Annotated in this window: 208 protein-coding genes and 4 tRNA genes (1 of these 212 running past the window's edge); 160 read left to right on the plus strand and 52 right to left on the minus strand. The window is 33.4% G+C overall.

Annotated features, from left to right (window positions below):
* The 7 genes from ABRY23_00320 to ABRY23_00350 form a co-directional block, all read right to left on the minus strand.
* Nucleotides 1–1,173 carry the 5' portion of an NAD(P)/FAD-dependent oxidoreductase gene (locus ABRY23_00320; GenBank protein MFA3781489.1) on the minus strand. The gene continues 207 nt to the left of window position 1, outside the view, so the window shows 1,173 of its 1,380 coding nt (coding positions 1–1,173); it begins with the start codon at nucleotides 1,171–1,173; its stop codon lies beyond the left edge, outside the window.
* 147 nt (nucleotides 1,174–1,320) lie between these two features.
* Complete coding sequence (locus ABRY23_00325) at nucleotides 1,321–1,551, minus strand: 4Fe-4S binding protein (GenBank protein MFA3781490.1); 231 nt, start codon at nucleotides 1,549–1,551, stop codon at nucleotides 1,321–1,323.
* Nucleotides 1,552–1,565: 14 nt separating this feature from the next.
* Complete coding sequence (locus ABRY23_00330) at nucleotides 1,566–1,862, minus strand: metal-sulfur cluster assembly factor (GenBank protein MFA3781491.1); 297 nt, start codon at nucleotides 1,860–1,862, stop codon at nucleotides 1,566–1,568.
* Between the two features lie 3 nt (nucleotides 1,863–1,865).
* Nucleotides 1,866–3,131 (minus strand): cbb3-type cytochrome c oxidase subunit I, encoded by a 1,266-nt coding sequence (locus ABRY23_00335; protein MFA3781492.1) that lies wholly within the window; start codon nucleotides 3,129–3,131, stop codon nucleotides 1,866–1,868.
* 1 nt (nucleotide 3,132) lies between these two features.
* Nucleotides 3,133–3,942: a DUF2249 domain-containing protein gene (locus ABRY23_00340; protein MFA3781493.1), complete on the minus strand. Its 810-nt coding sequence runs from the start codon at nucleotides 3,940–3,942 to the stop codon at nucleotides 3,133–3,135.
* Nucleotides 3,943–3,980: 38 nt separating this feature from the next.
* Entirely contained in the window at nucleotides 3,981–4,208 is a 228-nt protein-coding gene (locus tag ABRY23_00345) for a DUF2249 domain-containing protein (GenBank protein MFA3781494.1), read from the minus strand.
* A gap of 479 nt (nucleotides 4,209–4,687) precedes the next feature.
* Nucleotides 4,688–5,383, minus strand: coding sequence for a Crp/Fnr family transcriptional regulator (locus ABRY23_00350; GenBank protein MFA3781495.1), 696 nt, complete (start codon nucleotides 5,381–5,383; stop codon nucleotides 4,688–4,690).
* A 326-nt stretch (nucleotides 5,384–5,709) separates the two neighbouring features.
* Between ABRY23_00350 and ABRY23_00355 the strand changes: the two genes are divergently transcribed.
* The 4 genes from ABRY23_00355 (at nucleotide 5,710) to ABRY23_00370 (ending at nucleotide 8,777) form a co-directional block, all read left to right on the plus strand.
* The gene (locus ABRY23_00355; GenBank protein MFA3781496.1) at nucleotides 5,710–6,186 is read left to right on the plus strand and encodes a DUF6789 family protein; all 477 of its coding nucleotides are present in this window, start codon (nucleotides 5,710–5,712) and stop codon (nucleotides 6,184–6,186) included.
* 29 nt (nucleotides 6,187–6,215) lie between these two features.
* Nucleotides 6,216–6,572 carry a DsrE family protein gene (locus ABRY23_00360; GenBank protein ID MFA3781497.1) on the plus strand — a complete coding sequence of 119 codons (357 nt, stop codon included), beginning with the start codon at nucleotides 6,216–6,218 and terminating at the stop codon, nucleotides 6,570–6,572.
* A gap of 13 nt (nucleotides 6,573–6,585) precedes the next feature.
* Nucleotides 6,586–7,860: a cytochrome c biogenesis protein CcdA gene (locus ABRY23_00365; GenBank protein ID MFA3781498.1), complete on the plus strand. Its 1,275-nt coding sequence runs from the start codon at nucleotides 6,586–6,588 to the stop codon at nucleotides 7,858–7,860.
* A 455-nt stretch (nucleotides 7,861–8,315) separates the two neighbouring features.
* Nucleotides 8,316–8,777 (plus strand): hypothetical protein, encoded by a 462-nt coding sequence (locus tag ABRY23_00370; GenBank protein MFA3781499.1) that lies wholly within the window; start codon nucleotides 8,316–8,318, stop codon nucleotides 8,775–8,777.
* Between the two features lie 190 nt (nucleotides 8,778–8,967).
* Here the strand turns inward: ABRY23_00370 and ABRY23_00375 are convergent, their stop codons facing one another.
* From ABRY23_00375 to ABRY23_00395, 5 genes are all read right to left on the minus strand, one after another.
* Complete coding sequence (locus ABRY23_00375; protein MFA3781500.1) at nucleotides 8,968–10,737, minus strand: FAD-dependent oxidoreductase; 1,770 nt, start codon at nucleotides 10,735–10,737, stop codon at nucleotides 8,968–8,970.
* A gap of 110 nt (nucleotides 10,738–10,847) precedes the next feature.
* Nucleotides 10,848–11,468, minus strand: coding sequence for a mercuric transport protein MerTP (gene merTP / locus ABRY23_00380; protein ID MFA3781501.1), 621 nt, complete (start codon nucleotides 11,466–11,468; stop codon nucleotides 10,848–10,850).
* Nucleotides 11,469–11,533: 65 nt separating this feature from the next.
* Nucleotides 11,534–11,935 carry a heavy metal-responsive transcriptional regulator gene (locus tag ABRY23_00385; GenBank protein MFA3781502.1) on the minus strand — a complete coding sequence of 134 codons (402 nt, stop codon included), beginning with the start codon at nucleotides 11,933–11,935 and terminating at the stop codon, nucleotides 11,534–11,536.
* 284 nt (nucleotides 11,936–12,219) lie between these two features.
* The gene (locus ABRY23_00390) at nucleotides 12,220–12,471 is read right to left on the minus strand and encodes a thioredoxin family protein (GenBank protein ID MFA3781503.1); all 252 of its coding nucleotides are present in this window, start codon (nucleotides 12,469–12,471) and stop codon (nucleotides 12,220–12,222) included.
* Between the two features lie 26 nt (nucleotides 12,472–12,497).
* Nucleotides 12,498–12,851: a metal-sensing transcriptional repressor gene (locus ABRY23_00395; GenBank protein MFA3781504.1), complete on the minus strand. Its 354-nt coding sequence runs from the start codon at nucleotides 12,849–12,851 to the stop codon at nucleotides 12,498–12,500.
* Nucleotides 12,852–13,287: 436 nt separating this feature from the next.
* Between ABRY23_00395 and gnd the strand changes: the two genes are divergently transcribed.
* From gnd to ABRY23_00480, 17 genes are all read left to right on the plus strand, one after another.
* On the plus strand, nucleotides 13,288–14,184 hold the full coding sequence (gene gnd / locus ABRY23_00400; GenBank protein MFA3781505.1) for a phosphogluconate dehydrogenase (NAD(+)-dependent, decarboxylating): 897 nt from the start codon (nucleotides 13,288–13,290) through the stop codon (nucleotides 14,182–14,184).
* 8 nt (nucleotides 14,185–14,192) lie between these two features.
* Nucleotides 14,193–14,348, plus strand: coding sequence for a hypothetical protein (locus ABRY23_00405; protein ID MFA3781506.1), 156 nt, complete (start codon nucleotides 14,193–14,195; stop codon nucleotides 14,346–14,348).
* Nucleotides 14,318–14,698 (plus strand): four helix bundle protein, encoded by a 381-nt coding sequence (locus ABRY23_00410; protein MFA3781507.1) that lies wholly within the window; start codon nucleotides 14,318–14,320, stop codon nucleotides 14,696–14,698. The genes ABRY23_00405 and ABRY23_00410 overlap by 31 nt, the downstream gene beginning before the upstream one ends.
* A 154-nt stretch (nucleotides 14,699–14,852) precedes the next feature.
* Nucleotides 14,853–16,370 (plus strand): glucose-6-phosphate dehydrogenase, encoded by a 1,518-nt coding sequence (zwf, locus tag ABRY23_00415; protein ID MFA3781508.1) that lies wholly within the window; start codon nucleotides 14,853–14,855, stop codon nucleotides 16,368–16,370.
* On the plus strand, nucleotides 16,367–17,128 hold the full coding sequence (gene pgl / locus ABRY23_00420; GenBank protein ID MFA3781509.1) for a 6-phosphogluconolactonase: 762 nt from the start codon (nucleotides 16,367–16,369) through the stop codon (nucleotides 17,126–17,128). The genes zwf and pgl overlap by 4 nt, the downstream gene beginning before the upstream one ends.
* A 289-nt stretch (nucleotides 17,129–17,417) precedes the next feature.
* Nucleotides 17,418–18,359 (plus strand): LD-carboxypeptidase, encoded by a 942-nt coding sequence (locus ABRY23_00425; GenBank protein MFA3781510.1) that lies wholly within the window; start codon nucleotides 17,418–17,420, stop codon nucleotides 18,357–18,359.
* Nucleotides 18,360–18,716: 357 nt separating this feature from the next.
* Nucleotides 18,717–20,108, plus strand: a complete 1,392-nt coding sequence (gene hydG / locus ABRY23_00430) for a [FeFe] hydrogenase H-cluster radical SAM maturase HydG (GenBank protein ID MFA3781511.1) — start codon at nucleotides 18,717–18,719, stop codon at nucleotides 20,106–20,108.
* 5 nt (nucleotides 20,109–20,113) lie between these two features.
* Nucleotides 20,114–21,178 carry a [FeFe] hydrogenase H-cluster radical SAM maturase HydE gene (gene hydE, locus ABRY23_00435; protein MFA3781512.1) on the plus strand — a complete coding sequence of 355 codons (1,065 nt, stop codon included), beginning with the start codon at nucleotides 20,114–20,116 and terminating at the stop codon, nucleotides 21,176–21,178.
* A gap of 67 nt (nucleotides 21,179–21,245) precedes the next feature.
* Nucleotides 21,246–21,767 (plus strand): tol-pal system YbgF family protein, encoded by a 522-nt coding sequence (locus ABRY23_00440; GenBank protein ID MFA3781513.1) that lies wholly within the window; start codon nucleotides 21,246–21,248, stop codon nucleotides 21,765–21,767.
* The gene (locus ABRY23_00445) at nucleotides 21,748–22,656 is read left to right on the plus strand and encodes a DUF58 domain-containing protein (GenBank protein ID MFA3781514.1); all 909 of its coding nucleotides are present in this window, start codon (nucleotides 21,748–21,750) and stop codon (nucleotides 22,654–22,656) included. The genes ABRY23_00440 and ABRY23_00445 overlap by 20 nt, the downstream gene beginning before the upstream one ends.
* Nucleotides 22,657–22,761: 105 nt before the next feature.
* Nucleotides 22,762–24,585, plus strand: coding sequence for a long-chain fatty acid--CoA ligase (locus ABRY23_00450; protein MFA3781515.1), 1,824 nt, complete (start codon nucleotides 22,762–22,764; stop codon nucleotides 24,583–24,585).
* A 331-nt stretch (nucleotides 24,586–24,916) separates the two neighbouring features.
* On the plus strand, nucleotides 24,917–26,953 hold the full coding sequence (gene metG, locus ABRY23_00455; GenBank protein MFA3781516.1) for a methionine--tRNA ligase: 2,037 nt from the start codon (nucleotides 24,917–24,919) through the stop codon (nucleotides 26,951–26,953).
* Nucleotides 26,954–27,066: 113 nt separating this feature from the next.
* Complete coding sequence (locus tag ABRY23_00460; GenBank protein ID MFA3781517.1) at nucleotides 27,067–29,049, plus strand: peptidylprolyl isomerase; 1,983 nt, start codon at nucleotides 27,067–27,069, stop codon at nucleotides 29,047–29,049.
* Nucleotides 29,012–29,854: a peptidyl-prolyl cis-trans isomerase gene (locus ABRY23_00465; protein ID MFA3781518.1), complete on the plus strand. Its 843-nt coding sequence runs from the start codon at nucleotides 29,012–29,014 to the stop codon at nucleotides 29,852–29,854. Before ABRY23_00460 ends, ABRY23_00465 begins: the two co-directional genes overlap by 38 nt.
* Complete coding sequence (locus ABRY23_00470; GenBank protein ID MFA3781519.1) at nucleotides 29,839–31,122, plus strand: peptidylprolyl isomerase; 1,284 nt, start codon at nucleotides 29,839–29,841, stop codon at nucleotides 31,120–31,122. The genes ABRY23_00465 and ABRY23_00470 overlap by 16 nt, the downstream gene beginning before the upstream one ends.
* Nucleotides 31,123–31,140: 18 nt before the next feature.
* The gene (locus ABRY23_00475) at nucleotides 31,141–32,127 is read left to right on the plus strand and encodes an AAA family ATPase (protein MFA3781520.1); all 987 of its coding nucleotides are present in this window, start codon (nucleotides 31,141–31,143) and stop codon (nucleotides 32,125–32,127) included.
* A gap of 70 nt (nucleotides 32,128–32,197) precedes the next feature.
* Nucleotides 32,198–33,430 (plus strand): peptidoglycan DD-metalloendopeptidase family protein, encoded by a 1,233-nt coding sequence (locus tag ABRY23_00480; GenBank protein ID MFA3781521.1) that lies wholly within the window; start codon nucleotides 32,198–32,200, stop codon nucleotides 33,428–33,430.
* A gap of 407 nt (nucleotides 33,431–33,837) precedes the next feature.
* On the opposite strand, the gene ABRY23_00485 is transcribed toward ABRY23_00480, so the two are convergent.
* Nucleotides 33,838–37,470: a multifunctional oxoglutarate decarboxylase/oxoglutarate dehydrogenase thiamine pyrophosphate-binding subunit/dihydrolipoyllysine-residue succinyltransferase subunit gene (locus ABRY23_00485; protein MFA3781522.1), complete on the minus strand. Its 3,633-nt coding sequence runs from the start codon at nucleotides 37,468–37,470 to the stop codon at nucleotides 33,838–33,840.
* Between the two features lie 539 nt (nucleotides 37,471–38,009).
* Here ABRY23_00485 and lysW point away from each other — a divergent pair.
* The 14 genes from lysW to ABRY23_00555 all read left to right on the plus strand — a co-directional run bounded on the left by lysW (nucleotide 38,010) and on the right by ABRY23_00555 (nucleotide 51,718).
* Nucleotides 38,010–38,177, plus strand: a complete 168-nt coding sequence (lysW, locus tag ABRY23_00490; GenBank protein ID MFA3781523.1) for a lysine biosynthesis protein LysW — start codon at nucleotides 38,010–38,012, stop codon at nucleotides 38,175–38,177.
* A gap of 3 nt (nucleotides 38,178–38,180) precedes the next feature.
* Nucleotides 38,181–39,347, plus strand: a complete 1,167-nt coding sequence (locus tag ABRY23_00495; protein MFA3781524.1) for a 2-isopropylmalate synthase — start codon at nucleotides 38,181–38,183, stop codon at nucleotides 39,345–39,347.
* Between the two features lie 56 nt (nucleotides 39,348–39,403).
* Nucleotides 39,404–40,249, plus strand: a complete 846-nt coding sequence (gene lysX / locus ABRY23_00500) for a lysine biosynthesis protein LysX (GenBank protein ID MFA3781525.1) — start codon at nucleotides 39,404–39,406, stop codon at nucleotides 40,247–40,249.
* The gene (gene argC, locus ABRY23_00505) at nucleotides 40,249–41,295 is read left to right on the plus strand and encodes an N-acetyl-gamma-glutamyl-phosphate reductase (GenBank protein ID MFA3781526.1); all 1,047 of its coding nucleotides are present in this window, start codon (nucleotides 40,249–40,251) and stop codon (nucleotides 41,293–41,295) included. The genes lysX and argC overlap by 1 nt, the downstream gene beginning before the upstream one ends.
* Nucleotides 41,296–41,340: 45 nt before the next feature.
* Nucleotides 41,341–41,976 carry a class II glutamine amidotransferase gene (locus ABRY23_00510; GenBank protein MFA3781527.1) on the plus strand — a complete coding sequence of 212 codons (636 nt, stop codon included), beginning with the start codon at nucleotides 41,341–41,343 and terminating at the stop codon, nucleotides 41,974–41,976.
* A gap of 18 nt (nucleotides 41,977–41,994) precedes the next feature.
* On the plus strand, nucleotides 41,995–42,786 hold the full coding sequence (locus ABRY23_00515) for a [LysW]-aminoadipate kinase (protein MFA3781528.1): 792 nt from the start codon (nucleotides 41,995–41,997) through the stop codon (nucleotides 42,784–42,786).
* On the plus strand, nucleotides 42,783–43,937 hold the full coding sequence (locus ABRY23_00520) for an aspartate aminotransferase family protein (protein ID MFA3781529.1): 1,155 nt from the start codon (nucleotides 42,783–42,785) through the stop codon (nucleotides 43,935–43,937). Before ABRY23_00515 ends, ABRY23_00520 begins: the two co-directional genes overlap by 4 nt.
* Before the next feature lie 176 nt (nucleotides 43,938–44,113).
* Complete coding sequence (locus ABRY23_00525) at nucleotides 44,114–44,482, plus strand: NADH-quinone oxidoreductase subunit A (protein ID MFA3781530.1); 369 nt, start codon at nucleotides 44,114–44,116, stop codon at nucleotides 44,480–44,482.
* A complete protein-coding gene (locus ABRY23_00530) occupies nucleotides 44,473–44,991 on the plus strand; it encodes an NADH-quinone oxidoreductase subunit B (protein MFA3781531.1) in 519 nt (172 codons plus the stop codon). Before ABRY23_00525 ends, ABRY23_00530 begins: the two co-directional genes overlap by 10 nt.
* Before the next feature lies 1 nt (nucleotide 44,992).
* Nucleotides 44,993–45,487 carry an NADH-quinone oxidoreductase subunit C gene (locus ABRY23_00535; GenBank protein MFA3781532.1) on the plus strand — a complete coding sequence of 165 codons (495 nt, stop codon included), beginning with the start codon at nucleotides 44,993–44,995 and terminating at the stop codon, nucleotides 45,485–45,487.
* A 1-nt stretch (nucleotide 45,488) separates the two neighbouring features.
* Complete coding sequence (gene nuoD / locus ABRY23_00540; protein MFA3781533.1) at nucleotides 45,489–46,742, plus strand: NADH dehydrogenase (quinone) subunit D; 1,254 nt, start codon at nucleotides 45,489–45,491, stop codon at nucleotides 46,740–46,742.
* Nucleotides 46,743–46,835: 93 nt separating this feature from the next.
* Complete coding sequence (locus ABRY23_00545) at nucleotides 46,836–47,309, plus strand: NADH-quinone oxidoreductase subunit NuoE (GenBank protein ID MFA3781534.1); 474 nt, start codon at nucleotides 46,836–46,838, stop codon at nucleotides 47,307–47,309.
* Nucleotides 47,309–48,637, plus strand: a complete 1,329-nt coding sequence (gene nuoF / locus ABRY23_00550; protein ID MFA3781535.1) for an NADH-quinone oxidoreductase subunit NuoF — start codon at nucleotides 47,309–47,311, stop codon at nucleotides 48,635–48,637. Before ABRY23_00545 ends, nuoF begins: the two co-directional genes overlap by 1 nt.
* Nucleotides 48,638–48,775: 138 nt before the next feature.
* Nucleotides 48,776–51,718, plus strand: coding sequence for a protein O-mannosyl-transferase family (locus ABRY23_00555; protein ID MFA3781536.1), 2,943 nt, complete (start codon nucleotides 48,776–48,778; stop codon nucleotides 51,716–51,718).
* Between the two features lie 91 nt (nucleotides 51,719–51,809).
* Here ABRY23_00555 and ABRY23_00560 read toward each other — a convergent pair whose 3' ends face one another.
* From ABRY23_00560 to ABRY23_00580, 5 genes are read right to left on the minus strand one after another with little or no spacing between them, the layout of a single operon-like run.
* Nucleotides 51,810–53,606, minus strand: coding sequence for a M28 family peptidase (locus ABRY23_00560; protein MFA3781537.1), 1,797 nt, complete (start codon nucleotides 53,604–53,606; stop codon nucleotides 51,810–51,812).
* A 41-nt stretch (nucleotides 53,607–53,647) separates the two neighbouring features.
* Nucleotides 53,648–54,379, minus strand: coding sequence for an MBL fold metallo-hydrolase (locus tag ABRY23_00565; protein MFA3781538.1), 732 nt, complete (start codon nucleotides 54,377–54,379; stop codon nucleotides 53,648–53,650).
* A 4-nt stretch (nucleotides 54,380–54,383) separates the two neighbouring features.
* A complete protein-coding gene (locus ABRY23_00570) occupies nucleotides 54,384–56,423 on the minus strand; it encodes a FeoB small GTPase domain-containing protein (GenBank protein ID MFA3781539.1) in 2,040 nt (679 codons plus the stop codon).
* A 3-nt stretch (nucleotides 56,424–56,426) separates the two neighbouring features.
* On the minus strand, nucleotides 56,427–56,582 hold the full coding sequence (locus ABRY23_00575; protein MFA3781540.1) for a ferrous iron transport protein A: 156 nt from the start codon (nucleotides 56,580–56,582) through the stop codon (nucleotides 56,427–56,429).
* A 49-nt stretch (nucleotides 56,583–56,631) separates the two neighbouring features.
* Nucleotides 56,632–57,102: a Fur family transcriptional regulator gene (locus tag ABRY23_00580; protein MFA3781541.1), complete on the minus strand. Its 471-nt coding sequence runs from the start codon at nucleotides 57,100–57,102 to the stop codon at nucleotides 56,632–56,634.
* Between the two features lie 270 nt (nucleotides 57,103–57,372).
* Between ABRY23_00580 and ABRY23_00585 the strand changes: the two genes are divergently transcribed.
* From ABRY23_00585 to ABRY23_00610, 6 genes are all read left to right on the plus strand, one after another.
* On the plus strand, nucleotides 57,373–57,855 hold the full coding sequence (locus ABRY23_00585; protein MFA3781542.1) for a redoxin domain-containing protein: 483 nt from the start codon (nucleotides 57,373–57,375) through the stop codon (nucleotides 57,853–57,855).
* Between the two features lie 101 nt (nucleotides 57,856–57,956).
* Nucleotides 57,957–58,418, plus strand: coding sequence for a thioredoxin-dependent thiol peroxidase (bcp, locus tag ABRY23_00590; GenBank protein MFA3781543.1), 462 nt, complete (start codon nucleotides 57,957–57,959; stop codon nucleotides 58,416–58,418).
* Between the two features lie 4 nt (nucleotides 58,419–58,422).
* On the plus strand, nucleotides 58,423–58,833 hold the full coding sequence (locus ABRY23_00595; protein ID MFA3781544.1) for a 6-pyruvoyl tetrahydropterin synthase family protein: 411 nt from the start codon (nucleotides 58,423–58,425) through the stop codon (nucleotides 58,831–58,833).
* A 2-nt stretch (nucleotides 58,834–58,835) separates the two neighbouring features.
* Nucleotides 58,836–59,402: a GTP cyclohydrolase I FolE gene (gene folE, locus ABRY23_00600; protein ID MFA3781545.1), complete on the plus strand. Its 567-nt coding sequence runs from the start codon at nucleotides 58,836–58,838 to the stop codon at nucleotides 59,400–59,402.
* Nucleotides 59,399–60,112: an SDR family oxidoreductase gene (locus ABRY23_00605; protein MFA3781546.1), complete on the plus strand. Its 714-nt coding sequence runs from the start codon at nucleotides 59,399–59,401 to the stop codon at nucleotides 60,110–60,112. The genes folE and ABRY23_00605 overlap by 4 nt, the downstream gene beginning before the upstream one ends.
* A 1-nt stretch (nucleotide 60,113) precedes the next feature.
* On the plus strand, nucleotides 60,114–60,827 hold the full coding sequence (locus tag ABRY23_00610) for an SDR family oxidoreductase (GenBank protein MFA3781547.1): 714 nt from the start codon (nucleotides 60,114–60,116) through the stop codon (nucleotides 60,825–60,827).
* 58 nt (nucleotides 60,828–60,885) lie between these two features.
* Here ABRY23_00610 and ABRY23_00615 read toward each other — a convergent pair whose 3' ends face one another.
* Nucleotides 60,886–61,362, minus strand: a complete 477-nt coding sequence (locus ABRY23_00615) for a Spy/CpxP family protein refolding chaperone (GenBank protein MFA3781548.1) — start codon at nucleotides 61,360–61,362, stop codon at nucleotides 60,886–60,888.
* Between the two features lie 128 nt (nucleotides 61,363–61,490).
* On the opposite strand from ABRY23_00615, the gene ABRY23_00620 reads away from it, so the two are divergent.
* From ABRY23_00620 to ABRY23_00675, 12 genes are all read left to right on the plus strand, one after another.
* Nucleotides 61,491–62,045, plus strand: coding sequence for an RNA polymerase sigma factor (locus ABRY23_00620; GenBank protein ID MFA3781549.1), 555 nt, complete (start codon nucleotides 61,491–61,493; stop codon nucleotides 62,043–62,045).
* Complete coding sequence (locus ABRY23_00625) at nucleotides 62,032–62,634, plus strand: hypothetical protein (protein ID MFA3781550.1); 603 nt, start codon at nucleotides 62,032–62,034, stop codon at nucleotides 62,632–62,634. Before ABRY23_00620 ends, ABRY23_00625 begins: the two co-directional genes overlap by 14 nt.
* Nucleotides 62,635–62,645: 11 nt before the next feature.
* On the plus strand, nucleotides 62,646–63,116 hold the full coding sequence (locus ABRY23_00630; GenBank protein MFA3781551.1) for a hypothetical protein: 471 nt from the start codon (nucleotides 62,646–62,648) through the stop codon (nucleotides 63,114–63,116).
* Between the two features lie 111 nt (nucleotides 63,117–63,227).
* A tRNA-Leu gene (locus ABRY23_00635) sits at nucleotides 63,228–63,314 on the plus strand.
* A 30-nt stretch (nucleotides 63,315–63,344) separates the two neighbouring features.
* Nucleotides 63,345–64,109 carry a tetratricopeptide repeat protein gene (locus tag ABRY23_00640; protein MFA3781552.1) on the plus strand — a complete coding sequence of 255 codons (765 nt, stop codon included), beginning with the start codon at nucleotides 63,345–63,347 and terminating at the stop codon, nucleotides 64,107–64,109.
* A gap of 169 nt (nucleotides 64,110–64,278) precedes the next feature.
* Nucleotides 64,279–65,097 carry a DUF92 domain-containing protein gene (locus tag ABRY23_00645; GenBank protein ID MFA3781553.1) on the plus strand — a complete coding sequence of 273 codons (819 nt, stop codon included), beginning with the start codon at nucleotides 64,279–64,281 and terminating at the stop codon, nucleotides 65,095–65,097.
* Between the two features lie 13 nt (nucleotides 65,098–65,110).
* Entirely contained in the window at nucleotides 65,111–68,110 is a 3,000-nt protein-coding gene (locus tag ABRY23_00650; protein ID MFA3781554.1) for a tetratricopeptide repeat protein, read from the plus strand.
* Entirely contained in the window at nucleotides 68,107–69,699 is a 1,593-nt protein-coding gene (locus ABRY23_00655; GenBank protein ID MFA3781555.1) for a hypothetical protein, read from the plus strand. The genes ABRY23_00650 and ABRY23_00655 overlap by 4 nt, the downstream gene beginning before the upstream one ends.
* A gap of 10 nt (nucleotides 69,700–69,709) precedes the next feature.
* Nucleotides 69,710–71,566, plus strand: coding sequence for an SPOR domain-containing protein (locus ABRY23_00660; GenBank protein MFA3781556.1), 1,857 nt, complete (start codon nucleotides 69,710–69,712; stop codon nucleotides 71,564–71,566).
* Between the two features lie 11 nt (nucleotides 71,567–71,577).
* The gene (locus ABRY23_00665; GenBank protein MFA3781557.1) at nucleotides 71,578–72,231 is read left to right on the plus strand and encodes a MotA/TolQ/ExbB proton channel family protein; all 654 of its coding nucleotides are present in this window, start codon (nucleotides 71,578–71,580) and stop codon (nucleotides 72,229–72,231) included.
* 7 nt (nucleotides 72,232–72,238) lie between these two features.
* Nucleotides 72,239–72,643 carry an ExbD/TolR family protein gene (locus tag ABRY23_00670; GenBank protein ID MFA3781558.1) on the plus strand — a complete coding sequence of 135 codons (405 nt, stop codon included), beginning with the start codon at nucleotides 72,239–72,241 and terminating at the stop codon, nucleotides 72,641–72,643.
* Nucleotides 72,644–72,657: 14 nt separating this feature from the next.
* Complete coding sequence (locus tag ABRY23_00675; GenBank protein ID MFA3781559.1) at nucleotides 72,658–73,353, plus strand: TonB family protein; 696 nt, start codon at nucleotides 72,658–72,660, stop codon at nucleotides 73,351–73,353.
* On the opposite strand, the gene ABRY23_00680 is transcribed toward ABRY23_00675, so the two are convergent.
* From ABRY23_00680 to ABRY23_00695, 4 genes are read right to left on the minus strand one after another with little or no spacing between them, the layout of a single operon-like run.
* Nucleotides 73,328–73,627 carry a hypothetical protein gene (locus ABRY23_00680; GenBank protein MFA3781560.1) on the minus strand — a complete coding sequence of 100 codons (300 nt, stop codon included), beginning with the start codon at nucleotides 73,625–73,627 and terminating at the stop codon, nucleotides 73,328–73,330. The genes ABRY23_00675 and ABRY23_00680 overlap by 26 nt on opposite strands.
* 10 nt (nucleotides 73,628–73,637) lie before the next feature.
* Nucleotides 73,638–74,141 (minus strand): hypothetical protein, encoded by a 504-nt coding sequence (locus ABRY23_00685; GenBank protein ID MFA3781561.1) that lies wholly within the window; start codon nucleotides 74,139–74,141, stop codon nucleotides 73,638–73,640.
* Nucleotides 74,125–74,598, minus strand: a complete 474-nt coding sequence (locus ABRY23_00690; protein ID MFA3781562.1) for a DUF2085 domain-containing protein — start codon at nucleotides 74,596–74,598, stop codon at nucleotides 74,125–74,127. The genes ABRY23_00685 and ABRY23_00690 overlap by 17 nt, the downstream gene beginning before the upstream one ends.
* A 5-nt stretch (nucleotides 74,599–74,603) precedes the next feature.
* On the minus strand, nucleotides 74,604–75,455 hold the full coding sequence (locus tag ABRY23_00695; protein MFA3781563.1) for an NHL repeat-containing protein: 852 nt from the start codon (nucleotides 75,453–75,455) through the stop codon (nucleotides 74,604–74,606).
* 152 nt (nucleotides 75,456–75,607) lie between these two features.
* Between ABRY23_00695 and ABRY23_00700 the strand changes: the two genes are divergently transcribed.
* The 89 genes from ABRY23_00700 to cydC all read left to right on the plus strand — a co-directional run bounded on the left by ABRY23_00700 (nucleotide 75,608) and on the right by cydC (nucleotide 167,216).
* The gene (locus ABRY23_00700) at nucleotides 75,608–78,439 is read left to right on the plus strand and encodes a hypothetical protein (GenBank protein MFA3781564.1); all 2,832 of its coding nucleotides are present in this window, start codon (nucleotides 75,608–75,610) and stop codon (nucleotides 78,437–78,439) included.
* A 458-nt stretch (nucleotides 78,440–78,897) separates the two neighbouring features.
* Nucleotides 78,898–78,970 (plus strand) — tRNA-Gln (locus ABRY23_00705).
* A 343-nt stretch (nucleotides 78,971–79,313) separates the two neighbouring features.
* Entirely contained in the window at nucleotides 79,314–79,718 is a 405-nt protein-coding gene (locus ABRY23_00710; protein MFA3781565.1) for an ArsR/SmtB family transcription factor, read from the plus strand.
* 5 nt (nucleotides 79,719–79,723) lie between these two features.
* On the plus strand, nucleotides 79,724–79,966 hold the full coding sequence (locus ABRY23_00715; GenBank protein ID MFA3781566.1) for a carboxymuconolactone decarboxylase family protein: 243 nt from the start codon (nucleotides 79,724–79,726) through the stop codon (nucleotides 79,964–79,966).
* 3 nt (nucleotides 79,967–79,969) lie between these two features.
* Nucleotides 79,970–80,809, plus strand: coding sequence for an arsenite methyltransferase (gene arsM / locus ABRY23_00720; GenBank protein ID MFA3781567.1), 840 nt, complete (start codon nucleotides 79,970–79,972; stop codon nucleotides 80,807–80,809).
* A gap of 15 nt (nucleotides 80,810–80,824) precedes the next feature.
* Nucleotides 80,825–81,058, plus strand: coding sequence for an FmdB family zinc ribbon protein (locus ABRY23_00725; protein ID MFA3781568.1), 234 nt, complete (start codon nucleotides 80,825–80,827; stop codon nucleotides 81,056–81,058).
* Between the two features lie 21 nt (nucleotides 81,059–81,079).
* A complete protein-coding gene (gene arsD, locus ABRY23_00730; protein ID MFA3781569.1) occupies nucleotides 81,080–81,427 on the plus strand; it encodes an arsenite efflux transporter metallochaperone ArsD in 348 nt (115 codons plus the stop codon).
* Nucleotides 81,428–81,517: 90 nt separating this feature from the next.
* Nucleotides 81,518–83,371, plus strand: coding sequence for a TRC40/GET3/ArsA family transport-energizing ATPase (locus ABRY23_00735; GenBank protein ID MFA3781570.1), 1,854 nt, complete (start codon nucleotides 81,518–81,520; stop codon nucleotides 83,369–83,371).
* 21 nt (nucleotides 83,372–83,392) lie between these two features.
* Nucleotides 83,393–83,797, plus strand: coding sequence for a YlbF family regulator (locus tag ABRY23_00740; protein MFA3781571.1), 405 nt, complete (start codon nucleotides 83,393–83,395; stop codon nucleotides 83,795–83,797).
* Nucleotides 83,798–83,830: 33 nt separating this feature from the next.
* The gene (locus ABRY23_00745) at nucleotides 83,831–84,202 is read left to right on the plus strand and encodes a YlbF family regulator (protein ID MFA3781572.1); all 372 of its coding nucleotides are present in this window, start codon (nucleotides 83,831–83,833) and stop codon (nucleotides 84,200–84,202) included.
* A gap of 33 nt (nucleotides 84,203–84,235) precedes the next feature.
* Entirely contained in the window at nucleotides 84,236–85,540 is a 1,305-nt protein-coding gene (locus tag ABRY23_00750) for a permease (GenBank protein MFA3781573.1), read from the plus strand.
* A gap of 53 nt (nucleotides 85,541–85,593) precedes the next feature.
* Nucleotides 85,594–85,965: a GxxExxY protein gene (locus tag ABRY23_00755; protein ID MFA3781574.1), complete on the plus strand. Its 372-nt coding sequence runs from the start codon at nucleotides 85,594–85,596 to the stop codon at nucleotides 85,963–85,965.
* Nucleotides 85,966–86,027: 62 nt separating this feature from the next.
* A complete protein-coding gene (locus tag ABRY23_00760; protein MFA3781575.1) occupies nucleotides 86,028–86,450 on the plus strand; it encodes an arsenate reductase ArsC in 423 nt (140 codons plus the stop codon).
* Between the two features lie 104 nt (nucleotides 86,451–86,554).
* Entirely contained in the window at nucleotides 86,555–87,631 is a 1,077-nt protein-coding gene (arsB, locus tag ABRY23_00765) for an ACR3 family arsenite efflux transporter (GenBank protein MFA3781576.1), read from the plus strand.
* A 13-nt stretch (nucleotides 87,632–87,644) separates the two neighbouring features.
* Entirely contained in the window at nucleotides 87,645–88,652 is a 1,008-nt protein-coding gene (locus ABRY23_00770; protein ID MFA3781577.1) for an arsenic resistance protein, read from the plus strand.
* Nucleotides 88,653–88,676: 24 nt separating this feature from the next.
* The gene (locus ABRY23_00775; GenBank protein ID MFA3781578.1) at nucleotides 88,677–89,555 is read left to right on the plus strand and encodes a universal stress protein; all 879 of its coding nucleotides are present in this window, start codon (nucleotides 88,677–88,679) and stop codon (nucleotides 89,553–89,555) included.
* Between the two features lie 50 nt (nucleotides 89,556–89,605).
* Nucleotides 89,606–89,914 (plus strand): hypothetical protein, encoded by a 309-nt coding sequence (locus ABRY23_00780; protein MFA3781579.1) that lies wholly within the window; start codon nucleotides 89,606–89,608, stop codon nucleotides 89,912–89,914.
* A gap of 2 nt (nucleotides 89,915–89,916) precedes the next feature.
* On the plus strand, nucleotides 89,917–90,315 hold the full coding sequence (locus ABRY23_00785) for a CoA-binding protein (protein ID MFA3781580.1): 399 nt from the start codon (nucleotides 89,917–89,919) through the stop codon (nucleotides 90,313–90,315).
* 88 nt (nucleotides 90,316–90,403) lie between these two features.
* Nucleotides 90,404–90,706 carry an ArsR/SmtB family transcription factor gene (locus ABRY23_00790; GenBank protein MFA3781581.1) on the plus strand — a complete coding sequence of 101 codons (303 nt, stop codon included), beginning with the start codon at nucleotides 90,404–90,406 and terminating at the stop codon, nucleotides 90,704–90,706.
* Nucleotides 90,707–90,796: 90 nt separating this feature from the next.
* Nucleotides 90,797–91,177 carry a hypothetical protein gene (locus tag ABRY23_00795; protein ID MFA3781582.1) on the plus strand — a complete coding sequence of 127 codons (381 nt, stop codon included), beginning with the start codon at nucleotides 90,797–90,799 and terminating at the stop codon, nucleotides 91,175–91,177.
* Between the two features lies 1 nt (nucleotide 91,178).
* A complete protein-coding gene (locus ABRY23_00800) occupies nucleotides 91,179–91,463 on the plus strand; it encodes an ATP-binding protein (GenBank protein ID MFA3781583.1) in 285 nt (94 codons plus the stop codon).
* A 35-nt stretch (nucleotides 91,464–91,498) separates the two neighbouring features.
* Entirely contained in the window at nucleotides 91,499–92,302 is an 804-nt protein-coding gene (locus ABRY23_00805) for a pyrroline-5-carboxylate reductase family protein (protein MFA3781584.1), read from the plus strand.
* Between the two features lie 44 nt (nucleotides 92,303–92,346).
* The gene (locus ABRY23_00810) at nucleotides 92,347–93,102 is read left to right on the plus strand and encodes a DUF169 domain-containing protein (protein MFA3781585.1); all 756 of its coding nucleotides are present in this window, start codon (nucleotides 92,347–92,349) and stop codon (nucleotides 93,100–93,102) included.
* 8 nt (nucleotides 93,103–93,110) lie between these two features.
* Entirely contained in the window at nucleotides 93,111–94,337 is a 1,227-nt protein-coding gene (chrA, locus tag ABRY23_00815; protein MFA3781586.1) for a chromate efflux transporter, read from the plus strand.
* Nucleotides 94,338–94,357: 20 nt separating this feature from the next.
* Nucleotides 94,358–95,662 (plus strand): TolC family protein, encoded by a 1,305-nt coding sequence (locus ABRY23_00820; GenBank protein ID MFA3781587.1) that lies wholly within the window; start codon nucleotides 94,358–94,360, stop codon nucleotides 95,660–95,662.
* A gap of 182 nt (nucleotides 95,663–95,844) precedes the next feature.
* On the plus strand, nucleotides 95,845–96,882 hold the full coding sequence (locus tag ABRY23_00825) for an efflux RND transporter periplasmic adaptor subunit (GenBank protein MFA3781588.1): 1,038 nt from the start codon (nucleotides 95,845–95,847) through the stop codon (nucleotides 96,880–96,882).
* Nucleotides 96,883–97,267: 385 nt separating this feature from the next.
* Nucleotides 97,268–97,741 (plus strand): IS200/IS605 family transposase, encoded by a 474-nt coding sequence (gene tnpA / locus ABRY23_00830; protein MFA3781589.1) that lies wholly within the window; start codon nucleotides 97,268–97,270, stop codon nucleotides 97,739–97,741.
* A gap of 42 nt (nucleotides 97,742–97,783) precedes the next feature.
* Complete coding sequence (locus ABRY23_00835; GenBank protein MFA3781590.1) at nucleotides 97,784–100,945, plus strand: efflux RND transporter permease subunit; 3,162 nt, start codon at nucleotides 97,784–97,786, stop codon at nucleotides 100,943–100,945.
* Between the two features lie 218 nt (nucleotides 100,946–101,163).
* Nucleotides 101,164–101,865, plus strand: coding sequence for a hypothetical protein (locus ABRY23_00840; GenBank protein ID MFA3781591.1), 702 nt, complete (start codon nucleotides 101,164–101,166; stop codon nucleotides 101,863–101,865).
* A 119-nt stretch (nucleotides 101,866–101,984) separates the two neighbouring features.
* A complete protein-coding gene (locus ABRY23_00845; protein ID MFA3781592.1) occupies nucleotides 101,985–102,629 on the plus strand; it encodes a ferredoxin family protein in 645 nt (214 codons plus the stop codon).
* 254 nt (nucleotides 102,630–102,883) lie between these two features.
* Nucleotides 102,884–103,438: a thioredoxin family protein gene (locus tag ABRY23_00850; GenBank protein ID MFA3781593.1), complete on the plus strand. Its 555-nt coding sequence runs from the start codon at nucleotides 102,884–102,886 to the stop codon at nucleotides 103,436–103,438.
* Nucleotides 103,439–103,877: 439 nt separating this feature from the next.
* A complete protein-coding gene (locus tag ABRY23_00855) occupies nucleotides 103,878–104,120 on the plus strand; it encodes a thioredoxin family protein (protein ID MFA3781594.1) in 243 nt (80 codons plus the stop codon).
* Between the two features lies 1 nt (nucleotide 104,121).
* A complete protein-coding gene (locus ABRY23_00860; GenBank protein ID MFA3781595.1) occupies nucleotides 104,122–104,505 on the plus strand; it encodes a thioredoxin family protein in 384 nt (127 codons plus the stop codon).
* Between the two features lie 227 nt (nucleotides 104,506–104,732).
* The gene (locus tag ABRY23_00865; GenBank protein ID MFA3781596.1) at nucleotides 104,733–105,425 is read left to right on the plus strand and encodes a cytochrome c biogenesis CcdA family protein; all 693 of its coding nucleotides are present in this window, start codon (nucleotides 104,733–104,735) and stop codon (nucleotides 105,423–105,425) included.
* A 112-nt stretch (nucleotides 105,426–105,537) separates the two neighbouring features.
* Nucleotides 105,538–106,140 (plus strand): TetR/AcrR family transcriptional regulator, encoded by a 603-nt coding sequence (locus tag ABRY23_00870; protein MFA3781597.1) that lies wholly within the window; start codon nucleotides 105,538–105,540, stop codon nucleotides 106,138–106,140.
* Between the two features lie 56 nt (nucleotides 106,141–106,196).
* On the plus strand, nucleotides 106,197–106,838 hold the full coding sequence (locus ABRY23_00875) for an FmdE family protein (protein ID MFA3781598.1): 642 nt from the start codon (nucleotides 106,197–106,199) through the stop codon (nucleotides 106,836–106,838).
* An 81-nt stretch (nucleotides 106,839–106,919) separates the two neighbouring features.
* Nucleotides 106,920–107,669, plus strand: a complete 750-nt coding sequence (locus ABRY23_00880; protein MFA3781599.1) for a sulfite exporter TauE/SafE family protein — start codon at nucleotides 106,920–106,922, stop codon at nucleotides 107,667–107,669.
* Between the two features lie 2 nt (nucleotides 107,670–107,671).
* Nucleotides 107,672–108,664, plus strand: coding sequence for a porin (locus ABRY23_00885; protein MFA3781600.1), 993 nt, complete (start codon nucleotides 107,672–107,674; stop codon nucleotides 108,662–108,664).
* A 15-nt stretch (nucleotides 108,665–108,679) separates the two neighbouring features.
* Nucleotides 108,680–109,288, plus strand: coding sequence for an FmdE family protein (locus ABRY23_00890; GenBank protein MFA3781601.1), 609 nt, complete (start codon nucleotides 108,680–108,682; stop codon nucleotides 109,286–109,288).
* 151 nt (nucleotides 109,289–109,439) lie between these two features.
* Nucleotides 109,440–109,952, plus strand: a complete 513-nt coding sequence (locus tag ABRY23_00895) for an outer membrane beta-barrel protein (protein MFA3781602.1) — start codon at nucleotides 109,440–109,442, stop codon at nucleotides 109,950–109,952.
* Nucleotides 109,953–110,265: 313 nt separating this feature from the next.
* Nucleotides 110,266–112,446 (plus strand): ATP-binding protein, encoded by a 2,181-nt coding sequence (locus ABRY23_00900; protein MFA3781603.1) that lies wholly within the window; start codon nucleotides 110,266–110,268, stop codon nucleotides 112,444–112,446.
* A gap of 9 nt (nucleotides 112,447–112,455) precedes the next feature.
* Complete coding sequence (locus tag ABRY23_00905) at nucleotides 112,456–113,877, plus strand: sigma-54-dependent transcriptional regulator (GenBank protein ID MFA3781604.1); 1,422 nt, start codon at nucleotides 112,456–112,458, stop codon at nucleotides 113,875–113,877.
* Between the two features lie 308 nt (nucleotides 113,878–114,185).
* The gene (locus ABRY23_00910; protein ID MFA3781605.1) at nucleotides 114,186–114,539 is read left to right on the plus strand and encodes a hypothetical protein; all 354 of its coding nucleotides are present in this window, start codon (nucleotides 114,186–114,188) and stop codon (nucleotides 114,537–114,539) included.
* A 58-nt stretch (nucleotides 114,540–114,597) separates the two neighbouring features.
* Nucleotides 114,598–115,284, plus strand: a complete 687-nt coding sequence (locus tag ABRY23_00915; GenBank protein MFA3781606.1) for a hypothetical protein — start codon at nucleotides 114,598–114,600, stop codon at nucleotides 115,282–115,284.
* 32 nt (nucleotides 115,285–115,316) lie between these two features.
* A complete protein-coding gene (locus ABRY23_00920) occupies nucleotides 115,317–116,600 on the plus strand; it encodes a TolC family protein (GenBank protein ID MFA3781607.1) in 1,284 nt (427 codons plus the stop codon).
* Nucleotides 116,597–117,676: an efflux RND transporter periplasmic adaptor subunit gene (locus tag ABRY23_00925; GenBank protein MFA3781608.1), complete on the plus strand. Its 1,080-nt coding sequence runs from the start codon at nucleotides 116,597–116,599 to the stop codon at nucleotides 117,674–117,676. Before ABRY23_00920 ends, ABRY23_00925 begins: the two co-directional genes overlap by 4 nt.
* Nucleotides 117,677–117,678: 2 nt before the next feature.
* Nucleotides 117,679–120,762, plus strand: coding sequence for an efflux RND transporter permease subunit (locus ABRY23_00930; GenBank protein ID MFA3781609.1), 3,084 nt, complete (start codon nucleotides 117,679–117,681; stop codon nucleotides 120,760–120,762).
* A 937-nt stretch (nucleotides 120,763–121,699) separates the two neighbouring features.
* Nucleotides 121,700–123,025: a radical SAM/SPASM domain-containing protein gene (locus ABRY23_00935; GenBank protein ID MFA3781610.1), complete on the plus strand. Its 1,326-nt coding sequence runs from the start codon at nucleotides 121,700–121,702 to the stop codon at nucleotides 123,023–123,025.
* A 248-nt stretch (nucleotides 123,026–123,273) separates the two neighbouring features.
* Nucleotides 123,274–124,644, plus strand: coding sequence for an MATE family efflux transporter (locus ABRY23_00940; protein MFA3781611.1), 1,371 nt, complete (start codon nucleotides 123,274–123,276; stop codon nucleotides 124,642–124,644).
* Between the two features lie 8 nt (nucleotides 124,645–124,652).
* Nucleotides 124,653–125,423, plus strand: coding sequence for a porin family protein (locus ABRY23_00945; protein ID MFA3781612.1), 771 nt, complete (start codon nucleotides 124,653–124,655; stop codon nucleotides 125,421–125,423).
* Between the two features lie 48 nt (nucleotides 125,424–125,471).
* Nucleotides 125,472–126,860, plus strand: a complete 1,389-nt coding sequence (locus ABRY23_00950) for a radical SAM protein (GenBank protein ID MFA3781613.1) — start codon at nucleotides 125,472–125,474, stop codon at nucleotides 126,858–126,860.
* Nucleotides 126,861–127,637, plus strand: coding sequence for an MlaE family ABC transporter permease (locus ABRY23_00955; protein ID MFA3781614.1), 777 nt, complete (start codon nucleotides 126,861–126,863; stop codon nucleotides 127,635–127,637).
* The gene (locus ABRY23_00960; GenBank protein ID MFA3781615.1) at nucleotides 127,634–128,377 is read left to right on the plus strand and encodes an ABC transporter ATP-binding protein; all 744 of its coding nucleotides are present in this window, start codon (nucleotides 127,634–127,636) and stop codon (nucleotides 128,375–128,377) included. The genes ABRY23_00955 and ABRY23_00960 overlap by 4 nt, the downstream gene beginning before the upstream one ends.
* Nucleotides 128,367–129,230, plus strand: coding sequence for an MlaD family protein (locus tag ABRY23_00965; GenBank protein MFA3781616.1), 864 nt, complete (start codon nucleotides 128,367–128,369; stop codon nucleotides 129,228–129,230). The genes ABRY23_00960 and ABRY23_00965 overlap by 11 nt, the downstream gene beginning before the upstream one ends.
* A 37-nt stretch (nucleotides 129,231–129,267) precedes the next feature.
* Nucleotides 129,268–129,720 carry a cyclic nucleotide-binding/CBS domain-containing protein gene (locus ABRY23_00970; protein MFA3781617.1) on the plus strand — a complete coding sequence of 151 codons (453 nt, stop codon included), beginning with the start codon at nucleotides 129,268–129,270 and terminating at the stop codon, nucleotides 129,718–129,720.
* A gap of 24 nt (nucleotides 129,721–129,744) precedes the next feature.
* Nucleotides 129,745–130,050 (plus strand): isoamylase early set domain-containing protein, encoded by a 306-nt coding sequence (locus tag ABRY23_00975; protein ID MFA3781618.1) that lies wholly within the window; start codon nucleotides 129,745–129,747, stop codon nucleotides 130,048–130,050.
* Nucleotides 130,051–130,084: 34 nt separating this feature from the next.
* Complete coding sequence (locus ABRY23_00980; protein ID MFA3781619.1) at nucleotides 130,085–131,575, plus strand: hypothetical protein; 1,491 nt, start codon at nucleotides 130,085–130,087, stop codon at nucleotides 131,573–131,575.
* A gap of 9 nt (nucleotides 131,576–131,584) precedes the next feature.
* Nucleotides 131,585–132,418 carry a universal stress protein gene (locus tag ABRY23_00985; protein MFA3781620.1) on the plus strand — a complete coding sequence of 278 codons (834 nt, stop codon included), beginning with the start codon at nucleotides 131,585–131,587 and terminating at the stop codon, nucleotides 132,416–132,418.
* Nucleotides 132,419–132,461: 43 nt separating this feature from the next.
* Complete coding sequence (locus tag ABRY23_00990; GenBank protein MFA3781621.1) at nucleotides 132,462–133,706, plus strand: radical SAM protein; 1,245 nt, start codon at nucleotides 132,462–132,464, stop codon at nucleotides 133,704–133,706.
* A gap of 23 nt (nucleotides 133,707–133,729) precedes the next feature.
* Entirely contained in the window at nucleotides 133,730–134,173 is a 444-nt protein-coding gene (locus tag ABRY23_00995; GenBank protein MFA3781622.1) for a cyclic nucleotide-binding/CBS domain-containing protein, read from the plus strand.
* Between the two features lie 42 nt (nucleotides 134,174–134,215).
* A complete protein-coding gene (gene cfa, locus ABRY23_01000; protein ID MFA3781623.1) occupies nucleotides 134,216–135,337 on the plus strand; it encodes a cyclopropane fatty acyl phospholipid synthase in 1,122 nt (373 codons plus the stop codon).
* Between the two features lie 233 nt (nucleotides 135,338–135,570).
* Nucleotides 135,571–136,824, plus strand: coding sequence for an acyl-CoA dehydrogenase family protein (locus ABRY23_01005; GenBank protein ID MFA3781624.1), 1,254 nt, complete (start codon nucleotides 135,571–135,573; stop codon nucleotides 136,822–136,824).
* Between the two features lie 35 nt (nucleotides 136,825–136,859).
* Nucleotides 136,860–138,122 carry an MgtC/SapB family protein gene (locus ABRY23_01010; protein ID MFA3781625.1) on the plus strand — a complete coding sequence of 421 codons (1,263 nt, stop codon included), beginning with the start codon at nucleotides 136,860–136,862 and terminating at the stop codon, nucleotides 138,120–138,122.
* Nucleotides 138,123–138,369: 247 nt separating this feature from the next.
* Nucleotides 138,370–138,750 (plus strand): rhodanese-like domain-containing protein, encoded by a 381-nt coding sequence (locus tag ABRY23_01015; GenBank protein ID MFA3781626.1) that lies wholly within the window; start codon nucleotides 138,370–138,372, stop codon nucleotides 138,748–138,750.
* 9 nt (nucleotides 138,751–138,759) lie between these two features.
* Nucleotides 138,760–139,674: a patatin-like phospholipase family protein gene (locus tag ABRY23_01020; GenBank protein MFA3781627.1), complete on the plus strand. Its 915-nt coding sequence runs from the start codon at nucleotides 138,760–138,762 to the stop codon at nucleotides 139,672–139,674.
* 17 nt (nucleotides 139,675–139,691) lie between these two features.
* Complete coding sequence (locus ABRY23_01025; protein MFA3781628.1) at nucleotides 139,692–141,260, plus strand: glycerol-3-phosphate dehydrogenase/oxidase; 1,569 nt, start codon at nucleotides 139,692–139,694, stop codon at nucleotides 141,258–141,260.
* 186 nt (nucleotides 141,261–141,446) lie between these two features.
* Nucleotides 141,447–142,253, plus strand: coding sequence for a glycerophosphodiester phosphodiesterase (locus ABRY23_01030; protein MFA3781629.1), 807 nt, complete (start codon nucleotides 141,447–141,449; stop codon nucleotides 142,251–142,253).
* Nucleotides 142,254–142,504: 251 nt separating this feature from the next.
* Complete coding sequence (gene phnD, locus ABRY23_01035; protein ID MFA3781630.1) at nucleotides 142,505–143,386, plus strand: phosphate/phosphite/phosphonate ABC transporter substrate-binding protein; 882 nt, start codon at nucleotides 142,505–142,507, stop codon at nucleotides 143,384–143,386.
* Nucleotides 143,367–144,896 (plus strand): ATP-binding protein, encoded by a 1,530-nt coding sequence (locus ABRY23_01040; protein MFA3781631.1) that lies wholly within the window; start codon nucleotides 143,367–143,369, stop codon nucleotides 144,894–144,896. Before phnD ends, ABRY23_01040 begins: the two co-directional genes overlap by 20 nt.
* Nucleotides 144,897–145,146: 250 nt before the next feature.
* The gene (locus ABRY23_01045; protein ID MFA3781632.1) at nucleotides 145,147–146,502 is read left to right on the plus strand and encodes a sigma-54-dependent transcriptional regulator; all 1,356 of its coding nucleotides are present in this window, start codon (nucleotides 145,147–145,149) and stop codon (nucleotides 146,500–146,502) included.
* A 230-nt stretch (nucleotides 146,503–146,732) separates the two neighbouring features.
* Nucleotides 146,733–146,891 (plus strand): twin-arginine translocase TatA/TatE family subunit, encoded by a 159-nt coding sequence (gene tatA / locus ABRY23_01050; protein MFA3781633.1) that lies wholly within the window; start codon nucleotides 146,733–146,735, stop codon nucleotides 146,889–146,891.
* Between the two features lie 17 nt (nucleotides 146,892–146,908).
* The gene (locus tag ABRY23_01055; protein ID MFA3781634.1) at nucleotides 146,909–147,997 is read left to right on the plus strand and encodes a hypothetical protein; all 1,089 of its coding nucleotides are present in this window, start codon (nucleotides 146,909–146,911) and stop codon (nucleotides 147,995–147,997) included.
* A gap of 354 nt (nucleotides 147,998–148,351) precedes the next feature.
* Nucleotides 148,352–148,639: a GIY-YIG nuclease family protein gene (locus ABRY23_01060; GenBank protein ID MFA3781635.1), complete on the plus strand. Its 288-nt coding sequence runs from the start codon at nucleotides 148,352–148,354 to the stop codon at nucleotides 148,637–148,639.
* 465 nt (nucleotides 148,640–149,104) lie between these two features.
* The gene (locus ABRY23_01065) at nucleotides 149,105–149,947 is read left to right on the plus strand and encodes a 4Fe-4S dicluster domain-containing protein (protein ID MFA3781636.1); all 843 of its coding nucleotides are present in this window, start codon (nucleotides 149,105–149,107) and stop codon (nucleotides 149,945–149,947) included.
* A gap of 11 nt (nucleotides 149,948–149,958) precedes the next feature.
* A complete protein-coding gene (gene nrfD, locus ABRY23_01070) occupies nucleotides 149,959–151,248 on the plus strand; it encodes an NrfD/PsrC family molybdoenzyme membrane anchor subunit (protein MFA3781637.1) in 1,290 nt (429 codons plus the stop codon).
* A gap of 11 nt (nucleotides 151,249–151,259) precedes the next feature.
* Nucleotides 151,260–153,761, plus strand: coding sequence for a molybdopterin-dependent oxidoreductase (locus ABRY23_01075; protein MFA3781638.1), 2,502 nt, complete (start codon nucleotides 151,260–151,262; stop codon nucleotides 153,759–153,761).
* Between the two features lie 1,041 nt (nucleotides 153,762–154,802).
* The gene (locus tag ABRY23_01080) at nucleotides 154,803–155,090 is read left to right on the plus strand and encodes a GIY-YIG nuclease family protein (GenBank protein ID MFA3781639.1); all 288 of its coding nucleotides are present in this window, start codon (nucleotides 154,803–154,805) and stop codon (nucleotides 155,088–155,090) included.
* Between the two features lie 92 nt (nucleotides 155,091–155,182).
* Entirely contained in the window at nucleotides 155,183–155,500 is a 318-nt protein-coding gene (locus ABRY23_01085) for a carboxymuconolactone decarboxylase family protein (protein ID MFA3781640.1), read from the plus strand.
* Complete coding sequence (locus ABRY23_01090) at nucleotides 155,497–156,021, plus strand: chromate transporter (GenBank protein ID MFA3781641.1); 525 nt, start codon at nucleotides 155,497–155,499, stop codon at nucleotides 156,019–156,021. The genes ABRY23_01085 and ABRY23_01090 overlap by 4 nt, the downstream gene beginning before the upstream one ends.
* A 110-nt stretch (nucleotides 156,022–156,131) precedes the next feature.
* The gene (gene moaA / locus ABRY23_01095) at nucleotides 156,132–157,127 is read left to right on the plus strand and encodes a GTP 3',8-cyclase MoaA (GenBank protein MFA3781642.1); all 996 of its coding nucleotides are present in this window, start codon (nucleotides 156,132–156,134) and stop codon (nucleotides 157,125–157,127) included.
* Nucleotides 157,124–157,600 carry a cyclic pyranopterin monophosphate synthase MoaC gene (gene moaC, locus ABRY23_01100; protein ID MFA3781643.1) on the plus strand — a complete coding sequence of 159 codons (477 nt, stop codon included), beginning with the start codon at nucleotides 157,124–157,126 and terminating at the stop codon, nucleotides 157,598–157,600. Before moaA ends, moaC begins: the two co-directional genes overlap by 4 nt.
* Before the next feature lie 110 nt (nucleotides 157,601–157,710).
* Nucleotides 157,711–158,244, plus strand: coding sequence for an MOSC domain-containing protein (locus tag ABRY23_01105; protein MFA3781644.1), 534 nt, complete (start codon nucleotides 157,711–157,713; stop codon nucleotides 158,242–158,244).
* A 61-nt stretch (nucleotides 158,245–158,305) separates the two neighbouring features.
* Nucleotides 158,306–159,508 carry a gephyrin-like molybdotransferase Glp gene (glp, locus tag ABRY23_01110; GenBank protein ID MFA3781645.1) on the plus strand — a complete coding sequence of 401 codons (1,203 nt, stop codon included), beginning with the start codon at nucleotides 158,306–158,308 and terminating at the stop codon, nucleotides 159,506–159,508.
* Nucleotides 159,493–160,095, plus strand: a complete 603-nt coding sequence (locus ABRY23_01115) for a molybdenum cofactor guanylyltransferase (protein MFA3781646.1) — start codon at nucleotides 159,493–159,495, stop codon at nucleotides 160,093–160,095. Before glp ends, ABRY23_01115 begins: the two co-directional genes overlap by 16 nt.
* Nucleotides 160,096–160,674: 579 nt before the next feature.
* Entirely contained in the window at nucleotides 160,675–161,100 is a 426-nt protein-coding gene (locus tag ABRY23_01120; GenBank protein MFA3781647.1) for an Rrf2 family transcriptional regulator, read from the plus strand.
* Nucleotides 161,101–161,133: 33 nt separating this feature from the next.
* Nucleotides 161,134–162,516 (plus strand): cytochrome ubiquinol oxidase subunit I, encoded by a 1,383-nt coding sequence (locus tag ABRY23_01125; GenBank protein MFA3781648.1) that lies wholly within the window; start codon nucleotides 161,134–161,136, stop codon nucleotides 162,514–162,516.
* Between the two features lie 9 nt (nucleotides 162,517–162,525).
* On the plus strand, nucleotides 162,526–163,539 hold the full coding sequence (gene cydB, locus ABRY23_01130) for a cytochrome d ubiquinol oxidase subunit II (protein MFA3781649.1): 1,014 nt from the start codon (nucleotides 162,526–162,528) through the stop codon (nucleotides 163,537–163,539).
* Nucleotides 163,540–163,754: 215 nt separating this feature from the next.
* Nucleotides 163,755–165,473, plus strand: coding sequence for a thiol reductant ABC exporter subunit CydD (gene cydD, locus ABRY23_01135; protein ID MFA3781650.1), 1,719 nt, complete (start codon nucleotides 163,755–163,757; stop codon nucleotides 165,471–165,473).
* A 9-nt stretch (nucleotides 165,474–165,482) separates the two neighbouring features.
* Nucleotides 165,483–167,216 (plus strand): thiol reductant ABC exporter subunit CydC, encoded by a 1,734-nt coding sequence (cydC, locus tag ABRY23_01140; GenBank protein MFA3781651.1) that lies wholly within the window; start codon nucleotides 165,483–165,485, stop codon nucleotides 167,214–167,216.
* Nucleotides 167,217–167,370: 154 nt separating this feature from the next.
* Here cydC and ABRY23_01145 read toward each other — a convergent pair whose 3' ends face one another.
* The 6 genes from ABRY23_01145 to ABRY23_01170 all read right to left on the minus strand — a co-directional run bounded on the left by ABRY23_01145 (nucleotide 167,371) and on the right by ABRY23_01170 (nucleotide 174,901).
* The gene (locus ABRY23_01145; GenBank protein ID MFA3781652.1) at nucleotides 167,371–169,332 is read right to left on the minus strand and encodes an FTR1 family protein; all 1,962 of its coding nucleotides are present in this window, start codon (nucleotides 169,330–169,332) and stop codon (nucleotides 167,371–167,373) included.
* Between the two features lie 11 nt (nucleotides 169,333–169,343).
* Nucleotides 169,344–170,324, minus strand: a complete 981-nt coding sequence (locus ABRY23_01150; GenBank protein MFA3781653.1) for a sirohydrochlorin chelatase — start codon at nucleotides 170,322–170,324, stop codon at nucleotides 169,344–169,346.
* A gap of 175 nt (nucleotides 170,325–170,499) precedes the next feature.
* Complete coding sequence (locus tag ABRY23_01155; protein ID MFA3781654.1) at nucleotides 170,500–171,111, minus strand: sirohydrochlorin chelatase; 612 nt, start codon at nucleotides 171,109–171,111, stop codon at nucleotides 170,500–170,502.
* Nucleotides 171,112–171,127: 16 nt separating this feature from the next.
* Nucleotides 171,128–171,760: an HmuY family protein gene (locus ABRY23_01160; protein ID MFA3781655.1), complete on the minus strand. Its 633-nt coding sequence runs from the start codon at nucleotides 171,758–171,760 to the stop codon at nucleotides 171,128–171,130.
* Between the two features lie 36 nt (nucleotides 171,761–171,796).
* Nucleotides 171,797–174,154 carry a TonB-dependent receptor domain-containing protein gene (locus ABRY23_01165; GenBank protein ID MFA3781656.1) on the minus strand — a complete coding sequence of 786 codons (2,358 nt, stop codon included), beginning with the start codon at nucleotides 174,152–174,154 and terminating at the stop codon, nucleotides 171,797–171,799.
* Nucleotides 174,155–174,277: 123 nt separating this feature from the next.
* Nucleotides 174,278–174,901, minus strand: coding sequence for a LuxR C-terminal-related transcriptional regulator (locus ABRY23_01170; GenBank protein MFA3781657.1), 624 nt, complete (start codon nucleotides 174,899–174,901; stop codon nucleotides 174,278–174,280).
* A 243-nt stretch (nucleotides 174,902–175,144) separates the two neighbouring features.
* Between ABRY23_01170 and ABRY23_01175 the strand changes: the two genes are divergently transcribed.
* The gene (locus ABRY23_01175; protein MFA3781658.1) at nucleotides 175,145–175,783 is read left to right on the plus strand and encodes a class I SAM-dependent methyltransferase; all 639 of its coding nucleotides are present in this window, start codon (nucleotides 175,145–175,147) and stop codon (nucleotides 175,781–175,783) included.
* A gap of 283 nt (nucleotides 175,784–176,066) precedes the next feature.
* On the opposite strand, the gene ABRY23_01180 is transcribed toward ABRY23_01175, so the two are convergent.
* From ABRY23_01180 to ABRY23_01195, 4 genes are all read right to left on the minus strand, one after another.
* Nucleotides 176,067–176,321, minus strand: a complete 255-nt coding sequence (locus tag ABRY23_01180; protein ID MFA3781659.1) for a GIY-YIG nuclease family protein — start codon at nucleotides 176,319–176,321, stop codon at nucleotides 176,067–176,069.
* Nucleotides 176,322–176,488: 167 nt separating this feature from the next.
* A tRNA-Ser gene (locus ABRY23_01185) sits at nucleotides 176,489–176,582 on the minus strand.
* A 49-nt stretch (nucleotides 176,583–176,631) separates the two neighbouring features.
* A complete protein-coding gene (locus ABRY23_01190) occupies nucleotides 176,632–178,872 on the minus strand; it encodes a TonB-dependent receptor (protein MFA3781660.1) in 2,241 nt (746 codons plus the stop codon).
* A gap of 72 nt (nucleotides 178,873–178,944) precedes the next feature.
* Nucleotides 178,945–179,298, minus strand: coding sequence for a hypothetical protein (locus tag ABRY23_01195; protein ID MFA3781661.1), 354 nt, complete (start codon nucleotides 179,296–179,298; stop codon nucleotides 178,945–178,947).
* A 118-nt stretch (nucleotides 179,299–179,416) separates the two neighbouring features.
* Here ABRY23_01195 and acs point away from each other — a divergent pair, with 118 nt between their 5' ends.
* Nucleotides 179,417–181,306, plus strand: a complete 1,890-nt coding sequence (acs, locus tag ABRY23_01200) for an acetate--CoA ligase (GenBank protein MFA3781662.1) — start codon at nucleotides 179,417–179,419, stop codon at nucleotides 181,304–181,306.
* Nucleotides 181,307–181,400: 94 nt separating this feature from the next.
* Here acs and ABRY23_01205 read toward each other — a convergent pair whose 3' ends face one another.
* From ABRY23_01205 to lysF, 6 genes are all read right to left on the minus strand, one after another.
* Nucleotides 181,401–182,849 (minus strand): MmgE/PrpD family protein, encoded by a 1,449-nt coding sequence (locus ABRY23_01205; protein MFA3781663.1) that lies wholly within the window; start codon nucleotides 182,847–182,849, stop codon nucleotides 181,401–181,403.
* Nucleotides 182,850–183,522: 673 nt separating this feature from the next.
* Complete coding sequence (locus tag ABRY23_01210) at nucleotides 183,523–183,933, minus strand: hypothetical protein (protein ID MFA3781664.1); 411 nt, start codon at nucleotides 183,931–183,933, stop codon at nucleotides 183,523–183,525.
* The gene (locus tag ABRY23_01215) at nucleotides 183,926–184,543 is read right to left on the minus strand and encodes a nucleotidyltransferase domain-containing protein (protein ID MFA3781665.1); all 618 of its coding nucleotides are present in this window, start codon (nucleotides 184,541–184,543) and stop codon (nucleotides 183,926–183,928) included. Before ABRY23_01215 ends, ABRY23_01210 begins: the two co-directional genes overlap by 8 nt.
* 140 nt (nucleotides 184,544–184,683) lie before the next feature.
* Nucleotides 184,684–184,986, minus strand: coding sequence for a nucleotidyltransferase family protein (locus ABRY23_01220; GenBank protein ID MFA3781666.1), 303 nt, complete (start codon nucleotides 184,984–184,986; stop codon nucleotides 184,684–184,686).
* A 214-nt stretch (nucleotides 184,987–185,200) separates the two neighbouring features.
* Nucleotides 185,201–185,335 (minus strand): DUF86 domain-containing protein, encoded by a 135-nt coding sequence (locus tag ABRY23_01225; protein MFA3781667.1) that lies wholly within the window; start codon nucleotides 185,333–185,335, stop codon nucleotides 185,201–185,203.
* 164 nt (nucleotides 185,336–185,499) lie between these two features.
* Nucleotides 185,500–187,494, minus strand: a complete 1,995-nt coding sequence (lysF, locus tag ABRY23_01230) for a homoaconitase (protein MFA3781668.1) — start codon at nucleotides 187,492–187,494, stop codon at nucleotides 185,500–185,502.
* Between the two features lie 286 nt (nucleotides 187,495–187,780).
* Here lysF and ABRY23_01235 point away from each other — a divergent pair, with 286 nt between their 5' ends.
* Complete coding sequence (locus ABRY23_01235; protein ID MFA3781669.1) at nucleotides 187,781–188,179, plus strand: transposase; 399 nt, start codon at nucleotides 187,781–187,783, stop codon at nucleotides 188,177–188,179.
* Between the two features lie 492 nt (nucleotides 188,180–188,671).
* Here ABRY23_01235 and ABRY23_01240 read toward each other — a convergent pair whose 3' ends face one another.
* From ABRY23_01240 to ABRY23_01260, 5 genes are all read right to left on the minus strand, one after another.
* Nucleotides 188,672–189,205, minus strand: coding sequence for an HDIG domain-containing metalloprotein (locus tag ABRY23_01240; protein ID MFA3781670.1), 534 nt, complete (start codon nucleotides 189,203–189,205; stop codon nucleotides 188,672–188,674).
* 35 nt (nucleotides 189,206–189,240) lie between these two features.
* Nucleotides 189,241–190,875, minus strand: a complete 1,635-nt coding sequence (locus ABRY23_01245; GenBank protein MFA3781671.1) for a carbon starvation protein A — start codon at nucleotides 190,873–190,875, stop codon at nucleotides 189,241–189,243.
* 251 nt (nucleotides 190,876–191,126) lie between these two features.
* Nucleotides 191,127–192,308, minus strand: a complete 1,182-nt coding sequence (locus ABRY23_01250; protein MFA3781672.1) for an isocitrate/isopropylmalate dehydrogenase family protein — start codon at nucleotides 192,306–192,308, stop codon at nucleotides 191,127–191,129.
* Nucleotides 192,309–192,507: 199 nt separating this feature from the next.
* Entirely contained in the window at nucleotides 192,508–194,484 is a 1,977-nt protein-coding gene (locus ABRY23_01255) for a ComEA family DNA-binding protein (GenBank protein MFA3781673.1), read from the minus strand.
* Nucleotides 194,485–194,495: 11 nt separating this feature from the next.
* Complete coding sequence (locus tag ABRY23_01260; GenBank protein ID MFA3781674.1) at nucleotides 194,496–195,308, minus strand: hypothetical protein; 813 nt, start codon at nucleotides 195,306–195,308, stop codon at nucleotides 194,496–194,498.
* Nucleotides 195,309–195,381: 73 nt separating this feature from the next.
* Between ABRY23_01260 and ABRY23_01265 the strand changes: the two genes are divergently transcribed.
* Nucleotides 195,382–196,272, plus strand: coding sequence for a DUF4835 family protein (locus ABRY23_01265; GenBank protein ID MFA3781675.1), 891 nt, complete (start codon nucleotides 195,382–195,384; stop codon nucleotides 196,270–196,272).
* An 84-nt stretch (nucleotides 196,273–196,356) separates the two neighbouring features.
* On the opposite strand, the gene ABRY23_01270 is transcribed toward ABRY23_01265, so the two are convergent.
* Both ABRY23_01270 and ABRY23_01275 read right to left on the minus strand, forming a co-directional pair.
* Nucleotides 196,357–197,481, minus strand: coding sequence for a hypothetical protein (locus ABRY23_01270; GenBank protein MFA3781676.1), 1,125 nt, complete (start codon nucleotides 197,479–197,481; stop codon nucleotides 196,357–196,359).
* 80 nt (nucleotides 197,482–197,561) lie between these two features.
* Entirely contained in the window at nucleotides 197,562–198,755 is a 1,194-nt protein-coding gene (locus ABRY23_01275; GenBank protein ID MFA3781677.1) for an aminotransferase class I/II-fold pyridoxal phosphate-dependent enzyme, read from the minus strand.
* 114 nt (nucleotides 198,756–198,869) lie between these two features.
* On the opposite strand from ABRY23_01275, the gene ABRY23_01280 reads away from it, so the two are divergent.
* On the plus strand, nucleotides 198,870–199,862 hold the full coding sequence (locus ABRY23_01280) for an NAD-dependent epimerase/dehydratase family protein (GenBank protein MFA3781678.1): 993 nt from the start codon (nucleotides 198,870–198,872) through the stop codon (nucleotides 199,860–199,862).
* Here ABRY23_01280 and ABRY23_01285 read toward each other — a convergent pair.
* Entirely contained in the window at nucleotides 199,793–200,284 is a 492-nt protein-coding gene (locus tag ABRY23_01285; protein ID MFA3781679.1) for a DUF123 domain-containing protein, read from the minus strand. The genes ABRY23_01280 and ABRY23_01285 overlap by 70 nt on opposite strands.
* Nucleotides 200,241–200,639, minus strand: coding sequence for a c-type cytochrome domain-containing protein (locus ABRY23_01290; GenBank protein MFA3781680.1), 399 nt, complete (start codon nucleotides 200,637–200,639; stop codon nucleotides 200,241–200,243). Before ABRY23_01290 ends, ABRY23_01285 begins: the two co-directional genes overlap by 44 nt.
* A gap of 475 nt (nucleotides 200,640–201,114) precedes the next feature.
* Here ABRY23_01290 and ABRY23_01295 point away from each other — a divergent pair, with 475 nt between their 5' ends.
* On the plus strand, nucleotides 201,115–202,458 hold the full coding sequence (locus tag ABRY23_01295; GenBank protein MFA3781681.1) for an alkaline phosphatase: 1,344 nt from the start codon (nucleotides 201,115–201,117) through the stop codon (nucleotides 202,456–202,458).
* 145 nt (nucleotides 202,459–202,603) lie between these two features.
* Nucleotides 202,604–202,676: transfer RNA gene (locus ABRY23_01300), tRNA-Ala, on the plus strand.
* A gap of 494 nt (nucleotides 202,677–203,170) precedes the next feature.
* Here the strand turns inward: ABRY23_01300 and ABRY23_01305 are convergent.
* Complete coding sequence (locus ABRY23_01305) at nucleotides 203,171–204,721, minus strand: sodium-dependent transporter (GenBank protein ID MFA3781682.1); 1,551 nt, start codon at nucleotides 204,719–204,721, stop codon at nucleotides 203,171–203,173.
* A gap of 428 nt (nucleotides 204,722–205,149) precedes the next feature.
* Between ABRY23_01305 and ABRY23_01310 the strand changes: the two genes are divergently transcribed.
* Nucleotides 205,150–208,899 carry a FlgD immunoglobulin-like domain containing protein gene (locus ABRY23_01310; protein MFA3781683.1) on the plus strand — a complete coding sequence of 1,250 codons (3,750 nt, stop codon included), beginning with the start codon at nucleotides 205,150–205,152 and terminating at the stop codon, nucleotides 208,897–208,899.
* 189 nt (nucleotides 208,900–209,088) lie between these two features.
* On the opposite strand, the gene groES is transcribed toward ABRY23_01310, so the two are convergent.
* Nucleotides 209,089–209,361 (minus strand): co-chaperone GroES, encoded by a 273-nt coding sequence (gene groES, locus ABRY23_01315; protein ID MFA3781684.1) that lies wholly within the window; start codon nucleotides 209,359–209,361, stop codon nucleotides 209,089–209,091.
* 12 nt (nucleotides 209,362–209,373) lie between these two features.
* Nucleotides 209,374–209,625, minus strand: coding sequence for a glutaredoxin family protein (locus ABRY23_01320; protein ID MFA3781685.1), 252 nt, complete (start codon nucleotides 209,623–209,625; stop codon nucleotides 209,374–209,376).
* A gap of 169 nt (nucleotides 209,626–209,794) precedes the next feature.
* On the opposite strand from ABRY23_01320, the gene ABRY23_01325 reads away from it, so the two are divergent.
* The 10 genes from ABRY23_01325 (at nucleotide 209,795) to ABRY23_01370 (ending at nucleotide 226,709) form a co-directional block, all read left to right on the plus strand.
* The gene (locus ABRY23_01325) at nucleotides 209,795–210,442 is read left to right on the plus strand and encodes a sterol desaturase family protein (protein ID MFA3781686.1); all 648 of its coding nucleotides are present in this window, start codon (nucleotides 209,795–209,797) and stop codon (nucleotides 210,440–210,442) included.
* 40 nt (nucleotides 210,443–210,482) lie between these two features.
* Entirely contained in the window at nucleotides 210,483–212,141 is a 1,659-nt protein-coding gene (locus ABRY23_01330) for a glycoside hydrolase family 9 protein (protein ID MFA3781687.1), read from the plus strand.
* A gap of 97 nt (nucleotides 212,142–212,238) precedes the next feature.
* Nucleotides 212,239–213,534, plus strand: a complete 1,296-nt coding sequence (locus ABRY23_01335; GenBank protein MFA3781688.1) for an RAD55 family ATPase — start codon at nucleotides 212,239–212,241, stop codon at nucleotides 213,532–213,534.
* Nucleotides 213,535–213,602: 68 nt separating this feature from the next.
* Entirely contained in the window at nucleotides 213,603–216,629 is a 3,027-nt protein-coding gene (locus ABRY23_01340; protein MFA3781689.1) for a tetratricopeptide repeat protein, read from the plus strand.
* Nucleotides 216,630–216,708: 79 nt separating this feature from the next.
* The gene (locus tag ABRY23_01345; GenBank protein MFA3781690.1) at nucleotides 216,709–218,031 is read left to right on the plus strand and encodes a hypothetical protein; all 1,323 of its coding nucleotides are present in this window, start codon (nucleotides 216,709–216,711) and stop codon (nucleotides 218,029–218,031) included.
* A gap of 340 nt (nucleotides 218,032–218,371) precedes the next feature.
* Complete coding sequence (locus ABRY23_01350) at nucleotides 218,372–219,784, plus strand: glycosyltransferase family 2 protein (GenBank protein ID MFA3781691.1); 1,413 nt, start codon at nucleotides 218,372–218,374, stop codon at nucleotides 219,782–219,784.
* A gap of 28 nt (nucleotides 219,785–219,812) precedes the next feature.
* A complete protein-coding gene (locus ABRY23_01355) occupies nucleotides 219,813–220,274 on the plus strand; it encodes a hypothetical protein (GenBank protein MFA3781692.1) in 462 nt (153 codons plus the stop codon).
* Complete coding sequence (locus ABRY23_01360; GenBank protein MFA3781693.1) at nucleotides 220,265–222,163, plus strand: hypothetical protein; 1,899 nt, start codon at nucleotides 220,265–220,267, stop codon at nucleotides 222,161–222,163. Before ABRY23_01355 ends, ABRY23_01360 begins: the two co-directional genes overlap by 10 nt.
* A gap of 136 nt (nucleotides 222,164–222,299) precedes the next feature.
* A complete protein-coding gene (locus tag ABRY23_01365; protein ID MFA3781694.1) occupies nucleotides 222,300–223,544 on the plus strand; it encodes a fibronectin type III domain-containing protein in 1,245 nt (414 codons plus the stop codon).
* Nucleotides 223,545–223,550: 6 nt separating this feature from the next.
* Nucleotides 223,551–226,709, plus strand: coding sequence for a PAS domain-containing protein (locus ABRY23_01370; GenBank protein MFA3781695.1), 3,159 nt, complete (start codon nucleotides 223,551–223,553; stop codon nucleotides 226,707–226,709).
* A gap of 626 nt (nucleotides 226,710–227,335) precedes the next feature.
* Here the strand turns inward: ABRY23_01370 and ABRY23_01375 are convergent.
* The gene (locus ABRY23_01375; protein ID MFA3781696.1) at nucleotides 227,336–230,470 is read right to left on the minus strand and encodes a CARDB domain-containing protein; all 3,135 of its coding nucleotides are present in this window, start codon (nucleotides 230,468–230,470) and stop codon (nucleotides 227,336–227,338) included.
* Nucleotides 230,471–230,686 lie beyond the last annotated feature (216 nt).

A 230,686-nucleotide genomic window follows, 5' to 3' on the forward strand; every position in this document is an offset into this window, starting at 1 on the left:
AATTTCAGCATAAATATTTTCTGCAACTAACCTTCCTTGCTGCAAGGCAAATTGAGCAGCAGCAGGAACCGGTTTGCCTGTAACAGGATTAATTGCATTAGCGCTGTCACCAATAGCATAGACATATTTATTATCTTCTGCTTGTAAGTATTGGTTAACAATTAGTCTGCCAGCAGGGCCGGTTTTTAATCCTTCTCGCTTTAATAAATCTGATACTCTAATTCCGCCGGTCCAAATAAAATTTCTTGTTTTAATTGCTGTACCATTTTCTAAAAAGATTTCATCTTCAGTTCGTTTAATAATTTTTGAATTCAACAGAATTTTTACGCCTTTATCAGTCAAGCGTTGTTTTATTTTTTCAGAAAATTCCTCGTTCATAAATGGGACTAATCTATTAGCGGCTTCGATTAAAATAATTTCAACATTGCTTTTATTAACATTATAGTCAGTTATACATTTTAAAACATGGTCTGCAAGTTCACCAGCAAACTCAACTCCTGAAAGACCACCTCCGCCAATAACAAATCGAAGATTTTCTTTTATCTTATTTTCATCTTTTTCTGATGCCGATAGTGCACATACAGAAGATATATGCTCGTAAATTTTTTCTGCATCGTATAAAGTTTGCAATGCAAATGAATGCTCTGCCATACCGGGAATATTGTAGTAATTTACTTTGCTTCCGATTGCAATTACTAAAAATTGGTAGTTCAGCAACCTCTCGTCAATCTGAACTGTCCTATTTTCGGTATCAATATCATTTACCTCTCCCAAATGAAATTGAATATTTCTATTCTTTAAAATTTTGTAGAGTGGAATTGAAACTTCGGTTTTACGTACCGCCGCCTCGTGGAGTTGAGTCTTAATAGTATGAAATGGATGTTTATCTATTAAATGAACTTGAAAGAATGGATGTTTTTTAAATAATCTTTCGAGTCGAAGTGCGGCTGTAAGTCCGCCGTAACCAGCACCGATAACAACAATGTTTTTCAGTATGGGGTCGTTAATTAAGTTGGGTGCTTTTATTTGCGGATATGATTTTTTTGGTTCAAAATATTTTGGGATAAGCTCGTTAAATGTTTCTCGGAAGAATTGTCTTGCGATAATATGTTCATTTCCCTTGTATTGGATAAACATAAAATCATTTGTAAAATCTTCAATATATTTTTTCATTTGGTCATTCATAACTGCTCAAAATACTTTTGCCAAAAAAATGAGTAACAATACGTTGAAATACGAGCTGCTGAATATTGATATCTGTTAAAAGTGAAATTAAAATTTTGTAAACAAGACCATCTCGAAAGTGAAAACCGAAATAAACTACACTATTTTTATAGCATCCATTGGGCAAATAGCAATACATTTTATATTGTCAAGTCCAACGCAGCTGTTGCATATTTCTAGGACGATAAAAAAGTGGTCATTAGAAATTGGTTCAAAAGATTTTTTCCCCAACTGCCATTTTTTACCTGGTTGATAAATAGCTTCTGTTGGGCATTCAACAGCACAGGCACTGCAATTTATACACTCATCAGTTATTATAGCTTTCATGGAAGTTTTCCCCTTTACATTCCTAATTGCTCTTTAGCTGCATCAGACATTTTTTCTGGTGACCATTTTGGTTCCCAAACTAAATTAACATTTACCTTCTTGTCCGGTGCATAAAGTGAAATCATATTATGAACCCATTCTGGCATGCTTCCATGCATAGGGCAGCCTGGAGTTGTAAGAGTCATTGTCACAGTAATTTCCTTTTCGGAAATATCAATATCGTAAACTAGACCCAAATCAACAATGTTAATACCAATCTCTGGATCTATAACATGTCTTAGTATGTTAAGTATTTTTTCTTTCTCATCCATTGTTTAACTCCAGAATATCTTAATCATGTTTGTTGCAAAAATTACAGAACTAATTAGCATCAAAAAAAATGAGACTAATAATAACTGATTAATTTGGAATGAAAATGAAATAGTAGCTAATATTAAGCCGGTCATCATAAAATAAAATTCAATTAATGCAATTTTCTCATTGAACATATCTTTTAACATTGGGACATTTTCAAAACCTACTTTGCTGCTGTATTTATGATACCAGACAAGAAAGGGAACTATCTTGTACATTTGTCCAACTATCAGCATTGAAAGGTAGCCAAAAATTATAATATAACCATAGATTAATGTAAGATTGATAATACTTTGATAGTCTATAAAAGCAATTACAGTGCCTAATAAAGTAGTAATACCTAAGATAATATAAGCGAAAGAAGAAAATTTAATACCCACATCAAATTTCTTTCTAATTCTTTTTTTGAAAATCTCTAAAACTTGGAATAGAAATAAAATAATACCAACAGCAATTAGTGGTACAAAGATATAATAAAATATTGTTGTTTCACTGTAATGCATTATAGTTGAAATACCAAGTAAGCCAATATTAATAAGTACAAAAGCAATTTTTGCCAGTGTCAATTTGAAATTGTGAGAAAGGGTGAACATCGGGATTAATTTATATGTTACTCCCATTACCACCATAGAAACCCAGCCTATAAATGCAACGTGGGCATGAAGATTTAAATACTGAAGATGATTTATTCTAATATAAGGATGGTCAAGATTTGCAGCTAATAATAAGCCAGCTACTGCTGTCACAAAAAGGTAAAATAATGCAGCCGCTAAATACGTCCCAGTTAAATTCCATGTCCTAACACTTTTCATTGTGGCAATGATATTAAATATAAAAATGTACATTGCAAGATTAATAAGAATTGCTGGAGCGGTAAAACTTAAAGCAGAATTAAAATGCCAGAACTTGTAAACCAAACCGATTATACCCGCAGCGAAAATCCAGAATTGGATTTCAGCTAATTTGGAACTGAACAATTTTACTTCCAGTATTACCGGAACAAGCTGAAACATAGCGCCGAAGATAATCATTGTAATCCAACCCAAAGTTGCAATGTGTGTAATTGAAAGAATTTTGGGTTGAAAATGATGTCCGCCGATATCTTCATAGTTAAATAAAAGAAGTAAATTAAGTAGTATAAAAGCAATTATGCCGGCAATAAAATATTTTGCAACAATCTTAAAAGGTGGTGAGTATGCAGACGCAATGTTACCGGTTTGATTCATATTAATTTCTTTTTTTAGTAATAATTACTTTATAATAGTTTTCTTCTATTTTATTGGAAATTGCTTCGTAACCTCTTTCTTCTAATTTTGGATAAAGCATCATAGGTTCACGATGATGATGCACAAGAAGTACAGTATTTTCATCTATTTTTGATAGAGTTTCAAGTATTTTCATCATTGGTTCAGGCGGAACAAGATCTCTTACATCTAACTCAATCATTTTTTTAAAATCAGTTTCTTGTAATGATGGCCTCTGTTCTTTAGGAATTTCATTTTGATTTTTTCCTTGGCCTCTGTAAAAGTATACTTTAAATAAATTTCTTTCTTTTTCGGTCCAATGCTCAAATCCTTTTTTGCCAAGGACAGAATAAAGGGGTATGGGTTCAAAAGAATTTAGGATTAAGAGTATTTCATCATCTTTCAATTCATTTATTTTTGTCATAATATCCATGAAAGGATCTTTCCCTGAGTCAATAATAGGACGAACATCAAGCTTAAGGATTTTATCAGGATTAATTTCATCAAAAAATTTTGGTTTTTGGATAATGGTAGCATTACTTTGTAAATCTTTAGCAGAACTTTTAATAGATTCGAATGAATTTTGAATTGACTTATTTAATTCAAAAAGAAGTGTGTTTAAGTCCACATTAGCAATTGATGCGGCTTGTTCAACAGTTACTCTGCTAGCTAATGCTTTTCTGAGAATTTTGTTGTTTAACTTTTTAAAATGTGGACTAACACTCACAAAAATATTTAGCGTTTGTGGGTACGCAGAAAGTACTTCCGATATTTTCATTTCTTTGGTAATCATACTGTATCCATTTACAACTCTTTCTGCATAATTTCCATTTATTTTTTAAAAATATTAATACGCCATACATTAGGACCTTTTTCAACATATTCCCATTCAAACTGATTCGGTCTTTCAGCATTAAATTGATAATACAATGGCATTGGGTCGTGATCATTTATTAATTGAAATCCCTCACCGTTTTTTAATGCATCAAAAGTTGCAAATATTGTGGGATGTTTTTCACGGGGTGGGACTGGACGAATATCTAATTCTTTTACTGCCATTTTTACTCCTTTTTTTGTTTGTAAAATTTATGTTCCAAAGCTAATCGGACTATTCCTATATTTTTTTGACTTAAGTCAGATTTGATATCTTTTATTAATTGTGTTCTTATACTGTTATCAAATTTCCTAAAAAATGAATTTGCTTTCAGGTCGATATTAAACACTGCCGTCAAATCGATTTACCACACTTTGGGCAAGAGGCTGAAAAGTAATACCTTGTTATAGTTTTTCTACATTTAGCTTAGTGGGACATTTTTAACTACAAAGTGATAAACTTTTATTAATTTTTTGGCTTAATAGGGTAATAAGGTTGTGGATTTTTTTGAGCAGTTTTGTTACTAAGGTTTATCTTCATACTTAGACTTTTTCAACCCAGATTTTTTCGCTAGAAAAAATTGCCTTGCGAGCTGATAAATGATATAAAAAAAATAACAGATTGATAGGTTTATCTAAAAAAATAAAGATAGTAGGATGAAACTTTACTTGGCTAATTCCCTTAATTTTTTTATATCGTTCACAAAAATTTTTTTGCCATTTACTCTTATAATTTCATCATCCTGAAGTTTTTTGAAGGCTCGAGATAAAGTCTCAGTAATTGTACCGAGATATGAGGCTATTGTAGATTTTGGGACTGAAAGCTTCACAAACGGTTCGGGATAGTTTTCTGTACCTGCTACCTTAATTTCGTTAAGTAAATATTTAGCCAGTCGGTTTGGAACTTCTTTCAGCGAAATATCTTCAAGCTGGTTAACTAAAGCTTTTAATCTTTTAGCAAAACCAGCGAGCATTTTTAGTGCAATTTCTGGTTCACTTCTAATTATTTCAAGAAATTTATCTTTAGGAATAAATATAGCTATACTTTCTTCTATTGCCTCTGCATTAACTGGATAATCCCCACCTTCAAATAATGGAATATCTGCAAAAGTGTTTAGTGGTTTTACTATATGGACCACCGATTCTTTCCCATCTAAGGTGTATCTGTAAACCTTAACCATGCCCTTTAATAAAACATAAAACCCTCTGTAAAAATCACCTTCGCGAAAAATAATCTGGTGTTTAGAAAATTTAACCAAGCTGCTTATAGATGTAATGTTTCTAAGCTGTTGAATGCTTAGCTCAGCAAAAAGAGGTATACTGCGCAAGGTCTCTTTTTTGTTTATCTCTTCATTAAACATAATTTTAAATAAATTGTAGATTCAAGCTACTAAAAATATTTTATAATCCAGCTTTGTAACAAGTATAATTAATAGCATTTATTTCGCTATGGCTGCAAAAAAGTAAGTTTTAGCATTTGTGAAAATAAATAAGAGACCTAAGAAGTTAGACGAAAATAAATATTTCTGAGAAATGTTTTAAACTGGCCATTCAATGAATGTCCTTTACTATTTTAAAATAATCTCGAGTTATAAACCTTAATGTAAATTTAATAACTGTCAAATATTTGACAGTAATATCTTAACGGCTTCAGTAAGTTGGAAACACAAAAAAATGAGGAAAAATTATGGAAAAGAATATTGACTTCACTGAAGTTTCATCAATTAAATTTGGTAAGGCAGTTATTGCCGGGCTTATCGGCACATTGGCTATGACCATCGTAATGCTCATGGCTCCGTTAATGGGTATGCCGCCTATGCCTATTGGGAAAATGTTGGCTGGATTTATGGATATTCCCGAAGTACTCGGCTGGATTGCACATTTTATGATTGGCACAGTACTCGCATTAATATACGTTTATATTTTCGCATCGCTATTAAAAGGGAATGGATTTGTACGCGGGGCAGTTTATGGATTGGTTCCTTGGTTCGTTGCACAGATTATGGTAAATCCTATGATGGGAGCCGGCTTCTTTGCTGCTAATACACCATCACCCTTTTTAATGGTAATGGGAAGTTTAATTGGGCATTTAGTTTATGGCGCAGTGCTTGGCGGCGTCTATGGTAATGATAACGAATTTAAAACAGTTCAATCAAAAACTTAATTTCAATAGAAAGGAAGGAGTAAAAAAATATGTCTAAACTAGCAATTGTTGTATTAGCTGACACCGAAACTCACGGTGATCTCGGCAGAATTGCAAATGCAATTGAAGTTGCAAAAGAATTAAAGGAATCGAATGACGAAGTAAAAATAATTTTTGATGGTGCTGGCGTAAAATGGGTGCCAAAATTATCAGATAAGTCAAATAAACTTTACGAAGGATTTGAAAAGTTAAGAGATAATATTGCTGGCGTATGCAGTTTTTGCTCTAACGCCTTTGGTGTAAAAAATGCAGTTCAATCAACTGGTGTGAAACTACTTGATGAATTTGAGGGACATCCAAGCTTAAAACATTATATCGATAATGGATACCAGGTAATAACTTTTTAACTTTAGCATAAAAATGGAATCACTTGATATCGGATTAATTACCGCATTGATTGCTGGGGTTTTATCTTTTGCTTCTCCTTGTGTTTTGCCGATTGTGCCGGGCTATCTTTCATTTATAACTGGATTGAGTTTACAAGACCTAACAGAGCATGAATCAAGGAAAAGAATCCTTCATAAAGCTGCAATAAACAGCGTTGTGTTTGTACTCGGGTTTTCTTTCGTGTTCATACTGCTCGGCGCATCGGCAAATGCAATAGGAAATTTTTTAAGGGAAAATTTCAATATAATTGGGAAAATTGCTGGAGCAGTAATTGTAATTCTTGGATTACATATGGTTGGTTTAATTAAAATTCCATTCCTTATGTACGAAAAAAGAATTCATTCACAAAAAAAATCATCAAATGCTATCAGTTCTTTAATTGCTGGATTCTTTTTTGCATTTGGGTGGTCTCCTTGCATCGGTCTTATTTTAGCCGGAATACTAGCACTCGCAGCCGTTCAGCAAACAGCTTTAAAAGGAATGATCCTTTTAAGTTTTTATTCACTTGGACTTGGAATTCCGTTTGTGCTTTCTGCAATTTTTCTAAATCACTTCTTTACAACTTTTTCAAAAATAAAACACCACTTACACAAAGTTGAAACCACCGGCGGAGTAATTCTGATTGCAATCGGATTTTTGATTTTTACTGGAAATTTAGCTGTAATCTCTCAGCGCCTCGATTTTATGAATCCAGAATATCTTCTTCAAAGTGGTTCATCACCAAGCCAAAATCCTCAGATTGGCGTTAATCAGAAAAGTACTTTAATCAACTCAACAACCAATAAAATAGATAATAAAAGTTCAATAGTAAATGATTCCTTAAGCTCAAAAGCGGATTATGGTAAATATAATTTCACGTTGACAACAATAGATGGGAAAACAGTTCATTTGTCAGACTATACCGGCAAAGTTGTGCTTGTAAATATCTGGGCGCCTTGGTGTGGTCCGTGCAGATTGGAAACGCCAGGTTTTGTTTCTCTTTACGATGAATACAAAGATAAAGGTTTCGATGTTATTGGAATCGCAGTTCAAACAAAAGAAAGCGATGTAAAAGAATTCATTAAAGGATACAACATTCAGTGGCAGATTGGAATTAATGACGATATAGCTCGTGCTTATGGGACTTACGGACTGCCGGATAATTACTTATTTGCATCTGATGGGAAATTAATAAAGCATTTTGTGGGATATACCAAAGAAGAGACATTGAAATCTGTTCTTAAGGATATATTGAAGGGGCAAAAATAAAATGATTATGCCCTAATGGAATAATTGTTATATTGTTAAAAGCGTTTTTGCACAATAAAAATTGGCTTTATTGTTTTATTTAGCCAGTGCTGATATATATAAATTATTCAAGTTGACCGTTTATTATAAATTTCTTTGAAGAAAGCCGCTAATTACACGAAATATATGTAAGACATGATTACAAGATTCCAAGATTACCAAGATTAAAATTTGTGCTGTCATTCCCGCGAAAGCAGGAATCCATGTAAAATCATTCAGGATAATTAGTGAAAATTTGCGCAATTCTCGGTTAATAATTAAAGCCACTAATTACACTAATAAACGTGAATGGTTTTAATGATGAAAATATTTAATTGGCAAAAATTTGCGAAATTCGCGGCTAAATAAAGTTGTTAAAAATAGGCGGTCAACTTGAGTTTAATTTATTAATAACAAATAAACGAAAGGAGTCCAATATGTTGAATAGGATATTTTCATTGATTGCAATATTACTTCTCTTTACTATTTCCGCATACGCAAGCGGGAGTGAAGGGAAAGTTACCGGAGTAATTTCCGGTGCTCACTGTGCGCTTAATGGTATGGCTTGTCCATCAAATCACAATTTAACTCGTGAAGAACTGCCCGGCATTTTCACAAAGGATAAAAAATTCTACTTTATTACAAATGTGCCTCAAAGTTTTCTTGCGCAATGGAAAGCCGGCAGTGAAATATCTGTCGAAGGCAAAATTTATAGTGATGAATTCGGAATTGATGCGAAGAAAATATCTTTAAAGGAAAGCGGCAAATGGCACACAGTGTTTGAAGACAGTAAAATAATTGATGATATGGGACATAAAGTTTCTTTGAGTGATGCAGTTGTTGTAAAGGACAAATGGTATTGCCCAAAATGTGCAATGATGCACGAGAAAAATAAATAAGTAAAAGTTATACGGAACCAATTTTTAATAATAAAACTCGGCTGCTTAATTAAGGCAGCCGATTTATAAGTCTGTTGCAATATCAGCACCCGTAAAATTGAAAAATAATTTCAAAGTATTTATAAAAAATACCTCTGTAATTTGATAATCTTGGTAATTTGGTAATCTTGGTAATTTGGTAATTATTACTTTACACTGCACAGCAACTCAACTTATTTACATCTTTATCAAAACTAATTGCAGCTAATTTTACTCCTTCAGATAAAGTTAAATAAGGATGAAACATTTGTTTTAATTCTTTTACGGTAATTCCATATTTGATTGCAAGAGAAATTTCCATCAGCAGTTCTGAACCTTCAGAGGCCAAAATTCTTGCACCAATTAATTTATCTGTTTGTTTATTTCGAATTAGTTTTATGAAACCTTTTGTATTTCTTGCAGCAAGTGAGCGGGGGATATCAGAAAGCTGAATTGTTGATACTTCATAATCAATTTTATTTTTGTAAGCTTGGTTCTCGTCCATTCCTACTCCGGCAACCTGTGGGTCGGTGAAAATTACCCAAGGGAAAACGGAATAATCTTTTTTGACCTTGAAAGTAATATTGGTTGTGTTATTCTCGCGCAAGCCTGCTTTGTCGGCAGACAGGCGGGAATCTATCTCATCATTTATGGATTCCCACTTTCGTGGGAATGACAAATCGTTATTGATCAAATCTTCTCCAAACATATTTTGAACTGCCAAAGCTCCTTCGTAAGCTGCAGAATAAACGAATAAATATTCTCCTGTAACATCGCCCGCTGCATAAATATTTGGAATTGATGTCTGTAAAAATTCATTTGTCTTGATAAAACTATTTTTATGAAGTTCAATTCCTAATTCTTCAAGACCAAAACCTTGAGTGTTGCCTTTCCTTCCGGTTGCAACAAAAATGTGTGACCCTTCGATTACTTTATCTTCGTCTCTTACAGAAGCATTAATAACTACTTTACCGTTTATTTTGTTGACCGATTTTATTTTTGTACCTGTAATTACTTCAATACCTTCTTCCACTAAATATTCTTTCAATGATTCGGTAATGTCAGGCATTTCATCCGGAAGAATTCTAAGTGAACGTTGAAGTATTGTTACTTTAGAACCGAGTCTTGCAAACATTTGCGCATTTTCTAATGCGATATATCTTCCGCCGATTACAATTAAATGTTCTGGCAGTTCTTCTAATTCATAAAGTGTCTCGTTTGTTAAGTAGCCGGTTTCATTTAATCCAGGCAAATCTGGAATAAATGTAGAAGAACCTGTAGCAATTAAAATATTTTCGGAAGAAAACTTTTTACCATCTGCTTCAACGGTGTTTTTATCAATTAATTTTCCATAAGATTTTATAATCGTTACATTCGGGTCATCTTTTAGAACATCGACATATTTGTGTTGCCTTAATTCTTCAACTAATTCTGTCTTTTGACGGATGACTTCCTTAAAATTAATCTTGCTTTCACTTGGTTTAATTGAAGAAAAGTTCGGATGGTTTGCAATGTGAAATTGTTCTGCTGTTCTGATTAATGTTTTTGAAGGTACGCAACCAACATTTACACAAGTGCCGCCAATTGGCAGACCGTCATTTATCATCAAAACTTTCTTCCCAAGCTCGCTTGCTTTAATGGCAGCAGAAAAAGCAGCAGAACCGCCACCGATAATGATTAGGTCATATTTAGTTCCAACTTTGTCGTGATTAAAATCTCTAATCTCATCTACCACCTTGTAATTGCCGATAGAATTAATTGTTTTAATTATCTCGGCAGCCGAAGTCTTTTCAACATCAAATTGAAATAAGCCTTCCTTTTCTAAAAAGCTTACTGATTTAGAAATTAATCCTTCAACTGCTGAAACTCTTTTTTCAATTGTTTTTGCGCAATGCTCACAAGTCATTCCACTGATTTTTAATTTCAATGTTTGTATGGTCATATTTTCCTCTCATTCTTCTTTGTGGTTCTCAGTGCTTTCTCCGTGGTTCTCTGTGTAAAATGAGTTACACGGAGGAACACAGAGAGATGACACAGAGAACCACAGAGTTTTTACTGATTAATGTTTTGGATAGATTTTACTTTGTATCCAACTTTATTTTCAACTGCATTTTTAAGCTGCTCTAAATTAACTTTTGTTCTGTCATATTCAACATAAGCGATACTGGTTTTATAAGATGATGTAGCATTAATAACACCTTTTTCTGATTTGAGCGCATAATCAACAGATTCTTCACAAGAAGTGCAGCTCATTCCTTCAATAGTAAGCTTAGCTTTTACGATATTATTTGATTGTACAATTGTAACATTTCCTTTGTTGGAAGGGAACAGAGCTTTTGAGTAATATGGAAATGTTATAAGCAGTGCACTTACCACAGTAATAATCCAAAGAAACTTTTTTGAATTTATGAAGCTTATTTTTTTATCACTTGTTTTATCCTCGCACGCACAATCAATATCAGTTTCTTTTTTAGGTCTATAAGCATTATAGAAAGCATAACCTAAAACTATTACGGTTAATCCAATGAAATATGGACGTAACGGCTCAAGAAATGAAAATGTAGATGCAATGCCACTTAGTCCGCCTACAACCGCAAGAACAGGTGTAATGCAGCAAAGTGATGCCAGCAATGCTGTTATTATTCCTCCGCTGGATAATAATTTATCTTTCATTTTTATCACTCCTTTTTAATTTGTTATTGCGATTCGGACCGTACCGGTAACGCAATGATAGTTAATTATAGCTCAATTGATTCAAGTATAGGACACTCATCCGATGAAACCTCTTCATTTACACATTGATCAATAAGTTTCACAAGTACACTTCTAATTTTTTTCAAATCTTTGATTCTATTATCTATATCTTGCAGCTTATGTTCTGTCAAATGTTTTACATCTCCACATTTTGCCTCTGAATCAATTCTTAACTCAAATAATTCTTTAATTTCTCGAAGAGTAAAGCCAAGTTCTTTAGCACGTTTAATAAAAAGCAGCCGCTTTAAATCTGTTTCGTCATAAACTCTGTACTTTGATTCTGCGCGCTTTGGTTTGGGAAGCAATTTTATTTTTTCATAATAGCGGACAGTCTCGATATTAATTCCCACTTCTTTCGCTAATTGACCCACGAAATATTCAGCCATTTTAAATTCCTTTTGACTTTCTTATACAAATATAATACGCGTAGTATGGTACGGAGTCAAGGAAAAAAAATAATAGGAATGGAAAAAAGAGATATAATTTATATCACAAAATGAAAAGGGCTGTCTCAAAAGCAGTTTTTTCGTCTCTTGTGGCTTTTTTATCGAGAAGGATATTTTGAATTCAAGTCATTTACCACCAAGACTCAAAAGCATAAAGGTTCACAACTGTGTGCCGCAGCATGCATGTGTGCAGCTACAAATAACTTTTGAGATAGCCTCGCTTATTAATTACTCAATGCTTCCGATATTTCTCGGATACTAACTTTTTCATTTTTACAACAATCTAATAAATTGTCGTTTACTACTACAGCTGGGATTTTATTTATCCCATAGCTTTTTGATTTTTCCAAATTGCTTTTTTCGTTCATGTTATAAATTTTTATTTCATACTTTGAAAAATTACTTTCTACTTCTTTTACTGTTTCATTGCACAAAGGGCAACCTGCAGTGAAGATTTCTATTTTATTATTTTTCATGTCAATACCTCCTAATAATTTTAATATTATTTTTGATTTAGCTGATTTAATCTTTCTTCGATTTTATTTATTTCCGAAATAATGCTTGCTACTTTTTTAATTTCCATCTTAGGGAATTCATTTTGAACTAATTTAATTTTTTCTGCATCAGGACAGTTGCCTGGGCAAGCATTTACCATCTTAACTATTTTTAATGCCAAATTTTTTCTCAAAACATCCTCCAAAATTCCATGAAAAGTTTTCTGGAAATTAGCTTCAATTGCCTTAAACTGAACATAAATTTCTTCTGCATCACGATCATCATCAATCATTTTTTCTATGCCTTCAATCTGTCCTTTTATAATATGAAGCTGCTTTTTTAATCTTTTTGAATCTTCCATTTCTCACACCTTAAATTGTTGTGGACTAAAATTACAATTATACAGCGGGTGTTTGTCAAGAGAAAAATATTAGTCAATAAATTTTTTATTTAGCTTAGAATTGATAGTTAAATCTTAGCTGAATTATGCTGCTGCATAATATCATTAATCAAAGCCTCTTTAATGTCAAATTTCTGACAAACAACTTTTACTTTGCTGTCTAAGTTTAGTTAAACAAATTTGAAGATGTTTGCAATTGTAGAGAAATGAGAAGGGATGTAAATATAACTATCAATATTATGGTCACAACGATTTTATTTTTTGAATAGAAAATTCGTCAACTAATAATTAAAAGCAAACAAAAATTTATTAGCTTTTTGCATTAGAGTTTAATTTTTGCTTAATTATTATCAATTGATAAACAAGGTATAAATAATTACTAAAAAGAGAGGTAAGAATGAAAATTGGATTTATTGGGCTCGGTAAAATGGGCTTTAATATGGTGCAACGACTTTTACTTGATAAACACGAAGTTGTTGCGTTTAATCGCGACCAGAGTAAAATAGATGAAATTGCAAAGAAAGGTGCAATTCCTTCTTATTCCATAAAAGAGCTAATAAGCAAACTCCCAGATAGAAAGATTATTTGGTTAATGGTTCCATCAGGTAAACCAGTTGACGAAAATCTTGACGTATTATTAGATCTTCTTAATAAAAATGACATAATAATAGATGGGGGTAATTCATTTTGGAGAGATTCGCAGAGACGCGCTGAGAAGTCTGCAGTAAAAGGTATACACTTTATTGATTGTGGGACTAGTGGCGGAATTTGGGGGTTGCAAAATGGTTATTGTTTAATGTACGGTGGTAATAAAGAAGCCGTTGATTTTGTTGAACCTATATTCAAATCACTTGCACCTGAAAATGGTTATGTCTACTGCGGACAGTCAGGCACAGGCCATCTAGTTAAAATGGTCCATAATGGAATCGAATACGGAATGATGCAAGCTTATGCTGAAGGATTTGAGATACTTCAAAAGTCACCCTATAATATTAATTTAACTAAAGTTGCTGATGCCTGGCAATATGGAAGTGTTATTAGAAGCTGGCTGCTTGAATTGGCAGTTAAGGCTTTCAAGGAGGACCCAAATTTAGAAAAGTTAAAAGGTTATGTCCAAGATAGCGGCGAAGGAAGATGGACGGTCCAAACAGCTATGGATTTCGAAGTACCAGCTCATGTTATTACTGCATCTCTTTTTAATAGATTCCAGTCGAGACAAGAGGATTCTTTTGCAATGAAAGTTCTTGCTGCGTTGAGAAATCAATTCGGAGGCCATTCTGTGAAGAGTAAGTGAGTTTTTGGGTGAAAGATGGTAGTTGGCAGTTTGTAGTTGGCAGTAGGCAGTTGGCAGTAGGCAGTGGGCAGTTGGCAGTAGGCAGTGGGCAGTTGGCAGTAGGCAGTGGGCAGTCAAAGTTAGCGGGTTTTATATGGATAATGAAAATTCTTTTAGAGATTTGATCGTTTATAAAAAAGCTTTTGAATTAGCAATGGAAATTTTTAAATTGACTAAAACATTTCCTAAGGAAGAATTGTATTCTCTTTCTGATCAAATAAGAAGGTCTTCTCGTTCTGTTTGTTCTTCTATCGCTGAAGCTTATAGAAAAAGACGATACCCTGCACATTTTATAAGTAAAATTTCTGACGCAGACATGGAAAATAGTGAGACTATTGTTTGGTTAGATTTTGCAGAAAATTGTGGGTATTTAAAAAAATCAATTAAAATTGAATTAGAAAATAAATGTATCGAGATAGGTAAGTTATTAAATCATATGATTATACATCCTGAAAAATACCAAAGGAAAATTTAATGAAGAATATTAATTACAAATTAAACTACCAAAATGCCCCTTGCTCCCTGCCCACTGCCAACTGCCCACTGCCCACTGATAACTGCCAACTGCTAACTGCTAACTGCCAACTATACATTCTCAACTTCAATAAAATTGTAAGAAAGGGAAATAAATGAAAAACATAGATAATCACATTTACGTTATTTTTGGTGCATCTGGTGATCTTACAAAAAGAAAATTAGTACCAGCACTTTATTCTTTGTATGTGCAAGGGATGCTTCCGGAAAGGTTTGTGCTTCTCGGCACTTCGAGGAGTGAATTCGATGATGATGTATTTCGTAACTATATGAAAGATGCTATAAAAAAATTCAAAGAAATCGATGATGAGTCAAAAATTGATGAATTTTGTAAAATATTGTTTTATATCCCAATTGGCTTTAACGACAAATCCGCTTATATAAAATTAAAAAATAAATTAGATGATTTAAGAAAACAATTCGATATTAATGGTAATACAATTTTTTACCTTTCCACTCCGCCAAGCTTATATGGTATAATTCCGCAAAATCTCGCGTCAGTTGGATTAAACAAACAAATTGATGGCTGGAAAAGATTAATTATAGAAAAACCATTTGGTTATGATCTTGAATCCGCAATCAAATTAAAAGAACAATTATTAAATAATTGGGAGGAAGAACAACTTTACAGAATTGACCATTACCTTGGTAAAGAAACGGTTCAGAATCTTTTAGTTACGCGGTTTTCAAATGGAATCTTTGAGCCTCTATGGAATAGAAATTACGTTCATCATATTGAAATAACATCTACAGAAAGCATAGGCGTAGAAAAAAGAGGCGGCTATTATGAATCTTCTGGCGCATTAAGAGATATGGTACAAAATCATTTGCTTCATATTGTTGGATTAATAGCTATGGAGCCACCTACATCTGTTGAACCATATGCAATTCGTAATGAGATTCTTAAAGTGTTTCAATCACTTCGACAGTTCAAAAAAGATGATGTAAGAAATAGTGTAATAAGAGGTCAATACACAGCATCAAAAATAAAAAATGAAGTTGTGAAAGGTTACCGTGAAGAAGAAGGAGTTAATCCTGAATCAATTACCGAAACGTATGCAGCACTTAAATTTTATATTGATAACTGGAGGTGGGGAGGAGTTCCATTTTATGTGCGAACAGGCAAAAGATTACCAACTCGCATAACTGAAGTTGTCATCCATTTTAAACCTACTCCACATTTTCTCTTTGCAAAAAAGGAAATGGATAACGCTTGTAATTTATTAATAATAAGAATTCAGCCTGATGAAGGTATATTACTTAAATTTAGTATGAAAACCCCAGGCGCAGGCTTCGATGTACAAAATGTGAATATGGATTTTCATTATTCTGACTTAACTAATCAGCGTATTCCACCAGCTTATGAAAGATTGTTACACGATACAATGAAAGGGGATTCAACTTTATTCCCAAGAACTGAAGAAGTTTTAGAAGCGTGGAAATTTTTAATGCCTGTAATTGAATGCTGGAAAAATGATAAAAACGTTCCTCTTTACGGATACCCAGCTGGAACTTGGGGACCTAAAAATGCTGATTATCTTATTCAAGATGGAATGGGCTGGCATTATCCGTGCAAAGATTTGGCAGAAGATGGAGTTTATTGTGAATTATGAGAGATAAAGGAATAATTAAAGTTTTCCCGGATACAGAAAGTTTAGCTGAGCATGCAGCTGAATGTCTTATTAAAAAAATCAACAAAAATTTCTCCAACCAAAGCTTTTCGATTGCTCTTTCAGGGGGTACAACTCCTAAAAAAATATTTAGTTGCATAGCAAGTAAATACTCCGAAAAAATTAATTGGCATAAACTAAAAGTTTTTTTTGGTGATGAGAGATGTGTACACCCAAGCAGTGACGATAGTAATTATAAAATGGCGGATGAAACGCTTTTTAAACTTGTTTCAATTCCTAAAAAAAATATTTTTAGAATTAAAGGTGAAAACAAACCCTCCTATGAGGCTTCTCGTTACAGTAAAATTGTTGCTGAGAATTTACCACTCAAAGATGGATTGCCGCAGTTTGATGTAGTTATGCTCGGCTTAGGCGATGATGGGCATGTCGCTTCAATATTTCCAAATCAATTAGAGATATTCAATTCAAATAAAATTTACGAAACAGCAGTTCATCCAAGCACTGGACAAAAAAGAATTTCTATAACTGGTAAAATTATCAACAACGCTAAGCTTGTAGTTTTTATTGTTACTGGTGAGGGTAAATCAAAAATTCTTTATGAAATACTCACTTTAACTCCTCATAATGTTTCTTATCCAGCTTCCTTTGTTAACCCTACCGGTGGGGAACTAATCTGGCTGCTTGATGCTGAGGCCTCTAAGTTACTAAATAATAAAATTTCAATTCAAAAAATTTTTTAACTTCCTTTTAATTAAAATCCCATAGCTGTTATTAATTCTTTACCTATCAAACACCTTGGATTTTTGACTTATTTATATGGATTTTTAAGAATAAACAGCACTGAAAAATCATTATTATGTAAATTATAATTTTCTTGATTGAATATTTTATACAATTACGGTGTAAATCTTAACAAGAGAAAATGACTTCTTAATTGTCATGCAAAAAAAATAATAAATAAACAATTTATTTTTGCTTTGAAAAAGAGGATTTTATATATTGAATCAGCTTACATAATCTGATTTAATAATGAGAATAATAAAACCTAAAAGACTTTGCAAAGGTGATGTAATTGGAATAATATCCCCTGCTTCATCGCCTGATGATTATTCTAAAATTAATAAAGGTGTAGAATATTTGGAGGGATTAGGCTATAGAGTAGAAGTTGGTAAAAATGTAGGGAAAGAAACTGGTTACTTAGCTGGAAACGATAACCAAAGGGCAGATGATTTACATTTGATGTTTAAGAATAAACATATCAAAGCAATTTTTTCTGTCAGGGGAGGTTATGGTTCAGCTCGGTTATTAGACAAAATCAATTACAAAATAATTCGCGAAAATCCTAAAATTTTTGTTGGCTATAGTGATATAAATGCACTTCAACTCGCATTTTTCCATAAAGTAGGACTAGTAACATTTGCTGGACCAATGGTTGCTGTTGATTTTTACAATGAGGTCAGTCCATTTACAGAAGAATTTTTCTGGAAAGTAATAACTTCGGACAAAAAAATAGGTAAGTTAACAAATCCAAACTCTGAAAAAATATTTGTTTTAAATAAAGGAAGAAGCGAAGGAAAAATTTTAGGTGGTAATTTATCTATTATAACATCGTTAATGGGGACTAAATTTCTTCCAAGCTTTAGAGAGAGTATTTTGTTATTAGAAGAAATTAACGAAGCGCCGTACAGAATAGATAGAATGTTAAATCAGCTTCGTCTTGCAAACGTATTGAATATTATAAATGGGGTTATTTTAGGAAGATTTGTTGATTGCTACGAAACTGACCCAACAAAAAAATCTTTATCACTAAATGATGTAATTATTGAGTATTTTCAGAATAAAAAAATTCCAGTGGTCTACAATTTTAAACATGGGCACATCAAAGATAATATAACAATACCATTTGGATTAAAATGCATATTAAACGCAAGTAGAAGTTTTATCGAAATACCAGAAAGTGCTGTTATTTAATAGCTTGTATTTAACAAATATTTACTTCGTAGAAGTATTTTAATAATTTTCAAAAGCTCCCGCTTATTAAGCTGCAAAACAGGTCTTTAAAACGTATTCATTAGTTATGTAATTACAGGTTATCGTTTGAAGGTCAGAATTTTTTAATGATAAATTCATGTAAGTTACAAGCAAATATATTTTTAGACTAATGGTATATTTAGCAGAATCACAAAGTACTTAGTTTATAGAATTCACTCCAATTTATATTCTCTTTTTTAAGAAATTAAATTAAAAAGCGTAAAATTTTCTTGCTTTCGCCTCATTTTTAAGTGGTATACTTATTGTTTCCTTTAGACACACTAATTTACCATCATAATGGAATTTATTAACGAGAATTACATCGCAAGCCTTATTGACAACGTCAGGCTAAAGAATACTCAGCTGCAAAGTGAAATAATTAACAAAGCAATTGAAGCAAAGGGACTTTCTTTGAAGGACTGTGCAGCTTTATTAAATATTGATAAGCCTGAACTCTTTGAAAAGCTTTTCACCGCTGCCTATAAAGTTAAAGAAAAAATTTACGGGAATCGCTTAGTTTTGTTTGCCCCTCTTTACGTATCAAATCAATGTGTTAATAATTGTCTTTATTGCGCATTTAGAAGAGACAATAAGCAATTAATTAGAAAGACGTTATCAATACAAGAAATAAAAGAAGAAACTGAGTTTTTAGTTAAACAAGGACATAAAAGAATTTTGCTGGTGACAGGTGAGCATCCCAAAAAATCAAATTTAGATTTTATTGGTGAAGCAATAGAAACAATGTATGATGTTCATGTTAATGGTGGGAACATTAGAAGAATAAATGTAAATACTGCTCCATTATCATTGGAAGGGTTCAAGACGTTAAAAAGTTTTGGAATAGGTACTTATCAATGTTTTCAAGAGACTTATCATTACAACACTTATGTAAAAATGCATCCTGATGGGCCGAAGAAAGATTATGCTTGGCGACTTTATGCAATGGATAGGGCACTTCAAGCTGGAATTGATGATGTGGGTATAGGTGTTTTGTTTGGTCTAACTGATTATAAATTTGAAACTCTTGCTTTATTAGAACATGCTTTTAATCTTGACAAAAGATACGGTGTAGGTCCACATACCGTTTCAGTCCCTCGTTTAGAACCTGCGTTAAATGCACCTGTTTCTTACAATCCTCCATTTGTGGTTGACGATTTGTCGTTTAAAAAAATAGTTGCAGTTATTCGTTTAGCCTTACCTTATACTGGTATCATTTTAACAACTCGAGAAAGGCCACAGCTTAGGCGGGAACTGTTTGAGATTGGCGTTTCTCAAATTAGTGCAGGTAGCAGAACTTCGCCAGGAGCTTATAAAGTGTTAAGTGACTTAAATGATAATTCTCAAAGCGAACAGTTTCAGTTGGGTGACCATAGAACTCTTGATGAAGTTGTAAAAGACTGCTGTGAGTTAGGATATCTGCCAAGTTTTTGTACTGCATGCTACAGGTCATCGCGTACAGGCGACCGATTTATGAGATTAGCTAAAACTGGTAAAATTGGCAAACTCTGTACTCCAAATGCTATTTCCACTTTTAAAGAATATGTTATTGATTATGCTTCGCCGCAGACAAAAACTGCTGCGTTAAAAACCATTGATAACGAAATTCAAAAAGCTGAAAGCAAAATCAAAAATAAAATATTAAGAATGATTAAAGAAGTTGACGCTGGTCGACGAGACGTTTATTTATAAGGGATATGAACCTAAAAGAATTATTACATAAGGAAAGTTTTACTCGCGAAGAAATTATTTCTCTGCTAAAGCTTCAGAAAGGAGAAGAAATTCGTGAGTTAATTAATCGTGCTGATGAGGTTCGCCGTGAATATTGCGGCGAGGAAGTACACTTAAGAGGAATAATAGAGTTCTCTAACTATTGCACTGAAGATTGTCTTTATTGTGGATTACGTGCTGGCAATTTAAAACTTCAGCGCTATCGAATGTCGCCCGAAGAAATTATTGAAACAGCCAAACAAATTTCTAATCTCGGAATCTTCACAATTGTTTTACAATCTGGAGAAGATAGTTATTATGATAAAGATTTAATTGCCTATATAATTTATTCAATTAAACAATATTCGGATGTTGCAATTACTTTAAGTATTGGTGAAAGAGAGTTTGACGAATACAGAATATGGAAATTAGCTGGCGCTGACCGTTACTTACTAAAACACGAAACAGCTAATCCAAAACTTTATTCAATTTACCACAATAAGCAGAAGTTAGAAGACAGAATTAAGCATTTAGAATTTTTAAAAAGCTTGGGTTATCAAATTGGTTCTGGCAATATAGTAGGTTTGCCTATGCAAACCGAAGAGGATATTGCAGATGATATACTTTTATGCAGCAAGCTTGACTTGGATATGGCTGCCTTTGGGCCTTTCATACCTGCACCAAATACACCTTATCGTAGAAGAAAAGCTGGTAATGTTATGCTAACTTTAAAAACAATGGCAGTTGCTAGAATAGTGTTGAAAAATGTTCATATTCCTGCAACTACTGCTTTGGCAACAATTGACGAGGCTGGTAGAATTAAAGGTTTAACTTCAGGTGCAAATGTGATTATGCCAGATTTTACACCAATGAAGTATCGTCAATATTATGAGATTTATCCAAATCGAAATACTATTAAAGATGATCCAAGTGCAGTTAAAGCACTTCTTACAATGCAACTAGAGTCAATCGGCAGAAAAATCTCTTCGGGAAAAGGGGACTCGCTTAAATTAATTTTTGGCAACGATAAAATTTCTCATTATCCATATTAATTTCATTTCATACATAGTTATTAAATCTTATTTTTACTACTCAAAAAACTAAAAAGGGGCCTGTTATATGTTGAAAAATCATTATGTGTATTTATTATTAGTTTTTTTAATTGCATGTAGTACTAAAAGTGACAAGGAATATTTTGAAGAGGCTAATAAATTGTTAGAACAGAAAAAGTATGGAAAGGCTATCGAAAGTTACGAGGAATTAGTAAAACACCATTCAAAAAGTGATTTAGCAGCAAAAGCCTTATTTGCTTGTGGTAAGATTTATCAAAGTCAACTGTTGCCTAATATCCCTAAGCAAGCCTCATTGAATAAAGCTATACAATATTATCGTGAATTATACTTTAAGTATGGAAATAAACCTGAAGCAGAAAAAGCACTTTTCATGATTGCGTTCATTCAAGCTAATGAGCTTAATTTACCAGACTCTGCAAAAGTTAATTATGACTTGTTCCTTCAAAAATATCCCAAAAGTGAATTGACTGAATCGGCTAAGTTAGAAAGAGATAATTTAGGGTTGTCACCCGACGAAATCTTAACAAAGAAATTAGAGAATAAAAAAAATGACCCACAAAAACATTGATTATAAAAAATACCTGGATACTTCAATTATCTCTAAAATTAAAAATCTTGAATTAAGAGCACGCATGGTTGTTGAAGGTTTTATGATAGGCTTACATAAAAGTCCATATCATGGCTTTAGTGTTGAATTTACCGAACATCGTCAATATATGCAGGGGGATTCATTAAAAGATATTGATTGGAAAGTCTACGCAAAACGCGAGAGATTTTATGTTAAACAATACGAAGAGGAAACTAATCTTATTTCACATGTAATTGTTGATATCAGTAATTCTATGGATTATAAGCACTCTTCTTCTGTCACTAAGTTAGAATATGCTATTACACTTGCTGCAGCTTTAGTTTATATAATGATAAATCAACAAGATGCATCTGGATTAGTTTTATTTTCGGATAAAATCCAGTCTTATTTACCTCCTAAGTCAAATCAAATTTATTTAAAAACTTTGCTTGCCCAACTTTCTCAAATTAAAGCTAAAGGACTTACCAACACAGGAGTTTGTTTAAGAGAAATTTCAGAAAAAATTAAAAAGCGTGGCTTAGTAATAATTATTTCTGATTTATTTGATGACCCCAGTAAAATAATTCCTGCACTTAAATATTTCCGATATAAAAAAAATGAAGTTATTGTCTTGCAGCTTTTGGACCCAATGGAAATAAACTTTGCTTTTGAAAAGGATTCAATTTTTGTTGATAAAGAAACTGGTTTAGAAATAAATACTCAACCGCGACAAATTCAGAAAGCTTACCAAACTACAATTAATAATTATCTACACAATATTAAAAGTGAATGCCTTAACCATGGAATTGAATATAATCTTATTGATACTTCTGAACCGTTCGATAAAGCTCTTATGAGTTACTTTTTTAAGCGGAAAAAACTCTATTGAATTGTAAAATGTAAAAGTTATGAATTAGCACTTAATTCTTTGGATTGATTTGTTGCTTTTAAATTACAGCCAAGTTAAATTGTATGAAAATTTAATGGAGCCAAGATGCCAATTTTAAAAGATTTCAAGACGATCCCTCAATTGTTTAAAATCATAACTCTGGAGTTTGGCCGAAGTCAAAATCGTGCATTGCTTAAGACAAAAGAAAATAACCAATGGAAAGAAATCACTTTTGACGAGGTTTATCACAATACTGAAGATTTGGCTTTGGGACTTGTAACTTTAGGTGTTCGCAAAGAAGATAAAGTGGCTATTATTTCCGAAAACAGACCTGAATGGGTGTATGCTGATATGGCTATTTTAGGCTTAGGCGCTATAGACGTGCCGCTTTACCCTATATCAACATCCGAAATGCTTGAATACACACTTAATGATTCAGAATCAGTAGGTATTTTTGTCTCCAATAAATTTCAGCTTAATAAAGTGCTAAAAATAATTAATCGCTGTAAGTACCTAAAGTTTATTATTGTCATGAATAATGAGGACAAAGTAAGTGATAAAAATGTTTACTCGCTTAACGAAATTCAAGAAAGAGGCAAAGAATTAAAGCGAGAAAATCCTAATCTTTTTTTAGAAAATATTGAATTAATTAACGAAGATGATATATGTACAATAATTTACACATCAGGGACTACTGGTGAACCAAAAGGTGTAATTCTTACACATAAAAATATTGTCTCAAATATTAAAGCAGCACATGAGGTTTTTTACATTGATCAAAACGATGTATTTTTATCTTTCTTACCATTGTGCCATATTTTCGAAAGAATGGGCGGCTATTATACCGCTTTTTCTTCCGGCGGAATGATTTGTTACGCTGAAAGTATAGAGAAAGTTGCACAAAATATGCAAGAAATTAGACCAACTATTATGACTGCAGTCCCTCGACTTTTTGAAAGGATGTATTCAAGAATTAAGAAAAATATTGAGTCGCAATCGGCTAGTAAACAAAAAATTTTCAATTGGGCTGTTGAAATAGGTAAAGAATATAAAGCTGCTAAAAAATCAGAACAGCATATTCCAATTAGTCTTGCTGTTAAATATAAGTTGGCAGATAAACTTGTGTTTTCCAAACTTAGAGAAAGAACTGGCGGTCGATTAAGATTTTTTATTTCGGGTGGCGCCGCGTTGTCAAGAGAATTAGGACAGTTTTTTGACGCGGTGGGCATATTAATTATTGAGGGATACGGGCTAACTGAATCTTCGCCGGTCATTGCTGTTAATCGTCCCAACGATTACAAATTTGGTACTGTTGGTAAACCGTTGCCGGGCGTTGAAGTTAAAATTGCTAAAGACGGTGAAATACTTGCTTATGGTCCAAATATTATGAAAGGTTATTTTAAGAAAAAGAAAGAAACCGAAGAAACAATTAAGGACGGCTGGCTTCATACTGGTGATATTGGCGTCTTTGATGCAGAGGGATTTTTAATAATTACTGATAGAAAAAAACACTTATTTAAAACGAGCGGAGGTAAATACATTGCACCTACCCCAATTGAAAATATGTTCCTTGCAAGCAAATATATCGACCAATTTGTTCTAATTGGTGATAGAAGAATGTTTTTAAGCGCACTGATTGTTCCAGATTTTGAGGCTCTTAAAGAATATGCCGACGCAAATAGAATCCCATACAAGGATGAAAAAGAACTCGTTAAGTTTAAGCAAATTTATGAACTTTTAGATAAAGAGTTAGACCAATTTCAAAAAAAGTTGGCTTCATTTGAAAGAGTAAGAAAGTTTGCTATTCTCGATAAACCATTTACTATCGAAAGTGGTGAGTTAACTCCATCACTTAAAATAAAAAGAAAAATTGTTGAAGAAAGATACAAAGATTTAATTGAGGATATGTACAAAAGCCTAGAAGGATAGCTTTCCTAAGTCTAACATTAACTCCATTATTCATGTCCGACTAAAATATTTGTGGTTGAATTGCGTCTTTTAATTTAATGGTTAATAAATAAACGACACCCCCTTTGTAATACTTAGTGCTGCTTTATGTATTTGTTGGTTAAGTATCATACGTTACACAAAATGGTTTATAATGTAACACTAAGAAGTATAAGCCAACGACAAACAATGGCTTATATATTGGAATTTGGCAAAAAAATTATTTTGTACAGTTATGTGTAATTTATTCACCTACCAATTGGCGTTTTTTTATTATATTCGAATTCAAAATTGTTGAGGTTTTCTTTTGAAAATGGAAAAAGTATTGGTTACTTCGGCTTTACCGTATGCAAATGGTAGAATTCATTTAGGGCATTTAAGTGGTGCATACCTGCCTGCGGATATTTATGTACGTTACAAAAGATTAAATGGCGACGATGTGATTTATATTTGTGGTTCGGATGAACATGGGGTCCCAATAACAATTACTGCTGACAAAGAAAAAGTGAGTCCAAAAGTAATAATTGACAGATATCATAATTTAAACAAAGAAGCATTTGAAAAATTTGGGATGAGCTTTGATATTTACTCAAGAACCAGCCTTCCTATTCATCATCAAACTGCACAAGATTTTTTTAATGCCTATTATGAACAAGGTTTACTTGTTGAAAAAAAGTCTAAACAATTCTATGATGAAAAAGCTAAAATGTTCTTGCCCGATAGATATGTAGAAGGTACATGTCCAAGATGCGGCTACGAAGAAGCGCGAAGTGATGAGTGTGAAAGATGCGGCTCACTTTATGAACCTTCTGAGTTACTAAATCCAAAAAGTAAAATTACAGGTGAAACTCCAATTCTAAAAGAAACTTCACATTGGTATTTCCCTCTTGGAAAATTTCAGAAGAGGTTAGAGAATTATGTTAAAGAAATGAATGAAAAATATGGCTGGAAAGAAAACGTTTTACAGTATTGTAATGGCTGGTTTAAAGAGGGACTTAAAGATAGGGCTTATACACGTGACCTTGACTGGGGTGTGAAAGTTCCATTAAAAAATGCTGAAGGGAAAGTGCTTTATGTATGGTTTGAAGCTGTTCTTGGTTACATTTCGGCTACAAAGGAACTATCGTTAAAAAAAGATGAACCTAATTTTTGGAGAAAATATTGGCAGGATCCTAATACAAAATATATTGCTTTTATTGGTAAAGATAACATTGTTTTTCATACAATAATTTTTCCTGCAATGTTAATGGCTTGGAACGATGTTAAACCTGATAAGTACGTGCTTCCTCAAAATGTTCCGGCAAATGAATTCTTGAATTTCGAAGGTAAAAAATTTTCTAAATCACGCGGCTGGGGGGTTGATGTATTAGAATTTTTAGATATTTTTCCGCCCGACCCGTTACGTTATGCTTTAGCGTCAAATTTGCCTGAAAATAAGGATACTGATTTTTACTGGAAAGAATTTCAATCTAGAAATAATAGTGAACTTGCTGATATACTTGGTAATTTTGTCAATCGTACATTTACTTTTGCTTACAAGCATTTTGAGGGAAAAGTACCTCCTCGAAAAAAATTAACAGCCATTGATTACGAAATGCTCAGCTTAGTTGAAAATTATCCTCTTAAAGTGTCTAATTTGATAGAAAAATTTAAAATCAAAGATGCAGTTTTTGAAATGATGAATCTCGCTAGGGCCGGGAATAAGTATTTTAACGATTCTGAACCTTGGTCTACTATTAAAAATGACCCTGATAAAGCATCTACAACAATTAATGTTTGTCTTAATTCAATTTACACTTTAGCAGAAATTTTTGAACCTGTTTTACCATTCACATCTAAGAAAATGTTTGATATGTTAAATGCAAAGCCTACTTTATGGATTGATTCGGGAAAGGAAAATTTAAAGGCTGGTCATAAACTTAACCAAGCCGTAATATTATTTAATAAAATAGAAGATAAACAAATTGACGAACAAATTTTTAAGCTAAATCAACTGGAGGGTATTAAAGTTACTGATGAAAAAGAAATTACAATCGATGATTTTAAGCGTGTAAAATTGAAAGTGGCTAAAATAATATATGCTGAAAAGGTTGAAAAAAGCACCAAGCTTTTACGTTTAGAGTTAGACCTTGGCACCGAAAAAAGACAAGTTGTTGCGGGAATCGCAAAAAGTTATTCAGCAGAAGAGCTGATTGGCAAGCAAGTATTAATTGTGGCTAATTTAAAACCTGCAAAATTGTTTGGTTTAGAGTCTCAAGGTATGATACTTGCTTTAGATACTGACCAAAATGAAAAAGTAAAAATTATTGAAATAGATTCTTCTATTGCACCTGGAACAATAGCTAAATAAAAAATAAATTCTTCACAAAGGATTACTTGACGAATTCAGAATTAAAATATCTTAATTCATTTTATATTAAGAGAATCCTCATTTAACAAAAAAATATGGAGGTTTTCTTCCCAATGCGAAATGGTAAATACTTATTTTTTGCTTTTTTACTGTCGTTAATTTTTACTTCATGTGCAACCGAAAACTCTAAAATAATTGTTGCACGTTTCGACGATGATTTTATAACTGCCGGAGAACTTAAGGAAGCATACCTTAAAAATAATTCAGGCGATACAACCTTATCCATCGACTCATTAAATGCATTGGATAACTTTTTAAACCTTTATCTCAACTATAGAATGAAATTAAGAGATGCCTTTGTTAGAGGTTATACTAAAGATAAAGATTTACAAGATGAAATAGATAATTACAAGTTCAATGTTGGTAAGACTTTGTTCTTGGAAGATAAATTTTATGAGCCAAATCTTCGTAAAATGTATGAGCGAAGGAAGTGGGAGTTTCGAGTTAGCCACATTTTTATAAGAATTGATTCCGCTCACAACGAAAAACAAGCATATCAACTTGCAAAAAGCTTAATTGATTCTATCAAGAACGGTGCTGATTTTCGAGTTTTATGCAAAAAGTACTCGGATGATTCCTCTACTAAAAATAACGGCGGTGATGTTTACTACGTTACTTCAGGTATGATTACAAACCCTGTTCTCGAAAATGCAGTCTACTCTACGCCAGTAGGAGAAGTTTACCCTGAGCCTATAAAAACACTTTATGGCTATCATATAATTAAAATAACTGATAAAGTAAAAAGAATTGAATCAGTTAGAGCTTCTCATATATTAATTGCATTTGCTGATTCTTCTGGTAAAACAGACACTGCTGAAGCTTTGAAAAAAGCTGAAGCTATTAGAGATAGTTTGCTTAATGGTGCTGACTTTGGGGATATGGCTAAGAAATATTCTTTTGATAAAGTCACAGCTAAAAAGGGCGGTGATTTAGGATACTTTTCAAGAGGCAGAATGGTAATTCCTTTTGATGAAATGGCTTTTAAACTAAAAGTAGGTGAAATCTCGCCAATCGTAAAAACGAATTTCGGTTTCCATATTATTAAAGTAACAGACAGAAAACCAATTCCATCGTTTGAAGAAAGCAGAGATGAACTAAAAAATTTGTTTCAGAGAACTTTGTATCAGACTGAATTTGACAAGCTGAGAGATTCGTTGTCAAAACAATTTGACTATCAACAATTTCAGAATAACATTGGAATGCTCCTTTCTAATTTCGATACCCTTAAAGTAGGAGTTAATTATGATACGAGCACTTTTAAACAAAAATACGGTAACACCCCAATTTTTAGTGTCTCAAATAAAAATTATAATCTTGACAGCTTAATCAACTGGATGTCTAAAAACGGTTATAACAATCAGAGACTATCAAACAAAAATGTATTTGATAATGGAATAAGACAGTATTCTAACGAAATACTCATAAAACAAAGAATAATGAATTATGATAAAGAAGACCCCAAATTTGCACAATTAATGAAAGACTATGCTAAAGGTGTTTATCTTTTCAAAATACTTGAAGAAGAGGTATGGAACAAAATAAAGATTGATACAAATAAAATTTTGCAAATGTTTGATTCTACACGTAATAAATATTGGACTAACGACCGTGTGAAGTATTTGTTTGTCTCAGCTTTAAATGATTCCGTTATTAATAACTATAAAAACCTGTTAAAAAGTGGGTATAGTTTTGATACTCTTGTAGTAGATACAAATCCATTAAAAGCTAAAGCGCTGAATGCAGAATTTAAAGATGTAAACAATAACGAGGTTGCTAAGGTTGCATTCGAATTAAAGAACCCAGGTGATATTTCAGAGCCATTCAAATATAAAAATACTTGGTATATAGTTAAACTTATTGAAAAACAACCTAAAAGATTGAAAACTTTTGAGGAGGCTAAACCAGAATTAATTAGTTTGTATCAGGATAAGGAAAGCAAACGTTTAGAAAATGAGTATGTAAATAGATTAAAAAAATTGTACCACCCAGAAATTTACTATGAGAAACTTAAAGAAGCTTTATTCCAAAACAAATAATATCTTTTTGCTGCTGCTTTTTCTAATTATTTTTAACGCTTGCGCTAAAGAGAAAAAAGCAGAAAAGTATTATGCTAAGGTTGGGAATGAGTATTTAACCGAAGATATGTTAAAGGATTTTATTTCTTCTGAACGTTATAAAAATTTATATAAATCTGAGATTATTAGAAGATGGATAGAAAATGAGGTGCTTTATCAAGAAGCTGTTAAAAAGGGCATTGAGAAGGATAAGGAATATAAAAAGTTGGTTGACCGAGCATCAAGAGAACTTGCAATTGCTTTGCTAAAAAAAGAAATAATCCAAGAAGTTAAAAATTCATTTTCTAGTTCAGAGCTTGAACAGTTTTATGAAAAATACAAAGAAGATTTTAGATTGCAAGATGAAGCATACAAGTTGAACATTATTACTTTCAATAACGAAGATAGTGCAATTAAATTTAGAACACTATTGCTGGAAAGTGATTGGGATAGAATTTTGCCTGCATATAAAAATGATTCAACCGTAGTTAATTTAGAAACTCGTAAGTTCGTTTATAGCCACGATGTATATCCAGTTAGTATTTTAAGGATTTTACAAGATATGCTTCCTTTAGAAGTAAGTGTAGTTATACCAGAGGAACACTCTTCCTTTACAGTTGTTCAACTTATCGAAAAATACCCTAAAAATTTTTTACCAAGCTTTGAAAGTATAAAAAATGTTGTGGAAGAAAGGTATTTGGCTTTTAAGCAGAAAGAACACTTAGAAAAATACATAAGTGATTTAATTGGCAATTATAAGACGGAAATAGAATGGTACACAGAGTAAAAAAAATATTTTTTTTCTTCTTGGTTTTTATTGCCTGCACAATAGAAGCACAAGAGGTTTTAGATAAAATTGTAGCAGTTGTAGATAAAGATATAATTTTAAAATCTGAACTTGATTTTAGAGTAAATATAGAAGCTGCACAAAAAAATCTTAATCCTAACGACACAACACTAAGGAAGCAAGTCTTAAACCAACTTATTGAAGAAAAGCTATTGTATGCACAGGCGGAATTGGACTCAATTAATGTAACGGACGACCAGGTAAAACAACAGCTTGATTATCAAATGAATTATTTTATTCAACAATATGGTTCGAGGGAAAGATTAGAACAAGCTTATGGTATGTCAATAGAGAAATTAAAGCGTTCACTTGAAGATGATGTACGTAAAAATTTGATGGCACAAATGCTGCAACAAAAAAAATTTGGCGATGTAACAGTATCAAGAAAAGAGGTGGAGGATTTTTATGATACTTTTAAAGATTCACTTGGCTTAATACCGGAAAGGTTTACTATTGCTCATATATTTATCAATCCTAAATCCGGCGAACGCGTTAGAAATAAAGCAAAAAATTTCGCTGAATCTTTATTGGATTCACTTAAACATGGGGCAGATTTTGCTGAATTAGCTAAGAAATACTCAGATGACCCCGGTAGCGCAAGTCAAGGTGGCGACTTGGGTTTTGTAAAACGTGGTGTTTTTTATCCTGAATTTGAAGCTGTTGCTTTTTCTCTTGCACCAAAACAAACATCAGATGTTATTGAATCTCCTGTTGGTTTTCATATCATTCAGTTGTTAGAAAGACGCGGCGATGAAATTCATGTCCGCCATATTTTAATAAAAATTAAAAGCGATGAAAAAGCTGATTTGGCAGCTATTGACCTTTTAAACGACATCAGAGATAGCGTATTAAGCGGTAAAAATTCTTTTGCATACTATGCAAAAAAATACAGCGATGATAAGGAAACAGCTAAGAATGGTGGACTTTTAGGCACCTTCGAAGAAAATCAATTGGATAAGTCTCTTTTAGATATTGTCTATAAATTAAAAGATGGAGAAATAAGTTTTCCTAAAAGATTAGATGTTAACAAATCTACTTATGGTTACCATATTGTTCAGTTAATTAAAAGAACCCCGCAGCACAAAGCTAACTTAGATACAGATTACGATGAACTTAAGAGGCTGGCAGAATATTACAAAAAGCAAAAATTGTATAAGGAGTGGATGGCTGAACTGAAAGATAAAATTTATTGGGAAATAAAAGCATAAGGAAAAATAGTGGAACAAATAAAACTTGCTGCAAACGACTTAGAAGGAGTTGATAGATTAAACGATGCCGTAAAAAAAATAAAAGAAGAGATAGGCAAAGTTATAATTGGACAGCACCAAATTATTAACGATTTGCTTGTTAGTCTTTTAGCTCGTGGTCATTGCCTGCTTGTGGGTGTCCCCGGTTTAGCTAAAACTTTGTTGATTAAAACACTTGCCGAAGTTTTTGATCTTACCTTTAATAGAATTCAATTCACCCCAGATTTAATGCCAGGCGATATAACAGGGACTGAAATTATTGATGAGGACCAAATCACAAAAAGAAGGTATTTCAAATTTGTAAAAGGTCCAATTTTTGCAAATATTATTTTAGCCGATGAAATCAATAGAACGCCACCTAAAACTCAAGCCGCACTTTTAGAGGCAATGCAGGAATATAAAGTTACTGCCGCAGGGGAAATATACAAGCTCGAAGAACCATTTTTTGTGTTAGCCACCCAAAATCCTATTGAACAAGAAGGAACCTATCCCTTACCAGAAGCACAGTTGGATAGATTTATGTTTAATCTCTGGTTAGATTATCCTTCAATTGATGAAGAAGTTCAAATTATTAAATCGACTACAAGTGATTATAATCCCAAGTTAAATAAAATCTTAACTAAAGAAGAATTGTTTTACTTCCAAAGTTTAATAAGAAAAGTACCAGTCGCAGATAATGTTATTCAATTTGCAGTAAATTTAGTAAACTCAACACGACCAGGTCGAAATTCTAAAAAAGCAACTATTAGTGAATTGATAAGTTGGGGCGCCGGACCGCGTGCTTCTCAATATTTAATTCTCGCTGCAAAGACAAAAGCTGTTATGGAAGGTAGATTCACTCCTTCGATTGACGATGTTAAACAGTTTTTGGTACCAGTACTTCGACACCGAATAATACCAAGCTTCAACGCCGAAGCCGATGGAATTAACTCTGTAGACATAATCAATAAATTATCTGAAAATTAATTCTATTCAAAGTAAGGAGGCGGTTATCGAAACTAAAGATTTATTCTTATGGGTATTTATTTTCTTTCCTTTGATTGCTTTTTTCTCTTCATGTAATAAAAAAGAAGAACCATCGTTACAACTCAATACAGAAAAACATAAAATTAGTCCTTTTGGTTTTGTTGCAGATTCGTTAGAAGAAGAACGCGGTGTAATTGGTAATAATGAAACTTTAACGGATATTCTCCTTCCTTATGGTGTTCCTTATGAAAAAATTTATCAAATTGCACAGAAATCAAAAGATGTTTTTTATGTGAGAAAATTTAAAACTGGTGATAATTATGTTATTTATAAGACTAACGATACAATTCCGGAAGTAAAATACTTTATCTACGAAAAGGATATAGTAAATTATGTAGTGTTTGATCTTAGTGACCCAATAAAAATCTACGAGGGCAAAAAGAGAACCGAAGTTAAGGAAATGTTTGCTGATGGCGTAATTAATAGTTCTTTATATGAGACTTTTGAGAATAATAATCTTGATATCAATTTAGCGCTTAAGCTTGCCGATGTATTTGCATGGCAGATTGATTTTTATAGGATTCAAAAGGGTGATAAGTTTAAAGTCTTCTATGAAGAAGAGTATTTAAATAATGAACCAATAGGAGTAGGTAAAATTATAGCTGCAGAATTTTCTGCGAATAATCAAAATTATTTTGCTTTTAGATTTGAACAAAATGGTTCCGACGTTTACTTCGATGAAAAAGGTAATAGCCTTCGCAAAGCTTTTCTTAAAGCGCCGTTAAAATTTAGCAGAATTACATCTCGTTATTCATTAAAAAGATACCACCCAATATTGCATCGTGAAAAAGCGCATTTAGGCACAGATTATGCCGCACCCACTGGAACTCCAATACTAAGTGTAGGGGATGGTATAGTTACAGAAGCAACTTACAAGGCTTACAATGGTAATTATGTTAAGATTAGGCACAATTCAACTTATTCTACCCAATATTTGCACATGTCAAAAATTGCTAAAGGAATTAAACCAGGAGTTCGTGTAAAACAGGGACAGGTGATTGGTTATGTTGGCAGTACAGGTCTGGCTACAGGTCCCCATGTTTGTTTTAGATTTTGGAAAAACGGCAGACAAGTAGATCCATTTCGCGAAAAAATTCCGCCTTCAAAGCCAATTGACCCTAAAAACAGAGAGGCATTTTTTACTTTAAGAGATGAATTATTGAAAAAGCTTAATTCAGCATCTAATCAAAATGATTCGACATATGCTATGAGAAAAGGCAGCAATGAAAATAATATTCAATAACCTCAAATTATTCATACTGTTTGCAAAAAGTGAGCTTATTTACTTCAAGCTGGCTTTCCTACGCGTGAGTTACAAAACTCTATAGTCATTATTTGACCCGTGCTTTTGTTTGTAATAAAGAAAATTTATAATCAGAAAATAATTTTTGTTTTTACAAGAAAGTTATTGCGTTTTTTATCAAGCGACCGAAATATCTCTACCACAAATTCATTGTGTTATAATTGCGACCGAAAGGAATGAGTGAAACAATCTTCAACAAAGAGATAATAAGATGAATTTTTTTTGGTTATAGCGGAAAGAGCAGCAGTGAAATAAAGAGAAGCGCTTGTAAAAAGAAAGAATGTAGACCGATGACAAGTGAAGGTGAATATATAATTTCCTAATGCACTGTTTGGTATAAAAAGAATTTACCGGAAAGCTTTTTGTATTAGTTCTTGTTGTGATTTTAAGTATTGCTTTGTTGAGCCTGGTGCTGGGCTGGGGCTTTCGGGTCTGCCTACATATTTAATCTTTTTTATGTCAATGCCTAATTCTAAGAATTTGATGTAGATGAAATTCCAAGCGCCCATATTTTGTGGTTCCTCTTGCACCCATTTTATTTTTTCTGCATTAGGATATATTTCTAAAATTGATTTAATTTCATTTTGAGGGAATGGGTAATATTGCTCAATTCGTATAATTGCAGTATCAATATTTTTCATTAAGTCTCGTTCAGAAATTAATTCATAATATATTTTCCCGCTTGTGAAAATTAAGTTTTTAATTTTACTTTTATCTTTAATTGAAGCATCATCTATAACTTCCCAAAATTTTCCTGAGGTAAAATCATTAATTGATGATCGAGCTGCGGGTAGTCTTAAAAGACTTTTGGGGGTTAGAATAACTAATGGTCTTTCAATTTTTTGAAGAACATGCCGTCTTAATAAATGGAAATATTGTGCTGGTGTTGTGGGGTTGCATACAAACATATTATTTTCAGCGCAAAGTATTAAGAATCGTTCTAACCGAGCACTACTGTGTTCAGGTCCTTGACCCTCTTGTCCATGTGGCAATAAAAGTACAATATTATTGGGGAGCTGCCACTTTGTAAACGAACTGCAAATAAAATTATCGATTACAGGTTGGGCTCCATTAGCAAAATCTCCGAACTGAGCTTCCCAAATTACCAGTGAAAGCGGGTCGGCAACACTATATCCAAATTCAAAACCTAATACAGCAGCTTCTGAGAGCAGACTATCTAACGGTTCAAGTTTAGCTTGCCCTTCTGAGATTGAATTGTGTGGTATGATTTCTTCGCCTGTATTCATGTCTGTTAAAATTAAATGTCTTTGACTAAATGTACCTCTTGCACTGTCCTGTCCACTTAATCGGATTGGCCTTCCTTCAATTAACAATGTACCAAAAGCAAGTGATTCTGCAAAAGCCCAGTCAATTCTTGCATTGCCAGTCAACAATTCTTTACGCTTGTCGATATGCTTTTTAAGCTTTGGGTTTAAGGTAAAGTTTTCGGGGAACTTTGTAATTCCTTTAACTACAGCAGCCAGCATTTCAAAAGGTACTTTTGTTCCTGTTTTAACTGGTACTGATTGGTAAAACTCATAATCATAAGCTAAAGGTCTATCTGGGGTAAATTTAATTCCGTTCATTTTTGTCGATTTTAACGCTCTCTCTAAAATTTCCCAAATTTCTTTATCCAACTTTTCAATTTCACTTTCGGTAATAATTGATTTACTAATTAGCTTTTTGCTGTAAATTTCTTTCACAGAAGGATGCTCTTTTATAATGCGGTACATAATTGGCTGAGTATAGACAGGGTCGTCACCCTCGTTGTGACCATGTCTTCTATATCCAATTAAATCAATTACAATATCTTTATGAAATTTCTGGCGATACTCGAAAGCGAGCTTAGCAATCCAAAGGGCAGCTTCCGGGTCATCACCATTAACATGGAATATTGGCGATTGAACCATTTTAGCAACATCTGTAGCATATGGCGATGACCTTGCTTCTTCTGGGGTGGTAGTAAATCCAATCTGATTGTTAATAATTATGTGAATTGTTCCGCCAGTTCTATAACCCTTCAATTGTGAGAGGTTTAGCGTTTCAGCAACAATTCCTTGTCCAGCAAAAGCTGCATCGCCGTGAATTAGAATTGGTATATATTTATTTCTTTCAAAATCATTGTTTCTTGTCTGTTTTGCTCTAACTATTCCTTCAACAACAGGGTTGACCCATTCAAGGTGGCTGGGATTTGATGCAACTGAAACTTTTATTTTTTTACCAGACATTGTTAAATATTTGCCCGAAGCTCCCAGATGATACTTTACGTCACCAGTTCCCTGCGGAGCGTCCGGGTCAATATCTTCTTCAAATTCCGAAAAAATTTTCTCATAACTTTTACCGATTATATTTGATAAAACATTAAGTCTACCTCGATGTGCCATGCCGAGGAATATTTCCTTAACGTCATTTTGTGCTGCTTCATTTAAAATCATGTCCAAAACTGGAATTAAAGTTTCAGAGCCTTCGAGTGAAAACCTTTTATGTCCAACAAACTTTGTATGCAGAAAATGTTCAAATCCTTCAGCGATAACAAGTTTGTTCAGTATTCTCTTTTTCCATTCATCTGAGAAATTAAATTTATTTAGTATTGGTTCCATTTTCGTTTGCAGCCATGCCTTTTCGTCGTGATTTTGGATGTGCATGTATTCTATGCCTATTTTATCACAGTAGGTCTGGTGCAGCACATCTAAGATTTGACGAAGAGTGCCGGTCTCCATGCCTTGTAACCCGCCAGTAATAAATGGGCGGTCGTAATCCCAAATGGTAAATCCGTAATTGGTAGGGTCTAGTTCTTCATGATAGGCAATTTTATGTTCAAGTGGATTTAAATCAGCAATTAAATGGCCGCGAACTCTGTACATATTAATTAATTGTAGGATTCTTGCTTGCTTTTCTATTTGTTCTTTATGTTCAATTTCGCCAAACCCTAGGCTTGTAGTGTCAACGCCCCAGCCTACCGGTTTCTGTGGAATGTTCAAGTCAGTAAAAATTGATTCATAAAATTGTTCTTCACCTAATAGGTATTTGTCAATTTGTGCAAGAAATTCACCGGAAACTGCACCTTGAATAATTCTATGGTCGTATGTGCTTGTAATATTCATAACTTTGCCTATACCTAAAGATGCTAAAGCTGTTTTAGACATTGCTTTAAATTCAGCTGGATAATCAATAGCGCCAATTGCAACAATACAGCCTTGCCCTGTCATTAGTCTTGGAGTAGAAGAAACCGTACCAATTCCGCCCGGGTTCGTTAAAGTAATTGTTGTTCCTTGGAAGTCTGAGGGTTCTAATCTAGAATTTTTAGCTTTGTCTATTATTTCATTATAAGCATCAAAAAATTGCTTGAAGTTCATTTGTCCAGCATGTTTAATATTAGGTACAATTAAAGAGCGTGTACCATCTTTTCTTTCTATATCGACAGCGATTCCTAAGTTAACATAAGGTTTGTTAATTATGTAAGGTTTTTCGTTAATATAAGCAAACGATTTGTTCATGGCGGGGAACTTTTTTACAGCCTTAACAATTGCGTAAGCAACTAAATGAGTGAAAGAGACTTTCCCAGCGTTTATTTTGCTTAAGTGTTGATTAATAATAAGTCTATTTTCTTCTAAAAGTTTAACAGAAACAGTGCGAAGTGAAGTGGCAGTTGGAATGCCTAAACTGTTGTTCATATTTTCTATAATTTTTGCACCAATTCCTGTGATAAGCTGTGGTTCATCTTCAGGGGAAATTTCAAATGAATTTGAGATAGCTAAAATTTTTTTATCTGATTTTTTGTATGGCTCTTTTGAAACTTTTTCTTCTTGACTTCTTTCTGAGCCGTTTTCAGTCAACTTGTCAAAATACTCTCTCCAATGCTCTGAAACTGAATTTTTGTCGTGGAAATATTTGTCTAATAAATCAGCTACAAAGCCAAAGTTATATCCAAAATGAGCAAATAATTCTTTATGATAACTTGATGTGTCTTGCTTTTTCATTTTACCTGTTCATTGAAATTTATTATCTGTTACAAAGTTATAAAGTTGTAGAACCAAATTAAAGATATTTTGTCTTCATTATAACTATTTTTGCAATTACAGTTTACAATCTACAATAAAACATTTTATAATGAAGTTTGAGATTGTCAATTTGCAATAGAGAATTTTCTGTTTCGGCAGACGGTTTTCACTCATTATGTTAGTTTGCAATACAATTTTTAATTTATGCAGCGGACTCTTTCGATAAAGTAGCAAATAAAAAACTATTTTTTTGTTGTCTCTAATTATAAAATGCTGCATTATGATTTAAGAATATTTAAAAATATTTTTATAATAGAAAATTTGTTTAGTTTACATGTGCATAACGTTTTTGAATAATTAAACAAATAACGCAAAAGAATATTAGTGTTTTTAAGATACCTATTGACAAAAAATAAATTTTCTATTTGCTCGTTGCAGTAAACTGGCTGGCTTAGTTGATTTGGTAGAATTTATTTTTTAAGTTCGCAAAAATTTTTTTTATTAATAAAGGTACGAAAATGAAAGCCGAGTGCCCAATTTGTGCTGCCAATATAGAGTTAGCTGCTGATACTGTAATAGGGGAATTACTAGAATGCCCTGATTGTGGGACAGAACTTGAAGTTGTTGAAGTAAATCCTCCCAAACTTGCCGAAGCTCCAAAAGAAGAAGAAGACTGGGGAGAATAAAATTTGGTATCGGTACTTGACTCAACTTTAAGGGAAGGTGAACAAACCCCTGGTGTTTATTTTGATAAACACATCAAGTTAGCAATTGCAAATCTTTTAGATGAAGTGGGTGTAGATATTATTGAAGCTGGACACCCAATGGTTACAACTGAAATTAAAGAAGCAGTCGAATCAATAGCAAAAAAAGGGTATAAGGCAATAGTAGGTGCTCATTCACGTTCATTAAAAAGTGATGTAGATTTAGCATTAGAGTGCGGCGTTGGTTTTATTGGCATTTTTTATTGTGTGTCAGAAGAAAGATTGTCAAATGTTTTTAAGAAAGATTTGCCAAGCGCAATTCAACAGATTACGGACGTTATTAATTACGCTAAAACTCAAAAACCAAATATCTTGATCCGATATACCCCTGAGGATACAGTCCGCTCACAATTTGAGAATGTTGTAACTGCTGCCTCTGCAGCTGTTGAAGCTGGCGCGGATATAATTAGCGTTGCAGATACCACTGGTTATATGGTGCCAGGCACTAGTAGAAGTATGTATGATTATGTATCTCGACTCAAGGATGAACTAAATAAAAAAGGATTAAACCCAAAAATAGCAGTTCATTGCCATAACGACCGTGGTTTTGCATTAGCAAACGCGCTTGACGCTTATAGAGCTGGTGCAGAAATAATAGATGCCTCTGTATTGGGATTAGGCGAAAGAGCCGGTATAGTTGATTTAGCAGAGTTGCTTGTAGTTCTTACTGCTGACTTTGGTGAAAGTAAATGGAATTTATTGAAACTGAACGAATTATATCATTTGGTAAGTAAACATTCAGGGGTCCCAATTCCTGCTAATTATCCTATTATGGGTGCTAATGCTTTTACTCATTGTGCTGGTGTACACACTCACGCTGCTTCTATTAATCCCATGCATTACGAAAGTTTAAGCCCAGATTTGGTTGGCAGAGAGAGGCATTTTGCACTAGACCACATGTCGGGCATTGCTTCTTTGAGGTATGCATTAAAATTAATTGGTGAAAATGAACTTGATGATGAACTGCAAGCAGATGTACTGAAGGAAGTGAAGTCTGTTGGTCAAAGAGGAAGAACAGTAGACCTTACCGAATTAAAGCATATCGTTGATTCCTGCAAACACAATAAAACCTTTAAGCAAATGAGCAAATAGTTTGCTCCTGTTTAGCTTAAAATAATTTATAAGTTAAAAACGAGGAGAAATAAAAAATGAAGATTGGGCTGCTTCATTCGTTAATAAGAAAAGATGAAAAATTTCTGCTTGACGAATTTGAAAAAATAAAGGGTGTTGAACTCGTAATGATTGATGACCGTAAAATTACCTTTAATTTGCTGGAAGACCATTTTAACCTAGATATAGTTGTTGAAAGGTGTATCAATCACTCACGTGCATTGCATGCACTTAAATTATTTGAAACTGCAGGAATTAAATGCGTTAACACCTCAAAGGTGGCAACTATATGTGGAGATAAATTATTGACATCTATTGCCCTTAAAGAGAACAATGTTCCTCAACCAGAAGTAAGGGTAGCTTTTACCGAAGAATCAGCATTAAATGCAATTGAAGAGATGGGATATCCAGTAGTACTTAAACCAGCTGTCGGTTCTTGGGGCAGATTGTTATCGAAAGTTAATGATAGAGACGCCGCTGAAGCAATCTTAGAACACAAAACTGTTCTTGGTTCATATCATCATTCCATTTTTTATATTCAAAAATATGTAGAAAAAAAGGGTAGAGATATTAGAAGTTTTGTTGTAGGTGATAAGTGTATAGCGGCTATTTACAGAACTTCATCCCATTGGATTACTAATACAGCAAGAGGTGGAATTGCTACAAATTGTCCCGTAACTGATGAACTAAATGATCTTTCTGTTAGAGCAGCAAAAGCTGTAGGAGGCGGTATTGTTGCAATCGATATTTTTGAAACTGAACAAGGCTTGATGGTTAACGAAGTCAATTATACGATGGAATATAAAAACAGTATAACCACCACAGGTGTCAATATTCCAAAATTTATGGCTGAATACGTAATAAAAGTAGCTGAGGACAGGTAATGGGAAAAATAAAAGTATCAATCGCTGGTGGCTCTGGATATACAGGCGGCGAACTGCTTAGATTATTATTATTCCATCCTAATGTTGAAATACAACAAGTTACGTCTGAAAGTTTTACGGGAAAATATGTTTATAAAGTACACCCGAATTTGCGTAAAACAACCCAGCTTAAATTTTCTTCCCTAAATGAATTAGAAAAATGCGATTTGTTATTTCTCTGTCTGCCGCATGGCAGTTCAATGCAGCGAATAAATGAATTTCAAAAAATCGCTCCTAAAATAATTGATTTAAGCGGTGATTTTAGATTGAAAGACCCTAATGATTATGTTAAATGGTATGGTCACTCACACTGTTGCCCAGAACTGCTAAAAGATTTTGTTTATGGAATTCCTGAATTACACAGAGAGGAAATGAAAAATTCTTATTTCATTTCGAGTGCTGGCTGCAATGCTACAACATCAATTTTAGGATTATATCCTTTATACAAAAATAAACTTGTGGAATTAGATAAAACAGTAATCGAAGTTAAAGTAGGATCAAGTGAAGGAGGTAATAAAGCTTCCGAAGCTTCTCATCATCCAGAACGAAGCGGTTCGGTTCGTTCTTATATGCCCACAAAACATAGACACATAGCTGAGATTTTACAAGAGCTAAGCTTTGGGCAAAAAATAAATATCCACTTTTCTGCAACTTCAATTGATATGGTGAGAGGAGTACTTGCTACGTGTCATGTTTTCCTCAAAGAAAATTTGGATGAAAAAGATATTTGGAAAGTTTATCGCCAAGAATATGCTGATGAGCCTTTTATTAGAATTGTTAAAGAAAATGAGGGCATTTACAGATTCCCTGAACCAAAACTTTTAATAGGTACAAACTATTGTGATATTGGTTTCAAAAAAGATGAATTCTCAAACCGTTTGGTTGTAATTGCATCAATTGATAATTTGATGAAAGGTGCAGCTGGACAAGCCTTGCAAGCATTTAATATAATGCATGGCTTCGATGAGACACTTGGTTTGGAGTTCCCCGGATTACATCCAATTTAATTGTGCTTGATAAGGATCAAAGGACTAATTTTTTTAATAAAAAGAATGTGCAGACTATTATATATATCGTCACAAGAAAAATTTCAAGTTAAAGATTACTTGAAAAAATTTGCTCTTATTTCGAAAAACAGTAAGGAATATCAAGGGCACGGGTGGGGTTGCGCAATATGGGAAGACGACATGTGGAAATACTATAAAAACCTTAATCCAATTTGGGAAGATTCATTTGAAAAGTTTGGAGAGACAATAAGATTAATTGCGCATGCAAGAAGTGCTTTTAGAGACCAAGGAATTTCAATAGAAAACAATATGCCTTTTTATGATGAGAATTATGTCTTTATTTTCAATGGCGAATTATCTGGAGTTAGAATAAAAGAAAAGGGACGTATAGGAGCCGAAAAAATTTTTAATTTTATTAAAAGATTTGACAAAGGTAACATAAAAGAAGCCATTGCAAAGGGAACTGAGGCTATTAAAAAACTAACAAGTTACATCCGCGCAATGAATATTATTATTGCGGATAAAAAAAATGCATATGTTTATTCTCATTTTAATGAAAACCCTGAGTACTTTACAATGCATTTCTTGCAGAATGAAAATATGAATATTGTTTGCTCTGAAAAGTTAGATACCAATAAACGTTGGAGAAAAATAAATAATAATTCACTTTTGGAATTTTAAAAAAGGAATGCAAAATAAATGGTAATTATAAAAATAGGCGGTGGTAAGGATATCAATTTAAAAAGTATTATTGCCGATTTGAAATCTATTAATGATAAACTCATTATCGTTCATGGTGCAAATGCGTTAAGAGATGAATTAGCTGATAAACTTAAAATAGAAAGGAAAGTAATTACTTCTCAATCAGGTTATACAAGCGTCTTCTCAGACGAACAAACCATTGATTTAATGATGATGTCTTACTCAGGAATTAAAAATAAAAGAATTGTTGAACTGTGTCAGCAAAATGGTATAAATGCAGTTGGATTATCAGGACTTGATGGGAAAGTAATTCAAGGTAAACGTAATTCTGGAATAAGAGTTAGAGAGGCCGGGAAGACAAAAATTGTACGTGACTTCTCTGGGAAGCCACAAGATATTAACATTAATTTAATAAATCTTCTTTTGAACAATGGATATACTCCTGTGCTCTGCGTGCCTATAATTGATGAAAATAATATGGCAATTAACTCAGAAAATGATGATATAGTAGCATTATTGCACTCCAGATTAAAAGCTGACAAGATTTTACAGTTAATAGAGGCTCCAGGCTACTTAAAAGATAAAAGCGATCCGAATTCACTTATTAAAAAAATTTCGAGAGATGAATTAGAGAAAATCGAAAATGAAGTAGATGGCAGGATGAAAAGAAAAATTTATGCTCTGCGGAAATTATTTGAGTTTGGAGAAACTACTGTTATTATATCCGATGGAAGAATAGAAAATCCAATTCAAAATGCCTTAAAGGAAAATGGGACGGTAATAAAATGATAGATTACAAAACACTACAACAAAAATATGAATTTGATGTTTTCCCTAAGAGAGATATAATTTTCGTGAAAGGTAAAGGAGCTCATTTATGGGATGAGCATGGAAATGAGTACATTGATTGTGCGGCAGGAATTGGTGTAGCAAGTATAGGTCATGCTAATGAAAAGCTTGTAGAAGCAATTAAAATACAATCAGAAAAATTAATTACTTGTCCCGGTATCTTCTATAACGATGCGAAATCTCTATTCCTTGAAAAGCTAATTAATATAACGCCTTCGGGTTTAACTAAAGCATATCTTACAAATTCTGGTACAGAGGCAATTGAAGCAGCTCTAAAATTTGCCCGATATACAACGAAAAGGAAGAATTTTATTGCTGCTATGCGAGGGTTTCACGGCAGAACATTAGGTGCATTAAGTGCTACATATAAAAAAGAATATAGAGAAGATTTTGAGCCATTAGTGCCAGGTTTCACATTTGTCCCATATAATAATTTCGAAAAATTAGCTGAGGCTGTAGATGATAATACTGCCGGCGTAATATTAGAGCCTATTCAAGGCGAAGGCGGAATAAACATAGGTGATAAAAATTTCTTTCAGCAAGTTAGAAAACTTTGTGATGAAAAAAATATTGTTCTTATTTTAGATGAAATTCAAACGGGCTTCTGCAGAACAGGTAAAATGTTTGCTTGCGAGCATTTTGATATTCAGCCAGATATACTGACATTAGCAAAAGCAATTGCAGGCGGTATACCAATGGGTGCAACAGTTTGCTCTGATAAAATTCAAATACCAATTGGTAAACACGGAACAACATTTGGTGGCAACCCGCTGGCTTGTGCAGCTGGAATAGCAGCAATCGATTTTATGATTGAAAATAATCTTGCAAAACAAGCTGAAGAAAAAGGAAAATTTTTTATCGAAAAGATATCTAACTATCAACTAAGCAAAGTTAGAGAAATTAGAAGTTTAGGACTAATGATTGGTATAGAACTTAAGGAAAAAGTGCAGCCTGTATTAATTGAACTCATGAAGCAAGGAGTAATTGCTTTACCTGCAGGCACAACAGTCTTGCGAATGCTTCCGCCACTGGTAATAAGTTACGAGGATTTGAATAAAGTGGTAGAAATATTATCAGTTGTTTTACAATAATTTTTATTGTTAAAGAATTCTGATTGCTCGTCTTTACACAACAAATTATCATTCCTTAAAACAGCTCAAGCATAGCTAATAAAAGGTGTGACTGATGAAAAAACGTGCTTTGTCTTTAAATTGACTTTAGAGACATTTTTAGATATTTTGGCACATAAAAAAACAAAAAAGATTAAGTGATTACAGATTACATACCAATTTTTTTAGTCATAACAGTAGCTGTAATATTTGGTGCAGCAGTAGTTTTTTCTTCCAGAATTTTTGGTCCTCTACGACCCAATAAAGTTAAAATTATGCCTTATGAAAGCGGCAAGGACCCTGTAGGCACTACAAATGAAAGAATATCAATTAAGTATTACTTGGTCGCTATGCTTTTCATTGTTTTTGATATTGAAGTTATATACGTTTATCCATGGGCTGTAGAATTTAAAAAACTGTTTAATGATTTAGGAATTCTTGCATTTATGCCGATGCTAATTTTCTTAATTGTACTTGAAATTGGATTTTTCTATATCTGGGTTAAAGGAGGATTGAAATGGGATTAGAAGCAAAATTATCGTCAGATGGTTATTTAACCACTAAGCTTGATGCAATAATAGCATGGGCAAGAAGTAATTCAGTGTGGCCAATGCCGATGGGCATATCTTGCTGCGCTATAGAAATGATTTCAGCGGCTGACCCTAAGTATGATATTGCACGTTTTGGCTCAGAAGTTATGAGGTTTACTCCTCGTCAATGCGACCTGATGATTGTGGCTGGAACAGTGACTTACAAAATGGCACAAGTTGTAAGAAGAATTTATGATCAAATGCCTGAACCTAAATGGGTTATTGCTATGGGAGCATGCACTTCATCTGGCGGTATGTATCGCTCTTACAATGTTGTGCAGGGTATTGACCAATTTTTACCTGTCGATGTTTACACTGCAGGCTGCCCGCCTCGTCCGGAAAATTTGTTAAACGCTTTAATTACTATTCAAAACAAAATTAAGAAATCTAAAGCAAGGGACTACCAAGATAAAATTCTTCCAGAATTAGAATTAAGCAAAAATTAATATGGATTTAAAAACTACTATCATTGAAAAAATAAAAAGCAAATTTGGAGATGCATTAGAAGAAGTTACAGATTTTAGAGAGGACCTTAGTGTTACTATAAGTCCAGAAAAGATTTTAGAATTTTGCAAGTTCATTAAAAATGACAATGACTTAAGTTTTGAAATGTGTAAAGACGTTACCGCTATTGATTGGGCGACAAGAAAAAATCGTTTTACAGTTGTTTATCACGTTTATTCTTTTAAAAATAATTTTAATCTTAGAATAAAAGCTAATCTTAAAGATGACCCCCCGGCTATAGATTCTGTAACTCCAGTTTGGAAAAGTGCCAATTGGTACGAAAGAGAAACTTATGATATGTATGGAATTAATTTTATCAATCATCCTGATTTGAGAAGAATGTATATGCCAGAGGGTTTTGAATATTACCCATTAAGAAAAGATTTCCCTGTTATGGGTATCCCAGGCTCACTTCCACTTCCAGAAAAGAATGATTAATATGGAAAAAACAAAAAATATTTATACCGACGAGAAATTACTTAAATCCTTATTAGAAGATAAAGATATAACCATTGAAGAAGACCCGCTTGAACATGAAATGGTAATTAATATGGGTCCTCAACATCCTGCCACGCATGGAGTGCTAAGATTGGTCCTGAGATTAGATGGAGAAACAGTTGTGAAAGTAGTTCCTGAATTGGGGTATCTGCATCGCGGCTACGAAAAAATGGCTGAGAATATGAGTTATTATGAATATATTCCTCACACAGACCGACTGGATTATACGGCAACAATGTGTAACAATGTAGCGTATGTGCTTGCTGTAGAAAAACTTGCTGGTATTGAAGTACCCAAAAGAGCACAATATATTCGAATGATTATAGCCGAGCTTTCAAGAATAGCTGCACACATGGTTGCTATTGGTACTTTTGCTATGGATGTAGGCGCTGTAACTATGGTAATGTGGACATTTAAGGAAAGAGAAAAAATTCAAAATATTTTTGATAGAATTGCTGGAGCTCGGTTTACTACAAGTTATACTAGAATTGGCGGTGTTGCATCTGATATTGATGATGAAGCCATTGCAATGATAAAAAATTTTCTCGATGAAATTGGACCTTCTTTAGTTGATATGGAAAAACTACTACTTGGTAATAGAATTTTTATTGATAGACTTAAAGGAGTTGGCGTTTTAAGTAAAGAAGATGCAATTAATTATGGGGTTACAGGACCGAACCTGCGCGCTACAGGAGTTGAATATGATGTTAGAAGAGCTAAGCCATATTTGTATTACAATGAAATTGATTTTAACATACCAACTTATTCTGAAGGTGATGCACTTTCACGTTATATTATTAGAGGCGACGAGGTGAAAGAATCTGTAAAGATTTTACGACAATGCATAGAGAAATTACCAAAAGGGGAAGTGATTGCTAATAATCCTAAAAGAGTTTTGCCGCACAAGACAGAAATCTACACCAAAATGGAAGAATTAATTCATGATTTTATGATAGTTAATTTTGGTATTAATCCACCGGTTGGAGATGTTTATTTTTCTGCAGAAAATCCGAAAGGAGAGCTTGGTTTTTATTTCGTAAGTAATGGCTCTGGCCAGCCTTGGAAATTGAAAATTCGTTCACCTTCTTTTTGTAATCTTCAGGTGTTACCATTAATTTGCAAAGGACAGATGGTTTCTGATGTAATTGCTATAATTGGCAGCTTAGACCCAGTCATGGGTGAGGCAGATAAGTAGTAATTTTAAAAATTGTAAATAATTATGGCAGATATACGAACAAGGAAAAAATATAATATAACATTACACTCTTGCTCTTAATCCGAGGTTAAAATGTCATTTAAATTCACAGAAGAAAACCTGGCAAGAATTGAAGAATCAAAGAAAAAGTACCCTACCTCTTTAGCTGCAATAATGGATACAATCTATATTGCCCAAGAACAAAATAAATATATTAGTCAAGAAGTAATGGAAGAAATTGCAAACGTCCTCCAGGTAAAACCTGTTGACGTATTGGGTGTTGTTCATTTTTATACAATGTACTACACTAAACCAATGGGTAAATATCATATTCAGGTTTGTACTAATGTTTCGTGTATGCTGCGCGGTGCTTATGAAATTTGGGAACAAGTAAAAAATAAGCTTGGAATAGACAATATGGGAGTAACACAAGATGGAAAATTTTCTTTAGAAGAAGTTGAATGCATGGGGGCTTGCGGATATGCACCAATGATAGCTATAAATGAAGACTATTACGAAAATTTAACAAAAGAAAAAGTAAACCAAATTTTAGACTCGTTAAAATAATGGAAAACATTAAAATAGTTTTACCTGATATTCCCAATTTAGATAAATGGGATGTATATCTTGCCAATGGCGGTTTTGAAGGAGCTAAAAAAGCCTTTTCTAAAACTCCGGATGAAATTATTGACATTGTTAAAAAATCTGGATTGCGTGGACGAGGCGGTGCTGCATTTTTGACCGGCTTGAAATGGAGCTTTATGCCCAAGACAACTGATAAACCTAAATACTTGTGTGTTAACGGCGATGAAAGTGAGCCTGGTTCGTTTAAAGATAGACAAATTTTTGAATATAACCCTTTTCAGTTAATTGAAGGTATACTAATTACATGCTATGCAATTGGTGCTAATGTAGCTTACCTTTATATTCGAGGAGAGTATCATAAATGGATTAAATTGATGCAGAAAGCTTTGGATGAAGCTTATTCGCATGGCTATATTGGTAGTAGGATGAAAGATACTTTTGGGATAGATTTTTCGTGCGATATTTATATTCATAAAGGTGCAGGTGCATACATTTGCGGCGAAGAATCTTCTTTAATGAATTCCATTGAAGGAATTAGACCATACCCAAGAGTAAAACCTCCATTTCCCGCTCAAAAGGGATTGTGGGGAAATCCTACCACTATAAACAATGTTGAAACTATTACAAATGTACCTGTAATTATCAATAAAGGATGGGAGTGGTATTCTTCAATTGGCGCTCAAAAACATCCCGGCACTTTGTTGTTTGGTGTGAGTGGCCATGTGAATAAACCCGGCGTTTATGAACTTCCTACTGGTATTTTATTAACTGACTTGATATATAACTATGCTGGCGGTGTGCCAAATAATAAAAAAATTAAATGCGTTATACCTGGTGGTTCTTCGATGCCTCCTTTAAGAGGGGATAAGATTGAAGGCGTTAAGATGGATGCTGAATCACTAAAAGAAGTTGGTTCTGCTATAGGTACAGGTGGTGTAATAGTAATGGATGAAGATACAAACCTTGTTAAAGTTTTAGCTCGAATTACAAAATTTTATTATCACGAAAGCTGTGGACAATGCACACCATGCCGCGAAGGTACTGGCTGGATGCTGAAAACTCTTAATAGGATTCTTCGGGATGAAGGTACATCAGAAGATTTGGACTTGTTAATAAGTGTCGCTAACAATATTGAAGGTAACACTGTGTGTGCGCTTGGTGATGCAGCTGCGTGGCCTGTAAAATTTATGATAGATAGATTTCGGGATGAGTTCGAAAAATATGTTAAGAGAAATGTTGTTATCCCTGTCCCAAACAAAGTTCATTCTATGAGAGAAACGGCTATACCTCTCGAAGGGATAAAAAAGTAATCTTATTTTATTAGCGATTTTTATAATCGCCTTATAATCTTCTAAGGACTAATACTTATTTTAATTTTTTGAAACATAAATTATAGTGTGTAATTTACATATTATTTTTCCCACTACTTATAACAAAGCGAAGAAAATATGAATTTGAAAATAATTAGAAGATCGCTTGGAGCAATTGTCTTTTTTGCTTCATTAATTACGTATTATTTAACAGTTCAACCCTCGGTTTCTTTTTGGGATTGTGGAGAATATTTAGCTACTGCATACAGGCTGCAAATTCCTCACCCGCCAGGTGCACCTTTATTCCTTTTAATAGCAAGATTATTTTCTATGCTGCCAATAGCAGAAAATATAGCTTTTAGAATGAATCTAATATCAGTTATTGCAAGTGCTGCAGCTGTCTTAATTCTGTATTTAGTAATTATAAAGGTAATTCAAAATTACTATGGCAAAGAATATAAAACTTTTAAAGAGGGAGTAGTTCTGTATGTCTCAGCTGCTATAGGTTCTTTGGCTTTTGCTTTTGCATATATTACATGGTGGAATGCAGTAGAAACAGAAGTATATGCTACCAATACTTTTGTCTTTGCAGCAATAGTATATTTAATGTTACTATGGAACGAAAGGGCAGATCAAATCGATAGTGAAAAATTTATATTGCTTATTGCTTATCTGGTAGGCTTATCTACAAGCTTAAGGTTAATGGGTGCCTTAACTACAATTTCTATCGTTATGCTTATTATGTTCAGAAAGTATGTTGATGATTATAACGAATTAAAAAAGACAATAAATTATTTGCTAATTCATTTAGGGATACTGCTCTTATTAGCTTTAATATTATGGGGAAGTCAAACACAAACGACCCCGCCATATCCCGATGATTACAAAGCTTTTGATACAAAATTTGCAATGTTCATGATTGCTGCATCTGCAGTCTTTATTGGCGTGTTCTGGAAAAAGCTGATACATCATAATTCAATTTATGTGATTTTATTTACAGGCAGTGTGCTGCTTACACTAATCTATCCTGGTATAGTACGTTATCTCCCAAATTTGATATCTAATTTGTCGGGCGGAACAAATAACTTTGCTGCAATAATATGGATTGCAATTTTTCTTGGCTTGTTGTCTTATGGCATTTATTATAGTGTAAAGAATGATAAGAAAACATTAGGATTGTTATTAAAATCCTTTCTTTTAATTTTCTTGGGATTTATGTCCTACGGCGTAATAATTATACGCTCTAATTTAAATCCACCTATAAATGAAAACGCACCAAGTACTTTTAAAGAATTGGTTACTTATCTAAATCGTGAGCAATACGGTGAATGGCCTGTTTTTCAAAGGAGGTATTCAACTGATGAAAATCAAGCTGGAATCTATACCAACTACTCAAGCGACTTAGATTTTCTTTGGAATTACCAAATGAATCACATGATGACTCGTTATATACTATGGAACTTTGCAGGTAGAGAATCATGGGATCAAGATTCTGGTGTGAACGTATGGCCTTTTAATTCTATCGCTTCAATAATTGGTAAATTATTTGGGCTGCGTTTTGCCGGGGAACCTTCTAAATCTTATTTCGGAATACCTTTCCTTATTGGATTAATAGGATTGTACTACCACTTTAAGCGCGATTGGAAGATGGCTTCAGTCTTTTTAGTTTTATTTATAATGATTACTTACATAACTGCTTATTACCAAAATCAACAAGAGCCACAGCCACGCGAAAGAATTAAATTTTATGGTACAATGTGTTTTATGTTCGGAATTTGGATTTCAATAGGATTGCACAATCTTATTGAATTGTTACAGCAAAAGGTAAAAAATGAATCGATACAGAAATTAGCACCAGTTATTGTGCTTGGTCTCGGCTTTGTTTTCATACCTTTACGTATGTATACATCTAATTATCATGAACAAGATAGGTCTAAAGATTGGGTGCCGTGGGATTATGCTTACAACTTATTGCAAAGTGTTGCTCCTAACGCAGTTCTATTTACTAACGGCGATAATGACACTTTTCCACTTTGGTATTTACAAGAAGTTGAAGGCGTGCGCCAAGATGTAAGAGTAGCATGCCTAAGTTTGATTAACACTCCTTGGTATATTAAACAACTTAAGTATGAGTCGCCGCATGGCTCTATGAAAGTAGATATGGATATTACTGATAGAGAAATTGATAATATTGGTCCGATTAGATGGGAACCACAAACTATCGAAATTCCAGTTACGCCTGAAGATTACAAAAAATTTGGCATTACAGATACTTCTATAACAAATAAAGGTAAAATAACCTTTACAATGAAGAACACTTTAACTTTTGGTAATATTAAAGCAATTAGAAATCAAGATATTGCAGTTTTGGCAACTGTAAAAGGAACGCGCTGGAAAAGACCAATTTACTTTGCAACTACTTGCAGTGATGACAGCAGAATTGGTTTGGATGATTATCTTAGGCTTGAAGGAATGGCATACAGGTTAGTACCATTTAAGAGTAAATCAAGAGGCGACTTTGTGGATGATACACTTATGTGGAAAAATATGATTGAAGAAAATCCTGGCTACAGTAAAACATATAAACCCGGCTTTAAATATCGTGGATTAAATGACAGTACAATATACTTTGATGATAACCACACTCGTATGCTTCAGAACTATAGGACTTTATTCCTCAGATTGGCATACAGCTTTTTAGATAAGAACGAAAAGCAAAAAACTATCCAAGTATTGAATACCATGCAAGAAAAAATGCCTACTAATGTTATTCCAATGGATTATAGGCTTATGTTTGATATGTCCAATTTTTATTTAGAAGCAGGCGATACTGTAAAGTATAAAAGTATTGCTCGGAAAGTGGAACAAGAGGCTATTAAAGCAATGGAAAAGAACCCTCGTAATGTTGCTTCTTTTTACAGTCCATATAGTATTCTGCTGAGAATTTATGATAATCTAAAGGAATATGAAAAAGCAAAGGGCGTTTTACTGAAGCTTCAGGTGATGTTTCCATCAGATAATAGTATTAAGAATTTAATAATACATTACGATAGTTTAAGTCAGAAACAAAAAAGTAAATGAGATAAGTGGGCTATCAAGAATAAATTGGTATAACACTTTGATAGCCCATTTTAGCGAATAAAGACGCGCTAAAATTTTAGTTGAACAAATTTCATTTCGCCTGCAGTTCAAGTTTTAGCTTTATTTCTTTTCCATCTCTAATTATTATTACGTCTACAGAGTCACCTGGATTATATTTTTCAATTGCGTACATAAAATCATAAATATTGTTTACTTCTTTATTCCCAAACTTTATTATAATATCGCCACCTTTCATTCCAGCTTTTTGTGCTGCTCCACCCTCAGTTACACCTGATATTTTATATCCATTGCCATTATAACCAAATTCTGGTATTGTACCCACAGAAACTTTAGTATTCCCTGTGCCTCTCATTTTAGGTTCTTCTACTTTTACAAAATCAGGTCGGTTGCTTACAGTATCTATTGAGTAGGCTATATCATAAACGTAGTTAACTACGTTCGCTTCACCATTTAAGTTTATTTTTTCCGGGTCGTCCGTAGGTTTATGATAATCGGAGTGCATGCCAGTAAAAAAGAATAATACAGGTATATTTTTGTTTGTAAATGCTTGATGGTCGCTGCCGCCAGTACCAGCTTCACTGAATTTTAACTCAAAATTATATTTATTGTATTTGTTTAATAAATTTTTCCAATTAGTCGAAGTGCCTGTACCAATTATAGTCAATTCATTTTTTTCATTTAGCCTGCCAATCATATCCATATTTAGCATTGCTGCAATTTTATCAGTTGAAAAGGGAGGATTATTTACAAAATATGTAGAACCAAGAATTCCCAATTCTTCGCCAGAAAAAGCAATAAAAATAAGGCTTCGTTTTAGTTGATCTTTTAGTGAAGAAAACTTTTCAGCTAATTCCAAAACGCCGCATGTGCCCGAAGCATTATCATCAGCGCCATTATGAATTTGGGGTTTATCGCCTTTATACATCGATGCATATTTCATTTGGTCTATGCCCAAGTGGTCGTAGTGTGCTCCAATAACTATATATTCTTTTTTTAGTTTTGGGTCATTCCCTTCAAGAAAACCAGCAACGTTTCTTCCATAATTTTGAATTTCACGAACTTCTGTTTTAATAATTGCGTTGAATTTTTTATCAATGTAAAAAGAAGCAGGTTTTTTCTCCTTATCAATTTTTGTTTGCAGTTCAGAAAGGTCAACTCCATTTTTTTTAAATAGTTCATCAATAATATTTCTCTTTACATTTAATACGGCAAAGTCTTTCATACCAGGCGCGCCATCGTATCGAAGTTGCATCAATTCGTCTTTGTCGTCTTTTGGGAAAAATCCATTTACGAAAATGATTCCTGCAGCGCCTTTATCTTTTGCATTGGCTGCTTTTTTTCGAAAAGATGAGTATGAATCAAATTGACTGGTTGAACTATCGTGTTCTGGGTTATAGCGCATCACAATTACAACTTTGCCTTTCACATCAATTCCATCGTAATCATCATAATTTAGCTTGGGTGCAGATATTCCGTAGCCTGCAAAGACTAATTCTGCAGTTAATTCTGCTTTGCCAGAAAAGGGTGCTGTAATGTAATTTTCGTGTAATTTTAGTGATTTATAACCTGTAATTGAGAAGGTATTATTTTTTGTTAATGTTAATTTTTCAATAAAAGGAAATTCTTGAAAGTAGCTATTGTTGAAAAGGGGTTTTAAACCGTATGACTCAAATTGTTTTTTTATGTAGTTCCCTACAATTTTTATTTCTTTAGAGCCAGTAAATCTTCCTTTAAACTCATCAGAAGCAATGTAAAAAATATGAGCTTTAATATCTTTTGGTGTAATTTGGGGGTTGTACCAATTTTTTTGAGCTATTGCAGACGAAGTAGTATAAATTAACAAGAAAGCAATGAACAGCTTTTTCATGTTCACCTCAATGAATTTATTATATAAAAAGAAAAATAGTTTTATTCAGGTAAATGTACTAAGAAATATTTTTTAGCCAACTTGCCAATTTGCATTGCTTGACTAATTGTCATGTGTAGGTCGGATGACTCTTCGGTTTCAGCTCCAGCCTCAATTATTGCTAAATCAGAGTTTTTAGCATTTTGTAACAAGTTATCACAATAAGCTGTATCTCCGCCGTAGCAAATTGACTTGTTGTTGTAAAAAAATTTATAGCCTAAGGATGGGACGGCAATTGAAGATGAACCATCATCTGTAGGTTCACGGTGATTTACTTTAAAAGGTTTTATTCTTATAGATTTTCTTACAAAGGGTTTCTGGTTATCAATTTTAATCAAAGAAATCTTATATGATAATTCTTTGGAGTAAACATCAGTAAAAGCCTTGTATATACTTTCAATTTCAATGCAACCTTTTGGATAATAAATTTTAAGTGGTTCTTTTCTTCTAAGGACTGAAAGGTAAGTAAGCAGCGACCAAATTCCTCCAATATGGTCGTGATGTCCATGACTAATAAAAATATCCGAGATTTTCATAATGGTTTTGGTGCCCACATCTTTATTCAAATCTCGTAAAATGCCATCGCCCGGGTCAATAACGAAGGTGGAATTTTTTGTGGTCAGTAGAATTCCTGTGGCAACATTAGGAGTTGAGCTGTAAATTTTAATGAAAAAGTCGTCTTTTTGCCAAACTAATGGATACTGGTTTTTATAGTAGTATTTATTTTTTCTCATAAAATCAGATAAGAATTTGTGCGACAATACCACCGATTAAAAAAGCAGTAACCCAAGTACCGAACCAAATACTTAAACCTTCTTTCCAACCTCTTTCTTTAAGCATAACAACAAAAGAAGCAATGCATGGTACGAACAATGTAATAGTTATTATAGCAACGGTAATTTGGTTGACTGTCAATTTCATATCGAACAAACCTGCAGCACCAAAATCTCTTCTTACTATGCCCATAACAAAAGCAGTTGCAGCTTCTCGAGGGAGCTTTAGCCATGAAGTAGTTATTGGTGCTAAAATATTTTGCCAGACCGTAAGTAAACCTGTTATTTGCATTATTCCAACACCTAAAGCTCCTACAAAAAACCAAAAACCTGCTTCTTTCATAAAACCAACACTTCGGTAATATGTTTTTTTAAGAATATTTTTAAGTCTTGGTAATTGCATAACTGGTAAATCAATTAACAAAGGGGAACTTTCGCCTGGTAACATCTTATTTAAAATTGTAGACAGAATAATTAAAACACCAAAAATAACTGATATGTAGATTAACAATGGCTCTATCCCGGCTCCGCTTAACAGCACAGTTATTACAGCAAGTTGTGCTGAACATGGGATTACAAATTGCAATATTGCAGTTACAATAGTTTTTTCTCTGTTAGTACCTAAAATTCTTGTTGTTATATTAGCCATAGTTACACAGCCAAAACCAAGCATTATTGGGATTACTGCCTTCCCATTTAAGCCTAATTTGTTAAAGGTACGGTCCAACATAGTAGCTAAACGCGGTAAATAGCCACTATCTTCTAAGAATGCCATTACTAAATAAAAACCAATTACTAAAGGAAGTAATAGGAAAATTAGATAAGTAGTTGTCATTGTAATTACACCGAACTCACCAAAAAATAATTTGACAAGAGGATTAATAAAATGAAATGTTGTAACAGCACCGGGCTTTTTAGATAAGTTCTCAAATTCTTTTTTAAGAGCCGGCTGATTGTTCATTCCGTTTGGGAAATTAAAATCTTTTTGAGTGATAATATTTTGTTTTTCATCTGTAAGTTGTACATTAATTTTTACTGGAGTAAAATTAGAAATGAATGATTTTGTATAGTACTCGAATATACCCTTGCCTAAAGTATTTTCAGTATAATTAGTTATTCTTTGTGATACTAAATCTCCAATAAAGAAATATACCAAGACCAGCATAATAATTAAGATTGGTATCCCTGTAAATGGATTGAGCGAGAGTCTTCCAAGTTTGTTAAAAAACTCGCCTTTCTTAGTGTCTTCATATTCAATTTGGTCAACGATTTCATTTACTTTGTTTCTTCTATTAATATAAAGTCTTTCTCTTTGTTCTGGGGTTCCAAATGGCAGGTTATTTATTTTAGCAATTTCTTGGTCACCTTCCATTATTAACAAAGCTTCAGCTTGAGAGTTCGTTCTTTTAATAACCTCGTCGAGCAGAAGGTTTAATTCTAATTGCTGTTTGCCGACCCGTGCATTTTCTATGGCAAAATCTAACTTTTCAAAACCATAATTATTAATCGCAGCAGTTTCAATTACCTCAACACCAAGAAGTTCACTTAACTTAGAACTATCGATTTTTATTTTTCTTTTTTTTACTTCATCTGTAAAATTTAACAGCACCGAAATTTTTTTGCCCATTTCAATTAACTGCAAAGTAAGAAATAAATCTCTTTCTAAATGAAGTGAGTTGACAACGTTTAAAATTTTATCTGCTGAGATAATTATATCTCTTGCTACTTTTTCTTCATCATTAAAAGAACCCACTCCATAAATACCTGGTGTATCATAGATTTCTTTACCTTTGTAATAACTTTTGGTAATTGCAACTGTAGTGCCGGGGAAATTCGATACATCGACATATATGCCGCTTAGATAATTAAAGAAGCAAGATTTCCCAACGTTAGGATTACCGACCAAAACGATTTTTTCAGTTTTAGACAATGGAGAAATGGCGTTCTTATCATCAAGTTCTTTGACCCTTGAATGCTTATTGAGAATTATGTTATCTGTTTTCATTATCTATTTGAGTGATATTTTAATTTTTTTTGCTAACTCTAAGCCTATTGCAATTTCCTGTCTATTTTTTTGAATAATAACTGTACCGCCAGGCAACCTTTCAATGCATTTTACAACGTCACCTTCAGCTATGCCTAAACGAATTAGTTGTGCTTTCATCTCTCCATCAGGCAGTGAAATCACAATAAAAAAGGAACCTTTTTTTACTTTATCTAATGTGTTCTTTTGTATCAAGTTTATTTTTGCATGTTTCTGATTTAAGGCATTTACCAAAAATATTAAATGAATAACCCGAGACCTCAAATCCCAAGCTTTTAGATATTTCCTCTACAATTTTTTCTATCTTAGGGTTAGTAAATTCTTTTATTGCACCACAGTTAATGCAAATTAAGTGGTCGTGATTTTTCCTTCCGTAGTTTGATTCGTATCGACTTTTATGCTCACCAAAATTTCTTTTTGAAAGGAGGTCACATTGAGCTAACAACTCAAGAGTGTTGTATACTGTTGCTCTTGAGATGTTCGAGTTCTCGCTTTTCATTTTCACATATAATTCATCAGCACCAAAATGACCTTCGTATTGAAGGGCATAATCCATTACTTCAAACCGTTCTGGGGTTATTCGATGTTTTTCCCTTTTAAGAAATTTTTCAAATTCTTCTTTAGCTTTTTGATTTTTCACAGCTTTTTTAAAAAAAATTATTTAGATTTAGTCTTCATAAAGATAAAAACATTACAAAAAAAAAGCAAAAAAAATCTGTATATCCTTTTTGTTAAATAAGTGTCAAAAAATATGCTCTTTGATTTCTTTTTTGTTTTTACAAAATAGTTTATCTTTTCATTAAAATTTTATCAATTGTAAGTTTTTTGAAAATGGTACTGTCTGCTATAAAATTTAGCTATGCTAACGCTAAAAATCATAAACATTAAACCCAAAAAGAAAGGAGTAGTTATGCATCTTAAAGTTGGAGATGTAGCACCAGATTTCACTTTGGTGAATACTAATTTAGAACCAGTTTCATTAAGTCAATTTAAACACAAAAATAATGTCGTTCTTTTATTTTTCCCCGCTGTCGGTACGTCCGTATGTGAGAAAGAATTATGTACTACAAGAGATAGTATGAAAGATTATGAAAATCTTGATGCTCAAGTGCTTGCAATTAGTGTTGATAGTCCATTCGCTCAAAAATTATGGGCTAATATTCATAAGTTTAATTTTACTCTTTTGAGCGACTTCAATAAAGAAGTCTCACAACTATACGGTGCGTTTTATGATGTTTGGCTGCCTGATAAAGCTGGATTAAAGGGTGTGGCAAAGCGCTCAGCATTTGTAATTGATAAAAATGGAGTAATACAATATGTAGAAGTGCTTGAAAATGCCAGCAATGAACCAAATTATAACGCTATTCAAGAAGTGCTAAAAAGGTTAAAGTAAGGATTTGACTTCCTTACAATTTATTGTTATGACTTAACCTTAATGTAAAATTGATTTTACTTTTGAATAGCTAAATCGCACAATATTTAACTTGGAGAAGTATGTTAGCCATAGGTAAAAAAGCACCACAATTTACTCTATTCGACTCAGATGGTAATAAAGTATCGCTTAAAGACTTTTTAGGTAGGTATGTGGTTCTTTATTTTTATCCTAAAGATATGACCCCTGGATGCACTAAAGAAGCATGTGATTTTAGAGATTCATTCAGTGCTTTTGATGAACTTGATGCTGTAGTTGTTGGTGTTAGTCCAGATTCAATAGAATCCCATAAGAAATTTAAAGAAAAATATAATTTACCATTTATACTTTTAAGTGATGAATCAAAAAAAGTTCTGATAAAGTACGGCGTGTGGAAAGAAAAAAAATTGTACGGCAGAAAATATATGGGTGTTGAAAGAACAACCGTTTTAATTGATGAAAAAGGAATTGTTCGCAAAATATTTAATAACGTGAAAGTAGAAGGACATATAGCCGAACTAATTCGAACACTAAATCAATCATAGTGATATGAACATTTACATAACTCGCAGAGAGACATTTAGTGCATCTCACAGATTATACAACGAAAATTTTACCGATGAAGAGAACGAAAGGGTTTTTGGTAAATGCAGTAATCCTAATGGTCATGGTCATAATTATATTTTAGAGGTTGTTGTAAAAGGCGAGCCTAATAAAAATACTGGTTATGTGATTGACCTGAAAATCTTAAAATCTATTATAAGAGAAAATGTTATTAAAAAAGTAGATCATAAAAATCTTAATATTGACGTAGATTTCTTAAAAGGTATTATACCTACAGCGGAAAATATAGCAATAGGGATTTGGAATGAACTAAAAGACAAAATCCCCGATGCAAAACTGTATGCGGTTAAATTATATGAAACAGAAAATAATTACGTAGAATACAAAGGAGAATAAAAGTGAATTTGGATTTATTTGCAGAATCTGTTAGGTCAATACTTGAACTTATTGGTGAAGACTTAAATCGACCTGGATTAAAAAAAACTCCTAAAAGAGTTGCAAAAGCCTACGAGTTTTTGATGCAGGGCTACAAAAAAAATATAGATGATGTTTTAAATGGCGCTATATTTGAAGAAAAATATGATGAGATGGTAATTGTAAAAGATATTGATTTTTATTCCATGTGTGAACATCATTTGTTACCTTTTTATGGGAAAGTTCATGTTGCGTACATACCAAATGGTAAAATTGTTGGCATTAGTAAAATACCTAGAATAGTAGATGTTTTTGCACGTAGACTGCAAGTACAGGAAAGAATGACCCGACAAATATGCGATACATTAGAGAAATATCTTTCACCAGATGGTACTGCAGTTGTTGTTGAAGCCTACCATATGTGTATGATGATGCGAGGCGTTGAAAAACAAAATTCAATTACAACAACAAGTGCAATGCAAGGTGTTTTTAAAGAAAGCGAGAGAACACGCAACGAGTTCTTAAACCTAATTCAATCAAAAAGGATATGAGTGATAAATCAAAAGTTATTTGGCTAACCGGCGCTAGTTCTGGTATTGGCAAAACCATTGCGGAGTTGTTTGTTAAAAAAAATCATAAAGTCGTATGTTGTTCAAGGAATATTGATAAGTTAAAAAAACTTAAAAGTGAACTGGAAAGTGATTCAAGACTAATTAAAATTTATAAGCTGGATGTTGCAAATCCAAATGAAGTTTTTGATACTTATCAAGAAATAAAAAAGGAAGCTGATATTGATTGTTTGATTAATAATGCTGGTATAACTTCGTTCAATGCTGCCAAAGATGATTCAGTCGAGGAAATTCGTAAAATAATTGAAACTAATTTACTCGGTTCAATCTACACAATCAAAGCAGTGCTTCCCGACTTTATTAAAAAAAAGCATGGGACAATTATTAATATACTTTCAGTTGTTACTAAAAAGATTTTTGAAAACAGCAGTGTGTACTCTGCTTCCAAACAAGGCTTACTTGCTTATACTAATGTGCTAAGAGAAGAAGTACGTGAACATAATATACGTGTAATAAACATAATTCCAGGGGCAACTAAAACGCCAATATGGTCAAACGATATACTTGAGAAATATTCTCAGAGGATGATGACGCCTAATGATATTAGCAAAATTGTTTTTGATGTTTTTTCGTTAAATACAAATATAGTAGCTGAAGAAATTGTATTGAGACCTATAAAAGGAGATTTGTAAAATGGATGACGCACAAGTTTCATTAGTTACTGGTGCTTCTCGAGGGATTGGGAGAGCAATAGCGATAAAGCTTGCTGGAGAAAAGCATAAACTTGCAATTTTTGGTAGAGATAAAGAGAAAATAGAACAAACGGTGGAGACAATTAAAAAAATGGGTTCTGAAGCTTTACCTTTCATAGGTGATGTGGCTGATCCTATGTTCGTAAATGAAGCTGTAAATCAAGTGCTGTTGAGTTTTGGTAAAGTTGATAATTTAATAAATAACGCTGGCATCGGTATCTTTAAAAAATTTATTGATAGTTCGCTTGAAGAATTTAAAAAACAAATTGAAGTAAATGTTTATGGAATTTATAACTTTACTAAAGCTGTGATTGATAATATGATTTCAAATAACAGCGGTACTATTATTAATATATCTTCTTTAGCTGGTAAAAATGGTTTAGCTTATGGTACTATGTATAGTGCTAGTAAACATGCAGTGATGGGCTTTTCTAAATCTTTAATGCATGAAGTACGTGAATTCAATATTCGGGTTGTAACAGTATGCCCAGGTTCGGTAGCAACTGAATTTATTAGTGGTACAGAAATAGAACCCAGAAACTTAGAAAAAGTTTTAAGTGCAGAAGATATTGCCGAAGTTGTAGCCAGCATAATTAACTTACCAATGAGAGCAACTGTAAGTGAAATAGAGATTAGACCGACTAATCCAAAATGAAAAGCCGGCTTTTGCCGGCTTTGACTTTTAGGAATTTTAACTCCACTCATTATTATTTTTACCACCACTTTTGTCCTATACCGAATTTTCTAAGCATATGAGCTTTATTCCTCATAAATCCAATTTCACTGCCAAGTTTTCCGAATGCTTTGGTCCATGTTTCTCGCTGCTCAGGTGTTAAAATTTTATAAACAGCAAGCCAAGATTTTACTCGCTCTGATTTTAACTGTGCCTGAAGTTTGCTGTTATCGTCAACGAGGCTTAATATCTTTGCATCGTCAATATTATTGTTACGAATCATTCTTTGAAGTTCAAGTCTATTTTTTTCTATGCTGCTTTGTAAGTCAATTGCCTTTTGCCTTTGGTTATACATAATATCATTGATTTGCTTTTGCTGATCTGCGGTTAAATTAAGCTGGGAAAAAATTCTTCCCATGTTTTGAAACATTGGTCGTTTTGGCTTATTGGGTTGTGCGCTAATTAAACCAAAACTTATTAATGTTGCTACTGCGATAAGAAGCATGTTCTTTTTCATATTACCTCCTGTTAAATAACTTTTTTCGTTTGTGAATTTGACATCAAGTTTATTGCCATGGTTTAATAAAGGTGATTTAAACCAGAGTTTATTGTATTTTGTCAAAAGCATTGAACACAATTTTGCTTATGCCTGAAACCGATAATGACTTTGAATTAGTAAAAAGCTTCATTGAAGGCAATGAAGATGCTTTTAACCATATTGTTAAAAAATATCAGCAGAAAATATATTGGCATGCAAGAAGAATGCTTGGCAATCACTTAGATGCTGACGAGGTTGCCCAGCAAGTAATAATAGTTCTTTATAACAAACTAAAGACTTTCAATTTTAGGTCAAGCTTATACACATGGATTTACAGAATTGTTAGTACACGAAGTATTAATCAAATAAAAAAAAATAAAGTAAAAAGACTTTTAAGCATAGATGAAATTCGTGAAAATGATTTACCTTATCAACGAGATATAATTGATGATATTTCTAATAAACAACAAATTGAAAAAGTCCATAATCTATTACAAAAGTTGCCGGTAAAGCAAAGAGAGGTCTTTATAATGCGCGCTTTCGACCAATTATCATACGAAGAAATCTCAAAAATTACCGGTAAAAGTATTGGCGGGTTGAAGGCTAATTATTTTCATGCATTAAAAAAAATAGTAAGGATGATGAAAAATGAAAAAGGATGAGAAAATATTGAGGTATTTAAGCGGTTTGATGAATGATGAGGAAGCTAAAGAATTTATTGACCAATTAAAACATTCACCTGAACTTTTAGAGGAGTATAACGAAATTAAATCGTATTTGGAGAATATTGTTAGTGTAAAAAATGTTACCGCATCAGATTCAAAATATTTTATAAATCTGCTGCCTCGGGCTAAACAAAAATTATCGAGTGAAGAAAAGAGCACTTTTACAAAAAAGATTGTTTATATAGTACCTGTACTAACAGCAATTTTAGTATTACTTTTTATTCTGCCGTCATCAAAAAGTAAACTAAGCACCAATTACTTCACTAATCAGATTGTGAATAATATAGACAGCGAAGATATTTTGAAAAATTATCCTAACTTTAGCAATGAACTTGAAGATTATATTATATACGAAACGACTAAAGCTGATACAATAGAAATACCCTCTGATTGGCAGAAAGGTGTGGAATATTATTATTTAGGCAATAATTTGATTAGGAATGGAGACGATTTTAATTTGTTAGAAAGTTTAAGTGAAAAGGAACTTGAAGTGGTATATAATGATTTGACAAAAATTAACATCTAAAAGGTGTAACTATGAAAAAAATATTGTTTGCTTTTCTGCTTTTTCTCTTTGCATTCCCGCTCATAGCACAAGAAGGTGGGCCTGGGAGAGGAGGGAGAGCTTATTTAAAAAAAATTGGGCAATTAGAAAAGGCCAAGTTGATTGAGGCACTGAACTTAGATGAAAATACAGCAATAAAGTTCTTTGCAAGGAGGAACGAAAATCAAGAAAAAATTAAAAATTTATTTGATGAGCGAGAAAAAATTCTTTCTGAAATGGAAAATAATTTTAAGGCGAATAATAAAAACAGTGAGGATTATTATAAAAAATCAATAGATAAACTTCAGAAAATAGATCAGAAAATATTTGAAGAGAAATATGCTTTTATTAATTCTCTAAGAGAAATTTTTAGCGAAGAACAAATAGCTAGATACTTAGCCTTTGAGTATAGTTTCCGAAAGGAAATACGCGAATCATTAATTAGACACAGAATGAGAGAATAAAGGCTGAAATCACAAAATATTTACCTTCCTAAAACAAAAACTTTTTTGCAAAGCCTGGAGTTACGGTATTGCATTTTTTATTTGCCAACTTTATCTTTTGACACATTTTTTGCGGAAGTGGTGAAATTGGTATACACGCTACTTTGAGGGGGTAGTGCTCGTTAGAGCGTGCGGGTTCGAGTCCCGCCTTCCGCACCATTAAACCATTAACAAAAAAAAGGAATTAGCATGAAAAGATTTGCATCGTTAATCGTTCTCATTTCTTTGCTGGTTGGCTTTGAATCTTATGCACAAAAAAATGAAATGGATGTTGAAGCAGCTAAAGCCTACAACGAGGGTAACAGTTTGTTGAAAGCTGGTAATTACGAAGGTGCAGTAAAACAATACGACATTGCATTGAAAACTTCTACTGATTATAGAATATATTACCAAAAAGGTATAGCTTTGAAAAAACAAGGTAAATTGCAGGAAGCAGAGGCAGCTTTTAAATCTGCTATTCAAAGCAACCCAAATTTTGATATTTCTTACAACGGCTTGGGCGGCGTTTATTTTGAAGAAGGTAAATATTTGGATGCTGCTGATGCTTTCAAAAAATTTGGTGAATTGACAAAAAATAAAACAATGAAGGATAAAGCCAACGAGTATGTTGCACGTTCCTTAGCTAAGCTTGCAGAAGAGGAAAAAAGCGATGGAAAATTAGACAAAGCTTTGGAACACCTGAACGAGGCAATTAAATATTACAGCCTCGATGCGGCCTACATTACACTTGCAATGATTGAAATAGATAATGGCAATTTTCAAAAGGCTATTGATGCAACTGATGCTGTTATTGCTATGAAAAACTCTTCATTGAAAGGTGCTGCATATTATTATAGAGGACTTGCTTATAAAAAACTTAATGATTCAGCTAAAGCTAGAGAAAATTTTGAGCTCGCTAAAAAAGATCCACAGTATAAAAAACTCAGCGATTACGAGCTAAATAATATGAAGTAATTTTTAACGCCCCCAATCCTAGGGGGCTTTTTTATACTAAGTTTTGCGTTTCAATGTAATATAAAAATATTTCCCATACTTGTTCCCATTATAGTTTATTTTGGTTATTTCAAAATGCTTTTAATAGCAATTATCAAGAAATAGCTCAACAACGCTTGGTCTTAACTTAATGCCAACTAAAACTTCCTATTTGTTGCTGCAATTTTTATTAGCTGTACTCTTTTCGTTTATAATTACACTGTTTGCTTATAAAAGAAATTTATTAACAAAGGCTGGTTCCATCTTGGCTTTTATTTTAGGTACTATGGCTTTTGGTCTCGGCAGTTTCAAATGGAGTATACCATTGTTGACTTTCTTTTTTAGTTCTAGTGGTTTGACTGTATTGAATGATAAGCTAAACAGGCAGACTACTGAAAATTTCAAAGCCTCCAAATGCAGAAACTACTTTCAAGTTTTAGCTAATGGTGCTATACCATTCGCACTTCTTTTGATTGAAATTTTTTTTAGCAGCGAGATTATTTATTATGTTTACTTAGTATCAATTGCAACTGCAAATTCAGATACATGGTCTACAGAAATAGGAACTATGCTAACTACGAAAACGTATAATGTTACAAATTTTAAATTGGTTAAACCTGGTACGTCAGGTGGTATTTCAGTAATAGGCACATTTGGGGGAATCTTAGGTGCAATTCTAATTCCATTTTCAGACTTTAGTTGGTATAACAAAAATATTTTATCTTTATTTGTGTTGATAATTTTATCTGCACTCGCAGGAAATTTTATTGACAGCATCTTAGGTGCTACATTACAAAGTAAATTTTATTGTAATGTTTGTGGTAAAGAAACGGAGAAAAGAATACACTGTAATAATTATACTGAACACATTAGCGGTATAAAATGGCTTGACAACAATTTTATTAATTTTTTATCTGCATTAGTTAGTTGTATTATTTTTCTTACATCATATAAAATTTTTTTTGAATAGGATGAAAAAAAACATGGTCATCTTGTCGATTATTCTTTCTTTAATAGAATTATCGGCGACGTACGGTAATACACCAGATGTAGATAAATTTAATGAAGCTATGACTGCCTACAAGACGGGAGAGTTTTTAAAAGCATATAATTTATTTACTCAAATAAAAGTAGGTGAAATTAATGATAAAGTTATTCTCTCATCGTCTGAATTTTATGCTGCCGATTGTCTTTTCCAAATGAAAGAGTTAAATGGTGCTGCGCCTCGGTTTGAAAGTTTTTTATATAACTATCCAAATTCAAGTTTTAAGCAGGAAGCATTGTACAAGTTAGGTACAATTTACTATACCTTAAATGAATTTAGAAAATCTCGTGAACGTTTAATGACTTTAATAAATGATTATCCAAATAGTGAATATTACTATGAAGCAAATTATTGGATTGGAGAGGATTTTACAGCAGAGAAAAATTTTTTTGATGCAGAAGTCTTCTTAAAAAATGCAATTGCTGTGAAAAATAACAATAATCTTTTAAGGCATTCATTATTTGCATTGGCCTTTTTATATGAGAAACTCAGCAGATATGAAGATGCTGTAAAATATTATGATGACCTTTTGGCTTACTTTCGTGAAAGCGATTTAGCACCTATTTCCCAGCTTAGAATAGGTATCTGCTATTTTTATTTAAAAAAATATGATAATGCAGTTTTGGAATTATCCGACCCGTTAATTAAAAAATTAAATATCACACAACAGCTCGAGGCTAAGTACTTTTTAGCTAATTCTTTTGTTAGATTAAAAGAATACAATGAAGCTAAAAAAAATTACGATTCCTTGCTTAAAGATGTTGTTAAATTATCTATCGATACTGCAGAGTTCGCTTATTTATCTGAAAAGCAAATTAAATACGAATTAGCCTGGGTTAATTTCCAAGCAAGAAATTACAATGCAGCATTCGAATTATTTAATGAACTTTCCAACACATCACAAGATTCACTTGCAGCAAATGCACTATTTTGGTCTGCTGAATGTAAACGTTACTCTGGCGAAGTTTCAGAAGCATTAAAGATTTATGATTCCTTCTTGAAAAAATTCCCAAACAATCCCTTGACTGATAAAATTAAGTACTCTATTGCTGCCATTTATTACAATCAAAATGATATTAAGATGACTGAAGAACTATTGCATAAGTCATCAGAGATAAAAGATAAGCAAACACTTTTGAAGACCTTTGTTTTATTAGGTGAATCTAACTTAAATGAAGGTAATTTTGAAGAAGCTGAAAAGTATTTTTCTGATGTTTATCAATCAGCCGACGTGTCTGCAGAGTTGACAATGCGAGCTGAATTTGGACTTGCAGTCAGCAAATATTTTTTAAATGATTATAAAGGAGCCGTGACAATTTTAGAATCATTAAAGAAAAGAGCGCCAGATTTTGAATCGGACAAGGTAAATTTTTATTTAGCCGAAACATACTTTATGCTTAACAATTTCAGTAAAGCGCTAAAATTTTATATGTCGGTCAATACTTTAGACCCTCAAATTGAAAAGCAGGTTATTTATGGCAAGGCTTTTACTTATTTTAATATGAAGGACTATGCTAACGCTATTTATTATTTTAATTCTTATATAACTAAATATCCCACAGCGGAAAATGTAAAAAATGCTAAGTTGAAATTAGCAGACAGTTATTATGGAATAAAAAATTTCGAAAAGGCAAGTGAAATTTATCAACAGTTATTCAGTAGAGACAGACATTCCCTTGATAATGATTTTGCTTACTATCAATTTGCTCAATCACTTTATAAAGCGAATAAGACCAGCAATGCAATCAGTGAGTTCATTAATCTACAAAAAAGATTCCCCCGCTCTAAATATGCCGATGCTTCTCAATATGTGGTGGGATGGATTTATTTTCAGCAAAATGAATACAGAAAAGCAATTGATAATTATCTGTTGCTGATTGATAAGTATCCCAATTCGAATCTTATACCAATTGCTCTGTATTCTATTGGTGATTCCTATTTCAATTTAGAATTGTATGACACTGCAATTACATATTACAATAAAGTCTTGCAAAATTATTCTAATACAACTTATGTTTTTGATGCAGTAAATGGAATTCAATATTCTTACATTGCAAAAAACCAGCCGGAGAAAGCAATTGAGTTTATAGATAACTTCTTACAAGATTATCCAAATTCTACTTTTAGAGATCAAATTTTATTTAAGAAAGGAGATATTTATTATAGCATTGAGAATTTCAAAAAAGCAATTGAGTCTTATAATCAATTCATTCAAAGTTATCCAGAGAGTAAACTTGTCCCAAATGCTTACTATTGGATAGGTAAAAGTCAAGAAAATGTAAAGCTGTACGATGATGCGCTCAGCAGTTTTAAATATGTTATAAATAATTATTTGAAAAGTGAAGTTGGTGTTTCGGCTGTTATTGAATCTGTAAATATTTATTTGGATAAAAAAAGTTACCCTGAAGCTATAGAATTGCTTGCTGAGACTGAAGCAAAAATACCTAATTCTGAAAGGTTGCCTGAAATTCTTTATTTAAAAGGAATTGCTGAAGAAAAAAATAGTAATATAGCTGATGCCTATAATACTTTTAATCAAGTAATAACTTATTATGATGGGACTATTTTTGCTGCAAAGTCAAAATTAGAGCTCGGCATTTTAGAGTTGCAAAATGGCAACTTTGAGAATGCTGCGCTGCTTTTTAAGGATGTCAGCGAGAAAAGAAACGATGATATCGGTGCTGAGGCTCAATATTATTATGGTGTTTCTTTATTTAAACAAGATAAGATTACTGATGCAATAACAGCATTTGTGCGTGTTAGGTCTGTATTTTCTGCTTATGATGAATGGTTTACTAAGTCTTTATTGATGTTGGGCGATTGTTATGTTAAATTAAAGGATATAAAACAGGCAAGGGAGATGTATAAAGCCGTGTTAATTAGGCATAATACTGGTGAGTTAGCACAACAAGCAAGAGCAAAATTGAGAAGACTATGAAAAATTTTATCCTTGCATTAATTTTAGTTTCACCGTTATTTGTTTTTGCACAAGATAATAAATCTCAAAGCATAGAACTGCCGGATTTTGTTATTACTGGCGTTCAAACTGTAAATTTACCAATAGCAAAAAAGGAAAAAGCCTCTTTTGTACCAATACTATCAAAAGATTTTTTCCTGCCTCAATATTCACCTGAAGAGTTGCCTCTTGCTCAAGTTGAAAATCCGATTGATAAAAAAATAGATTTGTGGAAAAATCTAAATAGTTACAATGGTAATCTTTATTTTGGCCTGGGTGGATATACATTGCCAATAGGTAAATTTTTTTTAGGACAAAATTTTAACAATTATTTTTTTTCTTTAGATGTATTTGGTTCTAATACCAAAGATTACCTGCCATACAGCAGCTATAATGTTTCTGGTGCTACAATTAAAAACGAATTTTACATCAATACTACTTCTGCTTTTTTACCCGGATTACGAATTTACTTAAACGGAAATTTTTTAAGAGATAGCTACAATTTTTATGCGTCTAATAATCCTGCAGTAGAACGTAGAACGAATAACGGTAACATAGAATTAGGAATTAATAACTCGTTGAGCAGGTTCATTAATTATAATGCGAAAGTCTCAGCTAGTCAATTATTAATAAACGAAAACGGCTTTCGCGAAATAAAATTTAATAGCTTGGCTTCTTTTATTTTCAAATTCCCTTACATTAGTTTTGGTGCTACATTCGATTATCTCCAACAAAATGTTAAAAATGGATATAATAACAATGCTGACTATTATTTCTACAAAATCGAACCCAAATTAAAAATAAATACATTAGAAAACTTAATTATAAATACAGGCCTGAACTACTCATCTTCTAATAACAATAATTTTTTCTCTCCGTTTGGCAGCATTGAATTAACACTTAATAAAAATTTTTTAATGACTGCTTCTTTCTTGCCCCATGTCGAATTTAACACTCATAGAGAATTTATTGCATCCAATATTTACTATAACATTTCTAAATTAGATAACTTATTTACAAAATATAAAATTGATTTGAACACAGCTTTGAAATATCAGTACTACAAATACTTTGAGATTGGGTTTTCAGCGGCGTTTGAAAAAATTGATAATTATTTCTACTTTGAAGATAATATTGAGCAGGGTAAATTTAATATTAATAAGATAGATGACGTAACAATGTTTGGCTTGAAATTAGACCTTTTGTTTCATCCCGGTCCTTACGGTAAGTTTTATGGCGAGGCAGCATATCAAACCGTAGAAAATAATTCCAAACAAATTATACCGTACAAGCCATATTTTAATACTTCATTAAACTATTCTTACTCCTTTGCTTTTGGGTTAGATGTTGCAGCAAACTACAAGATGTCGTATAAGTATTACACTAATATCCAAAATACTGATGAAATACTTTTCTATCACAATATTTCTTTGACTGCCGCTTATAACATTTTCGAAAATTTGCAATTAAAGGCTACATTAGAAAATTTATTGAACAGAAAAAATTATCTTTGGAAAAACTATCAAGATAAACCATTTGACGTTATAATAGCGGTAGAATACAAATGGTAATCAAATTAAAATGACAAAAAAAGATTTACAGAACAAAATTGCAAGTTTGATTGGCGTTTCCAGCTCAGAAAAAGAATTAGCCTATGAGGTTTTTATTGATAAGGTGGTGGAATCTTTAACTCCCGGAATGACAATCAAAGTTTCTAACATCGGTTTTTTCCAACTTAAGCAAGAAAAACAATCATTAGATGAGAACTACAGCGAATTATCTATTGTTTATTCACCATACCCAAGCGATATTGACAAAGATGACAAAACCTTTTATTTAATATTAGATGTAAAAGCCAAGAAGAAAAATTTTTCTGAATTTGACTCAAATGTTTTTAGCATTGGAGTGGGAAAGCCATTAATTCCACTTTACGAGAAAAACAATTTTTCAGCAGAATCTGAAACCTCTTTCGTTTTATTGAAAAAGACCATTGAAGAAAAAGTAAATCAAATTATTTCGGAATCGGATGTGTTAGAAAATTTTAATATATGGGACGATTATATTGCTAATATTGAGAGTTCAGAAAATAGTGTTCATTCAGAGGAATTGAATTTACAAAATACGTTGAACGAACTAACCGAGGATATTAATTTTGATGACAGCGAAGAAAATCTAAATAAAATCATAAATTCTGATGAGATAAAATTAGAGTTTGAAAAGGAAGAAAAAGAAGGTGAGTCTAACAAGGTTGAACAAGACATCAGTATTGATTTTGGGGAAAAAATAGAATCAATAGATGCTGAAAAGGATGATGATGAGTTTGATGCTGATTTTAATCTAATTCATGATGAATTAAAATTTAGTGAAAGTCATGAAAATAATTTTAACAGTAAGCTTGATATTGATTCTTTAGTCCAAGATGATGCTTACCTTTCCACTGATGAGAAACAAAGGGAAGGCTTAGAAGGAGAAAACTTTAGTTTTACTTCTATAAAAAGCGATAAAGAAAATGTTGACTGGAATTGGGGCGATGAGTTAAAAGAAGAATTTGGACTGGGAGATAATGATAATTCTGAAACAACATTAAATGTTAATGATGACAAAGTCAGAGAGAATGATATTTTTTTAGAAGGGAGTGAATTGGATAATAATAAAAATGTTGACTTATTTGCACAACTTGATAATGAAATAAAACAAGAAAAAGAAGAGCAATTTGAGAGTGATGAAGAAATAATGGAAGTTTATTCTCATTCGGCAGATTATGAATTTGTAACCGATAAAAATTTTCAGCAAGAACAAAGAATTTCTTCTCATTTTACAGATGAAATTTCAAAGATTGTTGTGGGAGAAAATAAGGTTAACAGCAAGAATATCGAAGATGAAGAAGAAAAATATTTTACTAGAAATTTTATTCTCATTTTTTCCGGCTTTGTAATTATAGCTTCAATTATTATTTATCTTTTTATTATTCCTAATTCAAGTTCGAGTAAGAGAAGTAAAACTGAAAACGCAGCAAGTATACAAACTGAGCAAATTCCAGATAAGTCACAATCGGCTTTTAAGGTCTCAAAAACTCCCGAAGAAAATGTTAACGGGTCTGTTGAAAATATTAGTGGATTAAAACCAACAGTCAATGCTAATTCTCGAATTGAATCTGACAAATACAAAAGCAGCTCAGGAAAGAAAACGGGGACTGACATTAGAGTTAGTAACTTAATTTTCTTTGATGGCAGTAAATATAATGTACAAATCTCATCTTGGAGAAATATTGTTAAAGCCCAACAAGAAGTTTCAAAGCTAAAGAAGAGCGGATTAAATGCGTTTGTTATAGAAGCAAATCTGCCTGATAAAGGCGGCATGTGGTACCGAGTTAGAGTTGGTGGATTTAATTCCAAAGAAGAAGCGGAAAATTTTTTGAACAATAAAACTAAAAAATAAAAAGGGAGACGATGAATTTATTATCTATTTTAGTAAAAGGCGGCTGGGTTATGCTGCCCATCTTTTTATCTTCAATTATTGCTGTGGCTATTATAATTGAGCGCTACATTATATTGAAAAAAGCAAGTATAAATGTTCCATCTTTCCTTATTAAAATTAGGAACTTATTAAAGCGGGGTGACATTAAAGGCGCTATAGAATATTGCATGGAGGAAAAATCCCCAATGTCAAACATTGTCAAAAAGGGTTTGAAAAAATATAAATTTGGTCATCAGCGGGTAATGGAAGCTATAGAATCGGCTGGCAAACAAGAGATTAGTCGACTTGAAAGAGGTTTGCCGGTGTTAGCAACAATTTCTGGTGTGGCTCCTCTATTGGGTTTTTTAGGTACGGTTACTGGTATGATAAGTGCTTTTATGAAAATTCAAGACTTGCAAGGTTCTGCTAGTCCAAGTGACTTGGCTGGTGGTATTTGGGAAGCTCTTTTGACTACCGCTTTTGGCTTAATTGTGGGTATTATTGCACTAACTTTTTACAACTATTTTGTTTCCCGTGTTAATAAGCTTGTCATTGAAATGGAGTTAATATCAAATGACGTTGTTGATGTTTTGGAAGAATCATCTAAAAAAGAAATTACTGATGATAATTTAGAGATTGAATTGTAGGTGAGAAATGAAATTTGAAACATCAAACAAGCCATTAAGTATGTTTAGTTATTCTTCTCTTACAGATATTGTTATGTTATTATTAATATTTTTTCTTTTGACTTCTCAATTTGTGATAACTACAGGTGTTAAGGTAAAATTACCAGCTGCAAAAAACAACGAGCAAGCAGCACCATCTAAACTTGTGGTATCAATAAATGACCAAGGTAAAGTTTTTTTAGGCTCTGATGAAATAACAACTGATTTACTGCCTGCTAAACTTGAATCTATAAAAAATAAAACTGGGGAAAATAATCTTATTATAAGGGCGGATAAGTCTGCAAGTATCGATATAGTAATTAAAGTTATTGACGCTGGCAAAGGAGTTGGAATAGATAAATTTACAATAGAGACCGAAAAACAAAATTACTGAACGATATTACATTTATGTTTAAGAAGAACACACAAAATATCTCTTATTTAATTTCGTTTGGTTTTCATTTAGCTCTTCTATTGATTTTTATGGCAATTAACTTTTCTACACAAACTGAGAATACAGAATATATAACAGTTGGTTTTGGGAGTTTTGGCAATCCTGGGCTTTCAGGTGCAGCAGGTAAAAGTGCCCAACAAAGAGATGAAGTAGCAGAAATTGAAAAACAAAAGGTTCAGACTGACAAAGAAGAAAAAAAGGTAGAATTACCTAAAACTGTAAATTTTGATCAGCAAAATCCCATCCCTGCTGCATCAAATAAAAAAGAAAAGGAAGAAAAAACAGCTATCGAAAAGGTTAAACCACTTAAAAAAACAGAATCTGAAAGCAGAGGAGAGGAATTTGCCGGCAGCAGGTTTGGAAGTTTTGGTTTCCAGATTGATTTTGGGGGCAAAGGCATAAGAAAAATTTATAGCTATATATTGCCTCAATATCCTGAGGGAGTTTCAAAAGAAATTGATGTTAAATTAAAATTCACTATTATGCCAGATGGTACAGTGGGGAAGATATTTCCTTTAATAAAGGCTGATGCAAAATTAGAAATGGCGGCTATTAATTCTTTAAGACAATGGAGATTTGAGCCGCTGCCTCCAAATGCTAAACAAATTGAACAAAGTGTGGTTATTACTTTCCCTTATCGTTTAAAGTAGCTTTATCCCTGCCGTAATATGATTTATAAAAAAAATACTCTAAAATTGACAACATAGTTAACGAAATTGTATCAGCATCAAAGTAAATTCCAAAGCCTTTTGCATCAAAAAATATTTTAACTATCATAGTAATAATTGACCAACCGACTGAGAACAATACAATAATTAAACCTACATTTATAAATGCTGTACTAAGAGATTCCTCTTGCCATTTTTTTGTGAATATTATTAAAATGAAAATTAAATGAGCTGCAAAGATTAATGCGATTATCATGTTGATTTTGTTAGGTGTAATTAATTCTTGAATTTATTATCTGTGCACTAGTCATCCCGCCAATAGCTCCAAATATTGTATTGATAATGAAATTATTAACGATTACCGATAAAGTATAAAGCCACGAAAAACCATAGACCAAAATTTCTTCTCTAACCTTTTGGAATAAGTTAAGAACTTGCTCTTTCAAATTGTTGTCTATTGGAAAGTTATTTACTAATCTTTGCAGCTCTGGGAATGCAGCAATTAAGTCATTGTTCTTAGTAATCATTGTTATTGTTAAATCAAAAATGGAGCCGAAGATTGCAGCATATATTCCTGTTAATAGACCAATAATTAAAGCTTTTTTAAGTGGGACCTTGTCACTTAATTTATTTGCCTTTCTATCTAAAACTATTGCAATAAATGATGCAACTGGTAAAATAAGGCAGCAAGAAAAGCTTTTCGCAATTGGGACAATTTGTAAGACTCCTGCGCCGAACCCACAAACGAAAGAACTAATGTACTTTTTCAATTCTTATCCTTCTATTTTCAGAGATAAGTTCAGTTAAGCTTTGGTAAAAATATAAAAAAACAATTGAACCTAAAAGAAAGCCACTTGTAAATGCAATTAACTTTGAATAAGGATAAATTCCTACTGTGGTGAGTGTGACATCAATTATAGCTGGTGCTGCGCTTATTATAAAAATTTTTATTTTTAGTTGAATGTTAATCTCTTTAAATAAATTGTATAACGACATAATTAAAAAGCCTAAGTATATTCCCAAACATCTTGAGCAAACAAGTGTTTCGGTGTTGTAAATTACTAAAAGCTTATTATGCTGCTGATGACAAACAAGTGAAAATGCTTTTTTGAAAAAAGGGATGAAATTAATAAGGTACGGCAGTTTTGAGGCAATTAATTCGATGAAAATTAGTGAAGTCCAAAATAAAATTGAAAGAAATATTAATATTCTGAAATGTAGCTTCATGAATTTTATTTGGATTGAGTGTATATAAGAATTTTTTTAGTTGTCAATATATACAATTTGGAATTCATAAATGCTGTGGCAATTATTTCAGAATCAACTGGTGTAATAAATTTTATTTTTTTGAAGGTATCGTCAACTGTGTTAATGCTTTTTGCATAAACTTCTTTGTGTGAATTAATAAACATCATGTCAGTATATATAGAAATATTTTCTGGTTCAAAACTTAGTTCATTTTTAGAGATTCCATTACCAAATTGATCAAATTGAACTAAGTTTGAGTTGTCTATTACCCAAATATTGTTTTTGCTGTCTATTGAAAATCTTTTTGGATTAGTTAAAATGAAACTGCCAGAATCATAACTTCCAATCGAAAGCCTGAAGTTTCCGTTTAGGTCATATTTGATAATTCTATTATTGTCCGAATCTAAAATGTAAAAATCCCCTTGAGAAGAAGTGGCGACACAAGTAGGGAATGCAAAAACATAATCTTGGGGATTCAAACTGCTGCTTTTAAATTCTGATAAAAAATTTAGGTCCTTATCAAAAATTTGAATGCGGTTATTATTTTTATCACACACATAAACATTAAGTGAATTGGCATATAAATATACGGGATTATCAAACTCGGCTTGTGACCACCCGTATCCACCAATAAAATGAATAACTTTGCCCAATGTATCTAACTTTGTAATTTCATTTGTCTGTGAATCAGCAATAAATATGAATCCTGAAGTGTTGATTGAAAAAGAGCTTGCAGAGTAAAATTTACCGATTTCACCTGTAAGAATGTATGTTTGTGCATAAATTAGATTAGCATTAGCTATTATAACTATAATAACAGTCAATATGAATTTCATAATTAATTAAAAAAAAGAACTAAATAACCGATAATTTATTAGTTAATGGAAAATGTACCTATTAATTAAAAATATTGGCAAAATTATTGTATTAATTTATTAATTTACATTAGCTTATAAAAGCAAGATGTTAAAAATAATTTGAGGCAGTAATGCAGAAGATACTTTTAATAAGTCTAATAATTGTTTTTATAATGGGTTCTTGCAAGTTAAAAGAAGACAATACAGCCAACCCAACAGAAAACACGAGTAACTCTACAATTTCTAGTATAACTGTAACTGCCCCAAATGGAGGAGAAATTATTCAAGAGGGCTCATCATATAATATAACATGGACTGCCAAAACTTCCTCTCTGTTAAGAATAGCATTTTCATACGATAATGGTTCGACCTGGTTACTAATTGCAGATAGTTTGACTAATACAGGTACTTTTAGTTGGTTTCCAGTACCAAATCATATTTCAAATCAATGCTTAGTTCGTGTTTCTACTGTTGATGGTTCAGCAAGTGATGTAAGCGATAAAGTTTTTTCTATTATTAGAAATTCTAATGAAAGTTTAAGGATTATTTCGCCCAATGGTGGTGAATCTTGGGAGGCGGGCACTGAAAAAGAAATTAAGTGGTTTAGTTCAGGAATTGATTCTGTTAAAATTGAGTATACTACAAATAATGGAAACACGTGGAATTTAATAGCTATCGATAAAAACAATACAGGCATTTATTATTGGAAGACTGTCCCCAACACACCATCTACTTTGGCAAAAGTAAGAATTTCGGATGCTAAGGACGGCGAGCCTTCAACTGAAAGTTCGAGTACTTTTAATATTCTACCTGAGCCAATTATAAAAGTTATTTCACCAAATGGTGGAGAGCAATGGATTTCAGGTATTAATAGAACAATTCAATGGTCTTCTGAAAATATAGAAAATGTAAAAATTTCTTATACAATAAATAATGGTTACAGCTGGAATGTTATAACCGCTTCAACTCCAAGTGTAGGCTTTTATGAATGGAAAAACATACCGAACCAAAATTCAAAAAACTGCAAGATTAAAATTGAAGATGCTCTTGATGGTGAACCCTTTGATGTTTCCGATAATACTTTTACGATTACGAGTGATGTTTCAATTGAAGTTATAAGTCCAAATGGTTCAGAAGATTGGAAATCTGGTACTCAACACGATATAAAATGGAATTCTAAAGGTGTTGAAAAAGTAAATATAGAATTTAGCACAAATGCTGGTTTAACATGGAATTCTATAATAAGTAATTTGCTAAACACTGGAGCATATACTTGGACAATTCCTGTATTGTCTGCTAATACTAATGTAACTCAATGTTTAATTAGAGTAAGCGATGCAAGCGATAATTCTATATATGACGTAAGTGACTTTGTATTTACTATTTCGCCTCAGCCATCTATTACGGTGGTTTCACCTAACGGCGGCGAATCTTTCTTATCGGGTACTTCTAAAGAGATTCTTTGGAATTCAACTAACGTATCTAATGTGAAAATTGAATTAACTACAGATGGCGGTGCTCATTGGAGTACTATAGTTTCTTCTACACCAAGCATTGGATTTTATACTTGGAATAATATTCCGAATCTCAATTCTTTATTATGTAAAATAAGAATAAGCGATGCGAATGAAGGCACACCATCTGATGTTTCCGATAATTATTTCGAAATTACAAATCGTATACAAAAGAGTGTTCAAGTGATAAAACCAAATGGTGGAGAGGACTGGGAAGCTGGTACAAAACAAAATATTACATGGTCCGCTTCCGGAGTAAGTAAGGTTAAAATTGAACTAACAACTGATAAAGGCTTTACTTGGACAACCTTAATTGATAGCGTTGCTGGTGGAGCATGGGAATGGGATATTTCTCAATCACTAAATTCTACTCAATGTCAAATACGTATAAGTGATGCAAGCGATAATTCTATTTCAGATATTAGTGATGCTACTTTTACTATTTCTCCAATTAAATTTATTAGAGTCACTCAGCCAACTGGTCCAGCTACATTTAAGGACAGTGACCCAATTACCATAACTTGGGAATCTTCCGGAATTAAAACTGTCGGCATTAAGTATACTACTACTAATGGTTTAGGTCATTACCCAGATATTCCTCAATTTTACCCATTAGTAGATAAAATAGCTAATCAAGGTTTTTATACAACAAGTTTCTCTATTCCTTCAGACCAATATTATGTTGTTGTATATAATGCGGATGAGGGTTCTAACGGTGCACCAAGCGCAAGAAGTATTGGCAATTTTACTATTATTAAAACTGAAACACCAACAATTACTGTAACTTCACCTAATGGCGGTGAACAATGGCTTGCTAACCCATCGAATGTGCCTGTTACAGATGTTAATAATTACCATCCCTACGAAATTAGATGGATTGCTACAGGTCTGGAAAAAGTTAAAATAGAATGGAGTACTACTGGTGGTGGTGTTTGGCATGTAGTACCTGGCGCAGATAGCACAGCAAATGATGGAATATTTACTTGGGCACCAGGTCGACTTGAAACCAGCATTGGAGAACCTCGTCCCGATAGTTCTGATAATTGTTTAATTAGGGTTAGCAATTTGTCAGGTAGTATCTCTGATCGTTCTGATGGCGTTTTCTCAATTCACGAAAGTAAAATGATACGTGTAGAATTCCCGAATAACGGTGAATATTTTGACACTTCGAATGTGAGTAGATATCCAATGATAATAAGATGGACTTCTTATGCAGTTTCGAGTGTCGATATTTATGGCAGTATTGATAATGGTGTAAGCTGGTTCCAAATAGTTTCCAATTATAAATCTACAGGTGTATATGCTTGGGATTGGTTTAATGATCCTAATGTCGGTAACTCAATTTCATCTCAAGGAAGAATAAAAATAGTTGACCATAATGATTCTAAGATATGGGATGTTAATGATATACCATTTTTCTTGAATTTAAAAGAAGGGCAAACTAATTAGTTTTTTGGGGTCTTAATTACTGATTTTACTTAAAAGAGGAATGTTTTGATTCTAAATTGAGGGCGCATTGTTTAATAGAGCAAAAGAATTTTTAGAAAGGTTCTTCCCGTCTGAACCACTAAAAATTTCTTTTTCGATGATTAAGCTTTTTCTTTTTTTTTTCTGCTTGGAACTCCTACACTGTTGTTTCTTCATTTACGTTCTCAAAATAAAATTGAACTTGAATTACTTAAACAAAAACACCATGAAATCCAAATGGCAGTTCAAAGTTATTTGGAGGATATGACTCACACAAACTATTCGGAAAGCAAACAAAAAGATATATAATTGAAAATTAATTCATATCGTAAACAACTCAAAACAATAGAAGAAAAAATTAGTGACATGAGAATTCACCACTTCGTGGTTAGAAATTTTTGGTTCCTTCAGTAAACTTATTTAATTTTGCCGTACTTCTTTGCCCCGTGGTGTAATTGGCAACACGTCTGACTCTGGATCAGAAGTCTCCAGGTTCGAACCCTGGCGGGGCAGCAGTTTATTTGTACACTTTATTAAAATTTTCTTGCATTTACTATCTTTTTATCTCATCAACTATAACTCACTGTTTTACGAAACGTTAATTCAATTGTTTGGGCAGTTTCATTTACTCCTTACGTTATAATAGAACATACAAATATCCTCCTACTTTTTGCTTACTTATTTATTAAAACTTTTTCGTTCGGCTACATAGAAAGTCACACTAACCACTGATTGCAAAGAAATTATCAGATTTATATTTATAGATTAACGCAATCTCTAAAAATTCTTTTAAAAAAAATTTGCGTATATGCATTAATAAGCATATTTTTACATGCAAAAATTAGCATATATAAACATGGACAAGTTAATAGAAAAATTCAAAGCTCTTTCTGACGAAACAAGATTAAGAATAATAAACCTCTTTATTAAGAGCGGTCAAAATCTTTGTGTATGCGAATTAATGGACGCATTAAAAATCCCTCAATATGCAGTCTCGAAAGCTTTGACAATCCTTAAGAATGCTGATTTATTAACTTATGAAAAAGAAGGAACATGGGTTTATTATCAGCTAAATAGGGCTGTTCAAGAGAATAAAAGTATTTTTACATTTTTAAGAAATTTTTTAACTGATAAACCTTTCTTGGAAGATGAAGAACGATTAAATCAAAGACTGCTGTTAAGAGAAAACAATCGTTGTGTTGTTGGTATAATTCCAGAAGAAGATTTAGTAAAACTAATTAAAGAAAAAATACGTGGGTAAAACATATGGGAAATACACAATCACATTTTGACCCTAAAACATCAGAACTAATCGCTATTGGAGCATCAATTGGCGGTAATTGCTTGCCTTGTTTGCGTTATCATTTTGCTGAAGCATTAAAACTTGGTTGCACAATTCACGAAATTGAAGAAGCAATTAGAATAGCTAAAATGATCAAGGAAAGACCAATAAATGATATTTATAACTTAGCTGAAGATTTAATCAGCAGAGAAAAAGAAAGGAGATAATTGATGACTTCATCTATAAATGTAAAACAAACAATAAAAGAAAAGTATTCTGAAATTGCTCTTGTTGCGCAAGGACAAGGATGTTGTGGGTCTTTCTCGTCTTGCTGTGGCAGTTCTAATTTAATCAGCTTTACAATGATAGGTGATGAATATAAAAATATTGATGGTTATGTCCCGGAAGCCGATCTGGGACTTGGCTGCGGGTTACCGACTGAGTATGCCGAAATAAAAAAAGGTGATACAGTTGTTGATCTTGGCTGCGGCGCTGGAAACGATGTTTTTATTGCTAGGTCGATTGTTGGAGAAGAGGGGAAAGTAATTGGAATTGATATGACCGAAGAGATGATTAAAAAGGCAAAAAGCAATAATTTGAAAATTGGATACGATAATGTTGAGTTCAAATTAGGCGATATTGAAGATATTCCCTTGCCTGATAATATTGCTGATGTTGTCGTTAGCAACTGCGTACTGAATCTTGTCCCGGATAAAGTAAAAGCATTTTCTGAAATTTATAGAATACTTAAACCAGGTGCTCATTTTTGTATCTCCGATGTTGTTTTGCGAGGTGAACTAAATGAAGAGCTGAAAAAATCAGCGGAATTATATGCCGGATGTGTAGCCGGTGCTTTACAGCAAGATGACTACCTTCAAATTATCAGTTCTATTGGTTTTAAAGATATCGAAATAAAAAAAACTAAAAAGATTGATCTACCCGAAGAATTATTAGCACTTTATTTATCTGAGCAAGGAATTAAAGAATATAAAGAAAATCTATCCCAAAGGGTTGGATTACCAAAAGGAATATTTAGCATTACAGTAATTGGAACAAAGAAAATAAATTAAAGGAGATTTAAAGATATGCCAATATATGAATTTCATTGTAAAGACTGTGGTTATTATTTCGATGTAAAAGCCACAGTTAAAGAAAAAGAAGAAGGGTTAAAAATCCATTGTGAACAATGCGGGAGTGAAAACCTACAACAAGTATTTGGCGGCTTTGCTATTCTTGGCGGACAAGCAATAAACGTCAAATCTCGCGATTCTCAAAATAGCGGCGGTTGCTGCGGCGGTAATTCAAGCTGTTGTTCGTAAAAAATAAAAGGAGTTTAAGAAATGGAAACAAAAATAGATGAGAAATTAATTCAAATAGAAATTTTCGACCCGCCGATGTGCTGCCCGAGCGGGTTATGTGGCCCGAATATTGACCCGGCGTTGCTCGATATCAACGAAGCAATTCTAAAACTTAAAAAAGAGTTTGATGGCAAAGTTATTGTCGAGAGATATCTGCTAAGTCAGCAAGGACCAAAATTTATGCAGCAGCCGGAAGTCATGAGCCGATTGCAAAAATATGGCGTTGAAATTCTTCCATTAACTTTGGTTGACGGCAAAGTGGTAAAAGAAAAATCATATCCGACTTTTGATGAGTTGCTAAATTTACTTAGTAAAAGTAATATCGCTTGAAACAGTCATTCCCGCGCAAGCGGGAATCTATATATTTATAAAAACAAATAATTGTGAACATAATTATGGCAAACTAAAAAGGTAAGAGTTATGAATAACACAAAGTATATATTCTTCAGCGGCAAAGGCGGAGTTGGTAAAACTACTATGGCTTGTGCAACCGCAATTCATTATGCAAATGAAGGCAAAAAGACTTTAATAGTTACAACAGATCCCGCAAGTAATTTAGCGGATGTTTTTGAAACTGAAATCGGACACAAAATTACACCACTGCTTAATAACCTATGGGGAATGGAAATTGACCCGGATAAGGCAACAGAAGAATATCGTGAAAGAATTCTCTCGCCTATGCGCGCAGTCATGCCAGAAAGTGTAATGACTGTTCTTGAAGAACAATTCAACTCGCCCTGCACAACAGAGATAGCATCGTTTGACCGGTTTGTTGACTTTATGGTTGCGGAAAAAGAAGGCAAAGGCGAAAAGTATGACGTAGTAATTTTCGACACAGCCCCAACAGGTCACACAATCCGCTTACTTGAGCTTCCAGTTGACTGGAGTAAACATATTGAAGAAAGCGCAAAAGGAAGTGGAAACACTTGCATCGGTCCCGTTGCATCAATTCAAGAAAATAAAGCTAAATATGATGAAGCTACACGATTGTTAGGTGATGCAGAAAAAACAACTTTTATCTTTGTTCTCCAGCCCGAAGAAATTTCTATTTATGAAACAAAAAGATCATCGATGGAACTAAAAGAAATCGGCATCCAAAATATTGAATTAATTATTAATGGAATTTTGCCAGAGGAAGTTTGTGAACATCCTTTTTTCAAAAACAGATTTGAAATGCAACAAAAGTACATTAAAACTATAGAAGCTGAATTCCCTGGGAAGACATTACGAAAAATTTATCAGCGTGATGGTGAAATTAAAGGTGTTGAGAGATTGTTAAATATCGAAAAAGATTTGTTCAATAACTCTGAAAAACAAAATTACACTTTAGAGGATGGTGAATTTACCAAAGCTGAATTCAATAAATTCATGCCCGATTCGATTGAAGAGATTATCAGGCCAAATGGCAAAACAAAGTCTATTTTCTTTACTGGGAAAGGAGGAGTTGGTAAAACTGTAATTTCTGTAATATCAGCTTTTAAATTTGCTAAAGAAGGATACAAAACATTGCTGCTTACAACCGATCCGGCATCTCACATCGGTGAAGTGCTCGAACAAAATGTTACCGACAAAATTCAGAAAATTGAAGGCGTTGAGAACCTTTGGTCTGTCATTGTCGATCAGGAAAAAGCAACTGAAGAATACAAACAGAGAATTATTGAAGAATCAAAATCAAAATATTCCGAAGATATGATAATTGCAATAAAAGAAGAGCTTGAGTCACCTTGCACTGAAGAGATGGCGGCTTTCGATAAGTTTATGAGTTATGTGGAAAGCGATGATTATGATTTTGTTGTTTTTGATACAGCACCAACCGGACATACACTACGATTACTTGAACTACCTTTTGATTACAGCGACCAGGTTAGTTTAATGGTTACTACGAATGTTAAAAGTCAAAAAGCAAAATCTATTACTCAAAAAAGATTTGACAGAATAATTGCAAAGATGAAAGATCCCAATCAATCTATTTTTGCTTTTGTTGTTTATCCAGAATCAACTCCAGTTATTGAAGCCTATAGAGCAATGCTTGATTTGAAAGACGCCGGAATTCAAACTCAATTTGTGGTTGCAAATCAAGTGCTTGAACCGGAATACTGCACAAATGAATTTTTCATTAAGAGAAGAAAGATGCAGGAAAAATATCTCAATGAAATTAAAGAAAAGTTTCAATTGCCGGTTACGGTAATGCCGCTACTTGAATCGGAAATAAAAGGTATGGAGATGATTCAAAAGGCATCCGAGCTTTTATTCAACAATAAAGTTATAGTATAAACAAAATAAGAGGACACAACAATGGATGACGGAAATTCAGAAGTATATCAGATAGTTAATGAAAGAGTAAAAACTGCAGCTAAAGCACTTGGTAATGCTCTTCTAAAATCTGAAGCATATATAAATTTTATTAAAGCTCGAGACCAATTTAGAATGGATGAAACGGCTAAGGAAGCAGCAAGAGAATACAATGCTGTATTAAATGATTATCAAATGCGTGCTCGCTTTGGAGGAATAACGCCAGATGATGAAACAAAAATTCAAGAAGCACAAAAAGTTGCTCGACAAAATATTGTTCTTGATAATTATTATAAGTCGCAAGAGAACTTAATTGCTTTTTACCAAGAATTGAATGCTTACCTAAGCGATAAATTAAAATTTGATTTTGCATCCCTTGCAAAACCACCAAGTAGCTGCTGCGGATAATATTAAATTGAATTAAACCAAAGAGGAAAAATAATGATAGACACTCAATTAAAATTTATTGCAGATGAATTTATACGTTCTCTTCAATCAATGCCGCAAGTTATAGAGTATTTAGATGCACTGAATAAATATGAGAACGATGAAATAATTACAAGCTTAATGGAAAATTATAATCAGTTATCAATTGATTTTCAAAAAAAACAATATGATGGAACCTTAACGCAAGCTGATATAGCAGAGTTAAGAAAACTTGCTGCCGAAATTCAAAATAATAAACTATATAAAGAACTGATAAAAAAACAAAATAACTTAAAAGAATTACTGCAAGAATGTAATGATATAGTTAGTAACGAAATCTCGATGGATTTTGCAAAGCTTGCAGCTCCTTCATCTTGTTGCTCTTGATAATTCTCTAATTGTAAATGAAGGAAAAATTATATGGACTGGAAAGAACAATATAAAAGTTTTTTATGGATACTTGGTTTCTTTCTATTCGCGTACTTTATGCCGATAGAAAGTGAGTCTTTTAAAGGTGCAATTTTAGCTGCATTTGATCTAGCAAAATGGTACGCACAGGAACACGTTTTGCTCTGCTTAGTCCCGGCTTTTTTTATTGCTGGTGTAATTGCAGTGTTCATTAGTCAGGCAGCAGTTGTAAAATATTTTGGCGCAAAAGCAAAAAAGTGGGTTGCATATCTTGTTGCATCAGTATCAGGTACAATACTAGCCGTTTGCTCTTGCACTGTCTTGCCTTTGTTCTCAAGTATACATAAACGTGGGGCAGGATTAGGACCTGCAATGGCATTTCTTTACTCGGGTCCTGCAATAAATATTTTAGCAATTATTCTTACTGCGCGAATACTTGGACTTGAACTCGGAATTGCACGAGTAATTGGAGCAGTTTCATTTAGTGTAATTATCGGTTTGATTATGGCTTTCATCTACCGGAAGGAGGAAAAAGAAAGAGCTGAAGTACAACTTGCAATGCCGGAAGTTGAGGAACCCAGACCGATATGGCAAACCGCATTGCACTTTTTTATTCTCGTTGCAATTCTTGTTTTTGTTAACTGGGGAAAACCTGCTGATTCAACTGAGGGATTTTGGTACTTTATGTTTGCTAATAAATGGTTTATTACAGCAATTTTCGGAATTGGTTTTGCTCTTTCGATGATTTATATAATCAAAGCAAAAAAACTTTATGTAATACTTGGTACTTTAGCGGTATTTATTTCAGCAATAATTTTTTATCACAATCCAACTATTACTTTTGTTGTGGCGGTAGTTGCAACAACACTGGCTTTAACTTTTACAGAAGGTGAACCAAATCAATGGCTTGGTGAAACATGGGGATTCACAAAACAAATTATGCCACTGCTTGGTGCTGGTGTTTTGGTTGCAGGTTTTCTTCTTGGTTCTGCAGAAGGGAATGGAGGAATAATTCCTAAAGAATGGATTTATACTTTAGTTGGTGGAAATTCATTGTTCTCAAATTTCTTTGCATCAATTACCGGTGCATTTATGTATTTTGCAACTTTAACGGAGATTCCGATTCTTCAAGGTTTGATAAATAATGGAATGGGTAAAGGTCCTGCCCTTGCGCTATTGCTTGCAGGTCCTGCTTTATCATTACCAAATATGCTTGTGATTCGTGGTGTAATAGGCACACAAAAAACTGTAGTTTATGTTTCTCTAGTTGTAATTATGGCAACAATAAGTGGACTTGTTTATGGAGCAATTTTTTAATAACATATTACACAGAGAGCCACAGAGAATACACGGAGAAACACGGAGATAAAATGCAATTTGAAGATTTAACAAATGTTATAATCGGTTGTGCAATTGAAGTTCATAAAGAATTAGGCCCAGGTTTATTAGAATCAGCTTATGAAGAATGTTTAGCTTATGAATTGGTAAAGAGAGGATTGAAAATTGAACGTCAAAAACCGGTCCCGGTTGTTTACAAAGAAATTGAGCTTGAATGTGGATATAGAATTGATATCCTTGTAGAAGATAAAGTTGTATTAGAATTAAAAACAGTCGATGAATTTAATCCTATTCATGAAGCCCAAATATTAACTTATCTAAAATTTGCTCAAAAGAAAGTTGGGCTTTTAATTAATTTCAATGTTCTTCGATTAAAAGACGGAATAAAAAGATTTATTAAATAACTCTGAGGTTCTCCGTGTTATCTCTGTGGTTCTCTGTGTAACTAATTATTAAGGGAGAAAGAATGAAAAAAAGAATCTTAATACTATGCACAGGAAATTCTTGTCGCAGCCAAATGGCAGAAGGATTTCTAAAATCATTTGATCAAGAGCTCGAAGTTTATTCTGCAGGGACAAAACCAGCAGAAAAAATAAATACAAAAGCAATTCAAGTTATGAAAGAAGTCGGGATTGATATTAGTAATGGCATCCCTGAAAATGTAGAAAAATATATAAATCAATCCTTTGACTATGTTATAACTGTTTGTGACAATGCAAAAGAAACCTGTCCGGTTTTTATTGGTAAAGTTGGAAAACAATTGCACATTGGATTTGAAGACCCGGCAGAAGCAAAAGGTACTGAGGAAGAAATTCTTTCAGTATTTAGGAAAGTAAGAGACGAAATCAAAAAAGAATTTTATCAATTTTATCTTAATGAGTTGAAATAACTCTGTGGTTCTCTGTGTCTTCTCTGTTGCTCTCTGTGTAATTTTTTCTTACACGGAGTACCACTGAGGTTTCACGGAGAACCATGAAGAAAAAATATGGAGACATTATGAGTACAGTTTCTAAAAAATTGTCGTTCTTTGACCGTTACTTAACATTATGGATTTTCTTAACAATGTTTTTTGGCGTAGCTGCAGGTTCAATATTTCCTGGCATTGCGAATTTCTGGAATTCATTAAGTAGTGGAACAACAAACATTCCTATTGCAATTGGATTAATATTAATGATGTTTCCTCCCCTTGCAAAAGTAAAGTATGAGGAACTGCCAATAGTTTTTAAAAATGTTAAATTGTTAAGCATATCATTAATCCAAAACTGGATTGTTGGACCGCTTGTAATGTTTTTCCTTGCACTTATTCTTTTACCGGATAAACCAGAAATGGCAATGGGCGTAATTCTTGTCGGCTTAGCACGCTGTATTGCAATGGTTTTGGTTTGGAATGATTTAGCGAGCGGCGACTCAGAACTTGCTGCTGGACTTGTAGCGTTTAATGCAATATTTCAAGTTCTTCTCTATTCTGTTTATGCGTACATTTTTATAACAGTTCTTCCCCCATTGTTTGGAATGCAAGGTGCGCTGGTTGATGTTTCCATCTGGGAAATTGCTGTAACTGTTTTAATTTATCTTGGAATCCCATTTGCCGGCGGCGTATTAACACGTTTAATTTTAGTTAAAAAAAATGGGAAAGAATGGTACCACACAAAATTTATTCCTAAGATTTCAATTCTTACACCAATCGCTTTGCTGTTTACAATCTTTGTTATGTTTTCTTTGAAAGGTGAGAAGATTGTCGAACTCCCTCTTGATGTTCTAAGAGTTGCAATTCCTTACACATTTTATTTTACAATAATGTTTTTTGCTACATTCTTTTTTGTTAAGAGACAAGGTATATCTTATGAAAAAACAACTACGGTTGCATTCACTGCAGGCAGCAATGATTTTGAATTAGCTATTGCGGTAGCAGTTGCTGTATTTGGAATAAATTCGCCGGCGGCATTTGCAACTGTAATAGGTCCTTTGGTAGAAGTACCGGTTTTAATTTCACTTGTTAATGTCGCTTTATGGTTTAAGAAAAGATATTTTGATTTAAAAAGTGGAATAGTTTCAGAACAAATAAAATAATAGAGCAATTAATATGGCACGGTTATCAACAAAAGATAAAGAAAAACCCTTTATTTTAATCGGCGCTGCGGTGCTTGGAATTATTATCCAAAATATTTTAAATAGTGATTTCCCCTGGATGACCTACATAGTTGAAATAGGGGTATTCTTTGTTATACTTGCAGTAATGCTACCGGTTGAGATAAAAGATGTTGGCAGTGCATTCAAAAAGATTAAACCAACAATACTTGCCATCATTGTAAATTTCATTATTATTCCACTCTTTTCGTGGTCAATGGGTTGGCTTATTTTGAAAAACTACCCAGACTTTTGGGTTGGAGCTATTCTGTATACTCTTACACCTTGTATTGGCTGGTATCTCATATTTACCGATATTGCTAAAGGTGATGTTGCCTGGGGCATTTCTCTATTGCCGTGGAATATAACACTCCAAATTATTTTAATGCCTTTGTATCTTTATTTTCTTATTGGCAAAGTTATACCCGTAGATTTTTCTGCGTTGATTAGAAGTGTCGTATTATTTCTTGTTGCTCCTTTTGTTTTGGGCTACATAATTCAAAAATACATAATAAAGAAAAAAGGTAGAGATTATTTCTTTGGCAACTTTAAATCTGCTTTAAGTGAAGTTAAACTCTGGGCTTTAGTAATAGTTATTCTAAGTATGTTCATATCACAAAAATCACTCGCGCTTTCTGAAATAAATAAAGTAGGTATACTCATAATTTTTCTAATAATCTTTTTCTTTGTGCTTTTCTTGCTTGCCGTTTTTATTGGGAAAGCATTCAGGCTCGGTTACGCCGATACAGTAACAATGGCATTTACAACAACTGCGCGTAACTCGGAGGCAGTAATTGGTGTGGCAGTTGCTGCTTTCCCGGGTCATCCATTGGTTTATATGGCAATTATTCTGGGACCAATAGTTGAACTGCCATTACTTTTGGTTATCGCAAAAATTATAATGCAATTCAGAAAATTTTTGGAAAATAATAGAGAGGCAATACCTTCGACTGATATGAAATAATGTAATTATTTAAGGAGAATAAAAATGTTTAAGAAAATATTATTTGCCACAGATATTTCCAAAGCATCGGATGCTGTTCTAACTTGTGGAAGTGGGTTGAAAAATCTTGGGGCAGAAGAAGTAATTTTATTCTACGCTCTTGGCGTAAGGCATATCGAATCTTTAAAATATGTATTAAAAGATTTGGCTGAGCCGGCATTGCTTCGTCAAAAGAAAATGTTGGAAGATCAGGGATTAAATGTAAAACTGGAAATAGCTCCGGGAATTCCATCTGAAGAAATAAATAAATATGCTGAAACACATAATATTTCTTTAATTGTAATTGGAACTCATGGTGAATCAGCAGCGCAACATATTTTATTTAGAATAGGCGGAGTTACCTCTGAGGTTTTGCACAGTCACAAAAAACCTCTTCTTGTTGTAAGAACATTTGTTACTGAGGACGAAAAAGGTGAAAAGTGTGTTGAAGCTTCTTGTATGGATTTCAGAAAAAGAATTTTATATCCTACAGATTTTTCTGATACTTCTTTCAGAGCATTAACCTATCTTGAAAAATTAGTAGAAAGTGGTGCAAAAAAAATTACGCTCTTTCATGTTCAGGATAAAACAAAAATTGACAGACATCTTAAAGACAAATTAGAAGAGTTTAACAGAATTGACACTGAAAGACTTAAAATGTATAAAAAAGTTTTGATGGAAAAAGGTGCTGAAGATGTTCAAATCAAAATTCCTTATGGCATTCCAACAAAGGAAATTTTAGAAGAGGCAAAAAAAGATTACTCACTTATAGTTATGGGAAGTCAGGGTCGTGGATTTGTTGAAGAAATATTTGTAGGAAGTGTTAGTCATAATGTTGTACGTAATGCAAATATCTCAGTGCTCTTGGTTCCAGCTTTAAGATAAAACACTAAAAGAGTTGTCATTCCCGCAAAATCGGGAATCTATTAAAAATAATGAATAAAAAATTCGACATAAAAATATTTGTTATGCCCGTTGGCGCTTGCAGCTACGAAAAAACCTGGCAGTATGCGGTTGATTTGATTTCTAAAAAATTAAAAGAACGTTTGGGAAATGTTTTTGAAATAAAATTGATAGAAATCTTTTCGCCCGAATCCTTTTCTTACAAAAAAATTATGGAAGAAATTCAAAACGAAAAACTCCAAACTCCGTTAGTAACGCTTAATGGAAAAATAATTCAATCCGGTGGAAAATTATCTGAGAGAAATTTAAGACTGGAAATTGAAAAATTAGTGGAAAAATAAGAATGATACCTGAAGAAATTCTTAAAGAAAAAAAATCATTTGCGATTGTTGGTGCTTCAAATGAAATGATGAAATACGGTTACGAGCTTGTTTGTGTGTTTCAAGATTATGGTTTCAAAATATTTCCCATTAACCCGAAGTATGATGAGATTGAAGGAATTAAATGTTATCCTTCATTAAAAGAATTACCGGAAAGACCTGATGTTGTTTTAACTGCTTTAGCTCCTAAAAACACTCTTAATGTAATTTCAGATGTAAAAGAAATTGGTGTCGATAAAATATGGTTTCCTCCAAATTGTTATGATGATAATTCCATTAAAAAAGCGGAAGAATTAAAGCTCGATTATGTTTGTAATGTTTGTCCAATTGGAATTTTGAGAAGGATATTTTCTCAAAGTTGATAATGAATAAGCAAAAAAATACAGGATTTTGACCTTTGATAATATGCAACTTATGGCATATATTTGGATTGTTAAAAGGAGAATTAAAATGGAAAACAAGATGTCAGAAATACTTTCGGCAATCTCACATCCTAATAGGATAAGAATTTTAAAAGCTCTTAAGCAAGAAGGTGTTCTTTGCGGATGTGAAATTCTGCCTATACTTGGATTAGAACAGTCGAATTTATCCAGACATTTAAGTACTCTGGTCAAAGCAGGTGTCCTAATTGCATGGAAGGATGGTGTTAGAATGAATTACAAAATTGCTGATGAGAGGATTTTTGATATCCTAAATCTTGCAGAACAAATAGTTAATAAAAAAGAAAAAATTAATGATTTTATAAAGACATAAATTTTTTTAAGTAAATATATGAGTATATGCTCATATATTCATAATATTAAATTAAAATAATTCTCACAAAAAAATTATGGAGGATTAAGTATGAACAACGAAGCAAAATCTACGCAACATGTTAAAAAGGCAATCTTAATGTGCACATGCAGTTTCGCTTGCCCAAGTATGAAAGACATAAATTTCGGTGAATTATCCGAAAGAATTCGTTTAGAATTGCCGCATGACTACATGCTTTTGCATCCAAGATTATGCGAAGAAAACGGCGAGAATCTTTTAGCGGATTTGCTGAAAGATAATGTGCTTTATGTTACGCCTGCATGCAAAGAGGAAAAACAGAAAAAACTTTTGCGCGACGGTTTCGAAAAAGCCGGCGTTAAAATGGACAACAATTGGAAACCTGTTTCAATATCATTTAAGAATACGGAAACTGCATTTAACGACATTAAAAAAGCTTTAGAGGAGGTTTAAAATGGCTGGCAGAGATTATATGGGAATTCCTCGTGAAGAAATTCCTTGGTACCCAACTATAAATGCTGATTTATGTAATAGTTGTGGTTCCTGTCTGGATTTTTGCAGCAATAATGTATTCGCGCAGGGTGAACTTCATATGGAAGTGGCTAACCCTTATAATTGTGTGGTTGGCTGTTCAGCATGCGCTAATGAATGTGAGACCGGCGCTTTGTCTTTTCCAAGCAAAGAAGAATTAGTTAAAAAATTACACGAGCTACGTGACAAATATAAGACTACAGTTTAAATATTTTTTTAATATGTAATGAAGTAGGTTTTAAAATGAAAAACATAGAAGAAAGAAAAATATCATTCATTGGCGGCGGAATAATTGCTGAGGTTTTCATTAAGCGTTTAATTGAAAGTGGATTTGTTTTTCAAAATAACATTATGGTTTCAGATGTTAAGCCAGAGCGACTCGATTATTTAAAAGAAAGTTATTGCGTCCAGGTAACAAACAATAACAGCGAATCCGCCGCTTTTGGCGATTTTGTATTTCTTGCTGTGCCGCCTTCGCAGGTAAAAGTAGTTTTATCAGAAAATTGTAAAGACCTGCGTAAAGATCAAATATTGATTTCACTTGCTGCTGCTATTCCCATCTGGTTGATTGATAGCGTTCTATGTAAAGAAATAGGAATCGTTAGAGTAATTCCGAATATACCATCACAAATTGGAAAAGGTGTGAATCCATATTGTATCGGAAAATTTACAACCAAAGAACAATCTGAAGATGTAAAAAAACTACTTGAGATTTTTGGTGATGCTATTTTAGTAGATGAAAGTAAAATGAACATTGCAACTGCAATAACAGCCGTTGGACCGACATACTGGTTCCCGGCAGTGAAATCATTACTCGATTTTGCAAAAGCCAAAGGATTAGATAAAGAACTTGGTTATAAACTTGTTGCTAAAACAATGCAGGGTACAGCAGAATTAATTTTAAATACTTTGAAAGATCCGGAAGAACTAAAATTGATGATTGCAACAAGAACAATTGATGAAGAAAAAGTTAAAAACATTTTTTATGAAGCCGTTAACAAAGCTTATGAAAAAATAGAAGCAAGCGAGAAGAAATTGACGGAATAAAATGTTATCCATTTTGATGCAAAAAAGATTTATAGGAAAGACCTATGAAAACCTTTAACGAAATAAATAAAATATTAGTAGAATCAGTTGGACTTACAAGCCTACCAGTTGGCTTAAAATTTTACAAAACTATTCCAACTAATGGTTATAAAATTGCAGAAGACCACAGACTCTGCCAGTTAGTAATGCGAGCACGCAATGGAGAAAATCTAATTCTTACTAAAGATGAAATTTCTTGTCCCGCCGCTGCAGCGGCTTTAGGATTCAAGCCGTTGCCCAAAAATTTGCAAGACGGGACCATGCTTCAAGGATACGGAATATTCAGAGATAAAGAATCAGCAATCAAAGTTATGAATGAAATGCCTCGCCTCGAAATGGGGATTTATGAAGCTGTTGCCGCAAAACCCTTAAAAGATTGGGACGAAAACCCGGATGTGATTGTAATTGAAGATGAAGTTGAAAAACTGATGTGGATTGCTCTTGCATATTTAAATGAAGAAGGCGGAAGATTAAATATGAGCACAAGCATTTTGCAGGCGGTTTGTGTGGATTCTGTTGTGCTTCCTTACAAGTCTCAAAAAATAAATATGAGTTTCGGATGTTACGGCTGCCGAGATGCTACTGATGCAAAACCAAGCGAGGCAATTCTCGGTATCCCATTTGCCAAACTTGATATGACAGCGGAAAACTTAAAATATCTGAAATCAAAAGCGATTGACAGATCACGCGCAAAGCAAGTGTATCAAGCTTTCTCAAAAAGAGTAGAGGAAAAACAAAATATTCATCATCAAGTGAGGTAAGATTTCTTATGGAAACGGTAATAATAGATAACGAAATAATAAAACCTTCATTAGCGGATTTAATAAAAGCAAGCTTATACGTTGGCGCAACCGCTTACGGCGGGCTTGCAATGACAGCTCAACTGAAAAGAAAATTTGTTGAAGAAAAAAAGTGGATTAGCGAGAAAGATTTCTTAGACGCTTTGGGTTTTTCGCAAATTCTGCCAGGCGCCACATTCGTTACATTGATGGCTTACATGGGTTACAGAATAAACAAAATTATCGGCGCGTTGATTGTGCCGTTCTTTTTTATTCTACCAACTTTCTTTGCAATTGTAATGTTATCATACGGATATTTCCATTTCGCCGGCATACCATATGTTGTTAAAGTTTTTGCCGGACTCGGCGCTATGGTTGTCGCGCTTCTAATCAATGCGGTTTTTACTGTGGGGAAATCTGTCTTTCCCAAACTCACGTTTAAGTATTATAAAGGTTTTCTGATTGCCGCATTTGTGTTTGCATCTGCATTCTGGCTAAAGATTGGAATGATCTATTTAGTAATTGCAGCAGGCGTATTAGGTTTTTTATTCTATTATTTCACCGGAGAATTTGAAGGTGTTGAAGAACATAAACAGACTGCACTTAAGGTGAATAAATCTACTTCAACTTTATATGTTAGTTTAGTGAAGTATGGTTTATTAACAACAATTATAGTGGCTGCAATTTCGATTTTATTATTGTTTCCGCAGCTTGGCGAAATCTTTGTTTCTTTTTTCAAGATTGGGTTGTTTTCCTTTGGCGGCTACAGTTCATTGCCATTGATGCAGCACGAAACAATAGATATTCATCATTGGCTAACCTTAAAAGAATTTAGCGACGGAATAGCTATGGGACAAATAACGCCCGGTCCAATTTTGATCACTGCGGCGTTTATCGGTTTTAAGGTTGCCGGTATTATTGGCGCAACAATCACAACGGTTGCAATATTTTCACCATCAATCATACTTATAATTCTTTTATACGAACTGCACGGAAAAATTACAAAACTGCCCACGGTTAAAGTGTTTGTTAAAGGAATTCTTGCAGGATTTATCGGACTTCTTATTTACATAACAATCAGTTTGGGAGTAGTTTCATTAAATAACTGGCAGACGTGGTTGGTTTTTGTTTTATCGGCAATTGCACTTATAAAATTTAAGATAGATCCGTTATGGATAATACTTTCTACAATAGTTGTTTCATTAATTATTTTATGAATTTTTATGGAATCATTAAAATGAAAAAAGTTATTTATTTTTTAATAATAACTTTAATACTGGGCGGTTCAGCTTTTTCGCAGACAAAGCAATATAATTTGAATGAACTTGTTAATATTGCTTTCCAAAATAATCCGCAGTTAAAGGCGAATGAGAAAACTATCCAAGCAGGATTAAAGCAAATTGATTATTTGGATAAAGATTACCTTCCGCAAATCTTTTTTGATTTGAATATTTCACGCTGGGATTGGGTAATGCCCAATAAACAAAAATATCTTGGCAATTCATTAAACGATCTTTACGCTGCGTTTAGAGTGAATCAGCTAATTTATGATTGGAATAAAAATTCGCTTCAGAAAGAATATGCAGATAAGTCTACTGATGTGGATAGAAACTTTACGAGAAAATTACGTCAAGCGTTTTCTTATTCGATTACAAAAAGTTATTTGGAATTATTGAAGGCAAAGCGAACAGTCCAAATTCAGGAAGAAGCTATCAATCAATTAAAAGACCATCTTAAAAATGCTGAAGCCCTTTACAGCATTGGCAAAGTTTCTAACCTTGATGTAATTAAAGCACAAGTTCAAATTGAAGTTGCGCTCGATGAACTTGCAAAAGCAAAGAATCAACTTGAAGTACAAAAAAATAACATAAATGTAATCTGCGGTAATGTTCTTGGTGAATCCTTCGATGTTGTTGATAACATTGATGAATTGTGGAAAGAGTATTCGAGTAAAAGTTTCAGCATCGATGAACTTAATAATATTTTGATTGCAAAACATCCCGACCTTGAAAATATCCGAACCCAAAAAGAATTAAGAAGCAAAGAAGTTGAATTATTCAACAAAGAATATTATCCGAACTTTTATGCTTTTGGAATTACAAACGTTGAGGATAGTAAAATTCCAATGGACCATTTCAATTGGAATGTTGGTGTAACAGTTTCATACTCGCTCCCATTTTTTAAGGGGTCTAATTTTCAAGAAAAGATTGAGCAATCAAAAATCAGAATTGATGCGCTGCAGGAGAATGAGAAAGCAATTCTCCAACAGCTTGAAACAAACGTAAAAAATAATCTCGTTAAACTGGAGGATATTAAAAACAGATTAAGCGGCACACAAAAAATTGTAAAACTCGCTGAGGAAAGTTTAACTACTGCTAATTTGAAGTACAACATAGGTAAAGGCAGCAGTCTCGATGTGCTTGATGCTGAAACAGTTTTAACGACTGCAAAACTTAATTTGAATCAGATTGTAATAGATTATCTATCAACAATAGCAGAACTTAACTACAACATTGGAAGTGATGAAATACCTTTTAAATAGTTGTGTCATCCCGAAACAATCTCATAAAATTGAAGAGATTGCTTCGCTTGCAATGACAAAAAAGAATTGACATTGCGAGTGAGGAACGACCGAAGCAATCACATCAAGAAAACAGATTGCTTTACTCGAAAACTCGTTCGCAATGACGAATATGAGAAAGAAATTAAATAAAGGAATCATTTATGAAAAAAATATTAATATCAACCATATCTTTAATGATTTTGTTTATTGGCTGTTCCAAAGAAGAAAAAACTGAAAAGCCAAAACCCAAAGCCCCGCTTGTTAAAGTTGAGGAGTTAAAGTATACGCCAATTTCAAAATCAATTAAGCTTCCCGGTACTGTCGAAGCGAAAGTGATGACAACCGTTGTAGCTCCTTCTGATGGATTTATCGAACAGCTTAATGTTCAGGAAAATCAATTTGTAAAGAAAGAAAAAGTGCTGGCTGTGATTGCTTCTCAGGAACGTACTTCACTTGTTTCTCAAGCCAAAAATAAGATTGAAGAATTGAAAACAAAGCTTGAAAAAACTTCAACAAACAGCACTGAATATTCTCAATTGAATTCACAGCTTGAGCAGGCGAAAAAGGAATTAGAATATGCCGATAAATTATTTCTCGGTATTCCGGTAATCTCTCCTTTAAGCGGAACGGTTACACAAAAATTTATCGAAGCCGGAAGCGCAGTAACTGCAAAGCAAAATCTTTTTACAATTGTCGATTTTAATTCGCTGATTATTAAAACATCCGTATCGGAAGATTTGTTTTCTAAAATTAAAATTGGCAACAAGTTAAAAGTAAAATTCAATGCATTCCCCGAAAAGGATTTTTATGCAGTTGTAACATTAAAGTATCAGCAAATTGATCCCGTGACAAGAAATTTTCCCGTTGAACTAAAACTAATCAACAGCACAAAAGAAATCACGCCGGGAATGATGGCTGAACTTGAGCTTGTAACTGATAAAAATGATAAAGCGTTAACCGTTCCGAATGATGTTTTCATTGTTAATCAAAAAGGCGAAAAGTTAGTTTATGTTGTTAAAGATACCGTTGCGCATCAAAAAATTGTTTCTACCGGAATATCAAATGAAAAAATTACAGAAATTGTCTCCGGCTTAAATGAAGGAGAGAAAGTTGTTGTAATGGGACAGGAGCTTTTGAAAGATGGGATTAAAGTAATGGTTCAAAAACCAGCAGGTAAGATGAAAAAGGAAAACAAGTAGAAATGTTTTGTCGCATTAATATTGCACTCCTACGGAGTGCTGGTGTTTTGGGATTGAATATATCTATAAATATAACGCTCCTACGGAGCTTTCTTTGAAAACGAATTAAATAATTGCGATTGGTGTAATAGCAAATCAGTAAATTTAATTGCGAAGGAATCAAATAATTGCAGAAAATATTGATAGAGAAAAAGAGGTCAACAACCAAAAATAATTTCGAAGGAATTAAATAATTGTAGAGAAAAGCAATGAACGTAGCAAATGATTCCGTTAGGAATCAAATAATTGTAGTAGAAAAAAATGATTTAGAAAACCGAACTCCTTTAGGAGTTCAATAAAAAGGATTGATTAATAATTTTTATTCTTTTAACAAAAAGGTAAAAATATGGCAAACACATATACGCAATTGTATATCCATCTGGTATTTGCTGTAAAACATAGAGACAGGTTAATTCTTTCTACATTTAAAGATGAACTAATGAAATACATTACCGGAATTATTCAGAGCAAAGGGAATAAACTGCTTGCAATAAATACAATGCCAGATCATTGCCATATTTTTCTGGGGTTGAACCCAAAGAATGCAATCTCTGAATTGGTTAAGGATATCAAGTTAGCCTCAGGTGATTTTATAAACGATAAAAAATGGCTCAAAGGAAAATTCCATTGGCAAGAAGGATATGGCGCTTTTTCATATTCTCATTCACAGATTGATAATGTTATAAAATATATTCTCAATCAGGAAAAACATCATAAAAAGTTATCATTCAAAGAAGAATACAAAAAAATATTAACATCATTTAATGTTGAGTATCAGGATGCATTTTTGTTCGACTGGTTTGATGATATAAAATATTAAATGAAAACTAATAATTAAAATAATATTAAGTGACAATAAAATATGAGCTTAGAAGAAAAACAGAAGAAATCATCAGTTCCACAAGGTGGACTTTCTTATCACGCAATTAAAAGACCGGCAACAATTATCATTTTAATGATTGCGATTGTTGTGGTTGGAATTCTCGGATATACACAACTTGCAACCAATCTTTTGCCGGATATAACCTATCCTATGGTTAAGGTTTATGTAACCTGGCGAGGAGCTACACCAGAAGAAATTGAAGATAATATTGCAACGGTTATTGAACGCAAAGTTGCAACGGTCGATAACCTTGATTATATGGAGAGTCAATGCACGGAAGGTTTATATGCACTTCAGGTAAATTTCACGTACAATGCTGATCGTGATATTGCATATCAGGATGTCCTTTCAAAACTCGGGCAGGTACGAAAAAATTTGCCGAAAGATGCTGAAGAACCACTTGTCTTCAAAGCCGATCCTTCGCAATTGCCGGTAATGGATTTGCTTATCACTTCCGATCAAATGGATTTGACAAAACTAAGAACCTATGTTGAAAATGAACTTCAAGATCAATTCACTTCGATTGAAGGAACAGCGGGAACAGAAATTACAGGTGGACTTAAAAGAGAAATTCGTGTTCATATTGATCCGGTAAAATTGCAAGGATACGGATTATCTGTTGATAAAGTCGCACAAAGATTGAAAGATGAAAACCTTGAACTTCTTGGTGGAAGAGTAACATCTGCAAGAAGAGATTATATCGTTAGAACAGTTGGTGAGTTTTCTAATGTTGATGAAATTGGGAACTTGATAATTTCAAAAGGTAAGAATGAGGGGTTAGTTCTATTAAAAGATGTTGCAGATGTCAAAGATGCTTATGCAGTTCAGCGAATAAAAAATAAATTGAATCAGGTTGAAGGCGTTAAACTTTCTGTCTTTAAACAAACCGGAGCGAATACTGTTGAGGTATCAGACTTAATAGCGAAAAAACTTAAAGAGTTAAAAACAATCATTCCGCCTTCAATAAATCTTGATATTATTTATGACCAGGCAGATTATATTCGTGCTGCAGTTGCGGGAGTTCGAGATGCGGCTTTAATTGCGGCTTTGCTTGTTGTGATTGTAACAGCATTCTTTTTAACGGGCTGGAAAAGAGTTTTAATCGTTTCTCTCACACTTCCGGTAACTTTGCTTGGCACTTTCTTTTTTATGCAGCTACTGAATTTTTCAATCAACATTTTTACGCTTGGCGGCTTGGTTGTTGCAATCACAGTTCTGCTTGATAATTGTATTGTTGTTCTTGAAAACATAACCCGTATTCAGGAAGAAGAACCGGAAGAGCTTCATCCAGTGCAAAAAGGCGCAACGCAAGTAAGCGGTGCAGTGCTTACAGCAACTCTAACATTTATCGCTTTGTTCCTTCCATTCCTTTTAGTTCCGGGTTTGGTTTCCCTTTTATTTAGAGAGTTGATTATCACCGTTGCAATTACGATTACATTATCATTGATCGTTGCGTTAACATTAACGCCAACATTAACTTCACTTTTCTTTAAAGAAGGTAAACCGGTTCACATTAAAAAAGGAATTATTTCAAAACTTGCCGATGGAATTATAGCATTAATCATCAAACCATATAAACCAATTTTACGGTGGGTGTTAAAGTTCCGCTGGATTGTAATGCTTTTGACGCTTGGATTGTTTTTTGTCGGATTAATTTTCTTAAATAAAATCGGCTCTGAATTTCTCCCGAAAGCAGACGACGGTTTAATCACAATCAAACTAAAAATGCCAACCGGTTCTTCGATGGAAGAAACGCATAAAGTAATTTCTCAAGTAGAAAACTTTGTAAAACATCAGCCATACATTGAAAAATACTCATCACTTTCCGGCGGTAAAATTTGGGGACTTGTAACTTATGAAATTGCCAACGAAGGAGAAGTGAACATTCAACTTGTTAAACCATCAAAACGACCAATGACTACTGATGAATATGTTGAATGGCTTACTCCACTGGTACAACAAAATATAAAATTCCCAGGTTTGAAGATGAAAGTATTTCACACAAAGCTGAAAGGAATAAAACAGACCGGAGAGTTTGATATTGAAGTTGAAGTAATTGCCCCAAGAAGCGAACCAATTGGCAATATTTATGAAAATGCAACACGAGTTTCCGGATTGCTAAAACAAGTTGACGGGCTTACCGGCATTGATGTTTCAATAGATATTACAAAACCGGAATATCAAATATTTGTAGATAGAACAAAAGCAATTGATCAGGGATTAAGTGTAAATCAAGTTGCTAACACAATTAAATCGAGTATTGACGGAAACGTCCCTACGCAGTTTAAAGAGAAAGGTTATTACTATCCAATACGAATTGTAGTTGATGAAACAGATATTAAAAGCATAAGCGATGTTGAGAATCTTTCTGTTTATCCAAACAACGGAAGCAAGATAAGATTAAACACAATTGCAAAAGTTGAGCAGCGTTCGGGTCCACTTGAAATTGACAGAAAAGACCAGAACAGGGTTATTAAAGCAACAGCAAATGTTCAAGGAAGAACTGTAGGCGAAGCAACAGCAGATGTTCAAAAATTGTTGAGCACATTTACTTTACCGGCTGGTTATAAAATTAATTTTGGTGGGCAATCGCAAATGCTGAGAGAGAATTTCAACACGATGATTATCATTCTTCTGATCGCAATGTTTTTTGCATACGTAGTTTTGGTGATAAACTTTGAAGATTTTATTAAGCCATTCATAATTCTTATTCGTGTCCCGCTTTCACTGATTGGCGTTTCGTATGCTCTCTATTTAACTAATCAACCGATTGGCGTTACGGTTATGATTGGTTTTATCATTCTTGCGGGAATTGAAATCAATCAAGGCGTAATTCTGATAACGTTTATTGATCAATTGCGTGAACAAGGAATGAGTTTGATTGAGGCAATTCAAAAAGCGGCGGTTGTTCGACTGCGACCAATTTTGATGACGGATATTGTTGGCATTATCGGTTTGCTTCCGCTTGCTTTAAGCATTGGCGAAGGAACAGAATTATTAAAGCCAATGGCCATTGCTGTTATTGGTGGTTTAGTATTCGGATTATTACTTGTATTTCTCTTTTTGCCGTCGCTTTATTACATTTTTGAAAAGAGAAAAGAAAAAAAGGCCGTTGCTAAAAGCGTGGTGATTCGTGAATAGTCATTGCGAGTCGCGACTTGTCAGGACGAAGCAATTCAAAACAATTCAAGGGATTGCTTCACTTCGCTCGCAATGACTTTGACAGCAATGTCATTGCGAGGGAGGAACGACCGAAGCAATCTCTTATGTAGTAGTAGATTACTTCGCTGCGCTCGTAATGACAGGTTAAGAGTAATGAACAATAATAAACTATAATTATAATTTAATGGAGTAAAATAATGTTAGCTAAAAAATTCTTTTTTGTTCTATTCTTGTTCGCAATAAGCAGTTTTGTATTTGCACAAACTAAGTCATTTGATGAAGAAATTGCGCCGTGGCATAAAAAAGCCGTTATGACTTGTGGTATGCTTCGAAATATGGATAATTTTGATCAGAAAAAATTCATTAAGAATCTTGATGAGCTTGAAGCGGAATTAAAAGCAATATCCGAAAAATATTTAAATAATCCTCCGGCAGAATATGCAAAAGATCCACAATGGAAAACATATCTGGAAGATTTAATGGATAATACAAATGTTATTCGTGAGAGAATTGAAAAGAAGCAATATCGACTTGCACAAAAATATTGCCCGTTCTATTGTATGACATTCGGAAAGATGCACAGAAACAACGGCAGAACAGATTTGACGGATGTAATGTTTTCCTGGAGAGCAGAAATAAAAAATGCAATGGATATGTTTGTCACTGGAAATTATGAAGGCGCAAAAAATCATCTTGAAATGGTTGACAGAATGTATGGCAAATTAAAATCATATCAACAAAAAAAGAACGATGCAAAGTATAATGAGTTATTTGCACCTGTCGAGGAATCAGTAAAAGAGTGGAAAGACGGCGTTGAAAATAAAAATATCGAAAAAGCCAAAACAAACTTTGATAAGTTTATGAATGAGTTTGGTAAACCGTATATTTATACATTATAATTAAACTCAGTGATTCTCTGTGTATACTCCGTGGTTCTCTGTGTAATAAAAATTAGTTACACGGAGAGGCACGGAGGAATCACGGAGTTACACGGAGTAAAATGGAGGAAAAATTTATTATGGCAAAAGATTTATCAACACAGTTATGGCACGGAATAAAGAGAAAAGAGATTCCTTGGTATCCAACAATTAACGCCGAAAAATGTATCGGCTGTGAACTCTGCTATGTTAGCTGCGGACGTGAAGTATTTGAATATAACGAAACGACTCACAAAGCAACGGTTGAAAGAAATTACAATTGTATGGTTGGATGTTCGACTTGCTCGACTGTTTGTCCAACAGAAGCAATTACTTTTCCAGGTCGTGATTTAATATGGAAATTCGAGAAAGAGTATAAGATATTTAAAGAAGTAAGAAGAGAAGGGAAAGAAAAACGTGAGAAGAAAAAAATTCTGGAAGAAAGAACAAAGGCTGAAGCTGCACTGGCAAAATTAACAACAAGAATTAAATTTGAATTAGCCGGACAATTTGGAGAAAAAGGATTGCCGAAAATTCTGAGAGAGATGATTGCCGCTCGTCCGTTTGATGTTGTAAACTTCCAGATGCAGGTGCCAACTATGAAAGGTGCAGATGAAGGGGCTCCTTGTTATTCTTCATTTGAAATTGTTTCTACTGAACAGAAAGATATATCAGAATTTGCAAGTGAAGTAAGAAATTTGATTAAAGAAAAAGGAATTGTGTTAGTAAGTGAAACTAAATTGTAATATAATTCGGTGGTTCTCTGTGTCTACTCCTTGTTTCTCCGTTTAATAAAGAAAAGGTACACAGAGAGCCACAGAGAAATCACGGAGTTAAACGGAGAAATATTAACAAGTGTTTTGAGACTGCTTCATTTCACTTGCCATAACAAAACATTAGATATAGACGAAGTCGATGAAGCAATCTCAAAATTAAAAGATTATTTTCCATCATTCGTAATGACTGTAACTAAATAGATTAAAAACAAAAAGGATAAAAAATGAACTGGTTAAAAAATCTTGATGAAGCAAAAGAAGAATCATTAAAATCTCACAAATTGATTCTTCTTCAATTTGAAATGGACGGCTGTGGTGGATGCAAAAAACTTGAAGCCACAACTTATAAAGACAAGAAGGTAATTGAAGAAATTAATGAATGGTTTGTGCTGTTAAAACAAGATTTAATCAAAGATAGAGAAGTTAGAAAAATGCTCGGAGCTTATTGGACTCCCGCTTTTTATTTTCTTGATCAAAATGGAAATTCATACTTTCATTTTAACGGTTATTTGCCGGCTGACGAATTCAGAGCAATGATACGATTAGGAATTGCAGAAACAATAATGCCTCGCGGCAGATATGATGATATAATTAAAATTATTGATAAAAATATTGACGATTTAGTTAATACATCTTTTTATCCAAAACTTTTAGTTGTCAGAGAAACAGCTCGTTATATCAAAATAAAAGATAATTCACAGTTAAGAAAAACCTTAAAAGAAATACAGAAAACGCATCCTCAATCAACAGAAGCAAAAATGTATTTCTGGGATGAATAAGAAAAATAATCTCTGTGGTTCTCTGTGTTTTCTCTGATGTTCTCTGTGTAACTTAAGAATATTACACAGAGAGCCACAGAGACAATCGGAGAACAACTGAGAAAAACCAATTAGAGGAACAATGAAAGTACAACTTGAATTTCAATATTTTGAAGGATGTCCAAATTACTTAAAAATGCAAAACAATCTTTATGAAGCTATTAAGGGTTTGGCAGATAAAATTGATTAAAAAAGTTCTGGTGGAAGATGAAGTAAGCAGCAAAGCAATTAGGATTTCGTTGTTAACCAACTTTATTAATACACTGTGAGGATGTTGAAGGGGTTCCGGCATCAAAAGAATCAATGCTTTCTTGCAGATTTTATCCAAATGGAATTTCAACATTAGAAATAATGAGAGAAATGATTATTCAAAAATAAAATAAGGAGGAGAACGAATAATATGATATTAGTCAAAATTCTGGGTCCCGGCTGTTCAAAATGCCGCTCGCTTGAGAAAAAAGTAAGAGAACTAATTGAAAAGAATAACATTCCTGCGGAAGTTTTAAAAGTGGAAGATATTAACGAAATGATGAGTTATGGAATAATGATGACACCGGGATTGGTTATCAACGAACAGGTGAAAAGTTATGGTATAATTCCTAAAGATGAACAAATTCTTAAATGGTTAAAAGAGGGAGAATAAAATGAAAAAAATAATTTCAAAATCCTCACTCTTAGCTTTTTTACTGCTGATATTATCCACAACACTATTATCACAGAGTAAAGAAGTAAAACCAAAAGTAACATTTATTGAATTGGGTTCAGTTAATTGTATACCATGTAAAATGATGCAGCCTGTTATGAAAAATATAGAGAAAAAATATGGTGAACAAATAAGAGTTATTTTTTATGATGTATGGACTAAAGAACAAAGACCATATGCCGAGAAGTATGGAATCAAACTAATTCCAACACAAGTATTTTTAGATGAGAATGGAAAAGAGTTTCACCGTCACGAAGGATTTTATCCGGAAGCAGAAATAGATAAGGTGCTGCAATCAAAAGGATTAAAACCAAAAAAATGGTAAATGTCATTCTCGTGTAAATCTACCTGTCGGCAGACAGGCGGGAATCCAGAAGCAAGGAATAAAATATGAGAAACAATAAAATGGATACCCGCTTTCGCGGGTATGACAGAAAAGACTAAATGTCATACCCGTGTAAATCTACCTGTCGGCAGACAGGCGGGAATCCAAAAAAGAGCGGAAAAATGGATTTTCGATTTCATAGGTATAAAAAAAGGAAATGAAAACAAATGCTAGATAATATTTTTACTACACTTTACGAAGCAATGAATGGTGCTGTTTGGATTGCCGTTCTTGCTTCTTTTTCATGGGGAGTTTTATCTATACTTCTTTCACCGTGTCATCTTTCCAGCATTCCACTTATTGTGGGATATATTACATCTCAGGGAAAAATTTCTGTTAAACGTACCTTTTACATCTCACTTGTTTTTGCTTTGGGAATTTTAATAACAATTGCTTTAATAGGAATTATTACTGCTTCATTAGGGAGACTAATGGGCGATGTTGGCACAATCGGAAATTATATTGTTGCAGGAATCTTCTTTTTAGTTGGATTTTACTTACTCGACATAATCAAAATTGATTGGAATAGTGTGGGACTAAGACAAACGAAAGCAAAAGGATTACTGGCTGCTTTAATATTGGGTTTGATTTTTGGAATCGCACTTGGTCCCTGTACTTTTGCATATATGGCTCCGGTGCTTGGTATCGTTTTTAATTTAGCACAATCAAATTTCTTAATCGCCGTAGTTTTATTACTTGCATTTGGTGCAGGTCATTGCTCGGTTATAGTTGGAGCAGGTACACTTATTGGAAAGGTACAAAAATACCTAATCTGGAGTGGGGGATCCAAGGTAATCCCGGTAATTAGAAAGACATGTGGATTATTAGTTATATTTGCTGGAATTTATTTGATGATGTAATTTTTTGGGAGGATACATCTACTTAATTCTTAGCTGTATCAAAAGTACTTGATTGTTAAAATAAATTATATATTTTTGTAAGTAATCATTTACTTATATACTGGATTTAATTATGACTGTTAAAAGATTAGATAGTGAGACAAGGCAAATACAAATTAAAAAGGCGGTGTTGGATATAATTTCTACCGAAGGTATTGGTAAGCTTTCAACACGTAATTTAGCCTTAAGAATTGGAGTTACTGAAGGAGCTCTTTTCAGACATTTTTCTTCCAAAAAGGCGATTATGCTTTCGATACTTGAAGATGTAAAGAACGGATTAGTAAAAGAACAAGAAAGAATTACAAATTCGAAAGAATATAAAGCAGACGAAAAGTTATATAATTTTTTGTGTACACATGTGAACTATTTAATTGCCAACAAAGGGATAACAATACTTTTATTTTCCGAAGCTGTACACATGAATGACCCGCAGTTAAAGAAACATTTACGTGAAATTCTTAGCATACAAAAAGAATTTGTGAGCAGAATTATAAAACAAGGTATTGAGGAAGGAATCTGGAATGAAGAAATAGATACTGAAGATGCTGCAATTCTTTATATGGGGATACCTATTTCTTTAAACATTGAGTTAACTCTTAATCCAAAATTTTTTAAGAAAGAAAAATTCTGTTCTTCAATGGTTTCAATGATAAAGAAAACACTAAGAAAGAAATAAAATTTTTATAACATAATGTTAGTAAGTGCTTACTTAATAAATTAAAGAGGTGAACTATGACACAATCTAAATTCAACATACCAGACTGGGCATTTGAATTTCACGGGCATCGTTGCCCTTTTATGCCAATAGGTTTTAGAATAGGAACCTTGGCTATGGAAAAGTTAGGTGTAGGGAAATCTCACAACCACGAAATGCACGTATTTTCAGAAATGGGTGTTGGTCACCCTCAAGGTTGTATGCAAGATGGAATTATGTCTGCTACCGGTGCTACATTCGGCAAAGGAATGATTGAAAGATTAAACTATGGAAAAGTTGCAGCAATCTTTTGGTATCCGGGTAAAAAAGATGCTGTAAGAATTGCACTTAAAAATGAATTTCAGGACAAGCTTGCACCACACGAATTCTTTAAATACCGCAAACAAGGAATAGAACCATCGGAAATTCCAGAGGATGTAAGAAACGACATTATCAACATAGTTCTCAATGCAACAAATGAAGAACTCTTTACAGTAACAATCTTGAAAGATTTCAAATATACACCTGTTAAAGGTTCATTCAACAAAGCTAAATGCGAGGCATGCGGTGAGTATGTTTTTGAAAGATACCTACGTGTAAAAGATGGAAAGAAAGTTTGTATTTCTTGTTCCGAAAGAAAAGATGAAGAAACAATTATTCATTTACCGAATTTCAGATAATGTTATAATGTCATTCCCGCGAAAGCGGGAATCTAAATACTTGCTTACTAGAATATGAACACAAATAATGGGAAATAAAATATGTTATATACAATTGTAGCAATAATAATATTTGCAGCTTCTTTCCTGTTTGCAATGCTGGGGCTGGGTGGTGGAATGATTTATGTCCCAGTCCTCAAATGGGCTGGCTTTTCGGTTAAAGAAGTTGCAATACCATTAGGACTTTTATTGAACGGATTAAATACATTACTGGCTTTAATACCATACGCCCGTAAAAAGTTAGTCGATTGGAAGGGCGGATTGGCAATGGCTCTGGCAGCCCTTATTTTTGCACCAATTGGAGCTTATACCGCAAAGTATGTTCCAGTAAATACATTATTAATACTTTTTGCAATTGCAGTTTTAGGCGCTGCAGTTAGAATGGTGTTTTTCGCAAAGAATCCCGAACCGGAAGAAATGATGAATATAAAGAAACGTTCGATTATAGGTGGTGGAGTTGGTGCCTTTGCGGGATTTGCCGGCGGCCTGCTCGGCATTGGCGGCGGGTTTATCATTGCTCCGATTTTAATGTGGATGGGTTATAAAACAAAAGAAGCTGCAGCTACTACCGCTTTTGTCGTTACTTTTTCTTCTTTCTCCGGTTATCTCGGTCATATGGCCGAAGGACATTTCAATTGGACTTTAACTATTGTAGTGGTGATTGCAGTTATAATTGGTTCGCAGCTTGGCGGAAGTTTTATGAGCGGAAAAGCAAAACCTAAATGGGTTAAAAGTTTATATGCTGCTGTACTTTTTGCTATTGCAATTAAACTCTTTATAGGGGCATTATAAGAATGAAGAATTACTTAGTAAAAATAATTATTGGCTTTTTGTTATTAACATTTCAAACTGCCTTTGCCCAGCAAAAAATAAATTGGAACGGTTATCTGCAATATCGCTTTTCAGATAATTACTTAAATCAAACTAATTTCTCGGTAAGAAGAGCAAAGTTTTGGATTAATGGATTATTGCCATCTAATGAAGGGAACTGGGGTTATAAACTTCAAGCTATTTTTCATCAGCAGGTTAAATTTCAATTCTTGCTTCAAGATGTGCTAATAAATTATAAAACAAATAGTTTTGAAGTAACCGCAGGGCAGTTTGTCCCGGATTTCAGTCTGCAGAGAAAACAGCCCGATTATGTAATTCCGCTTGATGAAAGAGCAAATGTGGTGAATGCTCTTGTCCCTGGTGCCGAAACAATGGCACGTGATATTGGCATAGAGCTAAAAGTTGCAGACGATAAAATTGGTTCTGTTAGTTTTGGATTTTTCAACGGCAACGGCGCCAACACAGTTTCTAACAAAAGGAATTTTCTATATGTTAATCGTGGTAGTATTTTTCTCCTAAACAATTCTGATTCTAAATTAGAATTAGGATACAATTTATCTTACCGTGATGCGCATGATTTACAGTTCAGTAAAATCTTTGGAAATAATTTTTCTTTTACCGGCAATGACTTCCGATTCGGTTTTGAAGGGAAATTGAACCTCGGCAACTTTGAACTGCAATCCGAATATATAGAAGCACATATTGGCAATCAAAAAGCTTATGGATACTATGCTCTGGCTGATTATCTGTTCGCATCAAAAAATTTAATCACGCTTTCAGTTGAACAACTAAAAGATTTCAATCCGACAACGGTTGATGACCCCTGGTATGTAATTGCTTATTCATATTTAATAAAAGGGAACGACATTAAACTTTCTTTGAACAATAAATTTCAGTTTACTACGGATAGAACAAATTCTTTAACAACTTTACAAATACAGTATTTCTTTAACTAAAACAGGAGTAATAAAATGGCAAATATTAATCCACAAGAATGGTTAGAGTTCGGACAAAAATTTCACGGACACAAATGCCCTGCAATGCCAATGGGCTTAAGAGTAGGCGCAGCAGCAATGAACAAACTCGGTGTTGATCGTGCTAAAGATGGACAAATACTTGCGTTCGTTGATCTCGGTGAAGATCATTGTGCTACCTGCTATGCAGATGGCTTGCAGGTAATAATGGGAACAACATTTGGAAAAGGCAATATCAAAAAAACACACAAAGGCAAATGGGCTGTTACAGTTGTTGATAAAGCAACAGGGAAAGCTGTTCGTGTTACACCGAAAGCAGAAGCGATGCTTGCAAATAAACAAACCGACTTTTTCAAAGAGTACAGAGAAAAAGGAATACCTGCAAGCCAGGTACCTGATGAAGTTGTAGAACCTTTAGTAAAAAAAGTTATGTCTGCACCGGATGAAATGTTAATAAACATTTCTAAAGTCTTTGATTACAAACTTGAACCAAAGAAAGACAGCTTTAATGGTTTCGTTTGTGAAGAATGTGGTGAGATGACAGTTGAAGAATACGGAAGAATAAAAGACGGTAAGCACGTTTGTATTGACTGTGCGGCTAAATAAAAAAGTTCTTTAATAAATTAAAAAACAAACGGAGCGGCACCTTGCCGCTCCACAATATAAGCAACGTATAAATTATGCGTAAAAAGGGTTTGCGCGAACAAATCCCACATAATTTATACTCCAAAATAAATAAACACAAGGAGTAAAAAAAATGAAAAAGTTACTGTTCACCCTGTTCAGCTTAGTAATGCTCGTAAGCATTTCTAATGCTCAATCACTAAAAAGCTCAAACATTTTGAGCGTGGGAACACAATTAAATTTCCCAATGAGTGATCTTTCTGATGTTGCCAGCACTGGCTGGGGAGTTACTGGTCAATATGAATTCCATTTAGGTGGAAACTGGAATGGTACTTTGACAAGTGGTTATTTAAGCTTTGCTGAAAATAACGGCTTTACATATACCGCAGTTCCATTGGTAGTTGGTACAAAACTTTACTTTGTTGGTGGCTGGTATGGAATGGTTGAGACAGGTGTACACTTTTATAGTTGGGATGGTCCAGCTAATACCTCAGATTCAAAAACTGAATGGGGATTTAGTGTAGGTACAGGTTATGCAATCCCATTAAGTGAAAATATTGGTTTAGATCTTTCGACAAAGTATCAATACAATGTTGATAATCTAAGTTACTGGAACACTTATGTGAGCATTATGTTCGGGTTATAATTGATACTAATTCAATAATCGGAGCGGCAAAGAGCCGCTCCTTTTTAGATAAGTATTTAGAGATGAAGATGAAAAATTTTTACAAGATATTAATAACAAGGCAATGCAAAATCAGTGAATGAACTTTATAAAAAATTCTCAAATGATTTTCATAGGAATTGCCAAATAATTCAATTGGAAATTATCTTTGATATAGCTTTGAGAAATTCATTCGAAGACGTATAAAAGTAGCAAGGCGATTTTCTCAGATTAGAACATTTTGTATATTTAAGCGGATTAGTTACTTAAATGGAACTTATATAATCATTATTTTATGAATGTTTATTCTTTACCATCAATATTAGCGTTTACAATAAATTTCAGTATTGCTTTTATAATTCTTCTGGATAACCCGAAGTCAAAAGTAAACCGCTGGTTCGCTGCTTTTGTGTTTGCTTTTGTTTTATGGAATCTTGCAGAAATATTAATACTTACAACATCAGATTTTACCGAGGCATTATTTGGAGCGCAAATATTATACAGGGTAATTTTTTTAGTTCCGGCTTTTTTTGTTGCTATTGCATATAACTTTCCAATTCAAACCGCAAAGATTGCAAGTAAAGTTATTTTCTATGTATTTTTATTTATTATCCCAATAATCCTGTTAATTTCGTCTTTCCCTCATTTTAAAATTGAAATTACTCAACTATCAAATGAGCCGGAGGGCTACTTTTATAAACTGCGCTTGACCTCCGAGCCATTATTTGTTCTTCAGCTAATTATTACTGCAGCTTATATTATATGGGGGACTGTTGTATTAATATCAAAAATTCCAAAGCTTCGAACAGTAAGGCAACGAAACCAAACTATATTTTTATTGACCGGTTTCCTTGTCATTATTTTATATTTTGTTTTAATAAATATCTTTCGTTTATATCTTGCCACCGAATTCTCTGCTTACTTTTTAAATACAATATTCGTTTTGGCAATTAATATTCTCTTTCTTTCGATTTTAATTCATTATAAATCATTTAGCACTCAAAGGATTCTAAGAAGCGGAATTATATATTCGATTGTTTATTCAATTATTTTATCCGTTTATTTTATGGTTGTTGAGAGGATAAGTTATACTCTAAAAAGTTATTTCGGAATAAACTCATTCTTCACATCGGCATTGATAATCTTAATTCTGGTTTCACTTATAAAACCGCTGGAAACTAAGCTTCAAAATCTACTTGATAAATTATTTTTAAGAGACTTAAGCAAATACCGCCGCAATTTTTCAAAGTTCAACCTTGAACTGCAAAATTATCTTGCCCCGACTGAGTTAATGCCGGAAGTAAGGGAATTCATAAAAAGAAATTTTTTGATTGAAGATGTAATATGCTACTTGAGAGATGATGCCGGCAATTATAGATGCACAGAAAATCAACCCGAAATGATTCCGCCCGAACTTATAAAAAAAAATTCTAATTTTTTCCTTTTGGCAAAAAGAGCGGTTGAGGTATATGAGCTTGACGCCGGTAAGGTAGATTCATCTTTTTTAAAATTATTAAAGGAAAGAAAAATTGAAGTAATCCTTCCTATGGTTTTTAATGATGAGCTTTTAGCTGTGATTTTTCTTACTAAAAAAAGATATGAAAAGAAATTTATAGAAGACGAATTGGAGCGGCTGACAATACTTGCTAATGAGGTAATTATTGCTTTTCAAAGAAACAAAATATTTGAAGAACTGCAGAAGCAAAAAGAAGAACAGTTCAAATTAGAGAAACTTGCCGCTATCGGACAAATGACCGCCGGCATCGCGCATGAGATAAAAAACCCGTTAAACACAATTTCAATTTCAGCACAAAATATTAAAAAAGGTAATTTGAGTGCTGAAGAAAATTCGGAATTGCTTGATTATATTGTTAATGAAGTTGATCGTCTCGATAAATTATTAAAAGATTTATTAAAACTTTCCAAAACTTTAGAAATAAAATTTGAGACTGTTGAACTTAGCAGCTTGTTTGCTAAAACTATGAATGCTATAGAGGCGAAATACATTGATAAGGTAAAAATTAATTGTGATTACCACAAAAGAACCGTAACTAATACTGGAGATAAGAATATTTATCAAATAAAAATTAACTGTGACTGCCAAAAAAGAATTATGTTAAGAACTGACCCTGATCTATTATACCAGGTTCTATTAAATTTAGGATTGAACAGTATTGATGCAATTTTTGAACGCTGCAAAAAAGATGATACATTTAACTGTTCAAATAATGGAATGATAAGCTTTTTTACAGAAGATAGGAATAATGAAATCTTAATCAAGGTACAGGACAACGGCATAGGCATACCCGAAAATAAAATAAATGAAATATTTAATCCCTTCTTCACAACAAAAGAAGACGGAACCGGGCTAGGACTTTCAATTGTTCATAATATTATTACAAGTATGGGCGGAAGAATTACCGTTAATTCTAAGCCGGGTTTAACTCAATTTAATATTTTTCTCCCAATTAATTAAAAGAACAATATGGATAATCAAAAACCAACGATATTAATTGTAGATGACGAAGATAAAGAAAGACGAGTGATAAGTTTAGGGCTAAAATCCAATTATAATGTTTTACTTGCGCAGAACGGAAAACAAGCTGTGGAACTTATAAATAACAATCGCGTCCATCTAATACTTACCGATTTTAATATGCCCGAAATGGACGGGCTAGAACTTTTGCGCTGGGCAAAGGAAAATTATAAGACTATACCCGTTATAATTATGACCGCATTCGGCAGTATTGAAAATGCAGTTGATGCGATGAAAATGGGCGCGCACGATTACATTACAAAACCAATAAAAATCGATGAACTTAAAGCTGTAATTGAAAAATCACTTCAGTTCGGAAAATTACTTGAAGAAAATTTATCGCTTAAGGAAAAAATAAAGAAATACGAAGGATTCAATGAAATAATTACAATCAATCCGCAGATGAAATCGTTGATTGAGCTGATTGGACAAGTAGCTCAAACGCCGGCAACAATTTTGATCGAAGGCGAATCCGGTACCGGTAAAATGCTATTTGCACGGGCGGTCCATTATTTAAGCAGCCGTGCCGATAATCAATTTATAGAAATTAATTGCGGAGCAATACCGCACGACCTGCTAGAAAGTGAACTTTTTGGGCATGAACGCGGTGCCTTTACAGGCGCGGTGAATATGAAAAAAGGAAAATTCGAATTGGCAAACGGCGGAACTTTATTTTTAGATGAGATTGGCGAGCTGCCGCTTGACTTGCAGGTGAAGCTTCTTCATGTTTTGGAAAATCAAAAATTTACTCGCGTTGGCGGAACTCAATTTATAACCACCAATGTAAGAATTGTTGCGGCGACAAATAAAAACTTAAAAAGCGAAGTTGAAAAAGGGAATTTTAGAAAAGATTTATTTTACCGACTTCGAGTTGTTTATTTAAGAATTCCTCCTCTACGAGAAAGAAAGGAAGACATTCCTCTTCTCATTGACCATTTCCTGAAAAAGTATTCTAATCTGAGCAGATCTGAAAATTTAGTCGTAGTGGAAAAGGCAAGAAAAATTTTGCAAAAGTACGATTGGCCTGGCAATATCCGCGAGCTTGAGAACGTAATGCAGCAATCAATAATTTTTTCTGCAGATGGAAGAATTGCCCCTGAGAATTTACCGGAAGAAGTATTAGCCGCTTACAAAGATGAATCAAATTCTGAAGAAGAATATATTCCTTTAACAAAAGATGAACTTCAGCAAGAAAAGAAAAAAAGAACAGAAAGTATTATAGACGAGCTTGAGTATAAATTTTTGATTAAACTTTTAAACTCTACTCAAGGCAATGTTACACGCGCATCAGAAATAAGCGGCTACGACCGGCGTCAAATACAAAACCTTTTAAGCAAGCACAATATTGATGCGGAGAAGTTTAGGAAGTAATTTTATTTATTATGAGTTGTCAATTTTAGATTGCCGACCAATCCGTAATGAATAATCTTCATTAATATTTACAATCTAATATCTGAATCGTCGTTTTCAATACGAGAAATATAAGTTTTGGTAGTACAGTAATATTGCGCTAATTGTTTTCAACCAATTCATCTCAGATGCGTAAAGCAATTTCGCACATAGACATGGTTATTCTTTTCCCAAACTCTAACTAATAATTTTATAATGAGTTAGCTTATTATAAAATTCCCGGCATTACAATTGTTGTATGCCCGGTTTTAAGAATATGGTTAAGAGATATGATACAGAAAAAAATTATAGGAATACTTGGAGTTTGGGTGATTGTTTCCACGATATTATTACGCTCTACAGAGGCAAATACATTAAATATAATTGTTATTGGAGTTATTTCGGCAATTTCGGGTATGACTCTGACTCTTAAAAAATCCTTCGAAAGCTGGGTAGGCGCTATTTTAGGTTTATGGTTAATCATTTCGGCTTTTATTCCTTCGCTCGAAAGGGTTCCCTGTAAATATTGCAACGCTTTTGCTATAGGAATAACTTTTGTCGTAATAGGATTTATCAAATTCAGAAAAAAAGAAGACCCATTTGAGCCGTATGATAATTATCATAACAAGATTCATATAAATTAGATTTTAATTGGCTAAAATCAGTTGTTAACAAATATCAAATTATCATAGGAGAACTATAATGAAGAAATTATTTACAATTATTTTAGTTTTTGGACTCATAGCAACATCACTGTTCGCTCAATCCATTTTTGATAAAGACGCATCCACATTTCATAAAAAAGCAGTAATGGTATGCGGAACAATGAAAGCTGCAAATCCCACCGAACAACAAGTTAATAATGTTATTGCCGCCGCTGATGCGGAGTTGAAAGCTTTAACAGAAAAATATAAAAACAATCCGCCGGCAGAATATAAAAACGATCCACTCTGGTCAAGTTATTTTGATGATTTTGCGGATAATCTTACGCTTGTAAAAACTTTAGCTGCTCAAAAGGATTATAAAATTGCTGCAAAATACTGTAATACATTTTGCCAAATTTTTGGAAGAATGCACAGAAACAATGGAACTGTTGATTTAACTGACGTTTTATTTTCACTTAATATGCAGATGAAACTTACAACCGATATGGCTAATGCAGGCAACATAGCATCGGCAAAAGAAAATATTGGAATGATAAAAAAATTGTTAGAGCAATCTTCTAACAAAATTAAAAACGCAAAAAACTTAGAACCATTATTTACGCCAATAAATAAAATGGCTAATGAATGGGTGAGTGCAATTGAAAAAGGCAATGCAAAATCAGCGAATGAACTTTATAAAAAATTCTCTGTTGATTTTCCAAAGCTATTTATCGCTTCGATGTGAAATAAAAAAATAATAAACCTAAAGAGGCAACAATGCTTAAAAAATTATCTCTTATTCTATTCTTTCCTATCCTGTTATTTGCTCAGGAAGTCCAGAATATAGGCACACTGTTCGATTCATTAAAAACTCATCCGGTATCAAAAGCTGATGAGATTAATGTTGAACTTTCAAAAACTGGAAAGAGTATGGCAATCAGTCATCTTTTTCCAAATATAGATCTTTTTGGAAGATATGATTATTCCTCAGAAGCAATTGGAATGCTGCCAGTTCCACCAAATGAATTGTTCAGCTTAATTAAAAACCCCGCGCTTACACAACCTTTTAGCACTAATATTTACAGAATCGGTGCTTCTATTTCAATGCCGGTTTTCGTTAAATCAATCTATAGTATGATTTCAAAAGCATCTATGATGAATAAATCTGCAGAGAGTAAAAAATATATTAATCTGCTTAAAAATGAAGCTATGATTGTAAGCTTAAATGCTAATCTAAATTATATGGACGCTTTAACGCAAGCGCTCGAACAAAAGAAAACATCATTATTAAAAACAAAAGAGTTTGTTATCATAAAAGTTAATAATGGAAGAGCGCCGGAATCTGCTTTGTTGAAAATCAATAGCGGTATAAACGAAATTGATGTAATGAAGAATGATCTTGAATTACAAAGGCAGGAAGTTATCGCTGCTATAAAAAATTTAACCGGAGTATCATTGAAAAAAGGGATTGAAATGACACAAATTGGTAATTATCAGGATGGAGAAATTAAAGCATTGGAGCCGTTGAAAGAAAAGTTAGAAGCAGATCAACTAAGTCATAGAGCAGAAATTGAAAAACTATATCCAATGCTGGCGCTGCAGGGAAATTATAACAGAAGCTTTGCCAAAGCCTATAATAACGATAAAGATGTTGCAAATAATTACTACACAGTTGGATTGGTATTAAAGATTCCTTTGCTATCAATGGATCAATATTCACAGATAAGTCAAAAATCTGTTGAAGTTAAAGCAAGCGAAAATGAGTTAAACAGGATGAATCTTGAACTTAGCTCTGAAGCTGAAAAATTACAGACAAGTCTTCCGCTAATTGAAAATTCAATTCAACTTTACACCAATAGTATAAAGGATAAAGAAGAATTGCTTGAAATTGCAAAAGTAAGTTATCGTGCAGATCAAATGACGATGGAAGATTACCTAAAATATGAAGATGATCTTGTACTTGAAAAATCAAAATTATTTAAAGCACAGGCACAAAAGTGGCAAACGCTTGTTAAGCTTGCCGTTATTTATGGAAACAGCATTGAGGAGATAGTAAAATGACAAAATTATCAAATAAATTTTCACAGTTATCAAAAAGCTCAAAAATATGGATCATCGTTTCAGTCCTTATTGTTTTGGGTGCGATATTTATTTTAATAAAAGCTAAAAAAGCAGAAGAGAATTTGCCGACTGCAAAAACATATTCAATAACCGTATCAACATTGAAATTAGAAAAAGGAAAAGTCAGTCTAACTCTTCCCTATCTTGCTCAAACTCAAAATGATATGGATGTTAATCTTGCATCAAAAATTGCTGCAAGAGTTGATTATGTAAAAAACAGCGGTGTATTTGTTAAGAAAGGTGAAATAATTGCAAAGCTGGATGCAACAAGCATAGAAGCAAATCAAAAAAGTATTGAATCACAATTAGCGGCTGCTAAAACAGCACTTAAAAATCTGGAAGCAACTCACAAAAGAACTTTGGAACTTCTTGCTGTAAAGGGAGCTTCTATTGAGCAATCAGAAATGGAAGAAAGTAAGATTGCAGAACTCGAAGCAAAAGTGGAATCATTAACACAAAATCTTAATGATGTTACCAATACTCTTACTTATGCAATTATCAAAGCGCCGGTTGATGGAATGATTTCCAAAAACACAGTTAATGTTGGCGATATGATAATGCCAGGTCAACCGGTTGCTACTATTAGTGCCAGCAGCGATTATTATTTGATGCTTTATGTTCCATCTAATCTTAAAGTATATAATGTCTTCGTACAAAATAAAAGCTATCCCGCTATTCCATTAAATACAACAATGAACGGATTAACAGCTTACAGAGTAAATGTAGAACCAGGCGGAATGATGACAGGCGAACGAGTTGAAGTTAATGTTGAAGTCTTTAATGGAGAAGGAATCAAAATACCATTCGATGCAATCTTGAATCGAAATAACAAAAGTTATGTTTTTGTAAAAGAAAATGAAAAGGCAACTCCGGTTGAAATTAATATTATTCAAGATGGCGAAGATGGAGCAGTGATTAGCAATAATGAACTTGTTGGTAAAGAAATTGTTGTTGCCAAACAGGATATTCTGTTAACTCTCCTTAGCGGCGCATCAATTAAGACAGAGGAGAAATAGTTATGTTTGAATATTTTTATAAACGTCCGCATCTGCTATATTCATTAATAGCAGGATTTTTTATCATCGGATTGATCGCTTTGATTACTTTGCCAAAGAATCTTTTTCCGGATTCAACGCCGCCGCAAGTAATTGTTCTAACAAAAGTTCCCGGCGCAACTGCTCAGGTTGTTGCCAATACAGTTTCAAAACCTATTGAACAGGAAATTTCCCGCCTCGGTTTAGTAACGGATGTTAGTTCTATAAACGTTGCTAATTTTTCAATAGTCAAAGCAGAATTTAGTTATGAAAAAGGATTAAATGCCGCTGCAGTTGATGTTGCTAATGCGCTTTCAATAGCAAAAGGTGTTCTTCCGCAGGATGCAAACCCGGCAATTTATACCGCCGGTGATTTCGTTCTTCCGGTTGATGTTATTTCGCTATCTCCTAAATCTGATAATATGAGTTTAGGTGATATTAGAAAAATTGCTGATAGTTATTTAAAGCCATATCTGCTAAGTAATCCGGATATTGGAAACGTTGAAGTATTTGGCGGTTATGAAAGTTCAATTAATATTGAAGTTGATCCATTCAAAGCCAAAAAGTACGATATAGATTTTGATAAAATTGCAAAAGCTTTGCAGACGCTAAACCGCGATATGCCAATTGGTTTTGTGAAAGGCGAAAATAGTTTTTACACAATTACCTTTTACGGTGAAAAAGATGAAATTGAACGGTTAAAACAAATTACTGTTAAGCCAAATGTAAGATTAAGCGATGTTGCAAATGTAAGCTGGAGTTATGCAAAACGAACGAGCGGTTATATTGGAAACGGTAAACCGGCAATCGCATTAGCTATTCAACGCGCACCGGGCGGCAGTGTTCTGGATGTTAGCAAAGCCGCAAGAAAAGAAATGGAAATTCTTAAGGCAAAATATCCTAACATAAATTTTGAAATATCAGATACACAACGCGACTTAATTGAACTCTCAAACGAAAATATGCTTACCGCTCTTCGTGATGCTATTTTCTATACCTTGCTGGTTATTCTTTTCTTCCTTGGGAATTATAGAGCAATAATTGCCGCAGCTATTACAATTCCAATGGTGTTCTTTTCAACAATGGCTGTAATCTGGCTTACAGGCGGGAGCCTAAATATCGTAATCTATACAGCTATAATTCTTGCGCTTGGTATGTTGACTGATAATGCTGTTGTTGTTCTGGAAAATATTGAGCGTCATCTTAATGAGTTAAAGGAAGATTTACAAAAAGCAATAACCCTCGGCACAAAAGAAGTTATCGGTCCAATCTGGTCTGGTACGATAGCAACGATTGCAATTGTATTTCCGTTAATGTTTGTGGGCGGATTTCCACAAAAAATATTTCAGCCATTAATCTTCACATTAATTATTGCGTTGTTAATTTCATTCTTCCTTTCGATAACATTCATACCGAAATTATTAGAAGCTTTGTATAAGAAAGGATCAGCTAAAACAAAAGTTGAGCTTTGGTTTGATAAAATATATAATAAAACCATTGGTAGTTTAGTTGAGCCGTATGTAAGCGTAATTAAATTTTCAAATGGCAAAAACAGAGTTTGGAGACGTATTGCCCTTACTTTAGGAGTAGTAATTATTCTTGCTTTAAGTATGAAAACTATTATGCCTACGATAGGAAGAGATGCAATGCCTCCAATGGATACAGGCATTATTAAAGCTCAGGTAATGTTCAGTTCAAACTCAACAGTTAACAGCGCTGAATCTAAGTTAGAACCATTTTTGCAGTGGCTTCACAAGCAACCTTGGGTAACAACAAGCTCTGTTGCTTTTGGAACTGAAGCCGGCGTGTTAAGTCTTGGAAGCGGAAATCTTCCGGCAGAAGCCACTATTACTATTTATTGTGTAAATCGTTTTGATAGAAAAATGAATATGTGGCAGATTGAAGATATTATCCGCGATAAAATCTCTCATCTCGAAGGTATAAAGAAAAATGATGTATATGATTTTGGAGCAACTGCACTTTCTACAATCAAGGCAACTCTTGATGTTAGATTAAAATCACCAATGGTTGATGGACTTGCCGAAAAATCTCACAAGGTTAAAGAAGCGTTGAAAGACATAAAAGGATTAACATCAATATCCACAAGCTGGGATAAGGACTTTACCGAAATCGTTCTTGACATTGATGAAAATAAAGCGCTCAGTTACGGTATAACTCCTTTTGAAATTGCAATGCAAATTCCGGTTAGAGGTCAGGTTGTTGGATTAAATGCAGATTATCAATCTCTTAATACACAATTAGTGCGATTGTATCTTAAAGGTAAATTTGGTGAGAATGAACAAACTTTAAGATTGCTTCCTATTCATACTCCTATGGGTGAAATTCCACTTGAACATCTTGCAACAATATCAAAGAGTTTGACCTTTGCAAAAATTGAACGCGATAAAATGCTTTACAGCATTGACATAAATGGATATCGTGCTAATCGTCCCGTAAGCCATTTAACTGACGATGCTGAAGCTGCTTTGTTAAATGTTAAGAATGATGATGATGTAATAATGACTCAGGAAGGAGATATTGCACAAATAGAAGATAGCTTTTCACGGATGACAAAAGCTATAGGCTTGGGAATTATTTTACTACTGATGGTTTTGATTTCGATATATCGCTCTGTAAAAATGGCGTTTATTATGATTGCCGTATTGCCGCTTGCAATGATTGGCGCAGCGTGGGGAATGCTGTTGTTTCATAAACCGAGTTGCCTACCAAGTATGCTTGGAATTCTGCTGCTATTTGGAATAATAATTAAAAATGCTGTATTGCTAATTGACTTCTATCAAAAATACAAAGAAAGTGGCGAATCGCCATTTGAAAGTGCAATTGAAAGTGTTAGAGTTCGTTTCCGTCCGGTTATGATGACGGCTTTCGGAACAATTGCAGGAATGGTTCCAATTGCACTTGAACAAGCGGTTGGATTGGAAAGACTAAGTCCATTGGCAGATGTTGCTATTGGCGGATTATTAATCGGTACATTACTAACATTAATTTACGTTCCGATGTTCGCATATATAGTTGATACAAAGAAAGATAAACCGGTTAGTGAATAATATTGGGAATGATGATGCCGTCTCAAAAGTAAATTTGGGACGGCTTTTTATTGTGTACAAATGAATGAATTTATAATGCCGATATTATGGAGTAAATCAATAAATTTAAATTCATTGCAACCAGCCCGATTTAAACTACTACTTTTTTGAACCTACTTAGTAAAATCGTTTTGGGTTTTTATTCTGCCATATTTTTGGTACTGGCAATAAACTCGACCCTAATAATATCCGATAAAAGCCCGTCTTAATTAGAGCAGAAATGTCATTTCTCAAGAAATTGTGAGGTCTTGCTAATTCGCATTATAATTTTGGTAAGGTCTATTTAATTTGGGCAATCACACTTCACATCGACTTCCTCAAATTCAGTTATGTAACAGTAATTTATTATATTATAAATAGTTACATAGATATGCAATTTGTGGCATGTATGTTGTTTATTATAATTAAACAAAGATTATAGTTAATTAAATTTTTAGATGGGAAGAGAAAATGTTTTTCAACGAGAGAATAGATTCCATAATTCACTATAGAAACAGATTGGATAAAACGATGAATTTCCTCTTCCCATCACGATTAATATTTTTATATAAACTTATTATTTTAAACTCAGGCGGTCAGCAGCATCAACTAAGCTCCTCTAAAAACAGCGTCCCTAAACTGTCCATATCTTCAATAATGACCGCCTGAACATAATTACCTAATTTATAATAACTAATTTAAGGAGGGAGCAGATGAATTTTTTAGAAAAACAATTAAGAAAGACAGCTCCGGCTGTAATCAATGCTTAGGCAATGAAACCCTGAGAAAAGAAGCAGCGAAATACGCACGTAAATATCTGTACAAAGTAACTGTAGTAGAGGAACCGGATTATACAGAAAAAATAAGGTATGAAAGGTATAAAATCCTGTCCAATTTAATAGGTACGTTGGAAAAAGCATTGACCAACAAAAACATTTCAGCATCTGTAAGAAGAAAAATCCTTGACGTATTTGTAGGCCGAGTTTTCTTAAAATCTGATGAAACCGAGCAGTCTGTCCAGCAGTTTAGAGAAGAATTTGGTCAAAATCCGCCCGGATTCATAACCATTAGTCCAACTAAAAAATGTAATCTTCGATGTATAGGTTGTTATGCGGCAAGCGGTGGGGAATTCAATGAAAAATTAGATTACACAATAGTTGACAGAATAGTTAAAGAGAAAACTAAACTTTGGAATTCAAACTTCACCGTTATTTCCGGCGGAGAACCTTTGCTTTGGAAATCGGATGGAAAAGATTTGCTCGATTTGTGCGCTGAAAATCCTGATAACTATTTTATGATGTACACGAATGGTACTCTTATAGATAAAAAGATGGCTAAAAGAATGGCTGAAGTTGGGAATTTAACCCCTGCTATTTCAGTCGAAGGATTTGAAGAAGAAACAGATGAAAGACGTGGCAAAGGTGTATTTAAGAAAGTCCTCGAAGCAATGGCTAATTTACGGGAAGTTGGGGTGCCATTTGGAATTTCTGTTACTGCTACAAGGCACAATGTAGAAAAAATTGTTTCCGATGAGTTTGTTGACTTCTTCTATAACAAGCAAGGCGCGATTTACGGCTGGATATTTCAGTATATGCCAATCGGCCGGGCTCACACTCTAGATTTAATGGTTACCCCGGAACAACGTAAATGGATGTTTGAACAAGAAAGGCACATCATTCACGATAAGGAAGTTTTCCTTCCAGATTTTTGGAATGGGGGCATTTATTCAAGCGGTTGTCTCGCTGGCGGAAGAGCTGGTGGTTATATTTATGTAGAATGGAATGGTAATATTACACCTTGCGTCTTTTACCCTTATTCAAAGCATAATATCAAAGACATTTACGCTAGAGGAGGTACTATTAATGATGCATTAAAATCTGATTTAATGGCTGGAATTAGAAAGTGGCAGAGAGATTATGCTTACGACAGAAGAGGAAAAGATGTACATAACCTAATTGCACCTTGCGGTATTCGGGATCATTATGAGTTTACACATAAGCATCTTGAAACAACCAAACCAATGCCTATAGATGAAAGTGCAGCTGATGCAGTTAAGGACCCTGAATATTATAAAGGACTTACTGCTTACAACAAAAAATTTTTGGAACTAACAGACGATATTTGGCAGAAAGAATATATTGCAGAAGATAATAACAACGGCAAGGATAAGCATGGCTTGAATGTGAACAACCAGCTTCCTGCTGAAGAAAAAGTTGGAGAAACATTAATTGAAAAAGACTTCTGAAAAATTCAATGAGTCATTCCCGTGCAAACGGGAATCCATTGTTTTCAAAGTAGATTCCCACATGGGAATGAAAGCCGCTGATAATTCTATTTTTCAGATGTCTCTGGAAGATAATAATGTGTTAATTCATGATATATTACTTCACTGTGGAACTCTGTGTAATTGGAAATTAAGTTACACAGAGTCGAGTGTGAAAGTACTGTAGCTGTTAAGATTAAATAATTGTCTCGAATAAATCATACTTAATTATGTTTCGCATAAAAGAAAATAAAAAAACGATATTGCAATTGGCCTTACCTGTGATTGCCGGTCTATCAGTTCAAATGATTCTTTCATTAGTAGACACTGCAATTATAGGAAGGCTTCCGGATGCTAAATTTGCTCTTGCTGCTCTCGGCATAGCCTTTTATGCTACTTGGGCAGTAATTAGTTTTTTCTCGAGCTTATCAACTGGCACAAACATATTAGTAGCCAGGAATTATGGTGCACAAAATTATAAAGAATGCGGAAGTGTATTAAACTCTTCCATTGTTATGGCAGGTTCAATAGGTATTCTTGTTTCCATCCCTGTTGTCTATTTTTCTTCAAATATCGCAAACCTCTTTGCAGCAGATAAAACTGTTGGAAGCTATGCCGGCAGTTACTTGTTTTACCGCTTTATGGGGCTTCCGTTCTTTCTTGTATCTGTTTCCTATCGTGGCTTTTATTACGGTATTCGCAAAACAAAAATATTTATGATTGCCGGTGTGTTTGCAAATCTTTCTAACATTTTTCTTGATTATACGCTTGTGTTCGGAGCGTTCGGTTTTAAAAGAATGGGATTAGCCGGAGCGGGTCTGGGCTCTGCTATTGCTACCGCGCTTGAGACTTCAGTTTATGTAGTTGTTAGCATTATGAGAGGTTATAGAACTAAGTACGCGCTATTCAAAAACTTTCGTCTCAATCTGCCTAACAATCAATCATTTTTAAATATAATCAAGGTTATCGCAAAACTTTCTTTGCCGATTTCTTTTCAAAGTATTTTTACTTTAACAGGACTTTTGTTATTCATCTCTATAATTGGGCTGATGGGAACTGCACAGCAGGCGGCAAGCCAGGTTGTACTCTCAGCAATGTTTTTATCTTTCATGCCTTCAATGGGTTTTGGCGTAGCTGCACAAACTTTGGTTGGAAATCAATTAGGCGATAATAATATTAAAGCCGCGAAGAGATGGGGATTTGAAACAAGTAAGATTTCTACTTCTTATACTTTTTTACTTGGACTCATTTTTGTGTTGTTTCCCGGCTTTGTTGTTTCGATCTTAACAACGAATACCGGCATAATTAATATTGCCGTTCCTGTATTAAGAATTGCAGGCTTTGCACAAATCTTTTTTGGAATAGGTTTTGTGCTTGCAAACGGACTACTTGCAGCCGGTGAATCATTTTTTGTAATGCTCACCGATGTAACTATAAACTGGTTTGTATTTGTTCCGTTGGCTTATCTGCTCGGCGTAGTTTTTAAATTCGGTCTAATCGGTGTATGGACGGCGATGCCTTTCTACACAAGCTTGTACGCTCTTGTTATTTTCTTAAAATTTAATTCCAAATCTGTTATGAAAAAAGTTATTCAATATTGAGGCAACAAATGAATAAATGTAAGAACAAATTTTTAGCTGCTTTTGCTATTCTTGCACTTTTTATTTTATTTCAAACTCAAGCTTATTCTCAAGCTATTATGTTGGGAGTGAAGGGTGGAATAAGCATTCCCGAATTAAAAGGTGGAGGCACACCGCAAAGTGAAGGTTATTCATCAAGGTTAGCGCCTAATTTCGGTGCGTTTATTAATTATTTGCTCAATACTTATTTCTCTTTGCAGGCGGAAGTTTTGTTCTCCGGGCAAGGAGGTAAGCGAAATGGAATGCAGGCAATTAGCAACATCCCTAATCTGCCCGTCCCGCCTAATACAAATTTATATGCAAACTTTGATAATGAAACTATACTCAATTATCTCGAAATTCCGGTGATGGTTAAATACCTAATTTCTGGAAGCAACACCGGGGCATCAGCTTATATTGATGCTGGTCCTTACTTCGGGATTTTACTAAATGCAAAAACACAAACCAGCGGTAACAGTAAAATCTATCTTGACCAGGCGGGAACCATGCCTATATCCTTTAACGGGTATCCAATTCCTCCTCAAAGTTTTGATAATGAAACTAACATTACATCCGATATAAAAACATTAAATGTAGGAATTACCGGAGGAATCGGAATCACTCTAAACACAACAGCCGGGGAATTTGACATTGATTTACGCGGTGTTTACGGCTTTATTCCTATTCAATCTGATAAGACAAATGGTTCAAATAATACAGGTGCTCTATACTTAACAATTGGCTATGGTTTTAAGATATAAAATATTTTTAAGAAAAATTAATTGTGAAAAAATCCGGGAGGTTTTGCAATGAATATACTACTGGTTTCACCATACCGTGGAGCCATCTTTGAGTTTTCTGGCGTTAAAATGCAACCGCTCGGTGTTTCTTATATTGGCGCTGCATTAAAACACGCTGGGCACAATGTTCAAATAGAGCTTTTGGAAAATTCAGATTCCGTTCCGGATTTTACAGGAGCCGATGTTGTTGGTATTTCTTGCAATACCGTTCAATTTAACGCTGGGTTAAGAGTTGCAAAAGCTGCAAAGGAAGAAGGCAAAATTGTTATTATGGGTGGACCACATCCTACAAGCAGTCCGGAAGAAGCCCTACGCAGCGGCTATGTAGATTATGTTGTACGAGCAGAAGGCGAAGTTACTGCTGTTGAATTGTTGGCGGGAATAAAGTCCGGCAAGAATTTTAATCCGCGGGATGTTTTGGGCATCTCTTATATAAATAAGGAAGCTGGAACAATTGTTCATAATCCAAACCGCCCTTTTATTCAAAATCTTGATAACATTCCTTTCCCCATAAGAGAAGCTAATTGGAGATATAGCAAAGAAAGCAAATCAATTAATACTGGGGAGATTGAATATCCTTTAATAACATCACGTGGATGTCCTTACGGTTGCAATTTTTGCGATGTACATTTATTAGCCGGCAGAAAATTTCGCGCCCGCTCAATCGAAAATACAGTAAGAGAAATTGAAGAAATTATAACAAAGTATAACACCGAACGAATTTTAATTGTTGATGACATAATTAATTTTGACAACGAAAGACTTATTGAATTATTTGAGACTTTAATAAAAAGAAATTTGCCTGTCGTCCGCTGGGTTATGGGAAGGTCTGATCACCTTGTCAAAAATCCTAAAACAGCCGAAGTAATGGGCAGAGCCGGCGTCCGTCAAATGTTTCTCGGCATCGAAAGTCCAAATGAACGGATATTAAAAGCGTACAAAAAAGGCGGCAAAATTTCGCTGGGCTATTCTGTAAAAGCTGTTGAACTATTAAAGCAAAATGATATTGAAACATGGGGTGCTTTTCTTCTCGGCGAACCATCGGAAACCGAAGAAGATATTAAAAGGACAATTGACTTTGCAAAATTTATAAACCCCGGCATAGCACAGTTTTCTATTTTAACGCCGTATCCCGGAACAGGCCTGTGGCACGATGTTGAGAATAAAATCTTTACAAAAGATTGGGATAAATACGATGCGATGCACTCGGTCTTCATGACAGATAATATAGAGCCAGAAGTTTTAGAGAAAATGCTTATGAAGGCATACATCAATTTCTACCGGCAGCCGAAACGAATTTTACATGAAATATTTAACAAGAATCATTACGGAAGACCGGACTTAAAAAGAATTTTTGAAATTCTAAAAGCACTTAAAATAGTTTTTAGCAATGCTTAAATGAAAAAACTTATAGAAAATATCGGCGCTTACACAATATCCGCTTTTACCAAAATTGGAAAGATAGCAATCTTAACATATCAGTCGTTTATATCTATTTATAAAGCGCCGAAATATATTCAGCAGATTGTAGAACAGTTTATTTATATTGGCAGAAGATCGTTAGTTTTAGTTATTGTCATTTCTATATTCGTTGGGTTGGCAATTGGGGTTGAAGTTGGATTTCAGATGACCGAATTTACGCCTCACTGGACTGCGGGTGGATTAATATTAAGGACAATATTAATTGACATTGGGCCTCTAACACTTGGTTTGGTATTATCGGGCAGAGTTTCAGCAGGTGTTGCATCGGAACTGGGTACTATGAAGGTCACGGAACAGATAGACGCTTTACGCAGCTTTGCGATTGATCCAGTAGAGTATTTAGTAACTCCACGTTTAATAGCGGCAATGTTTGCAGTGCCTACTTTATTAATATTTTCAAATTTTATTTCAATTTATTTCGGCTATTATTCATGTCGTATGACAATAAACCTTACTTGGAACGCTTTCGTAAAGGGTCTCCGTTTTTCATACAATTTTAAGGATATAATTATAAGTCTTATAAAAGCATTTACATTTGGAGTAGCCATAGTTGTCTCAGGCGCATTTTATGGACTAAATTCCCAACGCGGCGCTAAAGGCGTTGGGAAAGCCACAACTCAAGCTGTTGTTCTGGCCTCCATAATGGTTTTTATTTTAAGCTATTTAGTATCATTAATTATGTTTTATATATGATAGAGATTTATCAACTATATAAATCTTTCGACAAACTCGCAGTATTAAAAGGCGTCGATTTAACTATATACGATGGCGAAATATTATCCATCATAGGCAAAAGCGGCGTGGGTAAATCTGTGCTGATAAAGTCAATTATTAATTTAATTGAACCGGACTCCGGGAAAATTATTATAGACAATATTGATGTAACGGGTTTTTCAGAAAAACAATTCAATAAAATAATCCGTCCCAAATTTAGTTATGTTTTTCAGAATGGAGCGCTGTGGGATTCGCTTACTGTAGGCGGAAATATAGACCTTGCTTTACAAATTGAACGCTGTTTGGATGAGAAAGAAAGAAAACTCAGAATTAAAGAAAGTCTTCACATGGTTGAGCTTGCTGATATTGAGAATGTATATCCCGATGAATTAAGCGGTGGCATGCTTAAAAGAGTTTCTATTGCAAGAGCCATTGCCACTAGGCCCAAATATTTACTTTACGACGAACCTACTACTGGTCTTGATCCTGTACTTGCTAATGTTATCAACAATTTAATTAAAAAATTAAATGATGAATTGGGAATTACATCTGTTATAATTACACACGATATTCTGGGAGCAAAAAATATTTCCGACCGCATAGCTATGTTGTATGATGGTAGAATAATTTTAACTTGTCGCGCTGATGAGATGAAAAGTCAAGATAACGAGATATTTAACGATTTTATTAAAGGCAAGGTGATTTTCGATGACAACTAAACAGAACGAATTTATAATCGGTATTACTATTTCCCTTGCAGTTATTATGCTTATTGCTACTACACTTTGGCTTGGCAAATCCAACTTTCTTTCTAAAGGAATGCAGCTGAATTTAATAGTAGAAAATGCTGATGGAATTCAAAAAGGCGACGAGATTTATTTCAGAGGTGTAAAAATCGGCAACGTGCTTGAAAGTTCTATTGTTAGAAACGGGGTTGTGTTAAATCTAAAAATTGATGAGATAGATAAAATCCCAATTGACTCAAAATTTGAAATATGTGATTTCAGTTTAATCAGCGGCAAGGCAATTCAAATTGAACCCGGCATTTCGAATCAATACTTTCTACCCGGAGACACCGTAAAAGGAAGTACTGCTTACGGAGTTAACCAGGCAATCGCTTCAATAAAAGATTTGACTCCAAAGATAAACAAGGTTCTTTCCAATTTGGACGCTTTAACCGGCAACGAAGTAAAAGACAAAGTAGAGCTTACATTAAATAATTTGAACTGTACGATTTCTCATTTGAATAATGAAGTAAACGGAAACCTTAAAAATATTTTAGCTATCATAAACGATATTACTTCCAACAACAAAGGTCATATTGATTCTTTATTTTTATCGCTTAATAATAACTCCGTCGAGCTTTCTAAATTTTTGAATAAATCGTCTGATGCCGTTGAACAGCTTAATTCGCTGCTTACAAGTATGAATGAAGGCAAAGGAAGTCTTGGCAGCCTTTTAAAAAATGATACTTTATATCATAATCTTACCCATTCGATTTCTTCTATTGATTCGCTTGTAACTGATATTAAAAGAAATCCCAAAAAATATATTAACGTGAGTGTGTTTTGATGGGTAATCTTGTTTTGAAAAAACATAAAGATTAAAAATGAAAGTCAAAGATATTCTCACCGAAAATGCTTTTACAGTATATCCAAATACTTCTCTAAAAGAGGTAATAAGAATATTTCACGAAAACAATTTAACGTCGCTAGTAGTTGTTAATGAGCACAATGAAGTAGTTGGTATGGTTACCTATTCCGATTTGTTCAGATATTTATTCCCCGATTATAATGAAATAGCCAACCACGGCGAATATCTATTTGATCCTCACTCCATTGAATTAAGAAACAAACCATATCTAGATAAACCGATTAAAGACTTCATGATAAAATCCCCCGAATCTATTGATTCTGAAAAGCCGGCAATTGAAGCCGCCGCAATAATGAAATCTTACAAAATTAAACAGCTGCCTGTAACAGAAAACGGAAAGTTAATAGGTATAATTACAATTAAAGAACTTCTAAAAATCTTCGTTATAGAAAAACTAAAAAACATGTAAAATAATTAACTATAGGAGGGTATAATGCCTTTAAAAAAAGAATACTCGAAAGACAAAGCAATTTGCAAAGTAACTTTCATTTTACCAAAGGAAATTGCAGAACAATTTGAGGAAGTTGCTTTAGTTGGTGATTTTAATAATTGGGATCCTAAAGCGAATTTATTTTATTGTATGAGTAGAGGTGTTCACGTTGTTTCAATTGAACTTGAAGCGGGCAAAGAATATCAGTTCAGATACCTGGCAGATGGTGAAGTGTGGTTAAATGAAGCCGAAGCAGATAAACATGTCGCTACACCTTATGGTTCTGAAAACAGTGTGATAGTTTTATAGGAGTTAAAAAATATTATTAAGAGGGGATAGAAAAATGAAAGCCCGTAATTTGTTTTTAGGAATTTTATTATTAGTTGGGTATTCATATGCTCAACAAAGTACCGGGTTACTCAGTAAATGGGTGCATCCTGGCAATGATATGATAAAAGAGAACGGATATCAGAGCGCACAAACCTGCGCAGTTTGTCACCAAGACGCTCTAGACGAAATAACACAGTCTGTTCACTGGTATCTTGCCTCTCCAATTAGGAACGTTCAAGGATTACCTGACAGTTCTTGGTGGGGAATGATAAACAGAGAATGTTCGCTATCCGGTTCCACTACCATAGCAAATTGGACAGCATCTACGAATGGAAAATTCAGTGTGCAATCCGCAGGCTGCGGCGTTTGCCATATAGGCTCTTTGACAGCTCCGCCAATGCCAGGTAAGATTGCAAAAGAATCAGAAAAGAATACAGTAGATTGTCTTGTTTGTCATTCAGAAAATTATGATTGGAGTAAAAGAGCAACATTGGTCAAAGATTCTAACGGCGTACACTGGGGAGTAGATATGTCTTTGAAAGCAGCATTAAGTATTACCAAAACTCCTACTAACGAAGCTTGCCTTAGGTGTCATGAACATTCTTTTTCCGAAGATTATAAAAGAGGAATGCCTTTTACACCTGAAAACGATGTGCATGCTAAAGCCGGGCTTAACTGCGTAACTTGCCACGTTACCGAACATCATAAAATAGCTAAAGGAATGTACGAATCGGATATGATTGCAAACGATTTGCCAGACGTTAATGTTTCATGTTCAAACTGCCATGGTAACAGTCCGCATACAAATAAAAATGCAAAAGTATTGAATGCTCATATAGAAAAAATTGCCTGCCAAACATGCCATATTCCAGAGGCGAGCGGCATTGTTTACGAAAATTGGGGCAAGCCGGTTAAAGACAATATTTATGGTAAATACAGCGAACTGTCAAAGTTTGACAAAATTCCCAGCAATCCCAAACTATATGTTCCAACTGACACGATAAAAATGGGACACCCTTCTTATATGTGGAGAGTGGCAAATACAAAAGAAAATAAAAATGCGCAAAGCTGGATGGCATTTGCTACTTCCAATATTAATACACCAGGCGCAAAAATTTTCCCGGTAAGAGGTCTAACGCAGGTGATGCTATTCGATAAAAAACTTAAAATGTGGCAGGCGCCGGGCATGGAATTTTTGAAAAATGATCCAAATATGGCAGAATTTCCATTGCTGCTTGCGCCTAATAGGGAAGTTTACAGCGAGACCGGAGATGTAAAAAAAGCTATTGATGCAGGTATGAAACCTTACGAATCAATGGGATTTAAATGGAGCGGCGAATGGATGGCTATGCAGGTGCCTGGTCTTTCTTATATTTCTGTAAACCACGGAGTTAAAAAGAATCCGCTCTCGTGCAGTTCATGTCATTCTAAAAACGGTGTAATGGATTTTAAAGCTCTCGGCTATACACAAAAACAAATTGAACAACTGGAGAAAAATAAATAAGAGAACAAAATGTTAAAAAAAATATTTCTGCCATTAGAAAATTCTCCTTATACCGCTGCTGCTTTAGACTATGCATGCTTTATTGCTAAACGACAGAACGCGGAAGTAACCGGCGGTATTTTTATGGACATAGAAAAAGTAAATACGCCCCTTGGCACGCTTGAAACCGATGGCGGTATAAAATGGATGGATGATATTGACGAAGAAACGGTATCTAACGCAAAACCAACAGTAGATTATTTAATGCATATCTTAAAAGATAAATGTGAAAGACAAAACGTAAAATATTCTTTTGAAACTGAGATTGGAATACCGAGTTCGCAGATTACTAACCTTTCAAAATATTACGACATAATAGTTACCGGCATAAAATCCGATTACGGTTTGATAAAAAGAAATTTTAAAGTATCGTTCCTCCAGAAAATACTTGAAACGTCTGCTTCGCCCGTTTTTGCCGTGCCGAATTATTTTAGAGCCATTCACAATATAATTATTGCTTACGATGCAAGTCTTACTGCTGCGAGGGCGCTTCAGAGATTTGTACACATAGCAGACTTTACCGATCAGAATATTATTATTGTTTCATCTTCAAAAGATTCGGCTTGGGCAAAAGATAATCTTAAAAGAGCAAAGGAATATCTTCTTTCATACGGCGCTCAAAATGTTGCCACAGATTATACTCAAATGGAAATAATAAAAGTTTTACAATCGTCTTATTTCGATTTTGCCGATTTGATTGTTTTGGGCTCGCATTCTCAAAATATTGTTAAGGATATTTTTGTAGGTAATCTCACGAAGCAATTGATTATGGATGCTAAAAAAGCATTATTTATAGGAATTTAATTATCATAATAATCTATTTTAACAATTACAGAAGGAGAGATAAATGGAATTAGGCATAATTAACTCTACGGATCTTTACCGACTTCCTTGGACATTACCAGATAATGGAATCTCATGGCTTGAACCCACTGCACGATGTAACTTGAATTGTTATGGATGCTATCGAAAAAATATTAAAGATTCCCATAAATCTATGGAACAGGTCAAACATGAGCTTGATGTGTTTCAGTCATTAAGAAAAACTGATTGCATCTCAATTGCTGGCGGTGAGCCGCTTTTATATCCGAATATTGTAGAGCTTGTAGCGGAAATAAAATCCCGCGGGCTAAAGCCTATTATTAATTCTAACGGAATAGCTCTTACTAAAGAATTATTGCACGAACTAAAAGAAGCAGGCGTGTTTGGTTTTACTTTCCATATCGATAGCAAACAAGGGCGCGGACGCGGTCCTCAGTGGGAAGGCAAAAATGAACTTGAGTTAAATGAACTGAGATTGTATTACGCAGAGATGCTTGCCGCCGAAGGAGGAATTGCGTGTTCATTTAATTCCACTGTTTACGGCGATACTTTACAATATGTACCAGAATTAGTTAACTGGGCACAAAAACATATTGATATTGTTCACACTATGGTTTTCATTTTGTTTAGATATATTACTCCTGATTTACCTTATGATTTTTATGCTGGAGATAAGAAAATTGAGTTCGATGAAATTCATTATCATTCAAACAAAGAGGAAATAACAAACTTAATGTCTCCACAAATTGTTGCAGAAATAAGAAAGAAGTTCCCCGAATTCTCTCCCGCAGCATTTTTAAATGGAACTCACAAAGCCGATGATTTTAAATGGCTTCTGACCGAACGAATAGGAACTAAGGACAAAATTTTTGGTTACCTCAATAATAAGTTCATAGAAATGGTAATGGAATTTTATCATTACAGAAACGACAGATATTTATCATACGCTTCTCCCAAAACATTAAGTTTAGGCAGAGCAACTTTGTTTAATCTTTGGGGGATAAATAAAAGCGTTCGCAAGGCATTAAAAAAATATCTTGGATATTTAGCGGTAAATCCTTTTAGAATATTCAAGAAAGTTTATATGCAATCGATCATGATTATTCAGCCTGTGGATTTTATGCCCAACGGAGACCAGAGTATGTGCGACGGCTGCCCGGATATAACGGTATGGAAAGACAGGAATGGGAAAGACCAACTGGTTTGGTCGTGTCGCCTTGAAGAGCCGATGCAGTACGGTGTATTTTTAAAAACTGTTCCTAAAAATTAAACAATATAAAGAAGGAGTAAACAATGAAAGTTTCAGAAATAATGAATACCGAGGTTCATACTATTCTGCCGGATACACCAATGAAAATAGTTAACCGAACAATGCAGAAGTATAATTTGGGATATCTTTTTATAGTAAATGAAAAAAAAGAAATTCAGGGTGTAATTACTTATACTGATTTATTCCGATTAGTTCTCCCCTCTTATCAAAAAGTAATGGAGGAAGGTTTACTTTGGCTTTCCCCTGAAGTAATTGAAAGTCAGGCACAGAATTTAATGGATAGACCGGTTAAAGAGTTTATGGAAAAAGATGTTTTGAAAATTCATCCTAACGAAATGGTTTTTAAAGCAGGTGCAGAAATGATTGCTCATAGTGTAAAACAAATTCCCGTTGTTGAAAACAATAAGTTAGTAGGTGTAATAAGTTTTCATGATATCCTCTGGGAATTGTTAATGATAAATAGATAATCATAAAATAATTTAATACTTTATCCTAAAAAAAGGATAAATATGAATAATAAATACCAATCACTCGTTAAAGAATTGCTGTCACTTGCAAACATAGAAATAAATGGCAAAAATCCATGGGATATTCAGGTTCACGATGATCGCTTTTACAAACGTGCCGTTACCGAAGTTGAACTTGGTCTTGGTGAATCTTATATGGATAATTGGTGGGACGTTCAGAAACTTGACGAAATGATTTTTAGAATTATTCGAGCTGATTTGCAAAATAAAGTTAAACGTAATCTTAAAGTTGCACTTCAACTGGCGGGATTTTATTTAATAAATATGCAGGCAAGGCGCCGGGCTTTTATTATTGGTGAAAGACATTATGATTTAGGTAATGATCTTTTCCAGAATATGCTCGATAAAAGAATGAACTACAGTTGCGCATACTGGAAGAATGCAACTAACTTAGATGAAGCTCAGGAAAATAAACTCGATTTGATCTGCAAGAAGATTTATCTAAAATCAGGGATGCGCGTGCTTGATATCGGCTGTGGCTGGGGCGCTTTTGGAAAATATGCTGCTGAAAAATATGGAGCAGAGGTAGTTGGAGTTACGGTTTCAAAAGAGCAAGTAGCACTCGGTAAAGAATTATGTAAAGGTTTACCTGTTGAATTCAGATTGCAGGATTACAGAGAGATAAATGAAAAGTTTGATCGCATTGTTTCAGTTGGAATGATTGAACACGTCGGATATAGAAATTACAGAGAATATTTTAAGATAGCAGAACGAAATCTAAAAGACGACGGATTATTTTTACTTCACACAATTGGTGAAATTCGTTCTACAAAAAATACGGATGCCTGGACGCATAAATACATTTTTCCAAATGGAATGTTGCCATCAATTGCACAACTTGCAAAAGCCGTTGAAAATTTATTCATTATAGAAGACTTACATAACTTTGGCGCGGATTACGATAAAACATTAATGGCTTGGTATGATAACTTCAAAAACAGTTGGGATAAAATAAAAGATAAATACAATCAACGCTTTTACAGAATGTGGAAATATTTTTTACTTTCAAGTGCCGGCGCATTTAGAGCGAGAAATAAAATGCAACTCTGGCAAATAGTTCTTTCAAAGAAAGGTGTTTTAGGTGGATATATTCCTGTTCGATGATTTTAACTTTTTTGTTAGAAACGATAGTCACAAGGCAATCTCAATAAGACAAGAGATTACTTCGCTCGTAATGGCCGAGAATGTATTTGTTGTGAGAAGACAAAGTCGATGATGCAATCTAAACATAAAATCAATAACTTCGTTTCATGGTTGGAAGTTTAATGATTATCAATTTACTTTTTGCACATAAAGTCTTGAGCAATTTTTTCAATAACTATTGGAGAGTATAAATCATGCATCCGAATATTTATTCTAAACTTCAGCTACAAATCCAATCTGAAATGCGTGCTTTTGTAAAAGAAGATGTGCCAACTCAGCTTTTATTAGACCTTGATGCTGATAAAATAAAATTTCCCAAAGATTTTATTGAAAAAGCTGCAAAGAGAAATTTATTAGGATTAAGATTTCCCAAAGAATACGGTGGTCGAGATTTAAGTTGGAAAGAAGAAGTTGTAGCTTTAGAAGAAATAGGTGTGCTCGGTACAACATTACCCTGTCTTTATTCGCTGGTTAGCATTGTTGGGGAGGCGATAAACAAATTTGGAACGGTTGAACAAAAGGAAAAATATCTTGTGCCAACACTTGCTGGTAAGTTAACCACTGCAGAAGGTTTAACTGAACCACGCGGCGGATCAGACTTTTTTGGAGCAACAACTACCGCAAAGCGTGATGGTGATTATTACATCATTAACGGTCAAAAAAGATTTATTGTAGGTGCTGAAGGTGCTGATTATTTTTTAATTTATGCCCGTACTGGCACAGATGAACGCGGAAAAGGACTGATGAGCGCCTTCCTTGTTGATAGAAAAATGGGTGTTGAAGTTGAACATATTTATGGATTAATGGGAACTAGAGGTGGAGGCACTGGACGTATAATTTTACGCAATGTAAAGGTACCTAAGGAAAATCTTATTGGTGAAGAAAATAAAGCAGAAGAAATATTCAATCAAATGATGATTCCCGAAAGGATGACAAGTGCAGCTGGTGCATTAGGTACTGCGCGTTCAGCTTTAGAAATTGCGGCACGTTATAGCAACAAACGAAAAGCTTTTGGTAAAAAAATCAGAGCTTTCGAAGCCGTTAGTTTTATGATTGCTGATAGTTTAACCAAGTTAGATGCTGCTAGAGCACTGGTTCACGCTACCGCTCAGTCTATTGATAACCAGGTTGATGCATCGCTACAAAGACGGCTTGTATCCGAATCTAAAAAATTTGCTGCCGATACTGCTTGGGAAGTAATTAATAATGCAATGCAGATTATGGGCGGTATCGGTTATACAAACGTCTTCCCTATCGAAAGAATGTTGAGGGATACAAGACTTATTATGATATGGACTGGAACAAATGAGATTATGAACCTTGTGATTCAACATGAGTACTTTAAGCAGTTGCTTACAAATGATGGTGAGTTTGTCCAAAAGGATATTCGTAATCTGGAAAAAGATGCAGTTGATGCTGATAAAACTGATGAGAAAGTTTATGAATGAATTATTTTAATTAAACTACAAGATCCTAATTTATTATGGAAATAATTTCACAAATACCAAAAGACTTAGCCAACTTTTTGTTGGTTGTAATTTTCTCACTCTTGATTGGTCTTGAGCAGAGAAAACTTCACATCGAACTTGAGTTTGAATCACTGTTTGGTACTGATCGCACAATTACTTTGATAGGTATTTTTGGATTTATTCTTTACATACTTAATCCCGTAAATCTAACTTTATTTTTTGCGGGTGGATTTGTACTTGCAGCATTGTTAGGCATTTATTATTTCAATAAGATTAAAGTTAAAAATCAATGGGGATTAACCTCTGTGGTTATTGCGCTGATAACATATTGTCTCACTCCTCTAATCTATTTACAGCCGCCCTGGATGGTAATGTTAATCTTTGTAACAATTTTAATTGTAGTTGAAATCAAAGAAAGTTTATTCCAGTTTTCTAAAAAATTTGACCGAAATGAATTTACCACGCTTGCAAAGTTTATAATTATTGCCGGAATAGTTTTACCATTACTGCCGCACGATCCAATATCAAAATGGATAAACATTTCTGCTTATCAAATCTGGTTATCAATCGTAGCTGTTTCAAGTATTTCTTATTTCAGCTATTTGTTAAAAAAGTTTGTTTTCCCAAATTCCGGAATAATTTTATCCGCAGTTTTGGGTGGATTGTATAGTAGCACTGCTACTACAATTATTCTGGCAAAAAAAAGTAAAAAAGAAAATGATTTTGTTTCCATAACATCCGGAATTGTTGCTGCAACCGGAATGATGTACATCAGAATATTAATACTTGCATGGATCTTTAATATTAATGTGGCGATGAAGTTATTACCTTATTTTGTTGTATTTGTAATTATAAGCGCAATTATAATTGGTTTGCTGGAAATAAAAAGAAAAACAATTAATAATGAGCCATTAAAAGTAAACAACACTCAAAATCCATTGGAGTTTAAAACTGCTTTAGTATTTGGATTACTTTTTGGATTCTTTGCCGTGTTAACGAATGTGGTTGTGACTAATTACGGAAATATGGGAGTTAATATTCTTTCTTTTATTGTTGGGGTAACAGATATTGATCCATACATATTAAATCTTTTTCAACACACTGATAGCAGCTTGCATATAAATACAATTGTTAATGCTACAATTATTGCATCTGCCAGTAACAATCTTATAAAAATGATTTATGCTTTGATTTTGGGTGAAACTAAAATTAAGAGAAACCTTATTCTCGGCTTCTCTGTTTTGATTGTTGCAAGTATTCTATCTGTTGTTATTTGATGTCAATTAAAAAAGATAACATTATTGATAAAAAGATTATTTTACTTCAATTCATTATCAATAACAAAAAATGATTGTCATTGCGAGGAGGAAGTCCGAAGCAATCTCAAAGAATGAACGGCAAAGCAGATTGATTCACTTCATTTCATTTCGCCTGCAATGACATTCAATTGGTCATTACGAGGAGCAAGAGCGACGAAGCGATCAAAAAAATAAGCATTAGCAAAATTAATTTGGTAAACATAAAATGGATTTAGAAAAGTATTTATCAAAATTTGATTACGAAGCCCGAAAGAAAATGAAAATCCAAATTCCTGAATTATTGGAATTATTAAAGAATGACGAAGTTCAATTTATTGATGTTCGTTTCAAAGAAGAATTTGAGCTTTGGCATTTTTCATTTTCTATAAATATCCCACTTAATGAAATGCCGGATAGATTAGACGAAATAAATAAAAATAAATTAGTTGTAACTGCTTGTCCGTATTACGATAGAGCAATTATGGGTAGAATATTCCTGATGCAAAATGGATTTAATGCAAGATATTTAGTTGAAGGTCTTTTAGGATTAGCGGATTATTTACGAGGCGATAATGCAAAACATTTTTATACATCATTAAATAAATAAGAGTAAACAATGTCAAAATTTGGATTAGCCCTTGGAGGAGGCGGCGCAAGAGGTTTAGCTCACATTGGTGTGCTAAAAGTACTTGATGAAGAAAACATTAAGATTCACTCAATTACCGGTTGCAGTATGGGCGCACTTGTTGGTGGATTGTATGCTTACTACGGCAATGCAAAGGAAGTTGAAGAGTTTATTTACAAAGCAATGAAACATCCTAAATTTATTGAGCTCGGAACTGATAAACTAAAAGAGAATAATAAGCCCGATAAAAGTTATTTCGAGAGGTTTTTTGATTACGTTGAGACAAGAATTCAAGCTTTAAGAGCGTTAAATCGTCTTTCTTATTTTAATGAAGAATTAACTAACGAAATTTATCAGATGATTCCTGATGTTCCAATTGAAAATCTTAAGATAAAATATTCGGCTATCGCTACGGATTTACTTTCTGGTGAAGAAGTTAATTTTACAAGAGGAAGTTTAAGACAGGTAATAAAAGCAAGTTCAGCAATACCGGGAATTTTTCCACCGGTTAGATTGGATAATTATTTTTTAATTGACGGTAGCGCATCGGAAAGTGTGCCTGCCGGTAGAGTGCGAGAAATTGGTGCCGATAGAGTTTTAGGCGTTGATGTTACAAGATGCATTAAAACTATTGAACAACCGCAAAATGTTTTTGAGATACTTTATCGTGCTGAGGATATTACTTCTTTTCATCTTTCTGTTTTAAGATTAAGAGAAGCCGATTTGGTTATTCGTCCACAAGTTAGACATTTAACCTGGGCTGATTTTGGTATGGCAAGCGAAATAATTGCTGCAGGTGAGAAAGCTGCTAGAGAGAATATCACTGAAATTAAAAAACTGGTAAATCGAAATTCTTTTCTGTTAGGACTAAAGCATTACATCAAAAAATTAAAAGGAAATGCTTAAACAAAAGCTGCTAACCAATGAATAGAGAGTTACTTCTTAATAATTTAAAATCTAATCCAAATAAAATTTGGGATGTAGTTATAATTGGCGGCGGAGCAACTGGTTTAGGTGCTGCTGTTGATGCAGCTTCAAGAGGATTTGAGACTTTACTTGTTGAGCAATCTGACTTTGCAAAAGCTACTTCAAGCAGAAGTACAAAACTTGTTCACGGCGGAGTAAGATATTTAGCTCAAGGCGATTTGTCTTTGGTATTCGAGGCACTTCACGAGCGCGGATTACTTCTACAAAACGCTCCTCACCTGGTAAGGAATCAACAATTTATTATTCCAGTTTATGAATGGTGGGAAGGTCCCTTTTACAACATCGGGATGAAAGTTTATGATTTGATGGCTGGCAAATTGGGACTTGGTCCTTCGCAAAAAATTTCTAAAGAGGAAACATTGGCTGCAATTCCAAATCTTGACCAAAATGGATTGCTCGGTGGAGTAATTTATTACGATGGACAATTTGATGATTCGCGGCTTGCAATTAATCTTGCTCAAACAGCAGTTGATAACGGTGCAACGGTACTTAACTATATCAAAGCTGTTGGATTTACGAAAGATGAAAATGGATTATTAAACGGAATTAAACTACTTGATATAGAAACCAATGAAATATTTTTTGTAAAAGGTAAATCATTTATTAATGCTGCCGGTATTTTTGTCGGTGATATAAAAAAACTGGATGAAGAAGAATCTGCAAACTCGGTAATTCTTAGCCGCGGAGTTCATATTGTTCTTGATAAATCTTTTCTTCAGGGCGATTCTGCAATTATGATTCCTCATACTTCTGACGGCAGAGTTTTATTTGCAGTGCCTTGGCATAACAAAGTAATTATTGGCACAACCGATACTGAAGTAAAAGAACCCTCACTTGAACCAAGAGCATCTGAAGAAGAGATAAATTTTCTGTTAAATACTTCTGCGAAATATTTATGCAAAGATCCTAAACGCGAAGATGTGTTAAGTGTTTTTGCCGGTTTACGACCTTTGGCTATTTCAAACGGTAATATTATTCCAACAAAAGATATTTCAAGGAAACATCAAATAACCGTTTCACTTTCTGGCTTGATAACAATTACTGGCGGCAAATGGACTATCTATAGAAAGATGGCTGAAGATATTATTGATAAAGCAATTTTAGTAGGTGGACTTGAAGAGAAAGAATGTGTAACTAAAAATCTTCCTATCCATGGCTATTTAAAAAACACAAATTTCGGTGAGCCGTTATATTGTTATGGGACTGATAAAATACAAATTGAAGAAACTTTGCTTGCAGCGAATCCGCAATTGAAAGAAAAACTTCATCCGTCATTTCCGTATCTGAAAGCAGAAGTTGTCTGGGCAGTAAAAAACGAAATGGCAAGAACAATTGAAGATTTTTTAGCTCGCAGAGTTCGAGCATTATTTTTGGATGCAAGAACAAGCATAGAGATTGCACCGGAAGTTGCAAAACTAATGGCTCAAGAATTACAAAAAGATTCTGATTGGGTTGAAAATCAAATTGAAAAATATACACAGCTTGCACAAGGTTATTTACTATGAAAGTTAATGTGTCATTGCGATAAGCGATGACAGCTAATTAGTCATTGCGAGAGACGATAGTCTCGAAGCAATCTAAAGAATAGCAGATAGATTGCCGCGTCTCTATGTATTAGGAATCGCAATGAATGAAAGCGAAGCGGGTAGCGACGAAGCAATCTATAAAAATATTTTATAATTTTACTGTAAATGCAAGTAAGAACAAAAAATGAAATGCAATTAAACACAAATAAAAATACAATTATAGTAGCGCATCGTGGAGCTTCTTATGCGGCACCAGAAAATACAATTCCATCTTTTGAATTGGCTTTTAAGGAAGATGCCGATTTTATTGAAGGTGATTTTTGGCTAACAAAAGATAACGAGATTGTTTGCCTTCATGATCCCGATACTAAAAGAGTTGCAAACCAAAAAGTAAAAGTTCAATCAGCAACTCTATCCGAGCTCAAAAAGATTGATGTTGGAATATGGAAAGGTGATCAATTTAAAGGAACAACAATTCCAACTCTCCAGGAAGTGTTAAATATTATTCCAAAAGGCAAAGGTATTTATATCGAAATAAAAGATGATCGAAAAATATTTGTTGAGAAACTCAGAGAAATAATTAACCAATCTGATATTCAAAAAGAGAAAATCAGGATAATAGCTTTTAATCCAAATACGGTTCGGCTGGCAAAAGATATTCTGCCTGAAATCAAAACTTATTGGTTATTTGGATGGTATTTTTCAAAAAAGAAATGCTTAAAATCATTGGCGCAAAGAAGATTGATGCAAACGCTTATAAAACTTAACTGTGATGGAATAGATGTAAATGCTGCCCCTTATATTGATGAAAAGCTTGTTAAATCTCTGCGGGAAAATGATCTGGATTTTTGCGCTTACGATGTTGATAAAGTTGAAGATGCTGTAAGATTAATTAATTTTGGTATTGATTCAATAACAACAAATTCACCTTGGAAGATGAGAGAAGAAATTAGGAAACATTACAATGATTGAAAGTGAACTGAATAATCTTAGAACCAAAATGTATTTCTGGGTGAATAATAAAGATAATCATGGAAAAACTAATGAGAGAATCGATGAAAACAAAACTAATTTATAAAAAAAGATTCTGTGAATTTTTATAAGCTTTTAAGAGCTTATTCGTTTTAGTTACTGTCTTATTTTGAAGTATTTGTTTTAAACTATCCTTAGTAGCCCTCAATTTTATATATTTGATTTAAGAAAAACCATAATTCTATTTAACTATGAAAAATATATTCATTGCCATTTCAGTACTAGGTATTTTTATTTTTCTTACCTCGTGTGGACAAAATCGTAATATCAAAGAAATAGATTTAGCGAATGATAAATCAAACTTTGATTCTGTCAACAATCAATATCAATCTAAAATTTATGTTGCTGTCTCTACAATGATTTCGCCGGTTGAAACTTTCAATCTTTATAAAGACTTGATTGATTACATTTCTTCTAAACTTGGAGTGCCAATCGAGTTCAAGCAAAGAAAAACCTATGGCGAAGTGAATGAGTTATTGAAAGAGAAAAAACTTGATTTTGCTTTTATCTGTACAGGTGCTTATGTTCAGGAGAAAGATGAGCTGCCGGTTGAATTGTTAGTTGTTCCTGTAATTGACGGAAAAGCATTTTATAATGCTTATGTGATTGTTAATAAAAACAGCAGCATAAAAACTTTTAATGATTTGAAAGGGAAATCTTTTGCTTTTACCGATCCTTTATCAAATACTGGATATTTGTTTGTAGTTAATCTGCTGAAAGAAAAAAGAACCAATCCGGAAAAATTTTTCAGTAAAACAATTTTCACATACGCACACGATTATTCAATACAGGCGGTTGCCCGCAATTTGGTAGACGGCGCAACAGTTGACGGACTTGTTTTTAATTTTATAGAACACACTCAACCCGAAAAATTAAAAACAGTTAGAATCATTATGAAATCAAAAGATTTCCCAATTCCTCCATTTGTTGTTCAAAAAGGGATGAATCCGAAGCTTAAGAAGAAGTTAAAATCCATTATGATCAATCTTCACAATGAACCCAAAGGCAGAGAACTTCTAAAAAAAATAATGATTGACAAGTTTATTGAAGGGAATGATGAGCTTTACAAATAAAAGTTTTCGCCAGATAAAATTTAAGATGCCTCTATTCTGGAAATTTTCACTTGCAATTGTAACTATTGTCCTTGTCTTCGGTTCAATCAATTCAATTCTTATTTATAATAATGTTCAATCAGCTCTTCAGACTGAAACTGAAAAGCGCGCTTTGTTTATTGCAAAAAGCATTTCCAATCAAATAACTTCTGCATTATTGTTTGAAGATTATGTTGCTCTTCAAAATACAATCAATAGTATAAAAAATATTGATTCAGCAATTGCATATATTTTTGTTCTTGATGTCAACGACAATCTCGTGGTTCATACTTTTGAAGATGTTTTTCCGCGTAGTCTTATTTTAGCGAACTCTTTAAGTGACAATCAGCAATACAATTCACAGCTGATAAAATTCAAAGGTAAAGGTGGTGAGCTAATTCTTGATATTGCAGTGCCGGTATTAAGCGGCAAAGTGGGAAAGGTTAGAGTTGGAATCATTGAAAGCTTTATTCAAAGTGATGTTCAAAAAACTGTTAATGTTTTTTGGATTATGGTGGCAGTGTTTTTAGGTGTTGGTATCATCGGTGCTTTTGTGTTTGCAAATTTTATAACTAAGCCAATAAAGACTATTCAGAATGTTGCGGATAATATTGAATTGGATCAGATAGGCAAAAAAGAAGTTCCTCAAATTAAAATTCGTGAAAAATTATTTGACAGAATTAAAATGCTTTTTAGAGCAGAAGACGAAATAGATATTCTTGCTGATAAATTTAATCAAATGATAATTCGTTTAGATAAAGCTTATCGCGACTTACAAAATGCACAAACAACTATTATTCAATCAGAAAAACTTGCAACTGTCGGAACTCTTACTGCTGGACTTGCTCACGAGATAAATAATCCAGTAGCTGGCTTGCAAAATTGTATAAGAAGAATTAAAAATGATCCCGCAAACATTGAACAGAATAAAAAGTATCTGGTTATGATGGAAAGTGCAGTTGAAAAAATTGAAAAAGTTGTTGGCAGTCTGCTAAACTTTTCAAGAAGGCAAAGCGGTGACTTTATGAGTTTGTCTATTGATGAAATTGTTGAAAATTCTTTACTGCTTGTTAGCCATCGTATTGAAAAATTAAGAATATCTATTACAAGAAACTTCCCATCTCATTTGCCGAAAATTAAAGGGAATAAAAATCAGCTTGAGCAAGTAATGTTGAATTTGTTTATAAATTGTATTGATTCATTAGAAGAAAAAATAAGTGCGAATACTGAAACTGAAAGGAAAATAATTTTATCTGCTTTACAGGAAAATAATTTTGTAAAAGTTGTTATTGAAGATACTGGGATAGGGATTCCAAGAGACTTAATTGATAAAATTTATGATCCCTTTTTTACAACAAAGTCTCCGGGCAAGGGAACGGGCTTAGGACTTTCGATTGTGTATAATATTATTGAAGCGCACAATGGAAAAATTTATTTTGAAAGTGAAGAAGGAAAAGGTACGATTGTAACTTTACATTTACCGATTTACTGATTTTTGTTGAATTAATTATATATCCTCTACAAGGATTTTATAACTTTGATTACAGATATTTTACAATAATTTAACCTCTACGAGGTTTTGGTATAGAAAAAAATCCCGTAGAGACTTAATTATTGTAGAAAAAGAAATGAGATGAAAAGCAACATCCTCGTAGAGGATGAATAAATAAATATTACATATCTCTCTGTGTAACAAAAATAATTACAAAGAAAAGCAAAGTAAGCTGCAAAGAGAAAGAAATATGAAAAAATTAAACATCTGTATTGTTGAAGACGAAGAAATTTTGCGAGTGTCACTAAAGGATGATTTACTCGATGCAGGATACTCTGTAAAGGATTTTGAAAATCCATTTAAAGCTCTTGAATATTTCCAAAAGAAAAGTTGTGATATAATCATTTCCGATATTCGTCTGCCTGAGATGAATGGAATTGAACTGCTTTCAAAAAGCAAATCAATCAATCCCAATGTTTTTGTAGTAATGATGACGGCCTTTGGCTCAGTTGAAACCGCAGTTGAAGCAATGAAAAAGGGCGCTTACGATTATATCACAAAGCCATTTGATAAAGATGAACTGCTTCTTATCATTGATAAAATAAAAGAAATAAAATCTCTTCAATCGAAGAATTTAGATTATCAAAATTACTTTCAGGACCAATTCAACTTTGATGCATTTGTTGGAAACAGTCAGTATGTAAATGAACTGAAAGAAACATTAAAGATAATATCACAAACCAATTCAACAGTTTTAATTACAGGAGAAACTGGAACGGGCAAAGAGTTAATTGCGAATCTTATTCATTACAATTCCCCGAGAAAAGATAAACCGCTTGTCAAAGTTAGTTGTGGAATTTTATCAAGAGAAGTTATTGAAAGTGAATTATTTGGTCATGAAAAAGGTGCATTTACCGGTGCAGATAAACTTCGCATTGGCAGATTTGAAAAAGCTGATCAGGGAACAATTTATCTTGATGATATTGATGATGTTCCACTAGAAACCCAAATTAAATTATTGCGTGTACTTCAGGAACAGGAAATTGAAAGAGTGGGAAGCAGTGAACCAATTAAAATTGATGTGCGAGTGATTGCTTCAACCAAAGCCGATTTGAATAAGCTGATTAAAGAAGGGAAATTTCGAGAAGATTTATATTACAGATTAAATGTTCTCCCAATAAATTTAAAGCCGCTTAGAGAACGTAAAGATGATATAATTCCCTTGTTCAATTATTTTCTAAATCAGTTTGCTTATCAAAAACAATTTCAGATAGAGGAAAATGTTTTTGAGGTTTTGCAAAATTATGATTGGCCTGGAAATGTTCGTGAATTAAAAAATATTACTGAACGACTTTCGATTCTATGTTATGATTGTAGAATTACAACCAGTCGTCTTCCAGGGGAATTATTTTCCAATAAAAAAAATTTAGAAGCTATTATTTCTGATCAGAATAAGTCGTTGAATGAAATTCTGGAAGAAGTTGAAAAATCATTAATTCAAAAAGCACTAATAAAGACTGGTAATAATAAAGCAAAAGCAGCAGAGCTGCTTGGTCTGCCGCCTTCTACATTGAAAAGTAAAATTGAGAAGTATGGAATTAATTAATCCTTAGTGCTCCTTTGTGAAATACTCTTTGTGTACTTCGTGATTAAATTTTTTCACCACTAAGTACACAAAGGTGCACAAAGTAAATCCTCGTCGAATCTTCGTCGTCTTCGCCAAAATTTCGTTTTATCAAACTCCTTGTTATAAACAAAAATCTATATAATCAAATTTAATTGCAGTTTATTTCTGTGGCATTTCTTTTGCATTTAATCAGTAAAAAAGAGAATAAAATGTTTGGTAATTTAGGGGCAACAGAAATTTTAATTATTGTTGGAGTAATTGCATTACTCTTTGGTGCTAAGCGAATTCCCGAAATTGCTAAAAGTATCGGGAAGGGAATTTACGAATTCAAAAAAGAAATCAAATCAATTGAAGACATCACAAAATAAAATCTAGAAGGAGAGATATGAAAAAGTTATTCTTATTTATGTTCATTTTACTTTTATCATCGAACATTTTGTTTGCTCAAGAAGTTACAAAAAAAGGAAGAGTATCCGGTTATATGTTCGGTGACTTTTTTTATAATGCTGCAAGAGATGTCGATATAAATTCTTTATCAAATACAGCAAATGGAGGTAGAAAGGATTTAAACGGTATTCAACTAAGAAGAATTTATTTTACTTATGATTACGATATTTCAGAGAAATTTGTAACTCGGTTTAGACTCGAAGCTGACCAAGAAGCCAATACAAGCAATGGCAAAATAGGCGTGTTTGTAAAAGATGCTTACTTACAATGGAAAAATATTTTTAAAGGAAGCGATTTTATCTTTGGCGTTCAACCAACGCCTTCTTTTGAAATTTCCGAAACTTTTATGGCTGAAAGATACCTCGAAAAAACTATTATGGATTTAAGAGGATTTGAAAGTTCCAGAGACCTTGCTGTTTCATTAAAAGGAAATTTAGATTCAAAAGGAATTTTAAAATATTGGTTGATGGTAGGAGATGGAAGCGGTAACAAGCCTGAGACAGACAAATACAAAAGATTTTATGCTCATCTTCAGTATTCACCTTTTTCAAATTTTACAACAACACTTTATACAGATTTGAAATCTCGTCCTGATATTAAAGATCCCTTTAACCCAACTTCGTCTTTAAGTAATAACGATTTAACTTATGCGTTTTTTGCAGGATATAAAGAAAAAAACAAATTTATGGCAGCTACGGAAATATTTTTAAGTTCACGACAAAATGATATAATATCAGGTGGTTCTGTTAAAAATAAAAATGCTTTCGGTATTACACTTACTGGTTCGTATTATTTTTCGCAGCAAATATCTTTTCTAATTAGATATGATTATTTCGACCCCAATGTAAATTCAAATTATAAAGGCGATTCAAGAAACTTTTTCATATTTAGCCTTAATTATTATCCCGATGAAAAAGTGACTATCAGTCCAAATGTTGTAGTTGAAACTTACGAAGCAACTCCAAACGGAAAAAGTTTTAATGCATCAATTACACCGAGAATAACATTTTTCTATTCGTTCTTATAAATATTAATCGTCGATGTCATTCCCACACAAGCGGGAATCCAGAAGAAGAATAAAATGGATACCCGCTTTCGCGGGTATGACAGAAAAACGAAGTGTCATTCCCGTGTAAATCTACCTGTCGGCAGACAAGCGGGAATCCAGAAAAAGAATAAAATGGGAGAAACAATAAAATGGATATCTGCTTTCGCGGGTATGACAGAAAAACGCAGTGTCATTCCCGCGTAAGCGGGAATCCAAAACCAAGAATAAAATGTGACAATGAAAGACGAAAGTGTCATTCCCGCGCAAGCGGGAATCCAAAAAGATGACACTAATGTTAGTCTATTATTCTCGTATAAATGAGAACCCAAAAAAATGAATCAATATTATGTATACATATTAGCCAGCAAGAAAAATGGAACGCTTTATATAGGTGTGACTAACGATCTAATAAGACGAGTTTATGAACATAAAGCAGGACTTATAGAAGGTTTTACAAAAAAGTACAATGTTAAAATGCTGATATATTATGAAGTACATAAAGATATTAACGAAGCCATCAAACGCGAAAAGGCAATGAAGAAATGGTTGAGAAAATGGAAGATAGAATTAATAGAAAAGTCAAATCCAGAATGGAGAGATTTGTATGAAGAATTAGTTTAACATAGATACCCGCTTTCGCGGGTATGACAGAAAAACGAAGTGTCATTCCCGTGTAAATCTACCTGTCGGCAGACAAGCGGGAATCCAGAAAAAGAATAAAATGGGAGAAATAATAAAATGGATACTCGCTTTCGCGGGTATGACAGAAAAACGCAGTGTCATTCCCGCGTAAGCGGGAATCCAAAACCAAGAATAAAATGTGACAATGAAAGACGAAAGTGTCATTCCTGCACAGGCGGGAATCCAAAAGAAAGAATAAAATGGGAGAAACAATAAAATGGATATCTGCTTTCGCGGATATGACAATGAAAGGCGAAAATGTCATTCCCGTGTAAAAGGGAATCCAGAAAAAGAATAAAATGGATACTCGCTTTCGCGAGTATGACAGAAAACCAAAGTGTCATTCCCGCGCAAGCGGGAATCTATAAATAACGAAGAAGGTTATAAATAAACGGAGAATAAATAATGTCAGAAGAAATTAAAGAAATAGAAAAAGAAACCCAGCATATTGGACGAGATGAATTTCTTTCCAAACTAGTAAAGATTGGAGCCGGCACACTTGCAGCAACAATTGTTAGTAATGGAATGCTTGGTACGGCCTCAAAACTAATTGCAAAAAGTAAAAATGAAACTCCGGTGAAAAGAAAATATCATTATGGAATGGTTATAGATACACGCCGCTGTGTTGGATGCAGATCTTGTGTGCTCGCTTGTAAAGCAGAAAATAAGACACCTCCAGGAGTTTCTTATACAGTTGTTTTTGAAGAAATATTAGAAAATCGTCCAAATGATAAACCAGTATTTATGACAAAGCCATGCTTTCATTGTGAACATCCGCCTTGCACCGATGTTTGTCCAGTTTCAGCAACTTATAAACGTGAACAAGATGGGATTGTTGTTGTTGACTATGATCGCTGTATTGGCTGCCGATATTGTATGACCGCCTGTCCATACTCGGCGCGATGGTTTGACTTTGGTGAAAATTATCCTGCTGTTGAAGAAAAAACTCCTTGGGCAGAAGTTCCATCACCCGAGTACAAACAATTTAGAAAAAGAGAACACGAAAAATCACCAATTGGTAATGTTCGCAAGTGTACATTCTGTCTTCATCTTCAGGATGAAAAAGGACAATACAATAAAGCTGAAGGACGCTGGCCTGCCTGTGCAAAAACTTGCACCGGTAAAGCAATTCATTTTGGCGATTTCAACGATCCTAACAGTGAAGTATCAGTCCTTCTCCGCGAACGTCAATACATTCGCTTGAAAGAAGAACTCGGTACAAGTCCAAATGTTTATTATTTACTATAAGCGAGGTTAATATGAATTTCATAAGAGAACTATTAAGCAATGAAAATAAAATTTCAGAGAACCTCAAAAAAATTTTCTGGACCGTTGGCACAGCATTGTTTGTTATTGGCGTATATGGGTGGTATATAAGATTTGTCGATGGACACCTAAAGGCTAATTATGGAAGTATAGTTACTTGGGGTTTGTGGGTCGCTGCTTATATTTATTTTATAGGATTATCAGCCGGCTCATTTCTTGTTTCGTCGCTTGTTTATGTATTTAATTTCAAGAAGTTTGAACGAATAGGTAGACTTGCAGTATTTACTGCGTTAGTTACTTTGCTAATGGCTTTGCTTTCTATCTGGGCTGATCTTGGCCATATGGAAAGAGCCTGGCATGTAATGGTATTTCCCAATTTCAAATCACCTATGGCCTGGATGATTTATCTTTATTCAATTTATATGTTATTGCTCATAGCAGAAATTTATTTTCTGCTTAGATATGATTTAGTTAAAGAAGCAAATGATGAAACAATCAGAGGAAAACTTTATAGGATTCTATCGTTAGGCTCAAAAGATTTAAGCGAACAATCAAAAACTCGTGATAAAAAAATTGTTAAAATTTTGGCAACCATCGGAATTCCTATTGCCATTTTATTTCACGGAGGTGTAGGTGCATTGTTTGGAGTAGTTGCTGCTCGACCGCATTGGCATAGCGGTTTATTCCCTATATTATTTTTGCTGTCGGCTTTGGTAAGTGGAGGTGCTCTTCTCACATTAATTTCTTCAGTTTTTCAAGAAGGATGGTTCAAAAATAAGGACGTTGTTGTCGAACTCGGTAAAATGGTTTTAGCACTGCTTCTTCTTGATGTCTTATTTCAATTTTCAGAATTTCTTGTTGCATATCGTGGTGGAATTCCAAGCCACATCGCTGGTTATGAATTGGTAATTTCCGGTCCTTACGCCTGGGTATTTTGGGGATGGCAAGGATTTGTGGGGACAGTAATTCCAATTTTTCTTTTGATTTTACCGACTCGAAAATCTCCACGCTGGGTTGCTCTTGCTGGTTTATTGATTGCAGCGGGAATTTTTGGTTTACGCCTCAACATTGTTATTCCCGGTCTTGCAGTGGAAGAAATTCATGGCTTAACTTCAGCTATTTATTCACATCGAGTTGATCCAAATTACTTCCCAAGTATTCCAGAATGGACACTAACATTTGGAATTATTGGATTTGGAATGATACTCTTTGGCTTTGGCGAATTTTTTCTTCCTAAACATGAAGAGAAAGAATCTGCAATCGTTTCTCAATCTAAAATTTAATGGAGTGAAAAATGCCATATATATTTGATGAAAAAGTAGGCAGAAGAAAATTTATAAAAACTGTTACCACAACTGCGGCTGGTGCAAGTTTAATTAGCACATCTGGTTGTGCTACATTCGGTTCTAAAGAAAGGGAACTTTTCGTAAATGAATCTGGAATGAAAAAGTGGGGCAGAGAAGCCGGCGAATGGATTCCTTCCTGCTGTAATATGTGCGGTGGTCAGTCGGGAATTCTTGTACATGTTGTCAATGGTGTTGTTGAAAAAATTGAGCCTAACAACTGGAATCCAAACAATTATTCCAATGTATCGGATGATTTCTTTGATGGTTACACTGAAGAATATGGCACAAAAGAAGGTGGTTGTATATGTCCCAAAGGCAATGCCGGAATTATGGCTCTTTATGATCCGGATAGAATTAAAAAACCACTTAAGAGAAAAAATCCAGATAGAGGTTTGAATGTTGATCCTCAATGGGAAGAAATTAGCTGGGACCAAGCATTAACAGAAATTTCTGCTAAGCTGAAAAAACTAAGGAACAATAATGAAGCACATAAACTTTTGTGGATGAGTGAGGACCATTCATTCACACACATTCAAGCAGATTTTTGCAAATTGTTTGGGACCCCAAATTACTATATGCATTCCAACCTATGTGATGTTGCGCGCAAAGCCTCATTTAAAACAGTTGTTGGAGATGAAAGACCGTTGGCTGATTTCATACATTCAAAATACATTTTACTTTTTGGCTGGAATCCTACAAGTGCAATTAAGTGGGTTTACTTACCTCGAATTCTTACAAGAGCGGTTGAACGAGGCGCTCGTTTAGTTGTTGTTGATCCATACTTATCCGATACTGCTGCAAAGGGTCACGATTGGCTTGCTATTCGTCCTGGCACCGATGGTGCACTTGCATTAGCTCTGGCTCATTGCATCATTCGTGATGGCTTGTATGACAAAGATTTTGTTGAGAACTGGACTGTTGGCTTTGATAAATATTCTGAATATGTAAAAGACAAAACCCCTGAGTGGGCAGAGAAAATAACAAGCATTCCTGCAAATAAAATTGAAGAAGTTGCTCACGATCTTGCAACTATAAAACCTGCAGTAATTGATTCGTGGAGTGGTCCTGGTCAACATACAAATGGTGTGCAAGGCGGAAGAGCAATTGCTGCTCTTGCTGCATTGATTGGCGGTTATGATAAACCTGGTACTTTATTACTTCCTAATACTGGTGGAAATAAACATGTTGAAATTGAACCAAATGAATTTGCTGAAAAGACCTTAAAGATGCCTCGTTTTGATGAGCTAAATAAATATCCGCTTGGACATAAATCTGGTGTTTACACTCAAATGTTCAATAATATTATTGAAGGTAATGGTCCTTATGATGCAAAGATATTGTTCTGTGTTTTTCAAAATCCTGTGATGAGCATTCCCGGTGGGACAAGAACAGTTGTAGAGGCATTTAAAAAATTAGAAATGAGCGTTGTAATTGATACAATGATGAGCGAAACTGCAATGCTTGCCGATTATGTTTTACCTGGAACAGTTTATCTCGAACGATATGATTTAAATACACATTGGGTTACCTGGCCTGCAATGGGATTGCGTCAACCTGTTGTAAGACCGTTGTTCAATCAATTAGCAGAATACGAAACCATCACAGCTCTTGGAAGAAGACTAGGGTTAACTACAAAAGATGGAAAGAAATTTTTTGAGATTGGTCCTGCAAGCGGAGAAAAAGTTGAAGACCTTACAAAATGGTATGAAGATTATCTTACCAAAGAATTGCTTGAAGGTAAACCCAAAATTACATTACAACAATTGAAAGAACTTCCTGGTGCTGTCTGGTTTGATAAGAAAGGAACCGAGTATGAAAAATATGCAAAAGAACTTCCACCTGAAAAATTAAAAGATGCATATTACGATGGAGCTGCAATTTATGATAAACCAAAAGATAAAGGTGGAAAAAGAATCGGGACAATAATTAATGGAAAGAAAGTTCGCGGCTTCTTTACAAAATCCGGTAAAGTTGAATTTGTTTCTGAATGGCTTACAGAACTAAAAGATGCAAATGGAAATCCAATTAATCCTTTACCAGAATATAAACCAAGAGATTGGCAGCCCGATGAAAATTATCCTTTATATTTAATAAACTGGAAAGAAGCAAGTCATACTCACACACGAACACAAAACAATGCATGGCTTTTGGAAATTAAAGGCTACAATCCAATCATTATGAATCCTGCAACTGCTGCAAAATATGGTATTGAAGATGGAGATGAAATCTGGCTCGAATCACCTTATGGTAAAGTCAAAGGGAAAGTTAAGCTTACAAAACGAATTCATCCAGAAGTAATTGGTGCGCAACATGGTTTTGGTCATGTAGCTTTAGGAAGAAGTGCTAAAGGACGTGGTACAAATACTGGAATACTTAATATTACAAAAAGTGATCCTTTATCTGGAATGGCTGTTCATAAAGAAATTTGTGTTAAAGTTTATAAAGCATAATATTTGTGTTAGTTCTTTAAAATATTTTCTCCGAGTTGATGAATCTAAGTTTACTTATCTTGTCATTTCTGCACAAGAGGGAGTCTAGTAGAAAGGATGAAAATGGATACCCGCTTTCGCGGGTATGACAAATGTTGAAATGTCATTCCCGCGCAAGCGGGAATCCAGAAAAAAGAATAAAATGGAAGAAATAATAAAATGGATGCCCGCTTTCGCGTGTATGACAATGAAAGGCGAAAGTGTCATTCCCGCGCAAGCGGGAATCTAATTGCAATTGTAAATAAGATTCTTCAACCGTTAGGGTTAATCTGGAAACGGATTAGCCTGCCAGTTCGCCGATTTAAATCGGTGGGACGCTTTGCAAAGGAGAGTTTAATAATTGATGTGGAAGAATCATTTTGCTAGACCCCGCAATGCAAAGCGGGGTTTTTTTATTACTGTAATGTCAGCAAGAATAAAATGTGAGAAACAATAAAATGGATACCCGCTTTCGCGGGTATGACAGTGGAAGATGAAAATGTCATTCCCGTGTAAATCTACCTGTCGGCAGACAGGCGGGAATCCAGAAGAAAGAATAAAATAGGAGAAACAATAAAATGGATGCCCGCTTTCGCGGGTATGACAATGAAAGACGAAAGTGTCATTCCCGTGCAAGCGGGAATCCAGAAGAAAGAATAAAATGTGAGAAATGATAAAATGGATACCCGCCTTCGCGGGTATGACAGTGGAAGATGAAAATGTCATTCCCGTGTAAATCTACCTGTCGGCAGACAGGCGGGAATCCAGAAGAAAGAATAAAATAGGAGAAACAATAAAATGGATGCCCGCTTTCGCGGGTATGACAATGAAAGACGAAAGTGTCATTCCCGTGCAAGCGGGAATCCAGAAGAAAGGAATAAAATGTGAGAAATGATAAAATGGATACCCGCTTTCGCGGGTATGGCAATGAAAGACGAAAGTGTCATTCCTGCACAGGCGGGAATCCAAAAAGATGACACTAATGTTAGTCTATTATTCTCGTATAAATGAGAACCCAAAAAAATGAATCAATATTATGTATACATATTAGCCAGCAAGAAAAATGGAACGCTTTATATAGGTGTGACTAACGATCTAATAAGACGAGTTTATGAACATAAAGCAGGACTTATAGAAGGTTTTACAAAAAAGTACAATGTTAAAATGCTGATATATTATGAAGTACATAAAGATATTAACGAAGCCATCAAACGCGAAAAGGCAATGAAGAAATGGTTGAGAAAATGGAAGATAGAATTAATAGAAAAGTCAAATCCAGAATGGAGAGATTTGTATGAAGAATTAGTTTAACATAGATACCCGCTTTCGCGGGTATGACAGATGAATATACAAAAAATAATGTCTACATATTGAGTAAAAAAAATAGTAAGGAGATTATAATTATGTCTCAAATACCAAAACGATTTCAAAAATTCACAGAAGATTATCCAGAAGTTGCAAAAGCATACGAACAACTTGGCGATGCGGTTCATGCATCAGGTCCACTCGATGAAAAAACAAGAGCACTCATTAAACTTGCTATTTCGACAGGTGCAAGATTAGAAGGTGCAGTTCATTCGCACGCACGCAAAGCATTAAAAGCAGGCTGCACACTAGAGGAAATGCGTCAAGTGGCATTACTCTCGTTACCAACTATTGGTTTACCATCAATGATGGTTGCATTAAGCTGGATTGATGATATTATTGAGGATAAAAAATGATTGAAAATTTAGTAAATCTTTTTTGGGCATTCATTAAAGTGGGTTCATTCTCTTTTGGTGGTGCTTATTCTCTTATCCCTCTTATTGAAAAAGAAGTTGTAAAGAATCACCAATGGTTAAGTCACGACGAATTTCTAAAAGTCCTTGGAATGGTAGAAATATTTCCAGGCGCAATTTCAATAAAATTTGCAACATACACAGGTTATAAAACAGCTGGAATTCTTGGCGCTGTTGCTGCTAATCTCGGAAATATTTTTACTCCAGCGATTTTGATTTTGTTTATTACATACTTTTATTCAATCTATGAAAAAAATATTCTTGTAACGAAAGCTTTTAATGGAATTAAATATGCTGTGATAGGGATGATTGCTGCAATTATGTATCAATACGCTGTGAAGAATGGAAATCATTGGCAAGAATTTGTGTTACTTGCAGTCGGCGCATCACTGATAATTTTTTTAAAACTTCATCCTGCATATGTCGTGCTAATTGCAGCAATAATTGGGATAATAATTTTATGATTATAACATCCTCAGCGGTTCTCTGTGGTTCTCCGTGTAATAAAAGAAAATTACACAGAGAAAAAACGGAGAAGGCACAGAGAACCACTGAGAGTTTATTTGAGTGAACTATGACATTAATTGACAACTACAATAGAATACATGACTATGTTCGCATTTCACTGATTGATAAATGCAATCTGAATTGTATTTACTGCAATCCATCAAATACTTTCACAAGGTTTGAAACTAACAAATCTATTCTCTCTTACGAAGAATTATATCGCTTAATCAAAATTCTTGTGAGAGATTTAGAAATAAAAAAAATTCGTTTCACAGGCGGTGAGCCACTTATCAGAAAAGATGTAATGAAATTTTTTCAAATGATTTCTTCACTCAAACATCAATATGGTTTTGAAATAGGAATTACAACAAACGGAACTCATCTGCTTGATAAACTTGAATCACTTCGAAAATTTGGAGTTGATTTACTAAATATTAGTCTGGATACTTTGAATAAAACTAAATTCATTGCAATTACCGGGAAAGATTATTTTGATGAAACACTTTCAGCAATTCAAAAATCCATTTCACTTGATTTCAAGTCTGTAAAGGTTAATGTTGTTGTAATCAAAAACATAAACGATAGCGAATTGAATGACTTTATAGAGTATTTCAAATCGTATCCAATCACAATTCGATTTATTGAGTATATGCCATTCAGTGGCAATCAGTGGGATAATTCAAAATTTTTTAGCTGGGACAAAATGAAAACACGAATCGAAGAAAAATATTCTCTAACAGAAATTGAAAGTGATAGAAAGGTTTCAAAAGATTTTTTTGTTAATGGAGAACAATTAAAGATTGGCTTCATTAGTTCAATCTCAGATCACTTTTGTGATAAATGCAATCGTCTGCGTATTACTGCAACTGGAAAAATTAAAAACTGTCTTTTCTCTAATCACTCTGAAATGAGTTTAAAACCTTTATTAGCTGATGGATCGATTTCAGATGACGAAATTGTTAAGTTTATTCAAAGTTCACTGCAGTCGAAATGGATGAAACATCCAAGCACTGATGAATTGGCAACACTGAATAAAAATAATATGATGAGTATTGGCGGATGAAAAAATTATCACACATTAACAACAAAGGGAAAGCACAAATGGTTGATGTTTCTGAAAAAGAAATATCAATTCGAACAGCCGAAGCATATGCGGAAGTAAAAGTATCCAGAGAAATTTTTAATGCAATTAAAAATAATGCAGTTCAAAAAGGTGATGTGCTTTCAATTGCTAAGTTCGCTGGAATTCAAGCAGCAAAGAAAACAAGTGAGTTGATTCCGCTTTGTCACAATATTTTCATTTCTAAAATTGACGTAGAACTAAAATTGAACTCAAAAAAGAAAACTGTCGAAATTAAATCATTCGCAAAAACATCAGCTCAAACCGGAATTGAAATGGAAGCGTTGACTGCAGTTTCAGTTGCAGCATTGACGGTTTATGATATGTGTAAAGCGATTGATAAATCAATGGTAATCAATGAGATAAAGTTAATAAGTAAAACTGGTGGTAAAAGCAAAGAATATAAAATTTATTAACTCAGTGGTTCTCTGTGAATTCTCTGTGGTGCTCTGTGTAACAAAGTTTATTACACAGAGAACAACGGAGAAGACACAGAGCACCACTGAGAATATTAATGGAGTAAGCCATGATAAATGAACGAGAAAAAATTATTAAAGAAACATTAACTCAAAATACATGCGGTAAAGTAGTAGCAATCTCGATTAGTAAGAAAAAAGGAATTCCAAAGACAAATGTTCAATCGGCAAAATTGATTGAGAATTTTGGAATTGAGGGTGATGTTCACGCTGGTAACTGGCACAGACAAATAAGTTTTCTTGCATTAGAAAGCATTGATAAAATGAGAGAAAAAGGATTACCTAATCTACGCCCTGGCGCATTTGCTGAAAATATCACCACAGAATTTCTTGAACTGCCGAAGTTAGAAATTGGCACACGAATGAAAATTGGGAAAGAAGCTGAGCTTGAAATTACCCAGATTGGAAAAGAATGCCACAGCAAGTGTGCGATCTTTTTCAAAGTTGGTGATTGCGTAATGCCGCGTGAAGGAATTTTTGCAAAAGTAATTCGTGGCGGAGAAATATTTGTTGGAGATGAAATTGTAATAAACAACTCAGTGTCTCTCTGTGAATCCTCTGTGGTCCTCCGTGTAACTGATTAATTAATTACACGGAGAAACACGGAGAGGGCACGGAGAGCCACTGAGAATAAGGAGAAGGATTATGATTAATTATTCTGAAGCATTCGAAATAATAAAAAAAGAAATTCAAAAATTTCCTCTGCAAACAGAAGAAGTTGATATTCTCGAATCCTACAATCGCATTCTTGCAGAAGATGTCATTGCTGATGTTGACCTTCCACCGTTTGATAATTCAGCTGTTGATGGTTACGCAATAAAATATTCAGAGAGAACGGAATGGAAAATTATCGGCGAAATTTCAGCTGGAAATTATTCTGCTTTCAATCTTACAGAAAATGATGCAGTATTAGTAACAACCGGAAGCAAGCTCCCCACCAATGCTGATACAGTTATTCCCATTGAAGATGTTGATGTGAATGGAAATGTACTTCTGTTAAAGCAAAATTCAATTTTAAAAAAAGGGATGAACATTCGCTCACAGGGAAATGATTTGAGGAAAAACGAAATTGCGGTTCATCGCTTCACAAAAATTGATGCAAAAACAATTGCAGTGCTTGCAAGCTGTGGAAAAGAAAAAGTAATAGTTTTTTCTAAACTCAAAGTTGCTATACTTGCAACTGGTGATGAGCTAATTCAAATTAACGAAAAGCCGGGAGGAGACAAACTAAGAGTATCGAATATCTATTCTCTTTATGCTGCATTAAAAGAAATGAATCACACAGTAATAAATCTTGGATTTACAAAAGATGACAAAGAAATAATTACACAAAAAGTAAAAGCTGCTTTGGAAATGGATATTGATTTACTTATTACAACTGGCGGAGTGTCAGTAGGCAAATATGATTTTTTGAAAGAAGTTTTTAAAGGACAAGGAGTTAAAGAAAAGTTCTGGAAAGTAAATATCAAACCGGGTAAACCAATTTACTTTGGCATATATGAAAAAGAGAAACGAAAGGTTTTAGTTTTTGGTCTGCCTGGCAATCCAGTTTCATCACTTGTAAATTTTTATGTGTTCATCAAACCAGCAATTGAATTTTTATTCAAACAAGATGAAATGAAAAATATAACTGCAACTTTGCAAAATGATTTAAAGAAGAAAGATGGGAAACGGCATTTCGCTAGGGGAATCCTTTTTGAAGAAAATGGTGAGTGGAAAGTCACGTCAGAATTTTCACAATCATCGGGAAATCTTGTTGAAATGAGTAGAGCAAATTGTTTAATTGAAATTGAAGAAGAAAGATTTAACCCCAAAAAAGGAGAAAGAGTAAAATGTATTCTGATATAACCGGGGTGATTCTTGCTGGCGGAAAAAGCTCACGGATGGGTGTCAATAAAGCTTTGCTAAAATTGGGTAATCAATTGATTATTGAACAAATTACTGATTTGATGAAATCAATTTTTTCAAAAGTTATAATTATTACAAACAGTCCGAATGAATATAAATTTCTTAATCTTCCTTTGTTCGAAGATATTTACAAATGGAAAGGACCGCTTGCTGGAATTCATTCGGCTTTAGTTCACTCAGCAACAGAAAATATTTTTGTTCTTAGCTGCGATGTGCCATTTATAACAGCTGAAATGATAAAATATATTGTTGAGTTCAAAAGTAATAAGCCAATTAAATTTTGCGAGGCCGCTGGTTATTTGCAACCGTTAATTGGTTTGTATTCAAAATCATTAATTAGTGATATGGAACAAATATTATCTAATGACAGAGTTACAGATAAATCATTTCATCACTTTTTAAAAAAAGCTGATGCTGAAATAATTCATCCTGAAAGCCTAAGCTTTTACAAAGATGAATTATTTTTTAATGTTAATCGTCCTGAAGACTACGAACACATTTTAAGAAAATATAATACTGATGGATGAATCCTATACTCATTAAAATACCTTACTCCCTATGATTTTTTAAAAGTAATTTCACAACATTTATTAAGAAGAATTTTTAATAGCCTATCGCAAAGCAGCGGAAGTTTATTCTTATCATATCTATCCAATATATTTTTTATTTCGTCCCTAAATGGACTTAATCTATTTTCTTTGTTCTTTATCCTGTAAATATTTTGTCCTAACGGGACAATAAGGCTTTGATTGTGCTTAAACTAATGTAATCCCTTGAGGGATTATACAGTTATAGAATAAATAAATATCAAACTGAAGTTAAAAGTCCCGTAGGGACGAGATAGGGATTGATTTACAAGACAAGTAGAATAGTCCAAAATCATGAAGTTTTCAAAATTTATTTGGTAATTCATCCCTTCGGGATTTGATTTCAAAATTATTTTGGACAGCACTGATTCTTATATAAATTCTTCTATCCTATAAAATTTTTGGACATCAGATATTTTTTAATTTTTATTTTCTTTATAAAAGTTTACTTAAAAATTTACTCTAGAGCATTAATGTTGTATTTTAAACTATACCCAATAGGTAATGTTTAATAATATAATGAAGAATAACAGTTTTATATCTCGAGAACAGGATTACGCGTTGAGAATGACTGCATACTTAGCGGGTTTGCCTAAAGGTGAATTTATTTCAGTACCTAAGTTATCACAAAAACTTTTTATCTCGTATAAATTTGCTGCTCGCATAATTCATAAATTAAAAAAAGCAAAAATTACTGATTCAATTCAAGGGAAGTATGGAGGTGTATTTTTAAGAGCAAATCCAGGCAAACTTTCAATGTATGATGTGTTAAATGCCATAGGTTTTAAGGTGAAATTTAATGATTGCTTAAAAGAAAATTTTACTTGTGAGCTAATGTTCGGATGTAAATTTCATTCATTTTTTTTAAATGAAGAAAAATTATTAATCAAGAAATTAAAGAGCAAAAAAATCTCTAACTTCATATTACACGAATTGTATAAATAATTAACTAAGTTGCTCAATAATAGTGAGGTGAATATGGATGTATTAACATTAGCACGATGGCAGTTTGCAATTACAACTGTTTATCATTATTTCTTTGTGCCTATAACATTAGGTCTTTCGATAGCTGTTGCAATTATGCATAGTTCCTATTACAGAACAGGTAAAGAGGTTTACAAAAAGATGACAAAATTCTGGGGTAAGTTGTTTCTTATTAATTTTGCAATAGGTGTAGTAACAGGTATTGTTCTCGAATTTCAGTTTGGAATGAATTGGTCTGAGTATTCAAGATTTATGGGAGATATTTTTGGTGCGCCGCTTGCAATTGAAGCTTTGTTAGCATTTTTTATGGAATCAACTTTCCTTGGGATTTGGATTTTTGGGTGGGATAGAATACCTAAAAAAGTTCATCTTGCTTCTATTTGGTTGGTAGCAGTAGGTTCTAATCTTTCTGCGATATGGATTTTAGCTGCTAACTCATTTATGCAGCAGCCAGTGGGTTATGCAATTAGAAATGGCAGAGCAGAGATGACAGATTTTTTTGCTATTATAACTAATGGTCACCTTTGGGTTCAATTTCCTCATGTATTTTTTGGTGCTATTGCTACAACTGGATTCTTGATTCTCTCAATTAGTGTTTATCGTTTAGTCAAGACAGATAAACATGAAGTTTTCACAAAGTCCTTCAAGTTTGGTGCTATTTATGCTTTGGTTGGTTCATTGTTGGTAATTTTAGTTGGTCATACTCAAGCACAATATATGGTTAAAGTTCAGCCGATGAAAATGGCAGCTGCTGAAGCATTGTGGGAAAGTGAAAATCCTGCTGCAATGTCACTTTTTACTTTTGGTGATGAAAAAAATCGAAGGGATGTATTCGCAATTAAAATTCCTGGTGCGTTAAGTTTTCTTGCTTACAATAAGTTTGAAGGAGAAGTCAAGGGAATTAAAAATTTGCAAAAAGAAGAGGAAGAAAAGTTCGGGCCAGGTGATTATGTGCCTCCTGTAGCAATTTCTTATTGGACTTTTAGAATTATGGTTGGTGCAGGTTTTCTTATGTTGTTAATTGCAATACTAAATACGATAAAGGCTTTTAAAGAAGATTATGAATTCAAGCCGATTTGGTATAAGATTGTTTTCTGGTCGATGCTATTACCTGTATTAGCAAATACTACCGGCTGGTTATTTACCGAGATGGCACGTCAGCCTTGGACTGTTTTTGGCTTGTTTAAAACAGCTGATTCGGTTTCCAAAACAGTCACAGCTGGTGAAGTACTTTTTTCTTTGATTGCTTATACACTTATTTATGGCGTGTTAATGGTAATTATGATTGGTCTGATGATTAAGTTCGCTACACGTAACGTTGACGATTTAGAGGATATGGAAGAAGAAATAGACAATTCAGTTTTAAGTAAAGTTTAGGAGGGTAAGATGGATCTTAACACAATTTGGTTTATTCTTATTGGTGTTCTCTTTATTGGGTTCTTCTTTTTAGAAGGATTTGACTATGGTGTGGGAATACTCTTACCATTTCTTGGTAAAGAAGATAAAGAACGAAGAGCAATTATAAATTCAATAGGAACTCACTGGGATGGCAATGAAGTATGGATGATTACAGCCGGTGGTGCTATGTTTGCAGCTTTTCCTAACTGGTATGCTACATTATTTAGTGGTTTCTATCTGGCACTTGTTATAATGCTTCTTGCTTTAATTGCTCGCGGCGTTGCTTTTGAATACAGAAGTAAAAAAGATGACCCAATTTGGCGGAATAGGTGGGACTGGGTAATTTTCTTCGGTAGTTTCATTCCTGCATTACTCTGGGGTATTGCAATTTCCAACATCGTTAGAGGTGTTCCTATTGACCAACATATGAATTTTACCGGTAATTTTTTCTCCTTAATTAATTTGTTTTCAGTAATTGGTGGATTGGCTGCACTATTGTTATTTACTTTGCATGGTGCAATATTTTTGTCATTAAAATTAACTGATAATTTGCTTGAGAACTCAAGAAAAATAGCAAAGAAACTTTGGCTGCCCACAACAATAGTATTATTTATTTATGTAGCCATTGGTTATTTTGATACTGATATGTTTACTAAACTTGGAGTTGATCCTGGAATAATTCCAATTTTAGCTGGTTTTGCAATTCTCTCAGTTAGGTACTTATTAAAAATTCAGAGAGAAGGCTGGGCTTTCACAATGACTGGTATTACAATCGCATTTTCAACTATAACAATTTTTATGGGTTTGTTCCCAAGAGTTATGGTATCCAGCACAAATCCAGAGTGGAGTCTAACTATTTATAATGCATCGTCGAGTCCTTATACCTTGAAAGTGATGACAATAATTGCTGTTATTTTTGTCCCAATTGTTTTAGCTTATCAAGCTTGGAGTTATTGGATTTTTAGGAAAAGAATCTCAACTAAATCAAAACTGGAGTATTAATTACTAAATTGAAGCTGAGCTGTCTCAAAAGCTTAATAACAAAAGTTAATAATGATTTATTGACAGCATTAAAATAGAGCTAAATACTAAACAAGAATTCAGGCTAACAGTTGTGAACGACTTCGCTTTTGAGACAGCGCTTATTGCAGACTCTCACGTTAATATTTTATTGTATTCAATAAGTTCTTATGTGAAAAACATTTTATGAATTTTTTATGCACATTAATAGGGATTTATTTTTACATATTAAGGGTGTTAAATGGAAATTTTATGCCATAATTTTTTGGGGATTAGTAACAGCAGCTCTTATTATTGGGCAAGCATTTGTTTTAAGTAGAATAATAAATAATGTTTTCTTGCTACACCAAACATTTCATCAAGTTTTGTCTCTCTTAATAATATTTATTTTTTTTGTTTTATTCAGAGCTGCTGCAAATTGGCTCCAAAATTATTATGCTGCCCGTGTTGTTTTTTATGTTAAAAAAACGATACGCACAAAGCTTATTGAAAAAATCTTTAAGATTGGACCCATACTGCTCAAATCAGAAAGAACCGGCGAAATAACAAACACACTAATTAAAGGTGTTGATAAACTTGAAGATTACTTTGCTAAATTTTTGCCACAAATATTTCTTGCTTTTCTTATCCCAGTCATAATTTTACTTTTTGTTTTTCCACTTGATTTGCTATCCGGAATAATTTTTTTATTGACACTTCCAATTATACCTTTATTTATGTTCCTAATAGGTTCAATTGCAGAAAAATTAAACCAAAAACAATGGAAAACATTAAGCAGAATAAGTGCATATTTTTTGGACGTGCTTCAAGGATTGCAAACATTAAAGCTCTTTAATAGAACTAAGGAAACCATAAAAAAAATTGAATATGTAACAAATATTTTTAGAATAAAGACATTAAAAATCTTACGAGTAGCTTTTTTATCAGCTTTAGTCTTAGAAGTGGCTGCATCAATTAGTGTTGCATTAATAGCGGTGGCAATTGGACTTCGTCTGCTTAACGGTGATTTTAATTTTGCCGATGCACTTTTCATTCTAATAGTCGCGCCAGATTTTTATTTACCTTTACGACAATTAGGTGTAAGCTATCATGCCGGTATGGAAGGAGTTGCTGCTTTTGAAAGAATAAGTGAAATAATTCAACTGAAAGAATATAGCAATTGCGAAATTGTAGAAAGTAGTGCAGTCATTTTCGATTGTAATTCTCAAATAAAATTTGAGAATGTTTCTTTCTCTTACGAAGAACGGAAGCAAAAAGCCTTGAATTCGATTTCAGTTACTATCGAACCGCAAAAATTCACTGCGTTAATAGGCAGGTCGGGTTCCGGTAAAACTACTCTAATAAATATTCTTTTAAGGTTTTTAATCCCACAACAAGGACAAGTAAAAATTGGAACACAAAATTTATTCGAAATACCTTCAACTCACTGGCGAAAAAATATTACCTGGATGCCGCAGAATCCGTATCTGTTTAATGCAACAATTTTAGACAACATAAAATTATCAATGCCGACTGCAAAGTTAGAAGAAGTAATAGATTCAGCTGAGAAAGCGAAGATACATAAATTGATATCCGCTCTGCCTAAAGGATATAATACTAATATTAATGAAGCTGCAGAGAATTTTAGTGGTGGTGAAATCCAAAGAATTGCTTTGGCGAGAGCATATCTTCGTAAAGCTCCAATAGTTTTAATTGATGAACCAACTGCTAACCTTGACCCAATAGTGGAAGAAGAAATTATTGATGATATGTACAAAATATTTCAGGGAAGAACCGTTATAATGATTGCACATAGATTAAACACTATTGTACGAGCAGATAAAATTCTGGTCCTAAGTCATGGTAAATTAATTGCCGAGGGTAATCATATGGAATTAATGGCAAGTTCTAAGTACTATAAAAATTTATTTAATTAATAAATCAAAATGAACAAGACATTTTTCAAAATAGTTTCGTTAGGCTTGGAATATAAATATTGGATGCTGCTTGCTGCATTGATGTCTTTTCTTGTGGTAGGAAGTGGTATTGGACTAATGATGGCTTCATCATACATTATTGCATGTGCTGCTATTCTGACGCCAATCTATAAATTGGAAGTAGCAATTGTTGGTGTTAGATTTTTTGGGATTTTCCGCGGGGTTTTTCGCTATATTGAAAGATATATTTCTCATGAAGTTACTTTTAAGCTTTTAGCAAAATTTAGAGTTTGGTTTTTCAAGTCGCTTATACCTCTAATTCCTTCGAAGAAAAAAGACATGTCAAGCGGTGATTTACTCTCACGTTCAATTGAAGATATTGAAAGCCTGGAACATATTTTTGTAAGGGTAATTTCTCCTCCTCTTGTTTTTTTAGCAGTGGCAGTTACAATGTTTTTTCTTTTAAGTATATTCAACATAAAATATTCAATAGCTTTTTTGATAATGTTTTTGGGCTCAGCTGTAACAATTTCTCTTTTAACTTACCTCCTTAGTAAAAACTTAGGTGAACATGTCGTTGAATTAAAATCTCAGCTACAGAAGATAGTTGTCGATAGCATCCAAGGTTTATCAGAGTTGATAATTTACAATTATTCTAACAAATGGGAAAAAGAGTACGATGAAATTGAGAATCAACTTTTACATGCTGAAAGAAAAATGATGCTAATTCAATCTTTCCATGAAAATTTGACCGGATTAGCTATGAACCTAACAGTCGCAGTGTTACTTTGTTTATCTATCCCTGAAGTAACAAAGGGTAATTTGAATGGAGTGTATTTATCTGTAATTACAATTGGAATAATGGCTTCTTTTGAAATTGTGGCTCAGCTGCCGGTTTCATTTCAGTATTTAAGCAAAAGCATTAAAGCAGGGAATAGATTATTGGAGATAACAGAACAACAATCAGATGAGATTAAAATTATAGAGAATAAAGACAATGAGATATTGAGTTATGAACTGGATGTTCAAAATGTTTCTTTTTCTTACAATCAAAGGAAAAAAGCGCTCAGTGAAATTTCTTTTAGACTAAGAGAAAATGAAAAAATTGCTATAGTTGGTGCAAGTGGTGCAGGTAAGTCGACTTTAGTTAATATTATCTGCCGTTTATGGAATTATGACCGTGGAGAGATTTTAATTGATAGAATTAATTTCAAGAAAATTTCTGATGAGAAGATTAGAAAAATAATTTCGGTGGTTCCTCAAAAGGTTCATTTGTTTACTGGGACAATTAGAGAGAATTTATTAATTGCAAAAGAAGATGCATCGGACGAAGAATTGAATTATGCATTAAAGCAGGCAGAGTTATTAGATTTTGTAGAAAGTCTACATGAGAAATTAGACACTAATATTGGTGAACTTGGCAAGAAATTAAGCGGTGGAGAAATTAAACGTTTGGCCATTGCAAGGGTGCTTTTACGAAATTCACCTATTTTAATTTTTGATGAGATAAATTCGCATGTTGATAGCCAAACAGAAATGAAAATTCTTAAATCAATAAGACAAATAAGTAATGGGAAGCAAATTCTTTTTATTACTCATCGTCTGGTTGACATGGAAATGTTTAATGAAATTTTAGTTCTATCGAATGGTAAAATTATAGAACGCGGGACACATTCTGAATTAATTAATCATGGATTATATTATAAAAAAATGTTGACGTCGCAGAATAGGTTAATAAATTAAGGGGACTAAAACTAAAAAAAATTCATCAAGTGGAGAATTTTCTTACAACTTTTTTAAATCTGACACGACTACGAACTTAAAAATAATATTTACATAAAACTGCATTTAATAAAACGCGTAGAGATTAAATAATTGTAGAATATTAAAAGAATTTTTATCCAGGCGTTTTAACTTTTTTGTTTGAGCTATCGCTAAGTTTCCACAATATGATGGTTAATACCAAAACAATAACTTGTGCTGCAATTGTTTCAATTGTTGGATATATTCCCAGCAATGAAAAATTAATTTTATATGGTATAAAAGTTGAAGAATAATATCCGCTTTCTTGTAATGCGTGAACTCCTTTACCTGCGAGTACAACAGACAAAATGGCTATAGTTAAAGCTGAATACTGAAATAGTTTTTTAATTGGAAGTCTTGCTGTAAATTTTATTGCTATCCATGAAAGAATTAGAACAAAAATTAAAGTTAAAGCTGCTCCAAAGTATACTCCATTTGTTCCACTAGTGCTGGATTCTAGACTTACGGCGGAAAGAAAAATTGCTGATTCGAAAGCTTCTCTGAAAACTACTATGAAAGAAATTAATGCGAGTCCCCATTTATTATTACCTTCAACCATTCGTGCAATTTTTCCTTCAATAAACTCTTTCCATCTTTTCGCTTCTGTTTTACTGTGAAGCCAGAAACCCACATACAAAAGTATTATCACGGCTAAGACAGAACCAATGCCCTCCATAAGTTCACGGCTTTGTGCGCCAAGTGCTGTAAGCAAGTTTGTGAAAAACATACTTAATATTCCGATAAATAAAGCCGTTATCCAGCCATAGTGTACCCATTTTGTTGCATGTTTTGTTTGTAGTGATTTTAATACACTGAGAATTGTTGCAATAATTAAGAATGCTTCCAAACCTTCGCGAAGTAATATGGAAGCTGCTAACAGGAAAGAAAACCAAAAAGAAAAATTTTGACTACTTAGCAAAGAGGATGCGTTGTTAATTAATCTTTTTGCTCTTATGATGTCATCGTTCAATTCATTTTCTGGCCTTTTAGCTCTAATGTCATTTCTAATTTTTGTCATTATTTGCTCAAGCTCTGTTTTCAAGTCAGAATTTATAACGGAAAGCTGCTGTTCAAAAGGTTCTACTCTTTCGAGGTAAGCAGATAAAGCTTGGTCGAGGGCTTCTTCATATTTGCCTGATTTGTATTTTATTAATGCATCATCTAAAAATTTCGAAGCTTCTGCAATTGATATATTAGAATTTTTTTGCGGCTCGTACAATCTTATCGCTGCTAAATAAAGTGAATCGTTATTAAATGAATTTTTTAATAATAGCGATAGTTTTTTGTCTGACATGGTCGATATTTGTTCGAGTGATAGTTTTCTTAATATGTCGGAATAAATCTTATTGATAGAATCTTTTGATATGTTAAATTTATTTTTATATCTAAGACTGCTAATGTAAAATGCAACATCCCATATTTGCTTATCGTCTAAGTTATTAAACGGTACCATGCTCGTTCCTTTTATACCTATTTGCACTGTGTTATAAATTTGGAATGGAGAGATGTTATTCATTAATGAATCATTTAGAAAATTTGCTGGCTTTGGGATTAAGGATGCTGCTGCAGGTCCATCACCTTTACCAGTTTGACCATGACAGTTTACACAGTTTTGTTGGTAAACTTTTTTACCGTTTGTTATGCTTGGATAATAAAGGGGAAAGATTGCAATTAAATTTAGTGAGAGAATTTTCTGTTTAATATCATTAGCATTTTTAAAAATTATTTCTTTGTCTGCTTTTCTTTTAATTAATTGATTTAATTCTTTGATGCTATTTTTTATTTTTTGAATGTTTGGCGTTTTTAACGCAATAGATAAATTATTAAAGATCGATTCCGCTTGTTCAGCGAAATCGTTCATTTCAGAATATTCGATCTCATTAATTACTTTGCCATTTTCAATTGCATTGCGATAATCTGTACCGATGTAATCAAGAAGGGTTATTAATGTTCGAACATTCCTTTCTAAATTATTTTCGCCCGGATATGATTTTGCAAGAAAAATGAAAAAGTAAATTGACAGTATAAAAATGGGTTTAACAGAAAAATTAAACATAATATGTTCCTTTATTCTTGTAAAGCTTTTTTAATTGAATCGTCTAAAAATCGTATAATCTTTTTATTTGGTAATAATGTTTTACCGTTCCATTTGTATGTAAGACCATCTAGACGCTCAACTATACCTTTTTCAATACCTCCTTGTGACAAAAGGACCGGGATTATAATCACACTGCTGTTTTTAGAAGCCTGACGAACCAGACTTCTTAAATTTTCTTTAGCTATTTCATATATTTCTTTTGGTGCATCATCGCGTACTGTAAGACAAAAAATATTTTTAAAATTGTTACTTTCCTTACGAATTTGTTCTGCTATACTTTCTAATGTGCTTAGCCATTTTTTGTTATCTTCTTCATCGTTAGGACCATGAGCTACTAATATTATAGTTTCATTTTCAGGTGAATTACTTAATTCTCTTATTCTGTCAGTAAGTATTTCAGCAACCACCGGATGGTCATTTAATGGATCAGTTAAATAAATTTTTGCCTTTATACTAAGAGGCTTCAATTTTAATTCTTCACCATTGTGATTCATGTTATCATTGCTAATATGATGTGTATGATTTTTTAAAGAGTTGTTATAATTATTTTGTTGTGAATCGATATGTGAATGATTCATCGAAGTGTGATTCATAATCATTGGCTCGTCTGCAAGTTCTTTCCTTAATCCAAGTAAATATTCATTTTGGCGAATTATAGGACTAAAAGATGAAATGAATAATTGTAGCACTACTATTTTAGTTATGCCTTTTTCTTCGAGTTTATTAATTCCTTTCTGCATTGATTTTGGATCAGCCATTCCAAAAGCAATTTCAACCTCATAATTTTTTTTGAGATGTTCTACAGCTTCGTTAACTGTATGATTCCAATTCTTGTTACCGCCATGCGCAAGTACTAAAATCCCGACTTTATGCTGTGCTGTAAGATTCGCATAAGAAAAACATAATGATAATATTATTAAAATTGAGCAGGAGAAATTTGGTACTTTCATACATATTTCTTTCTTTTATTATTGAGTGATTCATGTAAGCTTGTACTCGTTTAATATATGTTTAATACTAAATCTTAATTATTGTTGAATCGTAATAAATTTCACATTGAATTCTTTTTATAAATAATTTCACATGGTATTAAAATTCATTCTTAATATTTAATGATCGATTCGGTCAATTAATTTTTTCTGTAAAACTGTTTATTTGTTTAGTCAACATATTTACAAGATCAGAAATTCTATAAGGCCACGCATAGACAATTTTTATATTTGGATAATTTTCTTTAAATGATTCAATCTGCTTAGGGATATCAATTTCAGAATGATTACCGCCTGGAGTAAACATTATGCTTGTAACTATTATCAAGTCAGGATTATCGTGAGCTGCTTGTTCAAGAGCCTCTTCTACAGTAGGTCCGCACATTTCATTAAAAGCATAATGAACTGAATGGAATTCTTTATTTTGTTTTTTGAATTCATTAACTACTTCAATAAAACCTGCCCAGTAAGGGTCATTATTGGCATTTCTAGGCCAGTTCCTTAACTCTTTTTCCAATAACTCTGCTTTGAGTGAATGAGTATCGTGTATCTTAAAGTATTCACTTAATTTTGGGAAATCTTTTGCGGGAGCTCCGTGCCCTACAATTATTACAGAGATCTTCTTTTGATGCAGAGATTCATCATAATTAGGCTGAGTAAAATTATTATTATGAGATGAATAAGCAAATGTTACCACTGTACTAATCAATAAATACGAAAATAATTGTATTAAAATTGTTCTATTCATTTTTTATTCTCCCTTTTTATTTAAGATTTCTTGAACCATCATCTTGGTAAAAATATTTGAATGAATAAAATCTTGAAGGTTCACTGCCTGTTGGATTTTGTGGCGCATTTTTATAATAACTTAGAATTTGGACTTTGGCATACTTGCCGTTTCCACATCTTATAATTAAAACTACTCCAGGTATTGGAGTTATTAGATGATTTGGTGGACCTGAATAATGATACCAGCCTTTATCGGAACCGGTTGGAATTGCCGGTGCTGACGTAGAATCAATACTGTAGCCTGTTTCCGGTGCTTCTGTTACATCTTCAAAGTTAACATTTCTTAAAACAATAGCACCGCCTTTGCCTGGACCACTGCTGCCACTGTTTGTGTATATGGTAGTTTTATTGAATGCAATATCCCAATTTACAGTTGCTGTGTCAGTACCGGTAACAACTGTACTATCCTTAAATCTGAAATATGTGCTTTTATTTTGATTAGCCGTATCCGCAGGTATATTGTATATTGTATGTACTTTCGCAGAAGGTGATTGTGCCTCTGGTTCTGTAACATTGTCTTTGGAGCATCCTGTGATTATTAATCCGTATAGCGTGATAATCAAAAAGTATTTTATTGCTTTGTAATTTAGTTTTGATAACTTAGCCATGCATTCTCCTAATTTGTTCATGGTTATAATTGTTAATCAATTGTTTTTTGAAAATTCGATATTTATTCCACCGTAAATAATTCTGCCGGGTAATGAAGGAATAAATTGTGGATTAGTTTTGTCGAAAATGTTTTCTATTCCTAAAACAATATTTAAATAATTCTTTATTTGTTTTGTTAAAGTAAAATTCCAAATAGCATAACCAGCAACATATTCACTGTTGTCATCAAGAATACCATTGCCGTTAGTATCACCAAATCCGTATTTACTGCGTAAAATACCTCTTAAGTTTGCAAAAATACCCAGCTCATTATTTTGATAAGAAAGTTTAATTGTGCCTGAATGATTTGAACGGTTGAAGAGTCCGCCATACTCAGATTCTTTAACTAACCTTATTCTTCCATTAGAGCCGACCTTTGAAATTTTGCCGCTTCTTATTTCGTTAAGAATTTTTTCATCTATTGCTTGTAAGTATTGATAACTGATAGAGAAAGAAAATTTATCAAAAGGAGAAAATGATAATGAAGTTTCAATTCCTTCAGTATATATTTTATTAATGTTGAAATAAGTAAACACACTTTGTCCATTTGTTTTGATTGCGATTGGACTTGCCTCAATCAAATCTTTAACATTATTTCTAAATAGATTTATTGAAGCGAAAAATGAATTTGTGGGTGAGTATTCTATTCCAAAATTAAATCCAACTGAACTTTCGGCACGAATCTTTGTTATCCTCTCAGGGTCTATTAATATTCTTTGGATTTGTTGCGATTCTAATAATTGTTTAATAGATTCCTGAATATTTGAAGACCCAAAAACACTATAGCCTACTTGAGCATTTGTAAAATTAAGATAAAGCTGCTGTAGTGTTGGAGCTTTAAATCCGCTTCCAACAGATGCTCTAATTTTTAGAAAGTTATAAGGTTTGAATAGAATTGAAAATTTAGGACTTAACTTTGAAGCAAAATCGTTATGATGGTCAAATCGAACACCAATTACAAAATCGAATTTGTCGTTTGGCAGCCATTCTTCCTGTGCAAAAAAATAGTAAGAGCTTGTATTTTTTTTACCATCATAAATCCTATCAGCCTGTACAGTTTCGAAAATATATCCTGCTCCAGCGATGAGATAATTTTTTGTATCCAATAAAAAGTCATTTTTAATTTCTGCTTTATAAAAGTATTGGTCAAAAATATTTTCTTCATAAATACTGCCATCATTTTGGAAAGCTGATTGGGAATTTGTAAAATATCTTGAAAAATATAAATTAGCTTCAGATTTAATTGATGAAGTAAATTTATGTTCGAATAATAAACTATTGTTCCAATCGGTCAATTTATCTGTAGTGTTAACTAATTTTATTCCGTTTAATACTGTTGATTGTTCTATATTATTTTGCTGCTGCAAAAAAATTCTGCTATTAAACTTAAGGAAGTAAGAGTCGTTAATTTTATATCTTATTAGAGGTGATATACTGTAATTAAAAAATTTTGGTGCTGTTAAAGATATAGAAGCTGGGATAAGTTTATATCCATCGGAACTTATTCGTTCAAGAAACAGAGAAATATTCAATTTATCATTTTGCTTGAATATCTCTTCTTTAGTAAGTGATAAATTGCTGATAACATCTAATGTATTGTATGTTTTGTAGAGTGATTGCAAAGCTAAGGTATAAGAATTTTCAGGTATATCTGTAATTAAATTTATTACACCTGCGAGTGCTTCACTTCCATAAAGTGAAGAGGAAGGACCTTTTACTATTTCGATTTGTTTTAAATTTGACACAGAAAATCTTGAAAGATCAATAGTGCCTGCATTTCTTCCAATTAAAGGTTCTCCATCAATCAAAACGAGAGTATAATCTGGGTCAAGCCCTTGCATTTGAACACCTTTTCCCCAAGGTTCATCTATAATTAATAAACCTGGCTGTTCAACAATTACCTGCTCTAATTTTGTAAATGCAGAATTTTTTATGTCGTTTTTAGTAACAATTTCTGTTTTAATTGGCGTATTAAGGATATTTTTATTTGTTCGAGTTCCAGTTACGACGATATTGTCTATTAAGAAATTTTTCTTTTTAAGAAAAACTTCTAGCGAGATTTGTTGATTTTCCGATAAAACGACAATTCTTTTTTCTGTTTCATAACCAATAGCAGATACAACTATGACATGTTTACCTGAATCAACATTACTAATCTCAAAATTGCCTTTAATGTCTGAAGATGCACCAATGTTTGTCCCTTCAATTTTTATATTAACATTTGGTATTGGATTTTGGTCTTCATCAAATATTATTCCTGAAATTGCAAATTTTTGTTGAGCATTTATAAGTGAATAAAATGCCAAAAAGAAAAAAGTTATATAGAGGAAAGTGTTGATTCTTATTGTATACATAATTCTTATTTAGACTAAATCTTAATAACAAAATTATTTTCTATTGTATTTTAATACAATACACTGTAGTAGGTAATTTTTTTAACAATTTTAGGTAAGTGTATTATTGAGGACTGGCAAAGATTAAATAATGCCAGAATCAATAGCATAAAGAATTAATTCTACTGGTGATTTTAGTTTAAGTTTTTTCATAATGTTTTTACGGTGAGTGTAAACAGTATGGATACTTATAAACAGTTTATCAGCTATTTCTTGATTGGAATATTTTTCTGCAATAAGTCTGATAATTTCAATTTCTCTTTTTGTTAATTCAATTTCATTTTTAGGTTCTTCAATTTTTTCTTCGAGTATAACGTTAAGAATTTTATTACAGAAGAACTTTTCACCTCTAGAAAGAGAATCTAAAGCAGTTAAAATTTCATTTTCATCGCATTCTTTTGTTAAATAACCCAAGACGCCGTTTTTTATAGCTTTCAGAATAATGTCCTTTTTATTATTCTCTGATATAACCAAAATTTTAGTTAATGGCGAGACCTCATGTATCATTTCAATATCATCATGAAGAATGAAGTCTCTTTGGTCCATATCAATTGCTATAATATCTGGCTGAAATATTTTTAGTTTATTCCAGAACTCTTTTTTGTTTGTTATTTCTCCTTTTAGTAAATAACTCTCGTTTTTTTCTATAATAGAACGAAAGCCCCTTCTAAATAGGTATATAGGAGTTGCAATAACAATAGTAATCATTTTTAAATAAGTTATTATTACTAAGACTAAATCTAAATAAGAGAAATATTAATAGCAATCTTTCCAGGTATGGAATTATTAGTTGTTTGCTAAGTATTAAAGTAAACGAACTTCGAAGGAAATCTTTATAGTAAATAATTTTGGCTGTTAACAGAAATAAGTTTTTTTGCTTATTAACTTTTAATAAGTTAGTAATATTAGAAAATCCATAAATAATTTAATAGAGTAGTTTACTAAGAATAAATGGCAAGGACAGAGCCTTTCGATAAATATTTAAATGAATACGAACAATGGTTCAAAGAATATTCTTTTGTTTATCAATCTGAAATAGAAGCTTTAAGACATTTTATTCCAGTGGGCAAAAGGGGAATAGAAATTGGAATTGGTACTGGACGCTTTGCCATACCTTTTAATATTAGGGAAGGGGTAGAACCATCCAAGGAGATGAGAAATTTCTCTCTAAGATTGGGCTTAACTGTTTACGATGCAATAGCAGAAAACCTTCCGCTTAGTAATGAATCATATGATTTTGTGTTGATGGTTACTACTATTTGTTTTATTGATGATATAAAAAAAGCATTTAATGAAGTACATAGAATTCTTAAATCTAACGGTAACTTTATAGTTGGATTTGTTGATAAAAATAGTTCACTTGGGATGAAATATGAAGTGTTAAAAGAACATAATCCGTTTTATCGCATTGCTACTTTTTACTCTGTTGATAATGTAAGACATTTTTTGACAGAGGGAAAATTCACCAACATTGAAATAATTCAGACTATATTTGGAGAGCTTGATCAGATTAAAGAAGTACAACAATTTAAAGAAGGTTATGGAGAAGGTGGCTTTGTTGTTATAAAAGCAGATAAAAGTAGTAATTGAATATTGTACAATAATTTAACCTATAATTTTTTGCTAGAAAGCTTATCCCTTTTGTGACCAAGTTATAACTAATTTACTAATTAAAAGCTTTATCGAATATTACCTTAGCAACCAAAGTTAAAGAGTAGGTTAGCTTACCAAAGGAAGCTCAAAACGTAGGTTGGCCTGCCAAAGGGAGTTTCAAAATGTAGGTTGGCCTGCCAACCGAAGCTTTTAGATGATTTTGGCCTGCCAACCGAAGCCTTGGCGTAGGTTGGCGGAGAGGGCGAGTCTGACTACGCAACTACGTTGCTTCGTCAGATAAAATTCTTTTCTTTAATATTGCTTTTCCAGAACCTGTCTTAAAATATTTCTCAAGTTTTCTTGCTTTAGATTCGGTATTTACGGCAACATAGGCTTCTAATTTGAAAGGTCTATAATGTTTCGTAGAAATATTTAATCCATTATTATGTTCTTCTAGTCTTCTTTTAATATCATTTGTGGAACCAATATAAATATAATCCGACGTTAAGCTTTTTATGATATAAACATACCACATAAAATGATTAACCAATGTTGAGTATTAATTATTACAATCGAAAATTTAAATTATCTTAAAATTTATAAGCAATTATTACTTTCGCAAAATGAACTTTTAACATATATTGGATTGCCACTGAAGCTTTTAGGTGATTTTGGCCTGCCAACCGAAGCCTTGGCGTAGGTTGGCGGAGAGGGCGAGATTCGAACTCGCGATAGAGGTTTAAGCCCCTATGGCGGTTTAGCAAACCGCTGCCTTCAGCCACTCGGCCACCTCTCCTTATGCTGAACTGTTCGAAATTTTATCTGCCAATATAATCAACACTTGGTTAAAATAAAAATTTGTAGCTTAATTGTATGTTCCTGCCCGGCATATAAGCAAAATTTTTTATTGCTGATAAATGGTCTCTGTATGGTTGGTCTAATAAATTGTTGATTTTCAAGTCTATCATGTGAACATAATTGCCCATTAATAATTTTATGCCGGCATATATATCTATTAATCCGTATCCTTTTGTGGGCGTTTCAAATGGTGCAGTTTTATTTTGCTCACCGGCTAATTTCCACAGAATACCAAACCAATAGTTATCGTTTGAATAACGTTGTTCAATAGAAAATCGCATCGGCGGCAGTTGTGGTAAATTTTCGTCTAATATTTTTTGTTCACCCCTCACATAATCAAAAATAACTGTAGTTGATAAAAATCTGTTAAATTCATATTGAGCTTTTAACTCTGTACCGTAAATAACAGCACCACTTTGACTATATTGATAAACTGGAATACCTATACCATCTGTGTTAAAGTGATTTTTGCTTGTCTCTACATTATAGTAAAGGTTTGTTGGTTTTCTAAAAATATAATCGTCAAGATTGTTGTAATAGAAATTTAATTCAGCAAGGTGATTAGCTTTCCTTACTCTTAAACCAAGATCGAAACCTAAATTTTTTTCATTTACCAAATTTCTGTCACCAATATCAAAAGTTGCAGTAGCTTCGTGAATTGCATATGAGGATAGTTCTTCAATAGTTGGTGCTCGAAATGCATTTGCTAAATTAGCAAATAGGGAAATCTTATCTGTAAGATTATAAACTAATCCAATGGAACCACTAAGTGAGTAATATTTTTTTTCTGCAGAGGGAAATGTAGAATCTGAAATTTCAGCTTGAGGTATTTTTATTTTATTAATTTCATATCTTGCCCCAAATTGTAAGTTCAGATTATTAAATTTAACTTCTTCAAAAAAATAAGCTGCTAGACTGCTATAGTCTGCATTAGGGGTAAAGGCTTCTGCGCCAGTTACTGAATAATTTTGCTGTAATCCCCAAAATCCAAAAACTCCCTGTAAAGCAGAAAAAATTTTTTGATGTTTAAATGAGAGATCTGCACTGTAACTTTTTAGCCCAAATGCTGTGCCTGTCTCACCTGTCAATCTTGAAATTTCCTGATGCTGATAATTTTGGTAGCCGCCTTTAAGACTAAAAGATTTTACAAAAGATTCAACTTTAGAACTTTCTAATAGAATTCGAAGTTCTTGTTTTTTCATTTCAATTTTTATAGGGCCATCACCATTATTTTCATTTGGATTTAAGGGTATACCATAACCATTAAAGTAATTAGCATAACTTAAGCCAGCAGTACCAAAGTGGGGAATAAACGAAATTCCGAATTGATAGCCCCTTGAAAATTGATCTGAATTTACTACCTTGTTGCCATTACCGTCTTTATAATCTCTATTTGTTCTGTTAAAATAATTTCCGTGGAAGCCAAAGTCATTTAATCCGTAATGAAAATCAAAGTTGCCGGCTAATTCTTTGTTTACCGTAGAAGTTACCAAATTAACTGTAGCATCGGGTTTAGATGGGATGTAAGTGGGAATTGCTTCGGTAATGACATTAATTACACCACCAATTGCGTTACTTCCGTATAGTAGACTTGCCGGGCCCCTCAGTACTTCAATCCTTTCAACACTTATACCATCATCACTTACTGCATGGTCATCAGATGTATTCGATAAATCTCCCATACGAAGACCGTTCTCTAAAATTAGTATCCTATTGTTGCTAAATCCTCTGATCACAGGTCTGGAGGCAGCAGTTCCGTTAGACCTAAGTGAAATGCCCGGTTGAAAATTTAAAGTTTCTCCGATAGTTGAACTTCGTTTTATATTCAAATCCATATTTGCAATTGTAAGTGTACTTTGTGAGATATTTTTAGGATCAATTTCTAAAGGATTTCCGGTTACTACAACTTCTTGTAAATTAACGCTTCCTTCTACCATTTTAATTATTAGAGGTTCACTTTGTGGGACAATAATTTTTTTAAGAATTGTTTTATGACCAATGTAAGAAAATTTAATTGTGTATGTTCCTTCTTGAATATTATCGAACCTAAAATCCCCATTCAAATTTGTCGCGGTTCCAATTTTTAACTCCTCTATAATAATGTTAACTCCAAGTAAAGGCTCACCATCTTTCTCGTCAATTACCTTTCCTTTGATTGAGTTTTGTGTATGGACTGTTATTGGTATATATAATGATAATAATATTATTAGCAAGTTAAATCGCTTCATAATTTTCCCTTTGATTTTATTTATGAAATAAAAAATGAGAAAGAGATTAGTTAAAAGGTGATTTTGTAAGAATTATAAAGCTGGCGGCGCTCTTAGAGAGCTGGAAAAACCATAGAAGGATTTATAGAATTGATAGTCTAAAACTTTATCTATGATTTTAATATTATAAAGGGATAATGCAGCAAAACTTGGGGTTATTATTGTATTGTAAGTTGTGTGAATAAACTCAAGCAGTTTACATTGACCTGAATTACTCAAAAAAGGATCAGAAACTTTTACAGCATCATTGCTGCTAAGAGAAGCAATGTTATTGAATGAAAGATTATACAAATTGTGATAGTGCAGCGAAGAGATGCCAATTATAAGAAGCTGAACTGTTAGATTGATTACAGCAGTGTATTTAATATATTTTTTCTTCAGACTCACAAAAATCTTATAATCGTTAAGTTAAAAAGGTTGATTCTCTTTTACTCAAATGATATTTTCCAACCCAAATATAAAGACAAAATGTCTAACTTAAAAATCCATTTTAAAAGGAGGTCATATGGCGAAAGAACTTAGCGGAGAGGTTTACTACCCATCGGAAGAAGTAATAAACTATGCTCGCATTAAAGATTGGGAAGAATTAAATGAATTTGCAAAAAAGAATCCTCTGAAATTTTGGTCCAATGAAGCGGAAGAGTTACATTGGTTTAAAAAATGGGATAAGGTATTGGATGATTCAAATAAGCCTTTTTATAAATGGTTCACTGGCGCTAGGACAAATATTGTTTATAATTGTCTTGATGTACACTTAAAAACTCATCGCAGAAATAAACTTGCTTTAATTTGGGAAGGAGAAAACGGGGATTGGAGAACAATGTCTTATCACGCTTTGCATAGGGAGACGTGCAAATTTGCTAACGTTTTAAGAAGTATGGGTGTACAAAAGGGTGATAGAGTTACAATATATATGGGAAGAATACCAGAAATTGTTATAGCAATGCTAGCAACTGCGAGAATTGGTGCAATCCATTCTGTTGTATATGGCGGCTTTTCAGTTGAATCACTTGCAGAAAGGATAGAAGACAGTCAATCCAAAGTGTTAATAGTTGCTGATGGTGCTTATCAACGCGGTAAAATTGTTCAGCTTAAAAAAATTGCTGATGAAGCACTTGAAAGATGCGGCACTGTAGAGCATGTTCTGGTTGTTAAAAGAACAGGTCAAGAAATTAACATGGAAAGTGGAAGGGATATGTGGTATCATGAATTGATGAACTTACCAATAGCAAACAATACATGCACACTTGAAGAAATGGATTCGGAGGACCCATTATTTATACTTTACACCTCAGGTACTACAGGAAAACCTAAAGCAATATTACACACTCACGGCGGTTACATGGTTGGCATTTATACTTCATTAAAATATGTTTTTGATATACACGAAGAAGATAGGTACTGGTGTGCGGCTGATCCTGGCTGGATTACAGGCCACAGCTATATTGTGTATGGACCATTATTAAATGGGGCTACATCTTTCCTATATGAAGGTGCACCCAACTTTCCTTATCCAAATCGTTGGTGGCAAATGATTGAAAAGTATGGTATTAATATTTTATATACAGCTCCTACAGCAATTAGAGGCTTAATGCGTTTTGGAGAGGCATGGGTTAAAAGGCATAATTTGTCGTCTTTACGATTGCTTGGTTCTGTTGGTGAACCAATTAATCCTGAAGCGTGGAGATGGTATTATAAAGTTGTTGGAAATGAAAAATGCCCAATTATGGATACATGGTGGCAAACAGAAACTGGAATGTTTATGATTACACCTATGCCATGTGTTCCACTTAAACCTGGCTCGGGAACACGACCTTTCCCTGGTATCGAAATGGATGTGGTTGATGAGCAAGGGAATCCTGTTGGCCCAAATGAAGAAGGCTACCTCGTGATTAAAACACCATGGCCTGCTATGATTAGAACGGTTTATAATGATCCCGATAGATATGTAAATCAGTATTGGAGTAGATACCCTGGTATGTATTTAACTGGTGACAGCGCAAAGAAAGATGAAGACGGCTACTTCTGGATTATTGGTAGGGTAGACGATGTAATAAAAGTATCTGGTTATAGACTTGGGACTGCTGAAATTGAAAGTGCATTGGTTAGTCATCCTGCCGTTGCTGAAGCCGCTGCAATAGGGCTCCCCCATGAAGTAAAAGGAAATGCAATCTATGCTTACGTAATACTTCGTAACGGCTATGAAAAGTCCAACGCTTTAATTGATGAATTAAAACAACATGTAAGTCACGAAGTCGGCCCAATTGCAAAACCAGAACATATTGAATTTGTCGATTCACTACCTAAAACACGCTCAGGAAAAATTATGCGTCGTGTATTGAAAGCAAAAGCACTTGGACAAGACCCCGGTAATATTTCTACTCTTGATGAATAATCTATTAAAAATATTAGCAAGAACAAGAAATAAGTTTTTGAGTATCATTCTTGTTCTTGCTTATACTTAAATATTATGTCCACTATCTATATAGTTATTCAAGGTGTTTTTTTAATACTAGCTCTTTCATAAAATTCTGGGTTGAGAGTTTTTCGCAACCGAGAATCATTTCTTTAATTTTATCCTGCTGTGGGCGAGTTAATATTTTTTCTGAAAGAGAATTAAATTTATTCTCTATGTCTTCAATGGTCATTGGTTGTTTTGGATGACCTTTTGGATATTCAAGATATTTCGAAAATTCTTTTCCATCTTTAGTTTTAATTACAACTTTAGATGGTTGTTTTTCGGGGAATAATTTTTCGAATTCAGTTGATGCCTCGCCTTTAATTTTATTAATCACTTTCCAAATTCTAGGATCTTTTAATTTTTCTTCAGTAAAAGATTGTGTAGTTATTTTTTTATCTACAATTGCTACTGCAATGCAATAGGGAAGTGAATGGTCAGCAGTTTCTCGAGATTCCGGTTTATATTTGCTTGGATCGAAAAGAATATCACACGCACGTGCTATTGTTGTTACAGTTACTGATTCAACTTCGTCATATTTAATATTGTTGTTTTTTACAATATCAAGGGTAGCGGAAATATGAGTATGTGTCAAGGCTTCGGTAGGAAATGCTTTCATGCTGCAATCGAGAATTTTAAATTTTTTTCCTAAGTCCCCTATAAGTTTTTCTATATTCCAACTCCAATTTTCTGATTTATCTCTGCCTTGCATTTTGATGGGATAAGTTTTTTTGTTTATTACATCCCATCCCCAAAAGCAATCCATAAAACCTTCTTTCCCTTCGAAAATCATTTCGGTACCGGTAAAACCTTCTTTAGCTAACAAGGCAGCGAACACACCGCTTTGGACTGCCATTGGGTCAACTGTATTTTTCATCATTGAAAGCTTGCCTGCAGTAGGTGCACCTACAGTATAGTTGTGTGACCCATTTATTCCGATTGCGTTTACCATTTCATCAACTGTTAGATTTAAGATTTTTCCTGCAACAATAGGCGAGACAAATTGAGTTAAAGTTGCATGGTGCCATTTCCGTTCACGAATTCCGGGAACAGCAAATTCACAAAGTCGTTGTTCAAATTCATATCCAAGAACAATTGCAACAATAACATCTTTCATGGATGCATTAACAAGTTCGGCTGTAGCTAAAGCAGCCGGGATTAAATCAGAAGGATGAGATGGATCCTCTTTCCAATAAATATCATTGAAGTCAAGTGAACGAACCATAAGTGAATTTATTAGCGTTGCATTAATTGCTGGAATTTTATCGCCAAATGCAATAACAGTTGCTTCGTTTCGTCCACCTATTTGTTTGTAGATATTTCGGATAATATTTACATCTTTAGTTTTATATGCACCAAAAGCACATCCTATTGAATCGTATAAAAATCTTTTTGTCGTTTCAATTACATTTTGAGGTAAATCTTCGTATTTTAAGTTAACCGCAAATTCAGAGATAACACGAGAAATAGACTTTTCCATAGTGTTAATCCTTAATTATGTTGGTGAAAGATGAAATTGTTACTTACTTATTCTGCCAGTTGGTTTCGTAAATCTTGGGGAAGTTGAGGAAAGGGAAGAAGTGTTTAGAAGTATTGTATTTGATTATCATAAAAAATTTTGAATTTGACTCGGAATAAAATTATGGTTTTTATGAATTAAATAAAAGAGAGATGTTTATAGAAATGGTTATTAATTGGAATTTACAGTATTGTCCAAAATAATTTTTATAATAAAAATTTGCTTGCCATGAAGTGGTGAATTCTCATATGATTTTTATCGAATGTAAGTAATTTTGAAATAAATAAAGTAACTGATCATCTGCTCTTTGTGTTTGTCTAAAAAGTAAAATTTTTTAGAAAATAGGACACGGACAACACGGATTTTAACGGATTTTAAAATTGAAAAATTACTTTTTAGACAACTACTTTTATTACTCTAAAAAATTATTTTGACAGATATGTGAAATATAACTGTATCACCAAACTCTTTAGAACTTTCTGAAGCAGCAACATATCATGCAGGTCTTCTTACTGCAGCAAAAGTAAAAGAATGAGTTTCTCTATCATACTTATAGTAGTGGGGTAGTTCTGAATATGGATAATTTATTATTAAGCTCTTTATTTTATTTGTTTATTAAACAATTATTTATAGACTACTCACTTAAAAGTTTTTCTGCCCACAATTTAAAACGTCCAAGGTATTTCCATAATTGATCTATGTCTTTCCTGTCATAAATATCTCCGCTGTAAGAAACTGCTGTTTTATGTTCAATTATTCGTTCTAACTGATTTATAGCTGATTTCTTTTCTTTTGATTCAGCAATAATTTCATTAATTAAAGAAACTACCTGATGATGATCGTCGCTTTGACTTTTAACACCACCATATTTTATACAAATTGCATCTGAATAGGCAATTGCTGCATGAACTATAAGAACACCTGCTGCATTCCAATATTCGTATTCTTTAGCTACATCGGCACCGTTATAAAAGCTTTCGGCCACTATTCTATAATTCTTTGAAGCTGATTTATCAACAGATTTCCTTGTAGTCTTTTTAACCATTTAACAATTCTTTTATTTTTAACCCGGAGATGTATACTCCTTCTTTTGTTATTTCTTTAACAGGAGATTTACCGAATTTAGAACGTTTAATAAAATCATTTTTTGTAATATAAAACGGTGCTAACGATACACCGTATTTCTTTTTCAACTTACTACTGAGATCACTAAGCACTTTTTCGATTTTCTTTTTATTCGTTTCACTGTTATAAATTATGCAAATATCATAATCACTATCGATGGTTTCTTGCTGACGAGCTACACTCCCGAATAAATAAACGCTGATTGTAAACTTTCTTAATGAGTTTGCTATTTCCTTCGAAATCATTTCAACATATTTTCTTTCTGCAGCCAGTGCAGGAAGCAGTACATCTTTAACAAGAAAATGTTCACGGTTAAGAGTAAATAAATGCTCTCTACCACCACGTACACGATTTACAATTCCCATATCCTCCAAAAAAGACAAAGTGATTAAACAATTTTTAGGTGTGATCCCTGCTATTCGTGCAACTTCTCTGCCCGAAATGCCAACAGCGTAATTTTCTAAAGCACGCATAACCGCAATATTTGACCAGGTAGAAAATAGCGCATTAAGAGCCTTATTAACAATCATTTTCCATCCGTTTCTTTTAGGAAACATATGTTTCTTTTAGGAAACATATATATTTTTTAACGTACTAGCAAATTTCATCTCCTTAGATGTTTATTATTAAGGCGTTAATACACCATGGTATACATTATATAAGAATCGATTTAGTTCCACGCTTCATATTTAACCCGAGCTTCTTTAACTACTGAATCCCTGAAATAACGGCTTAATTCTTCAGGTGTTCTCAAGTCAACCTTTCTTCCTATAATTTCAGATAGTTGTCGTTCCATCCTTGCAATGTCAAGAAGTCCGTATTCAGTATCATCTGCAAACTCAACTAATAAGTTCACATCACTTTCGGGATTTTCTTTATTCTTCAGATATGAACCAAACAGTGAGAGCTTCTTTATTTTGTTTTCTCTGCAGAACGAATCTAATTCCTTTTTATGTTTAGTTAAGATGTCCATTGACTATTCCAAAATCTGGCTCATTAAATTATTTTAACTTCTGAAATATAACTGTATCACCAAACTCTTCAGAACTTTCTGAAGCAGCAACATATCCTGTAAGTCTTCTTCCCGCAGCAAAAGAAAAAGAATGAGTTTCTCTATCATACTTCCTATGGTGAGTTAGTTCTGAATAAGGAGAATTTATTATTAAACACTATATTTTATCCAAAATTTAATCTTCCAGTCTAGATATTATAGTTTCTATCTGATATTTAAGTTTTGGCATATCCTTTATAACAGTATCCCATATTATCTCAAGGTCAAGCTCGCCATACATATGAATAAAAACATTTCTCATAGCACGCATCTTTCTCTAGGGTAAATTAGAAAATTTATTCTTTAATTTATAAGATACATGATTTGATACTTCCTCGATAATTCCAATTTTTCTAATTACTGCTTTCTGAAGAATCTCGTATTTATAAATTATATGGTAACCGCTCGTATAGTGTACTTAAAAATAATTTGTTATCAAAGATTAAATTTCACCCAGTTCTCAAGACCATTAGCTGCGATTAATTCTTGAGCTGCAGTTCCTATTGGATTAATTGAATATGTTTTGTCATTTGCTTTGATTGTTGAATTTTGGAAATTGATTTTTGCTGTTATTCCTGTTCGATGAGATTTCACCACTTCGTGGATAGTTAATTGATTCTGATCAAATTGTCTTCTCAAATCATTTACTAATTCCGGGCATTCAATAATCAGGAAACCATTATTAATTGCATTTCGTTTGTAAGTCTCATTAAATGAACCAGCAATTACAAGTTGAATACCTTTGTATTTTAATGCTGTTGCAGCTTGTTCACGTGAGCTTCCAGTTCCAAAATTAAATCCTCCAACAAGAATATCACCTTCTTTAACTATGTTTTTAAAATTCGGGTCATAATTTTCCATAACTACTTTAGCTTGGTCTAAAGGAGTCATATCATCATTATAAGTATATTTACTGGGATAAATTCCATCTGTGTTTAAATTATCTTGTGGACAAAAGATTAATTCACCTGTAATTTCAGAAGGGAAGCCATCAATAATTTGGACTGATGTTGTAGAAATATTTCTTTTTGTATTTGTTCTTATTTCTCCAATAATTTTTTGATGAGGTCCTTTCCATTCATAATCGATATAACCTGATAAAGCCGAATAAGCAACAACAGCGGGAGATGCAAGATATGCTAAAGCATTAGGAGAGCCCATTCGACCTTTGAAATTTCTGTTAGTTGCTGAAATTCCAATTTCGCCATCTTCAAGTAAACCAGTCCCTAATCCAATGCAAGGTCCGCAGCCTGGCGGTAAAGGAATTGCATTAGCTTCAATTAGTGCCTGCCAGTCTCCACGTTTTTCACTTTCTTTTTGAACTTCGCTTGAAGCAGCACCGATATAAAATTTTACATGCTCTGCTACTTTTTTGCCTTTTAAAATTTTTGCAGCCTCAGCAATATCTTCAACACGAGAATTAACACACGAAACCAAATAAGCTTTGTCAATTTTTATTTTTTTGTTTTTGATTTCTGAAACAGGTGTAATTTTTTTGACTGTATTTGGTCCTGATACATAAGGTTCAATCGAAGAAAGGTCTATAGTCAATTCTTTAGAATAAAAAGCATCTCTATCAGGTTGAAGATTTGGCAATTCTTTTTCAAGCTCTAAAATTCTTTCTTCATTTATTCTTGGATGTTTGCCATTTCCATCAGCATCGGATGAAACTCCTTCAAGTCCTCTTTGCTGAATAAATTTTGCTCTTTGTTTTAACCACTCAAGTGTAATTTCATCAATAGGGAAAAGACCAACGAGAGCACCCCATTCAGTTGTCATATTTGCAATTGTAAGCCGTTCATCAATGCTTAGATATTTAATACCTTCACCGACAAATTCAATAGCATGATTTAGTACTTCATCATTATTGAAAAATCCACAGAGAGCAATTATTACGTCTTTGCCTGTAACACCAGTTTGCAATTTTCCTTTTAATTCTACTTTAGCTATAGGAGGAACTTGCCACCATGTTTTACCAGTTGCCCAAATTGCTGCTGCATCTGTCCTTACAATTGGTGTTCCTAAGCATCCAATTCCGCCATACATATTTGAATGGCTATCGGATGCAACAGCCATAGTTCCAGGCCAGGCATAACCTTCTTCAATCATAATTTGATGACCAATTCCACGACCAGCAGGATAGAAGTCAGCTCCCATAGATTTTGCAAACTCTTCAATCTTTCTATATTTCTGTAAATTTTTTTCATCTTTGTTCTGAATGTCATGGTCAAGTGTAATAACAACTTGTCTTGGATTTGCTAACTTAGTTGCACCAATGCTTTTAAATTTTGGAATAACTGCACCAGTGTTATCGTGAGTCATAACATAAGCTGGACGAATTGTAATATAATCTCCAGATTGAACAATTTGATCTGGCAAAAGACCAACTGCATAACGCTGAACAATTTTTTCGATTAATGTTTGAGGCATTGTGTTTCCTGTTGTGTAATTGTCAAATTATTTAATTAGTAAATTGTTGTAGCTATCATTTAAGTAATTTTTTGTCTAAGCAATTTATTAAAATTCGGTATTCATTATTATATAGAAAAACATTTAATGTAAATATACATTTTAAGCGTAAAAATAAAATATTGTTCTAAGCATTTTATTCATATTGATTTTTTGAGTAGCGTTCTAAAAATTGTGTAAGGTAAAATAATGAAAGAGGCATTTACCCTCACTAAATTTGCAATAAGAAAAAGGAGGATAAATGCCCATGGAAACAAAAACAGAAATCAACGCAGTAGAAATTAAAAAAAATATCAGAGTAAACAAAAGCATATTTAATTATGTTAATGAACAAGTAAAAAATTTTATAAAATTATTTTTAGAGACAATATTAGATGTAGAGTTTGAGATGTATAGAGAAGGACTAACACCAAAGAGATATCGTCAACGTAATGGTTATTATCGGAGAAGTTTACTAACGAGTTATGGGTTAATTGAAAATCTAAAAGTGCCAAGATATAGAGCAATAAGGTTCACAAATTCACTCTTTAAGCCCTGGCAAAGAAGATGGGAAAAAGTCGAAGAAACAATCGTAAAACTATTTATACAAGGAGAAAGCTACCGAGACATAAGACGTATGGTTGGAGAACTTTCCACGAAGTGGTGAATTCTCATGTAATTGGTTGTTTTGAAAATAAAAGAAGTCTTGATAAAATTTTGTTCTTTGTATTTAATTTTATCAATGAATTATTTGGTAATGCCTCTTTTGTTAATAATATCGCTCTTACACAATTTTAAGAACGTTATTGATAAATGGAATTTACTTTAGAATAATGTAATGAATTACTTTCAACTCTCTAAAATAAAGTAAGGTTTTTGCACCTCCCAAGGTACTTTGTATTTTGGGCAGAACCCTAGAATACAGCAGATAAATTATAGAATAGAATTCATATGACGTAGACTGAGTAGATTAGTTCATTAGAATTAATTTAATATTCTGCTTGCAGGGTAAGTTTTAAATCCGGTTACTCAGTGTAATGTATTTTTTAACCACTAAGGTTCACTAAGAATTTGTTTAGCTTGTCCACCAAAGCTGACTGTTGTAAAATAAATTACTGTGTTGTATTAAAGACAACGAGAAGCTGTAAAACAATTAATATCACCTAAATGATTCGAACGAAACAAAATCTGCATGATGAACTATGATAGATTCAACAGTTCGTTTTCCTAAATCACCTTCTTTTGAATGCGTTGCAATTATATGCTGAACTTCGAATGGAATATTAAATCTTGCTGCAATTGCTAAGCCACTAAAAGGATGACGAACCATTTCGCCAGCTTTGCTAATTTGTATTTTGCCGTTTACTTTTTCATATTCTAATAATTTACCTACATCAATTAGAATTGCACCAGCAATTAAATAATCCATATTTATGTTTAATGAATCACCAAAATTCTTTTTCATAATTTTTGCAATTTCAAATGCAAGTTGAACACATGTTCTTTTATGGTTGATGAAAGAAATTTTACAATCTTTGATAAGAAGCGTAAATGGGATTATTTCTAAATCTTCTATTGAAAGAGATGAATTTTCAATTGCATAAGTCCAACAGTCAATTACTTTTTCGCGCAATGATTCATCTTTAATCCAATCAATTTCAGGCCAGAGTTTTTTAATTTTTTCTCTGAGCATATTGCCTCTTACTTTAATACAATTTTATAATAATCTTACTTAGCAATTATTGGTTCTTTATGATTTTTTCTTAATACTTGATAAGCCTGTAATGCTAATAATACTGCAAGTATAAACAAAAGTAACGATACAAATGATAAAGTATAGTTGCGAGATAATATATTTGTGTAAAAAAGCATAAGCAAAGAAGTTAAAGTTACTGCAAACATAAATAGCATAGGAATTAATGTAAATTTTGTATCGATATTAAGATGAGCAACCCAAACTGTTATTGCTAAAAGTGCAATAGCTGCCAATAGTTGATTTGCACTTCCAAATACTGGCCAAATTGACATTGATTGTCCACTTAATGTTAATGCTGCACCAAATAATACTGTGACGGCAGTAGCTAAATATCGATTCTTTACTAAAATGCTTTGTTCTTTTCTATCTTTTATTTCAAAAAATTCTTGGAATGAATAACGAGCTAATCTTGTTGCGGTATCGAGAGATGTTAAAGCAAAAGCAGAAACAGCAAGAGCTGCAAAACTTGTGGCTGCATCTATTGGAACATTTAAGAAGGGAATATTATGTATAAAATTTGCAACGCCGGTGGAAAAAGCAGCAACTGCACCTTTGGTGTTAAGAATTTCTAGAAAATGTTCTTGGTCTAATGAAGCAACTGATAACAGAGAGAGAACAGCTAGTATTCCTTCAATTAACATTCCGCCATAACCAATTATTTTTGCATCGGTTTCTTTATCAAGCTGCTTTGCTGTTGTTCCACTTCCTACAATTGAATGAAAACCACTTATTGCTCCACAAGCAACTGTTACAAAAAGAGCAGGGAAGAGGTAACCAACTTTATCTACTGTGAAATTTGTAGTTGGTGATAAATGAATTTCCGGCATTGTGAAAAATAATCCAATTATGCCCGCTATCATTAAACCATATAAGAAAAATGAATTGAGATAATCTCTTGGTTGAAGAAGAATCCACACAGGTGTTACAGATGCTAAGAAAATGTAAATGAGCAAAATTATTATCCAAGTATTTCTATCAAGCTGAAGCGGATAGATGTAGCCCAAGTAAATAGCTAAAGAAAGAAATATTATTCCTACTGTTGATGAAATCCATAATGGTGCTTTGAATCTATAAACACTTAATCCAAAAAGAATTGCTAAAAAAATAAATAGAACTGATGAAGTACCAGAACTTGGAATGTGTGTAAATGTATCAGCAACAATAATTGTAAAGACTGCCATGATAAGAATTAATGTTGCCCAAGAGAAAATCAAAAAAAGTTTTTTGCCGCTAATTCCAATATAGTTTTCTATAATTTGACCGATTGATTTCCCTTTATGACGGATTGATGCAATTATTGATGTATAGTCATGAACACCGCCAATAAATGTTGCACCAATTAAAATCCAAATATAAACCGGTATCCAGCCAAAACTTGCGGCAATGATGGGACCAACGATTGGTCCAGCTCCAGCAATTGATGCGAAATGATGTCCTAATAGAACTGGTGATTTTGCTGGGCAGTAATCAACTCCATCATACATTGAATGTGAGGGAGTTGGATTTGCGTTCGATACGTTGAGCTTTTTTGCAATGTATCCGCCATACACATTATATGCACCTACAAACATTATAATCGCGAATAAAATTAATAATATGCCGCTCATTTTTTTACCTATTATTTATTACCAAATTACCAAGATTACCAAATTAGCAAGATTACCAAATTAGCAAGATTACCAAATTAGCATTCTTAGTGTTCTCTTTGCGAAATTTGCGTTTTCAAATAACATTATACATAGCATTCTTTTAGAAGAAGATTACATGATTGAATTACTTCTATACCAATTTTCCCGTACTCCCATTATTCCAATTCCCCATTATTTCCAATCTCGTATCTACTCATCTTCCTAACTTTTTATTCCAATTTAGAAATAACAGCATCCGTCATTTGTTGAGTAGATGCAGCGCCTTTCTCAAAAACATCTGGTCCACCTTTTAATTTCAGCATATCGTAAGTTCTTACTTTCCCTTCTTCAATTACTTTAGCAATTGCATTTCTAATTTTCTGAGCAATTTCATTTTTTCCAATATGTTCAAGCATCATCACAGCACTCATAAACATTGCAATAGGATTCACAATAGATGGGTTTAATTTTTCATACTTTGGAGCTGAACCATGAGTTGGTTCAAAAATTGCTACTTCTTCTCCAATATTTGCACTGCATGCAAAACCTAATCCTCCGATTAATCCAGCAAAACCGTCACTAATTATATCGCCAAACATATTTTCTGCTACAATGATTCCATAATCTTCTGGATTTTTTGTCAACCACATCATTTGAGCATCTATGTTGGTATCCCATAATTCAATTTCAGGATAATCCTTAGAAATTTCTTTTGCAATTTTTAACATCATACCAGAAGTCTCTCTCAAAACATTTGGCTTTTCACACAGCGTAACACTTTTATATCCAAGTTTACGAGCATATTCAAAAGCAGCTTTGATAATTCTTTCACTTGCTTTTTTTGTAACTATACGAGTTGATATTGCCATTTCTTCACTTGGAACATTTGCAAATGCTTTCATTTTAGGATGAGTTTCAAGAGCTTCTCGAACTTGTTTAGGTGGATTTGTCCATTCTACTCCGGAATACAAACCTTCTGTATTTTGTCTGAATATTACAACATTAACAAAAGGTTCTTCATAGGTTCCATCAATTTTTTTACGAATAAAATTGAGTGGATTACCTTTGAAAGAGATACATGGTCGAATGCAAATATCTAAATTAAAAATTTGACGCAGCGCAACAATTGGTGAAAAATAAACATATCCTTTCCCTTTTAATGAAGGGTCGAGTTCTTTTTCTGCTGCATCTTTTGGTTTACTTGTGATTGCACCAAATAAAGCAATTTTATGTTTAGCAATTAAATCGATTGTCCTTTGTGGAAGTGCGTTCCCTTCTTTACACCAGAATTCCCAACCAATATCACCCCAAACATATTCAGCTTGAAATCCAACGGCATTCAGTAAACGTATTGCTTCTGGCAAAACAATTTTTCCAATTCCATCTCCAGGTAAAACAACAATTTTTTTCATTTTATTTTCCTTAAAGTGTATTAATTTTTTGTAAACCAAATTAGAGAGATGGATTGTTTATATCAAGGAAATGAGAATGATTAAGTACTTTTAAAAACAGTTATAAGGATTTTTTATCTTATTTGTAAAGTTCTTCCACACACTTTAGTTCTTAATTATTCTTTAGAAATGAACTTTATAATAAAGATTAAGCTTCTTATTAAAGCTGCAAATCAATTTGTAGATTTAATGAATTATAGATATTTCCAATTATTTCTGTATATCCACTTCCGATTGTTTTTTCTTTAGGCTTGTAAAGCTCTGAATATTTTAACGAGATAATTAAGTTAAAAGGCAATTTATATTTTGCATATAAGTACCATCTAATCCCTTCGCCATATAATGGCGGATTAGTAATAACTCCATCTAAATCATTTTCATATTCGTATATACGGGAGTTAAACGAATCTGTCTTAAAAAAAGTAGTACGTAAATCAATTAATAGGTTTGAAGCAGGAGAAATTCTGACATCCTGATAAACTAAAAATCCTTTTTCATTATTGTTCTTTGTTTTACTGAATGAAAGAAAAATTGATTCGATTCTGCTTTTTAGTGAAAGGAATTTATTAATCTCGTAAATAAAATCAAGTCTTATATTTTGAGTTAACTGGTTGTCAATTATATTTTCATCAGAGTACAACTTAGCGACTTCTTTGTTTTCGTTTTTATACTTAAAGAACAGCTTTGTTTTTTCGAAGGGGATTGCATAGTAGTAAATTAAAAATTCTTTTCCAGAACTAGGCATTGAATTACTATTCGTTGGATAGGGGAATTTAAATTGGTCATAGTAAAAGTTAATTACACCGGCATATGTTTTTAGCTTAAAGCCTGTATAAAAACCTATTTCGTTCTGTGTACCATTTTTTCCCCCGAATCCATTTGAAAATAGGTTAATGTAATTGTGTGGATAATTTCTAAACGAGCTTACTAATGAAAAATGCGGCGTAATATTAATTTCTATGTTATTAATACTTGCTACAGATATATTGTTGTATGAGAATTCTCCGCTGAAGGAAACACTTTTTAAAAAAGCATGATAATCAAGAGAATAGAACTCGAATTCATCACCTTTTGGTTTGTAATAAGCATCATTATACAATAAGTTTCCAAACTTAACTTTATAATATAAAAATCCAATACCAATATTGGAGTTTAAAGTATAGGATAACATTGACCCGTAGATTTTGCGTTTTAGTCTTTTCTTCTTATTAATTTCTGTAAAAGTTCTATGGTAACCGTCAATTGGCATTGAAGTAACAAATGAAGTGGTACTGTCAATTGAAGCATCAACTTTGTTGTAAGAATAAAATGAAGTTATATTAAAGTTGTTGAAAGCTAATTGAACTGAAGCGCCTCTTAAAAACTGATTTTCGTCGGTGCTTACGTAGGGTAAAATTCCATGTGATTTTCTATCGAGAGTGTTTACTGCGTAAATACTTTTGAAGTAGCTGTAGGGACTCCACATGGCTAATCCTTGTCCAAATTCTACCAAGTAGTCTCCCAAAGTAATATTTTCAATAAAACCAACTTTTTTTATTTGAAGATGGTAAGAATAAAAATCGTTAAATGAATTTTCACCTGGATCTTTTTCGGTTAAAAAGTTAAGTCTGTACCGGTCATTAATTAATTGGAATCTTTGATAGCTTTTTAATTTAGACCCTGCAAATTTATTTTGCAAAAAGCCCAAATTATCTTTTAAATCAATTGATTGTCGAGAGCGAAAATTTATTTTGCTGTTCTGAAATGATATAATACTGCTTTTTTCTTGGGGGTTGATAACTTCAAAAGAAATATAGGGAAGTATTTTATCTATTGTTTCATTATCAATGGTTTTAATTTGATAAAGTTCACTTTTGTTGTGAAAAATTCCATGTTGATTGCGATAATCTATGATTTCATTTGCAGTTTTATAGTCGATAAAAGGAATTTTAGTTAAGTCGTTTTGCGATGCATAATTTATTAGTAACGGTTCTTGAGTAAGTTGTTCAAGCAAGTCGTAAATTTGAGTGTCTTCATTTTCAGTTGACATTTCTTCAAGTAAATTATCGTAAAATGAGTTTTGCAGTACAGAATCTTCTTGGGCAAAAAATTGGCAGGCAATCGAAAAAAACAATATAGCTGAAAAGGTTTTTCTCATTTGACTATTGATTAGTTGTCGAACCTAATTACAAGTCCACCTTGATGTGTTAATCCTAAATCTTGATGTGTAAATAATGCGTAGTCAAATTCTAAGAATTTCCAAACTATACCTATACCCAAATTATAAGTAGAAGGGTAATTGTTAAAGCCGGAGCGCAGCAATAAATAATCAATAATTTCATATTCAATTCCAAATCTGAAACTTGGATCGTAATCAATATCTTTTTGTAAAGCGAAAAACAACTTTATTGGCTGAATAGGTATGTACATTGCACCGACCCAAAGATTGGTCGGTATTTGATTAGGTTGGTTAGCAAAAGTAGATTTTGTGATATTTTCTATATAGAAGCCCGCTTGAAAGTTTTTAGTAATTTTAGCAATCGTTCCAATATTGAGGCTGAAAGATTTAGCTGTACCATATTTTGCTATACTTAGGCTGTGATAGTTAATAGTAAGACCCGCAAGAAAATTCTCGAACAATTTTTTGCTAAACGAAAATGATAATTTATTTTCCTTATAGAGTTCATAACCATAAAACATAAAACCTGCCGATAGCACACCAAACTTTAGCGGTTCAGTTATAGAGCTAAATCCGTTAGCTAATTCTTTTAGCTCGAATGGTGAAGGTGAGTAGTAAACTCCAATTTGGAAGTTAGGTAGTTCTGCAGCACCGGCGGGATTGTTAAAAATAGAAAAAACATCGTTAGAGAGAGCAACATCGGAATGAGCAAGGGCTATTTGCCGCGCTCCTGGTTTAATCTGAGAAAAAATTTTAACTGAAAAAAGAAAAACGAATAAAGCTACTGCAAGAATAGTCCTCATTATCAAAAGATAATAATTGTTGTATAATGTTATTCAATTAGATATTTTAAATCAAGAAAAAATTGAGATGGTTATGAAAAAGGCCATTGCTTTTATCTTCTTAATCCCGGCAGTTTTTTTTGCGCAGGAGCTGAATGCAATAGTAACTGTTAATTTTGATAAATTAGCTTCTGAGGATAAAGACCGACTTCAAAATTTTCAGCAGCAAGTACAAGACTATTTAAACAATACTAAATTTACCCAGCAAAATTGGGAAGGAGATAAAATAGATTGTTCTTTTAATGTATTTTTTGTTTCTTCAGATGGACAAACAAGATACTCTGCTCAGGTTGTAATTACAAGTCAACGGCCAATTGAAGGTACACAAAAAAACAGCTTAATGCTGAGTATTTTAGATAATTCATGGTCGTTCCAGTACGAAAAAAATCAATCGATGTATTTCAATCATACCGACTTTGACCCGCTTTTAAGTTTTTTAGATTATTATGCTTATATAATTATAGGATTTGATATGGATTCATATTATCCGCTTGGCGGTACAGATTATTTCAATAAAGCTTTAGATATTACAATAAGAGGTTCTTCCAGTTCGTATTCAGATGGCTGGCAATTGAATAGTGCTTCGTTCAATAGGCGCGCTTTAGTTGAAAATTTATTAAATGCTAAATACCAACAATTTCGGCAAGATTTTTTTGATTATCATTATAATGGTTTAGACCTGCTTAACAACAAATCTACTCATCAGCAAGCAGTTGAAAACATAATAAAACTTATTACTGACTTAGCTTCAGTAAGGGACAAATTAGATTCACGGAGTGTTTTACTAAAAGTTTTTTTTGATGCCAAAGCAGGTGAGATTGTAGAATACTTAAAAGATTACTCAGACAAGAGTATTTTTGAAACATTAAAGAAAATTGACCCGCCACACATCTCTAAATATGATGAAGCACTAAAAGTTAACTGATAAAAGTCATCGAATTTTTTAAGCGTTAGGGATTGTTAGTTTAGGCAAATCTTGTAGACAATAACAAAATTATATAAAGTCTTTTTATATAATACCAATTTCATAAATCCTGTATTTCTTATAAAGTGTAGCATTCATTGCTTCTGCTCCTCGATTCATCATATCATTATCTTCTAATATCCAGCTTGCTTCGCCATTAAATATACCGTACTTAGCTGCTCTATTTAGAATTTCCCAGTAGAAAACACTATCTAATCCCTTCTTTTGAAATTCTGGTATAATACCAAGTGCAATTATTCTTGCCCATGTCATTTTCTTCTTTTGTGTAAAAAGTTTAATAAATCCGAATGGTAATAATCTGCCATTCATGTTTTTAAAGATTTGGTTATAATCCGGCATAACTAAGGCAAAGCCTACAAGCTTATTGTCAATTTCTCCGAACAAAACAAGAGATGGGTAAACCAAAGGTTTAAGGTCTTTAGCCATTGCATCAATTTCTTCATCTGTCATAGGAACGAATCCCCAATTTGGCGCCCAAGCTTTATTGTAAACATATTTTACTTTTTCTAATTCTTTGCTGAAATTTTTCATATTAAGTTCGGTGATATTAAGGCGATATCTTTCCCTGGCAATTTCAGAAACCCTTTTAACTTTTTCTGATTTTAAAAGTTTGTCGGCTTCAATTTTATATGCGTATAAATCTTTTGCTTTTTTGAAGCCGTAATTGTCACATAATTCCAAATAGTATTTAGGGTTATAGGTCATCAGTAATCTTGGTGAATCATCGAAACCTTCTAAAAGCATTCCATATTCATCGTTCGAAGAAGGATTTGCTGGTCCCCTCATTGTATCACATCCTTTTTGCTTAAGCCATTCTTTAGCAGTATCAAATAATTTATTTGCTACATTTTGATCATTAATACATTCGAAGAAGCCGAAGAATCCTACCTTATCTTTGTGATATTCATTGTGGAGATCGTTTTTAATTGCAGCAATTCTACCGACAGGTTCATTATTAACATAAGCAATATACATTTCCATCTCGGCGTGTTTGAAAAATGGATTTTTATTTTTGTCGAGAATTTTCTTTTTATCGTAAATTAAAGGCGGTACCCAGTAAGGATCATTTTTATAAATTTTCCATGCCATTTTTATAAAAGTAGACAAGTCTTTTTTTGTTTGAATTGTTTTAATAACTATTTCAGACATGGTAATACTCCTTCCATAAAATAAAAGCATGCCCTTTTATTACTGACATGCTTAAAAAATTATTTTTAGATTAAAGGTGCTTAAATTAGCCCTAATTCTTTCCCGACTTTTTTGAAAGCGTCGATAATATAATCAAGGTGTTCATCTTCATGAGAAGCCATGTAACTTGTTCGCATCATTTGTCTACCTTGAGGCACACCTGGTGAAATAAAGACATTTACGAACACTCCGGCATCGTATAACATTCTCCACATTTTAAAGGCTAAATTATCATCACCAACAATTACAGGAACGATTGCGGTTCTGCCGTCTACCACATTGAAACCAGCGGCTTTTAGTTCTGTTCGTACTTTATTAGCATTTCTTATTAATTTTTTGACTAAGTCGGGGTTTTCCTCAAGTATTTCTAATGCAGCAAGTGCGGCGGCGACTGCTGCCGGAGTAGGCGAAGCACTGAAAATCAAGGCAGATGAATGATGTTTCAGGTAATCGATGACTTTAGCTTTAGCAGCAACAAAACCCCCTAAAGATGCAAAAGTCTTACTGAAAGTTCCCATTGTCATATCTACTTCATTTTCAAGACCAAATTCGCTTGCTGTGCCTCTGCCGCCTTTACCAATAACACCTACAGCATGGGCATCATCTATTAAAGTTCGTGCGTTGTAAGTCTTAGCTAAGCTGACCAAAGTTGGCAAGTCAACTATTTCTCCGCCTGTACTAAAGACTCCATCACTTACAATTAGCTTTGGTGCATCTTTTGGCAACTTTTCCAGTATTCTTTCTAAATCTTTCATATCGTTATGCTTATATCTTACCAATTCAGCTGTTGCACCTCTTGCCATCATTTGTCCAGCAACAATACATGCATGATTATCTTTGTCGGAAACAACATATTCACCTCTATTTACAAGAGTAGGTATAATACCTTGAGCAGTTTGATACCCCGTACTATAAAGCAGAACAGCCTCTGCACCAAAAAATTTTGCTAATCTTTCTTCTAGTTCAATATGCAAATCTAATGTGCCTGTTAAATATCTTGAACCAGAACAACCGGTACCGTACTTTTCAACTGCTTTGATAGCAGCTTCTTTAACCTTTGGATGAGCTGTTAAACCCAAATAGTTGTTGGACCCAGCCATAATAACTTTTCTACCTTCTATTTGAACTACAGGTCCTTCATTTTCTTCTATCGGTCTAAAATAAGGATATACTCCTAAAGCTTTAACTTCATCTGCTCTTGTAAAATCAAAGCACTTTTTAAATAAGTCCAATATATACCTCCAAAAATTATCGATTAATTAATATTTTTAATTATTTTTACACTTCTTAAAAAAACAATAACTATTATGAATAACTTATTAAACCAAATTTAACAATAACTTAATATTATGGGCAACAAAATAGTTTCAGTAATTACAGGAGCTTCTGGTTTTGTGGGGAGTCACTTAGCCGATTATTTAATTGCAAGAGATCATCATGTAAGATGCATTTTAAGAAAATCTAGCTCAAAACGTTGGCTCGAAAATAAACCAGTTGAAATTTTTGACTGCGGCTTGTTTGATAAGAATTCATTAAAATCAATATTGAAAGATGCAGATTATCTTTTTCATATTGCTGGTGTTGTTAAATCAAAAAATGAAGAAGGATATTTTAAAGGAAATGTTGAAACAACCCGCAATCTTTTAGAGGTTGTTAGTGAAGTTAATCCAAATATAAAACGTGTTATTATTGCAAGCAGTTTAACAGCATGCGGACCATCTTTAGACGGCAAGCCTGTAACAGAAGAAACCCCCGAACACCCCATTACAACCTATGGCAGAAGTAAATTAGCTCAAGAACAATTAGCGAAAAGTTTCATGAATAAATTACCGATAACTATCGCAAGACTGCACGCAGTTTATGGAGAAAGGGATACAGAAATTTATAAAGTATTTCAGTTGTATAACAGGGGCTTAATGACATTGGTAGGATTTGATGAGAAAAGGTTAAATGCTTTACATGTTTTTGATGCAGTAGAAGGAATTTATTTAGCTTCCTTAAGCGAAGCTGCTAAAGGTGAAATTTACTTTTTAGCATCTGAAGAAATTTATACTTGGCATCAAATAGGTGAAGCACTTGCAAAAGCTTTTGGAAAAAAAGCTCTCACAATAAAAGTGCCCCATTTTATGGTTTACACAATTGCTGCTATCGCTCAATTCTTTTCTTTCTTTAACTCTCAACCAGCTACTTTTAATTTGGAAAAAGCAAAAGACTTTGTGCAGAAAAATTGGATATGTGATGTTTCAAAAGCAAAAAAAGATTTTGGCTTTCGTCAAAGCATTTCACTTGAAGAGGGAATGAAGCGAACAGTAGGGTGGTATAAAGAAATGAAATGGTTATGATTTATTTTAGTTTTTGAATAAAGTAAATGAGAATAGCAGGTGCTGCAATCGCCGCTGCCGAATTTTTTTGCAACATGTCTTAATGAAAAATTTTTTTGTAAATCGCTTACTAATTTACATTCAAAATCTTTCTCTTTTCCGTCGAAAATAAAAACAGTAAGAATTTTATTTGTCCTTAGTGAAGTTATGTAATCAATATGCCAAAAAATGTTTTTTGTTTTCCTTAAATGTCTTTCTATTCTTTTTTGAAAGTTAACCTGTGCACTTCCAGAATAATAGTAATAGCCTTTTGGGAAAAGGTTTCCTTTGAACATCTTAGAGTCGATGCTAAAGTCAGAAAATGCTTTTATCTCTAAAAGATAAGTACCCCTAAAAATGTTAATTTTTTTTAGCTCCTTCTTTAATCCATGTAACAATACCATCAATTTGATTTTTAGTAAGTGGGTAATACCCAACAGGAGGCATTGGTGAGGTAGATTGACCTTTAATTGCCCAGACTAATTTGCTATTATCGGGGAATCCAGGTGCAACCACAAGGTAATCGGATGTGGTGTTAGCCCAAGTAGTTAAACTTAGTCCGCCAGCTTTTGTGCCATCGTCGTGACAGCCAGAGTAATTACATTTTGCGTTAAAAACAGGCTGAATATATTTTGCGTAACTGACATTAGCAGAAGGGATTATTACGTCATCTATTTGGGTGATGTTGGTCGAATCATCACATTCTGTAAGCAATAAAGCAATAAAAAATAGAATAATAAGAAAATTTAATACTTTCATTGTCGCTCTTAGTTTAACAAGAACTAAAATATCTCATCTAACCATTATAAACAATTCAAAATTAATTATGCTTATCATACCTGTCCAATATATTTTTTATTTCGTCCCTAAATGGACTTAATCTATTTATTTGTCCTTTATCCTATAAATATTTTGTCCTGACGGGACAATAAAGCTTTGATTATCCTTAAACCAATGTAATCCCTTTAGGGATTATATAGTTATAGAACAAATAAATAACAAACTGAAGTTAAAAGTCCCGTAGGGACGAGATAGGGATTGATTTACAAGACAAGTAGAATAGTCCAAAATCATGAAGTTTTCTAAATTTATTTGGTAATTCATCCCTTCGGGATTTGATTTCAAAATTATTTTGGACAGCACTGATGCTTATAAAAAATAAATATGGATGAAATTTATTTTTTTCTTTTATGGACTACATTTATTTTTAGTAATAAAATCCAGTGAGGTTAAAATGAAAAGACTCATACTTCTTCTAATTTTTTTTACTGCTGTCGTAAGCGCACAAAATCAAAACAATAATTCATTACTTCAAGCTGGACCAATGGTGGGTTACTCTCAAATGCGAGAGGTAATGTTGTGGGTACAGACTACAAAACCAGCAAAAGTAAAAATTGTCTATTGGGATAAAAAAAATCCTTCTCAAAAATTTGAGACAAAGGAATATTTAACCAGCGAGTCAGACGCTTTTACTGCACATCTTATTGCTGACAAAGTGGAACCGGGCATAAAATATAACTATGCTCTTTTTATAAACGGGAAAAAAGTTGAAAGGCCATATATTCTTGAGTTTCAAACTCAAAAACTATGGCAATGGCGTGAGGACCCGCCAGAATTCAGTTTTGCAGTTGGTAGTTGTTTGTATATCAATGAATCTCAATACGATAGACCGGGTAAACCTTATGGCAGTGATTATGAGATCTTAACGAGCTTGTACGATAAACATCCTGATTTTATGATATGGTTAGGCGATAACCTTTATTTTAGAGAGCCTGATTGGTCTTCTTGGACCGGCATTGTTAAACGCTATACTCATGATAGATCACTGCCTGAACTTCAACCTGTTCTTGGTTCAATGCACAATTATGCTATTTGGGATGACCATGACTATGGTTCTAACGATGCTGATAGAGGTTTCTGGAATAAAGAACAAACTTTGAAAGCATTTAAATTATTTTGGGCAAATCCTTCTTATGGAATAAATGGTAATCCTGGTATCACAACATTTTTTCAATGGGGAGATGTGGATTTCTTCCTAATGGATGATAGGTATTATAGAACGCCAAATGATAGAATTACAGGTCCAAAGACTATGTTAGGCAAAGAACAATTCGAATGGTTAATTGATAATTTAGTTTATAGCAAAGCACCTTTTAAAATTATAGTCACTGGTGGACAAGTTTTAAATCCAGTCGAAAAAGACTACTTGGAAATATACAATAGGTATCCTGAAGAGAAACAAAAATTATTGAACACAATTAAAGAAGAGGGAATAGAAGGTGTAATTTTTATAACGGGGGATAGGCATCACTCAGAAGTTACTAAACTAGAAAGGGATGGGGCATATCCTTTATATGATTTTACAATTTCATCTTTGACTGCAGGTGTATCGCCTGGCAAAGGTGAAGCTAATTATCTAAGAGTACCTGGGACTTTAGCTGATGAACATAACTTTGCTATTTTTACAATTGCTGGTAAAAGGAAAAACAGAATTTTAACTTGTACAGATTATGATAAAGATGGCAAACAAATTTGGAGTATATCTATTAATGAAAATGAATTAAAAAATAAAAAGTAAATTTATATCACTAATGATACAATTTACTGCAGTATTTTAATTTTGAATTCTACAATTCTGATTTCTGAACTCGTAGTTGAATGATATTATAGTGATACTTACATTTGCAGTTGTTATTAAAAAGTATTTTACTTTTCTTGAAAAAGGGGCTATAGCTCAGTTGGGAGAGCGTCTGAATGGCATTCAGAAGGTCAGGAGTTCGAGCCTCCTTAGCTCCACAAAGCTATAAGAGATATAAAATAAATTATAATGATTTTGTAAAAAGTGAATCATTCAAGAAATTGTGTGTTTAACGTTTTTTATAATCATGCAGCATTCCTAAAGACAGTTCTGATATTTTTATCTATAGTCCATTCTTTACAAGCATGAAAATAATACCATCCCTTCGGGGTTAAAAAGACTCCGAACATCCCAAACAAATGTATGTGTGGGGGACAAGTATTAAAATCAAATCTCGATTTTTTTTATCGGGATGAAATTATTGTAGAAAAAAAGATTAATTGAAAAATAGACCCCCAAAGGGGTGGTATAAAAATGTTTGGGTGTTGCTTAAAAATAATGTCATCTCAATAGATAAGCTTATTCTCAATAATTATTTTATTTCTTATTCTGCTTTACAGTTAAAATTTTGTAATAACAAAAAGTAATAACAGAAACAATAACTCCCCAAGCTAAAGCCATAAAAATAATTCCATCTGTTTGAAGTCCCATGTTAAACCTCTTTTCTTTTCCAAGCTTGTTTGACCAATAAGATAATTAGTATATAAATAAAGACCATGAATATTCTTGCGCCCCATATATAAGGGATATTATCTTTTACTGCATTTTTTAATAATAGTATAGGGATAGCATCGTTAATCAGCCACCATAGCATAACAATTAAAAGAACCAAAGGAGTAACATATTTCATAATAAAATAGAAAACTTTAGGGATTTTAATATCACCGCCTTCATTCATTTCATGCCAAGCTTTCTCTGAGCCAAAGACCCACATAAACAAGATAGTTTCTATTAGAGCAAACACTACTAAGCCGAATGTGCCGGCCCAGTAATCCATTTCATCCAAAAAGCCATATTTAAGGAAAAACACAACTAATTGAACTGAGGCAAAGACAAGAATGGCTAAAGAGCCTACAGCTTTTTTTCTACTCATGCCGAATTCATCTTCTAAGAAGGCGACCACTGGCTGTCCCATTGCAACTGAAGAAGTAATTCCAGCAAAGAACAAAAGAAGAAACCATAAGAATCCAAAAATTTCGCCGTAAGGAATTCTTTCAAAAACGAGAGGCATTGAAGCAAATCCCAAATCGAATGCACCGCCAAGTGCCATTTGTGTTGTAACAGATACACCAAAAAAAGCCACTGCAATTGGGATTGCAATTGAACCTCCCAATACTACTTCAGCGAATTCATTTGTAGCCGCTGTGGTTAAGCCGGAAAGAGCAATATCATCTTTTGGTTTTAAATAACTTGCATAAGCGTGTATAGTACCCATACCTACTGATAAAGTGAAAAATATTTGTCCAGCAGCAGCGAGCCAAATTTTAGGGTCGCTTAATGCAGCAAAATCAGGATTCCAAATAAAGCCAAAACCGGCTGAAACAGAATTTTCTGGATGTGTTGGGTCTGGTGTTCCAAGTGTTGCAACTCTAATAGCAATAATAATTGCAAATAAAAACAGCAGCGGCATAGCAATTTTAGCTAGCTTTTCGATCCCTTTGGAAATTCCCCTGTAAAGAATCCAAAAATTTAATACAAAAGTAATAACCATAAAAATGTAAGCCCAGTTTATACTGCTAAAATAATCACTGACTTCACGTCCTTGATAACTGTACAGAAAAGTTTTCATTGCAGTAAAATCACCAAGTCCAAAATATTTTTTTGTGATTGAAAAAAAACTGTAGCCGAGTGTCCATGACTCTATATAAGTATAGTAAATCATAATTATTAAGGAAATAAACAGTCCGAGCGCGCCAAAATATTTGGCAAGGTTGTTTTTCCATATTACGTCAAACATACCGGGTGCGCTGCCGTGATTAAATTTACCGCCGTGTCTACCGATGCCCCATTCAATCCACATTAATGGAATTCCAAGAACTAAAAAGAAAATGAAATATGGAATCATGAAAGCGCCGCCGCCATTTTGTGCAGCTTGTACAGGAAACCTTAAAAAATTGCCTAAACCAACTGCATTGCCTGCAACGGCAAGTATAAGTCCTATTCTGCTGCCCCATTGCTCGCGTTCAGTAGAATTATTTGACATTTACGCTCCGAATTTATTTAGCAAGTATTTAATTATAGTTAAAATTTGTGCAAATATTCAATATTATTGAAAGAATAGCAAATAAAAATTTGTAAAAATCTATTGGAAAAATTGCAAAAGTTCTTAGTTTCTCTGTGATAGATTACATGTAAGCTTTTTTGAAGATTTTGAGTAGTTCAAGCCAATGAAAATTGTTTAGGAGTGAGCTGCTATTTTATTGCTTAAGATTTTTTTTTGGCAGAGCCGAGTTTTTTAAAAAAAACTTGACATTTATATTCTCTATAACTAAGTTGTCTTACAAAATCAGCCGATATTTCTTTTAATGTTTTCTTACTAATGGTTTAAGGGCAAAATCATTAGAGAAAGGTTAAAATCTTTATCCAGCCGAAGTTTAGAGGGTAATTTAACAAACATAAATGAGGGTGCTTATGATAAGGAAATACACTTCTATTGCTATACTTATATTTTCTCTTTTTAGTATAAGTATAGCACAGACTCACTATTATGTAAATCCTTCAGGTAATGATTCAAACGATGGACTATCACCGGGAAGTCCCAAGCAAACAATTGCTGCTGCAATTAGTACTGCCGCCAATGGTGATACTATTCATCTTGCAAATGGCACTTACACCCAGAGTTCTACTCTCTATGTTAATAAGCAATTAACTTTAATAGGAGATTCTGAATCGGGTGTGGTTATTGATGTCAGCGCAGTGCCGAGTAGTGGCTGGGGAATTAATGTTAATCAATCTAATTCCTCATTAATTAACATGACCATTACGCCAAAATCTGCAAGTGGTGGTGGTTTTCCTATTCATGTTTCTAGCAATACTAGTCCACGCACTGTTATTTCTAATATTACTTTATCACACATTACAATTGATGGTTCTTACAGAACACCATTTGATATTAACGGCGTAGATAACGTTACACTTTCTTATTTAACAGCTACTAATACTACGCATGGCAATGGTGTTCAAGTAAGTGCTTGTACGTATGTTAATGCTGATCATATTACAACAAACAATAATGTATGGGGCGGATTTGCAATTTATTCTTATCAAGATGACCCGTCACATACAACAGGTATTAATAGGGGCTCAGACCATATTACAATTGATGGTACAACATCGTCTTTTGGCGAAGCTAATAAAGTATACAGTCAAGATGAATTTGGGTTTACTAATACGAATATAACTGTTAATGGGTTTGATTATATTGTGCGTAATACTAGTTACACAGGTTACACGTGGTATCAAATTGATCAGACTTCAGCATTGGCTTTTGCTGCTGCTTTAAGTCCTGCAAGCGATTCTTATGTAATACAAATATCAACTGGATACTTTTTTGTTGATACTAGTCTGAAAATTCAAACCGCAGTAAATGCTGCAACTTCAGGTGATACTCTTTATGTACTCGCTGGTACATATAGTGAAAGTGTTACAATTAATAAGCCTCTTACTATAATAGGGGTTGGTAACCCAACCGTAACAGAATTTATTTTTGCGGCATCGCCAATAAACATTATTGGATTCTCAAACAGCAGTACAGATAATATTACTGTCAACTCGGGTGGTTCTATAGAAGATGCAATTAATATAGTTTCTTCTGGTGGTACAATTCACATTCAAGCTGGTACTTATAATGCTATTGTAGTAAATAAGCCGGTTACAATTATTGGTTCAGACGGGACAATAATAAATCATGGTTCACCGGCAATTACAGTTAGTTCAACAGGGGTAACACTCACCGGGCTGACATTCACATTTGATTCATCAGATTTTGCAATAGATGTGCTTGGTGGGGCATATGATGTAACAATTGATACTTGTAATTTCTTAAACACTAACGGAGCAAATGTAGGCAATGGTGTTCGTAACCAAGGGACTGGTACTGTAACAGCAAGATACAATTACTGGGGAAGTGGTTCAGGTCCTACAATTTCTTCAAATCCATGCGGTAAGGGTGCAGTTGCTGCGAATACTTCTACAGGCACGCTTATATACTCCCCATGGTTTACTGATACCACGCATACGGCCTTATTATCTGCGCCGACTCTTATCTCCCCAGCAAATTTATCGACAGGTATTTCAATTACACCGACATTTCAGTGGAGTTTATCCTACGGTTCATCACCAACTTTTGAATTGCAAATTGCATATGATCAATCGTTTACTACTATTGTGTATGATACTGCAGGTATTACATCGCCATTTACTTTACCGCTCGAAAGTGCACTTACTAACAGTACAATTTACTATTGGAAAATTATTGCAGTAGTAGGAAGTGATACTACATGTTCTTCACCATGGAAGTTTACTACCATTGCACCAGCAAAACCTCAGCTGGTTTACCCGCAAAATGCAACGACAATTAATGGTCAGGTAATTAATTTTCAGTGGTATCCTTCACCATGGACTTCTGGTACTTTGAAATATAAAATTGAAGTAGCGGCTGATAGCTTGTTTACAACATTTGTAAGCGGTTTTCCTGATTCTTTAACTGTCAGTGGCTATGTGACTTATAATTTCCCATTTAATTTTAGCATTCTTCCTCCCGGTACTTACTACTGGAGAGTTAAATCGTACACAACAGGTGGGGTATTTATTGATGTTTCTTCTACTTGGCAGTTTGTTATTCCCGGTCCACCTACAGCTATTCCATCTTATCCAACAGGAGGTACTGTAGTTTATACTACTTCACCTACAATATATTGGTATTTGAATAATTATTATGGCTATTCGAATACAATTTATTATAGAGTGAGATATGGAACAAGTAGCGGAACATATACAGATACTTCAGCAACTACAACGTCATTATATCAAACAATAAGTGGTCTTACAGTTGGACAAACATACTATTACGTTGTGGATGCTTCTACTTCATCTTCATTTACAACATATACAACTAGCTTAGAGCAAAGTTTTGTGGTATATTATTCTAATATTTCAAGCGTTCCAATATATCAAAGCTATCCAATTGGTGGGCAGACGGTGTACACAAGTACTCCTACATTATATTGGTATTTAAGCATATACATACCTGCCCCGTCGTTTGATATACAAGTTGATGTAAATAATTCTTTCTCTTCTCCTTTAATAAATGTGACTGGTGTTACAGGGTATTATTACACCACCTCTTCTTTATCTGACGGCACTTACTATTGGAGAATTAAGTTTACTGGTTCATCTACCTGGTTTACAGAATCATTTGTTGTAAATACAAACTTAAGCGGTTCTTCTTCAGCTCCAATTCCGACACCTTGGTCACCAACAGGAGGTCAGATAGTTTATACTCAAAGTCCAGTGTTACAATGGTATGCATATTCAAGTTCTACTTTGGAATACCAAGTTATATGGTCGTCTGATCCAACCTTAAGTGGTGGGGTTTTAGTCAATACAAGTTCACCCAACGGTGGTTCTTCCGGGTGGCTTACAACAACCTCTTATAGTTTAAGCGGATTAACACAAGGAGTAACATATTACTGGCAAGTAAGATCACGCTTAGCGTCAAATAACTCAATAGTTTCTAATTATTCTTCTGTTGCTCAGTTTACAGTTGATCCGGGTGCTTCACCAGTGGTACTTTTACCTGCTAATCCTGTAGCTGGTGTTAATATCAACTCTACATCTGCTGTTCTTTCTTGGGTAGTTCCAGCTGCAAGTAAATCTCCATTAAGCTACGATTTAGAGATTTCTAAAAACCCTGATATGACATCGCCACTATTAATTAATGATTTAAAACAGCCGATCTATAAAGCTCAAAATCTCGAAAATAATACAAGATATTATTGGAGAGTTAGGTCAAAGACTAAAGATGGCTATTCATCTCAGTACTCTTATAAAGGTGAGTTTAGCACTGGAACGGTGACTGCTGTGACAGAGGAAAAACTGCCAACAGATTTTTCATTGTCTCAAAACTATCCTAATCCTTTCAACCCAACAACGAGAATAACTTATTCATTGCCTGAAAATGCTTTTGTGACTTTAAAGATATATGATATACTGGGTAGGGAAGTTAGAACTTTAGTGAATCAAGAAGTAAATCGTGGTGTTTATAACGTTGATTGGGATGGTAAAGATGAATTTGGAAATCACGTTGCAAGCGGTACTTACATCTATCGCTTAGTTGCTGGTAAGTACGTAAGTGTTAAAAAGATGATTTTAATAAAGTAATTAATAGGAAAAGGAGAAAATAAAATGAATAAATTTGCTGCTTCATTGTTTTTAATTTTCTTACTTGCTGTAATTGCTTTAGCATTGTATGCTTGTCATCAAGCCTATTTTGCTTGAGAAACAAGGTTTAATAATAAAATGAAAAATTTGGGCTGTCTAAAAAAGTCAATTTTTTAGACAGCCTTTCTCTTAATCTTCTACAATAGCTAATATATCCGATCGTTGAATAATTTTATATTCTGAACCATTTACTGAAATCTCTTCGCCGCCATACTTAGCAAATAATACTTTATCTCCCTCTTTTATTTTTTCTTTTAAATCTTCATCTGTACCAACAGCTATAACCTTTCCCATACGAGGCTTTTCTTTAGCTGTATCTGGTATTATAATTCCCGAAGATGTTCTGGATTCTTCTTCGATGGGTTCAACTAAAAGTCTGTCATCAAGTGGTTTAACTTTCATTTCAATTACTCCTTATTTTATGTTTAACATTGAGTTTATCTTAGGCACGTCAAATCCAACTATTGGTCTGTTGTTTATTAATATTACCGGCACACCAGTTTGACCAGTTCTTCTTTGCATATCCATAGCAGCTTTGGGGTCTCGACTTACATCGACTTCGGTAAATCTTATATTTTTTTCTCTAAAATATCTTTTAGCGCTGTTGCAAAAACTGCATGTGGGGGTTGTGAATATGATTACCTTCGGTTGTGATTTAGTGTCCACTTTAACTCCATTTTTATTCGATAAAATTAGATGATTTATGATGTGCTAAGATTCTAAAATTTGTTAAAAAATTTTGTTTACCTTGTTTACCCATTTTTGATTATTTAATTTTTTATGATAAATGAGTATATTCACATTAGCAAATAAAATAAAAGATGAAGGGGGTTATATGCCAAAAAATTATGTTTCTAACAAGGATGAAACAATAAGGCTTTTTAAAAATGATTTTTTAGAAGCCTTATCACGTGTTCATTGGACAGTACCTCTTATTTTATATACACCAATTACTTTAATTTTTCTTTACAGAGGATTTTTCTTATTCAATCTTTCAGTCGGAGTTTCGGTATTTTGGTTTGTAATTGGAATTGTTGTTTGGACTTTTACAGAATACACATTGCATCGATTTGTATTTCATTATGAACCAAATAATGAAATAGGCAAAAAAATTCATTTTATTATTCACGGCGTTCATCATGATTATCCTAAAGATTCTAAAAGACTTGTAATGCCGCCATCTGTAAGTATCCCTTTAGCCGTTATATTTTATCTTTTGTTTTTGTGGTTACTCGGCGTTCAAAATGTTAACCCCTTCTTTGCAGGTTTTTTAGTTGGATACATGTTTTATGATACAACACATTATGCTGTTCATCATTTTAATATGAAAAGTAAATTTTGGCTTGCAATAAAAAATCATCACATGAAACATCATTATCAAACCGCAAAAAAGGGCTTTGGAGTAAGTCAGCCCACTTGGGACTATGTATTTAAAACTAATTTTGAAAAAATAAAAGAAAAAGTAGCTGAGGAAAACAATTAGTTTTCTTCTTATAATTATTGTCAGATAATTATCTTTTTTGATGAAAATAATACTCAGACTTTTTTTAGCTTTTTTAATATTTACTACTTATTCAGGTTGTTCGAACAAAATAAGTGCCGAATCTGAAATCTTTATAAGAGTAAATCAACTTGGTTTTTTACCTGATGATTTGAAAACCGCTGTAATTTTATCGAATACAAATTTATCGGGTAAAATTTTTTCTGTTATCGATAAAAAAAATAATATGAAAATTTTTTCTGGGAGAATTGGGAATAATGAGGGTAAATACGGAGACTTTAATTATACTTATGTAATTGATTTCAGCAAAGTAAGAAACGCGGGAATCTATTTTATTGAAGTGGAGAATCAAAAATCGTATGAGTTTAAGATTGGTAGTGGTGTTTATAATCAATTAGCCGAATATCTTTTGGAATTTTTTAAAGTTCAGCGCTGCGGTTATACAAATCCAAAACTTCATGGTGTTTGCCATATTGCTGATGCAACAAGTTTAATTATTGGCAAAAATGTTGTTAATCAATCTGTAGATGTAACTGGCGGTTGGCATGATGCAGGAGATTATATAAAATTTCTTAATACTACGGCATATTCTACTTATATGCTTCTTTTTTCTTACGAATTTGACCCTTCTAAGTTTAGTTTTGACAACAATAAAAATAACGTAGCAGATATATTGGAAGAGGCTAAAATTGGTTTGGACTGGATGCTGAGATGTCACTTCAAAAAAGATAAATTAATTACGCAAGTACAAGACTTAAGAGACCACGAAGTGGGTTGGCGTTTGCCAGAAGATGATTCTTTACAATACGATAGACCAGCTTTTGTTGGGATTGGCAAAAATCTAATTGGAATATATACTGCTACTATGTCTTTGGCTTATAGAATATGGAAAGACGTTTTAAATTATCCAGAATTTGCTAATAAATGTCTTAGTTCAGCTAAAGAGCTTTATTCGATACGTAATAATGTACCTAATATTGACAGCAGCGGAACTGGAATGTATTTAGATAATAATTATTATGGAAAACTTGCTTTAGGCGCTGTTGAACTTTATTTGTCGACAGGCAATAAAAATTATTTGAATGATTCTGAAGTATATGCAGATTCAGCAGGTTCGGATTTTTGGTGGAGTTGGGGTAATATTAATTCTATTGTTCATTATCGCTTAGCATCGATTGAAAGTAAGTTCCAGAAATATATTTTTAATAACTTAATTGAGTTCAACAAAAATAAATCCAATAATCTTTTTGGGGAAGGTGCTGAGTTAACATGGGGAACAAATGTAACTTTATTAGGCATAGCCCTTCAAAATATTTTGTGGAGGAGACTAACAAGTAGCAATAATTTTGATTCATTAGAGATTTTTCAAAGAGATTTTATTTTAGGAAGAAACCCTTGGGGTGTCAGCTTTATATATAAAATTGGCACAAATTATACAAAGCACTTTCACCATCAAATTGCATATATAAAAGGAGAATTGCCGGGAGGGTTGGCTGCTGGACCTGCAACAAAATCTTTCCTATTAAAATATAATATGCCAGTTTCGCAAAAGGATGTTTACAAAAAATTTCAGACTGATGCGGCCATATACAGAGATGACAGAATGGATTTTATTACCAATGAGCCGACAATTACAGGCAATGCAACAGCAATTTTTGTGTTTGGAAATCTGAAAAATTAGCTGTATTATTTTGGTGCATTTTGTTCTTTAATCTCATAATTAGAATTAAAAAACAGCATATTTTTAGCTTAAAATAGGATTACTGCTGGCATTTTAGTTGACAAACAACAATGTCTATAATACAAATAGGTATCTTATGTCGGCTGCTGTAAGGTTAATTTCATCTGGATTTTCACTGATAGACCACAATTGGGGTGGTGTTTACAAAGGCGGCAGTTACTTTGTCGTTGGTCCACGTAAATCTGGCAGAACTTTACTCGGTTTACAGTTTGCAATTGAAGCAGCTAAGTCTTCTGAGGTCTGTGTTTATTTTACTTTAATGAGACCTAAGGATTTAATGATTCAAGCAGCATCCCTGAACTTTGATATACAGTCATACATGAACCAAAATTTAATTATTGTAGTTCGCGTTGCTCCCCCTAAAGATATTTATGAAATGTATAATCCAGATGATTATTTAGTAGAATATCTTAACGATATTGCAACTGTTGTTAATCAGTATGGTCCATCAAGAATTATATTTGACGAGCTGACACCCTTCGTTGGTTTTAGAAACTTAGAAATTTTACGCGAAGCTTTTTTGAACACACTGGAAGTAATTGAAGAAAGAGACATAACCAGTTTATTTATTATTGGAGAACCAGCAACTCAAAAAGCTCATTCAATTGTTTCAATTCTTACCCAACATGTTACTGGTGTTATACAACTGAAAAAACTTGTTCAACCGGATAAATATCAAACAGGTACGGCTACAATTATTCCTAATGTTGGCCATACTCAAGGTCAATTTACTTCAAGTTATAGAATCGAACCTTATAAAGGAGTTACTGTAGATTTTACGCCGGACTTTGAATATACAACCGAGCCCTCACTTACTCTTGAAAGAAAGCAAAAAACAGCTACACAATCTGGTCCACAAACTGAACCATATGAGCCTTATGCATTTTCAAATATATATAACTATAACGATTTCTTATTGCTGCTTAATAATCAAATAGCGCTATACAAAAGTACTGGACAAGCTTTTAATCTGGTTTCATTCAAATTAGATCCAGCGGCACAAGTAAAGGGATTGTTGTCAATTAATCAATTACAAAATGCTATTAAGAAGTCAACTAGCAAAAAAGATAAAATATGTGTATTGGATAACAAGGTTATAGTTTTATTGGTAAGAGGTACATTGAAAAATGCTGTGGATTTAATGTCGAATATACAAAATTACTTGCCGAGTAAAGACCCTTCTTATATTAACACAGTTTTCGAGTACATTACAATTTTCAATTTACAAGTAGACGATAGAGTAGAAAATGCTGAAGCAATGATGCAAACTATTTTAGCGGCTGAAAATTCAGCGGAACAAACTTATCAACCGCTCAATCGATTTATTGGGTGATGAGGATTTTCTTAAACATATTTTTTATTCTGTCCTTAACATTTTCAACAATATTTTCACAGCAAAAATTGGAAAGCTTAAAACGACTTGGCATAGCACATATGCAAGCAGGTCGTTATGGCGAGGCTATTGACCAGTTTAATAAGTTCATAGCTGCTAATCCTCAATTTGCCGAGGGTTATAATTTAAGGGGACTTTGCTATGAAAAAAGAGCAGAATATCAGTATGCCGTGTTAGATTTTAGAAGAGCCATAGCATTAAACCCCTCAAATGATGAGTATAGAAAAAATCTTAATAGAACCTTAACAGCATGGCATAAGTTGCTTTATCAAAATATACAGGGTTATAAAAGAGATATTGCAGTTGACCCCAAGAAACCGTCTCCATATTTAGAAATTGGTAAATGTTATCGCTGGCTGGAAGAATGGAAAGAAGCAGAAAAGTGGTACGATGAATACCTAAAAAGAGATGATAATGCCTCACCTGACGAAATTATTAGGTACACAGAAATTTTGGCTAAGACAGGCTCCATCTTAAAAGGAGAGAAAATATTGAAAAAATATGTTGAAAGATTTCCCGACGACTGGAGACTTTGGAGCAGGTACGGGTATTTTACTCTTTGGCTTGGTAAATATAAAATTGCTGAAGATGCATTTAAGAAAGCATTGGGATTTAAACCATTCTTTAAAGAAGCTCAGGATGGACTGGACCTCGTAAAAAATCAAGGCTATCTTGTGATGTATCAACCTAGATCTTTTGAAAGACTTTACCCAATTGATAGATATTATGCAGTACTTAAAAATAACCCCGACCAAGATGAGGTTCGTTTTAAGCTCGTTAAAGAATTAATAAAGGCTAATCGCTATGAAGAAGCATATCAACAGCTTCAAAGATTGCAGACTAAGCATAGTGAAGAGGAACAATTTAAAAGTCTATGGCAAACTGTAACGAGCTTTAGGGACAGCTTATTTAACTCAGATATAAATAAGTATACGAGCATTATCAAAGAAAGTCCTTCGGATAAAAATGCCGTATTAAAATTAGCAGATGCTTACGGCAACATGTTGTATTATGATAGTGCTCTGGTAGTGTTATCAAATTTTTTGCGCAATATTCCTGATGACCAAGAATTAGATGTTAGGTTTAAATATGCGCAATATAGTGCTTGGAATTACCAATGGGAAAATGCAATTTCAACTTTAAATTCATTATTAAAATATGATCCTAATAATCTTGAGTATCAATTATTGCGCGGCCAAATTGCTGCATGGACTGTTCAAGATATGGACTTGGGAGAACAGTATTTGTTGAATGTTTACAATAAAATGCCACACGATATTAGAGCACCGCTTGCTTTAACTACAATTTATTCATGGAAAAACGATTACGAAAAAGCAAAAAAATATTTAGATGTTGCTAAATCGATTGCACCTAATAGCCCTGAAGTAATAACAGCCGAAAGTAATTATGAACTTCATTTATCAGCTTACAAAGAATTGCAAACATTTGAAATTAGGAATCAAGCCGGTAAACTTGCCGCAGAAGGTAAGTGTGATGAGGCATTAGCTAAATATGATGAATATAAATCACAGCGTACCGCATTAACTAAAGATGAACTGCTTGAATATGCCGATATCAATTCTTGCGTTAAAAATTATGGCAAAGCTATAGAAATTTATGATAGTTTGCTGTCACAAGAGTTTGATTATGATGTTGCACTAAGAAGAGCAAAAAACTATTTGTGGAATGGCGACTCTTTACAAGCTGTAGATGAGTTGGAGAACTTGCATAAAATTCAACCTGATAACATGGACACATATTTATTCCTTGGCGATGCTTATATGGCAGTTAAACGTTATGATGAAGCTGAAGAGGTCTTTCAAGATTTGTACAAAAAAGTGTTGGAAAATCAGAAGAAAAAATTAATGAGCCAGCAACAAATAAAGAGTGAGCCGGAGCCTGTAAAAATTGTTAGAGAACCGGAAACGGATCTTTTAACTAATCTATCGGATGAAGAAGTAAAGGAAATGATAAATCAGAGATTAATGTTTTTAGGCGATGCTTATATGCAGAAAAAAAAATATGCAGCTGCTGATGATTTGTACGAACAAGCTTTAGAGCAAACAAAAGATACTTCTACAATTAGAATGCTGAAACAAAGAATAGAATGGCTGCCGCCTTATGGCTTTTCTGCAAGTATTCATAATATTGGCAGGTTGTTTGGCTACTTGCTTCCTACAAATATTGGAATTTCACCGCTGAGTAATTTCTATGCGGATAATCAAAAACTTAAATTTCATAACTATGGTTTACTTTTCGAGGGCGGATTTATTGGCTCCCTATCACTTGGAGCTTCGTGGATAAGAACAAATATTTATTCTTCTATTAACAACAAACAATTTACAGCTTTTAGCGGCAGAGCAAGTTTGTTCCTCTTGAAATTTTTTACCGTATCGGGGTCTTACGGCTTGCTTAATATTTTAGGCGAACCAATTAAATATATTGGCGATTTAACCATGAGGTATGAAAAACAGAGTGATATTTCATCAGTTTCTATTTCAGGATATTATAATAATAATGATGCTAGGCTTGTTTTATATTCACAAAACATAGTTAATTTTAGATCCAAAATAGAAATGTACAGATTTAATGCTGCTTACGAATTACTGAAAAAGTTTAAAGTCAGTGGGTATTATGCTTATTATAAAATTTCTGATTCCAATGAAGGCAATGATCTATTGCTTAGAATTGGCCGGCAATTTCTTCTAAATAGTTTCTTCGGTTATGAGTATTATTTTTCCGATTATGCCTTTATATCGCCATTTTATTATTCACCACAAAATTTTACTTCTCACAGCCTTTGGGGTGAATATCAATATGTTCCTGAAAAAAACTTGAAATTATTATTTGGCGGCAAAATTGGATATGTACCGAGTGTTGACTTTGTTATTAGCGAAATTTCTGCCGAAATATCATTTAATCCTTTTGAACTGTTAGTTATAAATGGGAAGCTGAGTTTAAGTAATTCGTTCCGTTATGACTCTAATTATAAAAGTTTCTCTGCTTCTGTTTCTGCTTATTGGAGTATATTTTGACTTGCATTAGTGCAGAAACAAATTAATTTACTTGTTACATAAACTGAAACCTTATCATAGAATTTATGGAGAATGCACTTTGGATAAAAACAAAACTCTAATATTGGCAATTAAACTTTGCATTTTGTTTTTTTTCTTAATTATTAATTTTTACTTCGTTCAGTATCTTTTCCCTAAAAGTAGTTTTAAGTCAACTTATTCAGATAGCATTCAAAGTGGAATTCCAATATTTACATCAACTCGGCAAAAAAATGAGGCTCCAAATTATAGAGAAGATTCACTTGGCAAATATGTACCGATAACTGGTAATACTGGCCAGCTTAAATATTTTTTTGACGCACTTAAACAAACAAGTAAAAAAAGAATTAGAATAGGTTACTATGGAGATTCAATTATTTTGGGTGATGTTATTAGTGAATACCTAAGAGATTTTCTTCAGGAAAAATTTGGTGGCAAGGGTATAGGATTTGTTCCCATAATTTCAGAAGATATAAAAATGCGGCAGTCAGTTTACCACGAATTTTCTAATGATTGGAATTCTGCATCTATTGTGAAAAGGAATCCAAATAATTTGCCTTTAGGTATTAGTGGCAACGTAGCTGTTCCTAACTTAGGGAGCTGGGTTAAATATCAAACAACAAATTATTTGGCATCAACTCAAGTCTTTTATATGGCGAGATTATTTTACAGCAATGCAGATGAAAGTTCAATTATCGAATATTCGGTTAACAATCAAAAACCTGTTCGGTTAAATCTAACTAAAAGTGATTTAGTAAACAGTCTTGATATTAACTCAAACTCTTCTATTACATCACTGCTTATTAAATTTATCTCTGGGGAAAAACCATATATTTATGGGGTAAGTCTGGAATCTGCTAATGGTATTTATGTCGATAATTTTGCAATGCCAGGTAATTCTGGGGTTTCGCTATTAGATATAAATGATAAAATTCTTAGTGAGTTTAGCCAAATTATGAATTACAAACTATTAGTATTTAATTATGGCGCAAATGTTACTTCTCCAAATAAAGGTATATATACTCTATACGAAAATAAAATGGTTGAAGTAATTAACAAGTATAAAAAGCTATTTCCACAGTGTAGCATTATTCTAATAAGCGTAGAAGATAAAACTATGAAGATAGGCTCTAATTTTGTTACTAATCCAGATGTGCCACTTTTATTGAAATCACAAAAACGAATTGCAGAAAGAACCAACATAGCATTTTGGAATTTGTGGGAAGCTATGGGTGGAGAAAATTCGATGTATAAATGGGTGAATTCATCGCCTCCTTTAGCATTGAGAGATTACGCTCACTTTACCCCTGAAGGCGGTAAAAAGGTTGCCGATTTATTTTTTAAATCTCTGATGGATGCTTATAGTAATTATAAGAACAAATAAATAAAAGCTTTTTTACATTAATTAAGCTCACATTTGCCTTATTATATATTTCATAAAACAAGAAAGATTCTTGGAGATTAAATATTTCCTTTTCCCTTCACGTAAATCAGAAATTTAGCCAATAGTGAGTTAATTTAGATTAACTTATTTTCTTGCAATAAGTTAATTTAAAAACTATATTTTCAGCAAAACTGTTCAAAATTGAGCCATGACAAGAAAAAATGTAACTATTTAGGAAATTTGAGGATTAAATTACACTAAAAAATGCACAATAAAGGGGTTTCCGGTGGCATTACATTTGTTTTCATTAGGTGTTACAAATATTTAATTTTTTATTGAAATGGAAAAAAACTTACAAAAATTTCAAATAGCATTGGATAATAGAGAGCTAAGAGCTCCAAAGAGAAAATTTGGCAAAGAAAAAATGAGAGTAATAATTATATCTGGCATTTTATCGATTATATTATTACTAATAATAATTTACACTTTGCCTCTAACAGTGCTTTCATGGAATGGACTATTTGTTTACGCTTCGATTGTTTCGCTGGTCATATTTTTATTCGTTTTGCTGATTAGATACTTTGGAATTTTATTTATGGCATATTTTTATTTGAATAGATATACACACGAAAAGAAAGACAGCTTTTATCCTTTAGTCTCCATTATAGTGCCGGTTTATAATGAAGGGAAAATTCTAACCGAGTCGATAAGTTCGCTGCTTGATTTGGATTATCCGAATTATGAAATAATTATAGTTAATGATGGTTCAACAGATAACACAGCTCAAATTGCCGAAAGTTTAGTAGGATATCAGCAAGGGAGGAGGTCGTTAGTAAAAGTTTCGTTAATTAATAAGCCAAATGGCGGTAAGGCTAAGGCATTAAATGCTGGTATTCAATACTCGGATGCGCAATTTGTTTTATGTATGGATGGCGACTCGCAGTTATCATCAAATACATTAAGAATGGCTATGAGGCACTTTGCTGACCCTACTGTTGGTGCCGTCGCTGGCAACGTGAAAGTACAAAACAGGAAAAAAATGTTAACAGATTTACAAGCTTTAGAATATCTTGAAGGACTAAATATGCCAAGAAGTGCTCAAGGTTTTTTAAAGATGGTTAACATAATTCCTGGACCAATTGGAGTTTTTAGAAAAATTGCATTACGGGATTCTGGTTTTTATTCGAGCGATACTTTTGCTGAGGATGCGGATATAACGTTAAAAATTTTAGCTAATGGCTGGAAAATCGTTTACGAGCCAAATGCTGTAGCATATACAGAAGCACCTGCTACTCTTTATCAATTGTTGAAACAGCGATACAGATGGACTCGCGGCATATTACAAGCAATAAGAAAGCATAAAAATTATTTATATAATCCAACATTAAATTTCAACAATACTCTGATTCTGTGGGCTATGTTTTACGAGACATTAATATGGCCAGCAATGAATATTTTCGTAAACTTGTTCTTTATTATCGTTGCTGTCTTCTATGGGATGTCTAGCTTTATATTTTTATGGTGGCTTGGAATTGCTATATTAGACTTAATGGCAGCAGTGTATTGTATAGCAGTAGAAAAAGAAGAATTTAGACTTGTCCCTTATGCTATAATTTATCGTGTTGTTTTTATTTTATTAATTGATATAACTAAAGGGATGGCAACAATTGAGGAATTTTTAGGTGTTAGAATGACGTGGGGAAAACTAGAAAGAAAAGGTTTTTCACGAGCAGCTGCACCTGCTAAAGGTTAATTAATAAAAAAGCAGTGAAGGAGTAGCAATGGAACTAATTCCGATACTTTCGCTCATAATATTGGTGGCAACTATTTCTACTTTTATATTAGCGGTCGGTGCATATATTCTATATAAAATTAGAGAAAGTAAAGGATTAACAGCCGAAGCACCACAACCGTCTGCTATACCTGCCGAATTAGTTACCCCAGCACCAATGGCAGTAGAGCAAAGAGTAGTAGAACCTGGAAGACGCACTTTTGCTGAGCAGGGACCTGTTCCTACATTTGAACAAGCAAGAGCTGGCGGCCCAGAGCTAAGGCCCACTTTCGTTACTGGCGAAAGACCTTATACGCAAGAACAAAAGTATCACACACCTGGTGCACCTCGACCAACTTCTGATGCAGAAAAATATGTTCCTCAAAAAAAATACTTGCGGTATACGAACGAAGGCTATGAAGAACCAGTTAAAAGTAAAAAGTCTAACGAAGATAATTTGAGATGGCGGTAAAACTTAAAACGGGGTTAAGAGTTAACTACTCAATTATTTTTCTAAGCGGATTAGTCCTACTAATAGCCGCTTTTCTGGTTTTTTTACTAATAATTAAAAACATCTACGGCAATTATCAAATAGAACAAATATTGCCTACTAAGAATAATCTTACACTGTTAACAGATTCAAAAGAAAGAAAAATTGCTATACTTTACTCAAAGTACACCGAGAACATGCTTCCTTCCGGTAACACTTGGCTTCGTGATAATATTGACGCTTGGGAAAAATATATCAAAAATGCGAAGTTTACTTACGATGTAATAAGTGACCAATCAATTGAATTGGGTGACATATTTAATTATAAAACTTTGGCATTGCCAGGTGCTAAATCGCTCAGCGATAAAGAGATTGTTCAATTGAAAAAGTTTATAGAACTTGGCGGTAGCTTGTTCGTCACCGGCGGGCCAGCAACCTATTCAGATGATGGTAAATGGAGAGGTTGGGACTTTTTTACTGAATTGTTTGGAATGAAATTTAACACTGAAATTAAACCTGAAGAAACATATAAGATTCATACAATTAGAGGGGGTTTGCCAATTACAGCAGGAATACCTGCTGGATATGCCCTTAAAATTGCCACATGGGATAGGCCTATTATGGCGGAAGTCTTAGAACCAAGAACAACTCAAGCAAGCTTTTGGTACGATTTCCGGCGCGAAGCTGGATTGGTTAGAGAAGGCATTAGTAAAAGTGCTGGAATCGCTTACGGTACTTATGGTCGTGGCAGATTTGTATGGTTTGGCTTCCAAATTACTTCAGTGTTGGGCTCACAAAAAGATTATGTCTTTTTTGAAAAACTTTTTAACAATACTCTAAACTGGTTAACTTACAATCCAACCGGAACTATTAAAATTTGGCCTGAACCATATTCTGCAGCTGCTGTTGTTTTGCCCACTTTAGATGAGGATATTTACAGCGTTAATAATATTATTAATGCCGTTAGTTCTAAGCAATTCCCTGTAACTTTTTTTGTTGATCCACAAACAGCAATAAAAAATAGAAGCTTAATTCAAAACATTGCTCGATATGGTAAAATAGGTGCAATTGTGGATCTTGGATTTATATCTTCACCTGAGGACACTATTAATCAATTGTATACCAAAGAACTTCAATCAACTAATATTAAATTTGCTTTAGATACTTTAAGTAAATTATCGAGTTCTAATGTAAATGCAATAATGCCTTATTATGGTTATTACAACAATAATACACTTCAGCTTATATCTCAGTATGGAATCAAGTTTATTGTTACAGATTCTCTTACCGATAGGTCTGAACCAGAATTAAAAATAATGGGTGATAAAAAATTTTTAGTTATTACCAAAACTGCGCGTGATGATTACGAAATTATTGGTAAATATAAATTGACCCAGCCCGAATTTCAAAAGTATACTTATGAAGAAGATGTTGATAGATTGCTGTTTGAAGGTGGGTTGTATGTGCTTAAACTGCATACGAAATATCAGTTGCAGCCTCAGTTTTCAGGAGTTGTAAATGATTTACTGAGATACATTCGCAGTAAAAATATTTGGGTAACATCACTCGACGAGTTATTATCCTGGTGGGAAGAAAGAAAAAATATTGAAACCAGATACGAAACAAGAAGTAGCAGGAGAATTGCAGTTGAAATTACTAACCCATCGGATATGGCTGCAGAAAATTTAGTGATGGAAGTACATTTGAATAAAAAAGTTACAAATGTTCATGTATCAGCTGAACTTATTAATACTAAAATCCCTAAATATGATTTATCAGACGACCAGCAGACAATTTATTTCTATGTTGATAAAATGGAACCCCACGAAACAAGAACACTTTTAGTTGACTTTGATAATGTTTCTATTTGATAAATATGTTACTAAACTTTTTCCCCAGCCGATTTATTCATTTAATAATTTTTTGGTTCTTCATTTACTAAGTAATTAATAACATCTGAAATATGATTATATTTCATATTAGCAAGAAGAAATATTAGGAAATTTGATGATTAAGCTGAATGTGAAGATTATATACTCAATTTTATTTATAGCTTTATTTATGTGGTATTGTGTTGAAAATATAACCGATAGCCAAACTTCTACCCCTTCCATTGAATTGTATTCCCCTTTAAGCGGAGATACCGTTCACATTGGCAAAAATACTATAAAATATGCTGCAACAGATGCACCAGGCGGTAGTGGATTAGATCATTTTGAAATTTTTATAAATAATGTATCAAGTAAAATTGTACCTGTAAATTCAGATGGCTCTAATCCTAATCTATTCCTTGAAGTAGATTCCTCATTAATTTTTAAAAAGATTACTTACTACGTAGTAGTATACAACAAAGCCGGTAAGTATAAAAAAAGTGCAACTCAAGAAAATATTTATGTTATTGAAAATGTTCCTAAAGCTCCAGGCAATTTAACATTAACACGAATTGACGACTACACAGTGAATCTTTTATGGGATGATAGCGCTAATAACGAAACTAACTATGAAGTATGGCGTAAAGAAGGTACGAATGGTAATTATCACAGAATTCAATTGCTTCCGGCAAATACAATAAGTACTAACGATGGTGGTCTTTCTCCTTTTGTTGATTATTTTTATAAAGTAAGAGCTTTTAACAATGCCGGCTTTTCAAATTTTAGCAACGAAGTTAGTACTAACACTTTGCCAGGCGGACCTTGGAATTTAACAGCTGAAGCTATTGGTGCCTCCAAAGTAATTCTTCACTGGAATGATTTTGCTGTTAATGAAATGGGTTTTATTATTGAACGAACTAATCCTCGTACAGGCAACTTTGAACGACTCTCCCCAAATGCTTTGCCAAATTCTACTGAGTATACTGATTATTCCGTTATGGCTTCAACTGGATATAAATACAGAGTAGCTTATTATACAAGTACAACGGTCAGCGGTTATTCTAATGAGGTATCAATTTCAACGTTCTATACTGACGTTCCTCAACCTACTAATTTAACTGCTGTTTTTAAAACTTCACCTGATAGCGTAATATTAAAATGGACTGACAATACTTTTTTGGAAAAGGGAACTGTTGTTGAAAGAAAGACAGGCAGCGGCGGTGCATTTAAAGAAATTGGTACTACTGCTTCAGATGTTTCTAAATTTGCAGATACTTCAGTATCAAGAGGCGTAACTTATTATTACAGAGTTCGACAAATTTTAGGTGATCGCATTTACACTGAATATTCAAACACTGTGCAATTGACAACACCAAATTAAATGAGTATGACAGATAAAGCTCAAATAGATAATTATTTTAAGTCGGGCGATTCTAAGGCGATTTTTGTGGTTGATAAAACTGGGAAGATTATCGCTCTAAACTCTTTTGCCAAAAAATTATTAGGCGGCGACGTACAGGGTAATTTTTTTCAATTATTTGAGCCAAAAAATCAACAGGTAATTGAACAGTCGTTTAACCAGTCAGTTCAAAGTGATATTTTTACTAAACAAATACTTGATATAACTTATGAGTATGAAACTCATACTTACGAAATAAATTTTATACCGCTGAAAAGCGAAAGTAATATTTATGTTCTTGTTGAACTTAGTGAATCCGAATTTAAAGTAGATGAAGAAAAAACAAAAAAGTTTTGGATTTCTACTACTGAGTTAGAAAAATCAATTATCGATAAAAAATTACTTGAAATAATTGAAAGGATTAAATCATCCTTTCCTTTTTCTTTTATAGAAAAAACTAAACTACAAAAAGATATTAATCAGCTTAACAATTTTTTTTGGATTAAAGACCCTGCTGGCAAAATAATTATTGCAAATCAAAGTTTTGCAGAGGCTTTCGCTACAAAACCCTCCCAAATGGAAGGTAGCTTTGAAATCGAATTTTTACCTAAACACTTATTGAAATTGTTCAAGACAATAGATAATTATATCATTGAAACTTCTAATGTTGTCTTGATTGAAGGGCTTTCTTCTCAATTAATTTTCGGCATGTCTAAGGGTCTGCAATTAGTATTCTTTCCTATACTTGATATTGACAGGAAAACAGTTGCTATTGTGGGTTTGTCTCAAATTAGCAGTGCAAGTGAATTGCAGTTAAAGATAGATGAATTTACTGCTTTAGCAATTAAGTCGTTTGATTTCCCAATGCTGATAGTTGATAATCAAAATAAAATTACTGCTTTTACTTATGCTGTAAATGAGCTGTTAGGATTAGGGAAAGAGATTGATTTAAGTAATTACACTATTGATGCGGTGTTAGATAAAGAATTACTTAATACTTTTAATAAATATAAAGATGATGTTAAGCAGAAGAATTCAATTGAGTTTAGCTATGTAATAGTTGGTACAGAGAAATTAAAAGTTAGAATAAAAATGAAAAAGATATTCGATACTAATGATAATTTGATAGGCATACAATTAGAATTTATACCGCAGCATAAAGAAAAAGAGTTAACGGAAAGCAAAGCAAAAATGTACGATGCTTTGTTTCAAGCTCTTCCAGAAGCTATGTTTATTTATGATGTTGATAATTTGAAATTTTTGGAGGTTAATAATGCAGCACTGAGCCTATATGGTTACTCACGAGAAGAATTTTTAAATATGGATCTTACTGACCTTTATGCACCTGAAGATATTCAAACTTTACTTGAGGCAGGCGAAAGAAAGACTAAAATTGGAGATTATTCTGGTCCCTGGAAACATAAAAGACGAGATGGAACAACAATTCTTGTTAAACTTAATAGAAGCAACATAGTCTTTCATGGTAAAAATGCTCATCTTAATATTATTAAGGATATTAGTGAAGAATTTGATCCTTTTAAAAAAATACAGATTTTTCAACCGCTGCTTGAAAATTCATCCGATATTTTACTGACAACAGATAAAGATGGCATTATTCTTTTCACAAACGAAACTTTTACCAGAAAGTTAGGCTATCCTAAAAGAGAAATTGAGAAGAAATCGTTCCTTAGCCTCGTATCAGATAATGACCGTTCCAAAGTAAGTAAAGAGATTTTTCGTTCATCCATAAATTCTCCATTAACCTTAAATGTGGATCTCAAGAAATCTAATGGTGAATTTATTAAGGCAAATTTAGTATCAATTCCAATTGTTGGTGCTGATGAAAAAATAGAGTTGTTTAATATCATTCTAAAATTAGAAGAAGAAATTAAGAAAGAACAAAAACAAGCTTATGTGGATTTACAATCGAAAATTGACCCGCCGTTTCTTTCTAACGTATTTCACGAAATACTCACTCCAATTAATGTAATAATTGGTTTTGTACAAGAACTTGCAGAAAGTATAAAAGAACCTAACGAAGAACAAAAAGAAGCAATTGAAATAATTCAAGAGAATCAAAAACTGCTTCTTCAGATAATGGATAATGCTGTTGATTACTCAGCCTTAGAACAACAAAGTGTAAAACTCAAGTTGGAAAATATAACTTTCACTGATCTGCTTGAGGAGTTAAGAAATAATACAAAAAAAATGTTTGATTCCAGACAGGTGGAACTAAATTACGGCAAAATATCAACCTCATTAACATTTGAGTCTGATAAACAAAAAGTACTTTCTTTAATTACACTTTTCTTAAAATTTGCTTCACAAATAACCAAAGAAAAAGTTATTTATCTATCTGCCTATTATATCAGCGAAGAAAAATTTGCCGTTGCTATACGGGATTCCAAATCTAATATTTCACAATACTTATTAAAAGCATTTGATGAAATTTTTAGCCAACATGAAAATACCATTAGAAGAAATTATGGGTTCTCAAGATTTTCTGTAAAATTAGCAAATAAACTAATTGAAGTGTTTTCTGTTGAAAAAGAAGTTATTACCAAAGAAGGACAGCCTTATGAATATGCGTTAATTTTTCCAGTGAAATTTATACGAAAGGAAGACCGCAAGCTTGAAGTTAAACGCGCCGAAAAACCAACTGAAGTATTTAAAGAAGATAAAATAAAGCCAAAGGAAATAATTGAAAAACCAGTCCCCAAAGTTGAAAGAGTTGAACCCATTCATGAAACGGAGAAACGTCAACTAGAACTATCACAGCTTTCTTGTCTTTATATGGAAGATCAACTTGACTCTCAAATTTTGTTCAAAGTACAAATGAAAGATTTAAAGACTATTGAGTTTGCTGATAGTTTAGAAAATGCTTTACCACTGCTGAAAACTAAAAAATTTGATTTTATCATTATAGACATCAACTTAAAAGGCGAATACAACGGGTTAGATGCATTAAGGATTATTCATAAAATGCCTGGATATGCCGATGTCCCAATCATAGCATCTACTGCTTACCTTTTGCCAGGCGATAAAGAGAGTTTTATAAGTGCTGGTTTTAGGGATTTTATACCCAAACCGCTTTTAAGAGATAAAATATTAGATGTTCTTCAAAAAATTTTTAACCTGCGTGTATGACTATAAATTTTTCGTTAAAAAGGTTTACTTTCGACTCAAAAAATTTCTTAGGAATAAACTTTACAATTGAAATTAATTTCAATATGAAATGTGAGAATTAGCATTCAAAAATGAATTTATTGCCGAAGGCCGATACGTAAAACGTTATTACACTAGGTTTCTACGAACCATTTTACAGTAAGTCGGAACGCCGTTCCGACTAAATCAGCCATACAAAATTTTTTTTCTCGCAGCACGTACCAGAAAATATTCTCCACTGGGATAAAACTTGTCAAATGTGTTTGACCTTATCTTTTCCTTCTAAGCCTTAGTAACTCTGTTTAACCATAAAAAACTGAACTTTATTACCCTATATCTCATATTTTTCAAAGATTTTATCAAGTCTTTCTTTTGTACAGATTTTAGTCTCATTTGGGTTTAATGTTATTGTTCAACGTTGTGTGGGTTGGGTTTGCTAGCTCTCACATCAATAATCAGTGCAATAAATAATTCATTGTCTGCCATCCGGTTGACCATATGGGTAGTAGAGGAAGAGCTCGTCCCTACAGCAAAAAAATGCCCCTCAATGAGGGGCAGTAAATTTAAAACCCCCCTCTCCCTTAGGGAGAGAACCGGGGAGTGGGCTGTTACTTTATTAACATGAATTTTTTAGTTGCAACATAATTGCCAGCCTGCAATCTGTAGAAGTAAACACCACTCGATAAACTACCTTTGTTAATTGTGCTGTTAAATTCAACTTCATAAATGCCAGGGTTGTGTATTTGGTCTACAAGTGTTTTTATTTCATTACCAAGCAAATCATAAATCCTAAGCGTTACATGTTCTTGTTTAGGTAACGAATATTTAATTTTTGTAATTGGATTAAAGGGGTTTGGGTAGTTTTGATATAGTTCATATCCAGTCGGAATATTGTCACTTAGTAGTTTAACGTCTGTAGTTGTAGTTACAAGCGCAGCAATCCAAATATCCACGTCAAAATTTGACCAAGCAGAGTACATATCATGGTAAGTATTGTTTGACCATTTTTCCCAAGCACGCTTAGCGCCTTGTCCCTCACCATCGGCATCACAGATTAAAGCGAATTGGTCATCTACGCTGTTATCCCATTCGATACCAATAAAAAATTGTCCGTTTACTGTTACATCCGATTCTACAGCGAAAGCATTGTAAATTGTACCAGCATTTGAAACATCGATAACATCAACAGAATATGATTTTGAATACAGAAGAGTACCTGGTTCACCGTTGTTGCCAACAGATCTAACTACTAAATTGAAATTATCTGCTGTCCCAATAATTTGTTTATAAGCAAAATATAAATTTGCTTGGATTAATTTACCGCTGCCTACAAAATCAAACCTTTGGTATTTCCCCAAATCTTTATAAATATTTGTACCGGCAACATAGCCACTATCAGCAGGGGGTGTAGCGCCAACTGTCCATAATCTTGCTGAATCACCATAAAATAAAGTCTGTGTTACTGCTTGACCGGATATAGTTACGTGTTTAATATCACTAAACGAGCTTAAATTGTTAGAGGTATCAAAAGCTTTAATAGCAAAATAATAAGTGCCTGCACTTAAGCCGCAAATTTCAAAATTGTTTTGACCAATAACTAATATTGGGGAATCACCTTGAGTAGCACCGGTCCCATTCCAATTTACCCCGTCAGTTCCATAATATATATAATAGCCTGCTAAATCACTTTCAGAATTTACATTCCAATTTAATGAAACACAATTTCCACCAGAAAGTTGTATGGTAAGGTTAGTGGGTGTGGAAGGCGGTATTGCATCTGGGACGTTTACAGCCCTGTTTATAATTTTTGTATTAGCATTTGTAGAGGTTATTGTAATTTTATACCTATTAAAACCAGAGATATTTGGATTAGCAAGAATTGAAAATGTAATAGTTGCAGATGAATTAGCGGCGATATTTCCTACAGTTTGGATTAAATTTCCAGATGCCAATGTTAATCCTTCAAACAGCTCAAGCGTTGCAACTACATTACCTGCAGTAACTGTACCAGTATTAAATATATCGAGTTGAACATTGAAAGGATTGGGGGTTATGTTTCCGTTTTGTAAAGAAAGACTTGATGGAGCAGTAACTGTAATGGCAAGTGGTGGCAGCAATTCAATGCTGGGTTTAATGCTTCTATATGCTTTATTGTTTGACTCATTAGATTCAACTATTACATTAGCGGGGTCTACTTTAACAACAATTGTTCTATATTCTGGATTAAATGGAACCGTGTAGTCAAAAGCAAAAATGCCTGTAGAACCTGCGGCAATATTAGCTATTGAACCACTGCCTATTGGCGGAGCATTTCCACCTGCATCTGGGTCTCCATCAAATGCAGTTACAATTATATTGTTTGCTGCTATATTGCCGTAATTGTGTACTGTTACTGTAATTGTAATTTTGTCGCCTGCATTAATTTCACTATCTGTTTTGCTGAAAACAATGTCTGATGAAGAAACAGCTAAATCTGGATAATCAAGGGAATAAGCAAGCGGCATAAAATCAGCACCGGCACCGCCGTTACTTTGCAAAACAGAGACGAAGCCACTACTTTCTACTTTATAAACATATTTGCCATATTCAGAACTAAAGTGATAGTATTCCCCCTCATTTAATGTTCCATTCCAAACAATAGTTGGATTGGAATATGGGAATGCATCATATTGACCAAGCTTCGTAATTGTAACACTATTATTGTTATCAAAAGAAAAGATATGAATATCACTTTGGATTGTAGGTACATAAAAAAGTTTACCAAATCCTTTGCCGGTTTCATCAATTGCACGAGTCATATAATAATAAAAACCATCCCAGCCAGAAAATGGTATATTTGCGGTAGAAACAGGTCCTGAAGATGTTACAGTCCAAAATGTTCTACTTGTAATACCATCTGTGTGAACTTGACCCTTTTGCAAAGTGTACGAACTAATTGTTTCTCCTGTAAGGGTATTTTTAACTGTCACATTATTATTATCTGAATAAGAAGTAACGGTAATGCTGTTTTCCCAAAGACCATTGTATGCTGAATATCCATAAAACAATGTTCCGATAAAACTACCGTTGCTCGATGGCACATAATAATCTTGGTCTGTATATGACAAAACTGAAACCGGTTTTGTAGCTGAAACTTGTAAAGGTGTAGAATATGGTATATTACCAGCGTCACTAAAAGAATAATGTTGCCCGGCATTTATAGTGCCCGCAGCGATTAAAATTCCCGTTCGCAAATTTTTAACTGTAAAACCCGTATTATCCTGATAAGCAAAAATTATAAAATCATCGTAGTTGTCATAGCTACTGGACATCCATGTATCAAGTTTAGTAGAAACACCGCGTCCAGCTTCATCAATTGCAAAAAATCCATTAACTGTATGATTAATTGCATCTCCTACAAGAACAGTATAAGTTTTATTTCCCACTATCCTAAAAACACCACTCCCATAATTAAAAGTGAAAGTTGAATCTAAGTTAAGTGTTTTGGTGCTTTGCAGGTTGTTGGCTGCATCATAAATTGATATGTTGGTATTATCGAAATAAGAAAATATTGTAATATCACCGAATGTGTAAACTGTTGTGGCGAATGTTCCATTTGTTTCGTTAGGTACAATGAAATGACCGTTTGTCTGACTCTTCAATACTGTTGATGACAGGGTTGCCTTCTTTTGAGCAAGAAAAAAATTACTCGACAGAATAAGGATTAACAATAGGGATAGTACATTCTTATAGTGGTTTTTCATAGCTCCTCCTTATAAAAAGATTTGTTAAAAGAATGCCCTCAGTTTGGTTAGTAAATTGTTTTTTAAGAGAGAATAAGTGAGGTTGTATTTATCATTTTAGATGTATTATTTTCAAAAAAAAGTTAACTAATAAATTTTATTAAGTCAATTTGAAAGTGATGTAAGGCAAGTAAAAAAAAAAGATATGATATAGCATTAATTTTATTTCTTTTTGAT

It is taken from the genome of Melioribacteraceae bacterium 4301-Me (assembly GCA_041538185.1).
Classification (GTDB): domain Bacteria; phylum Bacteroidota; class Ignavibacteria; order Ignavibacteriales; family Melioribacteraceae; genus Pyranulibacter; species Pyranulibacter aquaticus.

Excerpts from the sequence above, each read along its gene's own strand:
- ABRY23_00325 (MFA3781490.1), bottom strand. The coding sequence starts at position 1,551 with ATGAAAGCTATAATAACTGATGAGTGTATAAATTGCAGTGCCTGTGCT.
- ABRY23_00330 (MFA3781491.1), bottom strand. The coding sequence starts at position 1,862 with ATGGATGAGAAAGAAAAAATACTTAACATACTAAGACATGTTATAGAT.
- ABRY23_00335 (MFA3781492.1), bottom strand. The coding sequence starts at position 3,131 with ATGAATCAAACCGGTAACATTGCGTCTGCATACTCACCACCTTTTAAG.
- ABRY23_00340 (MFA3781493.1), bottom strand. The coding sequence starts at position 3,942 with ATGATTACCAAAGAAATGAAAATATCGGAAGTACTTTCTGCGTACCCA.
- ABRY23_00345 (MFA3781494.1), bottom strand. The coding sequence starts at position 4,208 with ATGGCAGTAAAAGAATTAGATATTCGTCCAGTCCCACCCCGTGAAAAA.
- ABRY23_00350 (MFA3781495.1), bottom strand. The coding sequence starts at position 5,383 with ATGTTTAATGAAGAGATAAACAAAAAAGAGACCTTGCGCAGTATACCT.
- ABRY23_00355 (MFA3781496.1), top strand. The coding sequence starts at position 5,710 with ATGGAAAAGAATATTGACTTCACTGAAGTTTCATCAATTAAATTTGGT.
- ABRY23_00360 (MFA3781497.1), top strand. The coding sequence starts at position 6,216 with ATGTCTAAACTAGCAATTGTTGTATTAGCTGACACCGAAACTCACGGT.
- ABRY23_00365 (MFA3781498.1), top strand. The coding sequence starts at position 6,586 with ATGGAATCACTTGATATCGGATTAATTACCGCATTGATTGCTGGGGTT.
- ABRY23_00370 (MFA3781499.1), top strand. The coding sequence starts at position 8,316 with ATGTTGAATAGGATATTTTCATTGATTGCAATATTACTTCTCTTTACT.
- ABRY23_00375 (MFA3781500.1), bottom strand. The coding sequence starts at position 10,737 with ATGACCATACAAACATTGAAATTAAAAATCAGTGGAATGACTTGTGAG.
- merTP (MFA3781501.1), bottom strand. The coding sequence starts at position 11,468 with ATGAAAGATAAATTATTATCCAGCGGAGGAATAATAACAGCATTGCTG.
- ABRY23_00385 (MFA3781502.1), bottom strand. The coding sequence starts at position 11,935 with ATGGCTGAATATTTCGTGGGTCAATTAGCGAAAGAAGTGGGAATTAAT.
- ABRY23_00390 (MFA3781503.1), bottom strand. The coding sequence starts at position 12,471 with ATGAAAAATAATAAAATAGAAATCTTCACTGCAGGTTGCCCTTTGTGC.
- ABRY23_00395 (MFA3781504.1), bottom strand. The coding sequence starts at position 12,851 with ATGGAAGATTCAAAAAGATTAAAAAAGCAGCTTCATATTATAAAAGGA.
- gnd (MFA3781505.1), top strand. The coding sequence starts at position 13,288 with ATGAAAATTGGATTTATTGGGCTCGGTAAAATGGGCTTTAATATGGTG.
- ABRY23_00410 (MFA3781507.1), top strand. The coding sequence starts at position 14,318 with ATGGATAATGAAAATTCTTTTAGAGATTTGATCGTTTATAAAAAAGCT.
- zwf (MFA3781508.1), top strand. The coding sequence starts at position 14,853 with ATGAAAAACATAGATAATCACATTTACGTTATTTTTGGTGCATCTGGT.
- pgl (MFA3781509.1), top strand. The coding sequence starts at position 16,367 with ATGAGAGATAAAGGAATAATTAAAGTTTTCCCGGATACAGAAAGTTTA.
- ABRY23_00425 (MFA3781510.1), top strand. The coding sequence starts at position 17,418 with ATGAGAATAATAAAACCTAAAAGACTTTGCAAAGGTGATGTAATTGGA.
- hydG (MFA3781511.1), top strand. The coding sequence starts at position 18,717 with ATGGAATTTATTAACGAGAATTACATCGCAAGCCTTATTGACAACGTC.
- hydE (MFA3781512.1), top strand. The coding sequence starts at position 20,114 with ATGAACCTAAAAGAATTATTACATAAGGAAAGTTTTACTCGCGAAGAA.
- ABRY23_00440 (MFA3781513.1), top strand. The coding sequence starts at position 21,246 with ATGTTGAAAAATCATTATGTGTATTTATTATTAGTTTTTTTAATTGCA.
- ABRY23_00445 (MFA3781514.1), top strand. The coding sequence starts at position 21,748 with ATGACCCACAAAAACATTGATTATAAAAAATACCTGGATACTTCAATT.
- ABRY23_00450 (MFA3781515.1), top strand. The coding sequence starts at position 22,762 with ATGCCAATTTTAAAAGATTTCAAGACGATCCCTCAATTGTTTAAAATC.
- metG (MFA3781516.1), top strand. The coding sequence starts at position 24,917 with ATGGAAAAAGTATTGGTTACTTCGGCTTTACCGTATGCAAATGGTAGA.
- ABRY23_00460 (MFA3781517.1), top strand. The coding sequence starts at position 27,067 with ATGCGAAATGGTAAATACTTATTTTTTGCTTTTTTACTGTCGTTAATT.
- ABRY23_00465 (MFA3781518.1), top strand. The coding sequence starts at position 29,012 with ATGAGAAACTTAAAGAAGCTTTATTCCAAAACAAATAATATCTTTTTG.
- ABRY23_00470 (MFA3781519.1), top strand. The coding sequence starts at position 29,839 with ATGGTACACAGAGTAAAAAAAATATTTTTTTTCTTCTTGGTTTTTATT.
- ABRY23_00485 (MFA3781522.1), bottom strand. The coding sequence starts at position 37,470 with ATGAAAAAGCAAGACACATCAAGTTATCATAAAGAATTATTTGCTCAT.
- lysW (MFA3781523.1), top strand. The coding sequence starts at position 38,010 with ATGAAAGCCGAGTGCCCAATTTGTGCTGCCAATATAGAGTTAGCTGCT.
- lysX (MFA3781525.1), top strand. The coding sequence starts at position 39,404 with ATGAAGATTGGGCTGCTTCATTCGTTAATAAGAAAAGATGAAAAATTT.
- argC (MFA3781526.1), top strand. The coding sequence starts at position 40,249 with ATGGGAAAAATAAAAGTATCAATCGCTGGTGGCTCTGGATATACAGGC.
- ABRY23_00510 (MFA3781527.1), top strand. The coding sequence starts at position 41,341 with ATGTGCAGACTATTATATATATCGTCACAAGAAAAATTTCAAGTTAAA.
- ABRY23_00515 (MFA3781528.1), top strand. The coding sequence starts at position 41,995 with ATGGTAATTATAAAAATAGGCGGTGGTAAGGATATCAATTTAAAAAGT.
- ABRY23_00520 (MFA3781529.1), top strand. The coding sequence starts at position 42,783 with ATGATAGATTACAAAACACTACAACAAAAATATGAATTTGATGTTTTC.
- ABRY23_00530 (MFA3781531.1), top strand. The coding sequence starts at position 44,473 with ATGGGATTAGAAGCAAAATTATCGTCAGATGGTTATTTAACCACTAAG.
- ABRY23_00535 (MFA3781532.1), top strand. The coding sequence starts at position 44,993 with ATGGATTTAAAAACTACTATCATTGAAAAAATAAAAAGCAAATTTGGA.
- nuoD (MFA3781533.1), top strand. The coding sequence starts at position 45,489 with ATGGAAAAAACAAAAAATATTTATACCGACGAGAAATTACTTAAATCC.
- ABRY23_00545 (MFA3781534.1), top strand. The coding sequence starts at position 46,836 with ATGTCATTTAAATTCACAGAAGAAAACCTGGCAAGAATTGAAGAATCA.
- nuoF (MFA3781535.1), top strand. The coding sequence starts at position 47,309 with ATGGAAAACATTAAAATAGTTTTACCTGATATTCCCAATTTAGATAAA.
- ABRY23_00555 (MFA3781536.1), top strand. The coding sequence starts at position 48,776 with ATGAATTTGAAAATAATTAGAAGATCGCTTGGAGCAATTGTCTTTTTT.
- ABRY23_00560 (MFA3781537.1), bottom strand. The coding sequence starts at position 53,606 with ATGAAAAAGCTGTTCATTGCTTTCTTGTTAATTTATACTACTTCGTCT.
- ABRY23_00565 (MFA3781538.1), bottom strand. The coding sequence starts at position 54,379 with ATGAGAAAAAATAAATACTACTATAAAAACCAGTATCCATTAGTTTGG.
- ABRY23_00570 (MFA3781539.1), bottom strand. The coding sequence starts at position 56,423 with ATGAAAACAGATAACATAATTCTCAATAAGCATTCAAGGGTCAAAGAA.
- ABRY23_00575 (MFA3781540.1), bottom strand. The coding sequence starts at position 56,582 with ATGAAAGCACAACTAATTCGTTTAGGCATAGCTGAAGGTGACGTTGTA.
- ABRY23_00585 (MFA3781542.1), top strand. The coding sequence starts at position 57,373 with ATGCATCTTAAAGTTGGAGATGTAGCACCAGATTTCACTTTGGTGAAT.
- bcp (MFA3781543.1), top strand. The coding sequence starts at position 57,957 with ATGTTAGCCATAGGTAAAAAAGCACCACAATTTACTCTATTCGACTCA.
- ABRY23_00595 (MFA3781544.1), top strand. The coding sequence starts at position 58,423 with ATGAACATTTACATAACTCGCAGAGAGACATTTAGTGCATCTCACAGA.
- ABRY23_00605 (MFA3781546.1), top strand. The coding sequence starts at position 59,399 with ATGAGTGATAAATCAAAAGTTATTTGGCTAACCGGCGCTAGTTCTGGT.
- ABRY23_00610 (MFA3781547.1), top strand. The coding sequence starts at position 60,114 with ATGGATGACGCACAAGTTTCATTAGTTACTGGTGCTTCTCGAGGGATT.
- ABRY23_00615 (MFA3781548.1), bottom strand. The coding sequence starts at position 61,362 with ATGAAAAAGAACATGCTTCTTATCGCAGTAGCAACATTAATAAGTTTT.
- ABRY23_00620 (MFA3781549.1), top strand. The coding sequence starts at position 61,491 with ATGCCTGAAACCGATAATGACTTTGAATTAGTAAAAAGCTTCATTGAA.
- ABRY23_00625 (MFA3781550.1), top strand. The coding sequence starts at position 62,032 with ATGAAAAAGGATGAGAAAATATTGAGGTATTTAAGCGGTTTGATGAAT.
- ABRY23_00630 (MFA3781551.1), top strand. The coding sequence starts at position 62,646 with ATGAAAAAAATATTGTTTGCTTTTCTGCTTTTTCTCTTTGCATTCCCG.
- ABRY23_00640 (MFA3781552.1), top strand. The coding sequence starts at position 63,345 with ATGAAAAGATTTGCATCGTTAATCGTTCTCATTTCTTTGCTGGTTGGC.
- ABRY23_00645 (MFA3781553.1), top strand. The coding sequence starts at position 64,279 with ATGCCAACTAAAACTTCCTATTTGTTGCTGCAATTTTTATTAGCTGTA.
- ABRY23_00650 (MFA3781554.1), top strand. The coding sequence starts at position 65,111 with ATGGTCATCTTGTCGATTATTCTTTCTTTAATAGAATTATCGGCGACG.
- ABRY23_00655 (MFA3781555.1), top strand. The coding sequence starts at position 68,107 with ATGAAAAATTTTATCCTTGCATTAATTTTAGTTTCACCGTTATTTGTT.
- ABRY23_00660 (MFA3781556.1), top strand. The coding sequence starts at position 69,710 with ATGACAAAAAAAGATTTACAGAACAAAATTGCAAGTTTGATTGGCGTT.
- ABRY23_00665 (MFA3781557.1), top strand. The coding sequence starts at position 71,578 with ATGAATTTATTATCTATTTTAGTAAAAGGCGGCTGGGTTATGCTGCCC.
- ABRY23_00670 (MFA3781558.1), top strand. The coding sequence starts at position 72,239 with ATGAAATTTGAAACATCAAACAAGCCATTAAGTATGTTTAGTTATTCT.
- ABRY23_00675 (MFA3781559.1), top strand. The coding sequence starts at position 72,658 with ATGTTTAAGAAGAACACACAAAATATCTCTTATTTAATTTCGTTTGGT.
- ABRY23_00680 (MFA3781560.1), bottom strand. The coding sequence starts at position 73,627 with ATGATAATCGCATTAATCTTTGCAGCTCATTTAATTTTCATTTTAATA.
- ABRY23_00690 (MFA3781562.1), bottom strand. The coding sequence starts at position 74,598 with ATGAAGCTACATTTCAGAATATTAATATTTCTTTCAATTTTATTTTGG.
- ABRY23_00695 (MFA3781563.1), bottom strand. The coding sequence starts at position 75,455 with ATGAAATTCATATTGACTGTTATTATAGTTATAATAGCTAATGCTAAT.
- ABRY23_00700 (MFA3781564.1), top strand. The coding sequence starts at position 75,608 with ATGCAGAAGATACTTTTAATAAGTCTAATAATTGTTTTTATAATGGGT.
- ABRY23_00710 (MFA3781565.1), top strand. The coding sequence starts at position 79,314 with ATGGACAAGTTAATAGAAAAATTCAAAGCTCTTTCTGACGAAACAAGA.
- ABRY23_00715 (MFA3781566.1), top strand. The coding sequence starts at position 79,724 with ATGGGAAATACACAATCACATTTTGACCCTAAAACATCAGAACTAATC.
- arsM (MFA3781567.1), top strand. The coding sequence starts at position 79,970 with ATGACTTCATCTATAAATGTAAAACAAACAATAAAAGAAAAGTATTCT.
- ABRY23_00725 (MFA3781568.1), top strand. The coding sequence starts at position 80,825 with ATGCCAATATATGAATTTCATTGTAAAGACTGTGGTTATTATTTCGAT.
- arsD (MFA3781569.1), top strand. The coding sequence starts at position 81,080 with ATGGAAACAAAAATAGATGAGAAATTAATTCAAATAGAAATTTTCGAC.
- ABRY23_00735 (MFA3781570.1), top strand. The coding sequence starts at position 81,518 with ATGAATAACACAAAGTATATATTCTTCAGCGGCAAAGGCGGAGTTGGT.
- ABRY23_00740 (MFA3781571.1), top strand. The coding sequence starts at position 83,393 with ATGGATGACGGAAATTCAGAAGTATATCAGATAGTTAATGAAAGAGTA.
- ABRY23_00745 (MFA3781572.1), top strand. The coding sequence starts at position 83,831 with ATGATAGACACTCAATTAAAATTTATTGCAGATGAATTTATACGTTCT.
- ABRY23_00750 (MFA3781573.1), top strand. The coding sequence starts at position 84,236 with ATGGACTGGAAAGAACAATATAAAAGTTTTTTATGGATACTTGGTTTC.
- ABRY23_00755 (MFA3781574.1), top strand. The coding sequence starts at position 85,594 with ATGCAATTTGAAGATTTAACAAATGTTATAATCGGTTGTGCAATTGAA.
- ABRY23_00760 (MFA3781575.1), top strand. The coding sequence starts at position 86,028 with ATGAAAAAAAGAATCTTAATACTATGCACAGGAAATTCTTGTCGCAGC.
- ABRY23_00770 (MFA3781577.1), top strand. The coding sequence starts at position 87,645 with ATGGCACGGTTATCAACAAAAGATAAAGAAAAACCCTTTATTTTAATC.
- ABRY23_00775 (MFA3781578.1), top strand. The coding sequence starts at position 88,677 with ATGTTTAAGAAAATATTATTTGCCACAGATATTTCCAAAGCATCGGAT.
- ABRY23_00780 (MFA3781579.1), top strand. The coding sequence starts at position 89,606 with ATGAATAAAAAATTCGACATAAAAATATTTGTTATGCCCGTTGGCGCT.
- ABRY23_00785 (MFA3781580.1), top strand. The coding sequence starts at position 89,917 with ATGATACCTGAAGAAATTCTTAAAGAAAAAAAATCATTTGCGATTGTT.
- ABRY23_00790 (MFA3781581.1), top strand. The coding sequence starts at position 90,404 with ATGGAAAACAAGATGTCAGAAATACTTTCGGCAATCTCACATCCTAAT.
- ABRY23_00795 (MFA3781582.1), top strand. The coding sequence starts at position 90,797 with ATGAACAACGAAGCAAAATCTACGCAACATGTTAAAAAGGCAATCTTA.
- ABRY23_00800 (MFA3781583.1), top strand. The coding sequence starts at position 91,179 with ATGGCTGGCAGAGATTATATGGGAATTCCTCGTGAAGAAATTCCTTGG.
- ABRY23_00805 (MFA3781584.1), top strand. The coding sequence starts at position 91,499 with ATGAAAAACATAGAAGAAAGAAAAATATCATTCATTGGCGGCGGAATA.
- ABRY23_00810 (MFA3781585.1), top strand. The coding sequence starts at position 92,347 with ATGAAAACCTTTAACGAAATAAATAAAATATTAGTAGAATCAGTTGGA.
- chrA (MFA3781586.1), top strand. The coding sequence starts at position 93,111 with ATGGAAACGGTAATAATAGATAACGAAATAATAAAACCTTCATTAGCG.
- ABRY23_00820 (MFA3781587.1), top strand. The coding sequence starts at position 94,358 with ATGAAAAAAGTTATTTATTTTTTAATAATAACTTTAATACTGGGCGGT.
- ABRY23_00825 (MFA3781588.1), top strand. The coding sequence starts at position 95,845 with ATGAAAAAAATATTAATATCAACCATATCTTTAATGATTTTGTTTATT.
- tnpA (MFA3781589.1), top strand. The coding sequence starts at position 97,268 with ATGGCAAACACATATACGCAATTGTATATCCATCTGGTATTTGCTGTA.
- ABRY23_00835 (MFA3781590.1), top strand. The coding sequence starts at position 97,784 with ATGAGCTTAGAAGAAAAACAGAAGAAATCATCAGTTCCACAAGGTGGA.
- ABRY23_00840 (MFA3781591.1), top strand. The coding sequence starts at position 101,164 with ATGTTAGCTAAAAAATTCTTTTTTGTTCTATTCTTGTTCGCAATAAGC.
- ABRY23_00845 (MFA3781592.1), top strand. The coding sequence starts at position 101,985 with ATGGCAAAAGATTTATCAACACAGTTATGGCACGGAATAAAGAGAAAA.
- ABRY23_00850 (MFA3781593.1), top strand. The coding sequence starts at position 102,884 with ATGAACTGGTTAAAAAATCTTGATGAAGCAAAAGAAGAATCATTAAAA.
- ABRY23_00855 (MFA3781594.1), top strand. The coding sequence starts at position 103,878 with ATGATATTAGTCAAAATTCTGGGTCCCGGCTGTTCAAAATGCCGCTCG.
- ABRY23_00860 (MFA3781595.1), top strand. The coding sequence starts at position 104,122 with ATGAAAAAAATAATTTCAAAATCCTCACTCTTAGCTTTTTTACTGCTG.
- ABRY23_00865 (MFA3781596.1), top strand. The coding sequence starts at position 104,733 with ATGCTAGATAATATTTTTACTACACTTTACGAAGCAATGAATGGTGCT.
- ABRY23_00870 (MFA3781597.1), top strand. The coding sequence starts at position 105,538 with ATGACTGTTAAAAGATTAGATAGTGAGACAAGGCAAATACAAATTAAA.
- ABRY23_00875 (MFA3781598.1), top strand. The coding sequence starts at position 106,197 with ATGACACAATCTAAATTCAACATACCAGACTGGGCATTTGAATTTCAC.
- ABRY23_00880 (MFA3781599.1), top strand. The coding sequence starts at position 106,920 with ATGTTATATACAATTGTAGCAATAATAATATTTGCAGCTTCTTTCCTG.
- ABRY23_00885 (MFA3781600.1), top strand. The coding sequence starts at position 107,672 with ATGAAGAATTACTTAGTAAAAATAATTATTGGCTTTTTGTTATTAACA.
- ABRY23_00890 (MFA3781601.1), top strand. The coding sequence starts at position 108,680 with ATGGCAAATATTAATCCACAAGAATGGTTAGAGTTCGGACAAAAATTT.
- ABRY23_00895 (MFA3781602.1), top strand. The coding sequence starts at position 109,440 with ATGAAAAAGTTACTGTTCACCCTGTTCAGCTTAGTAATGCTCGTAAGC.
- ABRY23_00900 (MFA3781603.1), top strand. The coding sequence starts at position 110,266 with ATGAATGTTTATTCTTTACCATCAATATTAGCGTTTACAATAAATTTC.
- ABRY23_00905 (MFA3781604.1), top strand. The coding sequence starts at position 112,456 with ATGGATAATCAAAAACCAACGATATTAATTGTAGATGACGAAGATAAA.
- ABRY23_00910 (MFA3781605.1), top strand. The coding sequence starts at position 114,186 with ATGATACAGAAAAAAATTATAGGAATACTTGGAGTTTGGGTGATTGTT.
- ABRY23_00915 (MFA3781606.1), top strand. The coding sequence starts at position 114,598 with ATGAAGAAATTATTTACAATTATTTTAGTTTTTGGACTCATAGCAACA.
- ABRY23_00920 (MFA3781607.1), top strand. The coding sequence starts at position 115,317 with ATGCTTAAAAAATTATCTCTTATTCTATTCTTTCCTATCCTGTTATTT.
- ABRY23_00925 (MFA3781608.1), top strand. The coding sequence starts at position 116,597 with ATGACAAAATTATCAAATAAATTTTCACAGTTATCAAAAAGCTCAAAA.
- ABRY23_00930 (MFA3781609.1), top strand. The coding sequence starts at position 117,679 with ATGTTTGAATATTTTTATAAACGTCCGCATCTGCTATATTCATTAATA.
- ABRY23_00940 (MFA3781611.1), top strand. The coding sequence starts at position 123,274 with ATGTTTCGCATAAAAGAAAATAAAAAAACGATATTGCAATTGGCCTTA.
- ABRY23_00945 (MFA3781612.1), top strand. The coding sequence starts at position 124,653 with ATGAATAAATGTAAGAACAAATTTTTAGCTGCTTTTGCTATTCTTGCA.
- ABRY23_00950 (MFA3781613.1), top strand. The coding sequence starts at position 125,472 with ATGAATATACTACTGGTTTCACCATACCGTGGAGCCATCTTTGAGTTT.
- ABRY23_00955 (MFA3781614.1), top strand. The coding sequence starts at position 126,861 with ATGAAAAAACTTATAGAAAATATCGGCGCTTACACAATATCCGCTTTT.
- ABRY23_00960 (MFA3781615.1), top strand. The coding sequence starts at position 127,634 with ATGATAGAGATTTATCAACTATATAAATCTTTCGACAAACTCGCAGTA.
- ABRY23_00965 (MFA3781616.1), top strand. The coding sequence starts at position 128,367 with ATGACAACTAAACAGAACGAATTTATAATCGGTATTACTATTTCCCTT.
- ABRY23_00970 (MFA3781617.1), top strand. The coding sequence starts at position 129,268 with ATGAAAGTCAAAGATATTCTCACCGAAAATGCTTTTACAGTATATCCA.
- ABRY23_00975 (MFA3781618.1), top strand. The coding sequence starts at position 129,745 with ATGCCTTTAAAAAAAGAATACTCGAAAGACAAAGCAATTTGCAAAGTA.
- ABRY23_00980 (MFA3781619.1), top strand. The coding sequence starts at position 130,085 with ATGAAAGCCCGTAATTTGTTTTTAGGAATTTTATTATTAGTTGGGTAT.
- ABRY23_00985 (MFA3781620.1), top strand. The coding sequence starts at position 131,585 with ATGTTAAAAAAAATATTTCTGCCATTAGAAAATTCTCCTTATACCGCT.
- ABRY23_00990 (MFA3781621.1), top strand. The coding sequence starts at position 132,462 with ATGGAATTAGGCATAATTAACTCTACGGATCTTTACCGACTTCCTTGG.
- ABRY23_00995 (MFA3781622.1), top strand. The coding sequence starts at position 133,730 with ATGAAAGTTTCAGAAATAATGAATACCGAGGTTCATACTATTCTGCCG.
- cfa (MFA3781623.1), top strand. The coding sequence starts at position 134,216 with ATGAATAATAAATACCAATCACTCGTTAAAGAATTGCTGTCACTTGCA.
- ABRY23_01005 (MFA3781624.1), top strand. The coding sequence starts at position 135,571 with ATGCATCCGAATATTTATTCTAAACTTCAGCTACAAATCCAATCTGAA.
- ABRY23_01010 (MFA3781625.1), top strand. The coding sequence starts at position 136,860 with ATGGAAATAATTTCACAAATACCAAAAGACTTAGCCAACTTTTTGTTG.
- ABRY23_01015 (MFA3781626.1), top strand. The coding sequence starts at position 138,370 with ATGGATTTAGAAAAGTATTTATCAAAATTTGATTACGAAGCCCGAAAG.
- ABRY23_01020 (MFA3781627.1), top strand. The coding sequence starts at position 138,760 with ATGTCAAAATTTGGATTAGCCCTTGGAGGAGGCGGCGCAAGAGGTTTA.
- ABRY23_01025 (MFA3781628.1), top strand. The coding sequence starts at position 139,692 with ATGAATAGAGAGTTACTTCTTAATAATTTAAAATCTAATCCAAATAAA.
- ABRY23_01030 (MFA3781629.1), top strand. The coding sequence starts at position 141,447 with ATGCAAGTAAGAACAAAAAATGAAATGCAATTAAACACAAATAAAAAT.
- phnD (MFA3781630.1), top strand. The coding sequence starts at position 142,505 with ATGAAAAATATATTCATTGCCATTTCAGTACTAGGTATTTTTATTTTT.
- ABRY23_01040 (MFA3781631.1), top strand. The coding sequence starts at position 143,367 with ATGATGAGCTTTACAAATAAAAGTTTTCGCCAGATAAAATTTAAGATG.
- ABRY23_01045 (MFA3781632.1), top strand. The coding sequence starts at position 145,147 with ATGAAAAAATTAAACATCTGTATTGTTGAAGACGAAGAAATTTTGCGA.
- tatA (MFA3781633.1), top strand. The coding sequence starts at position 146,733 with ATGTTTGGTAATTTAGGGGCAACAGAAATTTTAATTATTGTTGGAGTA.
- ABRY23_01055 (MFA3781634.1), top strand. The coding sequence starts at position 146,909 with ATGAAAAAGTTATTCTTATTTATGTTCATTTTACTTTTATCATCGAAC.
- ABRY23_01060 (MFA3781635.1), top strand. The coding sequence starts at position 148,352 with ATGAATCAATATTATGTATACATATTAGCCAGCAAGAAAAATGGAACG.
- ABRY23_01065 (MFA3781636.1), top strand. The coding sequence starts at position 149,105 with ATGTCAGAAGAAATTAAAGAAATAGAAAAAGAAACCCAGCATATTGGA.
- nrfD (MFA3781637.1), top strand. The coding sequence starts at position 149,959 with ATGAATTTCATAAGAGAACTATTAAGCAATGAAAATAAAATTTCAGAG.
- ABRY23_01075 (MFA3781638.1), top strand. The coding sequence starts at position 151,260 with ATGCCATATATATTTGATGAAAAAGTAGGCAGAAGAAAATTTATAAAA.
- ABRY23_01080 (MFA3781639.1), top strand. The coding sequence starts at position 154,803 with ATGAATCAATATTATGTATACATATTAGCCAGCAAGAAAAATGGAACG.
- ABRY23_01085 (MFA3781640.1), top strand. The coding sequence starts at position 155,183 with ATGTCTCAAATACCAAAACGATTTCAAAAATTCACAGAAGATTATCCA.
- ABRY23_01090 (MFA3781641.1), top strand. The coding sequence starts at position 155,497 with ATGATTGAAAATTTAGTAAATCTTTTTTGGGCATTCATTAAAGTGGGT.
- moaA (MFA3781642.1), top strand. The coding sequence starts at position 156,132 with ATGACATTAATTGACAACTACAATAGAATACATGACTATGTTCGCATT.
- moaC (MFA3781643.1), top strand. The coding sequence starts at position 157,124 with ATGAAAAAATTATCACACATTAACAACAAAGGGAAAGCACAAATGGTT.
- ABRY23_01105 (MFA3781644.1), top strand. The coding sequence starts at position 157,711 with ATGATAAATGAACGAGAAAAAATTATTAAAGAAACATTAACTCAAAAT.
- glp (MFA3781645.1), top strand. The coding sequence starts at position 158,306 with ATGATTAATTATTCTGAAGCATTCGAAATAATAAAAAAAGAAATTCAA.
- ABRY23_01115 (MFA3781646.1), top strand. The coding sequence starts at position 159,493 with ATGTATTCTGATATAACCGGGGTGATTCTTGCTGGCGGAAAAAGCTCA.
- ABRY23_01120 (MFA3781647.1), top strand. The coding sequence starts at position 160,675 with ATGAAGAATAACAGTTTTATATCTCGAGAACAGGATTACGCGTTGAGA.
- ABRY23_01125 (MFA3781648.1), top strand. The coding sequence starts at position 161,134 with ATGGATGTATTAACATTAGCACGATGGCAGTTTGCAATTACAACTGTT.
- cydB (MFA3781649.1), top strand. The coding sequence starts at position 162,526 with ATGGATCTTAACACAATTTGGTTTATTCTTATTGGTGTTCTCTTTATT.
- cydD (MFA3781650.1), top strand. The coding sequence starts at position 163,755 with ATGCACATTAATAGGGATTTATTTTTACATATTAAGGGTGTTAAATGG.
- cydC (MFA3781651.1), top strand. The coding sequence starts at position 165,483 with ATGAACAAGACATTTTTCAAAATAGTTTCGTTAGGCTTGGAATATAAA.
- ABRY23_01145 (MFA3781652.1), bottom strand. The coding sequence starts at position 169,332 with ATGTTTAATTTTTCTGTTAAACCCATTTTTATACTGTCAATTTACTTT.
- ABRY23_01150 (MFA3781653.1), bottom strand. The coding sequence starts at position 170,324 with ATGAAAGTACCAAATTTCTCCTGCTCAATTTTAATAATATTATCATTA.
- ABRY23_01155 (MFA3781654.1), bottom strand. The coding sequence starts at position 171,111 with ATGAATAGAACAATTTTAATACAATTATTTTCGTATTTATTGATTAGT.
- ABRY23_01160 (MFA3781655.1), bottom strand. The coding sequence starts at position 171,760 with ATGGCTAAGTTATCAAAACTAAATTACAAAGCAATAAAATACTTTTTG.
- ABRY23_01165 (MFA3781656.1), bottom strand. The coding sequence starts at position 174,154 with ATGTATACAATAAGAATCAACACTTTCCTCTATATAACTTTTTTCTTT.
- ABRY23_01170 (MFA3781657.1), bottom strand. The coding sequence starts at position 174,901 with ATGATTACTATTGTTATTGCAACTCCTATATACCTATTTAGAAGGGGC.
- ABRY23_01175 (MFA3781658.1), top strand. The coding sequence starts at position 175,145 with ATGGCAAGGACAGAGCCTTTCGATAAATATTTAAATGAATACGAACAA.
- ABRY23_01180 (MFA3781659.1), bottom strand. The coding sequence starts at position 176,321 with ATGTGGTATGTTTATATCATAAAAAGCTTAACGTCGGATTATATTTAT.
- ABRY23_01190 (MFA3781660.1), bottom strand. The coding sequence starts at position 178,872 with ATGAAGCGATTTAACTTGCTAATAATATTATTATCATTATATATACCA.
- acs (MFA3781662.1), top strand. The coding sequence starts at position 179,417 with ATGGCGAAAGAACTTAGCGGAGAGGTTTACTACCCATCGGAAGAAGTA.
- ABRY23_01205 (MFA3781663.1), bottom strand. The coding sequence starts at position 182,849 with ATGGAAAAGTCTATTTCTCGTGTTATCTCTGAATTTGCGGTTAACTTA.
- ABRY23_01210 (MFA3781664.1), bottom strand. The coding sequence starts at position 183,933 with ATGGTTAAAAAGACTACAAGGAAATCTGTTGATAAATCAGCTTCAAAG.
- ABRY23_01215 (MFA3781665.1), bottom strand. The coding sequence starts at position 184,543 with ATGATTGTTAATAAGGCTCTTAATGCGCTATTTTCTACCTGGTCAAAT.
- ABRY23_01220 (MFA3781666.1), bottom strand. The coding sequence starts at position 184,986 with ATGGACATCTTAACTAAACATAAAAAGGAATTAGATTCGTTCTGCAGA.
- ABRY23_01225 (MFA3781667.1), bottom strand. The coding sequence starts at position 185,335 with ATGCGTGCTATGAGAAATGTTTTTATTCATATGTATGGCGAGCTTGAC.
- lysF (MFA3781668.1), bottom strand. The coding sequence starts at position 187,494 with ATGCCTCAAACATTAATCGAAAAAATTGTTCAGCGTTATGCAGTTGGT.
- ABRY23_01235 (MFA3781669.1), top strand. The coding sequence starts at position 187,781 with ATGGAAACAAAAACAGAAATCAACGCAGTAGAAATTAAAAAAAATATC.
- ABRY23_01240 (MFA3781670.1), bottom strand. The coding sequence starts at position 189,205 with ATGCTCAGAGAAAAAATTAAAAAACTCTGGCCTGAAATTGATTGGATT.
- ABRY23_01245 (MFA3781671.1), bottom strand. The coding sequence starts at position 190,875 with ATGAGCGGCATATTATTAATTTTATTCGCGATTATAATGTTTGTAGGT.
- ABRY23_01250 (MFA3781672.1), bottom strand. The coding sequence starts at position 192,308 with ATGAAAAAAATTGTTGTTTTACCTGGAGATGGAATTGGAAAAATTGTT.
- ABRY23_01255 (MFA3781673.1), bottom strand. The coding sequence starts at position 194,484 with ATGAGAAAAACCTTTTCAGCTATATTGTTTTTTTCGATTGCCTGCCAA.
- ABRY23_01260 (MFA3781674.1), bottom strand. The coding sequence starts at position 195,308 with ATGAGGACTATTCTTGCAGTAGCTTTATTCGTTTTTCTTTTTTCAGTT.
- ABRY23_01265 (MFA3781675.1), top strand. The coding sequence starts at position 195,382 with ATGAAAAAGGCCATTGCTTTTATCTTCTTAATCCCGGCAGTTTTTTTT.
- ABRY23_01270 (MFA3781676.1), bottom strand. The coding sequence starts at position 197,481 with ATGTCTGAAATAGTTATTAAAACAATTCAAACAAAAAAAGACTTGTCT.
- ABRY23_01280 (MFA3781678.1), top strand. The coding sequence starts at position 198,870 with ATGGGCAACAAAATAGTTTCAGTAATTACAGGAGCTTCTGGTTTTGTG.
- ABRY23_01285 (MFA3781679.1), bottom strand. The coding sequence starts at position 200,284 with ATGGTATTGTTACATGGATTAAAGAAGGAGCTAAAAAAAATTAACATT.
- ABRY23_01290 (MFA3781680.1), bottom strand. The coding sequence starts at position 200,639 with ATGAAAGTATTAAATTTTCTTATTATTCTATTTTTTATTGCTTTATTG.
- ABRY23_01295 (MFA3781681.1), top strand. The coding sequence starts at position 201,115 with ATGAAAAGACTCATACTTCTTCTAATTTTTTTTACTGCTGTCGTAAGC.
- ABRY23_01305 (MFA3781682.1), bottom strand. The coding sequence starts at position 204,721 with ATGTCAAATAATTCTACTGAACGCGAGCAATGGGGCAGCAGAATAGGA.
- ABRY23_01310 (MFA3781683.1), top strand. The coding sequence starts at position 205,150 with ATGATAAGGAAATACACTTCTATTGCTATACTTATATTTTCTCTTTTT.
- groES (MFA3781684.1), bottom strand. The coding sequence starts at position 209,361 with ATGAAAGTTAAACCACTTGATGACAGACTTTTAGTTGAACCCATCGAA.
- ABRY23_01325 (MFA3781686.1), top strand. The coding sequence starts at position 209,795 with ATGCCAAAAAATTATGTTTCTAACAAGGATGAAACAATAAGGCTTTTT.
- ABRY23_01330 (MFA3781687.1), top strand. The coding sequence starts at position 210,483 with ATGAAAATAATACTCAGACTTTTTTTAGCTTTTTTAATATTTACTACT.
- ABRY23_01350 (MFA3781691.1), top strand. The coding sequence starts at position 218,372 with ATGGAAAAAAACTTACAAAAATTTCAAATAGCATTGGATAATAGAGAG.
- ABRY23_01355 (MFA3781692.1), top strand. The coding sequence starts at position 219,813 with ATGGAACTAATTCCGATACTTTCGCTCATAATATTGGTGGCAACTATT.
- ABRY23_01360 (MFA3781693.1), top strand. The coding sequence starts at position 220,265 with ATGGCGGTAAAACTTAAAACGGGGTTAAGAGTTAACTACTCAATTATT.
- ABRY23_01365 (MFA3781694.1), top strand. The coding sequence starts at position 222,300 with ATGATTAAGCTGAATGTGAAGATTATATACTCAATTTTATTTATAGCT.
- ABRY23_01370 (MFA3781695.1), top strand. The coding sequence starts at position 223,551 with ATGACAGATAAAGCTCAAATAGATAATTATTTTAAGTCGGGCGATTCT.
- ABRY23_01375 (MFA3781696.1), bottom strand. The coding sequence starts at position 230,470 with ATGAAAAACCACTATAAGAATGTACTATCCCTATTGTTAATCCTTATT.